This window comes from Lacticaseibacillus sp. YLM2-1 (genome assembly GCF_056583465.1).
In genome coordinates, this window is sequence record NZ_CM152617.1 from 1 (window position 1) to 230,686 (window position 230,686).

The 230,686-nt window shown below is 45.9% G+C and carries 225 protein-coding genes, 6 pseudogenes and 1 riboswitch (1 of these 232 cut by a window edge); of the genes and pseudogenes, 133 read left to right on the forward strand and 98 right to left on the reverse strand.

What is annotated here, in order from left to right; genetic code table 11:
• The 6 genes from dnaA (at position 1) to gyrA (ending at position 9,461) form a co-directional block, all read left to right on the forward strand.
• Positions 1-1,350, forward strand: coding sequence for a chromosomal replication initiator protein DnaA (gene dnaA, locus AC07KQ_RS00005; RefSeq protein ID WP_003568444.1), 1,350 nt, complete (start codon positions 1-3; stop codon positions 1,348-1,350).
• Positions 1,351-1,522: 172 nt separating this feature from the next.
• Positions 1,523-2,662 (forward strand): DNA polymerase III subunit beta, encoded by a 1,140-nt coding sequence (dnaN, locus tag AC07KQ_RS00010; RefSeq protein ID WP_003568447.1) that lies wholly within the window; start codon positions 1,523-1,525, stop codon positions 2,660-2,662.
• A 577-nt stretch (positions 2,663-3,239) separates the two neighbouring features.
• Positions 3,240-3,452 (forward strand): S4 domain-containing protein YaaA, encoded by a 213-nt coding sequence (gene yaaA / locus AC07KQ_RS00015; protein ID WP_003568449.1) that lies wholly within the window; start codon positions 3,240-3,242, stop codon positions 3,450-3,452.
• Positions 3,449-4,564: a DNA replication/repair protein RecF gene (gene recF / locus AC07KQ_RS00020; RefSeq protein ID WP_003572804.1), complete on the forward strand. Its 1,116-nt coding sequence runs from the start codon at positions 3,449-3,451 to the stop codon at positions 4,562-4,564. Before yaaA ends, recF begins: the two co-directional genes overlap by 4 nt.
• Before the next feature lie 252 nt (positions 4,565-4,816).
• On the forward strand, positions 4,817-6,778 hold the full coding sequence (gene gyrB, locus AC07KQ_RS00025) for a DNA topoisomerase (ATP-hydrolyzing) subunit B (RefSeq protein WP_003568453.1): 1,962 nt from the start codon (positions 4,817-4,819) through the stop codon (positions 6,776-6,778).
• A gap of 61 nt (positions 6,779-6,839) precedes the next feature.
• Positions 6,840-9,461, forward strand: a complete 2,622-nt coding sequence (gyrA, locus tag AC07KQ_RS00030; protein WP_003581640.1) for a DNA gyrase subunit A — start codon at positions 6,840-6,842, stop codon at positions 9,459-9,461.
• 104 nt (positions 9,462-9,565) lie between these two features.
• Here the strand turns inward: gyrA and deoC are convergent, their stop codons facing one another.
• Positions 9,566-10,270, reverse strand: coding sequence for a deoxyribose-phosphate aldolase (gene deoC, locus AC07KQ_RS00035; RefSeq protein WP_003568456.1), 705 nt, complete (start codon positions 10,268-10,270; stop codon positions 9,566-9,568).
• A gap of 306 nt (positions 10,271-10,576) precedes the next feature.
• Here deoC and ssb (AC07KQ_RS00040) point away from each other — a divergent pair, with 306 nt between their 5' ends.
• The 7 genes from ssb (AC07KQ_RS00040) to AC07KQ_RS00070 all read left to right on the forward strand — a co-directional run bounded on the left by ssb (AC07KQ_RS00040) (position 10,577) and on the right by AC07KQ_RS00070 (position 15,535).
• Positions 10,577-11,008: a single-stranded DNA-binding protein gene (gene ssb, locus AC07KQ_RS00040; protein ID WP_003568458.1), complete on the forward strand. Its 432-nt coding sequence runs from the start codon at positions 10,577-10,579 to the stop codon at positions 11,006-11,008.
• A gap of 127 nt (positions 11,009-11,135) precedes the next feature.
• Positions 11,136-11,432, forward strand: coding sequence for a 30S ribosomal protein S6 (rpsF, locus tag AC07KQ_RS00045; protein WP_003568460.1), 297 nt, complete (start codon positions 11,136-11,138; stop codon positions 11,430-11,432).
• 30 nt (positions 11,433-11,462) lie between these two features.
• Entirely contained in the window at positions 11,463-12,059 is a 597-nt protein-coding gene (gene ssb / locus AC07KQ_RS00050) for a single-stranded DNA-binding protein (protein WP_003568462.1), read from the forward strand.
• Positions 12,060-12,145: 86 nt separating this feature from the next.
• Positions 12,146-12,382 (forward strand): 30S ribosomal protein S18, encoded by a 237-nt coding sequence (gene rpsR, locus AC07KQ_RS00055; protein WP_003568467.1) that lies wholly within the window; start codon positions 12,146-12,148, stop codon positions 12,380-12,382.
• Between the two features lie 441 nt (positions 12,383-12,823).
• Positions 12,824-14,302, forward strand: a complete 1,479-nt coding sequence (locus AC07KQ_RS00060; protein ID WP_003568469.1) for a cytochrome ubiquinol oxidase subunit I — start codon at positions 12,824-12,826, stop codon at positions 14,300-14,302.
• Positions 14,295-15,314 (forward strand): cytochrome d ubiquinol oxidase subunit II, encoded by a 1,020-nt coding sequence (cydB, locus tag AC07KQ_RS00065; RefSeq protein ID WP_003568540.1) that lies wholly within the window; start codon positions 14,295-14,297, stop codon positions 15,312-15,314. The genes AC07KQ_RS00060 and cydB overlap by 8 nt, the downstream gene beginning before the upstream one ends.
• 26 nt (positions 15,315-15,340) lie before the next feature.
• Positions 15,341-15,535 carry a hypothetical protein gene (locus AC07KQ_RS00070; protein ID WP_003568474.1) on the forward strand — a complete coding sequence of 65 codons (195 nt, stop codon included), beginning with the start codon at positions 15,341-15,343 and terminating at the stop codon, positions 15,533-15,535.
• Positions 15,536-15,607: 72 nt separating this feature from the next.
• Here AC07KQ_RS00070 and AC07KQ_RS00075 read toward each other — a convergent pair whose 3' ends face one another.
• The 9 genes from AC07KQ_RS00075 to AC07KQ_RS00115 form a co-directional block, all read right to left on the reverse strand.
• Entirely contained in the window at positions 15,608-16,201 is a 594-nt protein-coding gene (locus AC07KQ_RS00075; protein WP_003572821.1) for a TMEM175 family protein, read from the reverse strand.
• A gap of 396 nt (positions 16,202-16,597) precedes the next feature.
• The gene (locus tag AC07KQ_RS00080; protein WP_016386485.1) at positions 16,598-16,993 is read right to left on the reverse strand and encodes a hypothetical protein; all 396 of its coding nucleotides are present in this window, start codon (positions 16,991-16,993) and stop codon (positions 16,598-16,600) included.
• A 212-nt stretch (positions 16,994-17,205) separates the two neighbouring features.
• Positions 17,206-17,508: a hypothetical protein gene (locus AC07KQ_RS00085; protein WP_003568478.1), complete on the reverse strand. Its 303-nt coding sequence runs from the start codon at positions 17,506-17,508 to the stop codon at positions 17,206-17,208.
• 278 nt (positions 17,509-17,786) lie between these two features.
• On the reverse strand, positions 17,787-18,644 hold the full coding sequence (locus AC07KQ_RS00090; protein WP_003568480.1) for a CPBP family intramembrane glutamic endopeptidase: 858 nt from the start codon (positions 18,642-18,644) through the stop codon (positions 17,787-17,789).
• Positions 18,645-18,723: 79 nt separating this feature from the next.
• Positions 18,724-18,906, reverse strand: a complete 183-nt coding sequence (locus AC07KQ_RS00095) for a hypothetical protein (protein WP_003568482.1) — start codon at positions 18,904-18,906, stop codon at positions 18,724-18,726.
• A gap of 50 nt (positions 18,907-18,956) precedes the next feature.
• Complete coding sequence (locus AC07KQ_RS00100; protein ID WP_003659010.1) at positions 18,957-19,136, reverse strand: hypothetical protein; 180 nt, start codon at positions 19,134-19,136, stop codon at positions 18,957-18,959.
• A gap of 488 nt (positions 19,137-19,624) precedes the next feature.
• Positions 19,625-20,860 carry a cell wall hydrolase P40 gene (locus AC07KQ_RS00105; RefSeq protein WP_003568484.1) on the reverse strand — a complete coding sequence of 412 codons (1,236 nt, stop codon included), beginning with the start codon at positions 20,858-20,860 and terminating at the stop codon, positions 19,625-19,627.
• Between the two features lie 203 nt (positions 20,861-21,063).
• Positions 21,064-23,637, reverse strand: a complete 2,574-nt coding sequence (locus AC07KQ_RS00110) for an FtsX-like permease family protein (RefSeq protein ID WP_003568486.1) — start codon at positions 23,635-23,637, stop codon at positions 21,064-21,066.
• A gap of 12 nt (positions 23,638-23,649) precedes the next feature.
• Positions 23,650-24,351: an ABC transporter ATP-binding protein gene (locus tag AC07KQ_RS00115; protein ID WP_003568488.1), complete on the reverse strand. Its 702-nt coding sequence runs from the start codon at positions 24,349-24,351 to the stop codon at positions 23,650-23,652.
• A 279-nt stretch (positions 24,352-24,630) separates the two neighbouring features.
• On the opposite strand from AC07KQ_RS00115, the gene AC07KQ_RS00120 reads away from it, so the two are divergent.
• The 4 genes from AC07KQ_RS00120 (at position 24,631) to AC07KQ_RS00135 (ending at position 27,263) form a co-directional block, all read left to right on the forward strand.
• Positions 24,631-25,182: a TetR/AcrR family transcriptional regulator gene (locus AC07KQ_RS00120; RefSeq protein ID WP_003568490.1), complete on the forward strand. Its 552-nt coding sequence runs from the start codon at positions 24,631-24,633 to the stop codon at positions 25,180-25,182.
• Positions 25,183-25,225: 43 nt separating this feature from the next.
• Positions 25,226-26,032, forward strand: coding sequence for a Cof-type HAD-IIB family hydrolase (locus AC07KQ_RS00125; RefSeq protein WP_003568492.1), 807 nt, complete (start codon positions 25,226-25,228; stop codon positions 26,030-26,032).
• Positions 26,033-26,036: 4 nt separating this feature from the next.
• A complete protein-coding gene (locus tag AC07KQ_RS00130) occupies positions 26,037-26,357 on the forward strand; it encodes a hypothetical protein (RefSeq protein WP_003568494.1) in 321 nt (106 codons plus the stop codon).
• A gap of 225 nt (positions 26,358-26,582) precedes the next feature.
• Positions 26,583-27,263 (forward strand): hypothetical protein, encoded by a 681-nt coding sequence (locus tag AC07KQ_RS00135; RefSeq protein ID WP_003568543.1) that lies wholly within the window; start codon positions 26,583-26,585, stop codon positions 27,261-27,263.
• Here the strand turns inward: AC07KQ_RS00135 and AC07KQ_RS00140 are convergent.
• The 3 genes from AC07KQ_RS00140 to AC07KQ_RS00150 form a co-directional block, all read right to left on the reverse strand.
• Positions 27,196-27,699 carry a hypothetical protein gene (locus AC07KQ_RS00140; RefSeq protein WP_003659016.1) on the reverse strand — a complete coding sequence of 168 codons (504 nt, stop codon included), beginning with the start codon at positions 27,697-27,699 and terminating at the stop codon, positions 27,196-27,198. The two genes, AC07KQ_RS00135 and AC07KQ_RS00140, sit on opposite strands and share 68 nt — an antisense overlap.
• A 19-nt stretch (positions 27,700-27,718) precedes the next feature.
• A complete protein-coding gene (locus AC07KQ_RS00145; RefSeq protein ID WP_274991083.1) occupies positions 27,719-29,869 on the reverse strand; it encodes a glycoside hydrolase domain-containing protein in 2,151 nt (716 codons plus the stop codon).
• Between the two features lie 344 nt (positions 29,870-30,213).
• A complete protein-coding gene (locus AC07KQ_RS00150; RefSeq protein ID WP_003568499.1) occupies positions 30,214-30,987 on the reverse strand; it encodes a sulfite exporter TauE/SafE family protein in 774 nt (257 codons plus the stop codon).
• A gap of 177 nt (positions 30,988-31,164) precedes the next feature.
• Between AC07KQ_RS00150 and AC07KQ_RS00155 the strand changes: the two genes are divergently transcribed.
• The 3 genes from AC07KQ_RS00155 (at position 31,165) to AC07KQ_RS00165 (ending at position 33,167) form a co-directional block, all read left to right on the forward strand.
• Positions 31,165-31,770 carry a TMEM175 family protein gene (locus AC07KQ_RS00155; RefSeq protein WP_003568500.1) on the forward strand — a complete coding sequence of 202 codons (606 nt, stop codon included), beginning with the start codon at positions 31,165-31,167 and terminating at the stop codon, positions 31,768-31,770.
• 339 nt (positions 31,771-32,109) lie between these two features.
• Positions 32,110-32,334: a hypothetical protein gene (locus tag AC07KQ_RS00160; RefSeq protein ID WP_003568502.1), complete on the forward strand. Its 225-nt coding sequence runs from the start codon at positions 32,110-32,112 to the stop codon at positions 32,332-32,334.
• A 155-nt stretch (positions 32,335-32,489) separates the two neighbouring features.
• Positions 32,490-33,167 (forward strand): rhomboid family intramembrane serine protease, encoded by a 678-nt coding sequence (locus tag AC07KQ_RS00165; RefSeq protein ID WP_003568598.1) that lies wholly within the window; start codon positions 32,490-32,492, stop codon positions 33,165-33,167.
• Positions 33,168-33,331: 164 nt separating this feature from the next.
• Here AC07KQ_RS00165 and AC07KQ_RS00170 read toward each other — a convergent pair whose 3' ends face one another.
• Positions 33,332-34,225, reverse strand: coding sequence for a magnesium transporter CorA family protein (locus AC07KQ_RS00170; RefSeq protein ID WP_003568507.1), 894 nt, complete (start codon positions 34,223-34,225; stop codon positions 33,332-33,334).
• 48 nt (positions 34,226-34,273) lie between these two features.
• Positions 34,274-34,912, reverse strand: a complete 639-nt coding sequence (locus tag AC07KQ_RS00175; protein ID WP_003568509.1) for a TetR/AcrR family transcriptional regulator — start codon at positions 34,910-34,912, stop codon at positions 34,274-34,276.
• 228 nt (positions 34,913-35,140) lie between these two features.
• Here AC07KQ_RS00175 and AC07KQ_RS00180 point away from each other — a divergent pair, with 228 nt between their 5' ends.
• Positions 35,141-36,517: an Nramp family divalent metal transporter gene (locus AC07KQ_RS00180; protein WP_003568512.1), complete on the forward strand. Its 1,377-nt coding sequence runs from the start codon at positions 35,141-35,143 to the stop codon at positions 36,515-36,517.
• A gap of 222 nt (positions 36,518-36,739) precedes the next feature.
• On the opposite strand, the gene AC07KQ_RS00185 is transcribed toward AC07KQ_RS00180, so the two are convergent.
• Together AC07KQ_RS00185 and AC07KQ_RS00190 are read right to left on the reverse strand one after the other, a co-directional pair.
• On the reverse strand, positions 36,740-37,084 hold the full coding sequence (locus AC07KQ_RS00185) for a hypothetical protein (RefSeq protein ID WP_003562527.1): 345 nt from the start codon (positions 37,082-37,084) through the stop codon (positions 36,740-36,742).
• A gap of 75 nt (positions 37,085-37,159) precedes the next feature.
• A complete protein-coding gene (locus AC07KQ_RS00190; protein ID WP_003562540.1) occupies positions 37,160-37,519 on the reverse strand; it encodes a hypothetical protein in 360 nt (119 codons plus the stop codon).
• 240 nt (positions 37,520-37,759) lie between these two features.
• Between AC07KQ_RS00190 and AC07KQ_RS00195 the strand changes: the two genes are divergently transcribed.
• A complete protein-coding gene (locus AC07KQ_RS00195) occupies positions 37,760-39,202 on the forward strand; it encodes a C69 family dipeptidase (RefSeq protein WP_003562542.1) in 1,443 nt (480 codons plus the stop codon).
• A 194-nt stretch (positions 39,203-39,396) separates the two neighbouring features.
• A complete protein-coding gene (locus AC07KQ_RS00200) occupies positions 39,397-40,032 on the forward strand; it encodes a DUF6198 family protein (protein WP_003562544.1) in 636 nt (211 codons plus the stop codon).
• A 49-nt stretch (positions 40,033-40,081) separates the two neighbouring features.
• Here AC07KQ_RS00200 and AC07KQ_RS00205 read toward each other — a convergent pair whose 3' ends face one another.
• Positions 40,082-40,393 (reverse strand): bacteriocin immunity family protein, encoded by a 312-nt coding sequence (locus AC07KQ_RS00205; RefSeq protein WP_003562546.1) that lies wholly within the window; start codon positions 40,391-40,393, stop codon positions 40,082-40,084.
• 168 nt (positions 40,394-40,561) lie between these two features.
• On the opposite strand from AC07KQ_RS00205, the gene AC07KQ_RS00210 reads away from it, so the two are divergent.
• Positions 40,562-40,750 (forward strand): hypothetical protein, encoded by a 189-nt coding sequence (locus AC07KQ_RS00210; protein ID WP_003562548.1) that lies wholly within the window; start codon positions 40,562-40,564, stop codon positions 40,748-40,750.
• Positions 40,751-40,881: 131 nt separating this feature from the next.
• Here the strand turns inward: AC07KQ_RS00210 and AC07KQ_RS00215 are convergent, their stop codons facing one another.
• Positions 40,882-41,493: a hypothetical protein gene (locus AC07KQ_RS00215; protein WP_013245310.1), complete on the reverse strand. Its 612-nt coding sequence runs from the start codon at positions 41,491-41,493 to the stop codon at positions 40,882-40,884.
• 356 nt (positions 41,494-41,849) lie between these two features.
• Here AC07KQ_RS00215 and AC07KQ_RS00220 point away from each other — a divergent pair, with 356 nt between their 5' ends.
• Positions 41,850-42,323, forward strand: coding sequence for a hypothetical protein (locus AC07KQ_RS00220; RefSeq protein ID WP_013245311.1), 474 nt, complete (start codon positions 41,850-41,852; stop codon positions 42,321-42,323).
• Between the two features lie 196 nt (positions 42,324-42,519).
• Complete coding sequence (locus AC07KQ_RS00225; RefSeq protein ID WP_013245312.1) at positions 42,520-43,053, forward strand: hypothetical protein; 534 nt, start codon at positions 42,520-42,522, stop codon at positions 43,051-43,053.
• A gap of 435 nt (positions 43,054-43,488) precedes the next feature.
• Here AC07KQ_RS00225 and AC07KQ_RS00230 read toward each other — a convergent pair whose 3' ends face one another.
• Complete coding sequence (locus AC07KQ_RS00230) at positions 43,489-44,538, reverse strand: nucleotidyl transferase AbiEii/AbiGii toxin family protein (RefSeq protein ID WP_013245314.1); 1,050 nt, start codon at positions 44,536-44,538, stop codon at positions 43,489-43,491.
• On the reverse strand, positions 44,535-45,272 hold the full coding sequence (locus tag AC07KQ_RS00235; RefSeq protein ID WP_013245315.1) for a DUF6577 family protein: 738 nt from the start codon (positions 45,270-45,272) through the stop codon (positions 44,535-44,537). The genes AC07KQ_RS00230 and AC07KQ_RS00235 overlap by 4 nt, the downstream gene beginning before the upstream one ends.
• Positions 45,273-45,483: 211 nt before the next feature.
• Between AC07KQ_RS00235 and AC07KQ_RS00240 the strand changes: the two genes are divergently transcribed.
• A complete protein-coding gene (locus AC07KQ_RS00240) occupies positions 45,484-46,194 on the forward strand; it encodes an AzlC family ABC transporter permease (RefSeq protein WP_003562555.1) in 711 nt (236 codons plus the stop codon).
• Complete coding sequence (locus tag AC07KQ_RS00245; RefSeq protein ID WP_003577245.1) at positions 46,181-46,510, forward strand: AzlD domain-containing protein; 330 nt, start codon at positions 46,181-46,183, stop codon at positions 46,508-46,510. Before AC07KQ_RS00240 ends, AC07KQ_RS00245 begins: the two co-directional genes overlap by 14 nt.
• Positions 46,511-46,747: 237 nt before the next feature.
• Here the strand turns inward: AC07KQ_RS00245 and AC07KQ_RS00250 are convergent, their stop codons facing one another.
• The 5 genes from AC07KQ_RS00250 to AC07KQ_RS00270 form a co-directional block, all read right to left on the reverse strand.
• Positions 46,748-47,038: a hypothetical protein gene (locus AC07KQ_RS00250; protein WP_011673952.1), complete on the reverse strand. Its 291-nt coding sequence runs from the start codon at positions 47,036-47,038 to the stop codon at positions 46,748-46,750.
• Positions 47,039-47,390: 352 nt separating this feature from the next.
• The gene (locus AC07KQ_RS00255) at positions 47,391-47,606 is read right to left on the reverse strand and encodes a hypothetical protein (protein ID WP_013245316.1); all 216 of its coding nucleotides are present in this window, start codon (positions 47,604-47,606) and stop codon (positions 47,391-47,393) included.
• A 355-nt stretch (positions 47,607-47,961) separates the two neighbouring features.
• Complete coding sequence (locus AC07KQ_RS00260) at positions 47,962-48,837, reverse strand: CPBP family intramembrane glutamic endopeptidase (protein ID WP_011673954.1); 876 nt, start codon at positions 48,835-48,837, stop codon at positions 47,962-47,964.
• Positions 48,838-48,988: 151 nt separating this feature from the next.
• Entirely contained in the window at positions 48,989-49,909 is a 921-nt protein-coding gene (locus tag AC07KQ_RS00265; protein ID WP_003574021.1) for an IS30 family transposase, read from the reverse strand.
• 328 nt (positions 49,910-50,237) lie between these two features.
• Complete coding sequence (locus AC07KQ_RS00270; RefSeq protein WP_003562571.1) at positions 50,238-50,888, reverse strand: bifunctional 4-hydroxy-2-oxoglutarate aldolase/2-dehydro-3-deoxy-phosphogluconate aldolase; 651 nt, start codon at positions 50,886-50,888, stop codon at positions 50,238-50,240.
• Positions 50,889-51,285: 397 nt separating this feature from the next.
• Between AC07KQ_RS00270 and AC07KQ_RS00275 the strand changes: the two genes are divergently transcribed.
• The 3 genes from AC07KQ_RS00275 (at position 51,286) to AC07KQ_RS00285 (ending at position 52,996) form a co-directional block, all read left to right on the forward strand.
• The gene (locus AC07KQ_RS00275; protein ID WP_003572914.1) at positions 51,286-51,978 is read left to right on the forward strand and encodes a GntR family transcriptional regulator; all 693 of its coding nucleotides are present in this window, start codon (positions 51,286-51,288) and stop codon (positions 51,976-51,978) included.
• Between the two features lie 276 nt (positions 51,979-52,254).
• The gene (locus tag AC07KQ_RS00280; RefSeq protein WP_016386482.1) at positions 52,255-52,611 is read left to right on the forward strand and encodes a hypothetical protein; all 357 of its coding nucleotides are present in this window, start codon (positions 52,255-52,257) and stop codon (positions 52,609-52,611) included.
• A 64-nt stretch (positions 52,612-52,675) separates the two neighbouring features.
• Positions 52,676-52,996, forward strand: a complete 321-nt coding sequence (locus AC07KQ_RS00285) for a hypothetical protein (RefSeq protein ID WP_003572918.1) — start codon at positions 52,676-52,678, stop codon at positions 52,994-52,996.
• 188 nt (positions 52,997-53,184) lie between these two features.
• Here the strand turns inward: AC07KQ_RS00285 and AC07KQ_RS00290 are convergent, their stop codons facing one another.
• Positions 53,185-54,060: an Rgg/GadR/MutR family transcriptional regulator gene (locus AC07KQ_RS00290; protein ID WP_013245319.1), complete on the reverse strand. Its 876-nt coding sequence runs from the start codon at positions 54,058-54,060 to the stop codon at positions 53,185-53,187.
• Between the two features lie 92 nt (positions 54,061-54,152).
• On the opposite strand from AC07KQ_RS00290, the gene AC07KQ_RS00295 reads away from it, so the two are divergent.
• A complete protein-coding gene (locus tag AC07KQ_RS00295) occupies positions 54,153-55,745 on the forward strand; it encodes an ATP-binding cassette domain-containing protein (protein WP_013245320.1) in 1,593 nt (530 codons plus the stop codon).
• A gap of 345 nt (positions 55,746-56,090) precedes the next feature.
• Here AC07KQ_RS00295 and AC07KQ_RS00300 read toward each other — a convergent pair.
• Both AC07KQ_RS00300 and AC07KQ_RS00305 read right to left on the reverse strand, forming a co-directional pair.
• Positions 56,091-57,463: pseudogene (locus AC07KQ_RS00300) on the reverse strand (MFS transporter).
• A 177-nt stretch (positions 57,464-57,640) separates the two neighbouring features.
• Entirely contained in the window at positions 57,641-57,964 is a 324-nt protein-coding gene (locus tag AC07KQ_RS00305) for a hypothetical protein (RefSeq protein WP_013245322.1), read from the reverse strand.
• 852 nt (positions 57,965-58,816) lie between these two features.
• Between AC07KQ_RS00305 and AC07KQ_RS00310 the strand changes: the two genes are divergently transcribed.
• Both AC07KQ_RS00310 and AC07KQ_RS00315 read left to right on the forward strand, forming a co-directional pair.
• Positions 58,817-59,572 carry a helix-turn-helix domain-containing protein gene (locus AC07KQ_RS00310; protein ID WP_013245323.1) on the forward strand — a complete coding sequence of 252 codons (756 nt, stop codon included), beginning with the start codon at positions 58,817-58,819 and terminating at the stop codon, positions 59,570-59,572.
• Complete coding sequence (locus AC07KQ_RS00315; protein ID WP_123796487.1) at positions 59,548-60,444, forward strand: IS3 family transposase; 897 nt, start codon at positions 59,548-59,550, stop codon at positions 60,442-60,444. Before AC07KQ_RS00310 ends, AC07KQ_RS00315 begins: the two co-directional genes overlap by 25 nt.
• A gap of 208 nt (positions 60,445-60,652) precedes the next feature.
• Here the strand turns inward: AC07KQ_RS00315 and AC07KQ_RS00320 are convergent, their stop codons facing one another.
• The 10 genes and pseudogenes from AC07KQ_RS00320 to AC07KQ_RS00365 form a co-directional block, all read right to left on the reverse strand.
• A complete protein-coding gene (locus AC07KQ_RS00320; RefSeq protein WP_274991109.1) occupies positions 60,653-63,970 on the reverse strand; it encodes an MMPL family transporter in 3,318 nt (1,105 codons plus the stop codon).
• The gene (locus AC07KQ_RS00325) at positions 63,967-64,569 is read right to left on the reverse strand and encodes a TetR/AcrR family transcriptional regulator (RefSeq protein WP_003562586.1); all 603 of its coding nucleotides are present in this window, start codon (positions 64,567-64,569) and stop codon (positions 63,967-63,969) included. Before AC07KQ_RS00325 ends, AC07KQ_RS00320 begins: the two co-directional genes overlap by 4 nt.
• A gap of 250 nt (positions 64,570-64,819) precedes the next feature.
• Positions 64,820-65,080, reverse strand: coding sequence for a hypothetical protein (locus AC07KQ_RS00330; protein WP_003572931.1), 261 nt, complete (start codon positions 65,078-65,080; stop codon positions 64,820-64,822).
• Positions 65,081-65,293: 213 nt separating this feature from the next.
• On the reverse strand, positions 65,294-65,956 hold the full coding sequence (locus AC07KQ_RS00335) for an ABC transporter permease (protein ID WP_003562592.1): 663 nt from the start codon (positions 65,954-65,956) through the stop codon (positions 65,294-65,296).
• Positions 65,956-66,885 carry an osmoprotectant ABC transporter substrate-binding protein gene (locus AC07KQ_RS00340; RefSeq protein ID WP_003562594.1) on the reverse strand — a complete coding sequence of 310 codons (930 nt, stop codon included), beginning with the start codon at positions 66,883-66,885 and terminating at the stop codon, positions 65,956-65,958. Before AC07KQ_RS00340 ends, AC07KQ_RS00335 begins: the two co-directional genes overlap by 1 nt.
• Positions 66,886-66,896: 11 nt before the next feature.
• The gene (locus AC07KQ_RS00345) at positions 66,897-67,526 is read right to left on the reverse strand and encodes an ABC transporter permease (RefSeq protein ID WP_003568628.1); all 630 of its coding nucleotides are present in this window, start codon (positions 67,524-67,526) and stop codon (positions 66,897-66,899) included.
• A gap of 2 nt (positions 67,527-67,528) precedes the next feature.
• The gene (locus tag AC07KQ_RS00350; protein ID WP_012490780.1) at positions 67,529-68,782 is read right to left on the reverse strand and encodes a betaine/proline/choline family ABC transporter ATP-binding protein; all 1,254 of its coding nucleotides are present in this window, start codon (positions 68,780-68,782) and stop codon (positions 67,529-67,531) included.
• Between the two features lie 622 nt (positions 68,783-69,404).
• Positions 69,405-70,058, reverse strand: a complete 654-nt coding sequence (locus tag AC07KQ_RS00355; RefSeq protein ID WP_013245327.1) for a CPBP family intramembrane glutamic endopeptidase — start codon at positions 70,056-70,058, stop codon at positions 69,405-69,407.
• Positions 70,059-70,123: 65 nt separating this feature from the next.
• Positions 70,124-70,345, reverse strand: a complete 222-nt coding sequence (locus tag AC07KQ_RS00360) for a hypothetical protein (protein WP_003659053.1) — start codon at positions 70,343-70,345, stop codon at positions 70,124-70,126.
• A gap of 128 nt (positions 70,346-70,473) precedes the next feature.
• A pseudogene (locus tag AC07KQ_RS00365) lies at positions 70,474-70,653 on the reverse strand (hypothetical protein); the annotation flags it as partial.
• Positions 70,654-70,689: 36 nt separating this feature from the next.
• On the opposite strand from AC07KQ_RS00365, the gene AC07KQ_RS00370 reads away from it, so the two are divergent.
• The 4 genes from AC07KQ_RS00370 (at position 70,690) to AC07KQ_RS00385 (ending at position 74,333) form a co-directional block, all read left to right on the forward strand.
• The gene (locus AC07KQ_RS00370; protein ID WP_013245329.1) at positions 70,690-72,546 is read left to right on the forward strand and encodes a heavy metal translocating P-type ATPase; all 1,857 of its coding nucleotides are present in this window, start codon (positions 70,690-70,692) and stop codon (positions 72,544-72,546) included.
• Between the two features lie 19 nt (positions 72,547-72,565).
• Entirely contained in the window at positions 72,566-72,793 is a 228-nt protein-coding gene (locus tag AC07KQ_RS00375; protein ID WP_003562606.1) for a heavy-metal-associated domain-containing protein, read from the forward strand.
• A gap of 147 nt (positions 72,794-72,940) precedes the next feature.
• Positions 72,941-73,525, forward strand: a complete 585-nt coding sequence (locus AC07KQ_RS00380) for a ferritin family protein (RefSeq protein WP_013245330.1) — start codon at positions 72,941-72,943, stop codon at positions 73,523-73,525.
• 148 nt (positions 73,526-73,673) lie between these two features.
• Positions 73,674-74,333: a Crp/Fnr family transcriptional regulator gene (locus tag AC07KQ_RS00385; RefSeq protein WP_003562610.1), complete on the forward strand. Its 660-nt coding sequence runs from the start codon at positions 73,674-73,676 to the stop codon at positions 74,331-74,333.
• A 613-nt stretch (positions 74,334-74,946) separates the two neighbouring features.
• On the opposite strand, the gene trpA is transcribed toward AC07KQ_RS00385, so the two are convergent.
• From trpA to AC07KQ_RS00415, 6 genes and pseudogenes are all read right to left on the reverse strand, one after another.
• The gene (gene trpA, locus AC07KQ_RS00390) at positions 74,947-75,741 is read right to left on the reverse strand and encodes a tryptophan synthase subunit alpha (RefSeq protein ID WP_013245332.1); all 795 of its coding nucleotides are present in this window, start codon (positions 75,739-75,741) and stop codon (positions 74,947-74,949) included.
• Positions 75,734-76,954: a tryptophan synthase subunit beta gene (trpB, locus tag AC07KQ_RS00395; protein ID WP_013245333.1), complete on the reverse strand. Its 1,221-nt coding sequence runs from the start codon at positions 76,952-76,954 to the stop codon at positions 75,734-75,736. Before trpB ends, trpA begins: the two co-directional genes overlap by 8 nt.
• The gene (locus AC07KQ_RS00400) at positions 76,872-77,537 is read right to left on the reverse strand and encodes a phosphoribosylanthranilate isomerase (RefSeq protein ID WP_013245334.1); all 666 of its coding nucleotides are present in this window, start codon (positions 77,535-77,537) and stop codon (positions 76,872-76,874) included. Before AC07KQ_RS00400 ends, trpB begins: the two co-directional genes overlap by 83 nt.
• Before the next feature lie 27 nt (positions 77,538-77,564).
• Entirely contained in the window at positions 77,565-78,347 is a 783-nt protein-coding gene (trpC, locus tag AC07KQ_RS00405) for an indole-3-glycerol phosphate synthase TrpC (protein WP_013245335.1), read from the reverse strand.
• Positions 78,344-79,369: an anthranilate phosphoribosyltransferase gene (trpD, locus tag AC07KQ_RS00410; protein ID WP_003577290.1), complete on the reverse strand. Its 1,026-nt coding sequence runs from the start codon at positions 79,367-79,369 to the stop codon at positions 78,344-78,346. The genes trpC and trpD overlap by 4 nt, the downstream gene beginning before the upstream one ends.
• Before the next feature lie 657 nt (positions 79,370-80,026).
• Positions 80,027-80,128 (reverse strand): annotated as a pseudogene (locus tag AC07KQ_RS00415) (DUF4918 domain-containing protein); the annotation flags it as partial.
• Positions 80,129-80,194: 66 nt separating this feature from the next.
• Between AC07KQ_RS00415 and AC07KQ_RS00420 the strand changes: the two are divergent.
• Positions 80,195-81,334 carry a hypothetical protein gene (locus AC07KQ_RS00420; protein WP_016386488.1) on the forward strand — a complete coding sequence of 380 codons (1,140 nt, stop codon included), beginning with the start codon at positions 80,195-80,197 and terminating at the stop codon, positions 81,332-81,334.
• A gap of 131 nt (positions 81,335-81,465) precedes the next feature.
• On the opposite strand, the gene AC07KQ_RS00425 is transcribed toward AC07KQ_RS00420, so the two are convergent.
• On the reverse strand, positions 81,466-83,292 hold the full coding sequence (locus AC07KQ_RS00425) for an MFS transporter (RefSeq protein ID WP_032800873.1): 1,827 nt from the start codon (positions 83,290-83,292) through the stop codon (positions 81,466-81,468).
• Positions 83,293-83,450: 158 nt separating this feature from the next.
• Here AC07KQ_RS00425 and AC07KQ_RS00430 point away from each other — a divergent pair, with 158 nt between their 5' ends.
• Both AC07KQ_RS00430 and AC07KQ_RS00435 read left to right on the forward strand, forming a co-directional pair.
• Entirely contained in the window at positions 83,451-84,029 is a 579-nt protein-coding gene (locus AC07KQ_RS00430; RefSeq protein ID WP_003592593.1) for a TetR/AcrR family transcriptional regulator, read from the forward strand.
• Positions 84,030-84,150: 121 nt separating this feature from the next.
• On the forward strand, positions 84,151-84,525 hold the full coding sequence (locus AC07KQ_RS00435) for a hypothetical protein (RefSeq protein WP_013245338.1): 375 nt from the start codon (positions 84,151-84,153) through the stop codon (positions 84,523-84,525).
• Here the strand turns inward: AC07KQ_RS00435 and AC07KQ_RS00440 are convergent.
• The 6 genes from AC07KQ_RS00440 to AC07KQ_RS00465 all read right to left on the reverse strand — a co-directional run bounded on the left by AC07KQ_RS00440 (position 84,509) and on the right by AC07KQ_RS00465 (position 89,719).
• The gene (locus AC07KQ_RS00440) at positions 84,509-85,231 is read right to left on the reverse strand and encodes a hypothetical protein (protein WP_013245339.1); all 723 of its coding nucleotides are present in this window, start codon (positions 85,229-85,231) and stop codon (positions 84,509-84,511) included. The genes AC07KQ_RS00435 and AC07KQ_RS00440 overlap by 17 nt on opposite strands.
• 199 nt (positions 85,232-85,430) lie before the next feature.
• Positions 85,431-86,663: an ABC transporter gene (locus AC07KQ_RS00445; protein ID WP_013245340.1), complete on the reverse strand. Its 1,233-nt coding sequence runs from the start codon at positions 86,661-86,663 to the stop codon at positions 85,431-85,433.
• Between the two features lie 4 nt (positions 86,664-86,667).
• On the reverse strand, positions 86,668-87,582 hold the full coding sequence (locus AC07KQ_RS00450) for a hypothetical protein (RefSeq protein ID WP_013245341.1): 915 nt from the start codon (positions 87,580-87,582) through the stop codon (positions 86,668-86,670).
• A complete protein-coding gene (locus AC07KQ_RS00455) occupies positions 87,579-88,265 on the reverse strand; it encodes an ATP-binding cassette domain-containing protein (RefSeq protein ID WP_013245342.1) in 687 nt (228 codons plus the stop codon). Before AC07KQ_RS00455 ends, AC07KQ_RS00450 begins: the two co-directional genes overlap by 4 nt.
• Positions 88,266-89,087: 822 nt before the next feature.
• The gene (locus tag AC07KQ_RS00460; RefSeq protein ID WP_013245343.1) at positions 89,088-89,453 is read right to left on the reverse strand and encodes a type II toxin-antitoxin system PemK/MazF family toxin; all 366 of its coding nucleotides are present in this window, start codon (positions 89,451-89,453) and stop codon (positions 89,088-89,090) included.
• Positions 89,450-89,719, reverse strand: coding sequence for a hypothetical protein (locus tag AC07KQ_RS00465; protein ID WP_013245344.1), 270 nt, complete (start codon positions 89,717-89,719; stop codon positions 89,450-89,452). Before AC07KQ_RS00465 ends, AC07KQ_RS00460 begins: the two co-directional genes overlap by 4 nt.
• A 179-nt stretch (positions 89,720-89,898) precedes the next feature.
• Here AC07KQ_RS00465 and AC07KQ_RS00470 point away from each other — a divergent pair.
• Both AC07KQ_RS00470 and AC07KQ_RS00475 read left to right on the forward strand, forming a co-directional pair.
• Positions 89,899-90,373: pseudogene (locus AC07KQ_RS00470) on the forward strand (hypothetical protein); the annotation flags it as partial.
• A 24-nt stretch (positions 90,374-90,397) separates the two neighbouring features.
• Positions 90,398-90,904, forward strand: a complete 507-nt coding sequence (locus tag AC07KQ_RS00475; RefSeq protein WP_013245347.1) for a hypothetical protein — start codon at positions 90,398-90,400, stop codon at positions 90,902-90,904.
• Positions 90,905-91,075: 171 nt separating this feature from the next.
• Here AC07KQ_RS00475 and AC07KQ_RS00480 read toward each other — a convergent pair whose 3' ends face one another.
• From AC07KQ_RS00480 to lysA, 6 genes are all read right to left on the reverse strand, one after another.
• Complete coding sequence (locus AC07KQ_RS00480) at positions 91,076-92,320, reverse strand: ISL3 family transposase (protein ID WP_194958360.1); 1,245 nt, start codon at positions 92,318-92,320, stop codon at positions 91,076-91,078.
• 479 nt (positions 92,321-92,799) lie between these two features.
• Entirely contained in the window at positions 92,800-93,567 is a 768-nt protein-coding gene (gene dapB, locus AC07KQ_RS00485; RefSeq protein WP_003562656.1) for a 4-hydroxy-tetrahydrodipicolinate reductase, read from the reverse strand.
• Positions 93,564-94,469: a 4-hydroxy-tetrahydrodipicolinate synthase gene (gene dapA, locus AC07KQ_RS00490; RefSeq protein ID WP_003562659.1), complete on the reverse strand. Its 906-nt coding sequence runs from the start codon at positions 94,467-94,469 to the stop codon at positions 93,564-93,566. Before dapA ends, dapB begins: the two co-directional genes overlap by 4 nt.
• A gap of 143 nt (positions 94,470-94,612) precedes the next feature.
• Positions 94,613-95,764 (reverse strand): N-acetyldiaminopimelate deacetylase, encoded by a 1,152-nt coding sequence (locus AC07KQ_RS00495; protein ID WP_274991037.1) that lies wholly within the window; start codon positions 95,762-95,764, stop codon positions 94,613-94,615.
• Positions 95,765-95,771: 7 nt separating this feature from the next.
• Entirely contained in the window at positions 95,772-96,476 is a 705-nt protein-coding gene (gene dapD, locus AC07KQ_RS00500; RefSeq protein WP_003562662.1) for a 2,3,4,5-tetrahydropyridine-2,6-dicarboxylate N-acetyltransferase, read from the reverse strand.
• Positions 96,477-96,486: 10 nt separating this feature from the next.
• On the reverse strand, positions 96,487-97,833 hold the full coding sequence (lysA, locus tag AC07KQ_RS00505) for a diaminopimelate decarboxylase (protein ID WP_003562664.1): 1,347 nt from the start codon (positions 97,831-97,833) through the stop codon (positions 96,487-96,489).
• A 98-nt stretch (positions 97,834-97,931) separates the two neighbouring features.
• Positions 97,932-98,111: riboswitch (Lysine riboswitch) on the reverse strand.
• Between the two features lie 435 nt (positions 98,112-98,546).
• On the opposite strand from lysA, the gene AC07KQ_RS00510 reads away from it, so the two are divergent.
• The 13 genes from AC07KQ_RS00510 (at position 98,547) to AC07KQ_RS00570 (ending at position 113,438) form a co-directional block, all read left to right on the forward strand.
• Positions 98,547-99,926, forward strand: a complete 1,380-nt coding sequence (locus tag AC07KQ_RS00510; protein WP_003562667.1) for an aspartate kinase — start codon at positions 98,547-98,549, stop codon at positions 99,924-99,926.
• A gap of 1 nt (position 99,927) precedes the next feature.
• The gene (gene dapF, locus AC07KQ_RS00515) at positions 99,928-100,935 is read left to right on the forward strand and encodes a diaminopimelate epimerase (protein WP_480156575.1); all 1,008 of its coding nucleotides are present in this window, start codon (positions 99,928-99,930) and stop codon (positions 100,933-100,935) included.
• A 3-nt stretch (positions 100,936-100,938) separates the two neighbouring features.
• A complete protein-coding gene (locus tag AC07KQ_RS00520; RefSeq protein ID WP_003562670.1) occupies positions 100,939-101,997 on the forward strand; it encodes an aspartate-semialdehyde dehydrogenase in 1,059 nt (352 codons plus the stop codon).
• A 195-nt stretch (positions 101,998-102,192) separates the two neighbouring features.
• Positions 102,193-102,570, forward strand: coding sequence for a hypothetical protein (locus AC07KQ_RS00525; protein ID WP_013245350.1), 378 nt, complete (start codon positions 102,193-102,195; stop codon positions 102,568-102,570).
• A 286-nt stretch (positions 102,571-102,856) separates the two neighbouring features.
• Positions 102,857-103,270: an NUDIX domain-containing protein gene (locus AC07KQ_RS00530; RefSeq protein ID WP_003562675.1), complete on the forward strand. Its 414-nt coding sequence runs from the start codon at positions 102,857-102,859 to the stop codon at positions 103,268-103,270.
• Complete coding sequence (locus tag AC07KQ_RS00535) at positions 103,263-104,129, forward strand: DMT family transporter (protein ID WP_003568670.1); 867 nt, start codon at positions 103,263-103,265, stop codon at positions 104,127-104,129. Before AC07KQ_RS00530 ends, AC07KQ_RS00535 begins: the two co-directional genes overlap by 8 nt.
• 490 nt (positions 104,130-104,619) lie before the next feature.
• The gene (locus AC07KQ_RS00540) at positions 104,620-106,248 is read left to right on the forward strand and encodes an ABC transporter transmembrane domain-containing protein (protein ID WP_003562678.1); all 1,629 of its coding nucleotides are present in this window, start codon (positions 104,620-104,622) and stop codon (positions 106,246-106,248) included.
• Positions 106,249-106,815: 567 nt separating this feature from the next.
• Entirely contained in the window at positions 106,816-107,403 is a 588-nt protein-coding gene (locus AC07KQ_RS00545) for a phospholipase A2 family protein (RefSeq protein ID WP_003562680.1), read from the forward strand.
• 86 nt (positions 107,404-107,489) lie between these two features.
• Positions 107,490-107,789 (forward strand): hypothetical protein, encoded by a 300-nt coding sequence (locus AC07KQ_RS00550; RefSeq protein ID WP_003562682.1) that lies wholly within the window; start codon positions 107,490-107,492, stop codon positions 107,787-107,789.
• Positions 107,790-108,100: 311 nt separating this feature from the next.
• Complete coding sequence (locus AC07KQ_RS00555) at positions 108,101-110,107, forward strand: DHH family phosphoesterase (protein WP_003562684.1); 2,007 nt, start codon at positions 108,101-108,103, stop codon at positions 110,105-110,107.
• Positions 110,108-110,122: 15 nt separating this feature from the next.
• Positions 110,123-110,578, forward strand: coding sequence for a 50S ribosomal protein L9 (gene rplI, locus AC07KQ_RS00560; RefSeq protein WP_003562688.1), 456 nt, complete (start codon positions 110,123-110,125; stop codon positions 110,576-110,578).
• A gap of 242 nt (positions 110,579-110,820) precedes the next feature.
• A complete protein-coding gene (gene dnaB / locus AC07KQ_RS00565; protein ID WP_003562690.1) occupies positions 110,821-112,209 on the forward strand; it encodes a replicative DNA helicase in 1,389 nt (462 codons plus the stop codon).
• Positions 112,210-112,274: 65 nt separating this feature from the next.
• Positions 112,275-113,438, forward strand: coding sequence for a hypothetical protein (locus AC07KQ_RS00570; protein ID WP_003577321.1), 1,164 nt, complete (start codon positions 112,275-112,277; stop codon positions 113,436-113,438).
• A gap of 448 nt (positions 113,439-113,886) precedes the next feature.
• Here AC07KQ_RS00570 and AC07KQ_RS00575 read toward each other — a convergent pair whose 3' ends face one another.
• From AC07KQ_RS00575 to AC07KQ_RS00590, 4 genes and pseudogenes are all read right to left on the reverse strand, one after another.
• Positions 113,887-115,878 carry a glucose PTS transporter subunit IIA gene (locus AC07KQ_RS00575; protein ID WP_003562694.1) on the reverse strand — a complete coding sequence of 664 codons (1,992 nt, stop codon included), beginning with the start codon at positions 115,876-115,878 and terminating at the stop codon, positions 113,887-113,889.
• A pseudogene (gene murQ, locus AC07KQ_RS00580) lies at positions 115,865-116,781 on the reverse strand (N-acetylmuramic acid 6-phosphate etherase). The gene AC07KQ_RS00575 and the pseudogene murQ overlap by 14 nt, the downstream one beginning before the upstream one ends.
• A 239-nt stretch (positions 116,782-117,020) precedes the next feature.
• Positions 117,021-117,890 carry a MurR/RpiR family transcriptional regulator gene (locus AC07KQ_RS00585; protein WP_003562698.1) on the reverse strand — a complete coding sequence of 290 codons (870 nt, stop codon included), beginning with the start codon at positions 117,888-117,890 and terminating at the stop codon, positions 117,021-117,023.
• Positions 117,891-117,992: 102 nt separating this feature from the next.
• Positions 117,993-118,598, reverse strand: coding sequence for a TetR/AcrR family transcriptional regulator (locus AC07KQ_RS00590; RefSeq protein ID WP_003562700.1), 606 nt, complete (start codon positions 118,596-118,598; stop codon positions 117,993-117,995).
• A gap of 129 nt (positions 118,599-118,727) precedes the next feature.
• On the opposite strand from AC07KQ_RS00590, the gene AC07KQ_RS00595 reads away from it, so the two are divergent.
• The 6 genes from AC07KQ_RS00595 to AC07KQ_RS00620 all read left to right on the forward strand — a co-directional run bounded on the left by AC07KQ_RS00595 (position 118,728) and on the right by AC07KQ_RS00620 (position 128,336).
• Positions 118,728-119,432, forward strand: a complete 705-nt coding sequence (locus tag AC07KQ_RS00595; RefSeq protein ID WP_003562702.1) for an ABC transporter ATP-binding protein — start codon at positions 118,728-118,730, stop codon at positions 119,430-119,432.
• 10 nt (positions 119,433-119,442) lie between these two features.
• Positions 119,443-123,000, forward strand: coding sequence for an ABC transporter permease (locus AC07KQ_RS00600; RefSeq protein ID WP_003562704.1), 3,558 nt, complete (start codon positions 119,443-119,445; stop codon positions 122,998-123,000).
• Positions 123,001-123,142: 142 nt separating this feature from the next.
• The gene (locus AC07KQ_RS00605) at positions 123,143-124,198 is read left to right on the forward strand and encodes an amidohydrolase family protein (protein WP_003562707.1); all 1,056 of its coding nucleotides are present in this window, start codon (positions 123,143-123,145) and stop codon (positions 124,196-124,198) included.
• A gap of 229 nt (positions 124,199-124,427) precedes the next feature.
• The gene (locus AC07KQ_RS00610; RefSeq protein WP_003562710.1) at positions 124,428-125,723 is read left to right on the forward strand and encodes an adenylosuccinate synthase; all 1,296 of its coding nucleotides are present in this window, start codon (positions 124,428-124,430) and stop codon (positions 125,721-125,723) included.
• Positions 125,724-126,031: 308 nt separating this feature from the next.
• Positions 126,032-127,891, forward strand: a complete 1,860-nt coding sequence (locus AC07KQ_RS00615) for a heavy metal translocating P-type ATPase (protein ID WP_013245351.1) — start codon at positions 126,032-126,034, stop codon at positions 127,889-127,891.
• 94 nt (positions 127,892-127,985) lie between these two features.
• Positions 127,986-128,336 (forward strand): ArsR/SmtB family transcription factor, encoded by a 351-nt coding sequence (locus tag AC07KQ_RS00620; RefSeq protein ID WP_003562714.1) that lies wholly within the window; start codon positions 127,986-127,988, stop codon positions 128,334-128,336.
• Between the two features lie 86 nt (positions 128,337-128,422).
• On the opposite strand, the gene AC07KQ_RS00625 is transcribed toward AC07KQ_RS00620, so the two are convergent.
• Positions 128,423-130,843: a plasma-membrane proton-efflux P-type ATPase gene (locus tag AC07KQ_RS00625; protein WP_003562716.1), complete on the reverse strand. Its 2,421-nt coding sequence runs from the start codon at positions 130,841-130,843 to the stop codon at positions 128,423-128,425.
• A gap of 244 nt (positions 130,844-131,087) precedes the next feature.
• Between AC07KQ_RS00625 and AC07KQ_RS00630 the strand changes: the two genes are divergently transcribed.
• The 9 genes from AC07KQ_RS00630 (at position 131,088) to AC07KQ_RS00670 (ending at position 139,910) form a co-directional block, all read left to right on the forward strand.
• The gene (locus AC07KQ_RS00630; RefSeq protein ID WP_003562718.1) at positions 131,088-131,954 is read left to right on the forward strand and encodes a LysR family transcriptional regulator; all 867 of its coding nucleotides are present in this window, start codon (positions 131,088-131,090) and stop codon (positions 131,952-131,954) included.
• 279 nt (positions 131,955-132,233) lie between these two features.
• Positions 132,234-132,914 (forward strand): hypothetical protein, encoded by a 681-nt coding sequence (locus tag AC07KQ_RS00635; protein ID WP_003562720.1) that lies wholly within the window; start codon positions 132,234-132,236, stop codon positions 132,912-132,914.
• Between the two features lie 22 nt (positions 132,915-132,936).
• On the forward strand, positions 132,937-133,185 hold the full coding sequence (locus tag AC07KQ_RS00640) for a hypothetical protein (RefSeq protein WP_003562722.1): 249 nt from the start codon (positions 132,937-132,939) through the stop codon (positions 133,183-133,185).
• A 215-nt stretch (positions 133,186-133,400) separates the two neighbouring features.
• Positions 133,401-134,522, forward strand: a complete 1,122-nt coding sequence (locus AC07KQ_RS00645; protein ID WP_003562724.1) for a helix-turn-helix transcriptional regulator — start codon at positions 133,401-133,403, stop codon at positions 134,520-134,522.
• Positions 134,523-134,589: 67 nt separating this feature from the next.
• Positions 134,590-134,805 (forward strand): PLDc N-terminal domain-containing protein, encoded by a 216-nt coding sequence (locus AC07KQ_RS00650; protein WP_003562727.1) that lies wholly within the window; start codon positions 134,590-134,592, stop codon positions 134,803-134,805.
• Positions 134,802-135,731 carry an ABC transporter ATP-binding protein gene (locus tag AC07KQ_RS00655; RefSeq protein ID WP_274991035.1) on the forward strand — a complete coding sequence of 310 codons (930 nt, stop codon included), beginning with the start codon at positions 134,802-134,804 and terminating at the stop codon, positions 135,729-135,731. The genes AC07KQ_RS00650 and AC07KQ_RS00655 overlap by 4 nt, the downstream gene beginning before the upstream one ends.
• A complete protein-coding gene (locus AC07KQ_RS00660) occupies positions 135,728-136,489 on the forward strand; it encodes an ABC transporter permease (RefSeq protein WP_003562730.1) in 762 nt (253 codons plus the stop codon). Before AC07KQ_RS00655 ends, AC07KQ_RS00660 begins: the two co-directional genes overlap by 4 nt.
• Before the next feature lie 313 nt (positions 136,490-136,802).
• A complete protein-coding gene (gene nrdD, locus AC07KQ_RS00665) occupies positions 136,803-138,986 on the forward strand; it encodes an anaerobic ribonucleoside-triphosphate reductase (RefSeq protein WP_003562732.1) in 2,184 nt (727 codons plus the stop codon).
• Between the two features lie 228 nt (positions 138,987-139,214).
• The gene (locus AC07KQ_RS00670; RefSeq protein ID WP_003562734.1) at positions 139,215-139,910 is read left to right on the forward strand and encodes a hypothetical protein; all 696 of its coding nucleotides are present in this window, start codon (positions 139,215-139,217) and stop codon (positions 139,908-139,910) included.
• A gap of 13 nt (positions 139,911-139,923) precedes the next feature.
• Here the strand turns inward: AC07KQ_RS00670 and AC07KQ_RS00675 are convergent, their stop codons facing one another.
• Positions 139,924-140,532 carry a helix-turn-helix transcriptional regulator gene (locus AC07KQ_RS00675; RefSeq protein ID WP_274991034.1) on the reverse strand — a complete coding sequence of 203 codons (609 nt, stop codon included), beginning with the start codon at positions 140,530-140,532 and terminating at the stop codon, positions 139,924-139,926.
• Positions 140,533-140,868: 336 nt separating this feature from the next.
• Here AC07KQ_RS00675 and AC07KQ_RS00680 point away from each other — a divergent pair, with 336 nt between their 5' ends.
• Together AC07KQ_RS00680 and AC07KQ_RS00685 are read left to right on the forward strand one after the other, a co-directional pair.
• Positions 140,869-142,218 (forward strand): PA domain-containing protein, encoded by a 1,350-nt coding sequence (locus AC07KQ_RS00680; RefSeq protein ID WP_016386450.1) that lies wholly within the window; start codon positions 140,869-140,871, stop codon positions 142,216-142,218.
• Positions 142,219-142,377: 159 nt separating this feature from the next.
• Positions 142,378-143,142, forward strand: coding sequence for a metallophosphoesterase family protein (locus AC07KQ_RS00685; protein ID WP_003562739.1), 765 nt, complete (start codon positions 142,378-142,380; stop codon positions 143,140-143,142).
• 233 nt (positions 143,143-143,375) lie between these two features.
• On the opposite strand, the gene AC07KQ_RS00690 is transcribed toward AC07KQ_RS00685, so the two are convergent.
• The 6 genes from AC07KQ_RS00690 to AC07KQ_RS00715 form a co-directional block, all read right to left on the reverse strand.
• Positions 143,376-144,737 carry an FAD-binding oxidoreductase gene (locus AC07KQ_RS00690; RefSeq protein ID WP_289420683.1) on the reverse strand — a complete coding sequence of 454 codons (1,362 nt, stop codon included), beginning with the start codon at positions 144,735-144,737 and terminating at the stop codon, positions 143,376-143,378.
• Positions 144,738-145,238: 501 nt separating this feature from the next.
• Positions 145,239-145,454 carry a hypothetical protein gene (locus tag AC07KQ_RS00695; protein WP_013245354.1) on the reverse strand — a complete coding sequence of 72 codons (216 nt, stop codon included), beginning with the start codon at positions 145,452-145,454 and terminating at the stop codon, positions 145,239-145,241.
• Positions 145,455-145,461: 7 nt separating this feature from the next.
• Positions 145,462-145,746, reverse strand: a complete 285-nt coding sequence (locus tag AC07KQ_RS00700) for a hypothetical protein (RefSeq protein ID WP_003562743.1) — start codon at positions 145,744-145,746, stop codon at positions 145,462-145,464.
• Positions 145,739-146,023 (reverse strand): DUF2089 family protein, encoded by a 285-nt coding sequence (locus AC07KQ_RS00705; RefSeq protein WP_003577349.1) that lies wholly within the window; start codon positions 146,021-146,023, stop codon positions 145,739-145,741. Before AC07KQ_RS00705 ends, AC07KQ_RS00700 begins: the two co-directional genes overlap by 8 nt.
• Positions 146,024-146,212: 189 nt before the next feature.
• Complete coding sequence (locus tag AC07KQ_RS00710; protein WP_003562748.1) at positions 146,213-147,193, reverse strand: phosphatase PAP2 family protein; 981 nt, start codon at positions 147,191-147,193, stop codon at positions 146,213-146,215.
• A gap of 216 nt (positions 147,194-147,409) precedes the next feature.
• A complete protein-coding gene (locus AC07KQ_RS00715; protein WP_003562750.1) occupies positions 147,410-148,486 on the reverse strand; it encodes a S66 family peptidase in 1,077 nt (358 codons plus the stop codon).
• A 221-nt stretch (positions 148,487-148,707) separates the two neighbouring features.
• On the opposite strand from AC07KQ_RS00715, the gene AC07KQ_RS00720 reads away from it, so the two are divergent.
• Positions 148,708-148,959: a hypothetical protein gene (locus AC07KQ_RS00720; RefSeq protein WP_003562754.1), complete on the forward strand. Its 252-nt coding sequence runs from the start codon at positions 148,708-148,710 to the stop codon at positions 148,957-148,959.
• A 153-nt stretch (positions 148,960-149,112) separates the two neighbouring features.
• On the opposite strand, the gene AC07KQ_RS00725 is transcribed toward AC07KQ_RS00720, so the two are convergent.
• Positions 149,113-150,186, reverse strand: a complete 1,074-nt coding sequence (locus AC07KQ_RS00725) for a D-alanine--D-alanine ligase family protein (RefSeq protein WP_003562759.1) — start codon at positions 150,184-150,186, stop codon at positions 149,113-149,115.
• A gap of 173 nt (positions 150,187-150,359) precedes the next feature.
• Between AC07KQ_RS00725 and AC07KQ_RS00730 the strand changes: the two genes are divergently transcribed.
• Positions 150,360-150,851, forward strand: a complete 492-nt coding sequence (locus tag AC07KQ_RS00730; RefSeq protein ID WP_013245355.1) for a methylated-DNA--[protein]-cysteine S-methyltransferase — start codon at positions 150,360-150,362, stop codon at positions 150,849-150,851.
• Between the two features lie 66 nt (positions 150,852-150,917).
• A complete protein-coding gene (locus tag AC07KQ_RS00735; protein WP_003562764.1) occupies positions 150,918-151,919 on the forward strand; it encodes a D-2-hydroxyisocaproate dehydrogenase in 1,002 nt (333 codons plus the stop codon).
• Positions 151,920-152,001: 82 nt separating this feature from the next.
• Here AC07KQ_RS00735 and AC07KQ_RS00740 read toward each other — a convergent pair whose 3' ends face one another.
• The gene (locus AC07KQ_RS00740) at positions 152,002-152,298 is read right to left on the reverse strand and encodes a hypothetical protein (protein ID WP_003562766.1); all 297 of its coding nucleotides are present in this window, start codon (positions 152,296-152,298) and stop codon (positions 152,002-152,004) included.
• A gap of 161 nt (positions 152,299-152,459) precedes the next feature.
• Entirely contained in the window at positions 152,460-152,966 is a 507-nt protein-coding gene (locus AC07KQ_RS00745) for a MarR family winged helix-turn-helix transcriptional regulator (protein ID WP_003562768.1), read from the reverse strand.
• Between the two features lie 108 nt (positions 152,967-153,074).
• On the opposite strand from AC07KQ_RS00745, the gene AC07KQ_RS00750 reads away from it, so the two are divergent.
• The gene (locus tag AC07KQ_RS00750) at positions 153,075-154,007 is read left to right on the forward strand and encodes a quinone oxidoreductase family protein (protein WP_003562770.1); all 933 of its coding nucleotides are present in this window, start codon (positions 153,075-153,077) and stop codon (positions 154,005-154,007) included.
• Between the two features lie 124 nt (positions 154,008-154,131).
• Here the strand turns inward: AC07KQ_RS00750 and AC07KQ_RS00755 are convergent, their stop codons facing one another.
• Both AC07KQ_RS00755 and AC07KQ_RS00760 read right to left on the reverse strand, forming a co-directional pair.
• Positions 154,132-154,494, reverse strand: coding sequence for a DUF1304 domain-containing protein (locus tag AC07KQ_RS00755; RefSeq protein WP_003562772.1), 363 nt, complete (start codon positions 154,492-154,494; stop codon positions 154,132-154,134).
• A 173-nt stretch (positions 154,495-154,667) separates the two neighbouring features.
• Positions 154,668-155,018 (reverse strand): YisL family protein, encoded by a 351-nt coding sequence (locus tag AC07KQ_RS00760; RefSeq protein ID WP_003562774.1) that lies wholly within the window; start codon positions 155,016-155,018, stop codon positions 154,668-154,670.
• A 194-nt stretch (positions 155,019-155,212) separates the two neighbouring features.
• On the opposite strand from AC07KQ_RS00760, the gene AC07KQ_RS00765 reads away from it, so the two are divergent.
• The 3 genes from AC07KQ_RS00765 to AC07KQ_RS00775 all read left to right on the forward strand — a co-directional run bounded on the left by AC07KQ_RS00765 (position 155,213) and on the right by AC07KQ_RS00775 (position 157,632).
• Positions 155,213-156,670, forward strand: coding sequence for an NCS2 family permease (locus tag AC07KQ_RS00765; protein ID WP_003562776.1), 1,458 nt, complete (start codon positions 155,213-155,215; stop codon positions 156,668-156,670).
• Between the two features lie 140 nt (positions 156,671-156,810).
• Positions 156,811-157,134 (forward strand): DsrE family protein, encoded by a 324-nt coding sequence (locus tag AC07KQ_RS00770; RefSeq protein WP_003562778.1) that lies wholly within the window; start codon positions 156,811-156,813, stop codon positions 157,132-157,134.
• A gap of 141 nt (positions 157,135-157,275) precedes the next feature.
• Positions 157,276-157,632 (forward strand): hypothetical protein, encoded by a 357-nt coding sequence (locus AC07KQ_RS00775; RefSeq protein ID WP_003562781.1) that lies wholly within the window; start codon positions 157,276-157,278, stop codon positions 157,630-157,632.
• Between the two features lie 177 nt (positions 157,633-157,809).
• On the opposite strand, the gene AC07KQ_RS00780 is transcribed toward AC07KQ_RS00775, so the two are convergent.
• The 5 genes from AC07KQ_RS00780 to AC07KQ_RS00800 all read right to left on the reverse strand — a co-directional run bounded on the left by AC07KQ_RS00780 (position 157,810) and on the right by AC07KQ_RS00800 (position 163,433).
• Positions 157,810-158,541: an ABC transporter ATP-binding protein gene (locus AC07KQ_RS00780; RefSeq protein WP_003568695.1), complete on the reverse strand. Its 732-nt coding sequence runs from the start codon at positions 158,539-158,541 to the stop codon at positions 157,810-157,812.
• Complete coding sequence (locus AC07KQ_RS00785) at positions 158,541-159,539, reverse strand: ABC transporter substrate-binding protein (protein WP_003659125.1); 999 nt, start codon at positions 159,537-159,539, stop codon at positions 158,541-158,543. The genes AC07KQ_RS00780 and AC07KQ_RS00785 overlap by 1 nt, the downstream gene beginning before the upstream one ends.
• A 4-nt stretch (positions 159,540-159,543) precedes the next feature.
• The gene (locus AC07KQ_RS00790) at positions 159,544-160,326 is read right to left on the reverse strand and encodes an ABC transporter permease (RefSeq protein WP_003562787.1); all 783 of its coding nucleotides are present in this window, start codon (positions 160,324-160,326) and stop codon (positions 159,544-159,546) included.
• A gap of 67 nt (positions 160,327-160,393) precedes the next feature.
• Positions 160,394-162,097 (reverse strand): FAD-dependent oxidoreductase, encoded by a 1,704-nt coding sequence (locus AC07KQ_RS00795; RefSeq protein WP_003562788.1) that lies wholly within the window; start codon positions 162,095-162,097, stop codon positions 160,394-160,396.
• Positions 162,090-163,433 (reverse strand): YeeE/YedE family protein, encoded by a 1,344-nt coding sequence (locus AC07KQ_RS00800; protein WP_003586481.1) that lies wholly within the window; start codon positions 163,431-163,433, stop codon positions 162,090-162,092. Before AC07KQ_RS00800 ends, AC07KQ_RS00795 begins: the two co-directional genes overlap by 8 nt.
• A gap of 119 nt (positions 163,434-163,552) precedes the next feature.
• Here AC07KQ_RS00800 and AC07KQ_RS00805 point away from each other — a divergent pair, with 119 nt between their 5' ends.
• Entirely contained in the window at positions 163,553-164,482 is a 930-nt protein-coding gene (locus tag AC07KQ_RS00805) for a LysR family transcriptional regulator (protein ID WP_003562790.1), read from the forward strand.
• 182 nt (positions 164,483-164,664) lie between these two features.
• On the opposite strand, the gene AC07KQ_RS00810 is transcribed toward AC07KQ_RS00805, so the two are convergent.
• Positions 164,665-164,928 (reverse strand): bacteriocin immunity family protein, encoded by a 264-nt coding sequence (locus AC07KQ_RS00810; RefSeq protein WP_003659135.1) that lies wholly within the window; start codon positions 164,926-164,928, stop codon positions 164,665-164,667.
• Between the two features lie 595 nt (positions 164,929-165,523).
• Positions 165,524-166,498 carry a ring-cleaving dioxygenase gene (locus AC07KQ_RS00815; protein WP_003562792.1) on the reverse strand — a complete coding sequence of 325 codons (975 nt, stop codon included), beginning with the start codon at positions 166,496-166,498 and terminating at the stop codon, positions 165,524-165,526.
• A 192-nt stretch (positions 166,499-166,690) separates the two neighbouring features.
• Between AC07KQ_RS00815 and AC07KQ_RS00820 the strand changes: the two genes are divergently transcribed.
• Positions 166,691-166,987, forward strand: a complete 297-nt coding sequence (locus AC07KQ_RS00820) for a hypothetical protein (protein WP_003562796.1) — start codon at positions 166,691-166,693, stop codon at positions 166,985-166,987.
• 254 nt (positions 166,988-167,241) lie between these two features.
• On the opposite strand, the gene AC07KQ_RS00825 is transcribed toward AC07KQ_RS00820, so the two are convergent.
• Complete coding sequence (locus tag AC07KQ_RS00825) at positions 167,242-167,817, reverse strand: GNAT family N-acetyltransferase (protein WP_003562798.1); 576 nt, start codon at positions 167,815-167,817, stop codon at positions 167,242-167,244.
• Between the two features lie 343 nt (positions 167,818-168,160).
• On the opposite strand from AC07KQ_RS00825, the gene AC07KQ_RS00830 reads away from it, so the two are divergent.
• The 8 genes from AC07KQ_RS00830 to AC07KQ_RS00865 all read left to right on the forward strand — a co-directional run bounded on the left by AC07KQ_RS00830 (position 168,161) and on the right by AC07KQ_RS00865 (position 176,508).
• Positions 168,161-170,215, forward strand: a complete 2,055-nt coding sequence (locus tag AC07KQ_RS00830) for a WxL domain-containing protein (RefSeq protein ID WP_003562801.1) — start codon at positions 168,161-168,163, stop codon at positions 170,213-170,215.
• Between the two features lie 15 nt (positions 170,216-170,230).
• Positions 170,231-170,590 carry a cell surface complex protein gene (locus AC07KQ_RS00835; protein WP_274991031.1) on the forward strand — a complete coding sequence of 120 codons (360 nt, stop codon included), beginning with the start codon at positions 170,231-170,233 and terminating at the stop codon, positions 170,588-170,590.
• Positions 170,591-170,593: 3 nt separating this feature from the next.
• Positions 170,594-171,367 carry a WxL domain-containing protein gene (locus AC07KQ_RS00840; RefSeq protein WP_274991030.1) on the forward strand — a complete coding sequence of 258 codons (774 nt, stop codon included), beginning with the start codon at positions 170,594-170,596 and terminating at the stop codon, positions 171,365-171,367.
• Between the two features lie 151 nt (positions 171,368-171,518).
• Positions 171,519-172,262, forward strand: a complete 744-nt coding sequence (locus AC07KQ_RS00845; RefSeq protein ID WP_003568704.1) for a WxL domain-containing protein — start codon at positions 171,519-171,521, stop codon at positions 172,260-172,262.
• Between the two features lie 124 nt (positions 172,263-172,386).
• Positions 172,387-173,466, forward strand: coding sequence for a WxLIP family cell surface protein (locus tag AC07KQ_RS00850; RefSeq protein ID WP_003562810.1), 1,080 nt, complete (start codon positions 172,387-172,389; stop codon positions 173,464-173,466).
• A gap of 224 nt (positions 173,467-173,690) precedes the next feature.
• The gene (locus AC07KQ_RS00855; RefSeq protein WP_003562813.1) at positions 173,691-173,924 is read left to right on the forward strand and encodes a hypothetical protein; all 234 of its coding nucleotides are present in this window, start codon (positions 173,691-173,693) and stop codon (positions 173,922-173,924) included.
• Positions 173,921-175,381, forward strand: coding sequence for a helix-turn-helix domain-containing protein (locus AC07KQ_RS00860; protein WP_003659149.1), 1,461 nt, complete (start codon positions 173,921-173,923; stop codon positions 175,379-175,381). Before AC07KQ_RS00855 ends, AC07KQ_RS00860 begins: the two co-directional genes overlap by 4 nt.
• A gap of 140 nt (positions 175,382-175,521) precedes the next feature.
• Positions 175,522-176,508, forward strand: coding sequence for a DUF805 domain-containing protein (locus tag AC07KQ_RS00865; protein ID WP_003562817.1), 987 nt, complete (start codon positions 175,522-175,524; stop codon positions 176,506-176,508).
• Positions 176,509-176,580: 72 nt separating this feature from the next.
• On the opposite strand, the gene AC07KQ_RS00870 is transcribed toward AC07KQ_RS00865, so the two are convergent.
• Positions 176,581-176,910 carry a hypothetical protein gene (locus AC07KQ_RS00870; RefSeq protein ID WP_003562819.1) on the reverse strand — a complete coding sequence of 110 codons (330 nt, stop codon included), beginning with the start codon at positions 176,908-176,910 and terminating at the stop codon, positions 176,581-176,583.
• Positions 176,911-177,090: 180 nt separating this feature from the next.
• Here AC07KQ_RS00870 and AC07KQ_RS00875 point away from each other — a divergent pair, with 180 nt between their 5' ends.
• Both AC07KQ_RS00875 and AC07KQ_RS00880 read left to right on the forward strand, forming a co-directional pair.
• The gene (locus AC07KQ_RS00875) at positions 177,091-178,437 is read left to right on the forward strand and encodes a replication-associated recombination protein A (protein ID WP_003562821.1); all 1,347 of its coding nucleotides are present in this window, start codon (positions 177,091-177,093) and stop codon (positions 178,435-178,437) included.
• A 57-nt stretch (positions 178,438-178,494) separates the two neighbouring features.
• Positions 178,495-179,685 (forward strand): acetate kinase, encoded by a 1,191-nt coding sequence (locus AC07KQ_RS00880; protein ID WP_003562823.1) that lies wholly within the window; start codon positions 178,495-178,497, stop codon positions 179,683-179,685.
• A gap of 78 nt (positions 179,686-179,763) precedes the next feature.
• On the opposite strand, the gene AC07KQ_RS00885 is transcribed toward AC07KQ_RS00880, so the two are convergent.
• Positions 179,764-180,516 (reverse strand): DeoR/GlpR family DNA-binding transcription regulator, encoded by a 753-nt coding sequence (locus AC07KQ_RS00885; protein WP_013245359.1) that lies wholly within the window; start codon positions 180,514-180,516, stop codon positions 179,764-179,766.
• A gap of 165 nt (positions 180,517-180,681) precedes the next feature.
• Here AC07KQ_RS00885 and AC07KQ_RS00890 point away from each other — a divergent pair, with 165 nt between their 5' ends.
• From AC07KQ_RS00890 to AC07KQ_RS00900, 3 genes are all read left to right on the forward strand, one after another.
• Entirely contained in the window at positions 180,682-182,178 is a 1,497-nt protein-coding gene (locus AC07KQ_RS00890; protein ID WP_003568714.1) for an FGGY-family carbohydrate kinase, read from the forward strand.
• Positions 182,179-182,191: 13 nt separating this feature from the next.
• Positions 182,192-183,061: a class II fructose-bisphosphate aldolase gene (locus tag AC07KQ_RS00895; protein WP_003562831.1), complete on the forward strand. Its 870-nt coding sequence runs from the start codon at positions 182,192-182,194 to the stop codon at positions 183,059-183,061.
• Between the two features lie 264 nt (positions 183,062-183,325).
• Positions 183,326-184,663, forward strand: a complete 1,338-nt coding sequence (locus tag AC07KQ_RS00900) for a PTS ascorbate transporter subunit IIC (RefSeq protein ID WP_013245360.1) — start codon at positions 183,326-183,328, stop codon at positions 184,661-184,663.
• Between the two features lie 97 nt (positions 184,664-184,760).
• Here the strand turns inward: AC07KQ_RS00900 and AC07KQ_RS00905 are convergent, their stop codons facing one another.
• Positions 184,761-185,585, reverse strand: coding sequence for a metallophosphoesterase family protein (locus AC07KQ_RS00905; protein ID WP_003562835.1), 825 nt, complete (start codon positions 185,583-185,585; stop codon positions 184,761-184,763).
• 216 nt (positions 185,586-185,801) lie between these two features.
• Between AC07KQ_RS00905 and AC07KQ_RS00910 the strand changes: the two genes are divergently transcribed.
• Together AC07KQ_RS00910 and AC07KQ_RS00915 are read left to right on the forward strand one after the other, a co-directional pair.
• On the forward strand, positions 185,802-186,530 hold the full coding sequence (locus AC07KQ_RS00910) for an endonuclease III domain-containing protein (RefSeq protein WP_003562837.1): 729 nt from the start codon (positions 185,802-185,804) through the stop codon (positions 186,528-186,530).
• Between the two features lie 54 nt (positions 186,531-186,584).
• Positions 186,585-186,881, forward strand: a complete 297-nt coding sequence (locus AC07KQ_RS00915) for a thiamine-binding protein (protein ID WP_003562840.1) — start codon at positions 186,585-186,587, stop codon at positions 186,879-186,881.
• Positions 186,882-186,928: 47 nt separating this feature from the next.
• On the opposite strand, the gene AC07KQ_RS00920 is transcribed toward AC07KQ_RS00915, so the two are convergent.
• From AC07KQ_RS00920 to AC07KQ_RS00935, 4 genes are all read right to left on the reverse strand, one after another.
• A complete protein-coding gene (locus tag AC07KQ_RS00920; protein ID WP_274991029.1) occupies positions 186,929-189,538 on the reverse strand; it encodes a YhgE/Pip domain-containing protein in 2,610 nt (869 codons plus the stop codon).
• A gap of 6 nt (positions 189,539-189,544) precedes the next feature.
• Positions 189,545-190,114: a TetR/AcrR family transcriptional regulator gene (locus tag AC07KQ_RS00925; RefSeq protein ID WP_003562844.1), complete on the reverse strand. Its 570-nt coding sequence runs from the start codon at positions 190,112-190,114 to the stop codon at positions 189,545-189,547.
• Positions 190,115-190,366: 252 nt separating this feature from the next.
• Positions 190,367-191,815, reverse strand: coding sequence for an MFS transporter (locus AC07KQ_RS00930; protein ID WP_003562845.1), 1,449 nt, complete (start codon positions 191,813-191,815; stop codon positions 190,367-190,369).
• 267 nt (positions 191,816-192,082) lie between these two features.
• Positions 192,083-192,229, reverse strand: coding sequence for a hypothetical protein (locus AC07KQ_RS00935; protein ID WP_003562847.1), 147 nt, complete (start codon positions 192,227-192,229; stop codon positions 192,083-192,085).
• A 259-nt stretch (positions 192,230-192,488) separates the two neighbouring features.
• On the opposite strand from AC07KQ_RS00935, the gene AC07KQ_RS00940 reads away from it, so the two are divergent.
• The 6 genes and pseudogenes from AC07KQ_RS00940 to AC07KQ_RS00965 all read left to right on the forward strand — a co-directional run bounded on the left by AC07KQ_RS00940 (position 192,489) and on the right by AC07KQ_RS00965 (position 199,441).
• Entirely contained in the window at positions 192,489-194,870 is a 2,382-nt protein-coding gene (locus AC07KQ_RS00940; protein WP_003573080.1) for a phosphoketolase family protein, read from the forward strand.
• Between the two features lie 242 nt (positions 194,871-195,112).
• Positions 195,113-196,738, forward strand: coding sequence for a peptide ABC transporter substrate-binding protein (locus AC07KQ_RS00945; RefSeq protein ID WP_274991067.1), 1,626 nt, complete (start codon positions 195,113-195,115; stop codon positions 196,736-196,738).
• A 403-nt stretch (positions 196,739-197,141) separates the two neighbouring features.
• Complete coding sequence (locus tag AC07KQ_RS00950; RefSeq protein WP_013245361.1) at positions 197,142-197,417, forward strand: hypothetical protein; 276 nt, start codon at positions 197,142-197,144, stop codon at positions 197,415-197,417.
• Positions 197,348-197,632, forward strand: a pseudogene (locus tag AC07KQ_RS00955) (hypothetical protein); the annotation flags it as partial. The gene AC07KQ_RS00950 and the pseudogene AC07KQ_RS00955, both read left to right, overlap by 70 nt.
• 48 nt (positions 197,633-197,680) lie before the next feature.
• The gene (locus tag AC07KQ_RS00960) at positions 197,681-198,148 is read left to right on the forward strand and encodes an NUDIX domain-containing protein (RefSeq protein WP_003562854.1); all 468 of its coding nucleotides are present in this window, start codon (positions 197,681-197,683) and stop codon (positions 198,146-198,148) included.
• Between the two features lie 159 nt (positions 198,149-198,307).
• Positions 198,308-199,441 carry a baeRF6 domain-containing protein gene (locus tag AC07KQ_RS00965; RefSeq protein ID WP_003568727.1) on the forward strand — a complete coding sequence of 378 codons (1,134 nt, stop codon included), beginning with the start codon at positions 198,308-198,310 and terminating at the stop codon, positions 199,439-199,441.
• A 219-nt stretch (positions 199,442-199,660) separates the two neighbouring features.
• Here AC07KQ_RS00965 and AC07KQ_RS00970 read toward each other — a convergent pair whose 3' ends face one another.
• Positions 199,661-201,241: an ABC transporter ATP-binding protein gene (locus AC07KQ_RS00970; protein WP_003568745.1), complete on the reverse strand. Its 1,581-nt coding sequence runs from the start codon at positions 201,239-201,241 to the stop codon at positions 199,661-199,663.
• A gap of 114 nt (positions 201,242-201,355) precedes the next feature.
• Here AC07KQ_RS00970 and AC07KQ_RS00975 point away from each other — a divergent pair, with 114 nt between their 5' ends.
• The gene (locus AC07KQ_RS00975) at positions 201,356-202,249 is read left to right on the forward strand and encodes a helix-turn-helix domain-containing protein (RefSeq protein WP_003562863.1); all 894 of its coding nucleotides are present in this window, start codon (positions 201,356-201,358) and stop codon (positions 202,247-202,249) included.
• A 466-nt stretch (positions 202,250-202,715) separates the two neighbouring features.
• Here the strand turns inward: AC07KQ_RS00975 and AC07KQ_RS00980 are convergent, their stop codons facing one another.
• A complete protein-coding gene (locus AC07KQ_RS00980) occupies positions 202,716-204,557 on the reverse strand; it encodes an FAD/NAD(P)-binding protein (protein WP_003562865.1) in 1,842 nt (613 codons plus the stop codon).
• 145 nt (positions 204,558-204,702) lie between these two features.
• Between AC07KQ_RS00980 and AC07KQ_RS00985 the strand changes: the two genes are divergently transcribed.
• The 5 genes from AC07KQ_RS00985 (at position 204,703) to AC07KQ_RS01005 (ending at position 209,547) form a co-directional block, all read left to right on the forward strand.
• Complete coding sequence (locus AC07KQ_RS00985; protein ID WP_003562867.1) at positions 204,703-206,064, forward strand: FAD-dependent oxidoreductase; 1,362 nt, start codon at positions 204,703-204,705, stop codon at positions 206,062-206,064.
• A 10-nt stretch (positions 206,065-206,074) separates the two neighbouring features.
• Positions 206,075-206,707, forward strand: a complete 633-nt coding sequence (locus AC07KQ_RS00990) for an LVIS_2131 family protein (RefSeq protein ID WP_003562871.1) — start codon at positions 206,075-206,077, stop codon at positions 206,705-206,707.
• Positions 206,708-206,892: 185 nt separating this feature from the next.
• Positions 206,893-208,206 carry a TPM domain-containing protein gene (locus AC07KQ_RS00995; protein WP_003562873.1) on the forward strand — a complete coding sequence of 438 codons (1,314 nt, stop codon included), beginning with the start codon at positions 206,893-206,895 and terminating at the stop codon, positions 208,204-208,206.
• 124 nt (positions 208,207-208,330) lie between these two features.
• The gene (locus AC07KQ_RS01000) at positions 208,331-209,173 is read left to right on the forward strand and encodes a sulfite exporter TauE/SafE family protein (protein WP_003562875.1); all 843 of its coding nucleotides are present in this window, start codon (positions 208,331-208,333) and stop codon (positions 209,171-209,173) included.
• Positions 209,173-209,547: a DUF1634 domain-containing protein gene (locus tag AC07KQ_RS01005; protein ID WP_274991066.1), complete on the forward strand. Its 375-nt coding sequence runs from the start codon at positions 209,173-209,175 to the stop codon at positions 209,545-209,547. The genes AC07KQ_RS01000 and AC07KQ_RS01005 overlap by 1 nt, the downstream gene beginning before the upstream one ends.
• Before the next feature lie 87 nt (positions 209,548-209,634).
• Here AC07KQ_RS01005 and AC07KQ_RS01010 read toward each other — a convergent pair whose 3' ends face one another.
• Both AC07KQ_RS01010 and AC07KQ_RS01015 read right to left on the reverse strand, forming a co-directional pair.
• On the reverse strand, positions 209,635-209,841 hold the full coding sequence (locus tag AC07KQ_RS01010; protein WP_003562894.1) for an LBP_cg2779 family protein: 207 nt from the start codon (positions 209,839-209,841) through the stop codon (positions 209,635-209,637).
• Between the two features lie 248 nt (positions 209,842-210,089).
• The gene (locus AC07KQ_RS01015) at positions 210,090-210,596 is read right to left on the reverse strand and encodes a hypothetical protein (protein ID WP_003562896.1); all 507 of its coding nucleotides are present in this window, start codon (positions 210,594-210,596) and stop codon (positions 210,090-210,092) included.
• Positions 210,597-210,752: 156 nt separating this feature from the next.
• Between AC07KQ_RS01015 and AC07KQ_RS01020 the strand changes: the two genes are divergently transcribed.
• From AC07KQ_RS01020 to AC07KQ_RS01035, 4 genes are all read left to right on the forward strand, one after another.
• Positions 210,753-211,058 carry a hypothetical protein gene (locus AC07KQ_RS01020; protein WP_003562898.1) on the forward strand — a complete coding sequence of 102 codons (306 nt, stop codon included), beginning with the start codon at positions 210,753-210,755 and terminating at the stop codon, positions 211,056-211,058.
• Positions 211,059-211,225: 167 nt separating this feature from the next.
• Positions 211,226-211,693 (forward strand): flavodoxin domain-containing protein, encoded by a 468-nt coding sequence (locus AC07KQ_RS01025; protein WP_003568753.1) that lies wholly within the window; start codon positions 211,226-211,228, stop codon positions 211,691-211,693.
• A 47-nt stretch (positions 211,694-211,740) separates the two neighbouring features.
• On the forward strand, positions 211,741-211,983 hold the full coding sequence (locus AC07KQ_RS01030) for a hypothetical protein (RefSeq protein WP_003562902.1): 243 nt from the start codon (positions 211,741-211,743) through the stop codon (positions 211,981-211,983).
• Positions 211,980-212,174 carry a hypothetical protein gene (locus AC07KQ_RS01035; protein WP_003562904.1) on the forward strand — a complete coding sequence of 65 codons (195 nt, stop codon included), beginning with the start codon at positions 211,980-211,982 and terminating at the stop codon, positions 212,172-212,174. Before AC07KQ_RS01030 ends, AC07KQ_RS01035 begins: the two co-directional genes overlap by 4 nt.
• Before the next feature lie 97 nt (positions 212,175-212,271).
• Here AC07KQ_RS01035 and AC07KQ_RS01040 read toward each other — a convergent pair whose 3' ends face one another.
• Positions 212,272-213,234: a 2-hydroxyacid dehydrogenase family protein gene (locus AC07KQ_RS01040; protein ID WP_003562906.1), complete on the reverse strand. Its 963-nt coding sequence runs from the start codon at positions 213,232-213,234 to the stop codon at positions 212,272-212,274.
• 523 nt (positions 213,235-213,757) lie between these two features.
• On the opposite strand from AC07KQ_RS01040, the gene AC07KQ_RS01045 reads away from it, so the two are divergent.
• The 10 genes from AC07KQ_RS01045 (at position 213,758) to AC07KQ_RS01090 (ending at position 219,718) form a co-directional block, all read left to right on the forward strand.
• On the forward strand, positions 213,758-214,159 hold the full coding sequence (locus AC07KQ_RS01045) for a pyridoxamine 5'-phosphate oxidase family protein (protein WP_003562908.1): 402 nt from the start codon (positions 213,758-213,760) through the stop codon (positions 214,157-214,159).
• Positions 214,160-214,391: 232 nt separating this feature from the next.
• Positions 214,392-214,649, forward strand: a complete 258-nt coding sequence (locus AC07KQ_RS01050; RefSeq protein WP_003562911.1) for a GlsB/YeaQ/YmgE family stress response membrane protein — start codon at positions 214,392-214,394, stop codon at positions 214,647-214,649.
• Between the two features lie 13 nt (positions 214,650-214,662).
• Complete coding sequence (gene amaP / locus AC07KQ_RS01055) at positions 214,663-215,202, forward strand: alkaline shock response membrane anchor protein AmaP (protein ID WP_003562913.1); 540 nt, start codon at positions 214,663-214,665, stop codon at positions 215,200-215,202.
• A gap of 102 nt (positions 215,203-215,304) precedes the next feature.
• Positions 215,305-215,502, forward strand: coding sequence for a hypothetical protein (locus AC07KQ_RS01060; RefSeq protein WP_003562916.1), 198 nt, complete (start codon positions 215,305-215,307; stop codon positions 215,500-215,502).
• Between the two features lie 8 nt (positions 215,503-215,510).
• Positions 215,511-215,924, forward strand: a complete 414-nt coding sequence (locus AC07KQ_RS01065; protein ID WP_003562918.1) for an Asp23/Gls24 family envelope stress response protein — start codon at positions 215,511-215,513, stop codon at positions 215,922-215,924.
• Positions 215,925-215,958: 34 nt separating this feature from the next.
• The gene (locus AC07KQ_RS01070) at positions 215,959-216,384 is read left to right on the forward strand and encodes an Asp23/Gls24 family envelope stress response protein (RefSeq protein WP_003562920.1); all 426 of its coding nucleotides are present in this window, start codon (positions 215,959-215,961) and stop codon (positions 216,382-216,384) included.
• A gap of 308 nt (positions 216,385-216,692) precedes the next feature.
• Positions 216,693-217,370: a DUF969 domain-containing protein gene (locus AC07KQ_RS01075; protein WP_003577392.1), complete on the forward strand. Its 678-nt coding sequence runs from the start codon at positions 216,693-216,695 to the stop codon at positions 217,368-217,370.
• Positions 217,371-217,372: 2 nt separating this feature from the next.
• A complete protein-coding gene (locus AC07KQ_RS01080) occupies positions 217,373-218,287 on the forward strand; it encodes a DUF979 domain-containing protein (RefSeq protein WP_003577393.1) in 915 nt (304 codons plus the stop codon).
• Positions 218,288-218,302: 15 nt separating this feature from the next.
• Positions 218,303-218,950 carry a pyroglutamyl-peptidase I gene (gene pcp, locus AC07KQ_RS01085; protein WP_003659182.1) on the forward strand — a complete coding sequence of 216 codons (648 nt, stop codon included), beginning with the start codon at positions 218,303-218,305 and terminating at the stop codon, positions 218,948-218,950.
• 147 nt (positions 218,951-219,097) lie between these two features.
• Positions 219,098-219,718: an NADPH-dependent F420 reductase gene (locus tag AC07KQ_RS01090; RefSeq protein ID WP_003562932.1), complete on the forward strand. Its 621-nt coding sequence runs from the start codon at positions 219,098-219,100 to the stop codon at positions 219,716-219,718.
• 79 nt (positions 219,719-219,797) lie between these two features.
• On the opposite strand, the gene AC07KQ_RS01095 is transcribed toward AC07KQ_RS01090, so the two are convergent.
• Positions 219,798-220,469, reverse strand: a complete 672-nt coding sequence (locus tag AC07KQ_RS01095; protein WP_003562934.1) for a type 1 glutamine amidotransferase — start codon at positions 220,467-220,469, stop codon at positions 219,798-219,800.
• 132 nt (positions 220,470-220,601) lie between these two features.
• Entirely contained in the window at positions 220,602-220,982 is a 381-nt protein-coding gene (locus tag AC07KQ_RS01100; protein ID WP_003562937.1) for a hypothetical protein, read from the reverse strand.
• 309 nt (positions 220,983-221,291) lie between these two features.
• Here AC07KQ_RS01100 and rsmG point away from each other — a divergent pair, with 309 nt between their 5' ends.
• The 8 genes from rsmG to guaB all read left to right on the forward strand — a co-directional run bounded on the left by rsmG (position 221,292) and on the right by guaB (position 228,744).
• Positions 221,292-222,023 (forward strand): 16S rRNA (guanine(527)-N(7))-methyltransferase RsmG, encoded by a 732-nt coding sequence (rsmG, locus tag AC07KQ_RS01105; RefSeq protein ID WP_003562939.1) that lies wholly within the window; start codon positions 221,292-221,294, stop codon positions 222,021-222,023.
• 3 nt (positions 222,024-222,026) lie between these two features.
• Entirely contained in the window at positions 222,027-222,857 is an 831-nt protein-coding gene (noc, locus tag AC07KQ_RS01110) for a nucleoid occlusion protein (protein WP_003562941.1), read from the forward strand.
• A 9-nt stretch (positions 222,858-222,866) separates the two neighbouring features.
• On the forward strand, positions 222,867-223,634 hold the full coding sequence (locus AC07KQ_RS01115; protein ID WP_003562943.1) for a ParA family protein: 768 nt from the start codon (positions 222,867-222,869) through the stop codon (positions 223,632-223,634).
• Positions 223,624-224,496, forward strand: coding sequence for a ParB/RepB/Spo0J family partition protein (locus tag AC07KQ_RS01120; RefSeq protein ID WP_003562946.1), 873 nt, complete (start codon positions 223,624-223,626; stop codon positions 224,494-224,496). The genes AC07KQ_RS01115 and AC07KQ_RS01120 overlap by 11 nt, the downstream gene beginning before the upstream one ends.
• A gap of 210 nt (positions 224,497-224,706) precedes the next feature.
• Positions 224,707-224,889 carry a DUF951 domain-containing protein gene (locus tag AC07KQ_RS01125; protein ID WP_003562948.1) on the forward strand — a complete coding sequence of 61 codons (183 nt, stop codon included), beginning with the start codon at positions 224,707-224,709 and terminating at the stop codon, positions 224,887-224,889.
• Between the two features lie 31 nt (positions 224,890-224,920).
• Complete coding sequence (ychF, locus tag AC07KQ_RS01130; RefSeq protein WP_003562949.1) at positions 224,921-226,027, forward strand: redox-regulated ATPase YchF; 1,107 nt, start codon at positions 224,921-224,923, stop codon at positions 226,025-226,027.
• Between the two features lie 31 nt (positions 226,028-226,058).
• Entirely contained in the window at positions 226,059-226,880 is an 822-nt protein-coding gene (locus AC07KQ_RS01135) for a DUF1129 domain-containing protein (RefSeq protein WP_003562951.1), read from the forward strand.
• 376 nt (positions 226,881-227,256) lie between these two features.
• Positions 227,257-228,744, forward strand: coding sequence for an IMP dehydrogenase (gene guaB, locus AC07KQ_RS01140; RefSeq protein WP_003562953.1), 1,488 nt, complete (start codon positions 227,257-227,259; stop codon positions 228,742-228,744).
• A gap of 81 nt (positions 228,745-228,825) precedes the next feature.
• On the opposite strand, the gene AC07KQ_RS01145 is transcribed toward guaB, so the two are convergent.
• Entirely contained in the window at positions 228,826-229,506 is a 681-nt protein-coding gene (locus AC07KQ_RS01145; RefSeq protein ID WP_274991065.1) for a hypothetical protein, read from the reverse strand.
• A 154-nt stretch (positions 229,507-229,660) separates the two neighbouring features.
• Here AC07KQ_RS01145 and croR point away from each other — a divergent pair, with 154 nt between their 5' ends.
• Positions 229,661-230,347 carry a response regulator transcription factor CroR gene (gene croR, locus AC07KQ_RS01150; RefSeq protein ID WP_003562957.1) on the forward strand — a complete coding sequence of 229 codons (687 nt, stop codon included), beginning with the start codon at positions 229,661-229,663 and terminating at the stop codon, positions 230,345-230,347.
• Between the two features lie 5 nt (positions 230,348-230,352).
• On the forward strand, positions 230,353-230,686 hold the 5' end (the start) of the coding sequence (locus AC07KQ_RS01155) for a sensor histidine kinase (protein WP_003562959.1). The gene runs 857 nt beyond the window's last position; 334 of the gene's 1,191 nt are visible here — the first part of the coding sequence; its start codon is at positions 230,353-230,355; the stop codon falls past the right edge of the window.

The following is a 230,686-nucleotide window of genomic DNA, read 5'->3' on the forward strand; positions in this document are numbered from 1 at the left end:
ATGCCCAATTTAGAGGAACTTTGGGCTTACCTGAATGATAAATTCCGTGAAGAATTGACCCCGGTCGGTTACAGCACATGGATCCAGACAGCAAAACCCGTCAAATTAACCAAAGATAAACTCGAAATTGAAGTCCCAGCTTCTTTACACAAAGCTTATTGGGAAAAGAATCTCGTGACCAAGGTAGTCGAAGGCGTTTACGAATTCGCGCAACTTGAAGTTGATCCCGTCATCATGACCAAGGATGAGTTGCAGCCAGCTCCGGCTACAGATCAACGTCCTGCGGTTGAGGAAGACGATCAAAATCTGACTTTTAAGGCAAAAACCCATTTAAATCCGAAATATACGTTTGACCGCTTCGTGATTGGTAAGGGCAACCAAATGGCCCACGCGGCTGCTTTGGCGGTTGCTGAAGCCCCTGGGACAACATACAACCCTCTGTTTATTTATGGTGGCGTCGGTCTTGGCAAAACCCACTTAATGCAAGCGATTGGTAATTTGGTGCTAGGTAATAACCCAGCAGCCAACATAAAATACGTCACCAGTGAGAATTTTGCTAATGACTTCATTAACTCGATTCAAACCAAACAACAGGAACAATTTCGGCAAGAATACCGAAATGTGGACCTGCTGTTGGTAGATGATATTCAGTTTTTTGGTGACAAAGAGGCCACACAGGAAGAATTTTTTCATACCTTCAATACGCTGTATGAAAATATGAAGCAAATTGTTTTGACCAGTGATCGCCTGCCTAACGAAATCCCCAAACTTCAAGAACGGTTGGTTTCGCGGTTTAATAAGGGCTTGTCTGTCGATGTCACACCGCCAGATCTGGAAACACGAATCGCTATTTTGCGGAATAAAGCCGATGCTGAAGATCTCAGCATTCCAGATGACACCTTGTCTTACATTGCTGGTCAAATTGAAAGTAACGTACGTGATCTCGAAGGTGCGTTAGTACGCGTTCAAGCCTTTTCAACCATGAAAAACGAAGATATCACGACCAGCTTAGCCGCGGATGCCTTGAAAGCCTTGAAACTTGATGACCGCAGCGGACAATTGACCATTCCGCAAATCCTGAATGCTGTCGCGAAATATTTTCAGCTGACGGTTCAGGATCTTAAAGGAAAGAAACGCGTCAAACAGATTGTCATTCCGCGCCAAATCGCGATGTATCTAGCGCGCGAAATGACCGATAACAGTTTACCGAAAATAGGTCAGGAAATCGGCGGCAAGGATCATACAACCGTCATCCACGCCCACGAAAAAATTATGGCTTCAATGACAACTGATGAGAATTTAAAAGCTCAAGTGATCGAATTGCGGAATATCTTAAAAAACCGCGGGTAATGCACATGTGGATAACCTTCAAAAACAAACCATTTTATCCGTCGCACTTATCCACAAGTGCATAACTTTCTCAGTTGTTGTTTCTCAAAGTTTTCCACAGTTTGAACACGCCCTATTACTATTACTTCAAAAGCTTTATATTATATATATAAAAGACGTTCAGGAGGCTCTTATGAAATTTACGATCACCCGATCCACATTCTTAAAAACCTTGAATGATGTTTCTCGGGCCATTTCAACCAAAACCACCATTCCGATTCTGACTGGATTGAAAATTGTGCTCAACGATAGCGGCTTAATCCTCACTGGTAGTGATGCCGATATTTCAATCGAATCACGGATCAACGCAACGGATGAAAATAATGATCTCCAAATCGGAAGCACTGGTGAAATCGTCTTGCCAGCGCGTTTCTTTAGCGAAATCGTTAAACGTTTGCCAGAAAGCACAATGACGCTGGAAGTTAAAGACAATTTCCAAACCGTCATCACGTCTGGGGCATCTGAATTTACTATTAATGGTTTGGATGCCAATAACTATCCGCGGTTGCCAGAAATTACAGCCGATGCAGCGTTGAGTGTTTCAGCTGATGTGTTACGTCAGTTGATTAACCAAACAGTTATTGCCGTTTCTAATCAGGAAAGTCGACCAATCTTGACAGGGGTTCATCTGACAATTACCGGCGATCAGTTGGTAGCTGTTGCGACTGATTCCCACCGCCTTGCGCAACGTAGCCTGACTTTACCAACAGCAAGTGCCTCGGATTATGACATCATTATTCCAGGGAAAAGTCTGACAGAACTTAGCCGCATGTTAAGCGATGACGTTGAAAAAATCGAAATTCGCATTGCGGAAAATCAAGTGCTGTTCGTGTTTGGGCAAACGGCCTTTTATTCACGCTTACTTGAAGGCAACTACCCTGACACAAGCCGACTTATTCCAACATCCAGCAATACGCAAGCGGAATTTGACGCACCAGCATTGCTGGCCTCCATTCAACGTGCCAGCTTGCTGAGTCACGAAAGTAGCAACAATGTGGTTCGGCTTGTCCTTAATATCGCTGATCAAAAAGCGACTATCTACGGTAATTCGCCAGATGTCGGTAATGTTGAAGAAGTACTTAGTTTCAACAAACTTAGCGGCGAGGATCTAGAAATCTCGTTCAACCCTGACTATATGAAGGATGCTTTGCAAGGATTTGGCCAAACGGCAATTGAAGTTGACTTCACCGCACCATTGCGACCATTCACTTTGGTTCCAACAGAAGACAAGGAACGGTTTATCCAACTCATCACGCCAGTTCGAACGTTCTAACTAAACATGACTTGAAAACGCCTTTACCGAAAAGATTCGGTGAGGCGTTTTTTTGACGAACTTATGCTTCATGAAATGAACTGATAATGTGCGCATCAAAATGCAAAGCAGCCACATGATCCGTTAGCCAACATCAGCTTTTTTGATGGTACTGAGTCGTTTTATGGGTCTTTTTTCGTCCCACTTTAATCAAAGGTGATGATAGCAGACTTTGATTGTTGGTTTGTTCACAAATGGAACAGTCATTTTTTCTGTAAACCTAGGTCAAACGGATGACTTTCATAAAGTTTCACGATCAATCGAATATTTCTATTTAGAATTCCTAATGACAAATAATCGAAAGTTGCGTTGAGAGCGGTCAAAATCGATAGAAATCAAAATTTAGCCGATTTTGGCCTTTCTGGGTCTTTTTAGTCTAGGGGGACGCACAACGTTCAGATTGCCTCAGAGCCGCTTTAATGCCGTTTTAGAATTGTGTTTTAAGTAGTATAAGGGTATAATTAATTTGTGTTCATTGACGACAAATCGCGGTTTAACGCGGTTTGTCTAGCACTTTTCGGAATGGAGGGCGACAGCAATGACAACAATCGAAATCACGACCCCTTTTTTGACCTTGGGCCAGTTTCTGAAAGAGGCGGGATTGATCGATAGTGGCGGTGCGGCCAAGTGGTATCTGGGTGAAAACTCAGTGACAGTCAACGGCGCAGCTGAGGAGCGACGTGGGCGTAAGCTGTATCCAGATGATCAAGTCAGCGTGGCCGGCCAAACATACGTGATCGTGAGCGCATGAAACTGGATCACTTGGTGCTGAAAAATTATCGCAATTATGCTGCTGTTGATACAACATTTTCACCAGAAATCAATGTTTTGATTGGGGCAAATGCTCAAGGCAAGACGAATCTGCTTGAATCAATCTATGTTTTGGCATTGGCTCGCAGTCATCGAACCAACAATGATAAGGAACTGATTCGCTTTGGTAGCGAGTTTGCACGGGTTTCCGGGCAAGTTTCGCGACAAAGCGGTTCCCATCAGTTGGAGTTGATTATCAGTCATCAAGGCAAGCGTGCCCGGATTGATCGCATCGAACAACCGAAGCTTTCCCAGTATTTAGGGCATTTTAATGTCATCTTGTTTGCACCTGAGGATTTAGCCATCGTCAAGGGCAGTCCGGCTGGGCGGCGTCGCTTCATCGACATGGAGTTTGGCCAGATGAGTCCCAAGTACCTTTATAATCTGAGCCAATATAAAACGTTTTTGAAGCAGCGCAATGCGTATTTGAAGCAGCTTAAGTATCATCAGGCCAAGGATCTGGTTTATCTGGATGTGTTGACTGACTCGCTTGCAGCTTTCGGGGCAGAGCTAATTACGGCGCGCGCTAAGTTGTTGGAGACGATGTCGGATTATGCTGCAACGATTCAGCAAGATATCACCAAGGGGCGGGAGTCATTGCATTTTTCTTATCAAACACAGGTTGACCCCAGTCTTCGCGGTGACAGTGAGCAGGTTTACACTGCTTTGGGCGAGATGTTTGCCAAGCAGCAAGCGCGCGAAATCGAACAAGGAACCAGTTTAGTCGGTCCCCAGCGAGATGATGTGTTGTTCATCGTCAATGATAAGGATGTTGCCAATTTTGGCAGCCAAGGGCAACAACGCACCACAGCATTGGCTGTTAAGCTGGCAGAGATTGACCTTATGAAGGATCAAACCGGCGAATATCCAGTGCTATTACTGGACGATGTGTTGTCAGAATTAGATGCGGCTCGCCAAACCCATTTACTTAAGGCCATTCAAACCAAAGTCCAAACCTTTTTAACCACCACAAGTTTGGAAGGCATTCAAAAAGAAATCATCGCAACCCCTGCAGTCTTTAAAGTTGATGAGGGGACATTAGCAAGAGCGTAAACCAGCCCGGTTAGAAACCGGAGTGTAAGCGGGCCTGAACGTGATGACCGTATTTTGGCCATTGCGTTCAGGTTCCTTACACGCAGGTTTCTGGGCTGGTGAACGCGTTTAAAGCAGAGCGTGAACAGGCACGTTTAGAAACCGGAACATAAGTGGGCTTGAACGTGATGGCCGGTTTTTGGCCATTGCGTTCAAGGTCCTTATGTGCAGGTTTCTGTGCCAGTGAACGCATTTTAACAAGGAGGATAACCAGTGACGGACAAGAAAGAAACGGCCGAAGAGAAGAAGGATGAACTGGCGGCTGAGTATGATGCCAGCCAGATTCAAGTACTTTCAGGACTTGAAGCGGTTCGGAAGCGTCCAGGAATGTATATTGGCTCGACAAGCAGCCAAGGCTTGCATCATTTGGTCTGGGAAATCATTGATAACGGGATTGACGAAGCGCTGGCTGGGTTCGCAACGCGGATTGAAGTTGAAGTTAACCCAGATAATAGTGTGACGGTAACAGATGACGGTCGCGGGATTCCAGTCGATATCCAGTCTAAAACCGGACGGCCAGCACTTGAAACGGTTTATACCGTTTTACATGCCGGTGGTAAATTCGGCGGCGGCGGCTACAAAGTTTCCGGTGGCCTACATGGTGTCGGGGCATCAGTCGTGAATGCGTTGTCGACTGATTTGGACGTCACGGTTACTCGTGGTGGCAAACGTTACTACATTGACTTTATTCGCGGCAAGGTGAACACGCCGATGAAAGTGATTGGCACGGCACCGGAGCACGAACATGGCACCAAGGTTCATTTTCTGCCTGATCCGGACATTTTTACCGAGATTAGAACATTCGATGATAAGATCCTGACCACCAGAATTCGCGAACTGGCTTTCTTGAACAAGGGTCTCAAGTTGACCTTTACCGACAAGCGCGCGGCAACGCACGAGAAGCTGGTGTTCCATTACGAAGGCGGCCTCAAGTCTTACGTTGACTTTTTAACTGAGAAAAAAGAAAACCTGTTACAAGAACCAATTTATGTGGAAGGACAAGACAAAGGCATCACGGTGGAAGTCGCGTTGCAATACACCAACGACTATCACAGCACCTTGTTGACGTTTGCCAACAACATCCATACGTATGAAGGTGGCACGCATGAGACCGGGTTTAAAACGGCGCTGACACGGGTCATTAATGATTACGCTCGCCGGTCTGGTGCGCTAAAAGACAGCGATGATCCGTTAAGCGGGGATGATGTTCGTGAGGGCTTGACGGCGGTTGTTTCCGTGAAGCATCCAGATCCGCAGTTTGAAGGGCAAACTAAAACCAAATTAGGGAACTCGGATGCCCGAACGGTGGTTGACCGTACCTTCTCTGACCACTTCAATAAGTTTCTCATGGAACACCCAGCTGATGGCAAGCTAATCATTGACAAAGCCATGCTGGCCAGCAAGGCACGTTTAGCGGCTAAGCGGGCGCGTGAAGTGACCCGGAAAAAGAGCGGGTTGGAAATTTCGAACCTGCCTGGTAAATTGGCCGACAACACCAGTAAGGACCCAGAGATCTCTGAATTATTTATCGTCGAAGGGGATTCCGCTGGTGGTTCTGCCAAATCAGGGCGTAGTCGCCTGACGCAGGCCATTTTGCCAATTCGTGGGAAAATTCTGAATGTCGAAAAGGCTTCAATGGAACGCATCTTGGCCAATGAAGAAATTCGAACCTTATTCACCGCGATGGGTACCGGTTTTGGGCAGGACTTTGATATCAATAAGGCTCGATATCACAAACTGATCATTATGACCGATGCCGATGTTGATGGTGCCCACATTCGGACTTTGTTGCTGACGTTGATTTATCGCTACATGCGGCCAGTGCTTGACGCTGGCTATGTCTACATCGCACAGCCGCCGTTGTATCGGTTACGCCAAGGCAAAATGACGCAATATATTGATTCCGATGAAGAATTGCAAGACATTCTAGGCCAGTTGCCGCCGAGTCCAAAGCCAGAGATTCAGCGTTACAAAGGGCTTGGGGAAATGGACGCCAACCAGCTATGGGAGACGACCATGGATCCGGATAATCGGCGCTTACTGCGGGTATCGCCAAAGGATGCCGAAGCTGCAGATGGCGTTTTTGAAATGTTGATGGGTGATCATGTTGAACCGCGGCGTAAATTTATTGAAGATAACGCTGTGTTTGTTGATCCGAACAACATTGATGCTTGATCGACTAGTTTAACTAAGTCAGCTTTTGCATGAGAATTTTTGAGAGGAGACTTTTCGCTTAATGGATGATCGCCAAGAAAGCCGAATTACCAATGTGAACCTCGGCGAAACAATGCGTAAATCATTCCTTGAATACGCGATGAGTGTCATTGTAGCGCGGGCCTTGCCTGATGTGCGCGATGGCCTCAAGCCGGTTCAACGGCGGATTCTGTACGGTATGAATGAACTCGGCGTGACGCCGGATAAACCGTACAAGAAGAGTGCGCGTATTGTTGGGGATGTCATGGGGAAATACCATCCGCATGGTGATAGCTCGATTTATGAAGGGCTCGTACGAATGGCACAGGACTTCAGCTATCGTTACATGCTGGTCGATGGCCACGGGAACTTTGGATCTGTCGATGGTGACGGTGCCGCTGCGATGCGGTATACCGAAGCTCGCATGAGCAAAATAGCAGTCGAGATGCTGCGTGACATCAACAAAGATACGATTGATTTTCAGGATAACTATGATGGCACGGAAAAAGAACCGGTTGTTTTACCGGCACGTTTTCCAAATCTGTTGGTCAATGGGGCGACTGGGATTGCGGTCGGTATGACGACCAATATTCCGCCGCATAATCTGTCAGAGACTATCTCGGCGCTGCACGTGTTGATGGATAATCCAGATGCCACGACAGCTGACCTAATGCAGGCACTGCCAGGACCTGATTTTCCAACCGGCGGCGTTGTGATGGGTAAGTCAGGCATTCGCCATGCTTATGAAACTGGCCGCGGCACGATTGTTTTGCGCGGGAAAGTTGATGTTCAGACGGAGAAGTCTGGCCGTGAACGGATCGTGATTACCGAGATTCCATATATGGTTAACAAAGCCAAAATGGTTGAACGGATCGCAGATTTGGTTCATGAAAAGAAAATCGATGGGATCGTAACCTTGCGGGATGAATCTGACCGTGACGGGATGCGGATCGTCATTGATGTGCGCCGTGATGCCAGTGCATCAGTTATTTTGAATAACTTGTACAAGCTCACGCCACTACAAACCGGCTTTTCATTCAACATGGTGGCAATCGTTAATGGTGCGCCCAAAGTGTTGAGCTTGAAACAGATCCTGCAATATTATCTGGATCATCAAGAAAACGTCATTCGTCGGCGGACGCAATTTGACCTGCGTAAGGCCAAGGCTCGTGAGCATATCCTCGAAGGATTACGGATTGCGCTTGATCATATTGATGAAATCATCACGATTATCCGTAGTTCTGAAACTGGCGACAAAGCAAAAGTCATCTTGATGGACAAGTTTAAGTTGTCCGACAAGCAGAGCCAAGCAATCTTGGATATGCGGCTGGTTCGGTTGACCGGTTTGGAACGCGAGAAGGTTGAAAGCGAATATAAAGATGTTGAAGCAGCGATTGCTGATTATACTGATATTCTTGCTAGACCAGAACGTGTTCATCAGATCATCTACAACGAATTGCTGGATATTCAGAAGAAGTTCGGCGATAAGCGCCGTACTGAATTACTGGTCGGTGAAGTGCTCAGTCTTGAAGATGAAGATCTGATCGAGCAAGAAGACGTGGTCATCACGTTGAGTCATAACGGCTACGTCAAGCGATTGGCAACCAGTGAATTCAAGGCACAAAATCGCGGGGGTCGCGGTATTCAGGGGATGAACGTCCATGATGACGATTTCGTTGAACGCCTGATTTCGACTTCCACGCATGATGTCCTGCTCTTCTTCACCAACAAAGGTAAAGTTTATCGCAGCAAGGGTTACGAAATTCCTGAGTACGGTCGAACCGCAAAAGGGATTCCAATTATCAACTTGCTTGGTGTCGGTGCCGGTGAAAAGATTCAAACGGTTATCAACGTGCATGAAGGCGAAAATGATGATCGTTATCTCTTCTTCGTCACGCAAAAAGGCGTTGTTAAGCGCACACCGGTGAAGGAATTCGCCAATATTCGCAGCAACGGACTGATTGCGTTGAATCTCAAGGATGAAGACGAACTGAATAATGTCATCCTAACGTCCGGACAAGATAATATCCTGATCGGGACGCATCTGGGTTACAGTGTGACCTTCAAGGAACAAGACGTTCGCTCAATGGGACGTTCAGCGACTGGGGTTCGAGGTATTCGCTTACGTGAACACGATTACGTAGTGGGTTCCGATATTCTCAAACCCGATTCCGAAGTCTTTGTCATTTCAGAAAAAGGTTACGGTAAACGGACGGCAGCGAAGGAATATCCGATTAAAGGTCGTGGCGGTAAAGGGATCAAGACAGCCAACATCACCGCCAAGAATGGTCCGTTGGCAGGGGTCACTACCGTTGATGGTACCGAAGATATTCTTGTTATGACTGATTCTGGTGTCATGATTCGCTTCAATATTCAAAGTGTTTCGCAAACTGGCCGAGCAACGTTAGGGGTTCGTTTAATTCGAGTTGACGACGATGCCAAGGTTGCAACGATGGCCAAGGTTGAACCGGAAAGCGACGATCCAGACGATGGCAGCAAGCCAGATCAGCCAACTAGCCCGACAGACGCTTCTGATGCACCAACCTCGCAGCAGCCAGCTGATGGTTCGTATGCTGGCGATGCCGATCAGCAAGTGAGCCAATTGCTTGATCGCGCTGAGGCTGATCAACCAGAGCAACATGATACTGGCGACCAGCCTGAATAATCTAATAATGCTAGCATCAATTGAGCTGATTCACGCTCAATAAAAATACCGGTCGAAATGGCAATTTGCCACTTCGACCGGTATTTGTTTGCGTACAGATAATCTCAAATCGTGAAGGTTGATTGGTTGCCCATGCGCGCCTTAAGTTCATGGATGATCTTAACGCCGCTGCTGGTACCGATGCGAGTAGCACCAGCTTTAATCATTGCCAAAAAGGTATCAACATCTCTGATACCGCCAGCCGCTTTGACTTGCACTTGATCGCCGACTGTTTCTTTCATCAAAGCCACATTTTCGACAGTGGCACCGGCTGGGCCAAAGCCCGTCGAAGTCTTAATAAAATCCGGACCGACGTCCTTAGCAATAGTTGCCATTTTGATAATTTCCGGCTTGGTGAGATAGGCGGTTTCAAAAATGACTTTGCACGGTACATTGACCGCATGACAGACAGCAACGATTTGACGCATTTCATTTTCAAGATAACTGTATTGCTGTTCCTTAAGCGCCGTGATATTGATCACGTAGTCAATTTCGTTGGCACCGTTTTGTAAGGCGTCTTTGGTTTCAAAAACTTTGGCCGCGATGCTCGTTTGGCCTAAGGGGAAAGCAATTGCGGCGCCAACATCAATGTCGGTACCTGCTAGTTGTTTCGCACAAAAAGCCGATTGGACTTGGTTAATCGCCACCATTTTAAAATGATATTGTTTGGCCTCGTTGCAAAGCTGGCGCAAATCTGCGTGAGTTGCATCTGCATGTAAGTTTGTGTGATCAATCATGCGACTGAATTGATCTAAAGTATAAGCTGTCATGATTTTTCCTCCAAAGTTGAATTCGGTTACATTTAGCATACCACTTTTTGCGTAATGTATATCTGACAGCGATAAATAGTACGGTGTTGTGCAAGCAACCATGCAGAAGAAAGGCCATTGCGGTCAAGGTCCTTATGTGCAGGTTGCTGCACCAGTGAACGCGTTTAAGGCAGAGCGTGAGCTGGTGCGGTTAGAAACCGGAGCATAAGCGGCCTTGGGCGTGATGACCGTCCTTTGGTCATTGCGGTCAAGGTCCTTATGTGCAGGTTGCTGCACCAGTGAACGCGTTTAGAGGAGGAGAAGCGAATGTTGAATAGTGTGAGTCTAACAGGGCGGTTGACCAAGGAACCTGAAGTTTTCCGAACGGCTAACGAGCTTGATATCGTCCGATTTACGTTGGCGGTGAATCGCGTTTTCAAGAATAAAACGGGACAGCGCGAGACTGATTTTATTGAGTGTGTCATTTTTGGCAAACGCGCCTTAACTTTTGCGGGATCAACTACCAAAGGGTCATTGTTGGGTATTTCAGGGCGGCTGAGTAATAATCATTTTGAAAATAAGCAAGGTGAGCAAGTGTGGCGGACCGCTGTCGTCGTTGATAATTTTGCTTGGTTGGAGTCGCGAGCCACGACGGAAAGCCGCCGGGCAGGGACCTTGCAGGCGACAGGAACAGACGACGTCATGCCAGTAGAGGAAGGCACCCCGCCACAGGTCGCAACCGACGATCTGCCATTTTAGTGGTGGTATTCGCCGCGGATCTATGCTACAATTTTAAATCGTGAGTATCCGGCTATTCTATAGCCTTAGTACTCTCCTTGCTCCGGCAAATGACCGGGGCCTAAAGTCCATAAGGAGGTGAATCGTCATGGCTGAAACCAAATATGAAGTCACTTATATCATCCGTCCAGATTTGGACGATGCTGCAAAGACTGAATTGGTTGAACGTTTTGACAATATTTTGAAGGAAAATGGTGCCAACATCATTGATTCCAAGGATTGGCAAAAGCGTAAGCTCGCATATGAGATCAACAAGTACAACGAAGGTCTCTATCATATCGTGAACTTGTCCGCAGAAGATGACAAAGCGATCAATGAATTTGATCGTCTTGGCAAGATCAACAACGATATTCTGCGTCACATGATCGTGAAGCGAGAAGACTAATCGTAACTTTTTTGAAAGGGGCGCTACGGCATGCTTAACAGTGTTGCATTGACAGGTCGATTAACCAGAGATGTTGATTTGCGTTACACGCAAAGTGGCACGGCTGTCGGTTCTTTCACGCTGGCCGTTGACCGCCAGTTCCGCAGTGCAAACGGCGAACGTGAAACTGACTTCATCAATTGTGTGATCTGGCGTAAGTCTGCAGAGAACTTTGCAAACTTCACCAAAAAAGGATCTATGGTTGGAGTTGAAGGCCATATCCAAACGCGTACGTATGATAACGCGCAAGGACAAAAGGTCTATGTGACCGAAGTCGTCGTTGAAAACTTTGCGTTGCTGGAATCCCGGGCAACGACTCAACAGCGGCCGTCCGAACCGGCAAATCCAGCTGGCCAAGGTAATCAGAACTATGGCGGCGGGCAGCAGTTTGGCAATAACCAACCGCAGAATCCGCCAAGTTTTGGTTCACAAGGCGCCCCGAACAATGCATCATCATCGAATCCGGGTCAAAATCCGGCAGCAAGTCAGAACCAAGGAGGCAACTCCGCGGCTAACCCTGCTAATCCCGATCCGTTTGCTAATAATGGCAAGCCGATCGACATTTCCGATGATGATTTGCCATTCTAAGGTGTGACGCAAAGTCGCACTAACCGCGGTAATCCCTTCAGGCGAAGGGTTATCTAAGTGGAATCTTTGATAAGGGAGGAATTCTCATGGCACAACAACGCCGTGGTGGCCGTCGTCGTCGTAAAGTCGACTTCATCGCCGCAAACCACATCGAATATATCGATTATAAAGACACGAACTTGTTGGATCGGTTCATCTCAGAACGTGGCAAGATTTTGCCGCGTCGGGTAACCGGCACCAGCGCTAAGAACCAACGTAAGCTGACGATCGCAATCAAGCGAGCTCGGATTATGGGTCTTCTGCCATTTGTTTCAGAAGATTAATTGGTATTCGAAAGGACGTTCCTGCTTAACTGGCGGGAGCGTCTTTTTTTGTGTGAGCGTGAATTGGCGCGGGTAGTAACCGGAGCGTAAGCGGCCTAAGTCGTGATGACCGGTCTTGGGTCATTGCGACTTAGGTCTTTACGTGCAGGATACTGCGCCAATTCGCGCGTTATGATGAATTTTGACGCCTTTAATTGTTATTTTCGATCCTGTCACAAAGAAGAGAAGTGTATGAGACCAATCGGTAAAATAGCAAGCCTTTTTCTCGAAATAAATTGAATACTGGCTAAAAACATTTTCTATCATGAAGCAGACCAATGTATGACGATTGCAGTATTTATCACAAGCTTATTGTTATATAAAATAACGAGATAGTTCTACAATAGCGGTGATCAGGAATACAGGGAAAAATGACATTATTGGTTAATAGAGGTGATCAAAATGGGGCTCACGTTAGCCACGATTCCGCTGGCTGTGACGAATCTGTCACGCATGCAGTTTGCGGTAACCGCGATCACGCATTTTCTATTTGTAACAACGACCATTGGCATGTTGTTGACGACGATGATTTTTGAATTTATGTACGCGTATGGCCGTGGCGATACTGAAAAGTATGGCCGGCTGACCTTATTCTTCAGTCGGATTTTCTTCTTCAGTTTTGGGACAGGTGTTGTTACCGGGCTGATCATGGAGTTTCAATTTGGGATGAATTGGTCGGCGTTTACGCGGTTGATGGGTGATGTTGCCGGTGTACCACTGGCGATCGAAAGTATGATTTCCTTCTTCGTTGAGTCGACCATCATCGGTTTATGGCGCTTTACTTGGGGTAAGTTGCCAAAACGAGCACATGCTTGGTTAGGCGTTGGGATGTTGGGTGCATCGCTTTTTTCCATTGTCTGGATCATTGCAATCAATGCATTCATGCAAAATCCTTATGGTTTCCGTCTGGAAGGTGGCCGTGCACGGCTCACGAGTCTGATTACGTTATTACAGAACCCGCAATATCGGCCGGAATTTTTGCATGTTTTATTCGCGATCCTGATCACCGGCGGATTTTTGACAGCAGGGATTGCTGCCTGGCAGATTCTGCACAAGCGTGATACGTCAGCGTTCAAAATTGCCGTTCAAATTGGCTTACTCATTGCTTTGCCAGCAGCATTCTTACAGCCGGCACAAGGCGACGATCAAGGTGCCGCAACAGCAGCGTTGCAGCCGATGAAGTTTACCGCAATTGAAGGCCGGTATGAGACCGAAGGTAGTCCCACAACTGGGGCACCTTGGGCGATGGCTGCGCTGATCAATGAAGACACGCACACAACCAAGGCCGTGTCGATTCCGAACATGGGGACTTACTTCGGCAAGAACACGTTCACTGGCACCATGCCGGGCATGAACGCTGTTGCCAAAATGTATCACGCAAAGTTCGATAAGACGGTTGCCAAGTCGTACGATGGCCAGATGACTTATTATCCGCCAGTGACCCTGCTGTTCTGGACCATGCATTTGATGGTTTATGCGGGGTACTTCTTCACGATGTTCGCGTTGTTTGCGACGATCATGCTGCATCGGCGGCAATCGGCAATCGAAGATCATCCCAAAACGTTGCGGACACTCGGTTGGGTACTATGGCTGCCATATTTGACCTTCACATCTGGCTGGATCGTTGCGGAAGTTGGCCGATATCCATTTGTGGTTTATGGGCTACTCACGCAGTACGATGCGGTTTCACCGAGTGTGACCGTCACTGAGGCTGGTACAAGTCTGGCCTTGTTCTTAATGGCCGATATCTTCTTAGTGACCACGATGATTTACATTTCACATCGCACTGTTAAACGCGGTTTGCCGCAAATCACCGGTGATTATCCAGAAGATCGCACAATTCCGGATCCATTTGCAAAGGAGGCGTTCAGTCATGCCTAGCCTTTCAAATTTACAAGTGATCTTTCTAGGTATCATTTCGACTGAGCTGATGCTATTCTTCGTTTTGGACGGCGCTGATTTCGGAGCCGGCATGGCGACATTCTTTGTTGGCGATGATCTATCCAAGCGTCAACAAATTATGAAGGTTACCGGACCAGTTTGGGGCGGTAATGAGACTTGGGCGGTCACCGCCTTTGCAGTGATGTTTGCGGCTTATCCGGGGTGGTACTCAGCGTTAACATCCGGTTATTACCCACTCATCTTCCTTATGCTGTTCTTTCTGATCTTTCGCGGGGTCTCGTTTGATTATCGCAATCAATGGCACAGTCGCCACTACAATCGCTTCTGGGACTGGGCACTTTTCATTGGCAGTTTAATGCCACCATTCCTGTTAGGCATTATCTTTAGTTCCACAGTAAGCGGCGTGCCGATTCGCAATGGCTTCGTCTACGCCAGCATGGGTGACATTCTGACGCCATTCAGTATCCTCGGCGGCATTCTGGCTGTTCTCTTAAGCCTGAATGTTGGTTTGAATCGGGTCATCAAAAAAGTTACCGAACCGGTAGCAACAAGTTTGACCGTTGCGTTAAAACGAACCACTTGGATCCTCTATCCAGCGCTCGTCTTGTTTGCCATCTTATTGCCGTTTAACACGCAGTTCTTTACCAACCGACCTGTCATCGTCACGTTACTGCTGATTTTACTGGTGGCCTTCCTCGGTGTTGAAACGTGGGCAATCAGCCAACAACGACGGCGTGTAGCCTTTTGGCTTAGTGTCGGCACCATGGCCAGCTTCATTTACACCATTTTTCTAGGGGTCTTTCCAACCCTGATTGTTGGCCGAACGGCGGGTACCTCCATTACGGCGTTAACAGCAACAAGCGGTCCGGTTTCTCTGTTATGGACAGCGTGGTTGTTCGGCTTCACGATTATCTTGATGGTGGGTTTGCAGGCAACAGCCTATCACCTAATCAATAAGTACTACCACGAGCCGGCATCGCCAATGATATGAGCGGCGGCGAAAGGAAGGTGCATATGATGAAAAAGATCTGGATCAATATCTTCTGGGGGCTGTTAGTCGTCAGCTTCTGGCTCTATCAGCTCTTCTGGCCATTATTCTGGAACCCGATCAGCAAGTTCTATGGCATGGTGGCGTTGTACAGCATTGCTGCCATTGCTTTCGGTTTTGCAGTTCGGGCTACACTTAAAGGCTATGGGCGCCAGAAGGCTTGAGTGTTATGAACAAAGAAAACCGCTGCGACTTCATGATCGCAACGGTTTTTTTGAATGCTGATTTGGCGTTGGTTATTGGCTGACTTGATCGCTATCTGAAGGCGTTAAAAAACTCAGGATGATCAAGCCGACAAAGGTGATTGAGATCCCAAGGGCTGGATAAAAATAGATGCCAATAGCAGTGATGCCAATTGATAGTGGGAAAAAGATTGAGGATAGAAATTTAAAAGGAAACATCTGCGCAATTTTTTGACTAACAGCAGTATGCACGTGTTCAGGTGTTTTTCTAATGGCATCTGAAAGCCATAGATACGATAAACTCCAAAAAATGAAGACAAACAAATATAGATACTCCGGTCCAGTAGCTTGTGGAAACTTCCCGACCCAACCAGTTGCGACAGGCAGTAAGGACATGCTAAAAAGCCACAAGTTGTTAATCCAATAAACCTTTTTTGATATTCTGAGGGCTAAGGCAAACATGTAGTGATGGTTGTACCAAGCCACCCCGACAAAAAGAAAGCTGACAATATAAGCAAAAAAATAAGGTAATTGATGGATAATACCCGTCCATTTTGCGGTTTCCGGGGTTTTAAACTCAAGCACCATAATGGTAAGGATAATGGCTACGACTGCATCTGTGAATGCTTCAACTCGACCTTTATTCATTTTTTCCTCTTTATCGTAAACTAAGAATGATTCGACAATAAGATCATTTGATCTGAGTTTACTACTGTTTGTTTCTGAGGACACTTTTTAAACCCCAAATATGGGTCTGAAGAAGCGGACAGATAAGCAAGCTCACTAAGCGTTTTTGAGTTTCTGGTGAAAAAAGTTTTATCTCTCTTAATATGAAAAAATTGCGACATCATTTGTTGGTGAGTGGCGCAGTAGCAAACGTTCATAAAGGTATATTTTTCATCGCGGTTTCCTACTGTTAATAATGTGTGATTTTCGACTTTTAGTCAAAGCCATAAAATTGAAAAAGCATGCGTTGGGAAACAACTGAAAAAGGTCGAAGCTACGTTAGCCAATCGACCTTTAAGTTGAGAAACGTGAATTATTTTATTTGTGTTTTTCGGAGACTTGAAGACTGACTAAAAGACTATTGGAGCATAATGAAAACAAAGGTATTAGAACAAATGCGTACCGTGATTTCATCAAAAAAATCGTTGCAAAACAAACAGTCATGATCAAGAGACTACCAACGTTTGAAAAAAGATACGGTTCATCACCCTTAATATGCTTAATAAAGTTAGCATTTCCATAGATAAGCAAGAATATAGGGATCATTAATAGTTCAGGACTGTGCAACATACCGCCGAGAAAAAAGGGAATATAACCACCATTCAGAGACAAGGCGATCTTACCAGTTTGATCTTCGGAAGTGTGTTGAGCCCATAGCAGCATGCCTAAAATAGAGAAACGCAAATACATTTTAAAAGTAACTTTATCAAGCAATAAATCACCCCGCCAAGAAAACGCTTTCTAAACGATAGGATACACAGAGGGAAACGACTTGTCAATGTGTTTTAAAATCAATTTATAACTATAAAAATATAATTAATATATAAATGAGGCGATAGTTATTGAATGTATTGCTTGTATAAACACACCTGAAATTTAAAAAGCGAATCAAAAGTGAAGCAATTGTTCAGTGTGAGACCGTCATTTCATCGGTGACTGCTTCTACGTTCATGTCTGCTGGCTCCCGCGATGGTTGCAAGCAGAAGCAGGACTGCCGCCGCCAAAGCAAACCAAGTCCAACCGGCAATGGGAACATGAGCATCTGCCAAATAGCCAAAGCCATACATGATAACAAGGTGGCCGCCAGCAAGGACTAGTGCAGCGAACGTCATGCTAAGGCGCTGCCAGATTGTGACGGCGTTGGTGAACCAAGCCGTGACCATGACTAGTAGCTGTGCCAGCAGCAACAAAGCCATGGGAAGCTGTAAAATTGAATTGAGATAAGCCATCGTATCTGTCTCCTTTAAGCGTGCCATAAAGGACGGATCAGTTTCGCATTTTGGTGCCTATATCCTAATCATACCAACAAAAATTCAGGCTTGATAGTGTTATACTACGTCTCAATTGCAGACAGGTAGCGGGGTTGGCATACTATGAGACATTAGCAGCCAGCAAAAATATCACGCAAAAAAAAGCCTGTCAGAGGATCAACTCACTGACAGACTAATTTTCTAAAGCAGACGTAGAGGAGTGCGTTCGTTGAAAAAACAATATCAACCACGTGTGGTTATCCTAATTGTTGGGGAAGACTTTTAAGATGATGTTTATGCAGACGCACGACAATCATAATAAGCAGAATCAGTAGCATTATTGAAATAGCCCCACGTTCAATACCAAAGACGCCGCCATTCAGCCATTGTGTATTCGATGTCGGTGTCGAGGTGATAAATAAGCGGATGGCAGGAAAGCCGGAGACGACTGTCCCGAAGATAATTCCCTCCGAAAAATGCCATGCTGCATTGATAGCGCTACACAGCCAAATATTACCAGAGATCAATCGAATTTCGGACATCAAAACACTGAATAAGAATAGACTTAGTGCAGCATAGACATCAAATCCTGCATTAACGACATGTAAAAAAACATACAAAATTGAGTTTGTTAAAAAAGCGAAGACAACACGTTTCTTTTTAAGCCAATACCCCATCAGATAGCCACGGCATATTAATTCTTCAGCGATTGCCTGAATCGTATAGCCAATCAAAAAGAGAAAAAAGACGGGTAGATAAGACCATTGATAGTTGAAGATTAGCTTGTAACCACCCAAAAGTGTGATGATGCCCCAGTTAATGAGAACAGCTGACAAGCCGATTAATGAACCTAACACACAAGTTTTAAAAGCGACTTTAGTTGAAAATTTGATCATTTGCAACTGGCTTTTATGACGTTGCCACATCAAATAGGCACCTAGAAATTGAGCTACGAAACCTATTAGTATGATAAAACGCGTATCCAACAGTGTTGCTGTATTCATGGATAGCAAACCAAGCAACATACCAACTGCAAGTGAAGGCAGAATTCCCCAGCCAATCGCTGTCAGTGACACCGCTATGATTTCTTTAAGCAAAGTTCTGTTATCGACCATATCCTCACCATAAAAAAGAGTCCTGTATAAAGTCTAATCTTCATAGAGGATTCTTCCCTTTCATGAAAAATAAGTAATATTAGTGACGTGGAAAATTTCGATGATTGCCTTCGTTAAACCCAGCGACAATATCATCAATGTGGCCAAATGCTTCTTGAGCTAGGCCAATTCCGATGTCAACCCAACCTTTGCGTTTGCTGCCACCGGTCACGGCAGCGCAATCTTGAAGTGAAAGCGTGGAAAACATAGTTAATGATGTCATGGAATACCTCCGATTTTTTCAGTATTTGGTAGCAACAGGGAAACACCAGATCAGCAATGACCAGGTCCGCCATATTTATGTGCCCGGCAGTAACCTGCATCACCTGCTGCGGCCCAAATGATACCTAGTTCTTTGCCGACGCCGCGCCAGAAGTCACTTGAGCCGTCCCCTCCAACTACGAGTTGAAGCTCTTGCATACTTAATTCGGTTAAAGATAATTGTTTTACCATTTTGTCCCTCCTAATATTTAGCCTTGCCTAACTTTTGAAACGCAGTAATTCAAGGAGCTAGCTGTCCTAAAAACAAGTTACAATAGTGCACAGGATTTTTGGTGAGTTTTATATAAACGCTTGTTATTCGCCGATAAACGTTAGAAAATTTGCTAAAATGCGTAAAAAGTGACGTTAAAAGCTATTTTTACGACGTTCATTTTTAAGAGACCATGCCCAATGGCTATTAGAAGAGGTAGATCGTGAGTAGTCCTGATTTAATCGGGCGAATAGTTTTTATCTCAACAATTGCGATACTGTGATGTTGCGTATGATTGCTAGCGGACGTCCCGAACAAGCAAACTAGTTGCTGATAAACTTTTCTCAATGCAAAAAAGAAGTCACAAGGAATGCGATCAAACATTCTTTGTGGCTTCTTTTAGATAACTCGGTAATTTTAGGTTGGGACCGTGATGTGATCCCAAGACGTGATTAAGGGTAGGTAAAAATTACCGGTGGATATAAACGTAGCTGCTTGCACCAGAGATGGTTTGGGTGTTCGGGCCGGTTGGTGAGCTGAAGCCCATGCCGCCTTGGCTGATCGTGACACTGTCACCAGAAACAGATTGGACATAAGCAACGTGACCATATGAACCATCGGCTGTCCATTGACCGCCAACGGATTGACCAGCGGCGAAGACGATGATTGAGCCGGCTGCTGGCGTGTGGTTAACAGTGAAGCCAGCTGCTGCGGCTGAACTGCCCCATTGTGCGCCGTTGCCCCAGCCATTACCAGCCCATGGTGCAACTGATTTGACGTACCAGGTGCACTGACCCCAAGGATAGGTGTTACCTGAACCACTGAAGTCAGCGTGGCTGCCACTGCCTGAAGCTGTGTTGTTGGTGATAACAGAAGAACTGTTGTTTGAAGAACTTGATGTGTTGTTGGCGATGGTGCTGGTTGAAGTTGCGCTGCTTGAACTGCTAGTAGTAGAAGAACTTGCGGTTGAAGCGGCAACGGTCTTCAAAGCGGCTTGGGTTGCAGCAGCTGCTGCAGACTGTTCTTGGGCAAATTGGCTTTGCAAAGCAACCAACTCATCTTTATGATCAGCAATTTGTTTATTCAAAGCATCTTGTTTATCGTTAGCATCTTTTTGTAGGGAAACCAACTGTGATTTCTGGGTTTCCAATGAAGCCTTAGTTGAAACCAGCGTCTGACGGGCATTTTCCTGTTCCGTCTTCAAGCCAGCTAATTTATCCTTGGCAACTGTCACGGCATCAAGCGCATCTTTGCTGGCTTGGCTAAGTTTGCCAACCGTCATGGTGCGGGCAATTAAGTCAGACAAGTTCTGGGAATTCAGAACAAAGTCGATATAGACATTGCCGCTGACAGAGTTGCCAGCCTTTTTTTGCAAGGAGATCAACTGATCTTTCAAGTTGTTTTTGCGTGCTGTGACATTCTTTTGAGCGGCAACAATTTCACCGCTGAGTGATGAAATCTTGGCATCAGTTGCGCTGATCTTAGCCGTTGCATCGCTGATTTGACCATTCTTGGTATCGATCTGCTTGTTCAAATTGATAACTTCTGTGTTCGCATCTTCAATTTGCTTCAACAGTGCATTGGTTTCGCTTTTGTTGGAAGCGATACTGTCGCTTGTATCAGCGAAAACTGGTGTTACGGCGCTAGCAGAACCTGCTAAGGTAACTGCAGCAACCAACGTGATCATGACTTTATTGAATTTCATTTTTGACCTCACCCTTAATTTGATTAACTAAAGGCTACTTTACTGTGTCAATGTTACGTCAGCGTTACAGGACTGTTAGGAGTTGGTCTCAATCTTCATTTGCGCTTCAAAATTGCGATCATGAACGTTTTTAATCCCAATTTTTGATGAATTTTGTATGAAAAAAGCAGCGCCGTGACGACGCTGCCTGACAAAATTGTAAGTTATTCGTTTGATTTCAGGGCTTCGACCATGTCCACCCGTTGGAGTCGACGATGCGTGAGCCAGGTGACGACGCCGGTGAAGGCCAACATGAGTAACGTGGCCGTGAGGTAGCCGACAATGCTGATCGTGAGTGGGAAAACCACGGCCTCGGTTTCGGCTTGATACAAAATGTAGGCTGTCAGCAAATTGCCGAGCAGATAGCCGAACACGATGCCGATCACTGTCAACACAATGCTCTCGCGACTGATGTACATGGTGACCTCGCGATCGAAAAAGCCCAGCACCTTGATTGTGGATAGTTCCCGAATGCGTTCCGAAACGTTGATGTTATTCAGATTGTACAAGACCACGAATGACAAAACCGCACTGAGCAGAATAAAAATCAAAACAATAGGATCTAACATACCGCTCATATTGCTTAACGTTTTCTTTGCTGTCGTCGTGAAACTAATCCCGACAATCGCGTGATGATTGAGCAATTGCTTAGCGAGTCGATCATTTTGTTTGCTGCTTTGGGGCTGCAAGCGGACTAGCAAGGTGTTTGGTTTCGCACTATTACCAGCGAGCTGGTGATAAGCGGTGTTGGAGAGATAGCCAAAATGGCCAACGTAATTCTTAGCAATGCCTTTAATTGTGAATCGCTTGCTCTGACCATTAGTTGTGGCGACTTTAAGGGTATCGCCCGTTGTCACGTTGAGTGCCTTAGCCAGTTTGCTGGTGATCACGATACCGTGGCGCGGCAAGGTCAGTTTGCGATTTGACGCCGTTGAACGGAGACTGACATAAGGTTCAAGATCGTTGCCGTTTGCTGGGGCAAACAAATTAACATCGCTCAGGCTATGGCCTTTAGCACTGAGCTTAGCCACCGCGCCGCTAACCGTGCCCGCGCTGCGATAAGCTTTGCTTTTAGCCAGAATGTCGCGGGCCGCAGCTGGCTTTTTGCCATCAGCCAATCGCACAATGGCTTGATAATGGATGACATCACCATACTGTTGAACACCAGTAGCAGTGATTGAGTCTTTGATGCCAAACCCGGTGAGGATCAAGGCGGTGCCGCCAGCAATCCCAAGAATGGTCATCACCAGCCGTGATTTGTATCGGAAAAGATTACGATAGCTGACTTTTTGGTTAAAAGACAGACGCGACCAAAGCGGCGTGATCCGCTCCAGCAAAATGCGTTTGGCTGATTTCGGTGCTCGCGGCCGCATCAAGGCAGCCGGCTTTTCGGTTAGTTCATTGCGGACCACAATGGCGGCGGCCCCTAATGTTGCGATCAGCGCCAATAACAATGACAAGGCGATCAACGGCCATTGCAAGGAGACGACTTGTTGGAGCGGAATGTAATTTTTATACAAGCTCAAGACAATGCGCGGAATGCTCAAGTTGCCAGCAAAAACCCCGATGATCCCACCTAATAAACCAGCTAAGGCAGCATAGGCGAGGTAATTGCGCGCAATCGCCCATTTGCCGTAACCAAGCGCCTTGAATGTGCCGATTTGCGCGCGGGCTTCTTCGACCATGCGACTGACCGTGGTGAAAGTAATCAGCGCAGCGACAAGAAAGAAGAAAACTGGGAAAACATTGGCAATGGCGGCAATTCGATCAGCAGAACCGCCGTAATCGCCAAAGCCAGGCAGATCTTCCCGAGTTTGCCATGTGAGGCTGGTTGACAGTTGTTTGCGAGCTGTGACAGTGGCCTGTTGCTGAAAGGTTGATAGTTGCGGCTTGATAGCTTGATCGGCAGCTGCGGCAACGGCGGCTGCCGGCGTGCCTGACGCCGCTAATTGTGCTTGAGCTTTGGCCGTAGCGGTTTTGACAATGTTGGCATATACTGCTGCTCGCAGATCCTTTTCGCCTTGCGCCTTCACGCGCTGTTTCACCAATTTCATTTTTGTGGCAACGGCGTCCTTGTAACGGTTGCTGAAGGTATCGCGTGTTTGCAAAGCTGGGAAGCGAATGTTGAGCTGCGAGGCGACCGGCATCTTCATCTGACTTGCTGGGATGTAGGCAAAATAACGCACGGTGCCATCACCGATATTCGCTGACCCACGACTAGTGTCTTCGATGTAGGCTGGCGAATCAGCAAAACCGCTAATTTTAAAAGTACGTCGAGCAAGCTTGCTGCCGCCGGTGAAGGTGTAAGTTTGACCAAGTTGATAGCCGCTTTTTTTAGCTGCCGTGTCGAGGACAATCTGATTGGCTTGCGTTGGCAGCTGTCCGCTGGTGAGATGCAGTCGATTGATGGTTGTCCCTTTTTGATAGCCGTAAAGGGCAACAACATCGCTGGCGCGGCCGCCGATGACATACTTAAACTTGACGGCTTCTGCCTGCACGCCGCTAACTGATTCAGCGGCTTTAACTTGAGCCTTACTGACACCAGTCGTTGCCAGCAACTGACTATCAGCCAGATGATCGGCTTTCACTGTGGTGTTTAGAGAATCCTTAAGTGCCGGCCCCGTGGCCTTGACGCCGACGAACAGCAGGACACCTAGCATGATAATAATGACAATGGCGATAAACCGGCCCAAAGAGTCGCGAATGTTACGCCAAAGATTTTTAGTTAGTGGTTTCATGACGTTACTCACCTACCACTCAATGTCTGCGACAGGCGTTGGCTGCGGTTCATCATGAATACTGCGAACCTGCGCATCATTAATTTCGATGATCCGGTCAGCCATTTTGGCAATCGCTGCATTATGGGTAATGATCATGACGGTTTTATGATCTTTACGACTGGCATCCTGTAACAACTGCAAGACTTGTTTGCCGGTTCGATAATCCAAGGCACCAGTTGGTTCATCACAAAGCAGCAGCTTCGGGTTTTTCGCCAACGCCCGAGCAATGGCCACCCGTTGTTGCTCACCGCCAGACAGCTGTGACGGAAAATTATCTAGTCGCGCACCTAGGCCGACTTGCTTTAAAACGGTTGTCGGATCCAAGGCATCTTTGACAATTGAGCCAGCCAGTTCAACATTTTCCCTTGTTGTCAGGTTCGGAATCAGATTGTAAAACTGGAACACGAAGCCAACATTATGCCGGCGAAAAGCGGTCAGTTGACGATCAGAAAAAGTCGCAATATCGGTGCCGTCAATCCATACCTCGCCTTCAGTGGGGGAGTCCATGCCACCGAGGATATTGAGCAAGGTTGATTTACCGGCACCGCTGGGACCAAGAATCACGGTTAATTTGCCTTGATCAGCCGTAAAATTAATGTCGTTATTTGCTGTAATGATGGTTTCGCCCATTTTGTAACGTTTTGATTCATGTTTGACTTCGATATATGCCATGATTGCCTCCTAGCGTGGATGGTGAGCAATGTGTGAAGTTCTTAGACGCGTTCACAGGCCCAGAAACCTGCACATAAGGACCTCAGGCGCAATGGCCAAAGCCCGGCCATCACGCCTGAGGCCACTTACATTCCGGTTTCTAACCGCGCCTGTTCACGCTCTTCAACACATTGTCCATTTCATAACATTATGTTAGATTTAAACCGGCCGTTCAAGGACAGAAATGGTCGTTTTGTTTTTAAATGGACAACTTGTTCAAATGATGTTCGGAGGATGACGATGTCGGGGACGAAGGATAATCGGCGGGTTCAGTATACGATGGACCGATTTAAAGACGCTTTGTTGCATATTTTGGCGACGAAACCGTTGGACGAGGTCACGGTGACTGAGCTTTGTCGACAGGCAGATTTGAATCGCGGGACGTTTTACTTACATTTTCAATCTCCACGCGATTTGTTCGAACGCATTGAAATGGATTTGGTCGAGGCAATTCGGCCTTATCTAACGGTTAAAATAAACGATATGGCCACATGGTTGGTGCCGATTTTAAATGTCATTGCCAATCAGCCGCAAGCAGCAGCGATTATTTTGAATAATCCTGATAGCGTGGTGTTGAAGAAGATAACGGATCCAATTCGACAAAAAACAGAAACCAGCTATCAATCGTGGTATGGTGAGACCGACAAAAGTGTTCTCACTTACTACTACGCGTTCTTCATTGACGGGGCAATTGGCGTGCTGACAAAATGGTTGAAAAATGGCACGGTTGAGCGTTCTGAACAGATTGCGGCGGTGATCGAAAATGTCGTGACTAAAGGCGCACCGCATTAAATTATAGCAAGTGAAATTAGACAAATAATATAGGGGAATTAGCATGCAGAATGTAAAATTAATTGCGAGTGACATGGACCAGACTTTACTGACAAGTGCAGGGACCTTGCCGCCGCACTTTGATCGCTATCTTCATCGTCTTGGCGAGGCTGGGATTGAGTTTGCCGTGGCCAGTGGGCGGCCGCTTTATACGCTACAGGAAACTTTCCCACACTTTAGTGACCGAATTTCGATGGTCTGCGATAACGGCGGCCTTGTTTATTCGCACGGTCAATTAATTGGTAAAAGCCTGATTCCCGAGGAAAAATATCGTGAGATCGTGCAATTTATCATGACGAAAACAGACGGTGTTCCTGTCCTGTGTGCCTTGGATGCCGCCTACATTAATGCTACTGATGCCCAATATTCACCAGCTCTTTTGCCGTTTTATCACCAATTGAAAAAGGTGCCGGATTTGTTAACGCAGTCGCTGGCAGTTGATAAGGTGACGATTTATTTTCCAAATAAAGACAGCCGCAAAAATTCCGAACGTTATTTCCGCCCAGTATTTGGCAAGGATTATACCGTTCAAGTCAGCGGTGAAACTTGGCTAGACATTCAGAACCTCGGCGTGAACAAGGGCCGCGGCATGCGAATTCTGAGTCGTCATTTTGATATTCCTACGACACAAATGATGGCGTTTGGCGATTATGATAATGATATTCCAATGCTCGAAACGGTTGGCTACAGTTACATCATGGCCAATGCAACGCAAGGCATGGCGCAACATGCCAAATATCGCACGCGGAGTAACGATGAATTCGGCGTCTTGCATGTGATGGATCAGGTGTTACAAGCGCAAGAAGGCTAGGCTAATGGCAGTTATCTCAATACGTGTGGCAATTGGTGTATACGGCTTTTTGATGTTATTAACAGCGTGGCAAGCATGGCAGAAAAAGCAAGGGGATATTCGTTTAGACCAACTGACGGCCTTAGCTGCGGCCTTAGTGATGACTGCGGCAATTATTCCTGATAAGTTCAGTGCGCTCACCGTTTTATTGATTGGGTTATTGGCTTTGTCCGCGGTGACATGGTTCAATGGCGTTGCGGTATACGGTAAACCGCATGTGAATCATCACATCATCAGATTACTGGTCCATCTTGTTTTGTTTGGGTTAGCGGTGTGGCTGTTCTGAGTAGCGAAATCAGATAAAAGGTTGGTTGTTGAATCAAGTTTTTTGGTAGCTAGTTGCTGATAGATCATACATAATGGGCAGAAGAACCTTAGACAACTTCTAAAAATTTTGGTTCAACAGCCTCATTGTTTTTTATGATTGTCGGTTGTTATTTGTCTTTTTAAAAGAACTGAATCATACAATGCCTTCAGATGTTAGAAATCTAATGAAAAGTGAGTGAAAAATGTGACTTTGGCAGCGAATTGGATTGTTGTGATCTTTTCATTACTTTTTGTAAGTCTCGGTTTGTCAGCTTATACGTATTACTTAAGATATAGGTTTAAATACGATCCTATGAGTTTAAGGCGGGCTTTTAAGAGTGATGCTACCAGCCCTTATCGATTTGGAGAAAGCAGCAATCCTCAAATAAGTGTGTTGGCACATTGGGCAAAGATCGTTCTAGTTGGTTACGCTTTAAGTGCCGTTGCTACGTTAGGCTTCCTTATGATCATTCTTACAGAAACTATTTCCACCGGTACGATAGACAATTCATTGTTGGCTATTGGCGTCTTCTCCTTTACTATTGTTTTGGGCATTGTATCCTATGTAATCAACCAAAAAAAGTTGATGCTCCAGATGAAGGAGTACCAACTTTTAAAAAAGACAGAAGAGATTTCTAAAACAATAAGGGAATTTTTTGAAGGGCAAACACCTTCAATTGGCTTGAGAATACTAAATCTAGGTATCATTAATTTAGTTTTCTTTGAATCAGATTTTAAGCCTTGTTTTAGGATGCTTTTGAACGATCCGTTAGAGTATAATCTAACGGATCAATTTTTGAAGGTTTATCAGTTAGTAATCATTGAGCCACAAGCTGTAGCCATGTTGTCAATATCGCAGTCCCAATCATTAACAGTATCTTGCTGAGAATCCAGCGTTTCTCTCCTGCAGTATTCTCCACTAGAGAAATATTAGACAAAGGAGAAGCCAACAATTTTTTGTGCCGAAATTCTAGCATCATCTGCACAATGGTTAAAATAACAAACAAGACAATTGATGTCCACAAAATCATTACACGGACACTGTCGTCCAAAGAAATTATCAGAAAATCGTTTATTGAATAGACTATCCAGCCGCCTAAGAAAAACACCAATGATAAAATCTTTGTTGTGCTTTCCAATTTGACCAATTGGTTTACCTTCTTAAATAAAGTTGGATTTTCACCCAGATATTTAGCTACTTCTATATAGGCTTCACTACGCTTTTGATGCGCAGCTTGTCGCCGTACCAGTGTTGTTAAAAAAAGAGAACTTAATAACACTGTGAATCCAAGCACACCAAGCATTAATTGTAACAACTCCAATTAATCACCTCCTTAAAAGCTAAGCAGCAATGAATGTCGCTGGTAATAGTTTAGCAGCCGTTCCAACAAGCGTAGCCGCTACTTCTGGAGCCATAATAATTGTTGCTATTAATACAACAGCTCCTGCCGCCCAAGGAATCCACTCCAGGTTTGGTTCATGTTCAGAAACGGGAACATAAATTGGTTTATAATCCTCAGCTGGGATCCCCAATCCATTTGGTTTAGTGTATATCTCAATACTCAATGAGGTTGTAACATTTTCCTGTTGGCCGTTAGTAACAACTGTTGTTGTAGACTCACAGACCACTTTAAACCCCAACATTCCATTTTTAGTTGACATTCCAACCTTTAGATTTCCATTGCCAATCATTGGCCCCAGTGTACCAAGCAAAGCCGTAAAGTCAAAATTCCTTGCAGCTTCGTGCGCCTCTTTGAATTTATCGATCTCAGATTGTACTTGAGTGCCTAATTTGCCATTAGAAATTGTAAAACCTAGTGGAGCCCCACTGTCGTTGCTCGCAAAAGTACTTGATAGTTTAATATAAAACTCTGCCAAAATAGTTGACACATGAATTTCAGGGCCATCAACCTCTAAGGTCGGAATATCTGGTTGTAATGGTTTTAACTGATAGGCATTATTAATTATGGTGCGGGCAAATTCAAGGCGTACTGCGTTAGGATCTACTTTAAAAGTTCCACTTCCTTGGTCTTTCCCTGAAGAAGCTACTTGGTCAATATCAACACCTGCAGCTGAGTATTCCACAAACTGATCAAAGGCCCAATTTTTGGGCATTTTAAAACCTAGGTTTCCGCTCCAGCCATATGACATATCAGCGACGTAGGAATAAAGAATATTGGTTCCAGATGCAGCGGTTACCCGATTACATACATTCCGTGTTCCATATATTCCAATTTTGAAAATACTATTGTTCATAGCTTGGCTAATACCACGGAAATAAGGAATAATTGTGCCATCTATATCGCCACTTTGAACATCCACATCAACTGCAAAGTAAATCGTAGTTGCAGCCGGAAACCCTAACTTAGCAGCAGTACTACTTGCAACAAATCCGTCATGAATTCCCTGCTGTAGACTAAAGTAATCAAGCTCATAGCCACCATCTTCATATATTGGCACAACTTTTAGTCCAGCCTCAGTAAGATTTGCAAGTTCCGTGGAAGTCAAGTATTTATCACGTTCGGCAGCCCCTGCACCAACGCTGCCAGTTAGATAACGAGCAACTATTGAAAAATCGAATTGCTTTAGTTGTTTTGCCTGTGCAGCACTTAATTGAGTTGCTGTATCAAAAGTATTTGAATCACGATTAGTATTGCCGTTGCTAGTCAACAATCCTTTGATGACGGTTAGGTCAGCTGTGCTATTAAATGGCGGTAAATTCATAAACTTTCGAAAAGCTACCACTGCCGTTGCTACGTCTGAACTAAAATAGCCATCAAATGCCCCTGTATAAAAGCCGTTCACATACAAGCCGTATTGGATGACCTGGACAACGTCGCTATTGGCTCCCTGATTAACAGTAGGTGTAGCGGCAATTGTCCCTGGACCATAGTTACCATTTGCTTGCGCAGAACTCATACCGATTGCTCGTTGTAAGGCATAAATCAACGCTGTATTGGTTGCTCGTTGATAAATTCCATCACACGGCATCAATTCTTGTAATTCCCCAGAGAATTTACGGTTGAGCGCTTGCTGCATGGTTCGAACCTTAGCATCGCCGCTTGAAACTAAGACGAAAGCTGCCATGTCAAACAAAGCCGCCATAAATGCCACTGTCACAGAGCCATCAGCCGCAATGCCAGCATCTTGCTGAAGTTCTTTAACAGCATTAAGGGTATTATTCGTGAACTCATTATTAAAGTCTACTGGACTAATTCCTTTGCACCAGAAAGCCCCTTGAATGAGTTGAGCAATGTTCCCCTTATATCCTGGTTTCAGACTACCTACAACAGGTGCTAAAGCATTTTTGGTCGTATCGCCAAAGCCTTCACCAATAGCACTAATACCGATTTCGTGCTGTAATCCCATTCTCAGGCTATAAATTGTTGGCCAACCTGTTTGTCCGTTTTCTGGAGCTGCGACAAAGCCAGGAACACTACCATACGTTTTGTTGAGCCATTTTTGAACGGCTCGTACTGCTTCATCTGCCATTTTAAAGTCTCCTTTATTATCAATGTGTGCAACACGTCTGTTGCAGTATAACGAACATGTGTTCGGTATCGTTCTACATCCATTGCATTCTTTTTTGCAAGGAAATGTTTTTGTTTTTGGGAGGAAGACCGTCTGCTCTTGACGCTCGATATTATCTCGGAAAGGCTTTGTAAAAAATTGCTGTGAATTGCTAAAAATATTGAAATAGAGTGGGTCATCAAAAAGGCTCGGCAGATATACAAGCATCTACCGAGCCTTTCACTTTATGGGTTCTATACCAATTCGCCAGGGAATCGGCTGTTTCGAAGGGACAAAAATAAATAATCCCATTTTTTGACCTATTCCTAAAGATAAGCCTGCGCAAATAACTTAGCTGCTAACAAAAAGGCTAAGGCTGCGATGATGAATCGCAACAGTTGGACCGGCAGGCGGCGGGCGATGATGGGGCCGATATAGCCACCGATGAACAGACCGATACCAAGCGGGATGACCATGAGCCATTCAATTTTGGTGGTGAAGGCGTAGATGACGGTGGCGATGGCATTGGCGGCGAATCCGGTCAGATTCTTCATAGAATTGGAGATGATGAATGGTTGATCAACGGTCAAGGTTAAGGTTGCCAGCATGACCACACCCGCAGCGGCCCCGAAATAGCCAGCATAGGCGCCAGTAACAAAAATGACGATGGTTTGAGCGGCTTCTTGTCCAAATGTTAAGGTGCGTGCAGGTTCTCCGGGACGATGTTCTTGCGTGGGCAGTCGGCCGCTGAAGAGTAGTAACAGGCCCGCGGCAATGATGAAGAAAGGCACAACTTTTTCAAATGTGGCTGCCGGGGCGATCAGCAACAAGGCACTGCCAAAAATACTACCAAGTGATACCAGTAAGATCAGCCGCCAGAGAAATTTACCGCGGCCACGGAGCTCTGGCAGTGAGGATACAGCCGAGCCAACCCCAGTGAAAACGAGTGCCGCGGTATTTGTGACGTTAGCAATGACCGGCGGCACGCCAATTGCAAGCAAGGCGGGGTACGAAACCAGTGAAGCCAAGCCAGCTAAAGTAGACGTTAACCCAGCACCGATCCCGGCAATCAGTAGAAAGGCAAAGATCGAAAAATTCATATTGCTCCTCCAAGAATTTGAATGGACGTCATCTAGCGCATCTAGAAATGCCATGTGTCAGGTCGTACTGTGACCATGGGGCACTCACAGTTTTTTTACGCTGGCGAACGTTGATAGGTCAATCATACGCTAAAGCACCGTCATTTGGGGTTATGATAAAAAGCGAAGAAGGGACAGATGCACATGTTTGAAAATAGTAAGAGCCGACTTGATGCCATTTCTGACGGCGTTTTTGCGGTTGTGCTGACATTAATGGTGTTGGACATTAAGGTGCCTAAAACACTGACCATAGCAGATCTTTATGCGACTGGTTTCTCTGTCGTCATTTACTTTATCAGTTTTGCGGTGGTCGGCCAATACTGGACATTTCACCAAGAACTACTACATACCGTTACGCAACCGAGCACTAATTTCTTAGTATTAAATTTTTTCTATCTTGTGTTCATCTGTTTAGTGCCGTTTGCGACCAGTTTCATCGGTGACCATCCAGGCAGTCGGATCAGTGCAACATTATTTGCCATCATTATTTTTATGGTCGATTTGTTTCAATTTATTTTGTTCCGATCCGTCATTGGCGAACAACCAAAAAAGGAAAACCTAAATGCCCATGATTGGGAGGAATATCGCGCGGTATCACTCATGGTGCTCGTTGCCGTTGTTTACATTCTTGTGGGCTTGCTGCTGCCGAAGTGGATTCTTGTTGTGATTGCCCTCGGTTTAGGCGCACGAACCTTGAATAATACAATTGGACGCCGGCTTCAGCGCCAAAGCAAAGTAAAATGAGCAGCGACTGAATGATTTGAATGCAATGTGATTGCCTGAATAACCAGGTTCTGAAATGAATAGCGAGATCTCTTTGAGAATTTAAGCACTTTACCAGTTAAAGGATAATGCTTGATAAATGGATCAGAATTTACAAAGTACTTTTTTGAAATAGTCATTATTTTTATATCATAATGATATTTTTAGAAATTATATAATACATCAAATGATCAATAAGTGGCTTTTTTAACTTAAAAGGACTACTTTCCTTGACTTCTGAAGATTGCCACTATATATTAATGCTACACTCATGAGTTTGTTGTTGATTTATCACTACGGTCACGAGAACGGAGGACTTACATGAAAAAAGTTAACATGCATAATTTAGGGACTAGTACCATTACCAAAGACGATATTCTTCTGAAAACAGTAGGTGGTCTCTTAACCCCCACTGATGGCGGCAGTAATGCTGGCGGCGGTGCTTTTCCATTAAAGCCAGCAGATCTTCCGGGACCGAAGGCTACACCATATTATGGTGATGCATATCAGTACAGGATTGCTGGTCGTAATTACGCGACAAACTAGTCTTCTAAATGCCAAGCGACAGCTAAACAAAAACTAGATCTATGAGCTAAAAAGGCGGATCGCACTCTTAAATCCGCCTTTTTGAATACTTTTTGGTGAATCAATTCGGCCACAACATCCCAGCTTTGATTTGGACGAGGAAGAGGTTAAAATTTATGCTTTTGAAGTTGAGAAACTCGAATCTTTTATCCATAGTTTTGGGAGCCAGAGGGACGTTTCTTATCTGCTTTATTTTGCTATCTTGTTATTTGCTTTATTCGGTTTTGGCATATACGTTTTTAATTCCAACGGGTAATTTTTTAGGAGACATACCATCAGTTTTAAGAGGAGAATTCTGGCGCATTATAACGAGCACAGTTTACCACTATGAATGGGAACATTTACTGAAAAACATGCTTGCCATCATTGTTCTTGGACCATTCATTGAATGGAAGACAGGAAGCTTTGCTCTGGTAACAAGCTTCTTTCTTTCTAGTTGGATCGGAGTTCTTTTATTTTCCTTTGGGTTTGGTGGATTTATTCAGTCAACCTTTGGAATAGGAACGTACATTTATTCATTTTATGGGGCATCAATGTCAGTGTATGGTTTATTTCCAATGGCTATAATTGCTTTATTAATAAAGAAACCGGCATTTTCTTTAATGACGAAGTTTGTTTTACTTGGCTCGTTTCTTTACTACTTCATAGTTGGCTTTTGGCCTAATCCAGACGCATCAGATACTGAAGTGGTTGTGCAAATTGCGCATTCATGCGGGTTTCTTGCTGGTCTTCTTTGTGTATTAATAATCTTAATCCTAAGAAATAGGAAGAAAATCTTTTCATACATGTCCTAGCCGATCAGCTAATTAGATCATAATAGTGGACGTGGCTTGATTGTCTTCCGAATGTTCTGGTAGTACTCATGTTTTGTGATTGTTGGCTGTATGATGAATAAATGCAGTGAAAATTAGAAAGAGTGCGGCATTCGGCACGGCAGGAAACCTTTTGCCTAGATTGTTCAATTTTTCCGAATGTACCGATTAAGCAGTAATCCCAATGCGATCCACAAGATGGCCGCGATGATAATCGTGATAATCCAGCCGAGTGGTTCGTGGGCGAAAGGCAGGGGCACGTTCATGCCAAAAAAGCCGGAAACGATGGTCGGCACGGTGAGCAAAATCGACCATACTGTCATGAACCGCATGATGTCATTCAAGTTATTATTCAAAACGGTGTTGTAGCTGTCCGTTAAGTGATCCAAGGTGTGGGAAGATAAGTTCATCATTTCCGCAATCTGATCGGCTTCAATGATGACATCCTCCAGTTGTTCCCCTTGTGTGCCAGTGATGCCAGGCACACGGGTTGACGCGTGGATCTGTTTCAAAACAGCAGCATTTTGGATTGTTGCTCGAACCAAAAAATCAGCGCTCAAGGCAAGTTCGGCGATTTTCAACAAGTCTTTTTTGGTCGTGTGTTCACGTAAGCGTGTGGCAATTTGACGACGAGTGGCGTCTTGCTGCTTCACCAGTGTGACAAAATTATCGGTGATAGCAAGCAGGCATTGCCACAAAAGGCTGTACACCGATTCGCTGCCAAATCGCGCAACTGTTTTGGCGATGGCGGCATTGGTATTGTTCACATCATGGCTGCCAACTGTGATGAGGCGGTCATCGGTGACGAGAAAAGCCATGGGTTCAGAAAGATAGCCATCGGTATCAGGTTTATCGCTAGGCACATTATAAATCAGCAGAAAAGTATCACTCTCTGCATCGTATTCCATATGCGGTTGCTCGTAATCGTCACGGGCGTATCCCAGCATTTCATCGGTGATACCAAAATCAATTTGTAATTGTGTCAGTCCTGACGCATCGTCGCGCGTGACCGGACGCCAGGTTTCAGTAGGGGTTGGCATTAGCAAAAGTCCTTTTCAAAACAGAAGTGAGCGGTAAGTAGCAGGTGGCTAGTTCGGCGATAAGGCCTTGATAGCGGCGGTGATCGCGTGATTGACGGTATTGGCGTCCAAAGGTTGGTCAAAATACAAGAAGCCTAAAATCAAGCCACCGGTCATCGACCACATTGTTCGCAGAATATCTTCAAGCGGCCAATCAACAATCAAACCGCGCTTTACCATCGCGTTCAGGTCATGTGTCATGGATTCCCAATATTGGGTGGTGAAACCATCAACGACCTGAGCCCGCACCTGCGTATCATTCAGTAATTCCGACAGTACAATTTTGATGATCTGGGCATTATCTTTTAAAAAAGTCACGCGATCCTTTATTAACACCGTCAAGAAAGTTTCCAATGAGACATAGTCCTGATGGAGGCGAGACTTAATGAAATCGTCCAACTCATCAGGGAACATTTGACTCAGCACCGGTGCGATGATGGCATTGAGCAAGCCGCGTTTATTGGTAAAGCGGCTGTAAATATTCCCCTCGGCCACCCCAGCTCGCAAAGCAATTTCTTTGGTACTGGCCGCGGCGTATCCTTTTTCAGCAAAAACCTCAATGGCCGCAATGATGATGAGTTTCTGCTTAGCGGTGAAATTGGTAAAAAGTTGCGTCTGATGCAAGATGTTGTCTGCTGAGCTGGCCATACGTCAGGATCCCTTCTCATGGGTTTGAGTGAAAACTTAAAGTCAACAAGTTGGTCCCATTATAGCACGCAGCCTGTTGCCTCAATAGCGATTTTGGCGAATAAGTTAAGCAAGCCTAACCTTTTTCTTGACCTGTATCCAAAAGGGTGTATATTTATGTCGGACGATGTTGAGTAAATACTCAAATTAGACCCAAATTTCAAGCCAATGGAAAGAGGGCTTCACACAATGGCATCAGAAGATAAAAAATCAAAACGCGAACACATTATTCACTTCGAAGATACGCCAAGCAAAAGTCTTGATGAAGTGAATGGCAGTGTTGAAGTACCGCACAATGCGGGCTTTTGGAAAACTTTAGCAGCTTACACTGGCCCAGGCATCCTAGTTGCCGTTGGGTATATGGATCCTGGTAACTGGATCACCAGTATTGCCGGTGGCGCTTCATTTAAATATTCCTTGCTATCTGTCATTCTTATTTCCAGTCTGATTGCGATGCTGCTGCAAGCCATGGCGGCTCGTCTTGGTATTGTGACCGGCAGAGATTTAGCGCAGATGACACGTGATCACACCAGCAAAGCGATGGGCGGTTTTCTTTGGGTCATTACAGAACTTGCGATTATGGCGACTGATATCGCCGAAATCATTGGCTCTGCCATTGCCTTGAAGTTACTGTTCAACATGCCGCTGATTGTCGGCATCATTATCACGACCGCTGATGTGCTGATCCTCTTACTGCTCATGCGCCTCGGTTTCCGTAAGATTGAGGCGGTTGTTGCGACCTTAGTGCTGGTTATCTTATTGGTTTTCGCTTATGAAGTGATTCTCGCGCAACCAAATGTCCCGGAACTGCTGAAAGGCTATCTGCCACACGCGGATATCGTGACCAACAAATCAATGCTCTATCTCTCTTTGGGGATTGTTGGTGCCACGGTGATGCCGCATGACCTGTTCCTCGGCTCCTCGATTTCGCAAACACGAAAAATTGATCGCACGAAGCACGAAGAAGTCAAAAAGGCGATTAAGTTCTCCACCATTGATTCCAACCTGCAACTGACCATGGCCTTCATTGTGAACTCACTGCTGCTGATTCTGGGCGCAGCGCTGTTCTTCGGCACCAGTAGCTCAGTTGGCCGCTTCGTTGATCTTTTCAACGCACTAAGCAATTCTCAGATCGTCGGTGCGATCGCCAGCCCGATGCTTTCCATGTTGTTCGCGGTTGCGCTGCTCGCATCCGGCCAAAGCTCCACGATTACAGGAACACTTGCCGGTCAGATTATCATGGAAGGCTTCATTCATTTGAAAATGCCGCTCTGGGCCCAACGACTTTTGACTCGGCTCATGTCCGTGACCCCAGTGCTCATCTTCGCGATTTACTACCATGGCAACGAAGCCAAAATCGAAAACCTGTTGACCTTCTCGCAGGTCTTCCTCAGTATCGCATTACCATTCGCCGTCATCCCGCTAGTGCTCTACACTAGCGATAAAAAAATCATGGGTGAGTTCGCCAACCGTGCTTGGGTGAAGTGGACAGCATGGTTCATCAGTGGGGTCCTGATCATTTTGAACCTTTACCTGATTGCGCAGACGTTAGGGTTTGTTAAATAAGTCATTGTAGCAAGCAAAAGCCGCTCGATTCGCTGATCGAGCGGCTTTTAGTGTCGATTTATTTAAAAAGGGGACAGTTGACTCATCAAATTTCGGCGTAAGGGCAGCGAGTGTTATTGGCGCTGATGTCCTAGTATATAGTGGCTGAACCAGAGCCATAGTCATTGTGATAACAGCAAGTATTGCCGTCACGAAGGAGAGTGGACCTGCGTTCAATTGACATCAGTTATACCAAGTCATGGTGGCAAAGCTCAAACCAAATGTCTGAACAGCGTAACGATTCGGCCGGGCACTCGTCATTTTGAGTTCTTCGTGGGAAACCGGTGAAGGCTTAACGTAATAGACAGTGCCATCATTGTCATGACTATACGCAGGAGCATAAGCATTTTCGGATGACCGCGCAATCTTCGCGCAAAAGGCACTTTGAAAGTATCCATGCATCAAGAGCTGCGTTCTGACTGCCAGTGTTGGCGTTAGGTGACCGAGCACGAAGAGGCCAATGATGGTGCCGATGATCAGTTTAAGTACTTGGTTCGACGAAGGTTTAGTATAGGAAAAAACGCCCATTTCTTGAACCGAAAAGAGAGCTTTATGAGCTTAAATCTTTCTCATAAGCCCCTTAAGCTAAGTCGCTATTTGATCTTAGCTCTCAATTGACTTTTGACATGCCATTAATTTATCAAGTGTCTCTGTATACTTTTTTCTGTCTGCTGCATTGAGGCCATTGAAAACGGTGATGGGGACAGAAGTATTGTACTTTTGAATTAGGTTAGAAATATCTTTGACTAACTCTGCCAGAACATTACTAGACTTAGTGTTTTCGTAATATCCACGTTTTGGAGAAACCAAACGACCGGTTGTCCGAAGTCGCCGTAATACGCCAGCGATTTGTCCGTCAGAAAATTCTTCTTTAAAAGCAGTGTAAATTTCTTCCGCTTTAACAATACGGTGCTTTTCTCCAACAAATTTTGTGATCTGAGACGCTAAATTATTTGATTCCATTTTGATTTTCCCCCTTGCGACTAAAAAGCCAGAAGTATAATTCATGCTACGGACCGATTTTATCCCCATATGTTCAACATGTCAAACGTTTAAACAAGCAACAATATCGACTAAATCATAAAATGCCAAACATTCCAAAAATGACCATCTAACTTACCACGTTCGCCTCTCCCTTTTACTTTTCAGCATCATTAGTACGAACCAGTGCTATCATAAAGTCATCTGAAAGGAAGCGTGGCTATGGATCAGTTTGTGAATCACTTGAGTTGTACAGCGTTGCTTGTTGGTAAGAAGGCGTCGGTTGATGGATCGACGATGATTGCGCGAAATGAGGATGCTAGCGGTGGGATTAATCCGAAGCGTTTCATTGTTGTGCAGCCGGCTGATCAGCCGCAACGGTACGTATCGACATTCAATGGGTTTCAGTTGGATTTACCGCAAACACCGTTGCAGTATACTTGCACGCCGGTTGCTGATCAAAGTCATGGGACTTGGGGTGAAGCTGGTATCAACAGCGAGAATGTGGCGATGAGTGCAACTGAAACTGAGTTCACAAACACCACAATGCTGGGATTGGACCCGCTTGAGCCGGACGGTATTGGTGAAGAGGCCATGTTGACGGTGGTATTGCCTTATATTCACAACGCTCGCGAAGGTGTCGAACGCCTGGGCGAGTTGGTCACCAAGTATGGTACCTGCGAAAGTAATGGGATCGCCTTTTCTGATGCTAACGAAATCTGGTATTTTGAAACAGTTGGCGGCCATCACTGGGCGGCGGAACGGATTCCTGATGATCGTTATGTGCTGGCTCCGAATCAAACTGGTATTCAGGAAATTGATTTCCAGGCACCGGAACATTATAAGTACAGCGCCGACCTTGAAGACTTTGCAGCTAAGTATCATTTGAATAAGGCAAAGGAAGGGTTCAATTTTCGAGACATTTTCGGTGAAGATACGCAGGCCGATCATTATTACAATACGCCGCGGGTTTGGTATGCCCAGAAAATGCTGAATCCTGAAATTGATCAAGATCCTGAAAGCCGGACGATGCCGTTTAGTCGTGTCCCGAGTCACTTGATTTCAGTCGAAGATGTAGCGATGGTATTGAGCAGTCATTACCAAGCCACCGACTTTGATCCTTACGGGCAGACCGGCACGCCTGAGACGCGGCGGCGCTATCGTCCGATTGGCATGAATCGCAATCAAGAAATGCATATTCTACAAATTCGGCCAAATATGCCAAAGAGTCACGCTGCCATTCACTGGCTTGCGGAAGGCGTTAATATTTTCAACAGCCCGGTGCCATTTTTCGCCAATTGCACAACGACACCGGAGAATTTCCAGTACACGCCGATTGATAAAAGTTCAACCGATAGCTTCTATTGGCTCAACAAGCTAATCGCTATGGTGGCTGATCCGTTGTTTGCGGAACATGACTGGGATGCCGAGTTCGCCGTATCTGAAAGTCGCAAGTTTGGTTTCGCTGCCGGCCGTGCCGCTGTGGCCAAAGGGGATGCGGCTTTTGCCGATGTCAAACCAGAAGATCTGCCAGCGTGGCATGATGCGTTGAACGCCGAAACGGCAGCGACGATCACGAATGACCTACAATACCTCTTACACCAGCTGGTTTGCATCCGCGCGGAGAAAATGACACCAAGCTTTGAAAAAGGCGGGGAGCTTTAATCGGACTGCGAACTTAGCGCAGGTGCGACCGGTAAAAGAAGCAGTATGTCAAAAAAATAAACGCTCAGTCCTACTGACGGATTTTCATCAGCGGGGCTGGGCGTTTATAATAGGCAATATGCTTTTGACAAGTATATTGACAGAAAGAAGGTCATCGCATTAAAAATACGAAAACGGAACGCTGGATCGGTTTGATGGTTGGCTTAGTTCTGAACGCTGCCGGAAATGGCCTTTGTATTGTTGGGGCTATGGGCAGTGGCTTATGGACGGCGGCCGCCATTAACTTGAATGACTGGCAAGGGTGGAATATTGGCGCGGTACTGTTTACCTTTGGGGTGCTGAATGCGCTATCGAATCTGTTGTTAATTCGGCGCTGGGATTGGCCGCGGTTGATCGGCGAAGTGATTTATACACTGTTCTTCAGCTATTTTGTCAATGTCTTTACTTGGCTATTCACATGGCTCGGACTTGGCAACTGGCCAATGGTGGCACGCATTTTCGTCTCCTGCTTCGGGGTCTTCTGTTTTTGTGTGGCGATTTCGCTCTATCAACGCGCCAACATCATCATGCATCCAAACGATGACACCACCAATATCCTGCGATTTCTCTATTTTAAAGGCAACGCCACTGCTTCTCAGATTACCGATTTTATCCCCCCAATCATCGTGATCGTGATTGCGTGGATCGCGACAGGTAAGCTCTTAGGCATCAACATCGCGACATTGTTCTCATTTCTTGGCAACGGCATCATCATTGCATGGGCAGACGAGCATGTTTGGCCGCGGTTGGTACATAACTTTAAGGTGAAGCCTAGCGAAGCGAAAAGATGATACCAACTGAAAGTTATGACACCAAAGAAGCGAGCAGCAAGCGAACAAGTTAGTCTAAATAACTGTTGTGAGTTAACATATTTCCCAGATTGGTACCAAATGGTTTAATTTTAATCAAAATAGGTTCCAAGTCGTCGTAAAATTTTGATGCGGTGGGCGTTAAGCCGTTTTTCATCGCCTCTTGTTGCAGACTCACAATGACTTGGTTGACCACAGCAACATCATATCGTTTCTTTTCTAAATCAGCTTTGGCCATCAGTCCAATTTTTCGTTCACGATCTGAAATATCAGGATTCAGAACGAAATCATATAAGTTACTCAATATGGTTTGATCGTCAATCTCGGCTTTTCCTCTAACCATGATCAGTCACTCCTAACGCTTAGTAGTCAATACTATCTGTGCAACATATTAATAATTGTGAAATTTCATTGCTAATAATTAAGCCATATCTTTATATCAACGCGAGTGTACTAGTATATAATAAATATGTAAAGTGTGAAGCGTTCAGAGATGGTGGGAGGCATTATTGTGACGAAAATGACGAGTAAGAATCGCCTTGTGCTCATTTCAGTTGTGGTAATCATCGCTGTTTTGGGTATCGCTAAGCTTATATCTGATCGGGTTTTCAATGTGCTTATTTTCCTACTCGTTGCATTTGCTGTTTTGTACCCAGTTTATCTGATATTCAAAAGTAATCATTATTTAAGACGCAAATAGGGCTATAAGCATGGCATATTAAAAGAAGGTTCCGCAGACAATCAAGTCGGCTGCGGAACCTTCTTTTAGTACATGGTTAATCGAATTTAAACTTACCGTGATCTTCGTGCTGATGACTGTAAACCAGTCGATTAAAAGAAAATCTTGGGTAAATAATACGGCGTTACTGAACTTGGGATGCCGTTGGTGACGGCTAGGAAGGTGAAACCATACACCACCATCAGGAACATAACTAGCATAAACAAGTAGCATTCTTTTTGTCGCTGCAAGATGGTTGGCGAAGTCCATAGCAAGTCTTCGGGTCGATGGCTGTCATCTTCAATGAGCGCCAGTAAGCGGGAATATTGATACCACCACGTCATGACACCAAAGGACCCCACGATGCTTGCCAAAATCAGCAGCAAATTCCGCGAGCCATCTGATTGGCTTAAGGTCCAGAGGCGAGTCATGCCAACAGGAACGAGATTGAAAAGCAGTCCAAACTGAATACTTAGTGCACCGACAAAAAGTATCGCCGTTATGATCAAGAAGATGAGCGAAATAATTCGCAATATTCTGAGTAGCAGATGCTGTGCGTAAATTGTTTTCTTATAAAAAACACGCGCGTGGTAGATTTGTTCTCGGGTCATCTGCGGAAGTCTTTCCTGCTGAAAGGAAATGGCTTTCTCATCTTCGACTCGAATGATTCGTGCTGGCACAAAGAAAATTGCAAAGATGACTAATATGACAATCAGATGCAACATGAGGAATCATTTCTGATGTTGATTTTGGGCTATTATCTTAGATAGCTTGATTCAAGAAAAAACAAACGTTTCTTTTGCGAAATGGTGAGATTGCTAAGATTGCTTAACACGGCTTAACTACGCATGAAATTTGATAAGTACCGTATGGATTTTTTGCAAGCTTTAGTATACCGTTAAGCAAGTATTACCTGATGTCAGTATGAGATTAAGAGGCATCTAAAGTCCCACGCAACAAAATAGAAGCCCTTTTGTTTAATGTACCCAATATTTAATTGTGAACAGGCCGAATGGCAGCGAGATGCCACCGTGTCATTAGCTAATGTACAGAAGACGGCTGGAGAAAGGAATTACAATATATGGATGTCTATATGCCTTTCATTGGCATGGTTTTTATCTGGCTACTATCGTCTGCAATTGTTTCAATTAGTAGGGGAAAACAAAAAAGTGCATTGCTGCGAGAAGGAAAATATACAAGTGAAAGTTATTTAGAAGCTAGGAAGCAAATGCAAAGATTTACCACAGATGAGTCAAATCATCTCTTTAATCATATTTACAACATTGTTATTGTCTGGTACTTTTTCATCGTTGTATTCTCATTAGGTGCGATAACGACCAACTTTTCAAGTGCTCCAGTTATCTACCTAATTGATACAATTTTCTTCTTCTTTTTTGCTTTTTTTAACTTTGGTGCATCCTATTATACACAACAGATAAGAAGAAAAATGAATAGCGGATTGCCGGAACTTACCTTTGTAGCGAAAGCGCTAATTTTAATTTTTCGAGACTTTGGCACTGCATTAATATTTTTGATTTCTTACTTGAGGGCATAGTTTGCTATAAAAGTGTAAGGCACATTTCAATTAGACATCTACGGGAAAATATTGACGTTTATACTTCCGAATGGTTTACACTTTTAGATCTTGGTCAATTGAAATGATTATACCACCAACATGAATTAGCATTTTTAGAAGTACTGTTGGCATATATGCAGAAAATCATATACCTTGAATGATTTAGGGAGGAAGAATGGACTATATCTATTTCGTACCGCATTTGCTCGTGATGATAATTTTTGCCGTCACGCTCAGAATTAAGAGTGAGGTGTTTAAAAAAGAGCGAATAGAAAGGGAAGATGCAATAAAAAAGATTGGTGCTGCAGACACCGTTGATCTTGAAGGCAATGATGATAATAGCTTAAACGTAATCATTGGTCGTAATCTGTATACTGAAAAAATGATGAATTCTCAGATGATCGGAAGCTATCTGGCAGTCACTTTCTTTTCTGCAGGGGTTATCTATGGTAACCCATCTTCCGGGCTCCTTCTTCTTCCCAGTATTGGCTTTTTTTTCTTTTTTGCGAACGTGATCTTTCTTGGTGAGGAACAAGTATTTCGCCTCATTAAACAGAAAAGGCTTGGAAAATTCCTGGAGAATTTTCCAAGCTTAATGCGTGTTCAGAAGACCGGTTCGAGGTGGTATTACCTCTATCTTTTATTGCTTGTCGTAGTTGGGGGACTCAATTTTGCCATATTCTATGCTGCTGCAGTTCTCTTCTACTAAAAAATCAGGCCAATGATGCGACATTGGTCTGATCCTAATAAGCTAATGGTAATTGGTTTGTGATTATTCTGGAGACGCAGTGCTGAACAATCCCTTTGAAAGCAGTGAGAAGAGGGCTGTTATTCCAGGGGTCGCCGTGCCACCGGATTGAACAAGCGCATAGGTTGACGCAATGGTCAAAAGTCCGAGGACGGTATAAGTTGCAACTTTTTCGAGATCAACCACGAAGACAGGATTCGGTTCGGAAATGGGTTGATAAACGGGGTTATAGTCATTCTTTGGAATCGAGTTTTGATGAATGTAAGTTTCTAATGTTAGCGTATATTTACCTTCAACAGAAGCATTCGAACCCCCGTTCTAGAGGGTGGTGTTTGATTTTTTCCGAGCTGTCTAATTCTTTTTCTTGAAACTAAAATTGACGAGGGATTTATATCTTCATTTACTAAGTTCTTGAGCTTTGACAAAGTAGTAATATGCCTCTGGACTAAATTTTTTGATTTTTGCCATTTTTTTAAATAGCGGCGTACCGGTTAGTTCGGGCAATTGTTCAGAAGAATTATAATGGTCAATAGTCGTTTGATTGAATTTTAACAAGGAGGCTAAATACGCGGCTTTAGAGGCACTGACCACAGCTTCTTCTACGATGTAGTTTCGATCAATGATGTGAGATTTGATTCTGCGGATGCCGTCTTCCAATTTTAAGAACGTTTCCTTGGCGCTACTACCTCGTCCCCCAATTATGCAAGCTGTTTTTAGAATATCTTCCAAAACATCAGCAGAATCCAGAGCGTGTAACCCACGATAAGTAAGTTCTTGTGCAGCGCATTTATTGAAAGCGGATTTAATTTCAGCCAAGTCATTTGCCTGATCAAATAAACTTTCAATATCAAATAACTGTTTGATGATCTCCATTTCTTTTCCCTTATTATAAGGAATTCCAGTAGTGTTTGGGGCAAATGCGGTTAGTTTATCACCCAGAATGCTTTCAACGTCAGGGACAAGAACAGTGTTATTTGGCGGCAAAGTTTCGATAAATGGACCATCAATCGATAACTCCATTAAGCGATTGTATGGGGATTTCTCAAACAAAACGTCAAGTAGTACATAGGATTCTGTACCATCTAATGGTGATGGATAGAAAAATTTAAAGTGAGCTTTTGGAATCCCTGATCGATATCGTAATTGTTCTTCAAAATGGGTGAAAAGAGATTGGTCAATAATTGTTTGAAACGTACTGGATAGATCATCCTTTGAAATTTCGTTAGTAATAATGATGTCGATATCAATGGAGAATCGTTTGATTTCTCTCAGTAAAAGAAGTAAACAGGTTCCGCCTTTGAAAACAAATTTTAGGTGAGTATCTGTGATGTTCTCCAGCAAGTATAAAGCGTGGGTTACTTTATCTAAAAGATTGTGGTCCAAGTTTCGATAATTTTTTTCCAAGGAGGTGTACCAGTTTGTAGTAAAACTAGATTCCTGAATCATCTTATTTCTCCTATAATAGACATTATTTCTTTTAGCCTGTGATGTTGATTCCTCTTTTTTGCATATCGGGTAAGCGTTGAATAATTAATGTTGTAAGTAGTGAGCGCAGTCGTAATAATTACTTGGACTTCTGCTGGATCGACTGGAAAAACAATTGGATTGTTCGCCAATAAATCAACGATTAATTTTTCTATCTTAGGAATATAAAAGTTTTTGTTAATTCTATTTAGGGGTGAATCTACGTACAACCTATTCACAATGATATTCTCTTTTGAGGGTTGAATATAATAATCATACAATTTTTGGCTTGGGGAAACAAAAGTATCAGGAAACTGTTCTTTCAAAAAGTGAAAGGCAGCGCTTAACACATCTGCATCAATTTCGATAATTAGATTGTTTGATTGATAGACGTGATTGGATAACTTTCCAATCCATTCGGTAGGATACATGCTAAAGTCCACATAAGGAAACTTGCTCTGTAAAAGATTGGCGACATTCAACATCCTTTCATCAGGCAATGGTGCAAATGTTTTCTTGTCATTGAGTGTATAGAGACCTATCTTGGGACTGTAGATGATCCCTTGCCGTTTCAGCTCATAGATACGCCATCGCAATGTGTTCACGGGTAAATCGGGAGTGAATTGGCGATAAAAGGTCAAAAGCTCTTTAGTAGAAGCAGGTGGTCTATTGGTTAAGAATGAGATCAAGTCATTCTGATGTAAGTTACTAGCCATAATAGTCCTCCCAATCAAATTGTTGGGTCTAAATGAATATTCCACCCGAATATTTGCTTAATTTTACCAAATTATTGGGTCTAATTCAAACTAAGACCCAAATATTTGGTTTTATGAGCTTGATCAAACCTTCATTCTCATTAGATTTCAGTTGCAACCCGCTTAGTAAATAGTACACTAACATTAATATACTAATGACGGAGGGACCAAGATGAATGATGAGCTGACGATTCGAAGTGGCATTCACGATGTTATGCCAACGGTGTTTGGGTATATTACGGTTGGGATGGCTTACGGGATTGTGGCGAAGACCGGGCATTTATCCCTGCTCATGATCGGGTTGATGTCCCTGATCGTGTATGCGGGATCAGCTCAATTTGTGTTGGTGAGCATGTTGGCGACAGGTAGTCCGATTGGGGCAATGGTTATTTCGACGGTGTTGATCAATGCGCGGATGAGTTTGATGTCAATGACGGTGGCGCCATACTTGAAAGACGAATCAATGACGCAGAATGTGCTGATCGGAACCTTGTTAACCGATGAAAGTTTTGCGTTGTCGATGAACAAACTCAATTACACCGATCATCATTTAAATGCCCCGTGGTTTCATAGTGTGAACGTTGGTGCTTATTTAGTTTGGTTTGTGGCCAGTTTACTAGGCGCGTTGATTGGTGGGCTGATTCCTAATCCAGACAGTTTTGGATTGGATTTCGCCGTTGTGGCCATGTTTATCGGGCTGTTGTACTTACAAATGATCACGGATCGGTCAAAGCCGTTTTTACGGCATCTGAGCGTCGCTGGGGTGGTGGCCGCGGCGATGGTGGTGTTGGTGCGGTATTTGCCAGGGACGACAGCGATTATCGTGGCGACAGTGATCGGTTGTTTGTTTGGAATGGGGGTGGAACGCCATGCAGAATCCTGAAACCTTTGCGGCAATCCTGAGTTGCGGTTTGGCGACTTGGCTGTTGCGGGTCGTGCCGATTGTCTTGGTCAAGCGGATGACGATCCCAAAATGGCTGCTCCATTTTCTCAGTTTTGTGCCGGTGGCGATTCTTTCGGCCATCTTTGTTGAAAGCCTGCTGGTGATTCATCCTGGTCAGTGGCCAGGCGTCAACTGGTCGAACCTATTGGCATCACTTCCGGCCATTGCGGTTGCCATTATCACGAAGAGCCTCTTCGCCGTTGTGGTCGCAGGCGTTGCTTCGATGGCAATTTTGCGGCTGCTGGGCTGGGCGTAGGACTGGAACGATAAGACGAAGGCAATAGGCTATAAGTCCTTCAAGCGTTTTAACGTTGACTAAAAATCGCTAGTCTGGTGCGCTAGGGTAAGATCGCCCGATTGTGTTTGCTAATCACAATTTTGCGGTCTTTTTACTGTTCATAAAATAAAGAACAGTATATCCAAAGGAAAAAGGATACACTGTTCTTGTCGATTGGGGCGGACATGTCATGACGCAAGCCGTTTATCAAACCGTTTACAATGAAATCACCCTTAGAATCTGCAAACATACGAGTACTAGCATGCCAAGTAGCGCGATCAAAAAGACGAGCGACCCTACCTTGGCAGCTTTAAGTCTAAAATATTCGTAGATGAGGTAAGTGATGAGAGAGAACGGGATGACAAAAACCCATATCATCTCTAGAACAGGCGATCTTTTAGGGAGTAGATAGGGCATGAAAATTACATAGAAACCGATCCAGAACGTTTGAAATCTGAGGACATGTTGATAGCGCTTCTTGAACAAGGCAGTCCCTTTTTCATTCATTCAAATCGCCTCGTTTTTGGTTAAGCACGACAAATGCAGAGATGCACAATTTGAGACGTTGCAGTGAGCCTACAACCAATTTTATTATAAGCTGGGATAATTGATTAGGTCAACAATTGGGCTTTCTGGATAATCTCCCACCTAAAAGCAATTTTAAGCATGAAGATGGAATCGGTATACTCGTCAAATTGACATAGGCAAGGATCAATTTGGTTTTTTGAGGCGGGTGCTTTTTATGATCGCAATAGCTGAGTGTCAGCAATTAAATACAAGATCATTGCTTGGTAGGCACACATGGAAGACGCTAGAATCAATCGTATGACTGAGTGTTTGCGTGGTCTTTTAGCGATTTTTAATGTAGAGAAACAATCCAGCCTATGACAATGACGGAAATGAGATAGAAAATCTGCAGAACGATTGCACCGGTTATCCATCCATTAAGCGCGATGAAATCCAAGGTTGAACGCCTTTTCGTGAAAAGATAAACGGCAGGGATCAGCCCGAAAATAGGCACAATCAATGCAACGATCAACAATACGATTAACCACATTTTTTCAATATTTGTCATGTTGAATCGCTCCATATTGCCATCTAGTGATAAGTCGAAATAACCTTATGGGCATGATTTTAGCACGAATCAACTCGCAGTCTCTTCAGTAGAGATCAGAAGCGAGACCACCAGTATCAACTCACGCTAGAACAACGTACTGCTCCTTTTGATATGGAGGGGATGGCACAGGCTATTGCAAATAAGTTTGTGTCTGGCATACCGTCGTGCTAGTGCTGGGTAGCGGCAGATGATGGCACTTAAGTTGAATGGCGTTGTCAGTCATCACAAATAAAAAGGCAGCGTCATCACGAACTGAAAAAGTTCTTGATAGCAGTGCCTGTTTTCTGGTAATGATCAAACTTAACAGCCGAATTTAAAAACCGGCGATAGTCGTACCGTATAACTTCCCCTTCTGTTTCTGTAACAGACTTAGAACCCAGAAGCTTAGGGCCAAGTATAACCCGATAGTTAGCCAACTGGCTTCGACGCCAAAAGTGCCGCCAGTAATGAATGGGCTCAAACCGGTATTCGTTGACTTCAAGATCATGCCTGAATCAGACAATCCGGGGACAGTCACACCAAACAACCTGCTTTCCGCGAAGTTCCAAGCGGCGTGGAAGGCGCCGCAGAACCAAATGTTGCCGGTGATTAATCGGATTTCTGACAAGAGCATGCCGAAAAGAAAAATGCCCAAGAAGGCTGAAACGCTAAACTCAGAATTGAAGCCGTTCATTAGGGTGAAAAAGATCGTATTCGCCAGACAAGCGGTTAACAACTTTTGCCGCTTTAACCAGTAACCCATGATGTAGCCGCGGCAGACTAACTCCTCAAACATGGATTGGAAAATGAAGCCGACTAAAAACAGTCCTAGGATAGGTATGCCGGAGAAAGAAAAGGCTAAACGGACGTGAAAGCCTTGTAGGCCAAAAATAAATAGCCAGTTTATTGCAAAGAGAAGGAGGCCAAATAAGAATCCTTTGGCATAGCGGTGAAGCATTCGTTTCTTTGCGAATGGTAAGTAGTAAGGATCGCCTTTGTAGCGAATGACGAGCAGAATAATACCAAATAGACTTGTCCAAAGCGTTAATAAATTGCCAGATGTTGAATTGAAGTTAAACTTTCTATCAAACAAAAGGATAGCAAGTATTGGGAATGCCGTAAGCATGAACCATCCGAAAGCAATAAAGAAAGGCAGCAGAAACCTTTTTACTTTTCTTATATTGATAATTTTTCTGAAATATCTATTCATAAAATAAATCATATCCCATCAAATAGTATTTTAAACCGTGCTGGACTTTCATTAGAATACGACTAAAGTCATTAATTTGTCTAGGCCTTTTTAGTCTGGATTACATTTAAAAACAGAGCCGGTAGCGCTTTCCTAGATTGCAATAATAAAGTTACCACCTAGAAAGAGGCTTGCTCACTGCTTGAACTGGGGTTTGCCAACGGAGACATTTTCTAGGTTTGTTATTGATAAGCGCTGTGGCTTGTTGAATATCGGTCTCTGAAACCTGATCAAACTGTGTTCCCTTCGGGAAATAGTAGCGAAGTTCTCGATTGAACCGTTCATTTGTGCCCCGTTCATTCGGGTGATAGGCGTGGCAAAAGTAAACCGGTATCCGATAGCGCTTTGTAAGCGCCTGATCGCAGGAAAACTCTTTACCGTGATCAACCGTCACTGATCGAACCGGACCCGGAAAGTCCACCATCAGTCTTGCAAATCCCTTGAGAACAGCATTTTGTGATAAGTTTTCAAGCTTAGTTGTCGCCATTAAACGTGTCACCCGATCGACAATGGTCAAAACAGCAGCCTTTGACCCGCGACCACCGCGAACTGTATCCATCTCTAAATGTCCTTTTTCGGTTCGCCGATTAGCTGACTCACTGCGAATCTCAATTGAGGTGCCTACTGCTTGGTTATAGCGCGACCGAAGGTCTTGTCTTCTTTTATGACGTTTACCGTGATCAAAGAGTTGGCTTGGCTGAAAATCGACTTGTCTTTGATAAATCCAGTGGTAAATCGTGTGTGGCGCACAGTGAACGGCATAACCGACCATTTCAGGGGACCAACCTAGGTTTAGCTTCTCAGTTACCATCCGCTTCAACTTAGGCGTTAAAATCGAGTGCCGACCACAACGATGCCGACAAGTATCGGCATGATCCTGAGCTATAATGGCGCAGTAATCACCTTCAGGGCAACGGTGAAGCTCATGCCTAATAGAAATACGAGAGCGGCCTAAGGTCGCGGCGATGTATTGAATCGTGTGGTGTTGCATCAGTTCTATCTGAGATCGTTCAATTAAGGTTATAATGGCCATGGGACCTGTCCTTCTCTCTAGATGGTATGTTATGCAAACACCATTTTAGCAAGAACGGACAGGTCTTTTTTCACATTTTCTGGGTGGTAACTTTAATTATGCAATCTAGGCTTTATTAACGAAAGATACACTAGATAATGGATTGTTTTCTCTGGAAAGCGGTATATCAAAAATTGCGCTGGTATAAGGCTTATGAGCACTTAGAGTGTCTTAATTGAAACTTTTTTAATAAAATAATAAATCAAACAAAAAAACACGGCTATCAAAAGTTGCCTTGATAAGTCGTGCTTTTTCGTTCAAACAAGTTTTTTAAGTTCATGTGCAGAGCTTACTTGCTAACCATAATCGCATCAAGCTTTGCCCGATACTTCTTTGCTGTTGCTGTGACACCGGCATAGTCACCGGTCTTGGCAGCTGCGGTGAGGTTGTTGCCGGCGCCGACTAGGGTCACGCCAGCATCAAACCAGGTTTCGAGGTTATTCAGTGATACACCGCCGGTTGGCATGACGGCTAGTTGTGGGAATGGGCCGTGGAGTGCTTTGATCATGGCCGGACCAGCAACGCTGCCGGGGAAGATTTTGACGAGATCCACGCCGGCTTCGAGTGCGGTTTGAATTTCGGTTGGGGTGAGGCAGCCTGGAGTATATGGAATAGCATAGAGATTACAGATTTTGGCAACGTCAGCGTTGAAGCTGGGGCTGACGATGAATTTGGCGCCAGCAATGATTGCCAGACGGGCAGTTGCCGGGTCAAGCACAGTGCCGGCCCCGATGAGAACATCTGCACGATCACCGTACTTTTCACTGAGTTGGTCTAATACACGATCAGCATGAGGTACGGTGAAGGTCAATTCAATCCCAGTAATGCCACCAGCGATGACAGCATCAACTGTTTTAACTGCTTCGGCAGCATCGTTGCCGCGAACAACAACAACACAGTTTGTCTTGATTAACCGATTGAGATAATCATATTTTTGCATTTTTTTATATCTCCTTAAATGTGTTCGATTAAGCAGAAGCGGATGGACTATGCTGATCGTAATTCATCTAAGGCACAGATACTTGATACTAAAATTCGCATCCTGCTGTATGAACTTGTTAAACTGAGACCACATCGTATATAAGGTACTTATTTAGTTGATCCCAGTTGAAAGGTCATTCTGAACGCAACGCAAGCATCACATTGTGCGTGTTCAACAAGTTTTAAAAGCCAAAACTGATATAACAGAACATCTCTCCACGAAAATGATAGCGTTTACTAAAAGCGCTGTCAATGTTTGCTAGAAGTCTCTATAATTTTGGGAGCGAAGCAACATCTTTCTAAAAAAAATAAAAGTGTTATACAATAAAATGGATAAAAAAGGAAGCGTGACGTACATGCAGATTTCGAATTATCAAGATGAGGCCTATACTGCCATCAAGCAAATGATTCTCAGCATGCAGCTGACTCCCGGGGAAAAGGTCGATAAATATGAATTGAGCACGCAGTTAAATATCGGCGTGACCCCGATTCGGGAGGCAATTATTCGCCTGCGTAGGGAGGGCTTATTTGATGTCATTCCACAAAGCGGCACTTATGTATCAAAAATTAATGTGGATGAAATGAATCAAGGCCGATTTGCTAGAGTCGAATTGGAAAAAACTATTATTGCTAGCGCTGCTGAGCGTATGACAGCGGATCAAGTTGACGAATTAGAACAGCAAATTGCTCTTCAGGGTGTCTATGAACATAATCAAGACTATGGGCACTTTTTCAAATTAGATCATGATTTCCATGAACTCTTTTACATTGCAGATCACAAACAATTTGTATGGACGTGGGTACAACAAATGAATCTGCAGTTTATTCGTTATCGCTATCTACAATTAGAAATAAACGGCATGCACTGGCATCACATTATTGCAGAACATCAGGCAATTGTGGATGCAGTTAAGGCAAAGGATACAGGGTTGGCAAGTCAGATGGCCATCGATCACTTGTTAGCAGTTGGTAAAGATGTCAAATCAGTTTTAACCACTTATCCTGATTATTTTAAAAGTCATGAATCGAACGAGCCTCAGTTAACCTGACTGTGTTCTTGCTCGCGGAATGATTCAGTTAATCAATGACGTCTGAAAACGTAGATTTTTAACAATCCTGTTTTCAGGCGTTTTTGTGTACGGTCAGCTAAGTTCTGTGCATCGTGGGTGCTGAAACTTCGTCAATAAAAAATAACGACAAGCCCGCTTATTGACGTTAATCGGCGAAAACCCAACGTTTATTTTTTGAGGAACACAAAATTGCCGTGCACGATTACAATTAAAAGAAGAATCGACTTTTTGCAGAATGCCGAGATGGAGCACTTTATGTCAGTTAAATCAGTCTGGAGAACGCATTATCAAAATGGCTTTCGTGTCAATCAAGAACTGGGGATGCCTTATCATTTGTATTGCGGATTAAAAGCCACACTGATGGCGCTGCCTTATGGTGTCTTCGTCAGTTCCTTAGGGCCAAACTGGTCGTGGTGGGGGCTTCTTTCAGGCGGCTTATTGTGGCTATTCTTTTGCTTCAATTTTGAGATATACGTTCATCAGCATATGCAAACAGGAACGCTCGCTGCCATGCGGGTTTCCAAGGGACTATGGCTGACGAGACTTGGGGGAACAGGCCTGATTTGTGGCGTTTTCGTCTATCTGCATATTTTTTTTATAGCAGCGCCATGACTTGGTTGCTTTGCTATTCAGAAAGTTGCTTGTAAATGGATAAGGATTAGAAAGCGAGGTTATTATGAAAGCTGTCTATAAAGGCCGTCCAGCTGACGTTTGGGAGATCAGTCAAACCAATGAACGACCGGCGTGGGTTAAAGCCGCTTTTGAAGAGAACTATCTATGTTGGTTAGACAATCACCTGCGCATTTTAATGAGTGGACTGAACCCGTCGCTCGGTGCAAACTTAAAAACCGCCGCGGTTGGTACGATCGGCGGCGGTTTTGCTGGCTATAACATGTATGCGCTTGGGTATCTAGGTGATTATCTAGATGTTACGAATCATCGAGTTGTTTCGAAGAAAAAGTTTTTGAAGCAGTATCAGATTCAAGGGAATGCCTAGCTAGTCATTTTTTGTATATTGATAAGCTGGCTTCAAGACAAAACAAAAGAATCTGAAATTCCTAAACACTTGGAATCTCAGATTCTTTTTCTTTCCTAAAACTTTTTTTCAAGCGGAGACCTATAAGCAATCCATTGGGTAATTCCCGCTGCTATTATTCACACAATCGAGGAGGCCAGCTTTTCGTTTCAAATATGATACAAGCCAAATTCTGGCAAATCTTTTTTTAAAGCGTCAACGAAGTCCACACAGTTTCCCGCCTTTAAAGCAGACAAAGCAGCACCAACTAGTTGTCTGCCTTCAGCTTCTTTCCCCGTCCTAAATAGCAATATTTCCTTATAGTAATTCAATAGCACGCGCTCTAATAGAAAAGATTCCGGTAAATCTTTTTGCTCAAGAACGGCTAGCGTTTTTAAAGCATGCTGGATTTGTCCGTACCGAATCAGCAGAGCAACTGTGTTTAGCAAGACATTCATACACGTCTCGTAAGTATTGGGTAGACCAATGTAAATAGCGCATTTGTCTAATAGGGTTTGTGAAAATACGGTGATGGTTTCAATGGGAAGCTGGGTCATGGTATTGCCATAGAGGACGAGTTCAAAGTTCCCCCAGTCCTCACACTGAAATAAATAATCCGTTAGTATATTCAAGGGAACATGGCTAGGTCGGGGTTTCTTTTCTACCTCTGCGCGAACACATTCAGCCATAATCCAGTTCAGCTGATCAAAAATCAAATGCGAGTTTTGGCAACGCGCATATTCGGTGTCGACTAAGTGATTAAGTCCTTGAACATTATGACTTAGAGCAAGTTGCGTTAATTCGGTTGATAACTTGTTATCATATAAAGGCTCAAAGTGGTTCATGACGATTGTAAATTCAAAGGGAGTGACATAGATTTCCTTAAGCAAATGAAAGAATCTTTTGGTTGATAGGTCTGATGTGCCATTCTCAAATTTCGAAATCATACCCTTTGATACAACATCGTCTGCTAAGGAGCTAAGGCTTATGCCTCGCGACTCTCTCAAGTACTTAAATGTTGTGCCAAAATTTTCGATGATGAGCATCTCCTCGTTTCGTTTTCGAAACATAACTATTGAAACTCAGTTTAGCGGTTATCGTATGAAGTATCAATAAAGGCCGGAGGGAGTGCTTAATCATGAAAACATATTTAAGACATCAGCGTGGCCGCACAGGGATCAACATTGTTTGGATTATCGTGAACGTCCTTTTGTACACAGGCACATCAGTTCTCTTAACTTTTACAACGAATGCCATTTTTTCGAGGGATATGATGGCACTCTTACTGTGGTCCGCCATTAATCTTTCAGTTTGGGGAACTTTTTTGATTAGCAATTATTTTCAGGCGGTTTTTCAAGAAAAACTCACGCAGCGGATTATGATTGATGTGCGTGATACCATTTCGAGAAAGATTGTCGGAAGTTCTTATGCACAGTATCACAAACAAACAACCGGAGAGTATCTTTCTGAATATGTTAATGATGTTGGCAACATTGAAAGTAACGCCATTAAGAACTTATTCTCGTTGCTGTCTGATGGGACTACCGTTGTATTCTCAACCATAGCACTTGCTGCTTATCACTTACTATTCATCCCAATGATTCTTTTCTTATCGATATTGATGTTGAAAATTCCTTCTCGTCTAGGTAAGCCAATGACCGTGGCGACGACAGAAATGTCAAAAGGGAATGCAGCATTCTCGAATCAAGTGACCAATGTTCTTAACGGGTTTGATGTTTTATTAAATGCAAATAAATTAAGCAAACTTCAAGAACTGGTAAAAACGGCTGCCAAAAAATATGCGGAAGTGAAAGTTTCATACACTAAAACCAACGCTCGAATTTCCAATTCAATAGCAGCTTTGAGCATCTTCTGTCAGGTCATGGTCGATATTATGACCAGTATTTTGGCCATCCTTGGTGCTATTCCACTTGGGGCAATTAGTTCAACCGGTAGTATTGCTGCTAGTATTTTTAATTCCTTGTCTAGCCTTAGCAATGATGCCGTGCAGATTAAAGCAACGCATCCATTATTTGATAAAGTCATTCAAGGATCTTCCAAGTCGGCAATGGCACACGAAAGCACCCAAGAACCAGCATTTCAGCACGCTTTAAAGGTGGTCGATCTTAGCTATTCGATTAACGGGAACAAGATACTTGATCATTTGAACCTCACATTTGAACGAGGAGGAAAATATGCGATCGTTGGTCGAAGCGGAGTCGGGAAGAGTACCTTACTGAAAATTTTAGATGGTCAAATTACGGATTATACTGGACATGTTTATATTGATGACCAAGATTTGCGGACGATGACAATGACAGCATTAACAAAGATTTCTCAATACGTTGATCAAAATGTCTATTTATTTAATGATTCAGTGGCAAACAACACCTCACTTTGGGCAAATAAGCAAAAATCTGGGGACAGTTTGCAACAGGCACTATTAAAGGCAAAGGTAGATTTCGTTAAGTCACCAGATCAAATGATTGAAGAGAACGGTCAAAATTTGTCTGGCGGCCAAAAACAACGCTTAGCATTAGCAAGGTTTTTCTACTCACCAAAACCAATTGCATTTGTTGACGAAGGCACATCTGCGTTAGACGCAGAAACTGCTAGACAAGTTACCAAGCAATTTTTGAATGACCCTAATATGACCTTGATTGAGGTAAGTCATCACCTTGATGCGCAGTTGAAGGGGGCTTATGATCAAGTGATTGATTTAGGCGCATAACTTGGCATGTTGCCAGACTTGGTCGAATAAATGTTTCAAAAAATACTCGGAACAGAATCTTTCAATGTCCCGGGTTTTTGTTTTGTACCAAAAAAATTCCCGATTTCTCGGGAATTTTTGTTGCTATTTGGTTTTCACTCTTTAACAAGGGAACTAAGACTGTAGATTATTCGCTTGCGACCCAACCGTAGTTGCCTAATTGCTTGAATGAAAAGACGTCATCCCAAAGAGCCTTTTCTGTTTCGCTGAATGAAAAACTATCAGACAGTTTCTTACAAGTAGGGTCTTTATGGCATCATAACGGCGCGAACATCCTAGACGCTCAGACGCTCTTTTAGACGCTGCTTACTGCTGATCCGCCCGCAACCGCCATTGCACAACAAAGGTCAACACAGCAAGTACCGCAAGTACGATGAAGTCGATCTGACTCCCTGTCGCGTCGGCACCGACCGGAGAGAGGCGGTGTTGTAAGGTGATAATGGCTGATAAGCTGGCAGTGCCTAGTGAGCCGGCGTATTGTTGAATGGTATTGAACAAGGCGTTGATATCCGCTTTGGCTGAGCCGGTTACCATGGTGCTGGCGTCTGACATGGTGTTGCCGAAGCCGAGGTTGAAGCCCATGCGGAAAATGATATAAAAGCCGACAATCAAGGGGATGCTCAGCTGGTGGGTGAAGATGCCGAGCAAGATAGCGCCGACGAACATGGCGGTATTACTTGTCAGGAGCAGGCGACGTGCGCCGAACCGATCATACAAGGCGCCGCCAATGGGTGAAACCGCCGCGCCGATCAATGAACCGGGCAGCAAAATCAGGCCGGCCACAGAAGCATTGGTATGCAGGACGTTTTCGGCGAAAATTGGAATAACGAAAGCAATGCCAATATTGCTGAATTGCAAAATAAAGAAGTTAATGGCGCGTGCCCGAATACCAGCCTGTTTGAAAAGCGAAAAGTTAAGCAGTGGCGTGGTTGTATGTTTTAAGTGATAGCTCATTCCAACAATGGCGACAGCCAAAGCCGCGACATAGCCCCAAAAGCCAGCAGTCAGCCCAGATGCCGTGAATTGATCCAGTACTTCGATGAGTGAGAAAAGGCCAAGTCCAAGCAGCAGCAAACCTAGAAAGTCAAAACGATCAGTCGTCGTCTGCGCTTTAACGCGAATCGTGGCTTCGCCCAAGGACCAGACGAGCAGGATAACTGGCAGTACCAGCCAAAAAATCATCCGCCATGAGGCATAATATGTCAGTAAACCGCCATAAGTTGGCCCAAGCGCAGGGGCAAGTGAGGTCACAACACTGGCCATCCCCACGTAAATCCCGAGGTGGACTTGCGGGATCATGGTCAGAATCAAATGAAACATCAACGGGGTCGAGACCCCAGTGCCAGGGCCTGCAACAAACGGCCAGCAAACAAGATTGGAAAACTCGGTGCCCAGATACACAATAAGGTTCCGGCCAGACTGCAAAGAATGGCGGTCCGAAACAGAAGCCGCGTATCAAACCATCGCAATAAAAAGGCGGTTGTGCTCATGACCAAGGTGACCATCAGCAAATAACCTGATGTGAGCCATTGCACTGTCGACAATGACACATGCAGCGTTTTGATAAGCGTTGGAAAGGTAACGTTCATGGAAGTCTCAACCAGAATACCGACAAACGTCAGTAATCCTGCTGATAAAATAGCCAATTGCGTGCGATGTGAAACTGGTGAAGTTGTCATGGGAGTGCCTTCATTTCTATCATTTAACCTGATACACATGCATCATGCAGCAACAGGTCACTGCTGACGATAGCAGATTCAAAAAAATGATGCAAAGGCAAGCGGTTTCATTTAAAGCAAAGTACAGTCTACATATAGCTGCTTAATAAACAATTTGGATGCTAAGGAATGGTTCCGTTAGTTACTGAAAGCCACCACTATGATCAGGATCGTCATAACTGCGAAAACGAGATACCAGAATAACCGGCCTGTTGGATTATTGGGGTTAACACTAATGCCAATGCCAAATCTTTTTGGGACGAACAACGGTTGCTGTTTTGTTTTTGGAGCGGGTGCGTAGTGTAAGAAGCTTAAGATAGTCAAAATAAGGACAAGGATGAGAGGGACAATTCTTGCTATCTTTGTATCTGAGCGCAAGGTCCACACAACGGAAAGCAGAAAAATGGCAAAGATGAAAAGTATGGTTAATGATAGTGGCTTGCCTGATTTGCTTGAGCGCACGGTCAACATCCCCTAGCGTTATCTTTTTGTAAACCACTGCTGAGACGGCTTTAGCGTATAGCAGTATTAGATTCATGGCAATAAGCGAATCATCACAATTTATGATTGAGGTGTGAAAAGAGGCAAAAAAGTCAGCGTTATGGCACGCAAAAAAGAAGCGTCAGGACACGCTTCTCTTTCGAAAAATGATTCGGGTGAAGTGCACTGCTGGCCATAGCAAAATTGACGCAATGATTAAACTTGCAATGACTTGTTTTGAAGAAACATCTGTTGACACACCAGGAATTATTGGAAAAATCACAGCTAGTCCTAGCAGATAGTTAGGAACAAGCAACAAGAATCTAGGAAATTTCGATTTTTTCGGATTCTTAATGTAGCCTAGTATATTGTCTGAAAACCAAAGAAAAATGAAGCTTATTATATCAAACAATGGAAAGCCTCTTTTCAAGTAGAGCCGTGATGGCATCACTTTTCTTCCAAAACAATCGAGAATGGCTGCCGTTTGTGGAAATTATTATTTTTATGGTGTCATCTTAAGCTAGCCTCTATATCTGTGTCAAAAAATAAACTTGGCGTGACTTATAGGTTTTGAAGTGGTTTTTTGGAGACGCGGATTCCTTTGGTAACAGTAAAGCTATCCTGTTTTAAAAGCTTTCAATCATACTGCTGGTTATTTGACTTGATGTACACCACGCTATGAGACTGGGTTTGGTAAAAAGCACTCAAACCAAAGAAAGTTTGGCATTTACATCAAAAAAGGATCACGCCAGTATCGTCCGGTGTGGGGTACACTCCCTTTTGGGTGGACAGACCAAATATTTAAGGTCTGTTCTCCTGGAAGGGAGTTTTTTTATGCGGCGGAAGGGAATTCGTTATTCTTTGGAAGAAAAGATTCAATTCGTTAATCGAGTTCTGTCTGGCCAATCACTCATGGATGTTCAGAGGTCTGGGGGACCCCGCCATGTGGCTTTAGGTCGGTGGGTGCACAGCTATCAGCAATGGGGAGCGGCTGGACTCGTCCCGAAGAAACGAGCAACGCGACGCCACCCACGTAAACACAAGACGTATTCCAGAGAGTTCAAGCTTCAGATTGTCCAAGAATACCTGGCGGGTGGGACGTCTTACCCTAAACTATGTGCGGAGTATGACATCTCCAATCCAGCAGTCGTTTACCAATGGGTTTCTCTGTATAATAGTGGTCAACTACTACAGACCACTAGAGGGAGTGCACCCATGACAAAGGGCAAGAAAACAACTTACGTTGAAAGAATCGAAATCGCACAGTGGATCATCGCACATGATATGGACTACCAAGGGGCCATTAAGCACTTTGGAGTTTCGTACGGTCAAGTCTATTCTTGGGTGAAGAAGTTTCGCGAGAGCGGCGAGGAAGGTCTTAAGGATCGGCGAGGTCAGCATAAGCCTGAAAACACCCTTGATGAGAATCAACGTTTAAAGCTTGAGAACAAACAAAGTAAGGCCAGGATTGACTATCTGGAGACGGAGAACGCTCTCCTAAAAAAATTGCAAAATGTAGAGAGAAGGAGTGCCGGCAACAACACCGACAATACCAATATACTGCCATTCAAGAACTCACCCAAGAGGTAACCAGGGTCACCAAGCGATACCATTCGGTATCGTTGTGCTGCCAAATATTCGATATTCCACGCTCTGCTTATTACAAGTGGCTGCACCGAGAACCAACTAAACAAGACATCATGAACACTGAGCTGGTTCGTTTCATCAAGAAATTAGAAGAAGACAATCACTACATTTATGGGGTTGATCGGTTAAGGATGATCATTAATCAGGAGACTGATTATCATGTGAACCCTAAACGGGTTCGGCGATTGATGCAAGATAACGGTATTCAGTGTTCAATTCGCCAGAAGAAGCATGATCGAGTAGCGGAAAAGAAGGAATACATCCTTGGAAATAAATTGCTTAACCAGGATGGCAGCCATGCCTTTCATCCTACCCGGCCCAATGAGGTTTGGGTCACGGACTGCAGCGAGTTGACGTATGGCTTCAATTCAGAGTGCCATTTGCGTTTGAGCGCAATCAAGGATCTCTACGACCATAGTATCGTGGCTTGGGAGGTCGAGCCGAGTGAGACCGCTACACTGGTCACTCAAACATTCAGAGCCGCTGCAGAGGCAGAGGAGACTTTGCCTGAGCTGCTGCACAGTGACCAAGGTTCCGGTTACACATCCCGACTATACAATACTGAATTGGCCGGTTCTGGTGTTATTCATAGCATGTCACGGCCGGGAACACCGGGAGACAATAGTCCGATGGAGAGTCTCTGGAGCCATGCGAAGACTGAATATTTTGACTTTGTCCATGCCAATACATACGAAGAAATGATGCAATTCATTGAAGAATACGTGTTGTGGTACAACGGTGATCGGCACCAAGAGACACTCAACGGGATGACCCCAGCGGAATACCGAAATCATGCCATTGAAACAGCAGCATAATAGTATTCTGTAAGAATCCACGAGGAGGAGAGCCATGATTCAAGAAGGACCTTTTGATTAGGAAAGTGCTTGGATCAAAAATGGCAGCCCAGGCGGACTGCCAAAATTAATGATTAATTTGTCCCTAACTTGGAAATAACACGAGAACAACTTTTTAATATTTGAGCTGTCCACTTGACGGGGCACCGCCCCGTGATCCTTCTTAGAGCTAATCTTGTTTTCGTCGTTCAGGTGGGACAGCCGCTAAATGAACACGCGGTTTCTGTGACGTGCGCGGTTCCGCCGGTGTTGCTGAATGGCTTGAGTTTGGGCCATTTGGCGTTGGTGTTTTAGGGCTTTTTGGTGACGCATGATCATTGTCGTCATGTGGGCCGGAGCCTTGCGGATGATTATTTTTGTTCATCTGCTTGTCAGTCAGGCTGATGACACTGGACATGACCAGTGGGAGCAGGAAGACGAGGAGGATCAGGCCGATGATGACGGCCAGCGCGACCTGAATCAGGGTTGTAATGCCGGATGGGATCATCGCGGCAAAGGTACCACTTAGGATGATGGCAGCGGAGATGACAACCGCACCGATGACGCTAGCGGCTTTGGCAATCCGATGCGTCATGGTGCCGCCTTCGAGGGCGTTATCACGGTAGCGCACCATGAGGAAGATACTGTAGTCAACGCCGAGGGCAACGAGCATGATGAAGGTGAAGAACGGTGTATTCCACGTCAGCATGTCGCGACCAAGCACGTAAGTTGAGAACAGTTTGGTGATGCCTAACGAGGTGACGTAGGCCAACAGCAACGTTGAGATAATGCTGATAGGTTGAATCAAGGACCGGGTGACGAAAATGAGGGCGATGCCGATACCGATAATCATGATCGCGGCGGTTCGTTCAAAGTCGCCATTAGCCAGTTTTTGCAGGTCGGCGGTTTGTGAAGTTTGGCCACCAACCGCGACTGTTGCATCGGCTAGCGGCGTGTGCTTTAATTTGGCCGTCATGTCAGTTTTAATCGCTTCGATCTGTTTGGCGGCAGCATCTGTGCTGGGATCGCCCTTTAGAACAACGGTCAATTTGGTAATCTTGTTGCCATCAGACATGTAGGTCGTTAACGCAGGCTTGAAGGTTTTACTCTTTAAAGTGGCGTTAGGGATATAGAACTTCTTCCCCAGATACGACTTTTGCAACTCGGTCAGGTATTGTTTCATGCTGGTGCTGCCGTCTGCAATCGTGCCGAGTGCTTTGTCTGCCGAGGTTAAGCCGCTTTGCATGGTGGTGACTTGTTCGGAGATTGCCTTCACTTTTGTGTTCAGGGTTTGGACACCGGTATTGATCTGATCGGCACCACTGGCAACTTGTGCCGCGCCACTATTGAGGGTGCCATTTTGCCCGGCGAGCTGTGAGGACCCCGTGTTGAGTTGGTTGACACCGGAAACAAGACTCGGTACTTGGCTGTTTAAGGAACCAATCCCACTACTCAGTTGGTGGGTGCCACTGGTGAGCGTACTGATGCCGCTGTTTAAGGCTGTCGTACCATTGTTCAGCGTTTTGATGCCATCGCCAAGCGAACTGGTACCGTTCGTCAGCTGTTGCACACCACCTGAAAACTTGGCGATTTCTTCTAGAATTGACTGTGTCAGTTGACTGCGATTGGGAAGTTGGTTAATTAAGGTAACGATTTGCTGAGCACTGCCGGTCAAGTTCTGAACTTGGCTGGCGAGCTTGTTCATCCCGCTAGTCAACTCACCAGATTTGTCGCTAAGTTGATTCATCCCGCTGGCGAGTACCGTACTATTCCCGCTAAGCTGATCCATGCCCTTAGCTAGTTGGGTCGAACTCGTGCTTAAGGTGTTCACCCCTGAACTCAGGGCCGGCAGCTGGCTGCTTAATTGGCCAATCCCGGTGTTTAACGATGCAACGCCGGAAGTATACTGGCCGATTCCGCTGTTAAGACTGGAGGCGCCGGATGAAAGGGTGTTGGTGCCATTAGCAAGGGTCTGCACTTGTTGCGTGCTGCCGGCGACATCAGCATTTGTAATTTGCGTATTGGCTGAGCTAAGGCCTGCTTGCACCTGCTTCAACCCTTTCACGCTGTCTATCAGGCCCGCATTAATCGTTTGGAGTTGATTGTCGAGATAGAGCGACTTAATCTGACTGCCGCCTGGTTGTGTCACAGAGGCAACTGTCTTAACGCCGTTCTCCTTTTGCAGGTAGGTTGTGAGGTCATCAATCGTACCAAGAACCGTTTGTGTATTCAACGGTTGCTTACTTTGAATATAGATGGTTGTTGGTGAGGCCATACCTTTTGAATAATGATCCTGAATCAGCTTATAACCGACCTTGGATTGTAACGTTTCCGGCAGTTCATCCGCGTTGTTGAAATTCAAGGTTTGGTTGGCATTCAGCAAAAATGGCACTGCGATGATGCCAATGATCCCGAGGGTGATGAGCGGTCGAGCGATGCCCATTTTGGACAGGCCGTGCCACAGTCGGCTGGTGCTATGACCGTTGAGATTCTTACTTGGCCAAAAGAGCTTTTCGCCTAAAGTGGCCATGAAGAACATGTTGAGCGTGAGCAGCACGGTCAAGAGGATCAAGACACCAATGGCCACGCCAACTGCGGAACGATAGAACTTGAAATTGGCAAGGCCGAGCACGGAGAAGCCGATTAGAACTGAGAGACCAGAGTACAGGATCGTTCGCCCACCAAAACGTCTGGCAACCCCGGCAGCTTTCGTTCGTGGAATGCCCTGTGAAAGGGCGGCCTTGAAGTCGTCGTATAGCAAAATATTATAATCGGTCCCAATTCCGAAAAGGACAACCACTAGGAAGACTTGAGTAAAGTTTGAGATTGGAAAGTTAAACTTGTCCGCCAAATTCATGATGATGTTCAAGGAAGTCATGAAGGAAATGGCAACGGTGAGCAGCGACACGAGCGGGACGATCGGGGAACGGAAGACAATGATGAGCACAATGAAAATGAAAATTGCCGCAATGATTTCTGTTTTCTGAATCCCTTTTTCAGTGACGGTCGCAAAGTCGTCGTTCAAGACATCACTGCCAGTCACATAGGTTTTGACGTTGCTAGTTTCGATTTGTTTTTCTAAATTGCGCGTTTGCGGCCCGACTTGCCCTTGGGCTTTCACATCGACCAACGCCATCTGAGTCGTACCGTCTTTGGCGTCTAGCTGTTTCTTAGTTTCGGCGTTGTCAGATGCTTGTGTGACGTTGATAATTTTGACAGCACCGGTACTCTTAAGGTTCTTGAGAGTTTGATCAATGGCTTGTTTTTGCGAGGCAGTCAGTTTTTTGTCACCATTGTTGAAAACCAGTGCATAAGAGCGAACCTTCTGATTATTGTTGGCTTTCTTTTCAATGTTTGCGGCAATTTGACTCTCTTCGTTTTTCGGCAGCGATAAGGCGCCTTTGTCTCGGACGATGCCGGAAACATCTGGCATGGTGATTAAGGTCATGATGATGACGATTAGCCAGAAAATAAGGGCCGGTATGTGACGATGACGAAGATTTTTCATTGAAAGATACTCCTTTCACAGGTTAAGCCGTTCCAGATCTGATTTTTTAGCTCAAGGGCTAACTGATCTTGATCGGGCACATGGCCTTGAAGTTGTTGTTGGACCCAAACGATGTCAATCATGCTGACGATGCTGCCGTATAAAATAGCTAACTGGGTGCGAACATCTGCTTTCACAATGACACCGTGTTCCTGACCTTCCATCAGCATATTGCTAATCAATGTGGTAACACGGTCGCGAGCAGCACGACTCTCTGGGCGTAGCGCTTCATTAAACACATTTTGTTCAATAAAATGCAGTTCAGTTGGGTAATGTTGCATGGTCAGTGCAGCGGCATCAAAGAGGTGGCTGAAAGTTGATTCGGGATCACTGACGTTGCAGTTGGCAGCGTCAGCCAGTGAGTCGTGAAAATAATGCATGATGTCAGTAAACGCGGTGTTAAGGATATCCTCTTTACCCTTAAAGTGACGATAAATTGTGCCAACCGCTACATTGGCAGCTTTGGCGATTGACGGTAAATTGGTTTCCGCGTAGCCGCGTTCGGCAAACAGCTTGACTGCTTGGGCGATGATTGGATCTGGGGTGGCGATGGGTTTCATTTTTTCTCCTCCGGAATGAACGTTCATTCGCATATATTAGAAGTTGTGAATATTCTTGTCAAGAGCATATTGAAAATTAACAGGGAGCGTCTACGATGTTGTAACTGGCACAATGTCTATAAAAGAAGCAATACAAAGATGGCAGGTGGCTATCATTTTCAAAAAAAACCACCATCAAAATCTTGATGGTGGAAGGAAAGGTAACTAGGTTAATTTTTACAACAGACTGTCACGATGTTCTTAACGAGACTCACTTTGAATAACGGCTCGGTTTTACCCGTGAAGTTTTGACTTTCTGATCCAGATTTTGTTCCGGTAAGCTGGCAGGCTCCTCGTGCACTGGTGTGGCATGGTGTGGCGTGATGGCCGCCTGCCAAGAATCAGGGGTTGGAGCTGCCAGCGGTTGGACCTGACTGGTCGAGATGGGAACGGCAGACGTCGACGGTTTGGCCGGTTGCGGATTCCCGGCTGTTAAGAGGCTGGCGGCGATGGCCAAAAAAGTGATACTCATAAGTAAGACTCCCTTCGATCATTTGACTGCTTTCATAACAGCCAATAGCAAAAGCTTACCGAAGGGATGAGACGGATTCGTACCGACTCAGTGGCGGTTTTGTTGAAAAAGGACGATGAAAACATGGCTTTTTGCTAAAGGAACCTTTAAGGGCCGTAAAAAAAGACGACCAGCAATGGCCGTCTTTAGGGTTAAATAAGGTTCAAGACGATTTTAAGACTCTGCTTTGCCTTTTGGTTCCAAGCGGCGCTCCAAGAAGCCCAGTACCAAATCAGAGATGATCGCCATTAACGCGGTTGGCAATGCACCGGCAAGGATGATGGCGCCGCCGTTGGTTGCGTTGGTGCCGCGAACAATGATGTCGCCCAGACCACCGGCACCGACGAAGGCACCAATGGCGGTGATCCCAATGGCCACGACCAGCGCGTTGCGAATGCCGGCCATAATGACAGACATGCTCAAAGGAATTTCAACCATGTACAGCGATTGCCAACGGGTCATGCCCATGCCTTTAGCCGCATCCATCAAGTTCTTGTCGACATTTTGCATGCCTGTGTAAGTATTCTTGATGATCGGCAGCAGCGAGTAGAGGAAAACAGTCACGATGACGGTATTCACACCCAGCCCGAGGCCAAGCATGATGATCGACAACATCGCCAGACTAGGAATTGTCTGAATGACGTTAGCGATGCCAATCACCGTGCTACTTAATGTCCGGTGCCGCGCAATTGCCAGCCCGATCGGAATCCCGATGATGGCGGCGATTAACACCCCATAAATTGAGATCAGAAAATGGCGAGCAAACTGACTCAGCACATACGAGCCATTATTGGCAAGATAGTACCAGAATTGCTGCCAGGTATCCATGTTGGCCATTAGTCGTCACTTCCTTTGAAATAGTTGTGTTTGGCAAGAAACTTTTGCGCGACCACGTTCGGTTCAAGCAGTTGATCATCGACTTGATAATTCAGCTCTTGCATCGTCTTCAGGTTGATTTTGCCATCTAACCGATGTAACAGCGGCTTGAGTTTCGGGTATTTTTTCAAAAAGCTGTTGTTGACGACGAGCGAACATTGATAAGGTGGGAAGAACTTTTTGTCATCCTTCAGCACTTTCAAGTTGTAACTGCGAATGCGGCCGTCTGTTGAGTAACCTAAGACCGTCTGCATCTTGTTGGCTTCGACCGCATCGTAAACCAGTCCGATCTGCATCGGGTAGACTCGTTTGAAATCGAACCCATACATTTTGGTGAAGTCGCTATAACCATCGCCTTTGCGGTTCATCCAACTGGAATCTACGCCCGCGTTGTAACGCGAAGCGACTTTCTTTAAATCGGAAATGGTGCTCAAACCGTCCTTTTTGGCTTCCTGTTGGGTCACCATGAAAGCATAAGTGTCGGAAAAACCATAAGACGGGTACCAAGTCTGGTCGTAACGCTTTTTGAATTCGCGCTTAACAATCGCCGTAGCTTCGGCAGGATCCTTGACGGGATTCATGCCTAAGGTACCGGTAATGTCGGTCCCAGTGTAACGGGTAGCACTGATGTCAGCATCGTTACGAATCATCGCTTGATGCACCACGGTACCAGAACCCAGGTTGTTGACCAAAGTCGTTTTGTAGCCGAGTTCATGATTAATGAGTTCGGCAATAATATTTGCCATGATCTGCGATTCAGTACTGGTTTGCGAAGCGATCCGCACAGTACCGTCATTACCAGAGCCGCCCAGTCCGGGAAAGCCGCAGCCGCCTAATAGCAAGACGGGGATGAGGAACAGCGATAGGAGCATTTTTCTGAATGTCTTCATCTCGCCACCTCCTAGGCCTGTTCGCTTACTGGGGTCAGCCGATGTTCTAGCCGGCCCAGCAGCCAATCAACCAAGAGTGCCAAGATGGTAACTGGAATCGTCCCGCCAATGATTAAGTCCGGCTGGAAGAGGTTCAAGCCGTTGAAAATGAGATCCCCAAGGCCGCCAGCACCGATGTACGATGCGAGGGTTGCCCAAGCGATGACATAAATGGCGGATAGGCGCACACCGGCCATGATGACTGGCATCGCCAGCGGCACTTCGACTTGTCGAATTGATTGCAAGGCCGTCATGCCCATGCCTTTAGCAGCATCAATCAAAACCGGATCGACATCTTCCATGCCAATATAAGTATTACGCAGAATCGGTAGCAGCGAGTAGATGAACAGCGCCACAATGGCCGGCAACTTGCCGATCCCAAAAATTGGAATCATTAAGGCCAACAACGCCAGCGATGGCACCGTTTGTAACATGCTGGCTAGACCGATGACAACTTTCGCCGTTTTAGGAAAACGTGTCAGCACAATGCCCAGCGGCACGGCTACCAGCACGCCAAGACCCAGTGCGATGGCGGAAATGTAGAGCTGCTCCCAAGTCTTGGTGATTAGCTCGCTGCCATGTGCGTTTAGAAATGCGAACATGGTCACACCTCCTTAGGCGTGTCACTGTTAGCAGGCGCTTCCGAAGCAGCAGTTGCTGAAGCGGTATTTTCGGTATCGCTATCAGCTTGGTCACTGTCGTTATCGTCAGATTTGTCATCGTTGTCGCCCCAGATAGTGTCGTAAACAACATCGACCAAGGCTGCTCGGGTGACAATGCCGACAAGTTTCTTATCATGATCGACAACAGGGACATATTTAAGCCCGCGTTTGAGAATGCGATCAGCGGTATCACGCAAAAGTGAGTCTTTATTCACGTAGAAAATACTGGTTTTAATGATATCGCCAACACTAGTGGCACTTTGATAACGCGTCTCAAGGGATTCAAGATCAATGAAACCTTTAAGATGATTCTCGTCATCTGTGACCAGCAGCGTATCAACGCGGCGTTTGCGCATCAGCAGAATCGCTTCAGCCAAAGATTTGCCTGGTGTGATGGCGGCTGGGTTTTTAAGCATGATTTGTTCAACGGTGGTGACATCGGCCCGCGCTTGAACAAGTCGGTCTTGCCCGACAAGATTTTCGACGAATTTGTTGGCCGGATGGGTTAAGAGTTCTGTCGGTGTCGAGTTTTGAATAATATGCCCATGATCCATGACCACGATTTTAGTTGCGAGTTTCAAAGCTTCGTCCATGTCATGGGTGACAAAGACCACGGTTTTACCGAGTTTTTCTTGCAAGTTCTTAATCAGTTCCTGCAAAGCTTCACGAGTGATGGGGTCCAAGGCGCCATATGGTTCGTCCATCAGAATCAGATCCTGATTGGCTGCTAGCGCACGGATAACTCCGATACGCTGTTGTTGGCCGCCAGAAAGTTCGGAAGGATAGCGATCAAGATAGTCTTCTGGAAGTTCAACTAAATCGAGCAGTTCCTTGGCTTTTTCCCGGCGTTTTTCTTCGGGCCACTTTAACAGCTTTGGCACGATGGTGATATTTTCATAGATCGTCATGTGTGGCATGAGGCCGATATTCTGGATGACATAACCGATTTGCCGACGTAGTTTAACGGCATCGATTTTATGAATGTCTTTGCCGTTAAACAGGATCTGGCCGCCGCTGGGCTCCAGCATTCGGTTGATCATCCGCATGGTCGTTGTCTTCCCGGAACCAGACGTCCCGATGAGACAGACAAAATCCCCCTTATGGATCTCAAGGTTGATATGTTCGACCGCGACATTTCCGCCTCGATAAACTTTCTCAACGTCCTTAAATAGGACCATTGGTTGTTCTTCTGGCATCTGACGCGTCCTCCTTTATTTGAATACTTCTATATTACCACATGGGGTTAATCAGATTTTAATACATTTGGGAACGGTTGTTTGTAGAAACGCCTTTGTTAGCTATTTCATTCAAAGTGATCAGAGAGTTCGGTGGAACTAAAAAGTCTGCTTCTCGAAAAGTGTGGGGCATCATTCCCTCGTAGGATTTGTGATTCATTAGATGTGGAATAATCGTAGGAAGGTGCTGGGCTAAAATTCTCTTGCCGTGCCAAACTCCGCAATCTCCGGCCAGCTGGGGCTGGAACGCTGTGACGGCGCTTCGAGCCCGCAAAGCCCGCGGTCTCGAAGTCGCCTAACAAAATCAGCTCCACAGCCCGTCGCTGTGTTGTTTGCACGGCTGAGCCCCATCTGGCCTACGATTGCTCCGCCTTGGCACTGGTATCTTTAAAATTCCAATAGACTACCCAAATGAAAGGACAAACAATTTCCGCACTTATAGACATTGCTGCAGAAATTGTTTGTCCTTTTATTTGGTGGCTGTGAATTATGGCCCAACCGCGTTCCCGTAAGCAACCGGCGTTCCCAAGAGACTGACTTCAAGTGTGTCTGCGACGGAAGTGTCTTTTTTCTTTCCCGAGATTCACAATCGCAGCATGACTAGTATTGTCACGATAATGTTATAAGTCATGTGTGATACAATGCTTGTTTTTATTGTTCCAGAAGCCCGATTGATAAGACTAAAACCAATTGCACAAAGAAGTAAGCACAATGAAGCAACAATCTCCAATCCGTGGAGAAAAACAAAAATGAGCGAGGTTATGAGAACTGATGGCCAATAGCCAAAAATATTTGCCAAATAATCTTGGATAACGCCCCTAAATCCGAGTTCCTCGCATATCGGGGTTAAGAAACACAGAGAGATAATCATTGGCCAGCGCGATGGGCCAGTTAATACTTTTGCAGTTGACGACTGCAACACATTGTCAGTGGGAGCCGGGAGAAATGGCAGATTATTGAGTGTTATTGTTAAAACAACAATGAAAATGGTCCAAATGACCGCCATATAAAAATAACGTGCTTTGAGTGGCTGATTAAGTTGTTGCGTTGAAGAAGGCTTTATATGACGATCAATGAATAGAAGTGATGGTATTGAGATACTGGCCGCAATAACAATAAATAGCCAGTTTAATAAGACACCTTCAAAAAAGCAGTCAACTAGGGAGACTCCAGAGGCAAGGAATAAGAATGGTATAAATAGAATGATCCCGATAACCAGCTGTTTTAGTTTATTCAAACATTTCTCCAATTTGTAGAAGCTTAAGAAACAGGTAGCATAATGCGCTGTTGATAATCTTGTCGCTACTGATGCTTACGGGCATGAAGCTTTGGATTAGACGCATACTTTTCATGCAAACATCTTATTAATACATAGATTGCCGCGCAGGTTACGATAGCGCTTAACCCCTTGAGCACATTCCCGAATATCATATTGTTCGTCCAGAGAGCTTCGATATATCTGAAGATGCTACGGTTAAAGAGCACTATCAGCAATGCACCCCAAACTTTTTTATCGCGATTCATTTTAGTATCATCTCCCAATTAACGCATCATCATGGCTGAGGATTGGTCATACTAGAAGACCACTACTCAAATATCTGTTATGTATACGAATGAAATCTTGCAGGAAATTCGATAAGACAGCAATTAAGCCCCAACAACCAAGATACCTTCAAGACTAAGCAAATTAATTGTAACTGAAACTGATGATGCTTCGTCAGTTTAAAAATAAACGTCGTGTTTTCAGCTTTTTTCGTCATAAACATGCTGGTTGCAGAATAATCGTGTGGCAAATCCCTAAAGTTGATCACCGTCAAGGCAGCTTTTTTCATCCCTCGGTACACTGGTCTCAAATGGAGGGATTAGCGATGCATTTTATTCAGACGCATAAACAAGAAGCGATGATTGCTGGCGGTGTGCTGACAGCAGGCGGTCTGATTTTTAGTCAGGCATGGGTGCTGGTGTTGGCGAGTTTGGTGGCGGGCTTGCCGATTGCGATCAATGCATTGGCGGCGCTGCGGTATAAGCAGATTAGTATTGAGTTGCTGGTGACGATTGCCCTGGTTGGCGCGGTGTTGATTGGTGAGCCGGTTGAAAGTGCTGTGGTCAGTTTTCTATTTTTATTCGGTGACTGGTTAGAGCAGCGCAGTTTGGCGAAGACGCGTTCGGCGATTCAAGGCTTGGCGGCTGCGGCACCGAAAACCGCGCGGCGACTGGATGGCACCATGATTCCGGTTGGTGACTTGGCAGTTGGTGATCAAGTCCGTGTACTGGCCGGCGAAACGGTACCAGCTGATGGCAAAGTGATCAGTGGGCAGGCGAATGTTGTTGAAGCCGCGATCACTGGTGAGCCGGATGCAAAAAGCAAGCAGGCCGGCGCAACGGTTTATTCCGGCACGCAGGTGAGTGATGGCACGGTGGCTATTGAAGTTGAGAAAACCGGCTACAACACGGTTTATCAACAGATCATTGATTTGATTGAAGATGCTCAGGATGCACAGTCACCAGTCGCCACTTTTATCCAAAAGTTTGCGCGGTGGTATACGCCGCTGGTATTGATCATTGCTTTGCTCGTTGGTTTGATCAGCCAAAATGTCCGACTAGCCATTACGATTTTGGTATTAGGCTGCCCTGGTGCATTGGTGATTGGCGCCCCCGTCAGCAATGTTGTCGGCTTAGGCTTTGGCGCTAAGCACGGTATTTTGATCAAAGGCGGGGATGTGGCCACCAAGTTGGATCAGATTGACACGGTTATGTTTGATAAAACCGGCACCTTAACCCAAGGCAAAATCAGCGTTGCAACGGCCCAATATTGGGCGAACGATGACGCCAAAGTTGCCGAGCTGGTGGCGGCGGTTGAGCAAGCAACGGCGCATCCGTTGGGGCAGGCATTGGTCGCCTACCTAAAGCCGCAAACAACACCGGCTGTGACCGACGTGAAAGTCACGCGGGGCATTGGCGTGCAGGCGCAAGTGGCTGGCCATACCGTTAGTATTGGGAACCAAAAGAGTCTGACGCAGCCACTGACCACCGCTCAGCAAGTTGCTATTCAAAACGTGATTAAAAGCGGTGCTTCGTTGGTCGTGGCGACAATTGACGGCAAACTTGCTGCAGTTTACGGCTTACGTGATCAGTTGCGCACCGATACCCCAGGCATGTTGGCGACCCTTCAAGCTAACGGTAAAAAGACGGTTGTGCTTTCAGGCGACTCGCAGGCTGCGGTTGAACACATGATGGCGGATTTGCCACTGAGCCAGACCCACGGCGGTTTACTACCAGTCGACAAGGTCACGGCGATCAAGGCAGCGCAAGCGCATGGTGAAAAGGTGATGTTTGTCGGTGACGGGATCAACGACGGGCCTGCACTGGCGCAAGCAGATGTCGGCGTGGCCATGGGCTCAGGGATGGATGTGGCCATTGATACTGCTGATGTCATTTTAACCAGCAGTCGCCTGACGAATCTCGGCGTTCTTTTCGATCTGGCTAAACGCATGGACAACAATATTAAACAGAATCTTATCATTGCGATCGGAACTGTTGCCTTATTGTTAAGCGGCTTGCTCATTGGGTTAGTTGATATGGCCAGCGGGATGCTGTTCCACGAAATTTCGATTCTGTTGGTCATCGCGAATGCCTTACGGTTACGGCACACCCCCCGAAAGTTACAAAACTTGACGACGATCAAGGACGCCGCAGCACAAACTGTTAATAATGAAGGTAAATAAACAAGAAAGGATTTTTAACATGACAAAATTAGTTTATCAATTAGATGGTTTAACCTGCCCAAGTTGCTTGCAGAAAATTGAAGGCGCATTAGGCCAGCAAGCCGGTGTCAAAACAGTGAAAGCCTTGTTTAACAGTAGCAAGGTCAAGGCTCAGATTGATCCAAGCGTGACCAACGCCGATGCTTTGAAAAAGACGATCACGGACTTGGGTTATACCGTTGTGAACGTGCGCAGTCAAGAAGCATAGAGCGAGAACTGGCGCGGTTAGAAACCGGAGCATAAGCAGCCTTGGGTGTGGTGGCTGAGCCAATTACCCCCAAGGTCCTTATGGAGGAGGTTTCGATGCTATAGAACGCTTTTAAAAATAAACAAGCGCGGTTAAGAGGAGAAGAACATGAGTGTAACGACAGGAATGAAAAGTATTACCGCTGATCAAGTTAAAGAACAGCAAGCAGCTGCTGCTAAACAGGCTGACCATGACCATCATGTGCCAACTGCTGGCGCGATGAGTGGCCACGTGTTGGCGAACTTGCAGGTGCTGATCCGCAAGCTGACGCAGTTTCGGGGGACCTTACGAGGTGTGGCCAGTGAAATCGATCGGCAACTGTTAGATCAGCTAATGCAACAAGCACAAGACCATTTTGACGACCTTGTGGCTGATTTAGCTGCCCAAGGCGAAGATTTTCCGACAACGACAGCGGAGTTTGGTGAATACACGATGCTCAAGGAAGACCCAGCGTTTCGTTTTTGGACGAATGATATGAAATTGGACGCCGTTGTCAATGATCTCGATACCTGCCAGTTGTTTGTCAGTCGGGCGATTCCGCTGGCCAACAAGGAGAACAAGGCTGTATTGGCAGCAGATATGTTACAATTGCAGCGCTGGCATGAACAAAGCATTCTGCGCTTGCAAACTCGACTTGGCCGCCAAGTGACGGCGGGGCGGGCATTGCTTGACGAGGATGAAGATGACGATTGATCAAGCTTGTTGACAGAGCGTGAGCAGGCGCGTTTAGAAACCAGAGCATAAGCGGCCTTGAACCTAAATGGCTGGGCTTTGGCCATTTAGGTTCAAGGTCCTTATGTGCAGGTTTCTGCGCCTGCGAACGCGTTTAGGAGGTGGCAACATGGCGCATAGTTGTACGGCGGTAGTGCCGTTATTCAAAAATTTAAATGATGAGGCGCGTGCCGCCATTGACGCGTTGACGCACGAACGCCAGGTTGAAAAAGGAACCGTTTTGATCAGCCCTGATACGGCGGCCCATTTGTTGGTGGTTGCGCACGGCAAACTCAAAACTTACCAGTTGGCCACCAATGGCAAGGAACAGCTGCTACGGGTTGATGGTGTTGGTGATTATGAAGGTGAAGCCGGCTTACTCAATATCGCTAATCCGAATGTCTATACCGAAACCCTGACGGCGGCAACTGTCTGCACCATCAGTGCCACTGACTTTCAACAATTGCTTCTCAAGCAGCCGCAAATCAGTCTCCAACTCCTGACTGAAAACGCCCGTAAAATGCAGGCGCTGGAAAAACAGGCCGGCTATTTGGGTAACGATTCGATCAACGTTCGGCTCACCCACTACCTACTGGACTTGCGTACCGCGGCGGGCCAGGACACCGTCACAGTTCCGATGGCATGGACACAATTGGCCGATTATCTCGGAACAACGCCGGAAACGGTCTCGCGCACTTTGAAACGACTCGCCGAGGAAAAACTCATTGAACGTTCAGGTAAGCAGGTAAGAATTCTGAATGCCGAGGATATGGAAGATTTTGCTTGGTGAGGTTGCCGAGTGATGTTTTTTAAATACAAAAAGCCACGAATCATGCAATCTAAACTAATTGCACGATTCGTGGCTTTTTCTTTGTTTTGCAAGAAGCGACATATAAATAAATCGGCACTGAACAAAATTTAACCAAAACAATTTTTCGTTTTTTAAGAAAGCCAGCAACCGCAACCTTCAATCAAAGAATACTTATTGACCACATACATTTAAATCTATAGACTGACCTTAGGCTTAGAGAAAGGACTAATTACCCTGTTTTCTTCGTCTAGCGGATTGGATGGCACACACCCCTCAACATTTTTGAGACGCGGAGGTGAGAGCCATGCCAAAACTAGGAGACGAAAGGGGTTCGCCGCGCTGGATGTGGCGTCGATTATCATCGCGCTAAGCATACTGGTTACCAGTATCGCCAAAGCGTATGCGATAATCAAAAAAGCTAACCGCAAGGATTAGCTTTTACCCAATTGTCATCTGAACCGCGTTGAGGTCATCGGGGTACCGCCCGGTGGCCTCTTTTCAACGACTTAATTATACACAAGATGCTAACAAGGCGTCAACATACTTACTTTAATGAAGTTATATGTGAACAATGCTGATCTTGGTCACACGATTATTTCACCGAAACTTGCTTTTTAGCATCAACGGCTACCCGGATCTGCTTAGTAAACTTTTCAATCGCAGCCGGTGCCTGTTGTTTTTCCTTCGCGACAAGATCAACGATGGCGCTGCCGATGATGACACCATCGGCGATGCCTGCCATTGTTTGCGCTTGTTCAGGCGTGTGAATGCCAAAGCCGATAGCGGTTGGAACATTGGTATACTGCTTAATTTCTGTGACTAATGCCTTTAAGCCAGCAAAGAATTCATCGCGTTCGCCAGTAATGCCCATTGATGAAACGACATAGATAAATCCTGAGGCCCTTTTGGCAATTTTTTCAATTCGATGACCGGAAGTTGGCGTGATTAACGGAATAATATCGATACCGTATTTTTCGGCAATTGGCACAATTTCATCGCGACTTTCATACGGCAGATCTGGGATCACCAAGCCGGCGACATTTAAATCCGCACAGCGTTTTAAGAAGGCTTCGTAGCCGTATTTGAAGACAATGTTCAAGTAAGTCAGGAAGACGATTGGCACCGTGGTTTCTTTGCGGGCGGCTTCAACAATGTCAAAGACCGTTTTGGTGCGAACGTTGGCCGCGAACGCTCTTAGGTCGGCGGCTTGAATCACTGGACCATCAGCGACTGGATCGGAAAAAGGAATGCCTAATTCCACGATATCGGCGCCACCTTTGGCAAGTGCGACCACGTTTTTGACGGTGGTTTCAAAATCAGGATCATCGGCGACGATGAAGGGGATAAAGACTTTATGCTTTTTAAAAACATCTGCTAACTTACTCATCAACATCGACTCCTTTGTATTTGGCAATGCTTGCGACGTCCTTATCGCCACGTCCGGACAAGGTACAGATAATGATTTGATCTTTTGCCATCTGTGGGGCAATCTTTTCAACGTAGGCGATGGCGTGACAGCTTTCAATGGCGGCAACAATGCCTTCTTGTTTCGCAATGTAGGTAAAGGCTTCAACTGCTTCGTCGTCGGTAATGCCAACGTATTGCGCCCGGCCTTCCTGAGCGAGAGCGGCATGCTCGGGGCCAACGCCGGGGTAATCAAGGCCGGCAGAAATGGAATATACCGGATCAATCTGGCCGTCTTCATTTTGCATGAATAAGGACTTCATGCCGTGGAAAATGCCAACGGAGCCGCGTTCGATGGTTGCGGCGGTTCTGTCGGTATCAACGCCTTTACCGGCTGCTTCAACGCCGACTAATTGAACAGAAGGATCATCAATATAAGCGGCAAAACTTCCAATGGCGTTACTGCCACCACCTACACAGGCAACGACCATGTCTGGCAGCCGAGCTTCTTTGGCCTGAAGTTGCTGTTTCGATTCCGTTGAAATGACACTTTGAAAATGTTTCACCATTTCGGGGAACGGCGCCGGGCCGACTGCAGAACCTAACACGTAGAAAGTGTCATCACTGCGACTCGCCCATTCTTGCAGTGTGGCGTTAACCGCGTCTTTTAAAACCATTGATCCGCTTGTGACTGGATGAACCTTTGCGCCGAGAAGTTCCATGCGATAAACGTTTAACTTTTGACGGTCAGTGTCTTCTTTACCCATGAAAATTTCACAGTCCATCCCCATGAGTGCGGCAATGGTGGCGGTAGCGACACCATGTTGACCGGCACCGGTTTCAGCAATCAGGCGCTTTTTGCCTAAATGTTTGGCAAGCAAGGCCTGACCGATGACATTATTGATCTTATGTGCACCGGTATGATTTAGATCTTCTCGTTTTAAGTAGATTTTGGCGCCACCAAGGTCTTCGGTCATGTTCTTGGCATAATAAAGCAACGAGGGGCGATTGGCGTAATTAACCAATAGATCATTTAATTCTGCTTTGAATTCAGGATTATCTTTTAAGTCATTAAAAGCCTTAGTGACTTTTTCAAGCTCGGTCATGAGGGTTTCAGGAATATACTGGCCGCCAAAGTCTTTTCCATAACGACCGGCGCGTGTTGGCTGTTGGGTTGTTTCGTTTAGTGTCTTCATAGATGGCTTCCTCTTTTGCTTGTTGAATGAATTGGGTGATTTTATCAGCATCTTTATGGCCGTTGGTTTCAACCCCGCTGGAGACGTCGACCATCGTGGGCTGAACGAGTTGAACCGCTTGGCGCACATTCAGTGGCGTTAGACCGCCAGCCAAAATGAGGGGTCGGCTGATGTGGGGGATAGCTTTTAAGTTAAGTAGTTGCCCGCTGCCTTTGCCGCTATCGACCATTAAATAATCAGCCATTGAGGTTAGATCAATGGCCTGGCGTTCAAAGACCTGGATCACTTTTAAACCGGCTTGTTGAAGTTGCGTGATTTCGGCTGGGGTGCTTTTCCCATGAAGCTGTGCAACATCAATGGCACCTGCTTGATAGATAGCCAGAATTTCGGCGACTGGCTCGTTGACGAAAACACCAACGGTCTTGATCTTGGAATGAAGCAACTGGTTTAAGGCCAACGCTTGCTCAAGCGATATTTGATGCCGCCCGGGAGCGAAGACAAAGCCGGCAAAGTCAGCCCCAGCAGTATTGACTGCCAGAATATCTTCCGAATGCATGAGACCACAGATTTTAACGAGTACCATTTTGGGAACCTCCTTAACCGCGCCAGTTCACGCTCTTTCTTTAAATGCTGCAATTAATTGTCTCTTTTGGTTAGATCGCATGAGTGTTTCACCGATGAGAATGGCATTGAAGCCAGCTGCTGCCAGTTTTTCAACGTCTTCCTGCGTCTTAATGCCGCTTTCCGCAACGACGGGGATGTTGTCGGGCACCATGGCTCTTAATTTCAAACTATTGTTGAAATCAACTCGAAAGTCTTTGAGATTCCGGTTGTTAATGCCGATTATCTTTGCACCTGACTGTAGTGCCCGTGTGACCTCAGCGGCTGTATAGGCCTCGACAATTGCGTGCATACCGAGTTTTTCAGCCAGTTGGCGATAATCGCGCAATTGCTGATCGGTTAGGATCGCAACAATCAGTAAAATAATGACAGCCCCGTTTGCCTTAGCCTCGTAGATCATATAAGGATCAATCGTAAAATCTTTTCGAAGCGTTGGCACCGACACTTGTTGGCTGATCTCCTTTAGATAATGAAGGTGGCCGTTGAAATAATCGGGTTCGGTCAAGACCGAGATAGCATCGGCACCGGCTTGATCGTACGCTTTGGCGATCGCCAAGTAGGGAAAATCTGTGACAATTGTCCCCTTTGATGGCGAGGCCTTTTTGACCTCAGCGATCACGTGTAGGCCAGGTTGTTTTAAGCGTGTTAGAAAATCCGGCTTGTGATTGCGCGGCATTTTGGCCACGGTTTGTTTTAAATCAGCAAGTGACTGTTGGCGTTGGTGATGCGCTAAACGAATTTTGGTCACAGCCACCAGATCATCTAAGATCATGCCACCACGTCCTTACGCTTGTCGGAGAAAGCCAGTAGGCGATTGAGTTCTTCAAAGGCTTTGCCATCGTCGATCGTTTTAGCGGCTAAATCAATCCCTGCTTGAATGGATAATGCTGGATGAGCCACGTGAAGCGCTGCACCGGCATTCAACAACACGATGTCGCGTTGCGGTCCGTGATCGCCGGCTAAAATACGCCGGGTAATGTCGGCGTTGGCCTCGGGTGTACCGCCAACCAGATCAGCCCGCTGACGACGTTTCAAGCCAAATTGCTCAGGTGTCACTGTGTATTTCGTTAAGTGATCATCCTGCAATTCAACCACCGCGGTTTCATCGGCGGTGGTCATCTCATCAAGACCATCGCGGCCGTGAACGACCATCGCGTTGGTGACGCCGAGCTTTTTCAAGACATTGGCTAATGGCTCAAGCAAGGTTTCATCGTAAACCCCAAGTAGTTGGTGAGTTGGGTGTGCCGGATTTGCCAGTGGCCCGAGGATGTTGAAAATGGTGCGGAAGCCAAGTTGCTTTCTAACAGGGGCAACGTACTTCATGGATTTGTGATATTCCTGTGCGAATAGAAAGGCCAAATTGTTTTCTTGCAGGCTTTCATAACTGACAGCGGGTGTTTCATTGATGTCCAACCCTAAAGCCTCAAGAACATCGGCGGCCCCGCTTTTCGATGAAGCGGCGCGATTACCATGTTTAGCCACTTGGGTACCAGTTGCCGCGACGACAATCGCGCTGGTTGTGGAAATGTTGAACGTGTTGGCATGATCACCACCAGTACCAACAATTTCAAGCACATCCTTGGTTTCGGGAAAAGCAAGCGCGTGGCTTCTCATGGAAGCAGCTGCACCGGCGATTTCATCAATCGTTGGATTCTTGGCGGTTAACGCGGTCAGTAAGCTGGCAGTTTGCACCTCAGATGCTTCACCGTTCATGATTTCATCCAAAACGGCTTCGCTTTCTTCAAACGTTAGGTTTTCGTGGTTCACGACTTTTTCAATGGCTTGTTTAATCATGATGAATGCCTCCAAATTGTGTTTTGACAGGGATTATTGTGAGTTTTAAGTGATTGAAAGCTATATAAAAATCGCCATCGTTTAATCTCGTTTGTCTGATTCATACCCAAGACCTCCTTCGATAACGCGTTCGCTGGCGCAGAAACCTGCGTGTAAGGACCTGAATCGCAATGATCAAAGACTGACCATCACGCTTCAAGCCGCTTACACTCCGGTTCCTAAGCGCGCCGGCTCACGCTCACAAAAAAATCCGCCCATAACTTTGAAAAGTTAAGGACGGATTTTCCGCGGTGCCACCTTAGTTCGATTAATTCGAGACTTCAACAAATAATAGCATCTGATTTGTCTAAAAATCCCCATTTAATCACGCTTAGCGAGAGACCAACATCTCTCCGACAACTGACGTATGCCTTTACGTTTCTCCGTACTTGAAGTTTTTCGGGAGAACCCTCCGTGGTCCATTTAATCATCTGCGTTCGATTGCACTCTCAGCACCGGCAACTCTCTTTGCGCGCACAATGATCTTGATCTCCACATCATCGGTTTCATGAATGAATTATTAATGGTTGATTTGAATATTAGAGGCTTCTCCAGAAAATGTCAACAATTTTAATGTGCGTATTCGTAAAAAAATGAAAGAGCATGAACAGCAGACAACTAACATGACACGTGATTTAAAGCGGTGAGATATTTCTCTAGATACTTGGTTTGATCTTTAGGATGATACTGTGTGATAAAACGAGGAGGCACGATTGTTTCAAGAATAATAGAAGCTTAGACTCAGTAACAATAGCAACAGCACCTAGACGTGGAGAAGGAGAAATGATGATGAACAAAAAGTTGAGCGTGGCAGTGTTGGCGCTCGGATGTTTGAGCTTACTGGCTGCTTGTCAACCGAGTAACGTTGTGAGCAGGGTTAAGCAGCATACAGTGACCGTTTTAAACCAAAAGGATCAAGTGTGGCGCGAAACTGAGGCGGTTTCTGCCACGGTAACGAGTCAGGGGAGTTTGAAAAACGAGCAAGTAAAACCGGACAACAAGTTGTCACCTGCTATCACGAATGCCGGTAAATTTTACAGTGTCGCTACTTTCAAACAGAGCGATTATGCCACGATCAAAAAGGCTATTCAGAAAAATGAAGCACAGCCTAAGACACTCCGCTTCGTCACAGTGAAGCAAGTGAATGCGACGCTTAAAGCGATGGGGGCAACCAAACAGATTAAAGCATTAACGGATTTGGTCTATACACAACAAGCGGATGGTCACACTTTTCCTAGTAATGATGGCTATCTCATTGAAGGCGATCATTTGTATGAAGTGATCATGGCTTACACGACAGGGGGTAATGCTAGTACCGTCAATCGCGGCAATGTTTACTCGCGGAAAATCAAGTACGGGACAACTAAGCAACTGACTTTCAATGAAGTGGCCGGCACTTGGCAAAGTACTGCAGGCGATCAAGCTACCGTGCGAGATGATCAATTGGTGACCATTCAGAACAAGTCGTATGTTCGCGGCAAAGTTGAAAATCTAAGTCACTTGCAAGGAGAAAAGTTATATCGAAACACGGCGTACTCCCTGCGACAGACTCAACTGGTCAAGCAAGATGCTAAGTTGACCCAGCAATCGTTGGTAGCAGGTGACTTGTATGACAATATGTATCTATTCCTATCAAAAACAAAGATGGCACGTGTGAATACTAACGGTGTGACCATTTTTACGAAAAAGGCAGATCAAAGCCAGATTCCTGATCAAGTTTTTGAGGTTTTTCGGTTATTAGACCAGCGCCATACAGACGAAGTCGCAGCTTATTTATTACCGCACGGGACTGACACTTATTCTGTGGCACTGACTCGTAGCATCAACTATGCAACGGTAAATTATGAAGGCGGCGCAACGGGAGCAGAATCAGTGTCGATTCAGGATGGCAAAATTAGTGTTGGACCAGACTTAAATCACAATTGAGCATGACTCACAACTTTACTCGCCCCAGTCAAAAATAAAAATTGGTCCATACTCAAAAAACATCAGCAGGCAGTGGTTGGGGCAACTGCATTGCTGATGTTTTTTGATTTCTCCTAGGCGATGAGAAATAGTCAAAGGGAATTATTCATGCCAAGCCGCCGATCCGTCCAAAAAGCCACTGGTGATAGACATAGGACAATCAAAGCGCCAATCAGGTACGTGTGACTAAAAGCCTGAGCTAAGCGGGTGTTTTTGCGTTGGGTAATGTCGTGAAAAGCGGTTTGCAGGGTTTGTTTCTGGGCGACTTGTTTGATGCCGGTCAAAAAGGCAGCTTGTCCCTGCGCCATGGTGGCAGCTCCCGAGCCTAGTTGTGCGAGACTGGCGGAAAGCGGTGAACGGGTTTGTTGAGCCGCCTTTGCCAGTGCTTCCGAGCCGTTTGCCAACTTGTTACTGCCTTGTTGTAAGCCTGCACTGGCATCATACAATTTGCGAAGATCACTACCAGCAGCGGGCTTTGGTAGATTAGTTTTAACTTTGGCTGCTTCTGAGATGGTTTGCCTCATCTTTTTCTGTTGGTGCTTTGTCGGGGTTGATGATCCGGCAAAGACCGCAGCGAGCTGCTGGTGAGCAACTGTTTTGACATGTGGCGACAAGGTTTTTGCCGCTATGATTTGGTCGCCAGCATGATGAATCTGCGTTTTTGCTGTGTCGATATTGGTATCCAATACGGTGACCAGAATCGCAATACCTAAACAGGTACCAATTTGCCGGGCTGCGTTGACAATACCGGAACCAACGCCACTTTTATTTTTGGGTAGATAACGGACCGAGGCGACCATTGAGACTGAGGCGAAGCCAAAACCGAAACCGTTAATGACGAGCAGCACCACGATTAAGGCGGTTGCTGTCTCTGTTTTGATGAGCGACAGCAGGAAAAGGCTGGCAGCCATGAGCAGCATGCCAGCTAAGGTAACCGGAATAGCGCCGATTTTGTCGAGTAGTTTGGTGCCAAGTGGCATGGCAATCATGATCGTTAGGGAAACTGGAATGATGATGAGTGCGGCATGCAAAGGACTATCGCCTAATACATTTTGGAGGAAATAGTTCAGAATCAGACTCGGTGCTACTAACGCAAAGCCGGTCATGAAGTAAACAATGCTGGAGGCACTCAACGTTTTTTCACGGAAAAGATCTAGCTCCAACAGCGGGTTCTTCACGCGCTTTTCGGTGGCGATGAACGCAATGAGGGCGAGGGAACCGCCGATTAAACTGGTCAGAATCAGCACGGATGTCCAGCCGTATTGGCGACCTTCCAACAGGCCAAATGTGACACCGCCAAGCGCGGCCGTTAGAAAGACAAGCCCCGGAAAATCGATACCGCCAGCGAGGGATTCATCATAGGATTCTTTTGCGCAAACGGCAATGAGCACGAAGGCAAGGATGGCTAAAGGAACATTGATGCCGAAAATCCAGCGCCAAGAAGCGACTTGCAGAATGATACCACCAATTGGCGGGCCGCCAGCCGCTGCTAGTGCCGTGACTGCTCCGACAACGGAAGCAACGCGGTTGATTTTCTCTTTACCGAAGACCTCAATTCCCATAGGCAAGACAATTGGGGTGATGATCGCGCCACCGAGACCTTGGAAGAAACGGAAGGTGATGAGCATGGACAGAGAAGTCGCCGTCATACAAGCAGCGGAGAAGCCGCCAAAGAGAAGGAGACCAAGTAGCATGATTTTCTTGCGGCCAAACCGGTCAGCAATTTTCGAAGCGGTAATCATGAAGACCGACATGGCTAAGGTGTAAATCGTCATGACCCAACTCGTATTAGCAAGCGAGCCATTGAGATCCGTCATGATTTTTGGAATCGCAATATTGACGATCGTGGTGTCGAGGGTTCCCATGAACATCGCGATCGTCAGGCCAATGAAGCAAAGTGCTTTGGTAAAACGCGTCATAGCATCCAGTCCTTTCATCTGATACGTTTGTGTCTATGTGACACATGTGTGACTTTCGAGAGCACTTTGAGTATACTGGGGCTTAAGAGAAGCGGCAATAGGTTGCAGACAAGTGCTACAAATTGGCAGTATTTGTGTCAGATAAGGGGATGCGAGCGATGAACGGTAAACAACGAATGGCGGCGCAGTCTAGACAGTGGTTGGTTGATGCCTTGATTGAGTTGATGCAACGCGAAGATGTGGCTGATATCTCAATCACGGAAATCGTGCAGACAGCAGATCTTTCACGAAAGACTTTTTATCGGGCATTTAAAACAAAAGATGACTTAATCGATTATCTCTGTGCCCAATTGACGGATGGCTATTTTGAAAGTTTGCAAAAAGCCACCCGCGATCAGGAACCGATTAGTTTTGAAACAACCATGGCAAATTTCTTCAACTTCTGGTGGCAGCAAAAAGACCTTGTTCGCTTATTGATTCGACAAGGTCTGTTTGATCGTTTGAACGGGGTTTGGCTGCAAGACGCGGTTGCTCACTACCGCGCGTTTCCTGCGCCTTGGCATGTCGCCGGTACCGATCAGGAAGTGAACTACATCATGGCCTTTGCCCTCGGTGGCTTCACGAATATTCTGCGCGTCTGGCTGGCACAGGATGAGCCAGAATCGCCAGAACAGGTGCAAAAAGGGGCGCTGGCTGGTTTTGGACAATTGGCGCGGAGCATTGGTGGGACGAATTAAGTACTTAACCAATAGTTTAATAGCTGAACTAATTGCGTATAAGTCTTTGTGGACAGTATGATGGGCATACAAATTAAGCTAGTATGAAAAACACACAAAGTTGAAGGAGTCCAACAAACTCATGAAAGCTCTCATTTGCCTCATTCTAAATGCACTTCCGTATGCCGGTATCGCCTTGTTGTTAAATTACTGGTATATTTCTGACGGCCCTGTATTGATATACTTTTTGGTACAATTAAGCATATCTCTATCAATATGCTTAATTATGAGGGAGGAGACAAAGAAGATGTGGCGCATACTGTTTTTCTCCCAGTTTTTATCATTGCTTCTAAATCTACTGACGTTATATGCTGGCAACCTGCCATTCTCAACCTACTTTAAACCATTTACTGTTTATGGCTGGTCTGTATTGACCCAAGTGTTTGGGTTACTGTTGCAGGTGGTAACGGCCGGGCTTTTCATTTGGGTGAAAAGGGTTATTAAAGATAAAAATTAATTGGTAACGTTAAGTCAGAGTTGTCAAACGTGAAACCATTTTGAATGGCCTTTTCTCGAGGAACATCAATCAAAAAGTTGATAGTTTTCTCTTCATTCGACTTGATCATCGGAAGCGGTGACTGCGGCTGTAGCGCGACTTGTTGATTGTCTGAATAGGCAGTGAAATTTGTTGGGGAAAACGTCAGCGGAATGGCGTAATGATAGTTATGGAAAGTGAGCGAAATGCCGGGCTTATTTTGAGGTGTGTTAGGTAGATACTTGGTTTGAATCGTAAATAGCAGTTGGCTGTTAGCGCCGTAATAAGTTACCTTGCTACCAATAGCAACTGGTTTTCGATAAACTGATCGGCGCGGAATTTCGTATGATTCAGGTAGAGGAATGATCTTTTTGCTAGTATGGCGGTGACGTGAAGTTTTCAAAATCAATTTTGTTGAGGTGGGTCGCAGTCGGTTTAAGCTCACCGTGCCCTTTTTAACCATCCCAGCAGCCAATTGATTGTTATTCAAATCTTTCAATGTATAGCTGGTATTTGGCTGGGCATGAAAGCTAAGTTTAAGGCCGTTATTGCCAGTCGTCACCTTTACTTTTTTCACGATAGACGGTTTCGTTTCATCCGTATTAGTCTTGGATAAAGCCGATTGTTGCGGCACTAAAAAGAAGACGGTTAGAAAGCTAATTAGCAGAACTAACATGCGTTTTTTCACGACTGAGGCCTCCTCGATTTTCGTGCGTTTTGACGCTAAACAGACAGTGTGCAAAGGTTATAGGGCAATAGGATTAATTATTAATAACTATATCATAAGGAAATTACGTTTTCTTGAATGGCTCAAATATGTGCCGCCGCCAAAAAACGTACTAGACGTCATGAAAGTAACAGTCTAGTACGTTCCAGAAAAATAGCGATCAGACCCGTTCAACACGACCGCTTTTAGTTGAATCTCTGAATGGATGCCAACTCACAAAATTCAATGAACTGATTACCTCAACAAGCAACAGGATCATGAACCAAATTACGATGACGAGTGCTCCTTGTCCCAATTGTAGTCCCGGCAAGTCCACGGACTGGGCAATCGTGCCATTCGCAATGCCCCACACATGAAAGAAACTCAGTGGCAACCAGCTAATTGGCGGGATCAGCAGTGCGCTAGCCACCACGAGCAACACAAGACTTGTCGTTAACCAAGCGTTTTTGGAGATGAGTGCTATACCAATATTCAACGCTGCAACCAGTGCAATCAGAAGCAACAAGAGGCCTGCAGAGCGAATCAATAGTTGTCCCCTAGTTGTAAAAGTTTCAGAAAAGCTGTTGAAGGCATCCTGATAGGTGTTATTCAGGACGGGAAATTCCCAGCTGCCAAAACCGCGTAGCAAACCGGTAACTAATGTTGTTAACGCCAGCGGTAGAAAAACAATCTCGGCTAAGGTCAAACTGATCGTTAAAAACTGCACCATCATCTGTTTGACCAGACCTTCACCTTGTAGCTGTAACCAATTTGAATGGGCGCGTTTATGGGCTAACTCTTTGGCAAAAAAACCACCCGAAACAATAATGCCGATGAGCAGAAGGTAAAATGGCACGTTTAGCTGGAAAAGATATTGTAAATAGTCAAAGCCGCGGACATAAAAAGTAGGGAACCACTCACGCACAAGCTTCTCGGTCTCATCTGGCATCGCTTGTAATTCTTGATCCGTAAATAACAGCCCTTGCGGATAGTATGCAGTTATTTTGTGCTGTGCGAGGATTTCGTTTTGCTGCACTGTGCGATTAACAGCTTCCAAGTAATCCAGTTTAGCAGCCCCATTCAAGACTGCAATTCGGTAATTGGCACCTTCGTTTTCTTTGGTAGCAGGCTCCTTACCACTGATAATTGGTAATTCTGCCGCGAACCATTGGTTATAGGCGGCTTGTGGTCCATTAAGTTTTTTGAACTCGGTTTTCAATGTTGCCGGTCCGTCCGCCTGATCCGCCCCTTGCTGAATTAACGCTTGGCGATACTTTTGAACAAATTCATTTTGGGCAGCCTGTTGTTGAAAGTTACCGAGAATGCCAACACCCGTCAAAACGGCAATAAACAGCCAAATCCACCAACGACTATTGCGCTTGGTAAATTCAAACTTTAGATAGTGAAAAAGCATCAGATCACCTCCGGATTTGGGCGGCAAACAGACAGAGAATTTGCCAAATAAAATAAATAAGGCCAAAGCGGACAACTGATCCAAGCAAGTTTTCTTGAAAGAGCGCCTTTAAAGATTGCGTGATATTAGTAGCGGTATTTTGCCATCCATGATGACCGTTGATAAATGGTTGACCCCAGATCTTGCTAATAAGCAAGCTTAAACTTAATGCGATACCCAGCATCACGAACCATGTGAGTAAGGCAACCAGAAAGTTCATACCAAGCCATATCCAACTATTGGGCTGGTTTAACATAACCCACTCATGTTGCTTGCCGAACCAAGATAAGGTCCAAGTCGTTGACAAAATCATCACCATCAATAAAATGACCGACCAGTGGCTCAACAGACCGCTGAAGTCTGTTAAGAAAACTGCTGGTAAAGTAGAACTGCCATTAATTTCATAACCCTGATGAGTGGTTAATAGTTTTCGAAAAAGGGATGCTTGGCGCTGATCGGCAATAAGATCGGCGCTAAAATCATCTGGACTCAGGTTCTTGAGAATTTTTTCTTGATCAAACACTTTTAAGCTGGTCTTCAAATAGTTTCGATTATCACCTTGGGAAAAAGCCTGCTTTTGCTGCTCATACAAACTCGTCAGTTTTTTGGCATGCTGCACTTTTTGCTTTGCTTGTGCCACGCTGACCGGATTTGTTTCATTTGGATGATTGGCAACGTAGATCCAACTGCCATTGGCTTGATTCAACGCGGTTTGTTTCGCCGTCATTTGAGCGCGTATCGCTTCATGGGTTTGCTGCTGGCGAACGCTGCTTATTAAAAAGAAAGCAATCGCACCGATGACGGCCAGGCCGAGCGCCAAGCTCAGGACAAAGCTTGCCGCCAAACGCCGCCACTCTAAAACAAAGAGCGCTTGCTTCATACTGTTGGTGCGAACAGCGCATTGTAGCGCGCTTCGGCCGAATCATGCGGACCTAGCACTTCTTCATGAATCTGATGTCCTGTAATGAAGAAATAATGCTGGGTGACTTTCATTAATTCGTCTAGATTATGCGATGAAATTAAGACCGTCACGTCTTGTTGGGCAAGATCAAGTAATGCCTCGCGAACAAGTTGCAAACTAGTTGGATCCAATCCATTCAGTGGTTCATCGAGTAAGAGGATTGTCGGTTTAACAACCAGCGCCATGACCAACAACAACCGTTGCTTCATACCTAACGAATACTTGCTCACCCGTTGGTTCAGAAAATCAGCTGTTTGTAATTGTCCAGCGATAGTCGCAACTGCCTGTCGATCAAGTCGATGAACCGCCGTCAAAAAATCTAAATGTTGCTGTCCCGTCAAATATGGATAGAGGACTGAATTATCTTGAAGGTAAGCAACTTTTTCAAAGATCAATTGACGACTCATTGATTGATCTAGTAATTGAATCCTCCCTGATTGTGGGTGCAATAATCCCGTCAGCAAATTCAACAAGGTTGATTTTCCGTAGCCGTTAGGGGCAACCAAACCATAGATAGCATGTTGGTTAATTTGCATACTTGCATGACTAAAAATCGTTTTGCCGCGGAATTTAAACGTCAAATCCTGCACAGATAGAATCATAGGGCCCCTCCAAAAATAACTTCGCTTGATATTAGCAGCGTCGCTAACCACTATTGAGATGATCAGAATAAAGACGATAAGAATGCTTGAGGTAGTTTGTGATCTTTTCTTTGTGGAAGAAATAGTTACTATCTTTGTTGCCTATACGATTTCGGGTGTTATTGAGAAAATAACTGCATATGCGCTCGCTAATTCAATTGTTATTCTCAACGAAAATAACGAGAGACAATTGATGGGACGCTCGATGCTCGGCTATTTAAGAGAGCGCTTACTAACTCTTAATTTAAAATAGCATATACCTTTTGAGCAATCAACGATTTTCTGCGAACGGGGTACGGAATACATGCCTTATTCCCGCGCCGAATATAAATATACCAATATTATAAAATTTGAGTTCTTTCATGAAGATGAAGAAGATTTTCTCATAAATAGACGTTGGTAGACGCAACTATTACCGAGCTTTAGATCTTCACAAAGAAAAAATCTGATGTGGCCGTTAAGTTAATCAGTCGACTAGGAAAATGGTTCAGTTTTGAATATGTTGTTTTCGGCAAGCTTACCCAATCGCTGCATACATTAGTCAATTTGTGACTTTGGGAAAAGATGATGATATGGATGTCATCTTGTCATTCGAAAGTGGCGTGTCAGAGTTTCCCTGAAGTGTTACGTTGTATAAAAATGTTGTGCTTGCTCTCTAGCCTGAGTTACTTGTAGCAAGAGAATGCAAAAAGCGCAACTTCATGTTGGCACTGAAGTTGCGCTGTGTTTCTGATCCGAGTGTGAGTCGTTCATGATGAAATCGGCTACTTGAAAAACCTTTCGCTAGTTAAAGAGATCAGTGGCAGCCTGCTTAAGCTCTTTCACCAAAGAGGACTTGGCATGGCCCACTACTTCAAGATGGCAAGCGGCGGCATCATAAGTTGGTAACTGCCAAAGGACGATATTCCCCTTAACGCCGCTCTCGAAGTCAGCAAAAGGTTTTAACATTTCGTTCATGAAGTTATCTGATGAAGTCACGAACATACCAATGACCATTCCTGTTGCCTCGTTATAATCGTCATTTGATAGAACAATGAGTGGTCGCCGAATGTTGCCGTTATTGAAATTGTGACCTCCGTATTCTTTGTCTAAATGCGGTTCAGCATCAACGAAAACAATGTCACCTTGTTTTGGCGTGTTCTGGGTCATACTTCTTTACCTCTTGATGGCTCTTCAGAAACAATTCCGATCTCTCTTTTCATCGCTTCAAAATCAATCTTTTGAATAGCTTTCGTGTGCCACGGATTAATTCGTTGTGGCTCGTACTTTAACGTACCATCGTCATCAACCAGTAAAAGGTATTCTTGACCCTCGTTAACGCCAGCATCGGCAGGTACTGTTAAACTTAGCGAGTTGCCAGATCGTCTAGTGGTAAAACGACCTAGTACGCGATCATGGCCTTTTTTTGTGTCCATTAGAATCCCTCCCGTAAGTACAAGTATATACGCTTTGCCTAGTAAGTACAAGTACATACGGGCATGTAAAAATCTTACGATTAAACATGGTTGCTAATCGTCACTGGCTCGGTGATTTATCAAAAATTCTAGACATGAACGATTGACCACTCGGAAACGAAAAGGCGCGTTGATGAGCTGACAGTGGGGTATCATTAGTGTTCACAATTTCTGATAGTAAATTAGAAACCCGAGTACAATCTGAGATTGATAAATTCAAACAGGCTCATGAAGCGGCAAAGAACTTTGATTTTATGTCTCTATTTAGTTTGCTGGGACCAATGATCGGAAATGGCAACTAAAAATGGTATCCTAGAATTTAAAGTGGTCTGCGAATCTAAGACAACAATAGTTGCTAGCGGACAGCAAGAGAATGTTACAACATCGTTGAGTATTGAAATATATACTAAACCAAACGGGCTGGGAATTCCGGCAGAGGATTACAAATCCATTTATGTTCCAGTTTCTGAACACGAACCGGATTTGAAATGGGTTGCTTATCAAGTGGCATTAGGAACACTTGTTATTGGGTTGACAATTTTTGTTGCCACTAATCCTGAAAGTGCACCGGTAGTTATTCCAACGATGGCGAAGTTATTGCCTGCTACATTCTAATACTGACAGTTTGGAGAACACATAATGGACTATATAATCTATGCTACTTTTGTGGTCATATTTATCTCTATGGGGACAGTGGTAATACTCTACTCAAGCCATATAAGAGCAAAAGCTTGGGCTGCTCTTAGCTTGGATTCAAAAAAGAACATTGCTGAGGCTGCTGTTACGTATGCAGCTTTAACCAATATAAAAAGAAAAGCAAAGATGATAAAGCTCTGTCGTTATATTGCGGTTGCAACTTTATTGTTGAGTTGGGCCTATTTTGTATCGAATAGTACTTCCAACGGCATTGGGTCAGATGAATTGCGTAACTGGATTCTCTTTTTAGGGAATATAATCTTTACGATAGCGTTGATAGTAGAGGTTTCTCTGAATGCATATGTGACTAAGGTAGCTAAGAATACAGTTCCATCTGTTCTGAGTGGTAAGCAAGCAAAGATGATATGGAGATTATATGTAATGAGTCGCATTTTCTTTGTAATAGGCTGTTCAGCAGGCTCTTTGTTAACGCATTCCGTTTTCTCTTAATTACTATTAAGAAAGTGATGAAGAGGCTGGGTCATAATTCCAGTCTCAAATCAAAAGAGCTTGGGACATAATTCTCAGTCGACAATTAAAAACGGCTCTACGTCAACTGGTGTTGAAGAATAAATTTATCATTTGAGGCGGTTCTCCATTTGGGGAGCCGTCTTTGTCATGTTATGCCGTGATTTGGTAGATTCGTTTGAAGAAGTTCAGCTGATTCTTGAAGCCAAAACAGGATCGTTTGAGTGACTTGATGAGGCGGTTAACGCCTTCGATCGGACCGTTGGAATAAGGGCTGGTGACAGCGGCGAGAACAGCGACTTTGTGTCGCTTAAGCGTCGCGATCGTCATGTCCATTGCCGTACCGTTTGGCTCGTAAGTAGCTAACAGGTTTGCCAGTTCCGCGGGATGTTTCTTCACCATCAAAGCATCATGAAGCGCTAAGTAGGTCTCGTAGGTTTGCTTGAGCTTGGGCTCAGTATCAAGTGCGATATCGATGGCCTCCTGTTGCGTGACGTATTCATTCAAACCAAACAGGAACTGTTTGTGTTTAGCGTCAGGCGCAGTTTGATGAAAAAGCCGCCAGTTTGTCTTCATGATCTTATAAGGACGGCTGTGTTTGTCATCAAGCTGTTTGAGCGCTTGGACGCGTACCTGATCAAGGGCACGAGCCGCAAGTTGAATGATATGGAACCGATCAATGACGACTTGGGCCTTGGGGAAAACCTCATGAATAATCGTCTGATAAGCTGCATTCATGTCCATGGTGACCGTCTGGACCCGAGTGCGTTCAGCGAGTGAATAATGAGCGATGAAGAAATTTTTAATCGTGCGGTTGAATCGGTCACCAAGCAAGGCAATCAGACGATGTGAATCGGCATCAAGACAGATAAACGACATCATGCCATGAGTGGAACGGAACTCATCAAAGCAGAGTCGCGTGGGTAGCCGGCGAGCCGGTCGGAGTTTGAGATTTTGGTCAATGATCCGTTGAACCGAGGAAGCTGAGATTCCGATAATACGGGCGATGGTTTTGACTGGCAACCGTTCATGCGCTAACTTCATGATTCGCTCTGTCATGTGAGCGGCGATCGTGTGGTTGGGTTGCACGAGTGGCGTCTTGGCACTGACTGTGTGGTAACAGTTATGACAGCGCCATCGTTGCTTGTGCAAGTCAATGACTGTCGGTATTTCAACCCCGTTGAGGACGCGCACGTGGGCCGTGTAAAACCCGTTAGGGTGCAAGGCCTCAAAGCCACACAGTGGGCACCGGGTTAACCGGTAAGTCAGCTCGGCATCAATCACATGATACTGGCGGCGACGTACCCCGTTGCCGCGATATTCATGACGAACAAAGGCAACTTTGATATTATGGTCTGGTATTCCAAGGACGGACAGTGTAGGATCGTATTGGGACATTTACTCATAACCTCGCTTGCTTTTGGTTTCGACGCTAACAAGCATAGCATGGACACTGAGTAGGTGTCTTTTTGCGTTATCCAAAAAGGGCCTACACGTTCAGTGTTGATTATTTCTCAACACCAGAAAGTGTAGACCCTTAAAAACGAGCAATTTTCCGTTGGGAAATTGCTCGTTTTTGCCTTCTCGTGGATGACTTATTGCCATTTTAAAGACCGTAGTGCCAAGGCGGAGCAATCGTAGGCCAGATGGGGCTCAGCCGTGCAAACAACACAGCGACGGTCCTTGGAGCTGATGTTGTTAGGCGACTTCGAGACCGGTTTTTGGGCTCGAAGCGCCGTCACAGCGTTCCAGCCCCGTCTGGCCGGAGATTGCGGAGTTTGGCACGGCAAGAAAGTGTTAGCATAGCACCTTCCTACGACTATTGGAATTTAATGAATCACAAGTCCGACGAGAGAATTATGGCTCAACCTTTTCGTTTATAAAAAATTCTCCAACCCAACAACCAGTTCATCAGCCGTTTGTACCTTACTAATCGCGACTGCGACGCCTTGCATGAAGCTTTGGCGGTCGAAGGAGTCTTGGCGGATGGTGAGGGCTTCACCGGGGCCGCCGAAGAGGACTTGTTCGTGGGCAATGTAGCCGGGTAGGCGAACGGCGTGGATCGGGACGTCATCGACACGTTGGCCGCGGGCATCATTGTCGATGGTTGGCAATGGCTTTTGGGTACGTCCGGCGGCGATTTTGTGGGCGGTGGCGATGGCGGTGCCAGAAGGGGCATCGGCTTTGTCCTGATGATGCATTTCGATGATCTCGGCATCAGGGAAGTAGGCAGCAGCTGCTTGTGCGAACTTCATCAAAAGAACTGCTGAGAGCCCGAAGTTCGGGGCGATCAAGCCACCGAGGTGTTTGGCATTGGCAAGTTTGATCAGTCGTTCCTGATTAGCAGGGTCCATGCCGCTGGTGCCGACGATTGGATGGATGCCGGCATTGATGGCAGCTTCAATGTTGGCAGCAACGGCGCTGGGATTGGTGAAATCGACCCAGACATCTGCTACGTGTGCATGAAGCTGGTCATAGGTGTTGAGTACTTGCACGTTGGTAGGCAAGTTGTAACTTTTTGGATTAAGGTCGGTAATTTTAGGGTCGAAAACGGCGCTTAATGCGAAATCTTGATGTGACTGAACCATTTTGACTGTTTTCTGACCCATGGCACCACGAAAACCGGCAACAAGAACCTGAATCATGCGAGCACCTCCGCTTCAATGGCTGATAGTTCTGGCACGCCCAGTAGATGGGCGAGTTCCTGCTGTTGGCTGGCGTTCAGGGGTAGTAACGGTAAACGTGGGCTGCCGACTTGAAAGCCTAGCGCATTGAGTGCAGCTTTGGTTGGCGCAGGGGATGGGAAATGGAATAGAGCCGCCATTTTTGGCAACAGTTGACGTTGCAAGGCGGCGACTGTGGTGATGTCGCCACGATCGAGTGCGGCGTACATTTCACGGATACTGTGAGCGTAAAGATGGGCTGCAACAGAAATGACTCCCATCCCACCGAGTGTCTTGATGTTGAGTGCTTGGGCGTCTTCGCCTGTCCAAACATTGAAAGCGTCGTGCTTGGTACGGTCAATGATGTCACTCAAGGCAGGGAGGCTGCCGCATTGCTTGATGCCTTGAATCATGGGATTTTGCGCCAGTGTCGCAACGGTTGCTGGTAACATATCAACACCGGTGCGGCCTGGAATGTTGTAAATGACGATCGGCTTCTGCGCCGCTGCAGCAACGGCTGTGTAATGGGCGATCATACCGTTTTGATCTGGCTTGTTGTAATAAGGGACAACAACCAAGGTGGCATCAATACCGGCAATGTCGCCAACTTCATGAGTGAAGGCGGCGGTTTCTTTGGTGTTGTTAGAACCAGAATTAGCAATCACAAGTGCGCGGCCATGAACCATATCGGCGAAGCGGGTATAAAGCGTGATTTTTTCTGTATGACTGAGTGTTGGTCCCTCGCCGGTGGTAGCACCGACGACAAAACCGTCAGTACCTTCTGCGATTAAATGATCGACAAGTCGCTGCATGACGCCATAGTCAATTTCGTCGCGATCATTGAATGGCGTCACAATCGCGGTGATCAGTTCTGCTTTTTGCATGATGACCCTCCTATAAACGCGCTACCCAGCCCAGAAACCTACACATAAGGACCTTGGCCGCAATGGCCACTTATGTTCCGGTTTCTACCCGCGCCAGTTCGCGCTCTGTCTTAATGTAACTACTAATGATAATTTGTGCTGGCTTACACTTTTTCAAGCATTCGATGTTCAAGAAAGTGCACAACGGCGGTGACACCGGGCACGAGTGCGGCTTCGTCAGGTGAAAAGTCGGCTGCATGTAGCTGTGAGTCAGGGTCATTGACGCCTAACCAGAACATGGTGCCAGGAATCTTATTTAATAGATAGCCAAAATCCTCACCTGTCATGACAGGCTTTGTATCGACAAATGTCACGTCAGGATCATCTTTCATCACTTGAATAAAGTTTTTGGTGAGTTTGTCATTATTTTCAACGGGATAGTAGCCGCCTTGGTTCAAGGCAACTTTGACTTGGCAGTTAAAACTGGCGGCAATGCCTTGACCGATGTCGCGTATTCGTTGTTGCAGAAAGTCAATCTGCTGCTGGGTGAAGCCGCGTAAAGTGCCTTCGAGATGTGCCCTGCCGGCAATGACATTGCGGATCGTACCTGCGCGCATCAAGCCAAAAGTAATCACGGCGCTGTCGGTTGGTCCGACATTACGGGCAACGACCGTTTGAATCTGACTGATGAAGCTTGCCGCCGCCACGATCATGTCAGTGGCATTTTGCGGCAAGGCAGCATGACCGCTTTTGCCGATGAGGTCAACGTTGATTTCGGTTGTGCCGGCAAAAAGGGTGCCGAGGCGTGTGCTGATCGTCCCAGCCGGTAGATCTGGGCGATCATGCAGGCCATAAAACTCATCAATGTGCCAATCGCCGGTGAATGCGCCCATATCGTAGGCGAGCTTGCCGCCATTTTTACTTTCCTCGGCTGGTTGGAAGAAAAAGATGAGGTTATCTTTTGGTTGATGTTCAGCAAAATAACTGAGGATGCCGAGGGCGACGGTCATGTGGATATCATGTCCGCAAGCGTGCGCGATGCCGGGATGCTTAGAGGCAAATGGCAACCCGGTTTTTTCGGTAACCGGCAACGCATCGATATCGGTCCGATAGCCAATCACACGCTGCGGATCGCGCCCTTGGACCTTGACGAGTAAAGCGGTTGGCAGGTCTGGCAAGGTGCGGATGGTGAGATATGTTTGGGGCAGCCCTTGAATGGTTTTTAGCAATAAGGCGTGCGTTTCTTTTTCCTGCAAGGCTAGTTCGGGGATTTGATGGAGTTGGCGGCGAAGGGTGATGAGGTCAGCTTCCTTCATTAATAAGTCACAGCTTTCTGAGTTCGTCGAGTAGGACGGTTTTGGCTTCGGTTTGGTCATTCACTTGTTTGATGACTTTCGCAGGAACACCAGCGACCACGGTGTGCGCGGGAACATCGTTAATGACAACCGCGCCAGCAGCAATGACCGCGCCTTCACCGACTGTGGTGCCTTCGAGGACAACGGCATTGGCGCCGATCATGACGTGATCACCAATCGTGACGGGCTTAGCTGAAGGTGGCTCCACAACCCCGGCGAGCACGGTGCCAGCGCCGATATGGCAGTGCTTGCCGACGATTGCCCGGCCACCAAGGACCGCTCCCATGTCAATCATGGTGCCAGCTCCAATTTCTGCACCAATGTTGATAATCGCGCCCATCATGATCACCGCATTGTCGCCAATGAGCACCTGATCACGAATAATGGCGCCAGGTTCAATGCGCGCATTAGCCGCCTTGATATCCAGCAATGGAACCCCGGTGTTGCGGCCGGCGGTTTCAACAAAATAGTCATCTAACTTGGCTTTTTTCAAAATGGGTTTAATTTCTGCCCAGTCGCCAATCACGGTGCCGGTATGTTTACCGATGAAAGCATGAACGCTTTTGGGGAAATGCAGCTCGCTGAGTTTGCCCTTGAGATAAACCTTAACTGGGGTGGTTTTTTTGCTATTAGCGATGGTGGAAATAATTTTTTGAGTATCTAACTGTGCCATAATCGGCCTCCTATTTGGTTGCGGCAGTGGCGTCGGTTTGAGCTGGAGCAGGCTGCTCAGTTGGTGCGGCGTAATGTAAGTCATTTTTAATGAGATCAGCATCGGTTTCGCGGGTCACGACCAACTGGGCTTGGCCATTTTCCACGAAAACAACGGCGGGTCGCGGATTGCGATTGTAGTTGGATGCCATTGAGTAGCCGTATGCGCCAGTGTCAAAAACAACAACGACATCGCCTGGTGTGGTTGTGGGCAGCGGTGCATCATCGATCAAAATATCGCCGGATTCGCAATACTTGCCGACCAAGTGGACATGTTCAGCTGGCGCAGCATTTGGCTGGTCAGCTAAAATGGCCGTGTAGGTTGCTTGATACAAGGCAGGACGAATATTGTCGCCCATGCCACCGTCAACGGCAACGTATGGCCGCAATCCCGGGACATCTTTACGGCTGCCGACGGTATAGAGACTATAGCCGGCTGGCCCGACAATCGAACGACCGGGTTCAATCCAGATGGCTGGCAACGGCCAGTTAAGCGTTTGACTTTGTGATTTCAAGGTTGCCAGAATTGCCTTAACAAAGGCTTCTGGTGGCAGCGGATCGTCTTGCTTGGTATAAGCAATGCCGAAGCCGCCGCCAACGTTCAGGACTTTGGGGATGAAGCCGAATTGCTGATGCCAGTTATTAAGGACATGCAGCAGCTTTTGGGTAACGGCTTCGAAACCTGCTACTTCAAAGATCTGGGAGCCAATGTGGGCGTGGATGCCAAGCAGGTTGAGATGATCGTCGGCTAAAATGCGCTTGGCGGCTTCATCTGCTTGACCACTAGCGAGATCGAAACCGAATTTACTGTCGGTTTGGCCTGTCTGGTCATAGGCATGCGTGTGCGCGCTGATACCAGGGGCGACACGGATTAAAACGTCCTGTTGACCAACGGTGGCACCTAAAAGATCATCAAGGAGATCCAGTTCGTGAAAATTGTCCACAATGATGGTGCCAACCCCGGCATCCAATGCTTGTGTCAGTTCAGCTTTGCTTTTGTTGTTGCCATGAAAACTGACCGCCGCCATTGGAAAATCGGCTGCCTGAGCGGTGTAAAGTTCACCGCCGGACACTACGTCAACGTGCGCGCCTTCTGACTTGGCGACTTCGTACATCGCAATGGTCGCGAAGGCTTTGGAGGCATAACTGACGGCATATGACACATCTGCTTCTTCAAAAACACGTTTAAATGCGCGAATTTGCTGGCGAATGGCGCCAACATCGTACACATAAAGTGGGGTTTGAAATGTTCGGGCCAACTGGCTGGCAGCGACCCCGCCGATGGTTAACTGGCCTTCATGATTTGTGGCAAAATCCATAAGTTCATCCTCCCGAATTTGGCAGGGCGATGGCAAACGAAAAGGGATCCTTTTGTTTGGCCACGCGTCAAACAAAAAGATCCCAACTTGCAATCTACTTGAATGATAGCGCCCCGCTTAGGTTTCTAAGCGACAGTACAGGATTTGTTCAATCCTGGCCCAACAGGCTTGCCGATCCCGGCGCGCCCATTTCGGCAACCGCCCCTTTGGCTTGATGTCATCACGAAGGATCCCGCTCGATCAAGCTACTCATGTTGGTTGCAACCTCTATCTGTTTGTCACCAGCCTATAATAAAAAGACGTGGACGTCAAATAAATAATGAGAGAGCGCGAACAGGCCCGCTTAGAAACCGGAGCATAAGCGGCCTCAAGCCTCAATGGCTGGGTCTTGGCCAGTGATGCTTGAGGTCCTTATGTGCAGGCTTCTGGGCCTGTTCGCGCGCTTTAAGTGAGATAGGTCTGTCTTTGAGGCTTTTAGTTCTCCTATAGTTGGCATTTGTCTGATAGTCCGAGCTGGCCCTGCGGTGACAGAGACTGGTGACTGTGAACTCAGGTCATTAAAAACAAATTTAAAAACATTGTCTCTATGCAGTAACCCGAAAACGTGTCATGTTAGCGACATGCTGGGGCTTGTGTTTCTGGGAGAGTCTGTTAAAGTACAGGATAAAATGACAAAGTTCTCATTTGTCGTGACGTCTAGGAGGCAGTTTATCGTGCGTGTCGTAAAATTTGGCGGTTCATCGCTAGCAAATGGTTCACAATTCGCCAAGGTCGTGGCGATCATGAAGGCTAACCCAGCTCGGCAGGTGATCGTGACGAGTGCGCCAGGTAAACGGCACCCGGGAGACACCAAGGTGACCGATTTATTGATTCAGTATGCACAGGCAGTGATGCGGCATGAAGCTGTGGCTGCCATTGTTGCAGAAATCGTTGCTCGATATCAGGCAATCGCCGATGATTTTGAGCTCGAAGCATCGATCATGGCCGCGATTGAAGAAGAGCTAGACCAGTTACCAAAGTTGACTTTCAAGAACAATGATTATTTAATGGCAGGCTTTAAGGCGCGCGGTGAAAAGTTGAACGCGTTTTTAATGACCGCGGTGTTGAATCATGAGGGGATTGAAGCTACCTATGGCGAACCGAAGTCGTTAGGAATTGTGGTCACAGATCATCCCAATGATGCCGAAGTTTCACGTGAAACCTATCGCAACCTCGCTACATTTCGACGACCAATCGGGGTTTTGGTTGTACCGGGATTTTATGGCTATACCAGCGATGACGATATTGCCACCTTTTCTCGTGGTGGCTCCGATATCACGGGAGCGATTTTGGCTAACGGTTTTCATGCCGACTTATATGAAAACTTTACCGATGTCGATGGCGTAGCGGCTGCTGACCCACGGGTGGTGGCGAATCCGCAAATGATTCGTGAAATGACCTATCGGGAAATGCGAGAGCTGTCTTATGGCGGCTTTGGTGTTTTTCATGATGAAGCGATTCTGCCAGCGATTGCTGGGCAGGTACCGATTAATCTTAAAAATACCAATCATCCTGCTGCTCCAGGGACAATGATCGTCCCAGAACAGCATTTTGTCCCGAAGCATGCCATTACCGGGATTGTAAGTTCCCAACATTTTGGGGCGATCTACCTGCATCGATATCTGTTGAATAAGGAAGTTGGCTTCACTCTGAAGATCCTTCAGGTGTTAGCCCACAATGGCATTAGTTATGAGCACATGCCCAGCGGAATTGATGATCTCACCATTATTTTAGATGATCGCCAGCTAACTGAGGCCAAACGCAAGACAATTTGTGCCGAGATTCAAGCGGCGGTTCATCCAGATGTGCTGAAGTGGATTGATGACTATGCGATCATCATGGTCGTTGGTGAAGGGATGGCGCAACGAACCGGATTGATTCAAACCATTCTACAACCGCTCGCAACCGCCGGTGTTCATGTCTCAATGATTAATGAGGGGGCCTCTCAGATTTCTCTGATGCTGGGAACCTCACGTGAGTCGGCCAATCGCGCTGTTAAAACGATCTACAATGCTTTTTTTATACCGATTAATCAACGTTTGGAGGTGCACTAACATGGTGACTTTGCAAAAGGTTCATGGTTCCGAAAATAGTTTCTTTCTTTTCGATGAAACGCAGTTAACTCAGCCGTTGACAAACACCCAATTAGCAACCGTGACCCAACAGCTAACGAACGCTGAAACAGGGTTGCTTGGCGGTGCGGACGGGGTCTTGGCCGTCACGGCGGCGCCGGGAACGGCTGGCAAAATGACGGTGGTCAACACTGATGGTAGTTTTGCTAAATTGTGTGGCAACGGTCTACGCACGGTCGCCCGTTATCTGAGTGAAAAAACTGGGCAAGCGACGTTCAAGGTGCACACGGATTTTGCTGATCTTGCCGTTGCTCGTCAGCCGCAACTGGCAGAAGGCGTACCGGCCTATTCAGTGGAAATTTCGCCGGTTAGTTTTGCGCCTCAGGACTTGCCGTTTGCCAATCTTGGCGTTGACCGAATTGTGGATACTGTTTTGCCAGCGATTCATCCGAGCTTGAAATTCACCGCCATTGCTGTGCCCAACCCGCACTTAATTGCTTTCGTCTCGCCTGAGGTATTAGCTGGGTCCGATCTCGAACGGATTGGCAAGATGCTGAATGCCAAAAATCCTTATTTTCCGGAAGGGGTCAACGTGACTTTTGCCGAAATCTTAGATAAGGATACCTTATTTGCTCGGACGTATGAGCGGGGTGTCGGGTTCACCAATGCATGTGGCACAGGCATGTCAGCAACGACCTTGGCTTTTATTTTGACGCATCCAGAGGAAGCTGCTTTTGATCGGGTCAATACCGTGTATAATCCAGGAGGAATGGTCAAAACAATTGTCCATCATGACGGCGAGCATTACTGGATTGAATTGATCGGGAATGCAACGGTCACGGCGACGATTACCTTGCCAGACACAGCGTTACTCGCTGGGGACTGGCAACAAGCTGAGATTCACGCGACTGGCGAACAGGCTGAGTATGAACGATTTATTGACGCACTGCCGCATCGGAAGTTAGCAAACACATTGGCAGAAGGAGTTTAGATCATGAGTGGTTATCACGTAGCAGTTGTTGGGGCAACTGGAGCTGTTGGCACCCGGATGTTAAAAATGGTGGCAGAAAGTAAACTGCCGATTGCGTCTGTCTTGGCACTTGCCAGCAAGCGCTCAGAAGGAAAGCAAGTCCCTTACCGTGATGGGACGCTGACCGTCCATGAGACGACCGATGATTCATTCAAGGGCATTGATATTGCCTTATTTTCTGCTGGCGGTTCAGTTTCCAAGCGATTTGCACCAGCCGCGGTTAAAGCTGGGGCTATCGTGGTTGATAATACGAGTGCTTTTCGAATGGAACCAGAAATTCCGCTGGTTGTCCCAGAAGTGAATCCGGAAGCGTTGCGGCAACACAGTGGGATCATTGCAAATCCAAACTGTTCGACGATTCAAATGGTCACTGCGCTTGAACCGATTCGAAAAGCCTTTGGTCTTAAACAAGTGGTCGTTTCGACCTATCAGGCTGTTTCTGGCGCTGGGCAATCAGCTGTCAATGAATTGCTTGATGAAACTCGCGCTGCATTGGACGACAAACCGCTTGACCCGCAGATTTTACCAACGGCGGGTGACAAGAAACATTATCCAATCGCCTTCAATGCCTTGCCGCAAATCGATGTTTTCGAACCGGATGGCTATAGCCATGAAGAATGGAAAATGATCCACGAAACCAAGAAGATCATGGCTGGGGATATGAACAGCGATACCATCAAAGTAACCGCAACCTGTGTTCGAATTCCGGTGCCAATTGCCCACTCTGAAGAAGTGTACTTCGAAGTCGAAGACGACAAGGCAACTGCCGATGATATTCGCGAGGCATTGGCGCATGCCCCTGGTGTCGTTGTTCAAGACGACCCAAGCAAACAAGTGTATCCGCAAGCGATGAACGCCGTTGGCAGCAAAGATGTTTTCGTTGGCCGCATTCGGCCAGATGCCGAAAACCCACGATTCTTCCATATGTGGAATGTTTCCGACAATCTATTGAAAGGCGCTGCTTGGAATTCCATGCAGATTGCTGAAACGATGGATGCCATGGGACTCATTCAACCTAAGTAAATCGTTCGGTAAAAAAACCGGTATCATCATTGTTCAGGAGGTTCTGAACAGCGACGATGACGGCTTTTTTGTTGCTTTGAGATTGTTCAAAAATAACACCCGGATTTCTTGCGAGAAGCTTAAGGTCGGTACGCAAAGATTGACCATCCAGATTAAATAACTATAATAGTTAAAAAACAAAGGAGCAGTTGTCAAATGAAAAAGCATCGTTTTGTCATCGCACTGGTGGGTCTGTCACTCTTTGCCGCCAGCAGTAAGATTGCGGCTGATATGACGCAGGCGAATATGGATCAACACAGTGTGACCTACACGATCAAAGGCGACGGGTTAGTCATCTTCGACAAAACTCGAACCTATCGAACAAAATCAACCGCTGCTGCCTATAAAGGAACTTTCGCCGCCGATGCACCAACGGCCAGCTTTGAAAAGGTCGGGACACTGGCTAACCACAAGGACTATCGCGTTACCCGCAAAATTAAAGTGAAAGCTAAGATGCAAGGCGCTGCTGCACAGACCTTTTTCTATGTGAATGGGCATGGCTGGGTTAAGGGCAGTGACTTGACGCGGGAGTGATTTGTTTTAAAATCAATACCTTCATCTAATTTAAATAACCGTGATGAATCTTTTATATGAAAAAGGTTCATCACGGCTTTTTATTTTCCTATCGGAGGTATGAATATATTTATGGTAATAATAGTTGACGTAGCACTGGCAGGCGCTATACAATCAAAGCTCTCTTGATGGACTAGTCTCATCACCTCATACGTGAGTGAGGCTTCTAAGCTAGAGATGACGCATCATCGTTTTATCTACTTCTAGAGGATGTTTGAAATGCGAGATAAGCAAAGGGGGGTATCCTGTGGTAAAGGTTCATTTTGGTCTCACTCATATAAAAGTTGATTCAGTTCTAATCATTCAATTCTTTAACGCCGGTATTATCTGGGTTCATAACTCAAAACGCCATTGGGAGTTGACTGGTGGCAAGTTAGAACCGGGCGAGACGATAGTGCAAGCAGCTGTCCGCGAATCGTATGAAGAATCAGGTGCTGTTGTTCAAGCCAGTGCGATTGTGCCGTTGGGCTACTATGTTTTACCCACTTGGCACACGACAGCGGTTGTTAGTGCTAAAGTTGAACGTTTGCAAGCTATTCCTGCGTCTTCTGAGATTGATGATCGGCAAGTATGGTTTAAGCCTGTCCCGGATGCTGAGCGATCTTTTCATGATGATATTTACGCCCAGATTTTTCAACATATCGGGTGGCCGGATGAGTAGCCGCCAATACGGGTTTCTGCTGAATATTTTATCGGTAGCCGTGATGGCTGTGACACCGGTCATGAACAAGTTCTCGATGATCACGCTCTCGCCATTAGCCGCAAGTTTCTACAATGCGCTAGTGTCATTTATCCTGACTTTGGGTACGATCGCCTTTACCAAAACAAAATTAGTTTGGATTAAGCAGCCGATTATTTGGACGTTGGGTTTGACGAATTGTTTAGGCATATTTTTGCAATATATGAGTCTTTTCTTCCTTGATCCGGTCAGCGTCGGGTTGGTCGGCAGGTTTTACATTGTCTTTGCGATATTGCTTTCAGTGCTTCTGCTACGTGAACGATTTGATCGAAAAGAGATTGTTCCGATCGTCTTATGTATGATTGGCACAGCTTTGGTATCTGACTTTTCCGGCGATGTTAATAACATACTAGGGCTGGTCTGTGCGCTCGGCTACACGTTTAGCTTTGCCCTGACCAACACCTTAGCCAAAAAAGCTCTTATCAACATAGACGAGAAGATACTACTCTTATATAACCAAGGCACCGCCGTCGTCATTCTGGGCGGTTTTTTACTCGGAAGTGGCCAATTATCCCTTGCGCCGAATCTTGGCATGGGTGCTGTCGCCATTTCAGCTTTTTGTTCTGGCTTTTTGGGACTGCTACTCTTTTATCGCGGCCTGAAGTTGATTTCATTTCGCGATGCTAATCTTATTCGGGCATTGAATCCTATTTTTGTCTTAGTGTATTCATTGCCGTTCTTCACAATTCAAATGACGCCAGCGTTTCTGCTTGGCGGTTTCTGTATCATTCTTTCGATTGTTTGGATGTCGTTGCCGATGAAGAAGGTTGGCGTTGATTGAGACGAATGTTTCAAGCGGTGAGTTTTTTGAAAAAAAGGAATTGTTCTCCTGGAAAATTTGCAAATGATCAAAATTTGAGCTGCTACATAACTTGTAGAATTTGAATAGAACAGCATATAACGGAAAGGAAGCAAGTGCACTTAAGATTAAAGCTCGATTATAGAGAAATCAGCTCATTCATGGTTTTCTTGACATAAACTCATACTGGGAGTAAAAATTTAACCATTCTAGGCTCGGAGTAACTTAAAGAAAACTGGACATTGCTTCTCTATATGAGGAAAGTCACCGTGGCAAATAAATCTGGAGACTCAATTATTAAACCGAATTGCTTCGGAACGAGCGCAGATGCAATTAGACATAACCAGCAAATTCATTATGTAGAAGAGATTATGCTATAGGCGTTGAATTACGGCAGATGTTATTGCTTTTCTAGAAGTTTTCTAGACGATAATAGCTGCTTTTTTGGAATTTCTTGGAGATGATCTGACTGATGAACCCAATTATAATAAGAACGCTAAAAAAGCATGGCGTTGCTTTTACGTTACTAGTAATATTTACGATTATAAGTACAGCACTGATCACTGGGAATACATATTTAGAAGGTAGATTGTTAGACAGTTTGGTTTATAGTCATAGACCGACACTTTTTATAACATTCTTTGTGCTTATGCTGGGGATTGGAATTCTTAGACTGTTTTTTTCGTTTTTTACAAGTCACATACAAATACTAACCAAACAAGAGACGGTGCTTGAGTTAAATAGAAAAATATTTTTTGAATTATTTAAGAAGGACACTCTTAGTATACTTAAATGGAGTCCAACCACCTTGAGTTCTCGTATTAATGATGATGTGACCGAGATAGTTTCCTTTTTCTCAGATACACTTGTTAAGCTGTGTTCCGTGATTGTATCCACGATCACGATCTCTGCATATGTATTCAGTGCAGATCCGAAGATATTCATCATAATGATTATCTTCATACCTATCTACTTTTTAATTTACATTGTGTTTCGTCCCAAAATATACAGTATAAACTTAACGATGAAAAATAAGCAAAACGAATACTATACGACGAGAAATGATTTCGTTGGTAGGTATATTGAAATCAAAGGATCTGGTAATTTTTCCAGTGAGAAGAAAAGGCTGCGCACAGTTGAGGATGGTTTACTTAAAACGTTTGTCAAAAGTTTTTGGGTACGATACTGGATGTCGACATCTCAAATAGTGATGCAATTAGTCTTTCAAGCCGTATTTTTCATTGTCGGAGGCTTGGCAGTACTACGGGGAAATATCACAATTGGCTTTTTCTCTATAGTTCTTCAGTATTTCGGACAACTTCTTAATTCAGTAGATCAGATTTTTGGAATTGCAATTGGAACCGAGAAATATCATGCGTCGCTTACGAGGATGAAAAGGATTTTCGACATTGCGGCAGATAAAAATGGAGACAGGCCTATTAGCAGTGTGAGAGCAATTGATATTAACAATTTTAATATAAAAATGTTTCCAGAAAGCAAGAAAGATTCAAAGATGTTCTATTCTCAAGATTTGTCGTGTTCATTCGAAAATCCAGGACTGTACGTTATTTCAGGCGATAATGGTATTGGAAAAAGTACATTCGTACGGACAATCACAAGAATTTACCAGCCTAAACTAAGGGGCAGTGTTTTGATCAATGGACTGGATGTAAATAAAATAGATATGGATGCATTGAGACAAAAAGAAATGGGATTCCTGTTTCAGGATGTACCATCGCCTCATATTACCGTGAGAGAATACTTGTCTGATTTAGAAAGAAATGGTTTCTTGAATGATTTAAAAGAATCAAGCCCTTTTTTAAATGTGTACTTTTCAGATGTATTCAATCTGGCTGATATTTATGAAAAAAAAGTAGATGTACTGTCAAGTGGTGAGTTACAGCTTGTTCGATTGCTTGCTGCATTGGGCAAAAAAGATGCCAGTATGTATATTTTGGATGAGCCTACCGCGAATATTTACCCACAAATTCGGTCTGCCGTGATTTGTTTGTTACAAGAATTAGGTAAAAGCAAATTGATTATTACCATATCGCATGACGAACATTTGATAGGCCTTGGTAAGTCAATTGTAATGGAATAGCAATGAAGAATCATTGAATATATGGTGAGATAATTCAATGGTTCAGTTATTTCTGAAGTGAAAGTACTGATATAAAGTGAGCTCATTCTAAGCTAGTTCTTCAATAGTGCTGTAATCAATTTTCTGAAATAGACGATTTAAACAAAATAATGATTTCTGATAAGTTCATAAGGAGTCGTTTCGGGGAGACGAAGATTTAAAGTATAGCGGGAAGATGTTTACTTTCTCCTCTTAATGTCTAATAGTTCATTTCTTTGTTGATGCGAAAAATGAAACGAAAAGTTGCCGCACAAATTCTCTAATAGCAGGTGCCACTACCAAGAGCTGAAGAAGCTTGGTAGTGGCACTTGTTTTACTTTGAAGATAGAGATGAACATTTTAGAATCATAAAAATCACTTAGTTGATAACCATCTATAAAATATCTATGCCACGATATTATCTATATTATAATTTGCCATAGATAATAAAATGGTTCTCTTTTGGTGGACTATTATGTATAATAATTGGCGTAAGCGCTTGCTTGTAGGCGATAGCAATGATAAGAGTAGAAAATATAGGAGGGGAATATGAAATTCTCTAAACGCTCAAAACGATTTGATATAATCAGGCGAAGTGCCGTAATAGTTTTTGCGCTGATCAGTATGACACTATTTTTTCAATTTAATAGTGGGGTTGAGGTCCACGCAACGACTAAGACTGAGTTTAATGACACTGAAATCAACAGAGAAACAAGTGAACAATTAAAAATGATCGATCCGTACTTAAAGAATGTTGATGGTATCACAAGTTTTGACTATGATGCTGCCATGCATGACAATGTTGATCCCGTTGTCCTAAAAATTGGCGCAGAAATAAATAAATGGGCTCGCAGTCTTAAAAATGATGGTCCAGAAAAAGGCATGCTGCTCTCAATGGCTAGGTTTAATTTGCTGGTGTATGGGAATTATTGCGGTAAAGGCAACAACGGCAAAGCGCCGATTGATGATCTTGATGGTGCATGCCAAGCACATGATACATGTTATGCGTGGGGCGGGAACAATGAAAAGTGTAATCAGGAATTTCGTCAACGCTTATTGACAATTATGCAGAAGACATCGCTTTTTGATTACAAGCACATTGTTGCCGTTGCGGCATATAAGTTGTTTGGTGGTTGAAAATCAATCATGAATAAGGGTTAGAAGAAGGCTTTCGTTTTATCTAAAGGGATCTGCCAAAGGCGCTTTTAATGGAGAACTGAAAAATGAAGACTAAAGCGAAAATGGTCATTGGTAATGGCGGTATCTTGACTGTTATATTTGCCTTAATGACCATCATAACTTTCTCTGGGAAAAAGAACTTCGTTGGAATCGAGCTTGGCACTGGGTTTATTGGGCTATTAGTGATTGCCTTGCTGATTATCTGTTGGCAAATTTACCTTTTATTAGAAAAGTCCGCCCTTGGCTGGAGCTTTAACATTATCCTCGGTAGTTACACATTGGTTGTTGGAGTAGCCATTTTTTTCATTGCCTCATTTTTCATTGGCTTTGCGCTATTTCCGTGATTTTCCCACCTAGGAATAACGGTGAAGGGCCTGGGCTATAATGCGACGTTACCAAACAGACTAGTGAGAATGATTTGCCATGTTTAGGCAAATCATTCTTTTTATGTTTCCATAAATAGTCTGGTTAAGTTTAAAGATTGTGGCGTATGGCATGGCAATCCACTTCATAGACCGGCCTTGTTGCCACTATTTTGTAAACGTGATGCTATCAAGCAATGGCTAGGTTACTCGCAGAATCCAATTGCACAGTATGGTAGAATAGCTAAAGAAATCCTTAAGTATCTGCGCTAAGTGAAAGCGAGTTTTTCTATATGAAGAAATTGTTTGAGCGGATTCGTATGCCGGAGTTTCTTGAAGACATGCGAATGCGATATGCAGCTATTGCGATGGTCGTGCTGGCGGTGATCGGTATTCTGATGGGAGCACTGATCCGTCCGTGGTTGGCTTTGTTGATGCTGCTGATTTTGATTAGTCTAGTGGCCACGATTTTTTATGCCCTAGAAACCATTGCCAAGAATACCAATCAGTATATTTCGGATCTCAGTTATCGGATCAAGCGTGGCGAACAAGAAGCGCTGATCAAAATGCCGATTGGGATCCTGATTTATGACGAGAATCTCAATATTGAATGGACGAACCCATTCCTGCAGAAGTATTTTGGCGACACTGACGTTCTTGGTCAGCCGTTGGAACATGTTGATGCGGAATTGGCGGAGTTGATTCGCAGCAACGAGAACACCAATGAAACGAAAATGGTGACTTGGGGCCAGCATCAGTTTGAGATTATCGTGCAAAAGAGTATCGGGGTTGTCTATCTGATGGACGTGACTCGATATGCTGAGATTGAAGAGCGGGCAGAAGACGAGAAGATCGCCATTGGCCAGATCTTCATTGATAACTATGACGAGATCACACAAACCATGGATGATCAGGTCATTACTAATTTAAATAGTTACGTCACGAATCAGCTGACGGATTGGGCCAATCAATTTGGCATGTTCTTGAAGCGGATTGACAACGATCGCTTTTTCCTGCTGGCTTATGCCAAGTCGCTGAAGGATGTTGAACGTGACAAGTTCAAAATTCTAGATGTGATTCGGGAAGAAACCTCGAAACAGAATTATCCATTGACGCTGTCGCTGGGGATCGCATATGGCGATGAAGACTTGGCTCAGTTAGCGGTGACTTCGCAGAGTAACTTGGATCTGGCGCTTGGTCGTGGCGGCGATCAGGTGGTGGTCCGCGCCAAGGGCCACGAAGCCCGTTTCTATGGCGGCAAGACGAATCCAATGGAAAAGCGGACGCGTGTGCGGGCGCGTATGGTTGCGCAGGCCTTGCAAGAATTGTTTAAGCAGACGGACAAGGTCTTTGTTGTCGGCCATAAGCGGCCGGATATGGATGCAGTTGGCGCCTCGATGGGGATTCGCCGGATTGCGCAGATGAATGGCAAAGAGTGTTACATTGTGATTGACCCTGACCATCTGCACTCCGATGTCGAACGCCTCATGGGCCAAGTGGGTCAAGATCCTGAAGTTGCTAATGCCATTGTGACGCCGGAAGCAGCGCTGTCGCAAGCAACGGATCAGAGCCTGCTGATCTTGGTCGATCACAGCAAGCCGTCGATCTCAGCGGCGCCTGACTTGTACAAAAGGTTGGCGGCAAGAACGGTTATCATCGATCACCATCGACGCGGCGAAGAATTTCCGGACAACCCGATGCTGGTTTATATCGAACCGTACGCCAGCTCCACTTGTGAGCTGATTGCGGAGATGTTTGAATACCAGCCAACAAATGTGCCAAGTCTTGATAAGCTTGAGGCAACGGCGATGCTGGCAGGGATCACGGTGGATACCAAGTCCTTCAGCCTACGCACCGGCACGCGGACGTTTGATGCTGCCAGCTATCTGCGTTCCATGGGCGCTGATGGCATGTTGGCTCAGAACCTGTTAAAGGAAAATATCGACAGCTTCATCCAACGGAATCATTTGATCGATACAATTGAAATGATTGCGCCAAATATGGCACTATGTACTGGGGAAGAGGATAAGCGTTATGACCCAGTGATTGCAGCACAAGCGGCTGATACCATGTTGTCACTCAATGGTGTTGATGCCAGTTTTGTCATCACCAAACGCCCAAGCGGTGATGTCGGCATTTCCGCCCGCTCGACTGGGGATGTCAACGTGCAGGTCATCATGGAAGCCATGGGCGGCGGCGGTCACTTGAGTAACGCAGCTACCCAGATTAAGGGCAAAACGATCACCGAAGTTCGGACTGATCTGCTTGCTCAGATCAAAAAAGCAGACGAAGACGCATAGAAAGCAGGGATTTTGATGAAAGTCATCTTTACACAAGACGTTCGTGGCAAGGGCAATCGCGGTCAGGTGAAAGAAGTACCTGACGGCTATGCTGAAAACTTTTTAATTCGCAAAGGGCTGGCTAAAGCAGCGACACCGCAGGCGATGAGTGCTTTGCGCGGCCAGCAGCGGCTTGAAGAGAAGAAGGAAGCTGAAAAGAAAACCGAGGCTGAGGCTATGAAGGCTAAGATCGAAGACGACAAAACCGTTGTTCAGATCCAAAGCAAAGCCGGCGAAGATTCCCGGTTGTTCGGTTCGATTCCTAGCAAGCAGATCGCGCAGGCTTTGGATAAGCAATATCAGATCAAAGTTGATAAACGTAAGATCGATCTGAAGCAGCCTATCCGTTCACTGGGTTTCACTAATGTCACGGTTAATTTATTCCCTGGCATTGATGCCCGCATTCGGGTACACGTGATTGAACAAAAATAAGAATAGTTATTCTGCCAGAAGACGCGACCAGATGATCGCGTCTTTTTGTCCATCTGGTCCAAATTAGTGGGTTGTGGACTGAGTCAATCACCGGTGAGAACAGCAGTGACCATTGCTTTTCGTTAAATTGTTTGTGTGGATCGACTGTATGCGGTGATGCTTGTCTTGACTGCGGGTTTAACGTAGACTGTTAGGGATAAGCGACAAAAAATTTTTGACGATTAATCTGAAGGAGGACGCGCATGGATAATCAATTAATTGACCAGCAGCCGCCGCATAGTGACGAAGCAGAACGTGCCGTCCTTGGCGGCATTTTTCTGAATGCTGACACATTGCCGGATGCACAAGAGTATGTCACGGCGGATGACTTCTATAAGAAAGCACATCGGCTGTTGTTCCAAGCTATGACCGATCTACAGGATAACGGCACAGCGATTGACACGGTCACGGTGTCGGATTATCTGGACAATCATAACAACCTCGACGATATTGGCGGGGTTGGTTATATTACAGATTTGGTTGCGGCGACGCCTATTGCCAGTAACGTGGTATACTACGCCAAAATCGTGCAGCAGAAGAGCACGTTACGCAAACTGATTAGTACGGCGCAAAACATTGCCAGTCGTAGCTATACGGAACAAGACGATGTTGAAGGGCTAGTTGAAGACGCCGAGCGCCAGATTATGGATGTCTCGGAGAACCGCAATCAGGCCGGCTTCAAACAGATCAAAGATGTGCTGAATCAGGCTATGGCGCAGATTGATCAGTTGTATCAAAATGATCAGGCAATCACCGGGTTGCCAACCGGTTTCCGTGATTTGGACAAAATCACGACGGGGCTGCATGAGGACGAAATGATTATTTTAGCGGCGCGGCCTGCTGTCGGGAAAACCGCATTTGCTTTGAACATTGCCCAAAATGTTGGGACGAAAACAGACAAAAGTGTCGCCATTTTCAGTTTGGAAATGGGCGCTGAACAGCTGGTAAACCGGATGTTGTGTTCAGAAGGTAGTATTGATGCTAATCACCTGCGAACTGGTCAGCTGAATGAAGAAGAATGGCAGAACTTGATTATCGCCATGGGTAGCTTGAGTAAGGCGAAGATCTATATGGATGACACGCCAGGCATCAGAATGGCGGAGATTCGCGCGAAGTGTCGGCGGCTAGCGCGTGAGCAAGGTGATTTAGGGCTGATTATCATTGATTATTTGCAGTTGATTGAAGGTTCTGGCCAAGAAAACCGCCAACAGGAAGTCAGCGCCGTTTCCCGGCAGCTGAAAAAACTGGCGAAGGAATTGCATGTACCCGTGATTGCGTTGTCCCAGCTGAGTCGTGGCGTTGAACAGCGACAGGATAAGCGGCCGGTGTTGAGCGATATTCGTGAATCCGGTTCGATCGAACAGGATGCCGATATTGTGGCTTTCCTGTATCGTGATGACTATTACCGCGATGCAGAAGGCGATGAGGATGACGACGATCAAGGCGGCAATGATGACGGGGATGACAATGTTGGTGAAGTTGAAGTCATCATTGAGAAAAACCGTTCAGGCCCGCGTGGTACCGTCAAGTTGTTGTTTGTGAAGTCGTATAACAAGTTTACGAATATTGCCTATAATGGTCCGGATCAATAAACCATTAGCAAGAAAGATTAGAAAGTTATTTTTAGATTTAAGCGCAAGAAAGTGAGGGATGCCGCATGGATGCCATTTTGATGAGTTTAATGACAGCACTCAATGAACACCTGCTGATCAATGTGTATCAGCGCGATACCGACGATTTTTACACCGGATACGTACAGGTGTTAGGTCATGATGCGGTTGTTCTGGGAACCTACAATGATTCAGGGATTGCCGATGGATGTGCCTTGATCGCATTTTCTGCGATTGATCAGGTTGAATTTGCCGGGGATGATCTCGATAGCATGAATTTTCGAATTAACTTGGCACAGGCCCAGCATTTCTTGACGCTGCAAGGCCAAGAAAAGCCATTGCAGTTCGATGCGACACAGAACTTAATTCAGCAACTGGCGACGCAGGCTAAGGCGAATGGTCAAATGGTCATGGTCGTGGTGGCCGATGATGATGCCTATCTTGAAGGGCAGGTAACAGCTGTGGCTGAGGATCGCTTTAGTATGGCGATCTTCAACAAATTCAACTACACCGATGTGCGCGCCTTGCAGGTTGATTTCTCGGATATTTTAGTCATGGAATTCCATGGCCTTGATCTCAAACTGGAAACGGAACTGGTCCGGCAACGTGATCATCTAAAGCACGTGGCCACCAAGCTGTACCAAAATGACGGTCAACTGGCTGGCGTGTTTCAGAATGCCTTGGCGAACAATCGCTTGATTTCAGTCGTACCCAAGGGACCGGAAGATCAGTTCTTTGTGGGTCGCGTCAAAGCGGTCAACGACCGGGTTGTGGTGTTGAGTCTCAAGGACATGGCCGGCCAGTTTGGTGGCTATATTTTACTGACGTTACCAAGCATCCAAAATGTCGCGACAGCCTCGGATTATTTGCAAACGATCAGCTTTTACGAAAAATGGGATCAAACCCATCACTTCAGCCAGCAGCCAGTGTTGAATGCTGATCGTGAGTTCGATCCAAATGATGACTTAATTCAGACCATCATCTCAGAGGCCGCTGGGTTTGAACGGGTGGTGCGCATTAAAGTAGCCGACAGCGATGAACATTTTCTGGGTTATCCGGAAAATGTCGGTGAAACCGATTTTGACTTAAACCTAGTCGGACCAGATGATGGCGAAACGGCGCAAATTCGCTATGGTCAGATTCGTGAAATTGCCTTTGGCCACATCTTTGCGTATTTGCAAGAGGCACAATTGAAAAATGCTGGACGCTAATCTGTACTTGGCACATAACAAGTCGAGCCATCGTTACCATCTAGGAATTGGGCTTTATTAGATTTTAAATACTCTGGGAAAAAATCTGGGCTAGAAGGTCCTTGCCGTGCCAAACTCCGCAATCTCCGGCCTGCTGGGGCTGGAACGCTGTGACGGCGCTTTTAGCCCGCAAAACGCGCGGTCTAAAAGTCGCCTAACAACATCAGCTCCAAGCTCGGTCGCTGTGTTGTTTGCACGGCTGAGCCCCATCTGGCCTACGATTGCTCCGCCTTGGCACTGAGATTTTTAAATGCTATCAGGGTATCTATCAAAAGACGAATTGTGTATCAACCGCAAGCAAAAAATCGTTCCTAGAGAAACTGTGCTTTCTCTAAGAACGATTTTTTTAGTTGGCACACACGATCACTCAGATATAAGGTTAAGTCAATCTGCCGTCGACTTTCATATACTAACCTTCTGATTGGCTGGTGACGCGCAGGACGTCTTCGCCAGCAGTGATCGATTGATCTGTGAAGCTGGTCATGGCGGTGACATGGGTCATGTTGGTGATGACGGTGATGATTGTCGTACTTTTGCCAGCTGTTTTGATGGCAGGTAGATCCATTTCGGCAATTTGCTGACCTGCCGTTACGGTTTCGTTTTCTGTCACATGAACAGTGAAGGGGTCACCGTTCAATGCGACGGTGTCTAATCCCATGTGGACGAGAATTTCAAGTCCAGTTGCCGTTGTCATAGTCAAGGCATGCTTGGTCGGCATGATGCTGACGATGGTGCCGTCAACAGGTGCGACAACCGTGCCATGACTTGGGACAATGGCAAAACCATCCCCCACCATTTTTTGCGAAAAGACATCATCTGGCACTTCGGACAAGGCTTGAAGTTGACCAGCGGCAGGAGCCACGAATTGAGTCGCGTCGGAGCTAGTTGCTCTAGCAGAAGGAGTTTCGGGCACGGTTGCTGTATCCACTGCGAGCGGTTCAATGATGGTGCCGTCCGCGCTGGTCGGCACCATCGCGCTTTCTGGTACACCGAAGAAGTAAGTCGCCAGAAAACCACCTGCATAGGAAGCCAGCAGGCCGAAAACATAACCCAGCCATTGGTGATTGGCGATGAGTGGGATCAGGGCCGCGCCGGAAGGACCAATGGTGATGGCACCGATATGGCCGATCATGCCGATAACGGCGCCGCCGATGCCACCGCCAATACAGGCAGTTACAAATGGCCGGCCCAGCGGCAGACTGACACCATAGATCAACGGTTCACCAACCCCTAAGATGCCGACTGGTAGAGCGCCTTTTATCAAGCGGACGAGCTGTTGATTTTGTCGACACTTGATCCATAGTGCAAGGGCGGCACCCACTTGACCGCCGCCAGCCATGGCCAAGATTGGCAGCAGGCCGGTGTAGCCAATGCTCTTGATCATTTCAAGATGAATAGGCGTCAGAATCTGGTGTAATCCCAACATGACCATCGGCAAGAAGGCGAGGCCTAAGATAGCGCCTGAGAAGGCACCGCCAACTTGTAACGTCCAGTTAATCGTGCCGACCAATGAACTTGAGACCCAACCGGCGAGTGGCATGATGAAGAAAATGGTCAGCAGCCCGATGGATAAGAGACTGAGCATCGGCGTGAAAATGATATCGATGGCGTCCGGAATAAGTCGATGCAGGCGTTTTTCAACCACAGCCAACAACCAGACGGCGAAAATGACGCCGATGATGCCACCTTGACCAGGAGATAACGGTTGATGGGTGAAGACGTTGTTGATCGTGATCGGGGCCACAACGCCAGGCAGATAGACTAAGCCGCCGATGATGCCGCCAAGGCCAGCGGTTGCGCCAAACTCGGTTGCGGCGTTTATCCCAACATAGATATTAAGAAAGGTGAAAAGCCCGCCGTTGATGACTTTTAAGACAGTAATAAATGACGCCCAGCTGGTTGGTAAATCGCCAGCGGTTAACAAATTGGCTAAAATACCAGCAACGCCGGAGATTAAGCCGGCACCGACGAAGGCAGGAATTAACGGAATGAAAATAGCGGAAATATGTTTTAAAGCAGCCCGCCACCAAGTTTGCTTTAACTTGGCTTTATGCGCTGCCCGAACCTCTGCGGCTTTAGCTTCAACTGCCGATTGATTCGATTCAACAGGCGGTTGCGTGTTGGCTGGGAAAGGGTCACCTAATGCAACCCCCACTCGATCAACCATGGCCTGTGCGACTTTGTTGACAGTCCCTGGACCAACAATGACTTGGAGCGTTTCTTCTTGGACAACACCCAGCACGCCAGGCACTTTTTTAAGTGCGGCTTGATCAACTTTGGCCTCGTCTTTGATCGTCAGCCGGACTCGTGTCATACAGTGGATCAATTTGGCCACGTTTTGCGGCCCGCCGATGTGGGCGTAGATACCATCGCCCATCGTTTGATACTTATCTTGTGCCATCTGTTTTCTCCTCCGAACTTGCTGTGACAGTTTGGCTAATGAAGCCGTTCGTTTGTGTCAGTAGTTTTTGAGCGTCCGTGCTGGATCGCTGTGTCAGAATCATGACGATCGCTAATTTAACGTGCTGATCGGCTGCTTCAAACGCCTTTGCTGCAGTGGCGGCATCGCAACCAGTGGCTTGTTGAATGATGCGCTGGCTGCGAACCACGAGTTTTTCATTCGTCGGCAGCACATCGACCATGAGATTTTGGAAAACTTTGCCAAGGCCGATCATGGCGCCAGTTGACAGCATATTCAAAACCAATTTTTGGGCAGTGCCAGCCTTGAGCCGAGTTGAGCCGGTCAAAACTTCTGGCCCAACAGATACTTCAATGGCGATCTGGGCGTGCTGGCTGATTTCGGCGTGGGTGTTGCAAGCGAGGCTGATGGTTGCAGCACCGACAGCTTGCGCATAATCAAGACCGCCGATGACATAAGGTGTACGGCCGCTGGCAGCAATTCCGACAACGGTATCGTCTGCGGATAGGTGCCGTTGCAGCAGATCCGTTTTCCCGAGCTCTTTAGAATCCTCTGCGCCTTCAACCGCGACAGTCATGGCTTTCATGCCGCCTGCAATTAGGCCCTGCACCATTTCTGGATCAGCACGCATTCTGCTGCATCTAAAACGCCCAGTCGGCCACTGGTGCCTGCCCCGATATAAAACAAGCGGCCATCTTTCTTGAGTGAATGACTGATCGTCTGAATGGCCGTTTCGATAGCTGGTAGTGCTTGTTGTACTGACTGGGCAACGGTTTGATCTTCGGCATTCATGACGGTGGCAAAGTCATGGACCGTCATCGTGTCTAATGCCATTGTTTTCTGATTTCGAGTTTCCGTCGTCATTTGATCTAAATTAATTGCCATGTTTTTAGCCTCTTTCTTTGGAAAATCAGTCTGATAAGTTGTCTGACAAACATTGCTTCAAGTTAAAAGGGCAGGTGCTGTCGAAAAATTGATGGAAGCCCTTTATTGATAAAAACGTACCTGATATTGCCTTTTATTTCAACTTATTTCTTTTAAAAGTGAAACAAAATTTCAAAAAAGACAAAAAAAGAACACGTCAGCGCATGCAGACGTGTCTGAAAGGTGAAAGCTTCCGGGACTTACTTAAAGCCGTTACGTAAAAATTCACGATAGGCAGTCACCGCAGCCTTTGATTGATCCGTGGCTATTTTTGCTGCATCGTAGTATCGGCTGACATAGGCATAGTATAGAATATCGATGAGCATAAACTGAGTGTGGAGTGATTGGGTAGCAGCGAAACGGTTGCGGGCCTCCATCGGTTGGGATGTTTGAATGCTCACATCAGCATACTTGGTGAGCGAATTTTTCCCGAGTTTGGTGGTGACAATCACCTGCAAGCCAGCCTTTTTGGCCAATTTGGCAGCTAGCACGACTTCTGGCGATTCACCTGAATTCGAAATGAACCAGCAAAGTGTCCGGTTGGCATCTGCAGTTGCTGCAAGTGGCAAGAACAAATTGAGGTCATCACTGACATGACAAGGATAGCCAAGCCGCCCCCATTTTTGGGCAATGTTTTGCGCTGCTAAGTAAGAAGCGCCCACGCCAAACACAAGCAGACGATCACTTTGATGAATTAAGTTGATAATTGTGTCGACATTGGCTTCGTTAAGCTGGTCGACGGTTTCACGCAAAGATTGGTTGGCATCTATGAGCAGTTTTTGCTTGATCGTTGTCAGGGTGGCGTTTTTTTGAATTTCTTGATCATCCGATTGATTGGTATCACCTTTCAGATCAGCCGCTAACTGCATTTTCAGCTCGTTATAGCCACTGAATTGCAGCCGACGCGCGGCGCGACTGACGGAGGCCGGACTGGTACCAGCTGCTTTAGCTAGATCATGAACACTCATCGTTAAGACTGCTTGACTGTGTGCTATCACATAATCAACGATTTTCTTCTCGGTTTCAGACAGCTCGCTGCGGGTACTTTGATAATTGCCTTTAACACTCATTTGAAGCGCCTCCTTGAGGAAATTGGATGCCAATTAGTCGACAGAGAAAACCAATGGGCTGGTGGTTGTCAGCGATAGACTGGACTGGCATATTTTCACAATCTATTTCTCTAATGCCAGTAATTGATAAGGGGACAGAAACCGAGTTTTCATTAAAATGTCAACAATTTCAGCCTCAGAGCGTGGCTGTGGCTCGTTAAGCCACAGTTGGATGATATCAATAATGCCATAAACGATGATCTGGCTGACGTAAGCATCTGGAATATCGTGGATAAAATGGGCTTCGCCTTTTAATTCGGCGAGATGGCCGAGAATTTTATCACGTAACAGTTTGGCGACGCGGCCAAGTAAACTCGGGTCACCAACTGGACTTAGTAAGAATTGACAAATATCGCGCCGCTGGTTAATTAAATGCACCATATTGACCATCAGCGGCGACTGCTTACCAGAGACGATAGCATTGGGATCCATCGCGGTATCCATGCCAAAGTCGAGGCCGCCTTCCAGTTCGGTTAATAGTGACGCTTCAACCTTGGCAACAAGGTCGTCTTTATCCAGATAATGCAAATAAAAGGTACCGCGGCTGATGCCGCTTGCCCTAGTGAGGTCAGCTACTGAGACCTTCGCTAGGGTCTTTTTTCGTCCCACTGTGATCAAGGATGCGATGAGTGCTTGCTTCGTCTGCGCAGTTTGTTCTGCTTTTTTCATGAGCTTGCTCCTTTACTGAACACTTTTCAAAAAATTGCACATAGTTATTCCCAAAAGTATGTTTTATGATGTTCCTCGTAAAGATGCTTAACACGATGTTCATGATAAATCGTTTTGGAGGTTATGACAATGGACAATTTCATCACGGTTAAAAATGAAACGCGTCAGTATGGTAGCGGTGAGCAAACTGTTTATGCCAATCACGAAGTTTCTTTTACCATCAAACCTGGCGAAATCACGGTTATTTTAGGCGCTTCCGGTGCTGGAAAATCAACCTTGCTCAATATTCTCGGCGGTATGGATCGCCCAACCAGCGGTCAGGTCGTGATTAATGGGCACAACATTGCGCAGTATGACGATCACCAGTTGACAACTTATCGCCGTGATCAGATTGGTTTTGTTTTCCAGTTTTATAACCTAGTACCGAATTTAACGGCTTTGGAGAATGTAGAGCTAGCGAGCGAAATTGCCCCGGATGCGCTAGATCCGAAACAGACGATGGTGGATGTTGGATTAGGTAAGCGGATCAATAACTTCCCGGCACAGCTATCCGGCGGCGAACAACAGCGAGTGGCCATTGCCCGCGCGATTGCGAAGAATCCATCATTGCTGCTAGCGGATGAACCAACAGGCGCGCTGGATTATAAGACTGGAAAAAGTATTTTGAAATTGTTTGAGGACTTCTCCCATCAAACGAATAAAAATGTGATGATCGTGACTCACAATTCGCTCATCAAGCCGATGGCGGATCACGTGATCGAGATTCACGATGGTAAGGTTCAGGCTGATTACCAAAATGAGCAGCCAACCCCAGTTGAACAACTGAAATGGTAGGTGAGGCGCGGTGAGCAAGAAAACACTTTGGAAAGACATCCGCAAGTCGTTTACAACTTCATGGGGGCGTTTCTTCTCAATCCTGTTACTGATGATGCTCGGATCTTTTGCATTGGTTGGTTTGTGGATTGCCGGTCCCGATATGCGAGCGACAGGTGAAACGTATTTCAAACAGTATCATCTAGCAGATTTGACAGTTATCGGCGAAGATGGTCTGGATGCACATGATCAAAAGACGATTCAGCGTGCTTCTGGCACAGAGCAAATCGAATTTGGTTATCTCAAAGACGTGACGCTTAAAGGTACCCATTCAAGCTTCCGAATCTTATCAAAACCAACTAAGATTTCGCAGTACCGGTTGGATTCCGGACGTATGCCTAAAGCAACCAATGAGATTGCGATTGATGCCAATTATAAAAGCAAGTACAAACTTGGCGACACGATCAAGTTTGTGCAAAGGGCAGATCAAACCGGCAGTAAGGTTTTGAAAAGAACAAGTTTCAAAGTTGTTGGGTTTGTGTATTCCCCGGAAATTATTTCGTCGATCAATAAAGGCAATAGCACCTCTGGCAGTGGTGATCTTAAGGGTTATGGTGTCGTTACAAGCAATAATTTTGATTCAGATGTTTATATGATGGCACGGTTAACTTATCGCAACACAAAAGGCTTGGATCCGTATTCGAGCCAGTACACTGACCGAATTCAAGCGCATAAGACGGCACTGAATCACTTGTTGCAGAACGCACCACAAGCCCGATTAGCTGCCATTAAGAAACAGTATCAAGCCAAAATTGATGCCGGCCAGAAAAAACTTGATGATGCTAAAGCCCAATTGAATGCAGCTCAGGAGCAGTTAACGACTGGGGCACAACAACTGGCGACGGCTAAACAACAAGTCGCAGCAAAACAGCAAGAACTGGATGCTGGCGTTAAAAATGGCCAAGCCCAAATTGCCAGTGGTGAAACGCAACTGCAGCAGGCATCGACCCAGTTGAGCCAGAGCCGACAGCAATTGATCACGGCAAAGCAACAGTTAGTAGCAGGTCAGCAGCAATTAGATGACAAGCATCAAGCACTAGTGGCGGCTAAACAGCAATTGGATGCGGCCAAGCAGCAACTAGACAATAGTCAACAGCAACTGGCTACCGCTAAACAACAACTGACGACCGGCCAGCAACAACTAAACGCGAAACAACAAGATCTAACGACTGCCAAGCAGCAATTAAACGCTGCCAAACAGCAGCTTGATGCCAGTCAACAACAGCTCACGATTGCTAAACAAAAGATTGATGCCGCTTTGGCACAAAACCCAGCAATTGCTGAGAATCCAGCTTTTCAACAACAGCAAGCCAGTTATCAAGCGGGGGTTGCGCAGTATAACGGCGGGTTAAAAACTTATAACCAGAACTTAGCTGTATACAACCAAAACATGGCAAATTGGACAGCTGCCAGCCAAGAACTGGCAAAGAAAATCAGCACCAATCAATCAGGTACTGCCCAGTACAGCAGTGGTTTAGCGACTTACAATCAAAATTTGGAAACCTATAACCAAAATGTTGCGGCTTGGACAGCTGCTAATCAGCAACTTCAGCAAAAGTCCAGCGAGTTCAATGCTGGGGAGGCTCAACTGCAGCAAGGTCAAGAGCAGTATGCTTCTAAGCAGGCGGCGCTAGCACAGGCCAAGCAACAGTTGGCAGCGACTCAGCAATCTGGTCAACAACAACTTGATGCAGCCAATCAAGAGATTGTAACTAATGAAGCAACCTTGAAAACCAAGCAAGCCGCATATGATAAACAGTCACCATCGGCCCAGAAGAAAATTCAAGCTGGCACAGTTACACTTGAGGATGCCAAGGAAGCCTTGAGCAAGCTGGAGGCGCCTACCTATACTGTTGATACACGCAGAGAAACACCAACCGGCCAGGGCTACACGGTTTACGACAGTACCTCTAATATTGTCGATTCGTTGGCCAATATTTTCCCGTTCTTTATGTATTTTGTGGCAGCATTAGTCACCTTCACCACCATGACCCGGTTTGTGGACGAGGAACGTATCAACTCTGGCACTTTAGTTGCATTAGGTTATACGCGTCGTGATGTCATCAATAAATTTACAATGTACGGTTTTCTTGCAAGTTTAATCGGTTCACTTTTAGGCATTACCGCAGGACACATTATCTTGCCAATGATTGTCTATCAGGCTTATCACAATGGTATCAATGTGCCGCCGATTGAGTTGCATTTCTATCCGGGTATTAGTGCTGTCGCATTGCTATTGGCGATGGTCAGCGCCGTATTGCCGGCTTGGTGGGTCGCTTCTCGAGAGCTAAATGCTCGGCCTGCTGAACTCATGTTGCCAAAGCCACCAGCTAACGGATCGAAGATTTTCTTGGAAAGAATCCCATTCATTTGGCGGCGCCTGAGCTTTACCCACAAGGTAACGGCTCGCAATATTTTCCGGTACAAAAAGCGGATGTTTATGACGATCTTTGGTGTGGCGGGGTCGGTGACACTTTTGTTTGCTGGTTTAGCCGTGCAGCATAGTATTAGCGGCGTCAATGATCGCCAGTTCAACGACATCATTAAATATGACATGATTGTCGCTCAAAAAAGTAATATCACCGATAAACAGCAGCAACAACTTGATCAACTGTTTCAAGAAAAAGCAGTTGAGCGCACCAAGTCAGTCTATTATGAAACTGTTACAAAGAATGCCGGTACAGACAATGATCGTCAGGATATTACCATGATCGTGCCTAAAGACCAGACCGGATTCAGCGACTATATTCGGTTAGCAACGCGTCAGGGTCAAACGAAACTGACATTATCAAATGACGGTGCAGTGATTTCTGAGCGGTTGGCTTCGCTTCTGAACGTTAAGATTGGAAGCACCATCACGGTAAAAGATGCGACCGGCACCAAGCATCAAGTCAAAGTGACGGGCATCACTGAAATGTATATGGGACACTTCCTGTTCATGAACAAAACGGCCTATCAAAAAGCGTTTAACACAGACTTTAAGCCAAATGGTCGGTTGGTGACCTTGAAGAACCGTTCCATTAGCAATACCCGGGCTGAAGCGGCTAAGTTTATGCAGGCCGGCGGGGTTGAAGGCATTCAGCAGAACTCAGCGTTACGCAGTCAAATTACAACGATTGTTCATTCACTGAATACGATTATGATTGTGTTGATTGTTTTAGCAGCAGTGCTGGGGGTGGTTATTTTGTATAATTTAACCAATATCAACGTTGCCGAGCGAATGCGGGAACTTTCAACCATTAAGGTGCTGGGTTTTTATAACCAAGAAGTCACCATGTATATCTATCGAGAAACAATTCTTCTGTCCATCTTTGGCATTTTCGTTGGCTGGGGATTGGGCGAACTGCTGCATGAGTACATCATCACAGTTGTACCACCGAATAACGTGATGTTTAACCCAGCGTTGTCCGCACTAACCTTCATCATGCCGACATTGGTCATTACGATCATCACCATTGCACTTGGCTTCTTCGTCAACAGTTCCTTGAAAAAGGTTGATATGTTGGCCGCGCTGAAGTCAGTAGACTAAGGTAGATTGATATAGTTATTTCATACCGGTCTTAAAAAAGCGTGGCGGCCTTGGTTTTTGACAGGGCCGCCATACTTTTGTCAAAGCAACATGGCTTTTGCAGGATTGCTTCAAGTTGAATTGAGAACGAGGAGAATACGCTATGGCAGAAATTATTGATTTTCACACACACTTCTTACCGCGGTTATATGCGCAAGCTTTGAAAAAGCATATTCCTGGCGATCCGGATGGTTGGCCCACGCCAGGCTGGGATGAACATCTCACGCTCGCTTTTATGAAAAAGAATCATATTGGCTACTCAATTCTGTCGCTTTCTTCACCGCACTTCAACTTTGGCGATAAGGAAGAGACGATCGCAATCGCAAGGGATGCCAATGATACTGGCGAGCGCGTCACCCAAGACCATCCTGATCAACTTGGTTACTTTGCCTCATTGCCGCTACCCTATGCCCAAGAAAGTGTGAGCGAAATTGATGTGGCATTGGCGCATTCGGCTTTGGGATTCACAGTTCCGACGAATAGTCGAGGGCTTTACTTTGGCACACCAATTTTTGATCCTGTTTATGCTAAATTGAATCAAGAAAAAGCCATTGTGTTAATGCATCCTAATCGCCCTGCACAAGGACCGATGAATGTTAATATTGATATGCCAATTCCGTTAATGGGTTTCTTCATCGACACGACGATGACGTTCATGAACTTGCTGCGATATCACTTTTTTGACCGTTATCCGGATATTAAACTCATTGTGCCTCATGCCGGTGCGTTTCTGAGCATCTTGGCCGATCGCGACGCGGCATTTGTCAAACAGCAATACAACAGCGATATGTTTGCGGCGTTGCGGCACGTTTATTTTGATGTGGCAGGGACAGTTTTTCCGCGCCAACTACCGATGCTGTTGACCCTAGCAGATGAACAACATCTCGTTTTTGGCAGCGACATTCCCTATACACCGCCATTGCTGGCAAGTCAGATGATCAAGTTGTTTAACGAAAGGGAGTATCATGACAAGATGTCGCGGCGGGTATCGCGACTGCAACGGTTTGACGGTTTCTTCAACCACTTTAAAAAGCTTCGGCCGCTGCCAACTGTGTTGAAGATGTCATCCAACATGCTGACAGGTGCCGAAATCCTAAGCCCGGAAATGGCTCAGGATATTCTGGTTAATAACGGTAAGCGACTGCTGGAATTAAGCTAAATAAAATCAATACGACGATTTTGTAGAAAGACCATGCCGAATGCGACATGGTCTTTCGTGTAGAGACGATAAAAAGCGCATTTATAATATTTTCGTTCGTTTTTTTGTGGAAAATGTTTTTCGTGTCATTTTAAAGTTCGGATTTTGCTTGTTTTCATACCGCTATCCTGTTAGACTACCAGATGGCGGGTAAAAATGCCCGCACTAAGCCGTGAGGAGCGATCAGTTAATGGGAACTGTAGTTATTGTCGGTACACAATGGGGCGACGAAGGTAAAGGGAAGATTACGGATTTCCTGAGCCAAGGCGCCAAGGTGGTCAGCCGTTATCAAGGCGGTGACAATGCAGGCCATACGATCCATGCAAATGGCGAGGTTTATAAGCTGCGCCTCGTACCATCAGGGGTACTCTACCCGCATCAGTTATCGGTGATCGGTAATGGTGTTGTTGTGAATCCTAAGAGCTTGGTCGGTGAATTGGCCCGGCTCGCAGAACAAGGCGTGACTGGCGAAAATCTGCGGATTTCAGACCGTGCTCACGTGATTTTGCCTTATCATATTAAATTAGATAAATTGCAAGAAGCAGCCAAGGGCGCCGACAAGATTGGGACGACCAATCGCGGCATCGGCCCGGCCTATATGGACAAGGCTGCTCGAGTTGGCATTCGGATGGCTGACTTGCTCGACAAAGAAATCTTTGAAGAACGCCTCAAAGCTAATTTGAAAGCTAAGAATGAAGAATTCGTCAAAGTTTACGATAGTACGCCGATGAATTTTGATGATATTTTTGAAGAATATTATCAATATGGCCAACAATTGAAACAGTATGTTTGCGACACCTCAATTGTGTTGAACGACGCGATTGACAAAGGTGAACACGTTTTGTTTGAAGGCGCGCAAGGGATTATGCTGGATATTGACCAAGGGACCTATCCGTTCGTCACGTCATCGAACCCTGCTGGTGGTGTGACGGTTGGTGCCGGCGTTGGTGCCTCCAAGATTGATCGGGTTGTTGGGGTTGCGAAAGCTTATACCTCCCGCGTTGGCGACGGTCCGTTCCCAACGGAATTGCTCGATAAAACCGGAGATTTCATTCGCAATGCTGGCCACGAATTCGGTACTGTGACCGGCCGACCTCGGCGGATTGGCTGGTTCGATGCTGTCGTTGTTCGTCATTCTCGCCGTGTTGCCGGGATTACGGATCTGTGCCTCAACTCAATTGATGTGCTAACCGGTTTGGACAAAGTCAAAATCTGTGTTGCCTACGAACGCGATGGCGAACGGGTTGAAAACTACCCAGCTTCGCTCAAGTTCCTCAGTGAATGCAAGCCAGTGTATGAAGAACTGCCAGGTTGGCAAGAAGATATTACCAAAGCCAAAACTTTGGATGATCTTCCGGAAAATGCGCGGCGTTACGTTGAACGCATCACAGAATTACTTGGTGTTGACCTGCTGACATTCTCAGTTGGCCCTGACCGTGACCAAACCAATGTCCTTGAGAATGTTTGGGATAAGGTATCGCGCTAGACGCACCGCGATTTGATAATTCAATAGCGATTTTTTAAGAGCTGCTAGGTGAAAATTCACTGGTGGCTCTTTTTTTGACAAATTAGGACATCATTCATTGGATTCTAAAAGAGCCCAGTGCCAAGGCGGAGCAAGTGTCGGCCAGAGGAGGCTCGAAGCGTCGTCTCCGCTCTACCAGTCCCATCTGGCCGGAGATTGTCGCAATCAAGGTATTTTCATGATTGACACCGTTCCTTAAAGTCGGTATATTGAAGATGATATATGAACGTATGCTCATATGAACATTAAATGTAAGGGCGGGATCAAAGATGAAAAAAAACAAGGCCATTATTTTTTATATGCTTGGCGTCATCACCTTCATTGGCGGCTTACTCATCACCCAACCGATAGCTCGCGCGGCGTTGTTGGTTTTTGCCGCGATTGTTGCGGGTTATCAAGTGATTGCAGAAGGTATCATGGCAACGATTCAAGCAACTAGAAAACGGCACCGTTTTTCGCCAAATATTCATCTCCTCATGGCACTGGCTGCACTTGGCGCCATTGCGATTGGCAGTTTTGAAGAGGCCGCGATGCTAATTCTGATTTTTGCTGGCGCGCATTTTTTGGAGGAGTACGTTGAAAACAAGAGTCGCAAAGAAATTACGGCACTGCTGGCTATGGCGCCTCAAGAAGCGCGGCGCTATACCGACACCGGTGCATTAGAAGTTGTACCAGTGACAGCATTAAACATCGGTGATCAATTACAGATTCTGAATGGCGCTCAGGTACCAACGGATGGCGTTATTATTGCCGGCACTGCTAGTCTCAATGAAGCTGCGATCAGTGGTGAAAGCATTCCCCGTGAAAAGCAAACCGGCGATGAGGTTTTTGGTGGGACCATCAACGGCAAGTCAACCTTTGATATGCGGGTTACCAAGTCAAGTGATGAAACAGTTTTTGCTAAAATTGTCCAGATGGTGCAGTCAGCCCAAGACTCCCCGACCAAAACAGCCAGCGTGATTCAACGTTTTGAGCCGATTTACGTGAAGGCGGTATTGGCTGTATTGCCGATTGTTTTACTTGCGGGACCATTTTTACTTCATTGGTCATGGGCAACCAGCATCTATCGCACGATCGTCTTCTTAGTGGCTGTGTCGCCGTGTGCCTTGGCCGCCAGCGCGGTGCCGGCCACATTGTCAGGCATTTCAAGTCTGGCGCGGCAAGGGGTTCTTTTTAAAGGTGGCAGCTATTTAGCTAATCTGACCCAGTTAAAAGCCATTGCGTTTGATAAAACCGGGACGTTGACGGAAGGCGTGCCAGTGGTGACGGACAGCGAATTTGTGTCGGATGTGGATGAAGCCGCCTTGACTCAGATTATTACAGCAATGGAAATGCAAAGTAATCATCCGTTGGCGAATGCGATTGTGAGCCATTATTCCAAAAGTGATGTACCAATCACGGATGTGCATAACGAAATTGGCAAAGGCTTGACCGCTGAGTATCAGGGACACACTTACACTATTGGTAAGCCGCAGCGATTCAAGCAAGTTGATCCGGCATTTCGCAAGCGAGCCGCAACACTCAGTAAGCAAGGCAAAACCGTTGTTTTCGTTGCGGTCGATCAAAGGGTTGTTGGCCTGATCGCCTTGATGGATCAAGCAAAAAGCAGCGCTAAATCGGCCATTAATTACCTTAAACGGCACGACATTCAACCGGTGATGATCACGGGGGATGCGCAACAAACCGGTGAAGCCGTGGCCGCCGACCTGGGAATTGATCAAGTGGTCGCTAATGTGATGCCCGAACAAAAGGTTGCCGTGGTCCGTGAGCTGCAGACCACCATGCGGCCCGTTGCCATGGTCGGCGACGGGGTCAATGATGCACCAGCCCTAGCCAATGCAGAGGTTGGCATCGCGATGGGATCAGGAACTGATGTCGCCATTGATGTCGCCGATGTGGTTCTAGTCGAAAATGACCTTTCACGCCTAGCATTGGCCCATCAAGTTTCAACTAAAATGAATCGCATTGTGATCGAGAACCTGCTACTCTCCATGGCTGTTGTTGTCATGCTGGTTGTCTTAAACGTCTTGCAACTCACCAACATTGCTTGGGGCGTCATGTTCCACGAAGGCAGCACGCTGATTGTCATCTTAAATGGCCTACGCTTGTTAATTCCGCAGAGAGCTTAAGGGAAAACTGCCGACATCCGCCCTCAGTGAAAAGTGCCTTTCGATACCAAAGTCTGTTAAAATGGGCCATAAGTATCTTAAGGAGCGCAGTGCTATGACAACTAATGATGTTCGTAATGCGGACATGAATGAGAACGCGGTGCCTAGTGACGCCGAATTGCGGGATGTGCTTGATGTGTTTAAAACCATGAGTGACCCGACCCGCATGCGGATTATTCTTGCTATTGCCAAGGGGCCAATTACAGTCACCGATCTGGCCGCCATGCTCGACCTCGGTCAGTCAGCGGTTTCCCACCAACTGCGCCTGCTCAAACAAGCGCGGTTGGTTGTGGGGGATCGCTCCGGCAAACAGATTTATTATCATTTGGTGGATGACCATGTTTTGGAAATCTACGCGTTGACGAAGGCACACATTGAAGAAAAGCAGCATGGACAAGAAAATTAGTCATTGCTTATTTTAAAAGCACACAAAAACCACCAGTCCGAATTTGAAGCGGATCGGTGGTTTTTTGGTAAACAAAGCACGCATTATCATGCAATCTTTAACCAACGAAAGACAGCAACTTTAAGGAAATCAAGCACGATTGTGGCTGCCAGTGTCAGTAGCAGAATGGTGACTAAAAGCGGTGAGCTGATGGCCGGCATGAGCCAGCCAGTCAAGGCTAACAGCGCAAAGATGACAATTGTGAAAAGATTGACAGCTAGCAGTGTGCGGCTTGGCCAAGATGTCCAAAAGTGGCTCCGTTCTCGGACGATCAGCAGCCGGAACTGGGAGTTGAAGACCAAACTAATTAAAACGGCGGTTTGCAAGACTGGCAAGCTGAGGTGGAACAGATTTAGCCCTAACCAAACGATCACGAGGTCGACTAAGGCAAACCACAAGCCCAAAACGCCGGAAGCCGCGGTTAACGGGCCGAGTCGCCATTGATTAGGACCGGCAGTTGACTGGACATTATCGGTAGCGATGGACATGGTCGCAAAGTCATTGGCGAACACGAGCAGCGACATCCCCAGCAGCGACACTAGGCTGACTTTTAACCAGAAGAAGCCGAGTGTAAACAAGATAATGATCTCAATGACTTTGGTGATTTTGTTGATGACCCAAGTCAGCATACGCTGGTAAGTTTGGCGACTGGTCGTGATAGCAGCGATGATGTCATGCAAGCCCGGGTGCGTCAAAATGATGCTGGCTGAAGCCTTGGCAACATCACTGGCGCTGCTGACGGCGGTCCCTAACTCTGCCTGTTTCAGCGCAGGGGCATCGTTTACCCCGTCACCGGTCATGCCCACGAGATGGCCATCTTCTTGTAACAACTTAACGATTTGATACTTGTCATCTGGAAAAACATTGGCAAACCCGTCACTTTCATGAATCAATTGAATTTTATCGGCTGCGGTGCCGGTTTTCAAAGCTTTGGCTGGTAGAATTTTGGTACCGATGCCAACTTGTTCGGCAACATCACGGGCAATCGGTACACTGTCACCGGTGATCATCATCGGCTTGATACCTAAGTTTTTTAGCCGTGCAAGCATGGATGCTGAATCCGCTCGCGGCGGATCGGCGATTGCCAAAACGCCGACTAACGCCATTTGCGAATCGACGACGCTTGCGACAGCTAGGGAACGATAACCTTTTTTGGCGTTGGCGGTTGCTAGTTGTTGAATAGCAGCGCTGGCAGGCGCAGTGTCAGCAGGATGCTGCTTGGCGTATAACGCCAGAATCGTCGGAACAGCACCTTTGATGACCCGCATTTGCCGGTGATCAGTGGTTGTGATGACCGCCTCGGTGCGCTTGGTGGCAAAATCGAACGGCGTGAACTGCTGCCGTTTAGAGAAATCGAGGGGATGCTTGATTTCGGCGGCATAGTTGAGCACCGCCTGGTCAATCGCATCAGGATGCTCTTGATCCGCCGCTAACCCTGCAGCATCCAACAGTTGCTCGGCAGTATAGCCGGTGAGCGGTTGGCAAGCAATGATCGACAATTTGTTTTGGGTGATGGTGCCGGTTTTATCAAAACAGAAAATATCGATTGAAGCTGCGTCTTCCAAACTCGTCAAGCGACTGACGATGATGCCTTTTTTGGAAAGTGCCATTGCCCCGACAGCCTGAACAATGGTTAGGACAGCAGGCAAGGCGACTGGCACGGAGCCAATCAGGAAAATGAGCACGAAGGACAGAATAAAAACCGGACTTTCATGCAGGTAAAGGCCGTAAATGGCGACAATGACCGATGCGGCAACGCCAAGATAGAGCATATAACGGACAATGGCAAGCATCAGTTCTTCTTGTTTTGACTTTGGCTTGGCGGTTTTCACCAACGTCACCGTTTGACCGAAGTAAGTCGTTGTGCCGGTGTTTAAGACGACGGCCTGAACTTCGCCGCTTTTGACAATGCTGCCAGAGTAAAGCAGGTCGCCAGCACTAGCAGTAGCTGGCAGCGATTCGCCGGTCAGGGCGGACTGATCGACGGTGACATTGCCAGCGATAATCGCAAGATCAGCTGGGACAATGGCGCCAATTTTCAGTTGCACGATATCGCCAGGCACAACTTGGCTAGCGGCGAGTGCTTGCCAAGCCTGATCGCGGCGAACAGTGGCCATAATCTCCAGCTTCTTTTTTAAAAGGGCAACCGCTTTTTGCGAATTGTTCGACTGGACAAAGCCAATCACCGCATTAATCGTCAGCAATACGAAGATGATGATGCTTTCAGTGTCATGGCCTAAAATCAAGGTCAGTACAATCGCCAATTCCAACAACCACGGCATTGGACCCCAATAGCGCTTTAAGAAATCAAGCAAGTTATTGCGCTTTTGCTCAGGAATCGCATTCGGACCATACTGAGCTAGTCGCTTTTTGGCTTCATTACTCGTGAGACCATCCGTTGTTGTGTTGAGTTGCTTTAACACCGCTGCCTGACTTTTATCTTGATAACTGCGAGTATCTGCAAGCATTCAATCATCCCATCCTGAATCAAAACATTAACGACAAAATTTTTAGTTGGTGCGAAACAGTTCCTGGACGTCGTCGACATGACTGACCAACTTATCAGCTGCTTCATCACACGCTTGTGACTCAAGTATAACGCGTGGTGAGCAATATAAAAAATACATATTCGAGGTACTATCCATACAATTTGTGTATAGTGGAGCTGAAGGATTGCGAAGCTGACGATTAAAAATGAAGGGATCAATCGCGATGAATCTCAAGCAAATTATCTATTTTTTAGCGGTAGCAGAGGCTGGCCAGATGACTGCGGCGGCGAAACAATTGCACATGGCGCAGCCGCCGTTGAGTTATCAATTGAAAGCACTTGAAGATGAACTGGGTGTACGCCTGTTTGAACGTGGGTCGCGCGGTGTCCGACTCACTGGTAGCGGCCAACAGTTTATGACATACGCACAACAGATCGTTGAGACGGTTGCGGCAGCTGAGAACGCAGCGCGGCGTAGCGGTGAAGGTGAGATTGGCACACTGGCACTGGGGCTGACTTCTTCGGCCGGTGATGTCCTGCCGAAGCAAAAATTGCAGGCCTTTAATCGCCGCTATCCGCAGGTCGAGTTTGCGCTTTATGAGGACAACACTTATGGCATCCTCGACAAGTTACGCCGCAACATTCTGGATTTGGCCATCGTCCGAACGCCATTTAATGATGACGGTCTAGCTTCATGTCGCCTAAGCAGTGACCACATGATCGCCGTTGCTGCCGCGTCGCAGCCCTTGCCAGCCACGCTAACCATTCCCGATCTCAAGCAGCAGCCGCTGATTGTGTATCGCCGGTTTAGTTCACTATTCAAAACCACGTTTGCCGAGTATGGCATCACACCGACAATTGCTGTGTTGTGTGATGACGCGCGCACGGCGTTGCATTGGGCCCAGATGGGGATGGGTGTGGCGTTAGTCCCGGCAACCATGGCCGCTTTGGCGAGTCAGCAAAGTCACCTTGCCGTGATTGATTATGAGCCGTGGGTGACGCACATGACGCTCGTTTGGCAGCCTGAGTCATTGCACAATCCATTGGTGGCAAGATTTGTGAAGCAACTTTCGGGTGGGAGAACTTGCTGACTATTTTTTTATCTATTGATGCAGAAACACTAGAAACGTTCAGAAATAAATAACTGATAAATGGGTTAACACAATTTTAGAAATATGCCTGTGTGTCTCTTTGAAATCAGATGGCCATTGCCAAGTGCAAATCGTTGACAACGATAACTATATGGGTATAAATTACATGTGTGAAGGTGGACTGAAAACGTCTTCACACTTAGATGCTTTAGAATAACCGGCCGGTATCATTCTAATAAACCATTTGTTTTTGTCTATCTTAGACAGGAGAGAACAAAAATGAAAAACACATTAATTGGGTTTATTCTTATTGGAACTTCAGCCTTGGCCATTGCATCATCTAGTGTTATTGTTTCAGCGAATCAGAACGACCCAAACACTGACACATCCGATTGGACGGCCAGTCAAATTACCGATTGGCTTAATTCTGGGCAGGATAAACAGGCGGACGCGCCTACAACTCCTGACACTAGTGGAATTGTATCTTTAGATCCATACGTGCAGGTCATCGACAATCAGTTTGTATTGAGCATTCCAACCGGTGTTCATCCGAATCCAGATCAAGTTCAAGCTGCAAAGAATGCCATCGCCATCACAAATAAGGCTATTAGTGAAAATGATGGAACTATCAATGCCACTACAAAAGAGGTTGACATTCCTCAAATTGAAACTAGAGCGGCTGAATACTGGGAGAGACGCCAATATTGGTGGGGAAATCGGTTGATTTTCCGGTCAAACGCACAAGTCAATACGTTTGTGCATCTCCTAAGAAATGGTGGGAATGGAGTAGGAATGTTTAATCTGCCATATATTGATCCATTCTCAGTGATTGCTAATCATTGGCGCGATATAGCGAACGCTGTGGAGAGCTATAACAACAGTCATCAAAGTGACAAGATCTATATTGATCTGCATAACAGTTGGGCCGACAACTGGGTGATTGGGGTTTGGCATGACTAGTCTGTAAGGAGGTTGACCTAGAATGACTATCTGGGACATTGTTCAAATTGTGTTCACAGCGATCGTTATTATCTGGATTATTGCGACTTCCAAGGGCAAGACTGATAAGAGAACCAAAGAGTTAATTTGGATTATTATTGTTCTAGTGATTGTTGGAAATGTTGCAGGTTATCTCATCGCAACTGAACGAAGCCAATGGGCAATGGCGTATAATTACTCCTTCACATTTATCCAATTAGTCATTTTATGGTCATTTGCTCGTAACTTTTAAATTTGAAGTACTTCAGTAGCTCAAGAAGCGCGGCCATTAGCCATGTTTCTTGGGCTTTTTTATATATATTCGAAATTCGAAAATTAGTCAAAGTAAACAAGGATGATAGATTACAAGTTTACTGATGGTTGATTCAACGATGGATAAGTTAACAACCACTCGATATACTTACCCATATTGAGCCGCTACAATGATAAGTGAAAAGAGGGAACAAGATGGAAATTAATGTCGGTGCTGTGATCAGCGCTAATCGGAAGCAAAAAGGCATCACCCAGCAAGCTTTAGCAGATTTTGTCGGTGTCTCCAAGGCCTCGGTTTCAAAATGGGAGACAGGGCAAAGCTATCCGGATATTACGTTGTTGCCGATTCTGGCCGCTTATTTTGACGTTAGCATCGACAAGCTGATGGCTTATGATGCGCAACTGAGCAGCACGGAAATTCGTCGCATCTATACGTCAATGAAGCAAGCCTTTGAAACCCAAACGGGGAAGGCGGTGCTGAAATCGATTCGTAACTTAATTCGGCGGTATTATGCCTGCTATCCATTTTTGCTACAAATGGGACTGCTGATTTTGAATCATTACGATCTTTTACCGGGAACGTCACAAACCGCGAAAGTTACTGAATATGTGAATGAGGCCCGCCTGTTGTTTGTCCGTGTGCGGCAAAATAGCCAAGAGGCGCAGTTAACGGCCAAGGCGGTCGAACTGGAAGGCTATAGTCTGCTGTTGCTCCAACGACCCGATGATGTGTTAGCGTTGCTGGGCGAATATGTGCCAGAACAACTGCCTGCAGACAGTTTAATCGCCGGTGCTTTTCAGCAAAAAGGCGACTTGCAGCGTGCCATTGCGACCAGCCAAAGCGGTTTGATGCAGGACTTGAGCATCATCATGAGTCAACTGACTAATTACATGACCTTGCTAAAGGATGATCCTAACCGGCTGGCGGCGACGTATCAACGCGGGCAAGCGATTGCCAAGGCTTTTGATCTGGCAACACTCAATCCGGCAGTCTGGCTCAATTTCCAACTAGCTGCCTTGAATGGCTTTGCGCAACAGGACAAAACGGATGAAGCCGTGGCCCTTTTGCAGGCGTTCACGCATGTTTTGACGGCAACCAAAATGCCATTGACGCTGCATGGCGATGCTTACTTTGATGCCATTGAGCCATGGCTAGAACAACTGGACCTAGGTAGTCAATCACCGCGGGTTAGCGGTCAAGCCAAACAGGTTCTGGCTGATTTCGTCTTGCAAAACCCGGCATTGGCTAAGATCAGAACACTGTCAGAAGTGCAACCGCTGTTGGCTGAGTTAAAGCAAGTGAGCGGGCATCGCTAGAACTCGTATATACGGGCATTCAGAATCTCAATAATTTAAATCAAAACAAACCTTTGGAGGAAAGAAAATGAATACCAATTGGCAACTCTTTGCAGACTACTGGCCATTTTTAGTGCCACTGATCATTTTAGAATTTGGCTTGATGATCGCTGCAGTGATTCATATCCTGCGCCATCAGCATTATCGGTTCGGCAATCGCCTATTGTGGCTGTTGCTCGTGATTTTCATTCAGATCATTGGTCCGATTGTGTACTTTGTCTTTGGACGGGAGGATGAGAATTGAACATCCTAACTTTGCAACATGTCAGCAAGCATTTTGGTAGCAAGCAAGTGCTGCAAGATCTGAATCTGACTGTGCCGGCTGGGTCGATTTATGGCTTTGTTGGCGAAAATGGTGCCGGGAAAACCACGACTATGAAATTGATTCTAGGCTTGGATCAAGCCAGCGCCGGAGCCATTGAAGTCGCTGGTCAGCCTGTGCATTTCGGTGAAACGGAGACGAATCGGCAGACAGGGTATCTGCCTGATGTGCCGGCTTTTTATGGGTACATGACGGCACCAGAATACTTGAAATTATGCGGTCAGCTGACAGGTTTGCGCGGCGCTGAATTGCAGTCGCGGGTGGCTGCCATGTTGATCCAAGTCGGTTTGGTAGATGCCAAGCACCGTATCAGTGGCTTTTCGCGGGGGATGCGCCAGCGCTTGGGGATTGCGCAGGCCTTACTCAACACCCCGAAACTCTTGATTTGTGATGAACCGACCAGCGCGCTTGATCCACAGGGTCGCACGGATTTTTTACAGTTATTGGCTAGTCTGCGTGGTCAGACGACGATTCTGTTTTCAACGCATATTCTGAGTGATGTGGAGCGGATTTGCGACCATGTTGGGATTCTACATCATGGCCGTCTACAAGTGAGTGCGCCATTGGACGATCTGAAGCAACAGTATGCTAAAAACCAGATTGCCTTGTCGTTTGCGACGACTGCCCAAGCGCAACAAGCCGCGCATTTGTTGGCAACCTTGCAGCAGCAGGGCCAGCTGACGCACCTTGAGCAACAAAAAAACAGTCTTCAAGCAGCATACACCGGTACCTATGCTGCCGCTGCTGATCGCGTCCCTACCATGTTGCTTGAAGCCAAACTCATTCCGATCACGCTTGCCCAGCAAGAAGCCAATTTGGAACAGATCTTCATGGAGGTGACGCGATGAACGCAGCCATTATTTTCACCAAAAAAGAACTGCTTGAAAGCTGGCGGACTCACCGCTTGTTGATTTTGACGGTTGTTTTCCTCATTTTCGGCATTTTGAGTCCGCTGATCGCCAAACTCATGCCGGAACTGTTAAAGGGTGGTCTTGGCGGCATTAAGGTGGCGGTCCCTAAGCCGACTTCGCTGGATGCATGGACCCAATATTACAAGAACATCACCCAGATGGGCATTTACGTGTTCGCCCTCATGCTTGGCGGTTGTGTCAGTCAGGAGATTCAACAAGGCACACTCGTTAACTTGGTCACCAAAGGCTTGCCGCGCTGGACGGTCATTGTTGGCAAAGCGATTGTCGGGATGTTGCTCTGGATCTGGATCACCAGCCTCGCCTTTTTGGTAACGTGGGCTTACACCGCGTACTACTTTCCTGATACGCGCAGCCCGCATGTGGTACTCGCGTTCTTACCATTATTAGTCTTTGGCTTATTCTTCCTCAGCCTGATCGTGTTTGGCTCCACACTAGCAACGAATAATTATGGCGGTTTGCTGCTGACGATTGTGGTGATGGCACTGTTGTATTTGGCACAAATGGTCAAAAGTTGGCAACATGCTAATCCGGTTGCCCTCATTGGCGACAATATGAAAATCCTTGTCAACAGTGATGCGCTAACGAAATTGATGCCGGCCATGGTCATTGCTGTCGTTGCCGCCGTTGTTTTATTTTTCGCGGCGATCAAGCTGCTGGATCGAAAAAAGCTTTAAAAAATTAGCCGAATTTTTGTTGATTAAACTCAAACTTCAACAAAAATATCGGTTATTTTTGGGCTATGATCAAACGATTTTTGAAAAAGCAGAAGTCGTGTTCACATGCGCAAACGTTATAACACTCGGGCTTACCGTCGTTATCGTCAAGATGAATCGTGAACAACCAAATAATGCAAAACACACTATATAGTGTATGCAGTCGATAATTAACCACAAAATTTAGTGGATAACCCGTTACTTTTCCTGCTGAGTCTTGTATACTAGATACATTGTTACAAGCACTTCAAGTTAACGTAATGGGGGATTAGCCATGATCGAATTTTATACACAAATCAAGAAACGAGACGGGCGCATTGTTGATTTTGATGCATCCAAGATCAGCACTGCAATCACGAAGGCGGCAGAAAGTGTGGCAAAACTGGCACCGAGTGACGTGCTGACGATCGATCACTTGACGGATACGGTCACGGCTAAGATTCGCGATCGCTACCACGATGACGTGGAAATCGCAGAGATCCAAACAGTGGTTGAGCAGACCTTGATCGCTGCGGAAAAATATAACTGGGCTGAAGCGTATACTGAGTATCGCTTGAAGCGTGATTTAGCCCGCAAACAGAAGCAAGATGTTAATTATAACGTCTCGCGCCTAGTGAATCGCGACGAAAGCGTTGTTAACGAAAATGCCAATAAGGACAGCCGGGTCTTTTCAACCCAGCGGGATCTAACTGCAGGCGCAGTGGCCAAGGCAATCGGTCTGAAAATGCTGCCACCTGCTGTTGCCAATGCGCATTTACGCGGCGATATTCACTGGCATGATCTTGACTACACCCCGTTTATGGCCGAAACCAATTGCTGCCTGATTGATTTTGACTACATGTTGAATCATGGCTTCAGTATTGGCAATGCCGAAGTTGAACCGGCCCATTCGATTCAAGTTGCTGTGACCCAGATGACCCAGATCATCGCTAATGTGGCCTCCAGTCAATACGGCGGCTGCTCCAGTGACCGGACAGATCAGGTCTTGGCGCCATTCGCCGAGAAAAACTATCAAAAACATTTGCGTGAATTCGGCAGCGTGATTGATGATCCGGCTAAGCTGGAAGCGCTGGCGGTGAAGCAGACTAAGAAGGATATTTATGATGCCTTGCAAACCTTGGAATATCAGGTGAACACCCTTTATTCCACCCAAGGCCAGACGCCATTTGTCACAGTCGGTTTTGGCTTAGGGACCAGTTGGATTGAACGCGAGATCCAAAAAGACATCCTGAAAATTCGAATTCTAGGCCTGGGTAAAGAACGGCGGACAGCAATCTTCCCGAAATTGGTCTTTACTTTGAAGCGCGATTTGAACCTGAAGCCAGAAGATCCAAACTATGATATCAAACAATTGGCGATCGAATGCGCCACCAAACGGATGTATCCTGATGTCGTTTCCTATGACACCATCAAGCGATTGACCGGTTCCTTCAAAGCACCAATGGGCTGCCGCAGCTTCCTGCAAGGTTGGACTGATCCGAAGACCGGCAAAGAAGTGAACGCTGGGCGGATGAATCTTGGTGTTATCACCGTCAACTTGCCGCGGATTGCAATGGAAGCCAATGGCGACAAGGCGAAATTCTGGAAGATTTTTGAAGAACGGATGCGCATCTGTAAGGAAGGCCTGCTCTATAAGGTTGAACGCACCAAACAAGCAACACCAGAAAGCGCACCGATCCTCTACAAGTATGGGGCCTTTGGTCACAAGCTGGCTGACACCGACAGCATTGACGATCTTTTCAAAAATGGCCGGGCAACGGTTTCACTAGGGTATATTGGTTTATATGAAGTCGGCACCGTTTTCTACGGCTCTGCATGGGAAAAGAATCCCGATGCCAAGGCATTCTCAGTTTCAATCGTGAAGGCTCTGGACGATCACTGCAAGGCTTGGGAAAAACAATATGGCTATCACTTCTCGGTTTATGGTACGCCAAGTGAATCGCTAACAGATACCTTCTGCCGAGCTGATACGAAGAAATTCGGTATCGTGAAGGACATTACGGACAAGGAATACTATACTAACAGTTTCCACTACGATGTGCGCAAATCACCAACTCCATTTGAGAAACTTGATTTTGAAAAGGATTATCCGCAATACAGTGCCGGTGGCTTCATCCATTATTGTGAATACCCGAACCTGAAGCAGAACCCAAAGGCACTGGAAGCCGTTTGGGACTATGCGTATGACAAGATCGGCTATCTCGGCACCAACACGCCAATCGATCAATGCTTCAAGTGCGGGTTCAAAGGTGAGTTCACCGCAACGGCCAAAGGTTATCAATGCCCAGAATGCGGCAACCACGATCCAGCCACTTGCGATGTCGTCAAGCGCCTCTGTGGCTACCTCGGCAACCCGAACAAGCGGCCAATGGTTCACGGTCGCCAGGAAGAAATTATTCACCGGAAGAAACATATCACGTTTAGCTTGAATCAAGTGGCTAATCGGCGCGACAAGTAGGCCTTAGCAAATGCTCAGGCTGGGATAGTCGCGTAACGAAAAGAGAATCGTCCTTCGTGGGCGATTTTTTTCGTGGTTTTGTATCATGAACCTTCCTCGAATATTAGATTTTAAGCTATCGTATTTTAAGCTAGACGGTTTTTATTCTGTTAGGGCGCGTGTACAATTCAAATCAAAAGTTGTGTCTAAATGAAGCACGTTCCTGTGGTGACAGGTTGGAGGTGCGCCATGGTAGCCGAGATTTTTACCGCCAAACAATGGCAAACAGCAGAGCAGTGGAATAATGGATGGCTTTTTGTGATGGTTGTTGTGATTTTGATTGTGATTATTCATTTGCAGATTGTCGGGTTTTATATTCACGAGCACTGGAAATGGTGGCTTATCGTGCCATTTGCTTTGGTGTGTATTGGACTGGCCGGGTTTAGCTGGGCGCGGACGGATAGTACCGCCAATGCCCAGTTCAATCAATGGGCAACGAAAATTACCCCACAGATTCGGACTAAGAAGCCAGCTTTATTTAAGTACGTACCTATTCCGATAGATGAAATTAGAACGTATGAGGGATTGAACGATTATCCAAGCTTAACAACCTTACCAATGTATACACGGCATCAAATCACCGCACCAGTCACGTATTTGGGCCGAGATGCGCATGAGGCGTATTTTAAGTTTCGTGGATTAGTGTATCGTTATGCCGGCCCGACTCATATCGGTCAAGTGGCTGCCTTAGTTGGATACCGATTCCATCTCAAAGATCGCGGCTATGTGCAACTGGGTTTCATTGATCCCGTCAAAACATTCACAGCAACACTCGTCATTCCTAAAGTACAAGCGAGCCAGCATTACACGCCAACAAACGAAGTGGTCGTCACGCTTAGTCAAATGGGCGGCGAATGGACAACGGAGAAGGTCTATCGTGGGTGATCTTTTGCGAGAATTAGCGAGCCTGTTGATGACGTGGCCATGCTGATTTAGTCATGAGGATCGTAACGAAGCCACTGAGCGTTATCAACAGCACTTGAAGATCAACACCTTGAACCATGATAAGGACGATGCCTGTCAGTAGAAAGATCAAACCGAGCACAGAAAAGCCGCCAGCAATCAGACTTCGACTTAAAACCGACCAGTCAGCAAAAATGTCCACCGATTTTGGACTGAGCATATAACCAAAAAGAAACAGAACTGCCACATAAGGCCACCAAATCAGCTGTGCGAGCCATTGTGGGAAGAACCCAAATAAGGTTGTTGCTGCCATCCCTGACATCATGGCAACAGCAGTCGTCATGACCGCCATGATCATCTGATGACGACTTATTTTGCTATCATGGATCAGTTTTTCGTTTAGTTTTGGATCGTCAAGAATCAACGTATCAAGAGAGACCTCAAATATCCGGGCAATACGCGTCACCATTTCTAGATCCGGCAAATTGCGGTCATTTTCCCAGTTGGAGACAGTATGGCGCGAAACGTGAAGCTGTTCCGCTAAGATAGCCTGCGTCATCTGGTGTGCCATGCGGATCTGATGAAGCTGCTTTGAAAAATTCATAATAATCACCTCGCTTGGCCTTATTTTGGCAGAGGTGGGTGGTGGCAGCAAGGTAGCGGGCTGGATAAGAAGGCGCGTTATTCGAGACAGGGTCATTACCCGGGAAATAGTGCTGGAAGAAGTCGGGCAAACGAACCCACATTCGTTCTTTTAGCTTTCGGTATAAACCGTTGGCGAGAAATAGTATCCTATGATTTTAAGAATTGCAACCTTTACGTAAGGGTGTATTCTATTGTGGTTGATATAATTGATGAATATCATTAATTACATAATAAGTGTTTCGCTGGTTGTTTAAAAAGACTTTGAATTTAGTTAGATGAATAAGGAGACGGTCAAATGACACTTGATATGAATGTTATGGCTTTCTGGCAAAATAAGTTAAAGGCTATCGGTCCGCGGCTAACAGCTACTGACAGTCACGCCAAATTTATTGAGTTATTACAAGACGAAATTAAGAATCTTGGTTTTAACACTATCGAATTTCCCTTTAAAATTAATAGGTGTATTCAAAGCAGCTGTTCCCTTGAGAATGATTCAACAAAAGAAAAGATACCAAATTTAGGACCAGTTCCATACTCTGGAATCACCAAAGAAATGGGTGTGAAAGGAGAAATTAGATTCTTTCAATCAAAACACGATGTGAAGATGAAGGGTAAAGTGGTCGTTATTAAAGTGAAAAACTTTACGATTCCTAAGCTTTTATTAATGCATCAGGTTGCCAAGTACCCTCGGCATACTCACATTGGATTTAGCATAAGACACCCATTAGTTGCAGCCACATTGACCTTAGGTAAAATTGAAGCCGCCAAAGATAATGGTGCAGTCGGCGTTATTCTGGTTTGGGACCACATCAGTGAGGATCTCGCTAACCGCGAAGTTCTACCTTTTACTAATAGTTATCTGGGGATTCCTTCTGTTTGGGTATATCAAACCCAGCTGGAAGCCTTGAAGCGATGTCGTGATAGAAAGGAACCAGTAAAACTAACACTAACGGGACAATATGAGACAAATGTAACAACGAAATCATTTGCTGTTCTTGTTCCGGGGGAAAATCGGGACAAACAAATCCTTATAAATACACATACGGATGGGCCGAACGATATAGAAGAAAATGGGGCAATTGCATTGCTCACTGTCTTACATGCCATTAAACATAACAACCTTAAATTTAAAAATACACTTGTGTTTGGATTTGTGAGTGGTCATTTTCAAATTCCACAAAGCGGAATTGAAGGAAGGCAAGCCACTTCGCGATTTCTGCGTGATTTAAGCATGTATGAAACTAGTCAGCATCTTGAAATGAAGAAGGCTTTAGGCCTAACCGTTGAACACTTAGGGGGCCTTGATTATGTTGATAGCCAAAAGGAAAACAAGCTTATTGCGACTGAATTATATGATCCTTTGTATGTATATGCTTCGACTAAAGAAAACAGGGATTTGGTTTTGAAGAGTTTAAGTGGTACCAATGTTAGTGGAAGATATCAAATCCTGAAGCCACGAAAAAATGCCTATTTTGGAGAGGGCCAACCCTTGTACCAAGACGGATGGCCAACAATTTCATTCATTGGCATGCCGCTTGCACTTTGCCAGATGGCATCTCCAATAACTGAACCAGATATTAAGAGTATGTTTGACCAAACGAAGTTGATTTTTCAAATACTAGTCGCAAGTGATCATCAGTTTTAAATCAATTGCGCTTATATTTTAGAATGATAACTTAAGCTATCGAACCAATGACTGACTGTTGATCCTGTTGATAGCTGTTGTTAGTATCGCACCCGGATTTTGAAAGTTAGGAATACGAGACCCTGCTTTTAATCTTTGTTAGGAAAGGTAATCATATTAATGAAAATAGCAGCATTATATGATATTCACGGAAATTATCCTGCTTTGAAAGAGGTTTTAAAACAGGTAAAGAAACTGTCTCCAGACTTAGTTGTTTTGGGGGGTGATCTGATCGCTGGACCTATGCCTTTGGAAACGTTGTCGTTATTAAAGCGCGTTTCCACCACATTCAAAACTGTGGGAATTATGGGAAACAACGATCAAGATATCGTTGATATTTATGCAAAAAAAAGAGTTGGACTATCTAGAAAGGCAACCGAGCAATTGACTTGGATAGCAAATCAATTGAGCTATAAGCAAGTGTCTTTCCTAAGAAACTTACTTCCCAGTATTAGTATTGGAAATTATTTCTTTTGTCATGCTGTAAAAAATGATAACACCACTGTTTTTTCTCCACGACAAAATAAAGCCTACATAGAGGCTTTATTTAAAGGAGTTCAAGAATCGTATATTATTTGTGGACATACTCATATACAGTTTGAATTGTCCTTGCCTAATAAAAAGATTATCAACGCAGGCAGCATAGGCATGCCATTCTCAAACCAATTTGGCGCGCAATGGTTGTGGCTGGACGATAGCAGAGTTGAATATAAAAGAACCATTTTCAATCAACAAGCTGCAATACAATTGATTAGTCAGACTGAATACCCCTTCAAGAACGAATTTATTGCGAATAATCTTCGAAGTACAATATCCTTGAGTCAAGGATATAGCATCTTAAATACACTAATTCGCGCCCAAAATGCGCAACACGATTTAAGTTAATACGTAAAAGCATCTGGAATTATTTCTCAATTAAGCCGCTTGATGTTAAAGATCAGTGAGTATGAATTCCCTGTTAACCGCCTTAGTGAATTCGAAACAGATTGCCTAGGACTCTTTAAAGTCATGGGTAATGACTGAAAATACTATTGAGGAGTATTGTCTATGCAACTTGGCAGCTAAGCGGTGATTTTACCACAGAAATAACGTTCGGTGGCATCGAGATTGGACACGTATTACCAATAGTGTCCTTGGTTAAACAGATGTTGTGGATCATACTTTGTTATCAGTTTTCTTAGTTTGCGACCTGTTTCTTCCGGCCAAATACGTTGACTTTCTTCTATCGATAGATCACTTGAGTAGGAACTATAGACACCCGTCCCTAAATCTTGTAGTGGGCCAAAAACCTCCTTAGCATGAGGCTCTGTGTCCTTTTGCAACCACATAGCTAAGAATACTTTAGCTTTTCGATCATGCCATGCAGTTTCATCAGCATTAATGGTATTTAGCGGGCCGTCAATTGCTCTCATTTCGATACCAATGATTCCTGGAGAAACAAGTATTTTGCTGATAATATCGCCAATATTAGGATTCATGGCATCCAGTAAAATATTTTTTACGAAAACAGGTTGTTGTCCAGAATGCGGGATATGAGGAGCCTTGACCAATTCAGCATAGCTTTTTGTCTCTAATTGATGTTTATTCACTTCAGAAAGGCTTAGAGCTGATTTAAACAAGGCTTTCGCATCAGAATTTATAGAACCTGCCCAAAAATTACTAGCATTAATGTGAACAGTATTTCTATTCTCGGCAGTCAACATGAGATTGCTGCTCATTTTACTAGATGCGTGAGTTATCCAACTTTGCCATTGCTGAATGAACTTTGTCAAATTGCTCGTTTGGGATTCAATGGTTTGTACACTAAATGGTAGCGAAATATCGGATTTCTCTTCAACCAACTTACTTGCTTTAAAAGTGAACGCTGTCACCATTCCTAACTGTGAATTTCCACCTCGAATACCCCAAAAAAGATCAGGATACTTTTGATGACCAGTCACACGGATCTCACCATCAGCGGTTACTAGTCTAGCGCTGACAATATGATCGATTGTCAACCCTAGACGATGAACGAGTAAGCCAATGCCACCACCTGTGGCGAGTCCACCAACACCTGTATCACCAAAATCACCACTTGAGATGATTAAATTAAACGGACGTAAAGCCTCGGCAACATCTCCCCAGACTGCGCCTGCTTGAACCTGAACCAATCCCTGTTCCGCGTCAGTGACAGTAACGCTATTTAACTGTGAAATATCTAAAATGATACCGCCATCATTCACCGAAGCCATTGAAATGCCATGACCGCCGCTACGAAATGAAAACGGAATACTGTGGCTAACATTTTCTCTAATTTTTTTGACGTATTGAATGCTAGCAATGACATCACGCTCTGTCGTTGCCCTTAAGATTAGCTTTGGACGACCGGTGACAAAATAGTTTGAACACATAAGTTCATAGTCATCAGAAGTGGGATCGATTGCGATCTTCTTTAGTGCTACTGGTAACTTAGGCCACTTGGCGTTAACATCATTATTCATCAAATTCCTCCTAAAAATTTTTTCATGGTTGGTAACAATTGCTCTTACAGATGCTAAAAAATGATTCATCATCAGCGACAGTCGTCTATGTTAGAAAACGCCTTTATTAGGCTCTGCGGCTAAACATTCTCATTCTAGTATACTTTTTGACGAGAAGTGAAAAAAAGAGACATGAAGACTTCAAAAACATAAAAACTCTTACCCTAGCGTGAACGTTGACTTCACAAAAGATCTTGATGTTTGTTTATCAGCAGCATTTGAAGACCAACACCTTGAACCGCGATGAGAACGATGCTTACAGTAGAAAGATCAGGCTAAGCACAGACAGATCGCCAAGTAAGGATCAAAGAAATTTGTTCTGGTATACTAACCAGAGGGGGTAGAATGCCATGAAAATTGTACTGATCATTTGCATCGTCATCGCGATAGCTGCTGGGTATGTAGCGAATAAGAGGCGGCAAAGACAATGATAACAGCTTCAATTTCTTTGCTTGTCATACCTCAAGCTTCCGTGCTATACTCCATGACGGTGCCAAACCACGGTGAGTTCGTAACGATCGGCGCGTAAGCGTTCAGAAGGTCGAAGCGGCTCGCCATTTTTTTGTCTTCATTTGGTACAAATGTTGGTGGTGAAAGGCGGATCTGACGGACAAGAACAACCTTCTTGGCTGCTAAGAAGGTTGTCAGAAGCATAGATAAATGTATCAAGGCAAACACAAGCGCATTAATCCTGACGCTTACTATCCTGAGCCTTCATTTTCTGCATCTCCCGCTTTTGCTTACTTAATTTTGATTGCCGTCCGCCTTCCCACAGGCTAATCAAAGTCAAAAGACCAATAATGGGCATAGCAATATCTCTAAAAGAGAGTTGAAGCAAACCGTTTGCTAAAAAGTAGATGTCTGCCACAATAACCGCGATTGGCAGAATGGCACCTAGCAGTTTATTTTCAATGTAGCCAAAAAAGGTTTGAAGAGAAATGACGATGATGATGATCAGTGTTTCAATCATTGGTAGTCTCCTTGTATTTTTGAATGATTTCTTGGGCCAAGGCTAAATCGAGTTTGTCGTCAATGACCATCTGCATGATGCTAACCTGAAACTTGTTTTTCTGATCCAATTCGGCCGCTTTTAGCTTGCGAATGACGCGATCCAAACGCAGCCGGATGGTTGGGTAAGAGACCGAGTACTTTTCAGAAAGCTTCTTGAGTGAACCGGAAGATAAAACGAATTGTCTGACAAACTCCTGATCGTCCTCATCTAGCAACAAAATTGGATTCAATGTCACGACCAACCGCCCCCCAACTTTAACTTTGTTGATATAATTTTAACAAAATGAAAGCCGCGGGTTCCAATAAACAGCTTGGGAACGGACTGTTACTCATATACCACAACAAAAAACCACAGCCCATCTTCACAAGCGGCTGTGGCGAAATAAATTAGCATTTTGATATAAGCGGTGTTGGTAAGTTGCGTTTCAGGAGATTGGTTCTGTGTTTAAGTTTTTCGCTGACGAGCGGGCGGTTAGGGCTTCCCAATCGACTAATGGTTGTTGTACAACCGCGGCTAGGATCAGAATGAGCGACCATGTGAGGATCAGACTCATGGTGACATCACCGGTGAAATGGGCGAGGATGCGCACGCGGGTGTAGGCCATGACGGCGCCGTAAGCGAAGGTGAGCCAAAAGACCAGCCGCTGGCGTTTTGGCTTGTCACGATCGACGAACCATGTCAAAGTTAGCAAGGTCGCGGCGGTTTGGGTATGACCAGATGGGAAGCTCATGTGACCATTGGCGCCGTTTGGCTGGAACCAGCTTGTGAAGTGGGTCGGATTGCCGTTTAATTCATAAGGACGGAAGCGGCCCCAGAAAGTTTTCATGGCATTGACGATTTGGTCAGATAGCAGGCAGACCAAGGTGGCAACAACGGCCATTTTCAATAAGTAATGAAGCTGTTCATCGGTTTTGTGGGCGAGCCAGTACTGACTGCCAACGAACACGGCGAGGTAGAGAACGAGGAACAAAATGATACTGGTGGCACCCGGCAGTGTCAGCTTGCTGCCGTCAGAGTTAGCCATGCCCATTGGTTTGCCAGCGTTGATATCATTCAGCGAGGTGATCACCATGGTCATGGCATACTTGAGGTAGCCGGCCCAAAGTTCCCAACCAGCGTAGATGACACTACCGATCACCATTAAGGTGCGGGTATACCACGCCAGCTGTTGTGAACGAATAGCATAATAACAAACAATGTTGCAACTGAGCATGATGATCAACGGTGCGGTCCACAGCCCAACGTCTTGGAACAAAGTGGCGAATGGGTCGTTCATATCACCAATGGTTTGCGAGATTTGCCAGTCAAAACCAGCAGCGGCAGCTAACAATAAAAGCAGTACACCAGCAACGATCAAGAAAATATGTTTGCGAATCGGAGCATTCAATTTTTGCGTTTGGTCCATAGCCTTTCCCTCCTTAGACGCGTTCGCAGTCGCAGAAACTTCCGTGTAAGGACCTTGAAGCAAAAGGACCAAAAAGGCGGTCCTTTCACTTCAAGGCCACTGACACTTCAGTTTCTCAGCGCTCCTGCTCTCGCTCTTTGAAAATAGCACATAGTTTACAGAAAAGGTCGGGATTTACGGTACCTGTACGCAACATTTAAGTGGTCGATACGAAGTTTACAACTTATCAGCAAAATAAGGTTCATCTACCGTAACTTGACGCTGATCGAAATCGACCGTCGTTTGCAGGCCGTATGGCAGGACGGTTCGCGGATAGGCGTGGCCAAAATTCAGGTTGTACAGAATCGGCGTCTTGTATGGTTGGGTGATATCAAGCAGCACCTGCTGGTAAGCGTCAAAGTAAGTTTCATTTTGGGGCTTGCCAACGAGAATCGCCTTCACTTGTGCAAGAACGCCATGTTCATCAAGATGTTCTAAATAGGTGCGGTAAGTTGCGGGGGTTATTTTGTCTTCTGATGTTTCAATGAAAAGGATCTTGTTGGTCCAGTCTTGCGGGAAGAGCTGGTACTTTTTGGCCACTTCTGGTTCGTCCTGATAGCGAACCGGGTAGATTAAGTCGTGGAGACTATCGAGACAGCCACCAAGTAAGGTGCCAGTGACCCGGCCTTGACCCCGCAGCGCGAGGTAGCCATGCTGTTCTTTGTGTGATTTTCGCGGTACCCCTAACTGACTTTCTGAAAAGTCCGTGCGTTCGTCGTACCAAGTCGGGCTGGAACTAATCGCCGTTGTGGCCGGATTTTTGAAATAATGCTGAAAACTGGCGGCGGTGTACGGCAACATGCGCGTGTCTAATTCAGCTAGATCATTTAAAAAATTAGGCCCATAAAAGCTAGTCATGCTTAATTGATAAAACATGAGATGGTCAATGGTCGTGTCGGAAAAACCAGTGAATAGTTTGGGATGATCAGCGACTGCTTGCGTGAAAGCCGGATCATCTAGCAGGTAAGGGATGATTCGGTAAGTATCATCGCCGCCGATGGCACAGATGATACCTTTGATGCTCGGGTCAAGGAAAGCGGCTTTTAAATCTGCTGCGCGTGCTTCTGGATGGGCTTTGAGATAGGCTTGGCCGCGTAAGGCGTTTGGCATAAAGCACGGTTCCAGCTTCATGGCTTTCAATCGCTCAGTCCCAAGTTGAAGCTGATGGGCTGCAAAGCTTTCACCTAGTGTTCCGGCGCTGAGGCTGACAATGGCAACTTGATCATGTGGCTGTAATGCTTGCGGTTTTATCATAAAGATCTCCCTGCTTTCTCATACAATGCATTAATTATCTATTGAACATGCAGGAAACGCAAGCGGGCAAAAAGATGACACCATCGTCGTTCTAACCGTAAACCGGTTGCTTGTTTTTCCGGCTGGCAACCTGTTACGATCGAATAGAAGACCTATCAGGAAGTGTTGGTTAATTAAACTGTGCGATTTTTAACAAGACACAGTATCAGGGGGAAAGCGATATGTATACCATCCAAGCGACTGCCACGATTACTGGGCGTGGCACAGTGATCACGATTGCGCCTCCGGTTGAACGCATTCAGCCGGGCGATCCGATCCGCCTTAATGGCACGACAACAGGTAAAGTCTGTGCGATTGAGAAGCGGCAACATCCGCACCATACTGACGAAGTCCCGTGTCTCGGGTTGCTCGTCACGGCACCTGTCAAAGTCGGGGATACAATTGAGTTTCCGCAGTCGCCACGGTGGGTGTGAACTGTAGGCGATACGCGCTCCCAGTTGCAGAAATCTGCTCGTACTCAAAGAAAAAGTCGCTATCTGAATCGTCAACGGCATCACGTTGATTTCAGATAGCGACTTTTTATGGTTACTTTGAGCAAAATGAAGATATATTTTGGCCGTTGTGGCTTACTTCGTTAAGAGTCCAGCCTCGGTCATGCCGTCAGCGTAGAGCTTGAGCTTGCCGTTGACAATATCCATCACCAAATCGCCGTAGTCAACACCGTCTGCTTCGGCTTCTTGCGGCAACAGTGACAGTGGTGTCATCCCCGGCAGGTTGTTGGCTTCAATGACCCAAACACCTTTTTCGTTGGCGAAGAAGTCGATTCGGCCGTAATTTTGCAGGCCCAGAACATCCATCGTTTGGACGGCAACATCTTTCATAGCCTGATGGACATCTTCATCGAGATCCTTTGGCGGGGTGATGAAGTCGGTGTAGCCGGCTTGGAATTTATGCTTGAAATCATACCAACCAGAACGCACCTTGATTTCAATGGCCGAGTAAGCGTGGCCATTGACAACGCCTAACGAGAATTCGCGACCTGGGGTGAACTCTTCAACAATGGCACTGTTGTCGAAGCGGAAAACATCTTCAAGACCACTTTCGAGTTCTTCCTGATTATGAATAATATGTGTCCCAACGCTGGAACCGCCGGATGTTGGCTTGACAACAACTGGAAAATCAAACGGGACCGTTTGTTTTGGCCCTTGATCGCGCTTGAATTCCTTGAATCCTGAAGTCTGAATGCCATGATACAACATGACTTCCTTACTGAAAACCTTGTTCATGGTGATGCCTGAAGCCAGCGGGCCAGAGCCAGTATACTTGACCCCGTTGATGTCAAACACAGCCTGAACCTTACCGTTTTCGCCATCGCCACCATGCAAAGCGAGGAAAACAATGTCCGCTGCTTTGCAGATCGCCATAACATTGGGACCAAATAGCTGGGTGCTGCCATCTGGCCGTAACTTATTGATGTCTTCATCAGTCAGAATCGCATCTGAAATATTCAGATCCTTGCTGGTGTTGGCGTCATCAAAAACCTGTTCGACCGTCTTCCCTTCGAGGTCGTAGCCAAGAAACAGGTCAATAAAGGTGGCCTGCTGCCCTTTTTGCCGCAAGGCGTTCGTGATCCGGTAGCCGCTAGAAATGGACACATTGCGCTCCGTGCTCCGGCCGCCTGCTAAAACGACAATTTTCATGTGATAGTACCTCCGCGTATTATCCGAGTTTGATAGAAACCTCAGTTTAGCACAATCCGGGCTCATCGGCGATAAAGATGCTAAAAAATGGTGTAATATTAAGAAGGCTTTTAAACCCTCTGCCATGGTTGTGAACGCGCTTTCTCTAAACAGCGCAGATAAGGAGTCAAAGAATGCAATACACACGGTTAGCAATGCCCAATCACGCCTATTTTATCGTGGCCGATCAAGGGAAACTGGCCTTCGTCGGGTCACCGGATGCGCCGCTTAGCGAGGCGGCTGATTATGTCAGCGGTTCACTTGAATTTAATCAAGAAGAGATGTTGCCGTTTCAAAACGCCATTGATGATTATCTTACTGGCAAGGCGCAAACCATCACAGTACAGGTGACTTACCATGGGACACCGCTGCAAGAAGCCGTTTGGCAGTATCTGCAGACGATTCCTTATGGAGAGACCCGAACGTACGCACAGGTGGCAGCCGCAGTCGGTCATCCGCATGCCTTCCAAGCAGTCGGCTCTGCGGTCGGGAAGAATCCCGTTATGATCGCTGTGCCTTGTCATCGCGTCCTGCGCAAAGATGGTGGTTTGGGTGGCTTTCGTGGCGGTTTGCCAATGAAGCGCGACTTGTTGGCACTTGAACAAGGGCAGCGGCCCATTTTTTAAAGATGCTTTTTCACAGAGGCATCTTGTATACTGGTGAGTGGACAAATTGGAAAGGAAGTTTAACACATGAAGATTATTGCTTACGGTGCACGCGTTGACGAGATTCAATATTTCAAGCAATGGGCCAAGGATACAGGCAACACACTTGAATACCATACAGAATTTCTCGATGAAAACACCGTTGAATGGGCTAAAGGGTTTGATGGCATCAATTCATTGCAGACAACGCCATATGCAGCCGGCGTTTTTGAAAAAATGCACGCGTATGGTATCAAGTTCCTGACGATTCGGAATGTGGGTACGGATAACATTGATATGACTGCCATGAAGCAATACGGCATTCGTTTGAGCAATGTACCGGCTTATTCGCCAGCAGCGATTGCTGAATTTGCTTTGACCGATACTTTGTACTTGCTACGTAATATGGGTAAAGTACAGGCGCAACTACAGGCGGGCGATTATGAAAAAGCGGGCACCTTCATCGGTAAGGAACTCGGTCAACAAACCGTTGGCGTGATGGGCACCGGTCATATTGGGCAGGTTGCTATCAAACTGTTCAAAGGCTTTGGCGCCAAAGTGATTGCTTACGATCCTTATCCAATGAAGGGCGATCACCCAGATTTTGACTATGTCAGCCTTGAAGACCTCTTTAAGCAAAGTGATATCATTGATCTTCATGTTCCTGGGATTGAACAAAATACCCACATTATCAATGAAGCAGCATTTGATTTGATGAAACCGGGTGCGATTGTGATCAACACGGCTCGGCCAAATCTGATTGACACGCAAGCCATGCTCAGCAATCTTAAGTCTGGCAAGTTGGCCGGTGTCGGGATTGACACCTATGAATACGAAACCGAGGACTTGTTGAATCTCGCCAAGCACGGTAGCTTCAAGGATCCGTTGTGGGATGAGCTGTTGGGGATGCCAAATGTTGTCCTCAGCCCGCACATTGCCTACTACACCGAGACGGCTGTGCATAATATGGTTTACTTCTCACTACAACATCTCGTTGATTTCTTGACCAAAGGCGAAACCAGCACGGAAGTTACTGGTCCAGCAAAGTAGTCAACTGAATAGCAAAACGTGCCCTGCCTATTGACGAATACGTTAATGGCAGAGCACGTTTTTTAATATTGGGATTGATTGCTTAAAAAATCGAATTGCCACGAATTGCCATGATATAAACGAACAAGGCAGCGCCATTGACGAACAAGGAGACGGCAATGATTGAAAAACGAATGGTGTACGGTCTGGCGCCTATGTCAGGATCATAAAAGCGTGAACGGCGTTTGCCACGGTAAGAGAAGAAAAAGCCTGCCAGAATAACGACAATGATGCTCTCAACAATCGTGAGCAACCAAAAAACCGGTTGCGTTGTACTGGCAGTGACCAGAAAGTACCCGCCAAGAGCGATAAGATCGAGCAGGATCGAAATGAGAACCATCGTAAATTCCTCCTTTAAAGTGAGCGTGAGCCAACGCGGGTGGAACCGAAGTGTAAGTGGCCTTGGGCGTGATGACCGTTCTTTGGTCATTGCGACGAAGGTCCTTACACGCAGGTTTCAGCGCTGGCGAGCGCGTTATGGCGAGCGTATCGCGAGTGGGACTAAGACTTGGGATGTAAAGGCTGAGCCGTCAGTTTTGTGAGTACCTGAATGGTAGTTTGAACATCTTGTGGATCAAGGGTATGAAGTACAGAGGCGAGTTGAGCATTTGTGTGATGATGCATTTGCTGATGTAAGGCAGCGACTTGTTGACCAAGCGGAGTTAGTGCAACAATGTAGGCCTTGCGATTGTCGGGCAAGGATAATTTTGTCAGCAAGTTTAATTGAACAAGGCGAGCAACATAGCGTGAGACTAGGCCTTGTGAGAACGGAACAGCAGCGGTTAAATCCTGATTGCGCAGTTGTTTGCGACTGCTTTGATCCAGCGTTGTGAGTAACGTCAATTGGGCATGATTAAACCGAACTGTTTGCATTTGCCGGCGAGTTTCAGAGGGTAAAGTTGCCAGCCAACGATCAAAAAGCACTTGCCACGCTTGCTCATCAGCAGCTCGAGTATGGGCATTGAGCAAGCGAATGGCTTGTTGTAATTGGGTGAAATCAGCGGCCATAAGTGCCTCCTTTTAATTACAGGTAATATATTTTGACAACAGAAGATTGTGGGGCTACACTCTAGAATATATTACAGGTAATTAAATTTCAAGAAACTAGGTGGTCCTTTGAAAGCAGCAATTGTAACTCATTTAGACCAAGCCCCCATTTATGGGGATTTTCCAGCACCGAAGCCAGCGCCTAAGCAGGTATTGATCACAGTTTTGGCCAGCAGTGTGAATCAACGTGTTCGTTCGCAGGCGGATGGGTCCCATTATACCCAAACCCCTGAGCTCCCATTTATTCCCGGACTCGATGGCGTTGGTCGCACCAGTGATGGGCAACTGGTTTATTTTCTAACACGCGATCCAAAATTCGGCGCTTTAGCTGAGCAAACAGTGACGCAGCAACAGCTAATGTTTCCACTGCCGGAAGATGCTGATCCTGCGCAAATTGCCGCGAGTGTGAATCCGGCAATGGCAGGCTGGATGGCCTTGCGCGTCAAAGCTGGGCAGGTTGTTGGCAAGCGGGTTCTTGTTCTGGGTGCAACGGGGGCGGCCGGAACTGCCGCTGTTCAAATTGCTAAAACAATGGGCGCTGCACATGTGGCGGGGGTTGGTCGAAATCGTGACAAGTTGGCGGCCTTAAGCGATCTTGGTGCTGATACGACAGTGCAGCTTGGTGACACTGCTGCCTTGGCGGCTTTACCGCCAGCCGACATTGTGCTTGATTTTCTATGGGGCGCACCCAGCGCAACCGTGATGATGACACTGCTAAAAGCGCGGCGTGATCATGCTGCCAAGTTGATTTGGATTGAGATTGGTGGTGCCGCTGGGCCAACATTGTCCTTGCCGGCCGCTGCTTTGCGCAGTACCGGATTAACGTTGGTCGGCAGTGGCCAAGGCAGTCTGACATTGGCTGACTATCAACGGGAATTGCCCGCTTTATTCACGGCTTTAGCCGCCGGAAAGTTTGTGACACCGACAACTGTCCTGCCACTCAGTCAGGTGCATGATCACTGGCAAGATCGCGGTGCGGCTCGACTCGTGTTCCAACCTTAGCCCATGCAAAAGGCGTTCTCGTTTGTGAGAACGCCTTTTGTCATGATCGTGGTTTTCATGATTCCGAAAAACGCATTAAGTGAAGCGTTCAGGATGCACATTGCACAGTGACTTAACGAATCAGTTAAAAGAATAAGGTCAGGCAGGTAAGGGCACCGGGAATTGCTTGCACAAAGTAGATCTTTTTGCTAACGGTCGCGCCGCCGTATAGACCCACGACGGTGACAAAGCCGGTTAACAGCCGCAAGGTAATCAATTGATCAGTGCCGTGCAGCAGTATTAGGCTGAGCAACATGACAACAGCGAGAGCACCGTTATAGATGCCTTGATTTTTCAATGCAATTTGAGCATTGGGTTGTTTAACAAAAGCAAGCGGCATGCTGAAGTTTTCGGCCTGACTTTCTGGTTTGCCGAACATTTCCAAAGCCATGATCGTCAAATGCAATAAACCGAGCAAGCCGACAAGTAAAGTGCTGATAAGTGACACGGTGTCACCTCCGTTTCTTTCTAAACGAAACTGGTTCCCGGTTTTTCTAAACGCGTTCGCAGGCACAGAAACCTGCACATAAGGACCTTCAACATAAATGACCAAAGCCCGGCCATTTATGTTGGAGGCCGCTTATGCTCCGGTTTCTAACCGTGTCAGCTCACGCTCTGTGATTAGATGAACGGTCGGAATTGGGCTAAGGCAAATCCAGCGACTGTCACCAATACTAACGCTGCAAGGGTGCTCCACACAATCGGTTTGCTCAGGCGATGGTCCTTTTTGCCGGCGAAGGCGATCTCGATTAAGCCGATGAGGCCAATTGCGATTAGAATTTTAACCACCGTCAACAACGGATTGCGCGCAAAAGCAAAGCGCATCAAGACAATGCCGCTCACAATGGAAACAAGATAACAAACGCGGGTGATCATCGTCCATAACAGAAACTGGCGAGTCTTGCTAAAAAGAGCGATCCCCGCTGCAATGATTAGAACTGCCCATGAAACAAGATGCATCCAGAGCCACATAAAAATGACCTTCTTTCTGTAAATGAATGTTGTAGTCTCATCATACCGCTTTCCGAAAAGCCTGACGAGCGTGTTTAAAATTAGGGAAAACACGAACATTAATCATAAAAAAAAGAAAAATAAACGTATTTTATATTGCAACTGCCGTCAGTCTCGGGTACACTTTTCATATTCACAGTTTAGGGGAGCGTGTCATGGAAAACTTTTTTCATTTGAAAGACAATAAGACCACGCCAATGACCGAGGTCATGGCAGGTCTAACCACATTTTTTGCAATGTCATATATTTTATTCGTTAATCCCCAAGTCCTATCACAGACGGGGATGCCGGCTCAGGCCGTTTTCTTGGCAACGATCATTGCCAGTGCGGTCGGAACGCTGGTCATGGGTCTTTTCGCTAATGTGCCGTACGCGTTGGCACCAGGCATGGGACTCAATGCTTTCTTCACTTATACGGTTGTTTTCGCGCTGGGATTCAGTTGGCAAGAAGCCTTGGCGCTGGTCTTCATTTGTGGCGTGATCAACATTTTAATCACTGTCACCAAAATTCGGAAATTAATCATTGTCGCGATTCCAGAAACCATCCAGCATGCGATTGGCGGTGGGATCGGGGTCTTCGTGGCTTACATTGGGATCAAGAACGCCGGCTTCTTACAATTTACTTCTGAAGCTTCCAGCATTAACACCATCAACGGCCAACCGTTGAAGGCGGGCGCACTGACGCTCAAACATGGGGTTGAATCGGTTGTTTCCAACGGTGGCATTGTGCCGGCACTGGTTAACTTCACCCAAGCAGGTGCTTTGCTGGCCCTGATTGGTTTGATCATCATGGTTATTCTGAACGTCAAAAAAGTTCCCGGCGCAATTCTGATCGGGATTCTGCTGACGACCATCATTGGGATTCCAATGGGCGTGACCAACTTGCATCTGAGCGCTGCAAATTCCTTTAGCAGCACTTTTGCATCATTGCAGACAACCTTTGGCGCCGCTTTTTCCGCTAAGGGGATGGGATCGTTATTTACCAGCCCAGACAAAATTGCCCTGTCAATCATGACCATTTTTGCTTTCAGTTTCTCCGACATTTTCGACACATTGGGAACCTTCATAGGCACAGGCCGGCGCACCGGGATTTTCTCGGATGCTGACGAACGTGCTCTGGAACAAGGTTCAGGCTTCTCGTCTAAAATGGATCGCGCCCTGTTTGCAGATTCAATTGCGACAGGTGTTGGCTCCATCTTCGGTACCAGTAACGTCACGACCTATGTTGAAAGTGCTGCCGGCATCGGTGCTGGTGGCCGAACTGGGCTGACTTCGGTTGTCGTTGCCGGCATGTTCCTGCTCAGCTCAGTCTTTGCACCATTCATCGCCATTGTACCGACCCAAGCTTTGGCACCTGCCTTGATCTTGGTCGGGATCATGATGATGAGCACCTTCAAGGAAATCGAATGGGAAGATCTTTCCCAAGCCGTTCCGGCCTTCATGGCATCCATCGTCATGGGCTTTGTCTACAACATCTCATACGGGATCGCGGCAGGCTTCATTTTCTATTGCCTGATCAAGCTGATCACCGGCAAGGTTAAGGAAATCCACCCAGTTTTGGCAATTGTCACAATCGGGTTCATTCTGAACTTCGTGATTCTGGCATCGCTGTAACACACAACTAACCGCTGTCTTTTAAAAGAAGCTGAAACAGACACTGCCACTGCGCTGTAACCAAACGCGCAGGGTGGCAATCTGTTTCAGCTTCTTTTTGATGGGCGACTCGTGGTATCCTCAAGCTGAGGTGAGACAAGATGACATTAAAAACGATTTTTCATTTAGATACAACTGAACGCTGGCCACACTTGGCGTCCAATCTCGACAACTATCTGGCGGCGGAGCCAGATGCAGACATCGAAGTGCTGGTGAATGGTGATGGCATCACCGTCTTTTTTGACCAAAAGGTAGCCGCCTTCATCGCTGCGCATCCTCAGGCTCACTTTTTTGCCTGCCACAATTCCCTACAGCAACGTCACTTGGACGAAACAAAATTACCGGCTGGCGTACCAGTGGTGCCGGTCGGGGTTGTTAAACTGGCACAAGCTGAGGCGGCTGGGTATGGGTATATTAAGCCTTGATAGAACGAAAATGAATGTAGTAAAAAAGGCCCAGTGAATTGATGAACAGATATTATTGATTAGAAAACCGCTCATTGACCGGGTCGGATACTAACCCTATAAAAAATTTATGCTTTTATATAAACAAGGAGGAACTCTACTATGAAGAAGGGTACTGCAGTAGGCATCATTCTCACGGTATTTTTTTGCGTGGGAATACTTGTTACTATTCCAGCACTGTCGAAACAAACAAATATACAAACCTCGCAGGAAAAGAAGGATACAACAACTTCACGTGATAAAGACGCTCGTGAATCAACATCCCAGGCCGAATCAAAACAACCAACAAAGAATGCGATTAGTGAGAGCGAAGCAGAGGAACCTTTAGATTCAAGTACGGTGTCGAGCAAAGGCGGATTTACGATTATCTATGATAAGGATGGTAATCAAGTGCCAGCGCTTGATAAGTATGGGAACGAAATACTGGTTGATGAAGTGACGCAAACACCTGATAATTGACTCCGAAAGTTAGCAGTTTGTTGTCCTGCTGTCTTTTTTTAACAAGGCTGGAAACCAAAAAACAACAAATTTTCAAAATATAAAGAGGACCACTAGAGCCACATCTTGTCCCTCGTGGTCCTCTTTGAGTTGAATAGAAATTCGTTTTATTTCATGCGGAATCTAAGTGACGTAATTTTAACAGATATTTTTAAGCAAACGATTTCGAAATTTCAAATAAGTAGGCTCTGCATAGGCTTGGCTGACAGGCTGTTGGAAAAAAGAATTCTTATACTCAGCTTTGATCGTACCAGGATGGCCATTAATAACGACAATTTGTTGACCAAGAAAAAGCGCCTCATCAATATCATGAGTGATGATAATCATAGCATTTTGAGTAGCACGCCAGAGATCAAACAATAGTGTATGCATCTCTGCCCGTGTATGGTTATCTAGAGCTCCAAACGATTCATCTAACATGAGTAACGGAGGATGGTTGATGAACGCGCGAACAAGGGCAACGCGTTGTTTCAGACCACCTGAGAGTGTATAAATTGGGCGATTAACATAATGAGTTAATCCAGCTTTTTCTAATAGCATGGTAAAATCGTCTGAAGATTGATGACGCATTTTTGGACCAAACAAAATGTTATCACGGACATTTAACCAAGGATAAAGAGCCATTGTTTGAAAAACAACGCCGCGCTTCCAAGATGGCCCTGTTATTGATTTGCCGTTCATGGTTAAAGTTCCTTGACTGGGTTTTAGATAACCGGCGATCAAGTTTAATAATGTGGTCTTGCCAATGCCTGAAGGACCTATAATGACAGTTGTTGAATTCGGACAGACAGTTAGACTAATGTTATGAATAGTAGGTGACGTTCCTTCGTTGTAACAGTAGTCCACATGATTTATGTCAAGTAGTGTCATCATTGACCTCCAGAATTAAGAAAGCGAACTGTGACAAATTGAGCACAGTCCTTCCGGCTAATTGGACGTGACAAGGTTTGCTGTTGCCACATGAATTGAGCAGTGTTAAAAAACTGGGTTCTAAAAGTGTGGGATATGAAGGCTTCTTGTTGATGGGTGTTAAGCCATTGAGAAGTTCCAATTTGTTTTTTGATCACACTTGTAGGCATACTAAGACTTTTTGCTGCATCGAGATATAACTCTTGTGGATCATTTTCAAATTGAAGATGAACTTTATTGAGGCAAGAGAGAATTGTTCGAAGTATATTCGGATGCGCATTTATGAATGAATTCGTGGCCAGTGTTACATTGGCTGTAAGATACCCACGTTGCGCCATTGAACGACTGTTGATCATAACTTTGCCGTCGGTTAATGCTGAGAGGCTTGGCTCCCATGTATATGCACCATCAATGTCACCCCGTTGCCATGCAGCAACAATTTCGGGAGTTTGCATATCTAAAACTCGAACTTTACCGGTCAAATGATGATGTTTCAATAACATCATTAGGCTATAGTGAGACGTTGAGGCAAAAGGTGTTGCGATACTTTTACCTTTGAAACTATCCCAATTAGTAATATGTGCTTTTCGACGCACGGTCAACGCCTCGTTACTACCAATAATGTCGTTAATCCAGACCAATTTGACTGGAATCCTTGCAGCCATGGCAACTACAGCATTAGTATGGCCCATAGTCGCAAGCTGAACAGAATTGGATAACAGAGCTTTATTGGCATCTACACCAGAATCAAATGTGATAAACTGGACCTTCATCCCATACTGCCGACATTTAGCTTGAAGCATTTTGCGTTCTTGTGCTACAGCGACGTCATTAGGGACCCTCAAGACACCAATCTTAATGGTTGTTGGCTTTGTGTTGGATGAAGAGCATCCTGTGAGAACAAGACAACAACACAGAAATAATAGCGCCTGTAAGGGCTTAAAATATTTTGTTAACAATGGATTACCCTCTTCCTTGCCATTGAATAAAGTGATGACTAAATTGCTTTAGAAACCAGTCTAACAACATACCGGTAATTCCCATGACAACAATATCTACAATCATGACATCAGTTTTGAGATAGTGAGAAGCGTCAATTACCATCCAACCAATACCGCTGGTTGAAGCGATCATTTCTGCAGATACAATAGTCGTATACGCCATACCAACTGCAGAGCGTACACCAGTCATGATGGCAGGTAATGAAGCAGGGAAAATGACTCGAAGAAAAATTTGCCAATAATTGGCTCCTAGTGAAGCGGCATTATTGCGATATTCAATATTAATCCCTGACACGGCATCGTATGCAGCTAGATAAATTGGAGGCAGCGCCGATAAAAATAGCAGCAATACTTTTGACGCTTCACCGATTCCTAGCCATAAGATTAATAGTGTATAATATGCCAATGGCGGTATAGGTCGGAGAAACTGAATAATCGGATCGATTAAACTACCGATTGTTGTATTATAAGAACTAAATAATCCCAAAGGAATGCCAACAATAATGGCACTACTGACGGCAACTCCCACTCGTGTCAGTGTGAGCAAATAATGCTGCCAAAAAGGAGTACCGTTATAACCAAATCTAAATAGATTTAACATGGCTATCCATACATCAGTAGGGGCTGGTAATAGAACACTTGACACAAGATGAGAGCTGGTTATACACCACCATAATCCCAAGATGCCTACTACTATGAGCGAACGTCCACTGAGGCTAGATAAATTTTTTCTAGGTGTCATCATGCAACCCCCCAAAGATCAATAAACAAAAATATCTAGACCGTCTAAGCCTAGACATCTAACTTTTCTTCTAAAGTAAGTCAAAGCGGTAATTTGTAACAATTGGTCTACGATTCTGAGTTTGATCTTCGAAATATTCGAATTCACAAAGGTCTAAGAAAGAACCCGCGATATTGTAAATATTGTGGTATCCACGATTACCCAGCGCACGGGCAACGTTGTAACTGCGCTGTCCACTCAGACAATGAATGTAAACGGGACGATCCTTGGGAATTTCCTTGAGATGGTCTCGAAATACGCTCATTGGAATGTTCTTTGCCCCGATGATATGACCTTCCGCGTATTCATCAGGCTCACGGACATCGATGATGGTGGCCCCAGCTTCAACAAGTGACCTAACATCTGTGACCATCACCTGTTTAAACTCATCGTTTAAGATGTTAGTGGCAACTAGTCCTGCCATATTGACAGCATTCTTGGCTGTACTGAAAGTTGGTTGATAGCACAACTCTAATGTTTCTAAATCTTCGACATAATTGTGGTTGGTAATTGCTGTAGCAATAATATCGATTTGCTTATCTACGGAGCTCTCTCCGATTGCTTGTGCCCCTAAAATTTCACCAGATGGATAAGCAAAAATTAGTTTCATATATAGTGGTTTTGCACCTGGAATAAGCGCTACCTTATCTTTGGGAATTACCATTGCGGAACGAAAATCGATTTCTGCATCTTGGCATTGTTGTGCAGTTAGTCCGGTGGAGGCAACGTTCGTATTGAAGACGGGTAAACATTGTGATCCAATGACACCGCGATTACGAATTTGCCGGCCATAAGCGTGGTCTACAGCCTGACGAGCTTGAAGCTGGGCAGGAAAAGCTAGATTTAGTCGAGTCGGTCGGCGTAGAAGGCGACTGTAAACTTCAATTGCGTCGCCCACAGCATAAACATGTGGCAAATTGGTTTGAAATGATTGGTTAACTTGAATACTGCCTGTTTTACCAAGTTTAATGCCACTTTTTCGTGCCAGTGTAGTATCAGCCTTGACACCAATTGCCATGATAACTATGTCACTGGGCAATTCCTGTCCGGAAGCTAGTGTAATGCTGTGTTTTCCGATGGCAGTCAATGTATCGCGGACAATTAGGTTGACCTTGTTATCTAGTATTGTTTTTTGAACCACCTGTGCCATATCTTGATCAATTGTTGCCAAGATGTGATCTGCGCCTTCAACTAAGTTAACGTGATAACCACCCTTCACTAAATTCTCGGCAGTTTCCACACCGATAAAGCCACCACCGATAACTGAGATGTTGGAGATACTGCACTTTTTAAGAACATCGCCTAAGGCTTTTATGTCGTCAACATTACGAATCGTGAAAACATTGGATCCATCAATACCCTTAATTGATTTTGGTAAAATTGGCACTGCACCTGGGGATAAAAACAAATCATCATAGTGATCGATTGCAGTTTCACCGGTTTGCATATTCTTAATTGTCACAGCCCGATTTACAGCATCAATTGAGATAACTTCGTGGTTAACAATGGCATCAATATTATATTGACGCTTGAACTGAACAGGGTCCATTAGCACAATGTCATCGGCATTTGGAATCATACCTGATAGGTGATATGGTAATGCACAATTGGAAAAGGATACATTTGGGCCTTTTTCATACATGATAATTTTTGCTGATTCATCTAGTCTTCGGGCTCGTGCAGCTACTGAAGCACCACCTGCAACACCACCGACAACAATAATTTTTTTACTCATAGGTAATATCCTCCTTAAGGACTTTCTTTGGCATGTACATAGGGCATAAATCAAGCTTTCCTTGGAATAGCTTGATTGCAAAGGCTGCCCCTAAAACAAGGAAAAACATAAAGATATATCCGTGCAATGAAAAGTTGGTGATGGAAGAGTAAAGTGCTCCAATATTGCAACCACGCGCCATACGTGAGCCTAGTCCCATGAACGCACCACCGAATGCATAGCCGCTAAAGTCTGCCCAAGTCATTTTGAGATTGGCTTTAAACCGACCTGCCATTAAGAATGCAATTAATGCTCCCAACACAATGCCAATGTTACGAATTGTTCCGCCATCCATAAGTAGTGGACCGCTCATAGCTTTTGCTGTTTCATCGAAAGCTGGCGAGTGGAACTGCATGCCAAATAATTGGAAAATTTTTTGATCAAGAGTGACGAAGGGAGTTGTAACACCCCAAGCTTTGTTTGTGGTAATCATGATGAAACTTGCGACAAGGGTAATGCCGATGCCACCAGTCAAAAAAGACCATCGTTCGATAAATAATTTATGGTAAGTTGTCCAAGACCACCATTTGAAGTGGTGTTTTTCATCAAGTGGTATTGGCTTTTCATAGTCTGCCCAGTCTGACTTTGGACTTAGCCAAGCTCCAGCTGCCTTTTTTTTATTTTCATAATATTTCGTTATGAGGTAAAGGACAAAGAGAATCGCTATTGTCAGTAAAAGTGCTCCCCAGTAACCAATGTATTGTGGTAGCCAAACATTAACCCCGATTTTGCCAATAGTTGTATTATCAAGAATATATCCAAAATATTGGCCGGGTGCAGCGAATAGAACAAAAAAAGGAAAAGCAATCCAAGCGTGGCCTTCGCCTTCACCGAAGTCGGATAGCGTTCCAGAAGCACAACCGCCAGCCATAATCATACCCATGCCGAAAAGGAAAGCACCAATGATGACTGAAATATTTCCAATTCGAACATTTTGCGTGCCAGGGATTAAAGCTTGTTTGGCACTGGTAATTTCCCATGCTGGTATAGCACCATTACTTGCTGCGAACCATTGGATACCAAAATTAATGAGTGCGGTTGTTGCCAGCATAACCAGCAACGCAATTGTTAGACTTCCTTCTCCTCGATAAAAGATTCGCTTGACACCTCCAGCAAAACCATATCGTGAGCGAGTCAGAGTATAACCAATCATTAACCCAGCAACCAGAGCCATTGGTAGTGATCCCGCTTTTTGATTTAATGTAATTGCCCAAACAATTGTTAATATAAGCACAATAAAGCCAACAATTGGTTGTCTCTTATCTAGACCATAACGATCAAATCCCATTGATATCATGAACACCCCTCCATTTCTGTTTACAAGTGAACTGTATAATATTTCACAAAATAATTGAAATACTTATTCAATTCCACTAGTATAACTTGTAGGGTATAGCGCTTTTTTGGGGGGTAGCCATGGTGAAAGATACAACACAACTTTTGACCTATTTGCGTACTATTATTTCTGCCGGTAGTGTGACGGCTGCGGCTAAGCGATTATATATCTCACAACCGTATCTTAGTCGATTTGTCACCGAAAACGAACGCCAGTTAGGATATCATTTGCTAGATCGTAGTAGGAGACCGATCGCGTTAACCTCAATGGGAGTCCAATATGTTCGCGCCTTAGAACAATTAAATAATCAGTACAATAAATTAATGCACGATCTTGAAAAGATGGCAGATGTGACTCATTTACGACTTGGGATCAATCAGTCGATGTCAACAAATGTTGCACCGCCACTACTCTATCGGTACCATCAAGTTCATTCGGAAAGTCAAATAGCATTTACCGAAGGAATTTCCAGTGAATTAGGAGATTTATTGTTAACTGGGCGAATTGATGCTCAGTTAAGGCTATTGCCAATATTTTCGAATGAGATTATGTATCATGCTATTTGCGAATTGCCAGTCTATTTATTGGTCAATGATAGTTCGCCACTTTTTACTTCAGGACGCCGAGAAATTCTGACATTACCAGTTAAGGCACCTCGGTTTCGTCAAGTTGATTACATTACATTAGATTCAGGATCGGGTTTTATGAGGCAACTAGATGTTTTCTTTGATGAACAGAGAATTCGACCAAAGACCATTTTTAATGTCCGTTTCATTCAAACAGCTGCAAATTTGGCCTATCATGGACTAGGATGTACTTTTGTACCACAATATTGTTTACATCGCCATTTCGATGCAACAAGATGCAATATCATCAAAGTACCTTTAAATCAACTCTCGGTTAAGGTTGTGATGGCATATCGCCGTGACTCAGGTATGGGAGACAAAGTTAAACAATTGATTGATGAGACCGAATTAAGTAAGCTGCTTCAAGATCTTTATCAAGATTGAGTATGCTAAATCTTGATAGGTTTCCTTTTTCAATGATGTTATATTTTTAACAAGCAATGAGGAATCCACTTAACGCCAGCGGATCAGGTTTTTACTTCTTCTTTCTAGCAGCGAGAACAAGTAAGACTGAATATGTTACTACTTTAAAAAAACACTCTGTAATGGGGCATACCAATATTTAGTCAGAATATGATGTTTCCTCTACTTCCCATCCCCAAGTACTGAGCCGCAATTTCAGTGAGAAAATCTACAACCTTTGGAGACAGTTTTTGTCCAATAGCTAAGGGTTGCAGTCCTGTTCTAATTTCGAAGGCGATTCCTTCCTCGTTATCACCCTTTTGTCGTCGAGTTTCAGCGTGTTTCAAGATTTCTAGTTCAGATCCAGTTGTAGTAGGATCTGCGATGAGTTCAGGAAGTTGACTTAAAATTGATTTTTTGCTTTTCATTTTGACAATTTCTTTCTCGTCATTGCACGAAAAAACCGTTCGAGAGTTTCAGGGTGTTTATTTATGGTGAAAGACTTATGCTCTTTGGTTAACACTTCATAAAAACTATTAAACTTCAAAGGTGTTCCGATAATTGCTCTATTTTACTATCAGCATTGATGTGAAATCAATTATCTCATCTTTTCTTTGGCTTTCTATCCCACGTCATATGATGGTCTCTGTTTTTACTTTAAGCTTAAGAATAAAAGACATTTTCACCATGGTCACTCTAAAGCTATTTCTTATCTAACGCGTCCTTACAAGTTAGGTTGACTCTGGAGCTGTCAAATCATTCCTTCCTTATCGAGAACAGAAGAAATCAAATGTCATTGATTAACCCGGTTTTTGGCGACAGCAAGCAGTAGCTTCATGACAGTAAACCAATATGCTTATACACAACGGTTGACGCGAAGTAAAAAAGATCCTGTCAGAAATTATTCAAGTTCTGACAGGATCTTAGCAGGTAAGGCTTATTTACAAGATATTGTGGACCCCAAGGTTTTTAAAAACTGAGCCGTCAATTCAGCCACCGAACTAGAACACTCGGACTAAATAACTATGCCTTCCCCGCCGTCTGCGGTTCCGTGTTAAATGGCACCAAATTCCGTTCGATTGCCTCGCGCTGATCTTCCAAGAATGGTGGTAATTCGAGGTGAACACCGGCTTCTTCGTAGGTTTCATCTAGTAGAAAGCCTGGACCATCTGTCGCAATTTCAAACAGAATGTCTGGAATTGGTCGGAAGTATTCGGAGGCGAAGTAGAAGCGATCAACGAAGCCTGACGAGTTCAAACCAGCAGCACCGATTTTTTCGATCCAATGCTGGAGGCTGTCGCGATCATCGGTGCGGAAAGCAAGGTGATGAACGCCGCCGAAGCCTTGATAAGCGGCTGGAATCAACCGTTGATAGTCGATAATGACTTGCGCACCGTGGCCGCCGTCATTGAGTTCAAGCAAGGTATATTGACCGTCTTTGGCGATTTGCTTGAAGCCAAGCAGATCGGTCATGACACCGACCAGTTCGTCGTAGTGGTCGGTGGTGATGTACGCTGGGCCAAGGCCGCCGATCGCAAATTGCGGGTCAACGGTTGAATGGCGCCAAGGCGTGCCTGCTGGAACACCATGGTTATGCTCGTCACTGATGAGTTGATACTGTTGACCGTCAAAATCATGGAAGCGGAGGATCTTCGCGCCGAATAAGTCGTCAATCGCATCGTGATGCACCCGATACGTATCAAAGCGATCGGTCCAATAGGTCAGCGCGGCATCAGACGGAACGCGAAAGCTGGTACGCGCGATCTCATTATTACCATGCTGAGCTTTTTGAATCCCCGGAAAGTCGAAAAAGGTGATGTCTGTCCCAGCAGTGCCCATATCATCGGTGAAATACAGGTGATAGGTTCGCACATCGTCCTGATTGACAGTCTTCTTGATAAGATGCAGGCCCAAAATACCGCTCATAAAATGAAAAATCCTTGGTGAACTTGAGGTGATGGCGGTCAAGTGATGCAATCCAGTGAGTTGATTAGCCATGGTCAGTGCTCCTTATACTTACATTTAGTAAGTATAAGGTACCACGTCTCTTGTGAAAAGACAAGGGTTGCGTTTTCGTTAAAGTGCTTAAGGTCTTTTCAAAATTCTTGGCTCTGAGGCTAATGGTCCTGGCAGGCGTGGTATGCTCTCGACATTGAAGACTTGTCAGACCAAAAGGAGCGCGTGCCAGCGATGTTTAATTTCTTGGATAATCCTGCAGAGTATAAACGATTGATGAAGATGGAGATTTTGGTAGCCGTCATGGCAATTGTGGCTAGTGTGGTCATGTTTCGATTGAGTGTCATGACTGGTGCTTTGTTCGCGGCCATTGCCGGGGCTTTCTTCATCATGGATGCGATTGTTGAAGGCTTGCGATTACTTGGTGCGTCACATGGTTTTAGCCGCTTGATGGGCACCTTAATTGCGATTCCGGCGTTGGCGGGGTATTTGCTCGTGATGATGACCTTGTTTCCGGCGCCAATGGTCTAACGATAGGCGCGTGCCAAGACTGGGTGTCAGTCGGCAGCCAAGTATGTTGAGCAAATGAGCATTAAAACAACGAAAAAGATCTTTGTACGGACGCGTGTGGCGTTCTGTACAAAGATCTTTTTTTGAGCGCGAGCAGGCGTGTTTGGAAGTCGGAACATAGGGGACTTGAAGCCAAATGACCCAGGCTTGGTCAATTAGCTTCAAGGACATCACCTGTAGGTTTCTGCAATGGCGAGCGCGTTATGGTGCGCTGATTAAAAATGAAAGGCGTCATTATCGGCAACAGCATCAGCCGACAATTCAAAGCGCGCCAGTGGAACTTTGGTGCCATCCGGTAAAGTGCGGTCGTGGTGATAATCACCGACCTGTGTGAAGACGTTGGCGGCTAACAATTTCGCTGCTCGTTCGTTGGTGGCTGGCAAAATGACATAAACCCGTTTGAGACCTAATTCAAAGAAGGCAAAGCCAAGCATCCGTTTGAGGACTTCACTCATAACGCCTTCACCTTGATGCTCGGCCAAGGTTTCGAAGCGTACTTGGGCAACGGTTTTCTTTTCACTGAAGTTCCAAATACAGAAACTGCCAAGAAAATCACCATTGGCACGATCCTTGATCCCGTATAACAAGGCGTTGTTACTCATGACGAGGCGCATGGAACGATTGATGTAGCGGGCCGTGTCGGTGATTTTTTGATCGAATCCACGGCCTGATTCTGCGGCAATTTGCCGATCGGCGCGTAACTGGAAAATATCCTTGATTTTAAATGTCGTCAACCAGTCCATGGTGTAATGCACGGACATGATTGGATGGTACTTCTCAAAACTTTGCATGTTATAGCCTCCGTGATGGTGATGACGTTAGCTTACCATAGATTGCGCAACATGCGTGCTTTGAGCCTAATGGCGAACAATCCGTTGACGCTGCGATTATTAAAAAACGCTGATTTCATTTTTGAGATATCAGACCATCTGTCAAGACACGATGCCCTTAGTGGTTATTGATGGTCATTTGAGAAGTGGCCAAAAAGTGATTGTGTGAGGATTTACACAAATCATTTTTTATTTTTTCATGATTCAAATAAAAAGAAAAAATGACAGAATATAGAACTCGCTTATATAATCAATAACATTGAGAAGGGGGAGTGATACGAATGAAGCAGCTTTTTTTTGGCTTTTGTCTGGGTTGATGTTGTTACAGCCGCTTGTCTCAAGCGCGAGCACGCAACTTGCTAAATCGCTCATGCCAAGCGAGTCTTCAACCTCAGCGACTGACAGTTTAGTGTCTGGCGCTGAAAGTATCCTTGATTCAAGTAAGACATCTCAGCCTAGTACCAGTCAGCAGAAAACGACACAGGCGACCGCATCAAGTGCCAAAGCATCTGCCAGTGTCGAAAAACCGACGCAAGCCAAAGAATCGTCGGCAAGTTCTTCAAAAGAAGCTGTTGCATCTGCTAGTGTCGCAGTATCGGCGGCCAAACCAGAACCGCCAACTGCGGCCAGATCAAAAAGATCAATTGAAGATAGTCGGTTGCGATCTGGTGCAGCGCCAGTGTTTGATCAAGATCATCCATGCCCGGTGAAAACAACCGCCGAGTTAAAAGAAGCGATTGAGAAAGGGATTCCTTATGTGCGATTAACGGCTGACATCAATATTGGCCGCGAAGCGATTCCCGTGAAAAACTCAGTCACGATCGATGGTGATCACAAGTATACGTACATGTACAACAGTGGCGAAAGCTGGCATCGCGGCATCTACTTTAACGCCAGTAACATTAGCATCACCTTTAAGAACTTGAAAATCGGTGATCGTAATGTCGCTGAATCAGCCAATAACTACTATGGAATCGCACCAGCCGACAATCACACTGAAAACAGCAAGATCATCGTTGAAAATGTTGATTACTATTCTGATCGCGGCGCCCAACCATTCCATATCCGCAAGCCAAGCAACCAGATCGTTTTCAAAGGTAAGAATACATTTTATACGATGAAAAAAGGCGCGTTAGTTCAGGAATTTGCTGAAGCGACGAATTACCTTTTTGAAGAAGATTCGGATACCACGATTGAAATGGCGGACAATCCGTTGCTCGGAACATTCTGGGCATCAGCCGGATCGCTGAACTTGGAATTGAAGAAGCGCGCTCGTCTGAAAGTTGTGAGCAGTAATGCTCTGGTTTACACCGATGGGCTCGCTCATCACAACAATCGCATCACAATTGGTGAAGATGCAGTTCTGGATGCTTACCTGACGGACAAAAATGACGGTGCCCTCATGTATCACCATGACGATTTAGTGGTAGATGTCCAAAAGAATGGGCAGTTGTTGATCCAAACAACCAAAGCCACGCCATTTACGAAAGCATCAAGCATCAATCTTGGACCCGGCGCCAAGGCGGACTTAAAAAACCTTCGCGGTGATTTCTTCCACTCAGGAGATGGCACGATCAAGATTGACAATGCCGACGAGTTATCGTTCGGGTCTGGTGATCACGGTACTAAAAGTCCCACTGGTTTAACGGCAGGAAAGTCCGCGAATCTGATTTTTGCCCCGTTCAGTGCCGAGACAAAAGGTTATGACATTTATGCCGATAATCAGTTGTTAGAAACCCAATCAGATGATTCCGATTGGCAACTGAATGGCAAGAAAGTTGAACGTACGCCAACCAAGTTAGACAAATCGGCGGCGAATCGCATTCAAAAGAGCACAGCCTTGAGGTTTACCCGCAATGGCTCACCATTTAAAGCAACGTCTCCAGATGTGAAGCCGCCGGATCAACCGAAGCCAGATGAGAAAGACAAACAGTCGGGCGCATTAAAACTGGTGGAAGTGCCTGACTTTGATTTTGGCACCTTGCTCATTAGCGGTGAGACTCAGGTTGTGCGACCGCAGATTCGTGGGAAATTGTTAATTGAGGACAGTCGAAAGATTGCCAAAAAACAGTCTCGGCTATCGATGAAAGTGATTCAACCATTCAAAAATGGTGAGATCGATGTGACTGGCAACATGAGTTATATCAGTCAAACAGGGCAGGAACAGATTCTGTCTGACCAGAGCATCTTAGTTGAAGAAACAGCTGATGTTGATCAACGCGATGTCAGCAGTGAGTGGAATCAAACGATTGACAGCAGTGCCCGTGGGTTTAAGTTGACGATTCCAGTTGAGAAACAAAAACTGGGCACTTTCTCGGGAAAAGTAGAATGGTCGCTACAAGATGTGCCGGCTAATTAAGGAGGACAGAATGAAATGAAAAAAATGATTTTACTGACTGTCCTCTTATTGGGCTTCGCCTGCAACCCGTTTTCACGGGTTGATGCAGCCGAAGCAGGGGATGGCTATACCTCAGGCGCTGAAGTTGGCTTTTACGAATCACCGTCATCCGCTAGTACTGACAGTCAGGCTAAAAAAGCAGGGACAGGGCAAACTGATGGCGCGAAAGACAGGTCTGATGCGCAAACAACGAATGCAGATCAATTTGGCTTCATGCCACGGCTTGGTACAACGCAAGTTTGGCTTTGCAGCATGGCTGGCTTGTTGACGATACTCATTATCACATTGCTTTTGATTCTCAAACGAAATGGAAAAGACAAGGAAGAGGAAAATTAAAAAATGAAAAAAAGTTATCTAGTGGCATCACTGGCAGGGTTAACCCTGATTGGTCTCAGCAGCATGCCAGCCTCAATGGTTGGGGCAACGACTGAAGTTGTATCAGACGGTCAGGTGATGTTTAAAACCGATGTCACCCGGACACCAGCAAAGAATCCGCTTGATCCAGGCGACGCCAAGCCAGGTAAGCCGACTAATCCGACCAACCCAACTGGCACGGCAACCAATGGTACCACCGGACCACTATCCTTGGACTATGCTTCCAGTTTTACTTTTGGCGAAGCAATGATTAGCGCTGATGATGCTAAGTACTATGCGAAGCCGCAAGTTTTCTCACAGGATGACGGCAAGACCGTGGATCGTCCTAACTTTGTTCAGGTGACCGACAAGCGCGGGACGTTTGAAGGTTGGACATTGAAAGTGAAGCAAGAAAAACAATTTTCAGTTAAAGATGATGACACTAAGGAATTAACCGGTGCTCAGTTGAAGTTCTTGAATGGAGATGTGACATCAACAATTGATCAGCAGTATGCGCCGACTGGTCAAAAGGAAATCACGCTTGTGCCAGGCAGTGCTGAGGTCGCACCGCTTGCGGCTGCTAAAGATCAGGGCATGGGCACTTGGATTTATCGATTCGGGGATGAACAGACGATGGCCAAGTCAATTGAGTTGGCGGTTCCTGGAACTTCGCCGAAGATGGCCAAGGAATATGTCACCGAATTGACCTGGACGTTAGAATCAACGCCAACCAACACAACACCGTCACCAAAAAGTTAAAGATCAACGTGGAACAGTGATTCGGGGGAACTTAGCACCAAAGCAGCAAACTGACAAAGATCATTAGCTTCGCATAGCGTCATCACTGACAACAAAGATTGCTGGCACCTGACAAAGATGCACGATGAAAACTAAAAAATGGAGTGTTATGATGAAAAAATTTGTTTTATTAGCAGCCGCTGCAGCCATGGGTACCATGGCCGTCAATGCCACGACCGTACTCGCTGCCCAAACTAATGGTGGTGTGTACAGCACGAACGGTTCAATCGAATTTAAGCCAACAGAAAAAGTGACAAAACCAGTCGATCCGCTTGATCCAACTAAAACGGCCACCCCAATTGATGCGGAGGATCCGAAGAAGGTTGTTCAACCAGGGACACAAGGCCCATTGTCGATTGATTTTGCTTCCAGCTTCAATTTTGGCAAGCAAGAAATCACTTCTGAAACCAAGACTTACTTTGCAGCAGCACAAAAATATCAAGATGCTGCAGGTACGGAAAAAGTGGGACCCAACTTTGTTCAGGTCACCGATAATCGCGGCACCGAAGCCGGTTGGAAATTAGTTGTGAAGCAAAATGACCAACTCACGTCCGTTAGCGGGAAAGAATTAACTGGTGCACAAATTCGGCTTAAGAATGGGCATGTGGTCACCGCCTCCACCGCAGCACACCCTGATGGTACAGCCGAGATGACCTTGGTCCCAGGCGCAGAGCAAACGGTGATGAACGCTAAAACTGGGTCAGGTACTGGCACGCACCTATTGAACTGGGGCAAAGATGCCGATGATGCGGCACGCAGCGTTGAATTGACCGTCCCGGGCGCCACGACGAAATACGCTGAAAAGTATGCGACAACATTCACCTGGACTTTAACGGATACACCAGATAACAAGTAAGCTCATGATTCTCCGAAAATGTTGGACGCAATTGGTTTCCGTTAGCGCACATACATTTTCTAGCATCTAGTTCCAACTTGAATAGACATGACCGATCACATCTTAAAAGACAAGGAGATCCTTTGTGAAAAAAACAATTTTCTGTATAGCAGCGTTTGTTGCCATGTTGATGACCCCTGCAGCCCATGTTTTTGCCTCAGAATTGAACTTTGCGGCCAAGGCCCAGATGCCGGACAATCAGGTCAATAAAGGTGTTAGCTATTTTGACATCAAAATGGATCAGGGTGCTAAGCAGGCCCTGCATGTTGACTTGCGAAACGATACAGAAAAAGAGGTGGCTGTGGATGTTGGCATTGCCAGTGCAACGACGAATATTAACGGCGTGGTTGAATACGGTCAAAATGCCATCAAGCCAGCGAAAAGCCTTGCCTTTAACATGAAGGATTATGTCAAAACGCCAGCTCAGGTCAAGATTCCCGCTAAAGGCAGCACGGTTTTAAGTCTTGATGTGACCATGCCAAGCAAACCACTCCATGGCGTGATGGCAGGCGGCATTACCTTGAAGGAACATCAGCCAGGCGATCAAGCTGCAAAAGATGCAGGTAAAGGGGTTGCCATCAACAATCGCTTCTCGTACGTGATTGGCTTATTGATGCAACAAAGTACTGATCAGGTAGCGGCTCATGTGAAATTGAATGATGTTAAGCCGAGTCAGATCAATTACCGCAATGTGATCTTGGCATCCATGGAAAACGATGCCGCGACGTTCGTCAACAAAGTGGCGGTTGATGCCAAAATTACGGCTAAAGGTTCGGATAAATCTGTCTATCAAGTGGCTAAAGAAGGCTTGCAAATGGCGCCAGACACGACCTTCGATTTTCCAATTGCGTTAGAAGGCAAGACGCTTAAGCCAGGTACGTATGTTGCTCATCTTGAGGTGTATGGCAATCAGCAGGCAGATGGCGGGATGACTCGTAAAACAGCTGATGGCAAACAGCATTACCATGATCACTGGACGCTGACAAAGCAATTCACGATTACCGATAAAGTGGCCAAAAATCTGAATCAAAAAGATGTCTCGATTAAAAAAGATAATAGCTGGCAATTGTATGCACTCATTACTGTTGTCGCTGTACTGATCATGATTGTGGCGCTTCTACTCGTCATTGTTTTCAAACGAAAGAAGAAGGAGCAAGCGTCCTGATCAAGGATGAATAAGAATAATGGTACAATATTCGTAAGTATTCAGTGATTAAATTAGTCGATAAAACTAATGGACAGGGCTGCGAATGAATCAATGGCAACATTGAGACGTTGGCGAATTGGAACAGTCATCTTGAAACGGTATCTTGTGTCGAACCTAGGTCCGCATGGGATGCACCAACATTGTCGTGACACTAGATTGACTAAGAAGGAATATGAGAATTCGTGAAGGACACTGAAGCGGAAGAAAAAGCAGCCCAACAAAATTTGCACATTTGGTTATCGGACATGTTTACTGCCGATGACCAAAGTGTGCGAATTTTTGATGTGGACAGGTACAAACAAAGTGGGAAAACAACGCAACAACAGGCATATTTGGCCAATATTGCTTACCGTTTTGCTGGGAAAACATTGCTGGCACGTACAGGTACGATCTCAAAAACAAGGTGGATTTTGTGAAATTACTTGAACTGATGGAAAAGAACGATCAAAAGAAACTTCAGTTACTGTATTATCTTGATCAGCATCCGAATCGCAAATTGAAGAACAGCGAGTTGCAAGATAAATTGCAGATTTCATATTATCTTTTTAAACGCCAGACCAAAGAGATTGCTGAAGATATTGCAGCATTCGACTTGAGTGATTTTTTTGCGATCGAAGTGACGAACACTACCGTTATCTTGCATGAATATCACAATACGAATGCATCGGTTTTTTTGGAACATTATCTAAAGCAGTCACTTCAAATTAAGATCTTGATGACGCTGATGCACGAACCACCAGCATTTAATCTGACCGAATTTGCTGAGGAACACTTTGGTAGTTATGCCTTTATGTACAAACGGTATACGGCCCTGCGGGATACGCTCAAAAGTTGGGGCATTGTGCTGAGTAATGATGGCAAGCTGACTGGCGATGAATTGGCGATTAGACTGCTTTTGACCAAAATCATGGTGGTTGCGCATATTGATGAAACCGGGTTTGATGATAATGTCCGCAGTACGCTGCATGAGCTTTTGCAGTTGCTGAAGATGACAGAAGCAACGCCGTCAATGAGTCAGCTCATCGAGACTAAAGCGTATTTTTTGATCAGTTTGGTTAGATTCCAGCAAGGGCATGTCATTGCCACATCACCGGAAATTGTTGATTTGGTGCGCAATATTCGCGAGCGCACGCTGGAAACCAGAAAACGGGTTATTGCGATTTATCAGGCGCATTTTACCGCAAGCGACCAGACGATTGACAGCGAGTGCGATTATTTTGGGACGTTCCTTGCTATTATTGGCATTATTACGTCGGAGGAGATCGTTTTTCCCGATACAATCAAACAGCACGGCCGCGCTTTCATTCAAGGGTTTGAAGCCAATTTTGATGTACAGTTGACATTGTCTGAGAAGGCCAATATCGAATACGTTGTCAACAAGTGTTTGATTGATGTGCTGGCCTTGCCGTTTAGGAGTGAATTCTTTGATGATCATATTGAAGTCAGTTACTTCTTTAGAATGTATCCCGAATTCTTTGACTATTGTCAGCAATTTGTCCAGGCGCGGTCGGTTAAGTTGGATAGGAATCAGTCGAAGTTTATGTTTTACCATTGTCTGTTGACCTTGGCAGCCAATGTGCCTTTGAACAAGGTGCTGGAGCCACTTTATGTCTGTGTTGATTTCACGCTGGGCAAGGAGTACAACACCATTATTGAACGCGACATCAAGTACTTTTCAACATTGAACGTCAAGGTGACCAACGAAGTCCGGCCAGAAACTAAATTGATTATCACGGATTTGGTCAATGCTTATCATGATACGGACATTTCAAAAGTCATCTGGCTGTCACCGCCGCGACCAGAAGATTGGGAGAATGTCATTGAAGAACTGCTGGATTTGCGGCTAGCCGATCGCACGGTGAAAAAGGCATGATGAGAGCAGTGTGATCAACCTGTTCAGTGGCATGCCGAAGCCAGTGCATAAAATTCTTAAGTTTATGAAGGTTATAAAGTTTTGGTGAGATGACCGCAAATGGTATACTCGCCTTAACAAATACTTGGAGGCGAGGCACGATGAAAAGAGAAAACGATTTTGGGCCGGCTATTAAGGACTTTTTCTTTCGGGCCGGTGACTTTAAGGGTGTTAGTTCACGACCACAGTATTGGTGGCTTTTCCTTGCCCAATTTTTATTAGGGTTGGCTGCTGGTGTTCTGTTCGGCATTGCGATTCCATTTTCTCTCATGGATAGTCATTCGTTAGGCAGCAATATCATGTTCACGCTGACAACGTTGGCATTTTCAATCTTTGGGTATCTTGGCTATCCACAATTGAGCTTAACGATTCGCCGTTATCGTGACGCCAAAGTTAGTCCGTGGTGGTATCTGGGTATTATTATCATTAGTTTTATCGGCCCGTTACTAGCGGTTAGCGGCATGAGTTGGTGGTTAGCACTTCTGTTTCCTTTAATTGGCGGCATTGCTAACTTGGTCATTCTATTGCTTCCAAGTAGAGAACAGGAAGTCGTGCCGTTTCCGGCTCAACCTAACACGCGCGGTTCGATTGGTGTTGGTTTTGGCACGGCGGTTAAGGATTTCTTCATCCGCGGTGGTGACTTTACTGGTGAGTCCAGTCGCAGTCAATATTGGTGGAGCATTCTGTTTAGCGTGATTATCATTATCCCTACTTTTTTGTTTATGCTCTTCTCAATTATGTCAATTATTATTGGTGGCGCGGCAGTCAGCGGATTTAATAGCCAAAATGTTGACCATCTTGTCAATTCACTTGGTACTGGGGCGATCATCATTGGGTTCATTATTTTTGCCATTATTTATGCATGGTCAATGTTAGCTTTGCCAGCATTGACAGTTGGTTGGCGACGATTCAAAGATGCCGGCGTTAGTCCATGGTGGTTGATTGCGTTCAATGTTGTATCAGCATTTCTATCAGCTCTTGATCGAAATGCGGGTAATGTGCCGTTAAGCCTAATTGCTTTACTTCTTGTCATCGTCCAAATTGTCATTTTTGCTCTGCCAACCAAGTTCCGTGACGATGAGGCATAAGCACCACTCAATGTATAAAAAAATGCAGCCGCGGCTGCATTTTTTAATGAAGTAAAGGTCTCGTAACGTTGGCTAATAGATACCCTTTTCATCCTCATCTACTAGCGGATCATTGAAGTTTTTGTGGAAGTAGGTGCTGTCAATGATCTTGAATTTGCCATTGGTGAAGCGAGCGATGATCTCACCGTATTGTACAATCAATTGCTCCGTGTTGGGGATGTCAATTTTGAGACGGCCAATCGGAGTTTTGGTGAGGTATTGGTAGTTTGCGCCAAAGAAGCCTTTCAAGTCGTCAGCGCTGGTTTCTTGTGAGTAAGGTAAGAAGTGGGTCATTTTTGCAGTTGAAAAAGCTGCGAATTCACCTTTTGGAAATCCTTGTAGTGATGAAGGCATTTGTGTCATGGTGTGATTCCTCCTGATTAAAGTGCTTTGCTACTGTGGCCAAAACGCGTGATTCAGCAGCGCTGTTTGGTTATTAATTTACTTATCATGATGGTAACACAATAATAGAACAATTGAATGTTTGCGCCGCGGCCTGAAAACGCTTAATATTAAGTCTGGACGTTGATCGGAGGTGAGCATATGGATCAAAGTCTATTTCAAAATGGTAACTTCCAACCTTTGGCGAGTCGTATGCGGCCACAGACGCTTGATGAGTTTGTCGGCCAAACGCATTTGCTAGGGAAGGATAAGGTGCTCAGCAATCTTATCGAACATGACGAGATTAGTTCCATGATTTTCTGGGGTCCGCCTGGTGTCGGTAAAACAACATTGGCGCGGATCATTGCTCGGCGAACGAAGGCACAGTTTGTGACATTTTCAGCAGTCACCAGCGGGATTAAAGAAATCAAGCAGGTGATGAAAGAGGCTGAACAGAATCGCGAGCTGGGTCAGAAAACCATTGTGTTTGTTGATGAAATTCATCGTTTCAACAAGGCGCAGCAGGATGCCTTTCTGCCATATGTCGAACGCGGCAGCATTATCCTGATTGGTGCGACAACCGAGAATCCTTCGTTTGAAGTCAATGCGGCACTCTTGTCACGGACGCGGGTTTTCGTGTTGCACGGCTTGACCAGTGCTGAATTGGTTGACCTGTTACAGCGAGCGTTAAAAGATCCGCGCGGTTATGGTCTGCAGAAGGTTAAGATCGGCAAAAAGCTCTTAGCTCAGATTGCTGATTTTGCTAACGGGGATGCTCGAATCGCTTTGAACACCTTGGAGATGGCGGTGACAAACGCCGAAACCAAAGGCGGCGTGATAACGGTCACCCAAGCAGATGTGGCCCAGTTGTTGACGAAGAAAGCCTTATTGTATGACAAGAATGGTGAGGAGCACTATAATCTAATATCAGCATTACACAAATCAATGCGCAATTCCGATGTTGATGCGGCCATTTATTGGCTGGCTCGAATGCTGGAAGCAGGGGAAGACCCCTTGTATGTCGCTCGGCGGCTAGTTCGATTTGCGAGCGAAGATATCGGAATGGCCGACTCACGCGCATTGGAGATTACAATTGCTGTTTATCAGGCGTGTCAATTTATTGGGATGCCTGAGTGCACGGTTCATCTCACACATGCAGTCACCTATTTGGCACTTGCACCGAAATCGAATGCACTCTACACAGCGTATGAAGGCGCAAAGAAAGATGCGACCGAAACGCTGGCCGAACCAGTTCCACTTCAGATTCGAAATGGGGTAACGGATTTGATGCAGGATCTGGGTTATGGTAAGGACTATCAATATGCTCACAACACAAAAGATAAACTAACGACCATGCAAACCATGCCGGATAATCTTATCGGCAAAACGTACTATCATCCCACGACTCAAGGCAGCGAAGCCAAGGTCAAGGAACGGCTAGAGCAGATCAAGGCCTGGCATGCGCAACACCCTGACCCCGATTCGCCGAAAACCAAGAAAAAGTCATGATGCTGTGCGATTACGTGTGCGGCAATCCGACTACCCGTTTAGAGGAGGAAAAAAACAATGGCAAAAATTCTCGCAGTCAACGCAGGCAGTTCAACCCTGAAGTGGAAGCTTTTTGATATGCCAGCTGAGGTTCAGCTGGCAGAAGGTTTGGTTGATCGGTTGGGACAGCCGCAATCAAAAGTTAAAATTAAGTATGGTGATGGGCAGAAATATGAAAGCGATACGCCAATTGCTAACTATCAAGAAGCCGTCGCCAGTTTGATGGGTAACATCAAGGCGTTAGGGTTGGTTGAACATCTGCATGAGATTACTGGTGTGGGCCATCGTGTGGTAGCCGGCGGGGAGACTTTTGCCGAATCCGTTGTAGTTGATGATGCTACCTTGTTGCAGATTCAAAACCTGCGTGACTATGCGCCTTTGCATAATCCGGTTGAAGCAGATTACATTGATGTTTTCAAAAAGATGATGCCATGGGCCACAGAAGTCGCAGTGTTTGATACGGCGTTCCATCAAACCATGCAACCTGAGAACTTCCTCTACAGTATTCCCTATGACTATTACAAGAAATATGGTGCTCGCAAATATGGCGCCCACGGGACAAGTGTGCGTTACGTCAGCGCGCGGGCAGCTGAGATGCTTAACAAGCCGTTAGAAGACTTACGGATGATTGTGATGCATTTAGGCTCAGGCTCCAGTGTTACCGCAGTCCAAGGCGGGCAGTCTATTGATACTTCCATGGGCTTTACGCCGTTAGCCGGGGTGACGATGGGGACACGATCCGGGGATATTGACCCATCACTTGTGGCTTATCTCATGAAGAAACTTGATGTCCCTGATGTGGGGCAAATGATTCATATCCTGAACAACGATTCCGGCCTGCTCGGTATTTCCGGCATCAGCAACGACATGCGGGATCTGGAAGCTGACGAAGATACCAAGCCACGCGCCAAACTGGCATTGGATATTTTCGTTAACCGCGTTGTGAAGTACGTGGGTTCGTACGCAGCCTTGATGGACGGCGTGGATGTGCTTGTCTTCACAGCCGGGATCGGCGAAAACGGTGACGAGATTCGCGACAAGATCATGCGTTCACTCGATTACCTCGGCGCTAAGATCGACAATGACATCAACTACAAGTCACACGGCGTCGAAGCCGACCTCAGCACACCAGATTCAACTGTGAAAACATTGCTCGTACCAACCAATGAAGAACTGATGATCGTCCGTGACGTCATGGCGTTGAGCTAAGCGTTGACGATTTTCGCAATCAAAAAACCATCTCTCAAGAAAAGGGGAGATGGTTTTTTCTGTGTTGATCGCAGCGGTTCAATCAAAAATCTGAACATGATTGGCACGGGCCGCATTGACGATTGCTTCTGGCATCACTTTGTCGGTGGCAATGTAGTTGAGCGCATTCATCGGCGCACTCATATACAGTTGATGCTTACCGACTTTCGTGTGATCGACCAGCAACATGACGGCATCAGCATGGGCTGCAAAGGCCCGTTTGATATTAGCCTCTAGATCGTTGGCATCGTTGGCACCGGCACCGATCAAACCGCGACACGAAAAAATGGCCAGCTCTGCCTGATAATTTTCAATATCGCGAATGGCCTTGTCGCCACTGATGTTTTCCAGCATTTTATTGACTGCACCGCCCACAAGATTGACCCGCCAACCTGGCCGTTTTGAGGCTTCCAGCGCAATAAGAATGCCGTTGGTGACAATGTAGAGTTCATCGATATCCTTGAGTTCGCGAATAAGCACTAAGGCAGTCGTGCTCGAATCGATGAACAAACTCATGCCATTCTTGATGAGCCGACCTGCCCGACTAGCCACCATCCGCTTGGCATCGAGATTCAAGGTGACGGAGTAGTCATAAGGCACATCTTCCGGTTCCTGACTCAAGGTGACCCCGTTAAGAACCCGCTTGACCAGACCACGATTTTCCATGTCCAGTGTGTCACGGCGAACGGTGGCAGGACTGACAAAAAGTACCTTGGCTAGATCACTATAACGAGCAAATTGCTTGGTATTGAGTAATTTTAAGATCTGCTCCTGCCGTTGAAATGAGACCATAAGCGTTGCTCCCTTTGTTATTGATTCGTTTCATGCAAAATTATAGCATAAATGTGAAAATAAATGAAAAATTATCGACATGCTCGCCACCTGTTGTCAAAATTTTGCATGGCCCATATACTACGAGATGAAAGCGGTTTACGAAAACTAAAGGAGGTTCTCAACGTGGCACTTATGGGATTGGATCTCGGGACAACCGGGGTTAAAAGCACAATCACCGATAATCAAGGTAATATCCTATCCGCGGCCTATCGGGAATACGAAACAACGGTTCCCAGAGAGGGCGAGTATGAACTGGATCCTAGTGTGGTCTGGTCAGCGACAAAGGAAGTTATTCAAGAATCAAAGAAATTCGTGAAGGAAGATGTTCTGGCTGTCAGTGTCTCATCGTTTGGTGAAGCGTTTGTTGCAGTTGACGATCAAGGCCAGCCGTTGATGAACACCTTGCTGCAAACTGACAGTCGCGGCAAGGATGAGTTAAAAGATCTGTTGACCCGAATCTCGGCAGAAGAGATTCGCAACAAAACCGGCTTGAACCCAGCAGTTACCTTTGCGGTTCCGAAAATTATGTGGATCAAGAAGAATCGGCCAGAGGTTTATCAACGGATTCATCGCATTTTGCTTTATGGCGCGTACATCCTGTATAAGCTCGGCGGTGTTGATGCCATTGATTACACCTTAGCTGATCGCTCGTTGGCGTTTAATGTTTCAACGAATGATTGGGATCCCGACATTTTGGCTGCGGCAGGCATTGAGCGTAAATTGCTGCCGGATTGCTACCGATTGGGAACCGTAGTGGGCACCATCCAACCGGAACTGGCTTCGGAACTTGGCGTCAATGCTGATATGAAGCTAGTGACGGGCGCACATGACCAGATTTGTGTGTCAATCGGGGCCGGCACCATCGAAGTAGGCGACGCTACCGATGGCATGGGCTCAGTTGATAACATTTCACCGATTTTTACTGATACCAGTTACTTGGAGGAAAATGCCAAGAAGAATTATCCAACTGTTCCATATTTGGATGATAAATATACCACCATTGCTTACATGTATGACGGCGGCACGTCGCTTAAGTGGTATCGCGATACGTTTGGCTTTGAGGAAGTTCAGGCCGCTGAATTATCCGGCGTTAGTGTTTATGACATTTTCGATAAGTATGTTCCAAAAGAGCCAACTAAGTTATTGATTTTACCGCACTTTTCCGGTGCCGCCGTGCCGTACTTCGATGAAGATGCACGTGGCATGATTCTTGGCTTGTCGGGTGCCACACGTAAACCTGACATTTATCGAGCCCTGATGGAAGGTGTGTCCTTCGAAATGCGCATGAACCTGAATAACATGGAAGCTGGGGGGATGCACGTCAACAAGTTACGCGCGACTGGCGGCGGTTCACGATCCGATACTTGGCTGCAAATCAAAGCAGATGTGTTCAACCGTGAAGTTGGTCGGGTGCACATGAAGGAATCCGGGACGATGGGTGTCATCATCATGGCCGGGGTTGCAGTTGGTCTATTCGACTCTTTTGAAACCGCGATGAAGAAGTTAGTCACGATCGATAAGGTTTTCAAGCCAATTCCGGAGAATGTGGCGTTTTACAACCAGCAGTATAAGAAGTATCGCGAATTGTATGCATTTGGCAAAAAATTGCGCGAATTATAGGAGGAAATTAAAAATGGTTTTAGTTAACACCAAAGAAATGATTCAAAAGGCCAAGGCAGGTCATTACGCAGTTGGTTCATTCAATGTGACTGATATTGAAATGATTCGCGGGATTGTTGGTGCCGCTGAAAAAGAAAAGTCACCGGTTATCATCCAGTTTGCGGAATTGCATGATAAGTATGTCCCGCTTGATGTCATTGCCCCAGTGATGTTGAACATTGCTCGTAAGGCGACGGTGCCAGTGGCAGTCCATTTTGATCATGGTGAGACCTTCGACAATATCGTTCGCGCCATCCGTTTGGGTTTCACCTCTGTCATGGTGGATGCCTCCCAAGATGACTTTGCTGATAACTTGGCACGAACCAAGGAAATCGTCAAGATTTGCAAGCCGTTGGATATCTCAGTTGAAGCTGAACTTGGACCAATGAACCGCGAGGGCAGTGGTGATAAAAAAGTTGATTATGCCGATCTTGATAAAACATATACGAACCCACAGGAAGCCAAGCAATTTATTGAAGAATCCGGTATTGATATGTTGGCAGTTGCCTATGGTACCGTTCACGGCGTCTATACCCAGAAGCCGCATCTGAGCTTTAGTCGATTAAAGGAAATTGCCGACTTAGTTGACTTTCCATTGGTTGTTCACGGTGCGTCAGGCTTGACTGATGAAGAATATCGCAAGTCTGTTGATAACGGTATTTGCAAGATCAACTACTATTCTGAAATGGTTCACCGGGTTGCGCTGGGGGTTCAAAAGAAACTTGAACAAGATGACAGCGACAAGCAGTTATTCATCTCTGACGCCAGCATCTGGGAAACTGAAATGGTTGAAGAAGAAATCCGTGGTCGCCTGCGTGTCTTCGGATCGGCTGGTAAAGCTTAATCAATGAGCTTAGCAGGCGGATGATATGGCTATTCTGTAGGGAATGCTGTAATCCGCCTGTTTTCTAGAATTGAATGAGAGCGCTTTAGCTAGAGACACTTGCTAAAGGCGCTTCTACGATAACGCGTTCGCAGTCGCAGAAACCTGCGTGTAAGGGACCTTGGTCGCAAGGGTCAAAGTGCGACCATCACGTCCAAGGCCGCTTACACTCCGGTCTCACCCGCGCTGGCTCGCGCTCACCAATACTTATGAGGAGGCTTTTTCATGAAATTTCTGGTCGATATGCTCAGCCAGCCTTCAATCATTGCCGGGATTGTTGTCCTAGTTGGATTGCTGGCCCTACGAAAACCGTTAACTGAGGTCATCGGTGGCACGGTTCGGGCATTCATTGGATTCGTTGTCATGCTTGCCGGTACCAATATCATTGTTGGCGCTTTGAACAACTTCGCCAAACTGTTTACCAAAGCTTTCAATATGCACGGGATGATTCCTAGTAACGAAGCTGCTATTGGCGTTACTGTTGCCAAGTATGGGACTGTCGCCACGTTTATCTTCGTTTTTGGCCTCGTGTTGAACATCTTGTTGGCGCGGGTCACGAAGTTTAAGTACATTTTCCTATCAAGCGATCACGCCTTTTACATGGCTTGTTGCCTGACACCAGTTATGATTCTCGGCGGCTTGAACACTGTTGAAGCGATTGTATTTGGTTCTATGACCTTAGGCGTGATCCTCTGCGTCTTCCCTGCCATTGCTCATCCAACCATGAAAATTATTACTGGCCGCGATGATATGAGTTTTGCCCATTTTGGGACGTTGGAATATTGGATGTCCGCAAAAATTGGGTCACTTGTGAACAAGAATAAAAAGTCAAAATCGATTGAAGACATCAACTTCCCGAAATCATTAGCCTTTTTGCAAGATAGTAACGTCTCAGTCACCATTGTCATGACCATTTTGTTCTTTGTTGTCACCGCAGTTGCCGGCCCTGCTTATGTCGGTAAATTAACGGATCTGAATCCTTATGTTTGGGCGCTGCTTCAGGCCGCACAATTCACCGCTGGGATCATTGTTCTGGTTCAAGGGGTCAACATGTTGCTGGCCGAAATCACCCCAGCCTTCAAGGGCTTCAGTGAGAAAATCGTGCCGAGTGCTGTTCCTGGTTATCCCTTCGCCATCCTGTTCAAAGGTACCTCAAATGCCTTATTAGCCGGCTTCTTAATTAGTTTGCTTGGCGGTTTGCTTTCCATGGGTGTTCAGATCATCATTGGCACAACGATTGTTATTCCCGGGATCGTCATGCATTTCTTCTGTGGCGGGATTGCCGCTATCTTCGGTAATGCAACAGGCGGCCGAAAAGGTGCCTTGATTGGACCGTTCCTTGGCGGCATCATTCTGAGTTTCCTGCCGTTGGTTGCTACAAGTTTGTATGGCGGCTTAGGTTACACTGCCACATACTGGTCAGATAGCGACTTTAACACGATCGGCGTATTGTTAGGCTTGATTGCGAAAGTCGGCAAGTGGCCGATCATGATTGCCGCACTGGTTATCTTCGCTTTCCCATTTGTCTACAGTGCTTTGCACAAGAAGAACTTGGTGGACTAAGCTAGTTAGCATCAATATAAAAAATCAGCCGGTTATGGCTGATTTTTTTGTGTTGGTGACAATAAAATGATGATGAACGAGATTGGTAAACAGGCAATTAGATCGTGTTAATCCCCTGATCCGAATCAATCATGACGCCTTTTGTTTCATCGAAAACACAGATATTGCCGTAATTTTCTTTATAAGTCATATGATTGCCGCCATCGATAAAGTAACGTGGTGATTCTTCTGGATATTGAATGACTTTAACCGGGCATTTAGGATAACCGTCACTGAATGAAGTTGGTGGTAGAGATGGTTTGACATTGTTTTCATAGTCGCCATAAATCAAGGCGGTTGGCGTGTGACCGGTGACAATTGTTTTAGCGATCGGATTGTGAGCAAAAATGGGATGTTCCCGATTTTTGGTTTCATCCATATTATAGATATACGGCTCACGGACCCACATTCGATTAAATGGCGTCGTTTCTTTTAAAGGGTCTTCCAGCGAGAGGTCTAGACCGGCGTGGATGAGCAGCAGCTTGTCAAACTCAACAGCAGTTGGCATCTCGGCGATGAATTGAATCAGCGGTGACATGTAGGTCAACACGGCTTGTTGTAGGTTGCTTTTGCGTGCTTTAGCTGGCGCGTAATCTTGCACCATTTGACGTAAGGTAGCCTTGCCGCCATTGATGAACCATGGATTATCTTTGTCGGCGAGATAATCCAGCAGCATCTGATCATGATTGCCACGGATCGCGATTGCCTGACTCGCCTGCACCTGCTCGCGAATTTGAGTGAGCACCCGCCCGCCGTATGGATAGCCATCAATGTAGTCACCCAAATAGACGGTCAAAGTGTGGGGATACTTTGCTTGCATCGCCCGCACTCGATCCATTGTTTCCAGATGACCGTGAATATCTGAGACCACGATCATGGTCATAACGTTTGCCTCCTTATAAAACGCATGCTCCAGTCCCAAAACCTGCAGATAGGGGCTTTTGGTCGCAATAGTCAGCGCTTGACTGTCACGCTTAAAACGACTTATATTTCGGTTCCTAACAGGACTGCGCCGCGTTTTGCAAAAACTGCTGATAGGACCAGTTTACTTTATTTTTAGAAGAATGTGCGATATTAATAGGGGAATAGGGGTGAAAAGATGGATAAACGCTTAATCGTTATGCATAATCTGAGCCGTCATTATGGCAAACAATACTGGTGGCAGCAGAATTCATTGGAAGATTGGCTGATGATGATTCTCATTCAGCGCACCAGTTCAAAGAATGTTGCCCAAGCCGTGCATAATTTGCAACCTTACATGCAGGTTGATCGCTTGATGGCGTTATCGCAATCAGAGCTGGAAACGTTGGTGCGGCCAGCCGGTTTTTATCGGCAAAAAGCGCAGCGGATTCACGATCTATTGACGTGGTTTGTGGCCCAAGGCGGTAGTTTTGAGAAGATTGCAGAAAAACCGGCAGCTGAGTTACGTGAAACTCTGCTGGCTCTAAATGGCATTGGCAATGAAACGGCGGATGTCATGCTAATGTACACCTTTGGCAAAAAAACTTTTGTAGCTGATACGTATGCCATGCGTCTTTTCAACCGGCTCGGTTTTGGACCGTATACGAACTATGCCAAAATGCAGGCTGATTTTGCGCCAGCACTTGATCAAATCACGTTAGACGAAGCTCGCGAATGGCATGCCTTGATTGACGAACATGGTAAAACGCAAGTTCGGCATGCGTATGACGACCGGTTTTTACTGCAACCAGATTTGACTGAGGCTGCATGGCCGCCGGAAGCGGTTCAAGTGGAGCCGCCCCATGATGATCCGGGTAGCGGCAAGTGGCGGCACGCCGCCGATCCGTCAGCGATGACTCATAAATAAATGCTTTTTGCTCGTGAGTTGTTTTGGAAGTCTTGTCACAAGGGAGACCTAAAAATGAATGCTAGCGTTGCTGTGCAAGTGTTACCGATGTATCCAGAGAAACAAAAGGTCTTGGCAGTGGTTGATGCGGTGATCGCCTATATCAAATCAACCGGAATTAATTATGAAGTCAGTGCTTTTGAAACCACAATGGAAGGCGATTATGATCAGCTGATGGCGATTTTGAAAGAAATTCCGATTGTCACAGCGAAGGCAGGCGGTACTAGTCAAATGGTGTATGCGAAAATTAACTATTTTCCTGAAGATACTGGCTTGACGATTGCTGACAAAGTGACCAAGTTCAAGCATTGAAGAAAAAAGATCACGGCGATTGTCGTGATCTTTTTGCGTCTTGAAGCTTATTTTTCGACAGCTTGGAGCTTTTGATTGTCGTCGAGTTGTGAGATACCCATTAAGTGATGACGTTGTAAGAGAATCATTGTGCCCCACAGCAACATGAGCGAGCCGATCGTGAAGGCGATCAATACCATGAAGCCGAGGTTGACAGTGCTATTGGCAATGCCGCCGGTGAGCGCGTTCCGGAAATTCATAATGGAGTAGGTCATTGGCAGGAATGGATGAATGGCGTTGTAGAACTGATTGGTGATCTCCATCGGGAATGTCCCGCCGGCACCACCTAATTGCAGCATCAATCCCACCATCGCCACAAATCGACCAGGATTATCGAATGCCATTGAGAGGAACATAATCAGATACATTGACGTAAAGGAGAAGAGGATCGCGGTCAGATAGAACAAGCCGATGTTGTCGACCTTGAGACCAGTCGCCATCATCAGAGTTGCTTCGAGAACTGCGGTGCCAAGGGCGACAGCTCCGCCAATGGCTACTTTGCTCAGGAACCACTGAGTTGCCGTCCCGTCTGCTCTGGAAACCTTGCGAATTGGATAGGCAAAGTTGAAGACCAAGGCGCCAACGTAAAGTGCCAGACTCAAAACGTATGGGGCAAGTGCATGGCCGTAGTTTGGCACATAAGAATAATGCTTTTGCGCTGTCTTGGTGGGTGCAGCGAACATCTTTGCCGTATCACCGGTTAACGTAATGCCATTGACTTTACGGGCGCTGCTGGTAAGTGTCTTAGCGAACTTCTTGTCGCCGTCTTCAAGCTGACTGGAACCAGATTTGAGTGTGTCGCTCTTGTCATTGATTTGACCGGTTCCGTCGGCGAGTTGATTGACACCGGATACCAGTGTCGGCACACTAGCGTTTAATTGATTGACACCGCCAGCAACTTGGCTGGCACCATTGGTTAGCTGACCGACACCATTGGTAAGTGTCGGAACTTGGCCATTTAAGGTACCAAGACCACCGGACACTTGGCTGGAACCTGTGTAGAGTTGGTTGATACCACTGGTGAGAGCAGGAACTTGGCTGTTTAAGCTACCAAGGCCTCCTGAAACTTGGCTAGAACCGGTATAGAGCTGATTGACGCCACTAACCATTGCGGGTGTTAGTGTTGCTGCTTGGTTGATGCCATTGTCTAGCTTATTTGCGCCAATAATTAATTGATCGTTTCTGGCAGTAATTTGTTTTGAACCATTTTGAAGAACACCAATTTTTTCCGTCAGAATGGGCGCTTGTTGGTTAAGCTTATCGACGCCAGCTGCTAGTTGCGTCGAATAAGGGATCAAGCCTTGATTAAAGGTCGTTGCCATTTCTGTGCCGCTAGTTTCAGTTTGGTCAATCAAAGCATTAACGCTTGCCTGAATTTTTTCAAAACCAGCGATTAACTCCGGGTTTTGCTTTGATTCGGCTTCTAATTGGCTCTTATACGCTGCAAGACTTTCTTCGAGGGCTGGCAACTCTGTGGCCGCTTTCTGATTTTGATCATTAACAGTTTGGCCCATTTTTTGTAAAGACTGGCTTAGTTGAGTTGAACCACTCTGCAAGGACTTGGTATCTTTTGGTAAGTTGCTCGTCTGACCAGCAAGTTGAGAAATGCCATCAGAAAGGAAGGTTACTTGTTGAGTATAATTGTTGATGCCCTCTGTCAGTTTCTTTGAACCAGTTTGTAACTGATTAGTGCCAGCAACGAGTTGGCCTGTTTTGGTTTGCAAAGTTCCCAGCCCATTAGTCACTTTACTTGATCCGGTTGCAAGCTGCCCTACACCAGATTTAAGCGTTCCAGTCTGCGATTGCAAGGTTCCCAAACCGCTCGTAACTTGGCCAGATCCCGCCGCAAGCTGATTAACGCCACTTGCTAGGTTTGTCGTACTGCCATTGAGTGTTTGCAACCCACCTGCGACTTGATTAGCGCCGCTTGCGAGCTTAGGTATTTGTGAGGACATCGGTGCAACTTTAACCTTCATCGTTTGCACGCCGTCATTTACTTGCGAAACGGCGACGGTGTACTGATCAATGCCATCGTCAAGTTTGACTTGGCCAGCATCAATTTGGGTAGCGGCGCCGGCTGCCGTTTTCATGCCATTACCGATAGTCTTAATTTGATCAAAAACTGCGCTGGCATAAGCGTTGGTCACGTTAGCACGAATTTCGGAGTTGAGACTGTCAACGCCGATGCCGGAGATGACTTGGCCAATATAGTTGAGTGAATCATTTGTCTCGTACTTCAGCGTCATTTTCTTAGGATGCTCGTCTAAGACGGTGGCGGCATTTTTGGAAAAATCCTTTGGCAGCGTAATGACAGTGTAGTATTTGTCCGCTTTCATGCCCTTTTTAGCTTCTGCCTCAGAAACGAAATACCAGCCAAGTTGATGATTTTTCTTGAGCTTGGTCAAAGTCTGCGCACCAACATCAAGCTTTTTACCTTGATAGGTGACAGGTTGGTCAAGGTTGACCACTGCTACTGGCAAGTTCTTGGTATCGCCGTAAGGATCCCAGACTGACTTCAAAAAGAAGATACAGTAGAGAAATGGGATTAAGGTAATGACGAGAACTGAGAGCAAAATGAGTTTGTTTTTGCCGATGAACTTAAATTCATCTTTGATCATGTCGAGTTACTCCTTTACTTCACTGAGATAGAGATCCAGCAGGGATTCAAAAGTCGTATCGCGGCTAGGTTGGCCATCTGGCAAAAAGCCCATGACTTCCAGAACGGTAAAACCGAGCACGCTGCTGATAAAATTTTGGACGAAACTTTCTTTTGCCATGTGTTTGAACTCGGTATGGGTGATCAAGCGTTTTAATAAGCCGATCACATCGCCGGTTGCCTGAACAAATGGACTGCTTTCTGGAAAATGATGCACAAAGTAAATAATTTCATCCAATGATTGTTGCTGTTCGAAATAGCGATGCGTGGTTTGCGCAAAAGTGCGAATGGCGTCTTTGCCAGCAATGCCACTGACTTGTTCGATGAGTTCTTGATGTAAGTTGTGCATGAACTCAGTCCCCAGCGCCTCAATCACGGCATCCAAGTTACTAAAATAGTTGTATAGCGACTGGGAACGAATATTCAATTCCTTAGCCAGTGTCTGGAAGGTGAGCTCACGAATACCATCACGGGTCACCATCACCCGGGCAGCGGCGAGCACTTTTTCACGATCCAAAATACGATGCTTGATAGCCATGCGACCTCCTTGAGTTATCTATATTACGTTAGACGAATATACGCCGATGATTTGAAGAATGCAACCTACAGATTGTAGATTGTCAAAAAATAGGAGTAACCAGACGTGTGGTGTTGCATGTGCGTGGCTGTTCAGTGGCCGATCACCGATGTTTTTTTGTCATCATGCGCAGTCTGGAGACTAGCTGGTTGATCTGCGTGCACGAAAAAACCGCACCCAAATGTTGGATGCGGCTGATCATTTAACGGCGGTTTATTGAATGACGTGGCGATTAGGATCGCGCAAATTGAGGATAAACACAAGCACCATCACGATGACCACCATCACGAAAACACCGTGTAAGCCAGTGAGAATGGTGGCAGCTACCTGAGGATCGTGGCTTTTGGCGGCAGCATTAGCACTAATCGCGGCATTGACAGCTTTAAAAGTGGTACCGTGCAAATTAGCGCGAATCACGAGCGTCAAAGTGGCACCATAGATACCGGTCATCACAGTTTGCCCGAGCGAACGGCCAAGAGTTAGGATGCTGGTGGCGGAACCAACGTATTCTTTGCCAACAAGATGCTGGCTCAAAACGGTATTCATACTGATCACAATGCCCATCACCGTTCCGTTAATCATGGCAATGACATAAAAAGCCCAAACCGGAAAATGCGGGGAAGCAATGGTGAGCAATAAGTAAGCTAAGGTCAGAATGGCGACGAGCCAAAGTGTCATGGTTCGCGGCACAAAGCGTTTGATTAATGGACCGACCAAAAATGAAGAGGCGAGCCAAAGGACAGAACTCGATGTCACAACTAAACCAGCTGTTGTCGCGCCGAGATGATACAACGACTGAAGCCAGATCGGGAAGTAAACTTGATAGCCAATCAAGACACCGCTAAGTAACAAGGCAGTTAAAATTTGCACTGTGAACGTGAAGTTATGAAACATTTTCGGCGCGATGAGCGGATCGGGGGCTTTCTGTTCTTGATGGTACAATAGCAAGCCAGCCACAAGTGCCAACACCAACAAAACACCGGCGAGCACCGGTTGCCGATCAAGCGCCTGAATGCCAAGTAGAAGTGCAATCAGCGTCACCGCCAACCAAAGAATTCCTAACCAATCGATCGTGAGAACGCCGTGTTCACGACTAGGTTCCCGATAACCGATTTGAATAAGCAAAAAAACGAGAATACCAAGCGGCACATTAACGAAAAAGACCCAATGCCAAGACAATTGATCAACCAGAAAACCGCCAATTAGCGGTCCGACCAAGGCGGAAAGTCCCCAAGCTGTGTTATTAAGGGCTAAGACATTCGCCCGATGAGCAAAATCATAATAATCAGCAATAATGGTAAATGTCAGCGGCATCACGGCGCCTGCACCGATACCTTGGAGTGCCCGCGCCAAAATGAGCAAGAAGATATGCGGTGCCAACCCGCTTAACAGGGTACCAAGCGTGAACAGTACCACGCCCCACTGAAAAATACCGCGCCTGCCAATTGTGTCAGCTAATTTACCATAAATCGGTGTGGTAATAGCGGTTGTGAGCAAGTAGGCACTCATGATCCAACTTTGATATGCCAATCCATGCAGGTCACTAATAATCGCTGGCAAAGCAGTTGTGACAATGGTAACTTCAACGGAAGTCATGAATGTGGCGATAAAAACCGCCGCCATGACAAGCCCGCGGTTTTGAGGCTTTACTGATGTGGACATCTTGACATCTCCTTGATAAATCCATTTTACCAGTCAGGGTCAAGGCTGCAGCACAAAAAAACGCCCGGTAACTAACCAGACGCGTCGACGTTCTAGTGACATAGCAGGCAGCTGCGGTCAATACCGATGGCACTTCCATCAGGAAAACAATAATACCAGCAGCTGTCAATTGGCCAATGATTACAAGTCCAACACTTCCGATCAAAGCGAAGAGTCGCAATCACCAATCAAACTGTGACAATGACAAAACATCTCCGAATGTTCAAACTAAAAGTCAGTCCAAGAATCTTTGTTGGCCGGTGCATCATCAGGTGAAACATACACGACGAGTTCATCACTAAATCGTTTGAGACAGTAAGCGGCGGCGCCAATCAGCGTCACGGCCATGACCGTTTTTAAAAGATGTTTGCCCATAAGTGACCTCCTTAGTTTGCCTTGATTAGGAACCATTCATCATTACCTTCATTCTAGCACGGTAATGTTCAGGATGAGTCCAGTTTAGCAGCGAGCGTTTTCAGAATAGTTTCTCAGTAGGTGTTGTGCACGCTAAAATCTGGTACAAACCGATTTTTTAAAATATTTAAGGCATTTTAAGTGAATTTAAGTCAAAGTAAGTGCTTTTTTCGGAATCTGTGTTATACTGAGGTCATTAAAATCGAAAGTAGGTATGAGCATGGATACAAAAGTAAAGACTGTTGATTACTCATCCAAGGAATACTTTGACAAGATGACCGCTTATTGGCGGGCAGCCAACTATATTTCAGTTGGTCAACTTTATTTGAAGGACAACCCGCTGCTGGAACGGCCGCTGAAGAGCGAAGACGTCAAGCCGCATCCGATCGGCCATTGGGGCACGATTGCTGGGCAGAACTTCATTTATACCCACTTGAACCGGGTGATCAATAAGTATGACTTGAACATGTTTTATATTGAAGGCCCGGGTCATGGCGGCCAAGTGATGGTTTCCAATTCCTATCTAGACGGTTCGTATTCGGAGATTTATCCGCGTGTGTCGCAGGATAAAGAAGGCATGAAGAACCTATTTACGCAGTTCTCATGGCCAGGTGGCGTTGCTTCACATGCGAGTGCACAAACGCCAGGTTCCATCCATGAAGGTGGCGAATTAGGTTATGCTTTGAGTCACGCAACCGGCGCGATTCTTGATAATCCTGAGGTCATCGCGGCGGTTGTCACGGGTGATGGTGAAACTGAAACCGGCCCATTGGCTGCATCATGGTTCAGCAATACGTTCATTAACCCAATCACGGATGGCGCGATTTTACCGATTGTGCATATGAACGGGTTTAAGATTTCCAACCCAACTATCTTGTCACGTAAGTCAGATGAAGATCTAGACAAATACTTCAGTGGTATGGGTTGGAAGCCATTCTTCGTTGAAGGCGATGATCCAGAGAAGCTGAATCCGGAAATGGCTAAAGTTTTGGATGAAGCAATTGAAGACATTAAGGCCATTCAGAAACATGCACGTGAGACTGGCGACACCACGATGCCACACTGGCCAGTGATTATTTTCCGGTCACCAAAGGGCTGGACAGGCCCGAAGAGTTGGAATGGCGAACCAATCGAAGGTTCCTTCCGTGCGCACCAGATTCCGATTCCTGTCGACGCTGAAGACATGGAACACGCTGATTCCTTGGCAGGCTGGCTGAAGTCCTATCATCCAGAGGAACTGTTCGATGAAACCGGCAAGTTGATCCCTGAATTGGCTGCATTGCCGCCAAAGGGTGAGCAGCGGATGGCTGCTAACCCAATTACGAACGGTGGGATTGATCCGAAGCCGTTGGTATTGCCGGATTATCGCAAGTATGCGCTGGACAACAAGGAACACGGCAAGCAGATTAAGCAAGACATGATCGTGTGGTCTGATTATCTGCGTGATTTGATCAAGCTGAATCCGCATAATTTCCGGATCTTTGGCCCTGACGAAACCATGAGTAACCGGTTGTATAGCTTGTTTGAAGTGACCAACCGTCAATGGCTGGAACCAATCAAGGAACCGGCTGACCAATATTTGGCACCGGCTGGTCGGATTATTGACTCGCAGTTGTCCGAACATCAGGCGGAAGGCTTTAACGAAGGCTACACGTTGACCGGCCGTCATGGCTTATTCACCAGTTACGAAGCTTTCCTCCGGGTCGTCGATTCCATGCTCACTCAGCACTTCAAGTGGATTCGGAAGGCACATGAAGAACCATGGCATAAGGCTTATCCAAGTCTGAACGTGGTCTCAACATCGACTTCCTTCCAGCAGGATCACAATGGTTACACCCATCAGGACCCAGGTATTTTGACACACATGGCTGAAAAGAAGGCTGAATACATTCGCGAGTATCTACCAGCTGATGCCAACAGCTTGCTGGCCATTTCTCCGAAGTTGTTCAGCTCACAAAATACCGTGAACGTGCTCATCACATCCAAGCAGCCGCGGCCACAATTTTATAGCATTGATGAAGCCACTGTTTTGGCTAATTCCGGCTTGAAGCGGATTGATTGGGCTTCCAATGATGATGGCGTCGAACCAGACGTTGTCATTGCCGCTGCCGGAACCGAACCAAACATGGAAAGTCTTGCTGCCATTAACTTGCTGCACGACGCCTTCCCAGATTTGAAGATTCGCTTCATCAACGTGGTTGACCTGCTGAAGCTGCGCAGTCCGGAAATCGATCCGCGCGGTTTGAGTGATGCTGAATTCAACAGCTACTTCACCACCGACAAACCGATCCTCTTCGCTTATCATGGCTTTGAAGGGTTGATTCGCGACATCTTCTTCACTCGCCCGAATCGCAATGTGCTGATTCACGGCTATCGTGAAGAAGGTGACATTACCACACCATTTGACATGCGGGTACTCAACGAACTTGACCGTTACCACTTGGCCAAGGATGTTATTCAGCATGTGCCAGCCTACGCTGAAAAGGCTGCCGCGTTTGTTCAGAAGATGGATGATACCTTGCAATATCATCATGACTTCATCCGCGCAAACGGCGATGATATTCCAGAAGTTCAGGAATGGACCTGGAAACCAATTAAGTAACTTCAGTTGTCTTTCAAACACTTCTGCTTGCGCAGGGGTGTTTTTTTTGTGCCGGACTAGCAAGTTGGCGATGGCGTGGCGATTCACGAAATTCACATATTTAAAAAGTGGGACGTGAGACTTTGATGAGTAACTTCTGCTGCTAAAAAGGCCACGAAAACAAGTAATATCTGCAAATTTTCTCTTTACTTTCTTCATACTCTAATGTATTCTCAACGTAATATCATTTTGAGGGTGAGTAAATGAAAGTTAAACGATTGGTAGCAGGGGCAATGGTATTTGCCTCAGCTGCACTCTTGGCCGCATGTGGCAGCAAGAGTAGCAGCAGTAGCTCAGAAACTTTTAATCGAATGGAAAAAGATGTTATTTCCACAATGGATAATGCCCACATTACGGATGTTATTAGTGGGCAAGCCGCCGTTGATACTGGTGATGGGTTGTATCGGTATAAAGGCAAGAAATTGGAACCTGCTGTTGCCACTAAAGTCGTTAAGCCAACGAATAACGGCCTTACTTATACATTCAACTTGCGGAAGACGAAGTGGAGTAACGGCGATCCTGTTACTGCCAAAGATTTCGTCTTCGCGTGGAAGCGAGCAGCAGATCCGAAAACTAAGTCAGAATATGCTTATCTTTTCTCTGGCATTAAGAACGCGGATGACATCACTGCTGGTAAGAAGGCTGCTTCAACCCTTGGTGTTAAAGCAGAAGGCGATTATAAGCTGGTTGTCACGATGGATCGGCCAGTACCGTACTTTAGCACGATGATGGTCAATCCGGTCTTCTTCCCATTGAACCAGAAGACGGTTGATAAGTATGGCAAGAAGTTCGGTACGCAAAGCAAGTACTTGGTCTTCAATGGCCCGTTCAAGTTGACTAACTGGAACGGCACTGGCAATTCATGGGATGAAGTGAAGAACACTTCTTACTGGAACGCCAAGCAAGTTAAGCTCGATAAGATTCACGTTCAAGTGGTTAAGGATTCCAACACTGCCGCTAATTTATTCGCTACGAAGAAACTTGACGATGCGGTTCTGACCGGTGAAATTGCTAAGCAGCATGCCAAGGACAAGGATTACGTTGGCGACAAGCAAGGTCGGACCACTTACTTGGATATGAACGAAGAAAAGGTACCTGACTTCAAGAATCTGAAGTTGCGTCAAGCTGTTGCGATGGCTATTAATCGTGATGAGTTTGCGAATAAGGTTATTGGCGATGGTTCTTTCGGAATCTCAACGATTACACCAGAAAACTCTGGCAGTAATCCAAAGACTGGCGAAGACTTCTCTAAGGAAGCCGCTAAGGAATCTAAGACAGTTCAGACATACGATCTTAAGAAAGCTAAGCAACTTTGGGCTGAAGGCCTGAAGGAAGTCGGTAAATCTGGTGAAGATGTGACCCTGACGACCGATGACACAGACGTTGCTAAGAAGTCTGCTGAATATCTGCAATCTGCTTTGGAACAATTGCCAGGCATGAAGGTTTCCATCTCTTCTGTTCCATTCAAGACCCGGATCCAACGGTCATTAGCTGGCAGTGCCCAGTTCATTCTCTCCGGCTGGCAAGGTGACTTCCCAGATCCAATTTCCTTCTTGGATCTTTACACGACTGGCAACACTTACAACTTTAGTCACTGGTCCAATAAACAATATGATGATCTGATTAAGGCTTCTAAGGGAACGGATGCTAACAGCGAAACCAAGCGATATGATGATCTTCTGAAGGCACAGGAACTGCTTTCTAAGGAATCACCTGTTGCAACGCTTTATCAAACTGTTCAAGGCCATTTGCGCAATCCTAAGCTGAAAGGTGCTACCTTCAGCCCAGCCAACATGTATAACTTTGTTGGGGCTTATATGGCTAAGTAATATTATCAAAATCAAAAAACATCTCCATTTTGTTCAGTTCAAGGTAAGTTGACTGGCGATGGGGATGTTTTTTTGTTCTGAATAATGCTGTGCAGACAGACAAAACATGTCTTGGGTTGGTACCGAGGTGGGTAGGGATCGCCAGTCACTTTAAAATAACAAAATTATATTTATGTATCATTGACAATGATAGTGAGATCCGTTTATAAATCCAATGATGAAAAGGAAATAATAATCGAAGGTTGTGAAGAATCTCTAAAAATAAAAAACGATAAATGATTGACGTTTTAGTGAATGAAATGTACTTTTAACCATATCCAATGCAATGGCGTTACATCAAGGGCTTTATCGCTGCCGATTAGAAACATGGAAAAAGTGTAGGCTTGTAAGGAGGCTAACATTGGTGTTCAGTAAGCAGTATTGGAAGACTAGATCTACGATTGCTGCCTTCTTATTGGCGTTGCTGTTTCTCTTAGGGCATCTCTTGGGCAATCTTGGTTATGAAGTTAATGGTGGTAAGCAAGTGGCGGGATACTTCTTTTTCTCACCATACATGAACTGGCTACCAGTCGATATTTCCTCAAATTTACCGATTGCTTGGAACATGGCAGCACCGTCGTACACGGTCAGTGGCGTGTCCGGCTTCATTTTAGACAACCGATCACTAAACAAAATATGAAACATATGAAATTTCAACTTACCCAACAGCGGGAGGGGCGGGAAGTACCAAACGAACCACAAGCCGACTTGAGTCAAGATCAGAAAGTGATCACAATGATGGATGCGTACTATAGTCGGGCGACCGACAATCGGGTTGTGATCACGACCTTGCCACAAGCGCTAAACTCGCAGAATCTGGTTCAGATCGTGCCATTTGAGCCATCGAGAAAATAAGGCGCAGGCATGTGGTGTGAGTCACGTTTAACTGAAAAGAGGTTGATGATGTTGGTGCAAGAACCGAATGATTTACGCTTTCAAGTGAATCCACAGGCTAAATTTGATGTCCGGGCGGCGGTGTTGTTGGTGCATGCAGGCCAACTTTTAGCGGCAGTTAACTCGGCAAGCGGTATCGCCCTTGTGCCAGGCGGTGCGGTTAAATTTGGTGAAACGGCGGCAGAGGCGGCTGCCCGCGAAGTTCGTGAAGAGCTAAAGCTGAACGTGGTGCCGCAACTGGTGGGGATCGTGGAATCGTTTTGGCAACAACCTGAACGAACTTACCAACAACTCATCATGGTACATCGGGTGACGTTGACTGATGCACAAAAGGCTGGCTTGGTTTGGCAGAAAGGTTTGGAGGGTGAGTGGCTGTCATTTGCAAAGGCAGCCAGGATGTTGCAGCCGCGATCACTGGCACGGTTTTTAACCTCCGGCGATGCAATTTGCCACCTTATCGACCGTCATACGGAATGACGCTTAGGTTGACGCTGGTAGAGAGGTAAGGCTATTGATACTCGGATCGATAGAAGAGCCTAATTATAAATAGTATAATTAAAGCGGATTACTTTGCCTTTCATCGTTTTCATTGATACGCTTAAGATAGGCTAAAGGCCGGAAGGGAGTTACATCATGATGGATATGACGACTAGACCGACACTGCAGCACTTTTTATCTGACACGAAACATGGACCGTATGTTTCGCTTTATATGTCTTGGCCAGAGAACACCTCGGTTGAGGCCCTGAGGTTGCGGTTCAAAAACATGGTGAAGCATACCAAGAGCGTCATGACCGAGACTTATCCTGAAACGGACTTTTCGGCATACGCGGCTGAACTTGAGCCATATGAACAAGACCCAACATTCTGGCAAACCTGCGAAACAAATGGGTTTGGCATGTTGACAAATGGCGCGCAGACTTATGTGACGCCGATGTATGAAGAGGTTGATGAAGTGGCAATGGTTACTGACATGCCGCAGATTCTGCCACTGATGCTGGATGAGGCAACGGCAACCGACTTTGATATCTTAGCGTTAAATGCCGACAGCATTCAGATGTATCATAACCACGGGCATCAGGTGCGGCCGATATCGTTGCCAGACGATGCACCGCAGACTTTGAAGGGAACGCTAGGCACCGAAATTCGTGGTGGCGAAACGAACAGCGTGTCCCAAGGTGGCGGACGTGTGACCCATCACGGGCATAATGAGAAGTCAGCGGAAAAAGCCAGCGATCAGCGTCGTTTTTATCAAGCGGTGGATCAGTATGTGCTGGCCAATCACTCCAATCCACATAAAATGCCGCTCGTACTCATGGGCTTAGCGGAAAACGTGGCGGTGTTCCGCGAAATTTCCAAGAACCATCATCTGTTACCGAAGTTGGCTGTCGTTAAGAGCCCGGCCAACCTTGATTTTGTTGAATTAGACGACTTGTTGACGCCAGTACGCGACACCTTACGCGATCGCCGGCGCCAGAACTTTGCCGAGATCATCGAAAATGCTCGCGGAAATGACAGCTACACGGATCACTTGGAAGAAGTCGTTCAAGCAGCCGTTGCCGGACGAATCGCCATTCTTTTTGTCCAAGCCGGCGCACGGATTCATGCGCGTCTTGAAGGCACCCAAATTGAACGCGATTCGATCAATGCACAGCACGCTAATCTTTTAAATGACTTAGCTGACATCGTCCTTAGTCATGGCGGACAAGTTGAACTGCTGACAGAAGCCTACTTGCCAGTCGAAGTCGGTGCGATGGTACGTTACGCATAGGCTTTTTAGTTGAAATGAAAAAGCGACCCGCCAGTTGGTCGCTTTTTTTGTCCGAACGTTTCTGATGAGGGAACTTTGGGCTAAAATTGTTGCTTATAAAGATTGGCTGTTTTGTCACTCAACGAATCAAGGAATTCTGGTGCCACGAAAGGAGGAACCATCACTCTGATTGAAGGTTTAAAGAGAAACCGCTTATTATTTTTCATTGTCAAGATCTCCTTATGCTAGTTCAAGGGTGTCTGTCAGTTGTGCCCGGGTTTTTTTCGTCAGATTGTGGGTAATCATAATGACGGTTAGATCTTTCTCAGCGAGTAGTGCGTCCTCTATTTCTTGGGCGTTTTCACTATCAATACCAGCAGTGACTTCATCGACAATTAAGATGGGTTTATGAAAAGCGAGTGCGCGTGCTAAAGCCAGCTTTTGTCGCTGTCCGCCAGATAAATTACTGCCATGTTCTTGAATCTTTGTCGCTAAGTTTGTGAATTTATCAATCCCTAAGAAGCGTACAACGTCAGAAAGTAGTGCCTGTGATTTTGAATGGCCAAGCGTGATGTTTTCTTCGATACTCTCATTGAAAATATATGATTTCTGATCTACCAGTTCGATTTTGGCATTTAGCAGTGTCGCTGGCATTGATTTTAATTCGTCACCATCAACTTGGATAGTACCTGCATAATCACTAAGTCGTCCGCTGATAAGGTTGATCAATGTCGATTTACCGGCACCGCTTTTCCCAACGACAGCGTATTTGCCGCCTTTCTTGAAGTTATAGGAGATATCCTTAATGACGGGTTTACCTTCATAGCCAAAAGAAAGATGATCAATTGTCAAGGCATGATTAAACGAATCGTCTTCTGAAACAGTCTTAATTTTTGTTGCTTGTATGTCCTTATCAAGCAGTACTGCAACGGATTTCATTTGAAAAATGCTTTGAATCATGCCTGCAAGGTTATTGAACACTGTTCCTGCTAATGAACCACTGGCAGAGATGACCCCAACACTGAAATAGCCACCAATCACCAATAAACATGTTAGCGTCATGACTAGCATCTGTGCTCCGACATTAACCCCGCTAATGAGCAAATTAACCAATCCTACGTTTTTGGCGTAAAGAAGTTTTTCCTTTCCTTGATGATCGGAGGCAGTCGCCAGCTTCTTGGTGAGTGTGTTGCCAAGATTATGACTAAAAAATACGGAGAAACCACCGATAATGTCATCTGCTTTTCCTAAAAATGAGCTGTTCGCGGTTGCTAAGCGATTCGTTTCATGCGTCATGACTTTTGAGAAAAACTGGGGAATCGTCATCGTCAGAAGGCCTAGTACGATAGCGGCAAGCGCTAAACTGTAGTGATAGAAAGCCAGAGATGTGATGGCAAATAGTAAGGTCGTGGCACTACTTAGAAGTGAGAAGAAGGCCTCCAGTCCGTTCTGATCAATCATGTTAACGTCATTCGTTAGCCAAGAAACGTACTCATTATGATTGACTTTTTTGTAATCGGAAATTGGCACAGTATTCAAACCGTTGGCAATATCAACGCGCAGCTGATTGGTTACCTTACGAATAATCTGGGCTTTTAAAAGCGAGTTACCATAATTAACCATCAATGTGACGCCCCAAATGCCAATGGTAGCCAATAGCCAAAAAACCACGCCGTGAAGGTTTTTTGAAATGAGTTGATCAGTTAACGGTGCAAGTGTTAAAGAACTCGCAACCCTGCCGAGTGATTCAATAATTGTCAGGAATATCGTCAGGATGGTTAGTGCTTTCTGGTTTGTTAACAACTTACTTGTAGATTTCATGAGACAGCTCCCTTTCTTGTGGGGTGTGACTTTGTTGTTTTTGCTGACTCAAGTATATGTGCTAATATGGTGCCATTAAATGTTGTTTCATATATGAAAAAGGGGAACTGCAGCATGGAAAAAATTGGGGAACTCATTAATCATTTTCGCGAAAACAAAGGTATGAGTCAGGCGGAACTCAGCGAAGGAATTCTTTCGAAAGCACAGCTGTCGAAGTTTGAACGAGATTTGACGAAAATTTCCGTTGATAAGTTTCTGGCTTTACTTGAACGGCTCCATGTGACGTTTACTGAGTTTGGGAACGCTTTGGCAATTCAAGAAAGACTGTATGAACAAGCCATATTAGAGGACATTACAAAAGCAGTTATCAATAACAACAAAGACCAGGCGCAACTCGTGAAAGAACGGGCGGAGCAACATCTAAAAAAACACCATGGAAAGTATAATCAGCTCACGTTGATCATGGTCAAGGCGATGATTTGCGATATGGAAAAGGGAACCCTTCCAAAGGCTGATACTAAAGTCCTCGCCGACTATTTATTTAGTGTTGATGGCTGGACACACTTTGAGTTGTTGCTCTTTGGAAATACTATGTCAGCTTTGTCGTTGGTTACTGTCAACCAATTGGCGCGGGAGCTAGCCGCTCAAATCAATGAAGCATGGGCGATACATCAAAACTTTCAATTGACTATAAATTTGCTGTATAACGTCGTGATTTTAAATTTGTCCGCAAAAGACCTGACAACTGCCAGACTTTTTTTACGGGTTATGAAACATAGCCATGTTGAAGATAGTATGATGGCTGAACGATACCTGATTGCACTCGCAGACGCATTTTGTGACTACTGCGGAGAGCCAACAGTTGAACATGAAAATAACGTCAAAAGAATGATTGAAATTCAAAAAGAAATCGGATCGACAAATTTTTTTGTCGCTTTCAACAATCAAGCGAAGATGTTCATAAATGAAACGAAAATATCAAGCAACGATTCTGCTGGTAATGTTTGAGCCCTGAGATATTGCAATTCATCGAATTGGGAAAATAGAGGGTCCAGTGAGTGTTTTTACCAAGATAGAGAGCTTTTCCGCAATAGAAGTGGAGGAGTGGAACATCATTTACAACCGGCAAATAAAGAGTCTGGGACATAATTCTTAGTCGGCAAAATAAAAGCGAACAATTTTCCACTTAAAGGAAATTTGTTCGCTTTTGCCTGCTCATGGATTATTGATTGCGATTTTAAAGACCGTAGTGCCAAGGCGGAGCAATCGTAGGCCAGATGGGGCTCAGCCGTGCAAACAACACAGAGACCGGTCTTGGCACTGATGTTGTTAGGCGACTTCGAGACCGTGGGCTTTGCGGGCTCGAAGCGCCGTCTCCGCTCTAGCTACGCGTCGCCAGCCCCAGCTGGCCGGAGATCGCGGAGTTTGGCACGGCAAGAGATTAATCTTAGATGCTTTAATGCAACATACAACTTCACACTTCCCAAATTGTCTGCACAATCTGTTCTGCCGTTTTCAAACTAGTGTCATTGACCAGTGGCCGGGGGCTGGCAGTGGTGAGCCAATGTACGCCTTCAGTAGGGACGCCCCAGAAAAAGAGCCCAGGTTGAGGGTGTTCGTTGGCGTCAAGCAGTTGTTGGGTTTGGCGATCAACGGCGATGGCGCCGGATTGGAATCGCTTGTCAGCGTTCAACTGCAGCTCATATGTGTGCGCATAGCCGTCATGCAAGAGTTGCTGAATTAATGCGTTTTGCGCAGTTGGCGCATTGACAGCCGGCACACGCGCTTCGAGTAAGCTCTTGGCCTGAACCGAAAAGCTGGGATCACTTGGCGTTTTCAATAAAAATTGACCATCGATGCCTTTAATTTGCATCCCCGGTGGCAAAATGGTGACGATCCCAGCGCCTAGCAAGGCTTGCAATTGATCAATTCGCAAGGCAGGCGGCCCAATGGAGAGAAAGTCATTCAGCGAGTTGAACCAGCGCAGGAAGAAATCGAGGTACTGATCTTGGCTCAACAAACCGCGTTCGACGAGTTGGCGAATCGGGTCGCGCATATCACGCAAAACTTCTAGTGCACTAGTTAATGGCCCAGTTTTGGTGCCACGCATGGCCTCGCGTGCATCTCGACGCAGATAATGCCGCATAAAGTCCTGATAAGGCTGACCGCTTGGATGCCACTTGGTTGGATCAGCCAAGGCATCCCAATCAAGTCGATCTTTGGCGGCAATTGGCAATGTGCCTAGCGTCGTAACAGGATCGGCGACGAAGTCATGTTCAAAGGCAGTTACGTCTAGATCGGGGTAGCGTTGCACTAGCAGGAGCCGATAATAAACTAGTTCAACTTCGTGTTGCAATGCTTCCCAGAAGGTTTGACCGCTCACTTCGCCATGTGCTTGCCAAGTATTGATCTGTTCAGTCGTCAAAAACTGTGGCTCCCATTCTTCACCGGGTCCTTTTTGGTTGCGACCTTTTGCCCGGTAAGGAAAACCACGTCGAGAGCCAGTGAAAATATGCGGTTCACGACCACTAGGATGATAGGCCAGCAAGCCGTCTGCTGTTTTCTGGAAGCGGCCGCCGCGGCCTTCAGTTAACCTGCTCATTAAATCAAAGAAGCTTAAGCCCAGTCCGCGAATGATCACAGGTGCCTGCGGTTCGATGGTGCTAAGGTCACCTTCTTCAGGGAAACCTGGGGCAAGATAAAACAAATCGTGAGCGTGGGCGTAATTGTCCAATGCTTTTTGATCGCGCGTCAAGGAATTCTTGAGGTTGCCTAGCGCCATGACAACTTGGTCTGTGTGCCAGCTTTCTTGATCGGTGGTAATTGTGAAATTAGCGGCGTTTTTAGCTAAACTGACAACGGTTTGCTGCTTAAACGTGATGCTATTGTTACCAGCGCGGGCTACAAGCATGTCAAAGAACCAATGCTGGTAGACACCATAAAGTGCCCGTGAAGCGTAGTTGTTGGGTCCCAGTGCTGCTGCCTGCCGCAGTAGGATCGCGCGGTTATTGAACTCAGGGTGAGCATCAAGGTAACCAGATGCAGTTGTGAGTGCCCATGTGCTCAGATCAGGTCCGGTCAAGAATGGACCAACATCGGTGACCGTTTGATCAGTGAATAAGGTGATCTGTGACGCTGCTGTATTCATGATAAGGTTCGGATCTTGATCGATTTTCCAAACGCGTCCGCCAATTGGATAAGGATCGGTCAGAACGATGGTGAGTTGGCGTTTTGGAAAGCGATTTTGCTGCCAGCTGAGTAGCCGTTCTAAAATTAATAAGCCGCGAGGGCCGGCGCCGATGAGGGTGATGTGCATGTGCAGCGCTCCTTTATGAGTTGAATATTTGTGAAGCAACGATTTCATTATACTTGTAAGCGCCAGAAAGCGGTTAGCGACATGCTTTAGGTTTAGCCATTTTCGTGTCATAATGTCATTATTGACAATCTTGAAAGGAAGGCAGATGCTGATGAAAGTTGTCGTTGTGGGCTGTACGCATGCAGGAACTGCGGCAGTGCGCGAACTGTTGATGAAGCACCCAGAGACAGAAGTGGATGTCTTTGAACGGCGGGAAGACATCTCCTTTCTTTCTTGCGGCATCGCGTTATACCTTGAAGGTACCGTTGGCCGATTGGAAGATATGTTTTATGCTACGCCAGCTTCTTTAGAGGCGCTGGGGCCGCATGTTCACGTTCATCTCAAACATGATGTTTTAAGCATTGATGCCGCTGATCATCGGATTTTGGCCGAAAATCTTAAAACGGGCAACCAACAACATTATCAATATGATAAATTAGTCATGGCGACAGGCAGTTATCCTGTTGTTCCGCCGATTTCAGGTGTCAGTATTCCGCGGGTGCTGATGTGTAAAAACTACGATGATGCTCGGCGAATCAAAGAAAGTGCCAAGGATGCTGAGCATATTGCGATTGTTGGTGGCGGGTATATTGGTGTCGAACTGGCGGAAGCCTATAGCCGCAACCATAAACAGGTAACGTTAATTAATGGTGTTTCGCCTTTACTTAGTCATTATGTTGACTTACCACTTAGTCATGAAATCAGTGAGGCCCTGACAACACGTGGGGTTGAGTTGAAACCCAACACAGTTGCCAAGCATTTTGATAGTGACGAGCAGCATGTTTTTATTCAAACAGATAAAGGCGAAATACAGGCAGATTTGGCGGTGGTTTGTGTCGGGTTCCGGCCGATGACCGAGTTGCTGATCGGCCAAGTTGATATGAATCCTGATGGGTCCATTCACGTGAATGATTATATGCAGACCAGCAATTCGGATATTTTCGCCGCTGGTGATGCGGTCGCCGTCCATTTCAATCCCACTGGTAAGGACGCTTATGCGCCTTTGGCCACCAATGCTGTGCGCCAAGGGATGATGGTTGGCGCTAACTTGTTTAAACCAACGATTAAATATATGGGGACGCAAGCCACCAGCGCGCTGAAGTTGTACGATCATAACTTAGGTGTGACGGGTTTGACGCTTGCTCACGCCAAGCGCAACCACCTGTCGGCTGCCAGTGTCACGATGACGGATGATTTTCGACCGCCATTCATGCCGGACACCGTCAAAATTACGATGGTGCTCGTCTATGATACTGATGATCGCCGGATTCTGGGTGCCCAGTTTTATAGTCAATATGATATTGTAAATGCAGCTAATCTCATTTCTGTGATGATCCAAAATCGTAACACGATTGATCAGCTGGCTTATGTCGACATGCTGTTCAATCCGAATTATGATAAACCGTGGCATTATTTGAATCTGTTAGGGCAATTGGCTGTGACGCAAGCAGATAATACGACGGCGTAGGGGGAAAATTATGAATTCGTGGAATCTTATCGGACTGTTGGCATGGGTGATACTCATCGCCTATTTGATTTTCATCGTCTGGCACATTCGGCAACGGCACATTAAAGCAATTGTTAAATCCGGAAAGCAAGTTCGTGGCTCGGTGGTGTTAATTGACATTGCAGAAGTGCTTGTTTTTGCGATTGCCGCGATTGGCATGGTTTGGGTGAGCTGGTTACGGCCTATTGATTATCGTGATAGTCGTGCGGTAGCTATTAGCCACAGCGCAGAACATCTCATTTTACAAACTGGCGAGGATCATTCCTTTTATGTTCGTGTCCAAACAGGGAATGGTAAGAATCCAACCTTGTACTACACTTACTGGACTAACGGCGCTAAATACGAAAATACAAGTCACAATGCTGAAGTTAGTGCCGGTACACAACCGTTGACCCCGCGGGCGGCAGGCTATCCATGGTCGAAAAAAGACCTGAAAAAATTGGATCAGACGGCCGATCAAGCCTACGTGGCAACGGTCACTGCTCGTTACAAGCCAGGCTTTTTAAACGGTTTAGGTATGCATGTTGGCAACATTGCTGACCGTTTCTCGATTTTACGGGTACCAAATGATACGTTTGTGGAAATTGATCCCGTCAAGGATTAAATTCAGTCAAAGTTAGCCAAACGACCTTCTCGAAAGTGAGAAGGTCGTTTTTGCTGCATGGTTATTTTTGCCAGATGGCGTGTAAGCTGGTCGAAGGCTCATGGTATCATGAGAGCAACAATTGCAAATTTTGACAGCGCGACTCGATTCGATGAATGCGTCAAAACGCGTCAAAGGAGGTTCACATGCACAAATATCTTTGGTGGCTCATCCCGCTTGTCTTGCTACTTGGTATTGGGGCAGCAACGCAACAGTCGGTTCAAGCGGCTTCGGGAACATGGTATCGCGATGACGGTGACATGATGGGAGCTAAGAGCCAGGCGGCGGTCAATCGTTTGAATAATGAGACGTTTGCCAAGGTAAAGGGTCATCCTCAACTTGCAGTCATCACGGTCAAGTCGCTTGATGATGACGAAATCGAAGACTATGCCAATGATCAGTTTGCTAAATTGGGTATTGGCAAAAAAGGCTGGGACAATGGCTTGCTTCTTGTGCTTTCCCGCGAAGACCGTAAGTATTGGCTAGAGGTCGGCTATGGGTTAGAAGACGTCGTGCCAGACGGGAGCGCAGACGAGATTGTTACTTCGAACGTGAAAACACAGCTGAAGGCGCAGAACTACGATGAGGCAATCGCACTGTTTCTTGATCATATTGGTCAACGCGTGACAGCAAACCAAAGTGCCATCGCAACGCCTGCCCAAATAACCGCTAAACGGGCACGTGATGCTGCTATTCAGCAGGCAATCTTGATTGCTGCTTTGATTTTGATGGTCTTGCTGGTACTCTTCTTCGTAGTCCACATGGCGATGGCTGCCCGATTGCGTGATGCTATGCGTGATACCGTTGCGTTGGAGGCGATGCCGTTGTATGCGGCTGTGATGGCAGCAGGCATTCCGGTACGCCGACAGACAGCTTCCTTACCACTATTCAAATTCGCTTGGTCACATGCCAAGCTACGCGAAATCGGTCTGGCCAATTTGGCTCGTCGTGGTTTCGAGTCGTGGACGCGCGTGCTGCGGTTGACCGCACCATATCCTTATTGGTACTACTACCAAACAAGCAAACCACTGCGGCAATTAGCCGATCAAGATGTGGTGGCGGCCCCATCTGTTTCAGCATTAGCAGCGTTATTAACCCCCGCATTAGCTGATCGTTTTGCAAAAGGCAGACCTTATGAAGCCAGTTATGCCCAGTGGTTAGGCCAACAAAAGAATGTTGCTGGTCAAGCTGCGGTGACAACTTGGTCGAAATTTCTTGAAAATGTTAAAGAAACAGATCGTTTTTCAGCTGAAATGTTGGCTGCCACGTTTAGCGTTATCTTGTTCCATATTCGGCATCCAGAAAAAAATCAGGATTTAAGTCAATACGACTTGCCACTTTGGGTTGTATCCGACTTTGGGTCGAGTGCCAGCAGCGGTAGCAGCGGCGGTTCTGACAATTTCGGTAGTGGATTTGGCGGTGGCAGCAGTGGCGGTGGTGGATTTGGCGGCAGTTGGTAAGCAACGGGAATGATATTGAGGGCTTGAAACCTTGTTACCACGTGGGCTAACCTTAGAAAATAAAACAAATTGATGGCGATGTTTTCGTTGCCATCCTAAAATGCTGGAAAACGAGGCTAGATAAATGGAACAAATGATAATGTTAATGGTCACCGGTTTACTTGGCGGTATTCTCGGTGCCGTGCTTGGCATCGGCGGTGGGATGATTATTACACCGATTTTGACGATGTTGATGGGGTTGCCAATTCAATATGCCATCGGTGCTAGTATTGTATCGGTTATCGCTACCAGCTCAGGCGCCACCATTGCTTACTTAAAAGATGAGATGCTAAACTTGCGCGTTGCGATGTTTCTAGAAATTGCGACCACCGTTGGCGCAGTTATTGGTGCCGTTGTCACTGGTCTTGTGGACGGCAAAGTCTTATACGTCTTGTTCGGCGCCTTGCTGATTTTTTCTGCATTCAACATGATTCGTAAAATGCGGATGAAGGAGCCTGAAGAGCGCCAGTCAAAACCAGATGAGATTGCGACTAAACTGCGATTGAATGGCGCGTATTTTGACAAGGCGACTGGTAAAGAAATCAATTATACTGTGACAAATGTGCCAGGCGGATTTGCTATGATGTTCGGGGCTGGCATTGCCTCTGGGTTGTTAGGCATTGGCAGCGGTGCTTTTAAAGTGATTGCCATGGATACGATCATGCATATGCCGCTAAAGCCATCAAGTGCCACGAGTAATCTGATGATGGGGGTTACGGCAGCAGCAAGTGCGACAGTGTACTATTTTGGCGGACAATTGCAGCCGCAAATCGCGGCACCGCTCGCTATCGGTATTTTGATTGGGGCAACCGTTGGCTCACGCATCATGCCGATGCTGCCAACAAAAGTCTTACGTCTGATTTTTATTCCTGTTATTGGCTACATGGGTATTCAGATGGCGCTTAAAGGATTCGGGGTGAACATCTGATGGACAAAAAACTCAAAACTGAAATTGATGACGTTGAAATCATGATCGGTAAGGTCATGCAAATTGGGGTCGTTTTGTCGGCCTTGGTGATTATTCTTGGCCTGCTTTTATTGTTAGTCACTGGCTCAACGGGATACGCGACCGGCGTTCATCCAACACGTGTTGGTGATATTTTATCTGGCACGCTGGCACTGAAGCCGTATGCGGTTTTGATGACGGGCATCTTCTTGCTGATCCTGACACCGGTGTTGCGAGTGGTCGTTTCGATTTACGCTTTTGCAGTTGAACACGATCGGTTATATGTATGGATTACGACGATTGTTTTGATTATCTTGCTGGGTGCGATGACGATTGGCTACTTGGGTAATCTGTAGCTCATGAGTTAGCTATTCTGAGCCGGCAAACGAAAAGCGCCGATGCAAACTTTAATGAGTTTGCATCGGCGCTTTTCAGTGGCATCATTATTTGCCGCTTGGCTTATGTTCCATGTAATCCTTCAGTGTGGCGACGACGGAAGAATCCGGCATCTCACGCATGGATTTAATATTGTGGATATGTTCAACTGATACGTGGCTGTTTAGCGCCATCTCTGTGTCTGTTAGATGATTTTTGCGCTGGAAGTCAATAATCTCCCGTGAAAATGCACTGATTTGATCTTTTTCAGCCAAAACGATTCCTCCTCGTGAGCCTTTACTAACAGTATAACGATTTTTACCAGTCTGCGCACGTATGACATTCAATCGTAACGTTGTCAGACTGAGTTGCTTGATTAAAGCGGTAAAACAAACTTCTAATGGTCAATTTCAAAGCGACAGTGAACAAAGCTATTGCATTTACGAACGTATGTTTGTATAATGAGGTTGTACCAAAGGTTAACACCATATTGTTCTTGATCCGGTATTAACCAGATCAACCATTAGTACCACCGCCGATCCGGACTGGCCTGCCACCATCGCACGGGATGCTTAAGCAGTGGGTAATGATGCTGGTGCTTGTCCATGACGAAGGTCTGATCTGCTTTTGTGATAATCTGTGCCTGTCCTGATATGAGTTGATGGAAAAGCTGCCGTTTGCGAATGCGGTGGACAATATGCAAGACAATGCCTGCGATGACACACCAATAACTGATAACAATCAGTAGCATCCAACCGGTTTCGGCGAAGTTCAAAGATGTCAGTAACTGCCAGGTTTGCAAGATGGGATCAAGTAATAATAGCTTGCCAATATAACTTAGCAAAGCGAGCAACATACTTGGTTTTGATACCAGCAGCAGTGCAGTTAACCCGATGAAGTAAATGGCCCAAAACACATATGGGGCAATTGCTAGCAAGTAGATAAAATGAATGATGGCAGATGGTCGCCCAAAGCGCAGTGAGCGCCGGAATTTAGGCCATGAATATTGTTTAGTTTCGGAATTCGTCATATTGCCCCCTAGCGCCATTAGCGCATTGGTTGTATCAAGTTTTTTGGATCATTGCCTCTAGTTTAGCATAGACACCTAGGCGATGATGCTTCGTCGTTTGCTTGACGCAAAGACACTGTTAGCTTGCTGTCTTTTGTTGAAAGGTAAGGTGAGCTTATGGAACACTATGCTTATCTACAGGACTTGGCAGCTGATCAAAATGATCGGCAATTGCGAGTTCGAATTTGGGACAATAAGAATATCATCATTCGGCGTAATTTGGGTCAGCAGCAAGGCTTAGCCACACAAGTCTGGGATGCTTGGCTGCGTCAAGAGTTACGACGATTTAATGGTTTTGAACCGATTATCGAAATTGATGATTTTTCGGGTCATCAGGAAATTCGGTTTTTTAAGGAAAATGAGTTGGCAGATGCCGTTCATTTCATCTTGCAAGGTGAAGGTACTGTTGAAACTGCCAGTTGAACGTTTTTGTAGTGGCAACGTCGTGAGCATTCATGGAACTTGCCCGCTGTGAAAGCTGAATTTTTTAAGCATGTGCATGAAAAAACAACTTTTCGTGTACATGCTTTTTTTGAAAGCTTTTACAACCCTGATGTTATCAGTATACTGAAGGTAATGAGGTGAGGACGATGAAGGCAATCATTTTATATGCATCGATTACAGGCAATGCCAAAGGAATGGCACGGATCGAGCAGCAGTTCTTTGAACATTATGGTTGGGACGTGACCCTTGGTGAAATGATTCAAACCGACCCAACAACTATCAAGCATTACGATGTATTGGTTTTGGCCACTTATACATGGACTGGCGGCGTTATTCCGGAAGAAACCGAAGACTTTTACGAGGATCTCAGCAAGCTTGATTTTTCCGCTAAGCCTTTGGTATTTGGTGTGCTTGGCACAGGCGATCCGTATTATGGTAAAGATTACAATACCGCGCCAGAGTTGTTTGAAGCCGTGTTGGCGGCAAGTGGGGCGGTTCAAGGAGCTGACCCTGTGAAAATCGCCTTAAATGTCAAGCAAGAGGAGATGCCCCAGTTTGCAGCATTTACCAAAAGCCTGATAGCCAAGGCTGAGGCGCTTCAAGCTGATAAGTGAGACGATGTTGACGTGGTATAATGAAGCCAGAAAGCGAGGGGATCTTCATGAGCGAAGAAATTGTTTTCTTCAACCCCGGCGATGCAGTCGCCAATGATTTTGATTTCGCCGCGGCTCGACGCAGTGCCCAAATTTACAAAGCCGAACATGTTGTCGATGAAGGCTTGGTTGTCGCTAAAGATAAAGACGGCAAGTATTCCGTTTTTTACGAAGCTGCCGGAACGCCTGATTCAAAGGCTAAGGGTGACTATAAAGCAGTTGGCAAATATACGATTCTGGCTCATCTATGACGAAAACGGCGTGGTACCGTATTGTCTTGGTGCTCATTGCCGTGGGCTTAATTGGCGTTCTTGATCTTGTCATGACTCAAAATCAGATCGCCAATCCTTTTTTGGTTGGCGGTCTTGGTTTAACACTTGGCATTGTGTTAGCTTTGTTAGTCGCAAGCATTTGGCAACCGCGGAACTCGCGTAAGCCTTGATTAAATGAAATGGTATTTCATCCAAAAAGACGCCTGTTACCACACGCATTGTGTGACGACAGGCGCCTTTTTTATGGTTAGTCAACTCCAGCACTGATTAGGCATTGACGATGTACTCAGGCTGCTTACCAGCTAGAATGGCTAGTGTATTGTCAGTCACGATTTTGGCCATGGCATCCCGCGCTTCGACGGTGGCGTTTCCGATGTGCGGCGTCAGGACCACATTATCAAGCGCCTTGAGACCTGAACTGACATGCGGTTCAGCCTCATAGACATCTAACGCGGCGCCTGCTAACTTGTGAGCCTGCAATTGCTGAAGCAAGGCGGTTTCATCAATTAACGGGCCGCGAGCTGCATTGATCAGGTAGGCAGTCGGCTTCATAGTGGCCATTGCCTGCGCGTCCAGCAAATGATGCGTAGCTGGTACTAGCGGCAAATGTAAGGTCACGATGTCGCTTTCACGTAACAAGGTGGCCTGATCGGTGAAGGTTGCGCCTAGTGTTTGCTCTGTGGCCGATGTCAGTTGGTGGCGCTGGGTATACAGAATTTTTGCGTCAAAAGCATGCACGCGTTTGGCAACGGCCTGACCGATTTGGCCCATCCCGATAATCCCAACGGTTTTGCCAGCCAGTTCGTGACCAAGGAAAAAGGTGGGTGCCCAGCCGGCAAAACCAGCGCCGCGCATTAGCCGATCGCCTTCCGTGACCCGGTGTAAGACCGCCAGAATTAAGGCCACCGTGACTTCGGCAGTCGAAGTGGTCGATACTTTTGGCGTATTGGTTACAAGCACACCTTGGGCCTTGGCTGCAGTGACATCAATGTTGTTGAAACCGGCACCATAATTAGCGATCAGCTTCAGATGTGGGGCCTTTGCCAAGGTTGCCGCCGTTACTGGTGTGGACAAGGCGGTGATCAACACCTCAGTATGAGCCAAGTGTGTTTGTAAGTCGCTTTCGGTGATTAAACCACTGCCGGTATATGCTTCAAAATCCACGCCAGCTTTTTGCAAGGCAGCATTCGCCGATTTCGGCAATGCTGCAGAAATATAAACTTTTGCCATGGATCATTTTCCCCCTTAACCTTGTTGATCAGTCTTAACGTCTGCACAATCACTATGGGTGTGCGGTTAGCATCATCATGGCGGATTGCGTTACAAGTTCCCGAACTGATACTTTTAAGAGCCTAACTTAAGTGTAGTACAGGTTAGACAAAAAGAAAGAAATCACATCGGAAGTTTTGTCTTCTTAGAAATCCAATCATGGTTAAACCGTTGCCTAAAACCATATTTCTAGATATACACGCTCCCGTTCACCAGCCCAGAAACATACGTGTAAGGATCTTGATCGCAATGGCCAAAAACCGGCCATCACGCTCTTGACTGAAACGCGTTCGCAGGCGCAGAAACCGGAGTGTAAGGACCTCGGACGCAATGACCCAAACCCGGCCATCACGCCCGAGGCCGCTTACACTCAGGTTTCTAAGCGCGCCTGCGAACGCTCTGATATAAAAATATGACGAATCGTGGCTGATTGTGTTACACTCTTTCTGTTAACAAAAAGTAAGTAAAAGGAGATTGATCATTTATGGCAACTTTGACACAAGATATGAAAGACATGATCGGCGCACAATTGAACTATTTGGCTACTGCCGATGAAAATGGTAATCCACAAGTGGGTCCCAAAGGCACGATGCGTGTCTTCGATGATCATCACCTGATTTACAACGAAGAGACAGGTAAGCAGGCATGGCATAATTTGCAGTATTCTAAGAAGGCTGCGGTTGCGACGGTTGATTACAAGGCACTCAAGGGTTTTCGTTTTGAAGGGACCGTTGAATTCCATCATGATGACAAGATCTTTGAAGATGCTCAGGCATTCGCGAAGGCACATCATCTGCCAGCAGCCATCAGTGCCGTTTTGATTAATGTTGATCGTATCTATAAACTGGATGCCGGTCCTAATGCTGGCGATTTGATTGAAGGTTGATGGGCTGATTCCCGGACTTTAACGCGGAAAACGAGCAGCTCATGATGCCATGATTTTTAATTAAACAATTTATATGCCTATAACTTTGCAAATATGCATGGTTATAGGCATTTTTTGTATGCCTAGTAAAATACTAATTGTTATCATTAGCATATTTATTGCTTCGAATAACCTCGTTTCGTTAAGCTTAGGATAGTCAGAAGAAAGTCAACCAAAAGAAAGGGTGAGAACCATGATGCATTTTATTTGGACACTGATCATCGGTGCGGTGATTGGTTGTATTGGACAGCTGATCGTTGGGCGCGATATGCCACTCGGCTGGCTTGGTAACATTATCGGCGGCTTAGTCGGTGCATGGCTCGGCACGGCACTCCTTGGTGACTGGGGGCCTTCATTGGCCGGAATGGCCTTGATCCCAGCCATTATAGGGGCCATCATCGTCGTCTTCCTTGTTTCCCTGTTGCTGGGAACCACACGGCGCAAGGCATAGGAGGCCGATGATCATGAGACCCATCACAAAAATCATGCTTGGCATCATTGCCGTTGGCGGTTTATTGCAAAGTGTTGGTTTCGGGTTATTGCTTTGGCCAAGCCGTGAGTTTACGCGATTTTATCTGCAACAAGTCGTTTGGCTGCGGCCAACCATGATAGGCCTGACTGGGCTTGTCGCTTTGGTTTTCCTCATCATGCTATTGGTCGCCATTTTCAGGCGGTCAACCGCTCAGTCGCTGATTCTAGCTGGTGAAGATGGTGATCTGACGCTTGATAAAAGTGCGATCGAAAACACCGTGGCCAAAGCGGTTGTTGCGCAACATTTTGCCAAATCGGTGGCGGTAGCTGTTAGCATTCGCAAGAAGCAAGTCGCACGAATGCGGATTGAAGCTTTTTCCGGTAATAGCAAGGATCTGAAGGCAGAGGCCAAGCAAATCGAAGAAACTGCTCGCCAGAAGTTGCAGGCCTGTCTCGGTATTCCTGTGAAGCATGTGCGGGTGCATCTCTTGCCAGCCACAAAGGTCAAAGCGAAAACGGCCCGTGTGATTTAACGATGACAACACTGGGACAACAAGCAAATGGCATTCAAAGCGGACACTTTCCAAAGATGTTGATGCCTTTGACGACGTGCCCAGCTAGAAGGAGAGATGACAATGCAGCGAGGAATGATCGGTGCTGTGATCGGGATCGTGCTTGCCTTCGCCTGGATGCGATTCGGGTTTATGGGTATGCTGCTGGTCTTGATCTTCGGCGCAGCAGGCTGGCTGATTGAGCGTTACCTAGTACCCAATTGGCATGCATTTACCAGTTGGTTGACCGCCGGCAAAGATGCTTTCAGTAAAGGAAAGTAGGTGAACGGATGGACGCAGTTGCAACACCGCCAGTAGCAGCATCACCAGCTGTTACACGAGAAACATTGATGGCCAATAGTCGATTGACGTTTGAAGATAAAGTGATTGAAAAAATCGCTGCGCTTTGTGCTCGAGAGATTGATGGCTTGCTAGGAATGGACGGAACGATGATGGACAATCTGACCGAAACCTTTTCTAGCGGCGAGAATATCACCAAAGGCATCTCAGCTGAAGTTGGCGAGAAACAAGTAGCGATTGATATGGATGTGTTTCTGGCATTTGACAGTGATGCGCAAGCTATTTTTAAACAACTCTGCGAAAAAATCAGTGCTCAGATTACCCGGATGACGGGCCTACAGCTAGTTGAACTCAATCTGCATGTCAAAGATGTACTGACTAAACGCGAGTGGCAAAAAAAATGATGTTGAACCTTCATAAGACAAAGGAGAGATAAACATGGACAACACGAAAAACGCTGGCATCAATAAGGAATTGAAATTCGATGACGCTGTCATTGCAAAAATTGTGGGCATCACTTGCAATGAAGTCGAAGGCGTATACTCGCTTGAAGGCGGCATGATGGCAAATATGACCGATCTTTTCCGCAAAGATGAAGATCCGACTAAAGGTGTGGATGTAGACCTGAGCGATGATCAGAATGTTTCTGTGTCACTTGATGCCACCGTTCGATATGGTGAAAATGCACCGGAAATTTTCAACAAAGTTACGATGGCAATCGTCAAGAATGTCCGCCAAATGACCGGACTTAATGTCACTGAGGTGAAGATGACCGTTAAGGATATGCTCACCAAAGACGAAATTGCTCGTAACGAGGCTAAGAACAAAGATGCTGACAAAGAAAAGGATCTTCAGCCAGCATAATCGTGATATAAATTGCCAGTTCAGTCGTTGAACTGGCTTTTTTTGTGAGCGCGAGGCAGCCCGGTTAGAAACCGGAGTGTAAGTGACCTTGGGTGTGATGGTCGGGTTTTGACCATTGCAACCAAGGTTCTTATATGCAGGTTTCTGGGGTGGCGAGCGCGTTAAAATGAGCGCGAGGCAGCTCGGTTAGGAAACTAGTGACGCACAAGTTATTTTTATAGTTTGCACGATTGATAACCCCCCTTAACGAATTGACGCTGTCAACAACAACACGTAAACTGCTTTCATAGAACAAAGGGGGATCCTACATGGAATACTTAAAATTACTTGGCATTGTCATTATCGTTGTCGGGTTTGCATTGAAGTGGGACACGACAGCGGTAGTGGTTTTGGCAGCAGTTGTGACAGCAGTTTTTTCGGGCATGAGCATCCCGGCTTTGCTGACCACACTTGGGCAGAGCTTTGTCGATAATCGCATGGTGTCGTTATTTTTTCTGACCCTGCCGATGATTGGGTTAGTGGAAAGCCACGGTCTCAAGGAAGTTGCCGTCAATGGCATTCAGAAGCTAAAGAAATTGACACCCAGTCGTATTTTGAATATTTATCTTGTGATTCGCGAGTTAGGTGGTGTCTTTGGTATCTCGTTATCTGGTCAAGTGCAGTTCGTACGACCGTTGATCACGCCGATGGTAACGGCGGCGGCTGAAACCAAACGTAAGCTAACAGATAAAGATATCGACCTTATTAAGGCGCGTTCTGCGGCGACTGACAACTTTGGCAATTTCTTTGCGCAGAACCTGTTTGTGGCGACAGCAGGTGTCTTGTTGATCGCGAGCACGATGAAGAGCCTCAATCATCCAGTTGAGCCGATGCAGGTCGTTTTAGCATCCATTCCAGTGGCATTGATCACGTTGGTCATTGTGGCTATCTACAATCGCTGGTTTGATCGCCAATTTGAACAGCAGTCGCATAAGGGAGGCAAATGATCATGGTCAATACCCTTTTATTGATCCTTTATGCTCTGATTGGCGTCGTGATGGCGATTGCTGGTATTGAGGCGTTTCGCGCAAAAGATAATCCGGCACGTATCGGAACCGGTTTGTTTTGGGAGATCATGGCAGTGATTTTTGCCTTTGGGACCTTGATGCCCGCGATGGTCGTTGGTGTTCTAGTTGTTATTATCGGTATTTTGGCGTTGTTCAAGCAGATTCAGATAGGCAAAATTAAGCCCGTTGACGGCGCACACGCGGCAACAGCGGCCAAACGGCTTGGCGGTTGGGTATTCGTCCCAAGCGTGGTACTTGCAGTCGTTTCCATCGGTGTCGCCCAGTTTACCAAACTCGGTGGTCAGGTCGGCATTGGCATTGGTGCGGCGGTTTCGTTAATTGTGGCTATCATCATGACGAAGGCGCCAGGCAAAATGGTTTATAATGATACCCAGCGGATGGTTCGGTCAGTTGGTGCTGCTGGCATTTTGCCGCAATTACTAGCAACCTTAGGGGCAGTTTTTACTGCTGCTGGGGTCGGATCACTCACGGCGAAATTGATTGCCGGCTTATTCCCAACTGGAAGTCATCTTGGCGGCGTGATTCTATACTGTGTGGCGATGGCGCTCTTTACGATTATTATGGGGAATGCCTTTGCTGCGTTTGCCGTGATTACAGCAGCCGTTGGCATTCCTTTTGTCATTGCGCAAGGCGCTAATCCAGCGATTGTGGCGGCTATTGGCATGACCTCTGGCTACTGTGGGACCTTGCTCACGCCAATGGCGGCGAACTTCAATAGTTTGCCAGTCGCGTTGCTCGAAATGAAGGATCCACTTGGTGTTATCAAACAGCAAGCGCCAATTGCGATACTATTGTTGATCATTCAAATCGGCCTCATGTACTTCTTGGCATTTTAGAAAGGAAATCTTCTCATGAAAATTCTTGTTACCGGATTTGATCCCTTTGGCGACGATAAAATTAATCCTGCGATTGAAGCCGTGAAACGTTTGCCGGATGAAATTGCTGGGGCACAAATCGTTAAATTGGAAATTCCGACAAAGTTTAATGTTTCAGCCGATGTCGTTAAAGGTGCTATTGCCAAAGAAAAGCCTGACTATGTGTTGAGCATTGGTCAGGCTGGTGGCCGGTTTGAACTCACGCCGGAGCGAGTTGCGATTAACTTGGATGACGGTCGGATTCAAGATAATGCCGGGTATCAGCCACTTAATCACACGATTCATGGCGATGGCGAGAATGCCTACTTTACCCAGTTACCGATTAAGGCCATGGCCAAAGCCATTCGGGAAGCTGGTGTTCCGGCAGCAGTCTCCAACACAGCAGGCACTTACGTCTGCAACCACATTTTTTATCAGGTACAGTATATGCGGGATAAGATGTTTCCCGATATTAAGGCCGGCTTCATGCATATTCCATTTTTGCCGGAACAGGTTGTCACTCGTCCGGAAACACCAGCGTTGTCATTGGATGATGATGTTTTAGGCATCACTGCCGCTATCAAGGCCATCGTGGCCCGTGACGGCAAAGGCGATATCGAAACGATTGAAGGCAAGAATCACTAGATAGTTGTGGATCATTTTTTATTTGAACTGCCGCAGACTGCATGACGGGTGTGCGGCTTTTTGAGTGGGCTAGAATGCTTGCTGGCCGGTATTTAAAGAAGCAAGGCGGTATAATGAAGGTGTGATCTCAATAGAGAGGGTGATTAGATGACTATCGGTATTATTGGATCAGGTAATGTCGGCCGGGCATTAGGCCAACTGTTTAGTCATGTTGGTGAGCAGGTGATTATTTCACATCGGCATGGCGTGGCATCATTGGCACCGGTCATTGCAGAGATGCGCTCGACGGTCGAAGCTGGGACCGTTGCTGACGCGGCTAAACAAGACATTGTCGTGCTGGCCGTGCCATTTAATGCGTTGCCGGAATTGCCGACAAGCGTGGATCCGAAGACGATTATTATTGACGCGACTAACTATTATCCTAGCCGCGATGGCGACCAGCCAGCACTGGCAGCACATCAAGTCACGTCATCAGAACTCGTTGCTAAACATTTTGGTACGAAAAAAGTGGTCAAGGCATTCAATACAATTGCGATGACCAAAATTCGTAGTCTTGCCAAGCCAAGTCAGCCAGCAGGAAGAATTGCCATTCCGATTGCCGGGGATGATAATGCCGCTAAGCAGACGGTCACGACATTGATCAAACGAATTGGGTTTGATGTTGTCGATCTCGGCAGTCTATCAGATAGCTATCCAGCACAGGCGGATGGACCGTTGTTCTTATTTGCTGGCGATGCTGATCAGGTTCGTGCTCAAGTGCAACACTAAGGGGTTAACTGGGCGCCAAAGCTATATGAAATTCGTATAAAAAGAGCATTGCCCGTCTACTGCGGCAATGCTCTTTTAATTATGCAGGCTGACCCATCCGTGCCTTGTGATTTTTCACAATCATATTGGCGATCGCCTTCGCAATATTTTGATTCTTCAAAATGGGACCATGGGAGTAGCTGCCAATGGTATTTTTATAACGCATACCTTCGACACCGTCTTCAGGGTTATTCCCGTAACCTTCAATCATTTTGCCCAACGGTTTGAGCTTTTGCTTGTCGTCAAAATAAGTCCGGCCACTGTGATTCTCAAATGCGGTAACTGTCCCGAACTCGGTTTCGTACTTGGTATCACCGATCATGCGACTGTCTGGCTTGAAAACTGTGTGCAGCGGCAAAATGCCGAGGCCTTTGATGACTGAGCCTTCGCTAGTTTTGTAATAATCGCCAAGCAGCTGGTAACCGCCACAGATTGCCAGCATCGGTTTACCATTTTCGATATACTGGCCAAGTGTTTGGGCATGGCGCAACAAGTCTTTGGCTACCACGGTTTGTTCATAGTCCTGACCACCGCCGAAGAAGATAAAATCATAGTCGTCCGCATTAAAATGATCGCCAAGACTGACATTATCGACATCGACTTGGTAACCTTGTTGATTTAATAAATAACGTAGAATTTTGACATCGCCACTGTCGCCATATGTGTTCATGAGGTCTTCATAAAGATAAGCGATTTTAATTTTATCCGCCATTAGCCGGGTCCCTCCGTTTGTTTGACTGGCAACAGCTTACCACAAGTGTTGGCTGAGAGGAAAGAAAGTGCATAGTGCGGTTTTAATTAAAAAAACTCGAAACAGGATAAGTGTTTCGAGTTAGTCTGGTTATTAACGTTTGTGAGCCTTAATCCACGGTTGGGCTTTTTCCTCAATTGCCTTGTGAAGAGCATCCATATCCGCGTAGTCACTAATTTCGAAGACAAATTCATCTGGTTGATCGTGGAAGGTTGGCTTGTTGTTTAACGTGATGGTCAACTGGTCAAATTGATTATCGCCAGTATCTTTACGAATTTGATAAGTGAAAAAGGCAGCTTCATAGTTTTGACTATTGTCAGGTTCCTCGTACAAAACTTCCATGAATTGATGTTCAGTTCGGTAGTTGTCTTTTTTTAACTTATCCCACAAAGCCTCATACTGTTTGTGCAAATCGGCCAGCTGGGCATCGGTCAGTTGTTCATTTTCTTTGATTTCTTTACCGTCTAATTCCATTTTTCTCGCCTCTGAGTTTAGTTACCATTTCATTATCGAACTGTGAACGCGTTTTTGCAAGATGACAAGGGACCGTTCAGACAAATCTTGTGGTTGGGTAATTAGGTGAGTAGCGCGACCGCAGCCAGCCCAGATAGCGAATCTTGATTTGAGCAGTAAGGCATAACAGGTGTGTCAAAAAACTTGCGCTTAACGCCTGTTCTTTCCATATAAAGACGGTTGAGCAGAGGCCGCTTTTACGTTACACTTGACGGGTACGTGAAACCCTGTTTGTTCCACAAAATCAAGTTTACGAAAATGGAGGCAGGCATGGATCCAGCAGCTTTTGTCCAAGCCTTGGCTGATCACGGGATCGTTTTAAACGATCACCAACAGGATCAGTTTGCGGCATACTATCAGTATCTGATCAGTGAGAATGAAAAAATGAATCTGACTGGCATTACAGCTGAAGGGGACGTCTACCTCAAACACTTCTACGATTCACTAACGCTTGCGTTGGTGCTACCTGAGCTTCAGACACAAGTAATGTCAGTTTGTGATGTGGGTGCTGGGGCAGGTTTCCCATCAATTCCGTTAAAAATTGCGTTCCCGCAACTCAAAATCACCATCGTGGATTCTTTACAAAAGCGAATTGGCTTTCTCGAACGATTAACGGCGCGTTTGGAGCTGACAGATGTTCAGCTCTTTCATGACCGCGCCGAAACTTTTGGTGCCAAAAAATCGCAACACCGTGCCAGTTTTGATTTGGTCACGGCTCGTGCGGTTGCGGCATTGGATGTCTTGGCTGAGCTCTGTTTGCCACTAGTAAAGCCGCAAGGTCGCTTTGTGGCCATGAAAGCCGCGGCGACACCCGCAGAATTAATTGCGGCCAAGTCAGCGATTGGCTTACTTGGCGGCAAATTGGCCCAAGATGCTGCGTTGACGTTGCCGGAAACCGGCGATCCACGTCATTTGCTGGTCATCGACAAAGTTAAACCAACACCAAACAAATATCCGCGCAAGCCGGGGATACCGAATAAGCAACCTTTGGGAGGTGCATAACGCGTGCCATTATCATCCATTTTTGGCCATAAAAAGCCTGACGACGAAACGGTTGTTCAACAACTGCCAATGACCGCAATCGTGCCTAACCAATTCCAGCCGCGCAAAGTCTTTACGCCGGAATCGATTCGGGAGCTAGCAACGACGATCAAGGATCATGGCTTGTTGCAGCCGATTATTGTCCGTGAATATAAACCGGAAAAGTACGAAATCATCGCGGGTGAGCGCCGATATCGCGCGATGCAAACCCTGGGCTGGGAAAAAGCGCCAGCCATTGTGCAGAAAATGGACGACGACGAAAGTGCATCCATGGCACTAGTTGAAAATTTGCAGCGCGAAGGCTTGAGTGCGATTGAAGAAGGCCAAGCTTATGTGGCACTTATGAAACTCAATCACCTGACACAAGCCGCTTTGGCCGAGCAACTCGGTAAAAGTCAGGCATTTGTCGCCAACAAAATCCGTTTATTGAAACTAAGCGAGCCAGTTCAAGAAGCTTTAATGAAGTCGCGTATCAGTGAACGGCATGGTCGTGAACTACTGAAGTTAGACGAGAAGCAACAGGTTGCCGCCTTACACCAGATTTTTGCAGACGATCTGACCGTTAAAGAAACCAGTGCCCTTATCAATGAGATGTTGCGGCCTAAGAAGCCAACCCCAAAACCGAAACCTAAAGTTCGACGATCCGCGGTGAGCCATGATACGCGCATTGCTTGGAACACATTAAAACGTTCGGTTAAAATGATCCGGGAAACCGGTATGACGGTCACAGCAAAAGAAGAAGATACTGACGACGCTTACCGAATGATCATCGAGATTCCGAAAGAAAAGAGATAGGAGGAGCTCATGGCACATATCATCGCAGTCGCTAACCAAAAAGGCGGCGTTGGCAAAACCACCACCACGGTCAATCTGGGCGCCTGTTTGGCCAATCTTGGCAAGAAGATTTTGATTGTGGACGCTGATGCACAAGGCAATGCGACTAGTGGCGTCGGCGTTCAAAAGGCCCAAGTTGAAAAGGATATTTATGATGTGCTAGTCAACGAAGAGCCGATTACCGAAGCCATTCTGCCAACGAAACATAAGAACATGTCGATTGTGCCAGCCACCATTCAACTGGCTGGCGCTGAGATCGAGTTAACCAGCCAAATGGCGCGTGAAATGCGATTGAAGCTGGGATTGCATCCTGTGGAGGATCAATACGATTATATTTTGATTGATTGCCCGCCATCGCTTGGCCAATTGTCGATCAATGCATTTACAGCAAGCGACTCGATTTTAATCCCGGTCCAAAGCGAATATTACGCTCTGGAGGGCTTAAGCCAGTTACTAAACACGGTGCGGTTGGTTCAGAAACACTTTAATCCGAGCTTAGCGATCGAAGGGGTGTTGTTGACAATGTATGATGCGCGGACCAATCTCGGCGCACAAGTCATTGACGAGGTCCGCAAGTATTTTGGCGATAAAGTATATGCAACGGTGATTCCGCGGATTACGCGATTGGCGGAGGCGCCAAGCTATGGTCTGCCAATTGTGGATTTTGATCCAAAGTCCCGGGGATCAGAGGTTTACGAGGCTTTAGCCAAGGAGGTGCTGGCTGCTCATGGCGAATAAGAATAACAAAGGCTTAGGCCGTGGTATTGATGCGATTTTCAAAGATTTCGAGAGTCCAGATCTGAGTGCCAATAATACAGTTGAAGAATTACCGCTGATTGACATCCGACCAAATCCCTACCAACCGCGTAAAACGTTTGATGAGGAAGGCTTGAAGGAACTGGCTGGTTCGATCAAACAAACCGGCGTGTTCCAACCGATCATTGTCCGCAAGAGTGTTTCAGGCTATGAGATTATTACCGGTGAACGTCGCTTCCGTGCGTCTAAATTGGCTGGCAAGGAGACTATTCCATCCATTGTTCGGGACTTCAATGATCCCGAAATGATGGAAATCGCTGTGCTGGAAAACTTGCAGCGGGAAGATCTGACGCCGCTAGACGAAGCCCAGGCTTATGACACCTTGATCAAGCGTCTGAATCTGACGCAAGCAGAAGTATCGGCACGACTTGGCAAAAGCCGACCTTATATTGCGAACTACTTACGCCTTTTGACACTGCCGCAGCAAGTCAAACAAATGTTAAGTGCCAATCAGCTGTCAATGGGACAAGCACGGACGCTGTTAAGTCTCAAAGATAAGTCCAAAATGGTGAGTGTGGCCAAGAAGACAATCAATGAGAACCTGACTGTGCGCCAGCTAGAACGGCTCATTAATCAGATGAATGCTGGCAACACGCGCCCGGCAACCAAAGAAAAGCCAAAGTCGCCATACGTGCGGGCAACTGAGAACCAACTTGGCGAACGCTTTGGCACCAAGGTGAATATTAATGAAGGCAACAAAGGCAAAGGCAAGATCGAGATTGACTTCACTTCCGAAAAAGATTTGAATCGGATCTTGGCCATGCTCGACGTCAATATTGACTAACTAGCAGAGCGTGAGCAGCCCGTTTAGAAACCGGAGTGTAAGCGGGCTTGGACGTGATGGCCGGGTTTTTGGCCATTGCGTCCAAGGTCCTTACACGCAGGTTTCTGGGCCAGCGAACGCGTTTAAAAGCAGAGCGTGAGCGGCCCGTTTAGAAACTTGCGAACGCGTTTAATCCGGTCCGACAAGCACAACAACGCTGGAGGTGGACAAATGTATGATTTACATGATCTCGTTCAGATGAAGAAACCGCATGCTTGCGGTACCAACAAATGGGAAATTATCCGCTTAGGTGCTGATATCAAGATCAAATGTACCGGATGCGGTCATATTGTGATGATGTCCCGGCGCGATTTTGAAAAACGACTCAAAAAAGTGTTGGGTCATGTAGAGTAGACAGACTAAATAGAAAGTGTGAAGTAACCAAATGGCTTTAACAGCAGGTATCGTAGGACTTCCAAACGTCGGTAAGTCCACGCTTTTTAACGCAATCACTAAAGCAGGCGCCGAGATGGCGAACTATCCATTCGCTACAATCGACCCGAATGTCGGGATGGTTGAAGTGCCAGATAAACGTCTGGCACGAATCGATGAATTGATTCCGGCCAAGAAGATTATTCATACAACTTTTGAATTCACAGATATTGCCGGCATTGTTAAAGGTGCTTCTAAGGGTGAAGGACTCGGCAACAAGTTCCTTGAAAACATTCGTCAGGTGGATGCGATTGTTCATGTTGTCCGAGCGTTCGATGATGATAACATCACCAGTGTAACTGGCAAAGTCGACCCGTTAGAGGATATGGCGACGATTAATATGGAATTGGCCATCGCTGATCTTGATGCTGTCAATAAACGCTATGCTAAAGTTGAAAAAGTGGCGCGAACACAAACCAATGACAAAGAAGCGCAGGCTGAATTCAAGGTGCTCAAAAAGATTAAGCCCGTACTGGAAGATGGCGGGATGGTTCGCAGCATCGACTTTGATAAAGATGAGCTGAAGATTGTCAAAGGCTTGTTCTTGCTGACCAGCAAGCCAGTTTTGTATGTCGCTAACATTGCTGAAGAAGCGATGGCTGATCCGGATTCGGTTGATTACGTCAAGCAAATCAAGGCCGAGGCTGCCAAAGAAGGTGCCGAAGTGATTGCGATTTCTGCCAAAACTGAGGAAGAAATTGCTGAACTGGATGATGATGAAAAGGCAGACTTTTTGGCAGCAGAAGGTGTCGACGAGTCTGGGTTGGATAAGCTGATCAAGGCTAGCTATCATTTGCTGGGATTGGCAACCTTCTTCACAGCCGGTGGCAAAGAAACCCGTGCTTGGACATTTAGACAGGGAATGAAGGCTCCAGAAGTTGCTGGGATTATTCATTCCGACTTCGAACGCGGTTTTATTCGCGCCGAGACAATGTCCTTCACCGATTTAGACAAGTACGGATCTGTTCAGGCGGTTAAAGAAGCAGGCCGTTATCGATCCGAAGGCAAAGAATATGAAGTGCAGGATGGGGACATCATTGAATTCCGGTTCAATGTCTAACGCATAACGACTTAGGAGATAGGAGTTTCCAATGGCAGAGAAACATGAAGCAGAGACGAAACAGACGGCAACCGATGCTGCAGTAAATGGTAAAAATACTGCTACGACTGAACAAACAGCATCAAAAGTACAGTCGACAGCCACTGATGAGTCGTCAGCAGATCAAGCAACGGCGGCTAAAAATGCACATGTGAAACAGGAAAAGCCTGCGACCACTGTGCCAGAGCTGATTGCACGGCTCACTAATAAAAATGATGAATATATTTTTAAACTACGCCGTGAGTTAAAAGACGGCGGTATGAACGCGGCGGACGAAGAAGAACTACTCAAAACGATGTTGCCCGAGATCATCACAGCGCAACGACAAGGCAAGCCAGCCAATCAGCTTTACGGACCGGTTACGGTAAAGGCAGACGAAATTCTGCATACGCCAAAACCTGAGCCTAAAAAGCCAATGTGGTTGATGGTCATTGACCAAAGTCTGTTCTTCATGTCGATTTTAGCGGTTATGTATGGGGCACTTGCCTACTTCGATACCAAGTCGCAAAATGCCGCCAGCAGCAGTTTTGTTTACTTAGTGATGTTGAGTCTAATGGCTGGTCTCTTCTTCGTTTATTATGCTGACTGGATGCAGCAAGATAAAAAGAAACGCCGCAGTGCTTGGCTTGTCTTGGGCGGCGGTGTTGTCTTAGTCGTGTCGATCACGTTCATTGGCAGTGCCTTGGCGATGCTTGACACGCCGTTCACGCGCCCAATGCCGTGGTTCGTCAATATCATTATTGGCGCCATTGCCTATGGGATTCACTGGGTCTTACAGCACCGGTATCACCTCAAAAGCTTTTTCCAGAGATAAGCTGATAGTCCGATTTCAACATCGGGTATCTACTTTTTAAAAAATCCAACAGTCGCCGAAAATGGCGGCTTTTTTTGTATTGCCAGTGAGGGAAAACGGCAAATGTTCTTGTCATTTTACATGCGAAGGTTTTAGCGGGTAAAAAACGAATGATATTAAATGACACGTCGCAACACACGATAAAAGCCGAACATTATTTTGAGAAAGCTATAGCTGATAAAATTTTGTTCGGTTCCATATGAACGATTATGAGACTTTCTTTCATTTTTAAGCCTATGATACCGGCGTTTCGAAAAAAATGGTTAGACTTGTTTGACGTGCCTAAATTCCGGTAGTACATTAGTCAACAACTAAAAATTGAAAGAGGGATTACGCTATGAGTCTTTGGGATACAAAGTTTGCCCGGCGCGGTTTTACGTTTGATGATGTGTTGTTGATACCTGCAGAAAGTCATGTTTTACCTCACGATGTCGATCTGTCTGTACAACTGGCGGACAACTTGAAGCTGAATATCCCAATCATCTCGGCGGGGATGGATACCGTTACCGAGAGTGCTATGGCAATTGCAATGGCACGCCAAGGCGGGTTGGGCGTGATTCATAAGAACATGAGCATCGAAGCACAAGCAGATGAAGTGCTGAAGGTGAAGCGCAGTGAAAATGGTGTCATTGTCGATCCATTCTTCCTGACGGCCGATAAACCGGTTAGTGATGCTGAAGATTTAATGAAAAAATATCGGATTAGCGGCGTCCCGATTGTTAATAACACCACAGATCGCAAGTTGACCGGCATCATCACCAACCGTGATCTGCGTTATGTTGATGATAAAAGTGTGCTGATTGACACGGTTATGACCAAGGAAGGGCTTGTGACCGCGCCGGCTGGCACTTCAATCGAAGATGCCGAAGCTATTTTACAGTCTCGTAAAATTGAAAAATTACCGTTGATCGATAAGGAAGGCCGCCTTAGTGGGCTGATTACGATCAAGGATATTGAAAAAGTGGTTGAATTCCCGCATGCTGCTAAAGATGCGCATGGCCGTTTGTTGGTTGCAGCAGCGGTTGGCGTTACCTCTGACACCTTTGATCGGGCGCAAGCTTTGCTTGATGCCGGTGCCGATGCGATTGTGATCGACACGGCCCATGGGCATAGTGCTGGCGTGATTCGGAAAATCAAAGAGATTCGGGAACAGTTCCCATTAGCAACTCTGATTGCCGGTAATGTGGCCACGGCTGAAGCAACGGAAGCGTTGTATGATGCTGGTGTCGATGTTGTCAAAGTTGGCATTGGCCCCGGTTCAATCTGCACAACCCGGATCGTTGCCGGTGTCGGTGTGCCACAACTGACTGCCATCTATGATGCCGCCAGTGTTGCTCGTAAGCGCGGCAAGACAATTATCGCTGACGGTGGGATCAAGTATTCCGGTGATATCGTAAAGGCTTTGGCAGCTGGCGGCAATGCCGTTATGCTCGGTTCCCTTTTGGCCGGCACTGATGAGGCACCTGGCCAGTTCGAAATTTATCAAGGCCGCCGCTTCAAGACTTATCGCGGCATGGGCTCACTTGGCGCGATGGCGCAGGCCCACGGTTCTAGTGATCGTTATTTCCAGAGCGGGGTTAACGAAGCAAACAAACTGGTTCCTGAAGGCATCGAAGGCCGCGTGGCTTACAAGGGCAGTCTCGGCGATGTGATTTTCCAAATGCTCGGTGGTATTGAATCCGGTATGGGTTATGTCGGTGCACCGAATCTTCAAGAACTCCAAGATAATGCGCAGTTCATTCAAATTACCGGTGCTGGTTTACGCGAGAGCCATCCGCATGACGTGCAGATCACACGGGAAGCACCTAACTATTCCGTTCAATAAAAGATTGGTATCACAAAAAGGCTCGTACTGCCATTGGTTGCAGTGCGGGCCTTTTTTGGTGAACGCGCTATGATTAAGAGGCTACATTCGTGCCCGATGAATCACGTCAAGTAGTTCCGTGCTGAAAGTTGTGGCCAATGTCAATGGCCAAGCGGGATTAGTGGGTACAGTTGTCAGAATGGTTTGCAGCCATTGTGCAGTTGGCAAAAGTTTCACTAACTGATGACTGGAGAATTGCGTGAATAGCAAATTAGCACTATAAAAATCAATCAGACTTTGTTGCAACTTGGCATCATGGACAGGTAGCAATAAGTCATTACTATTGTTACGATCACCCAAGAAAAGCGGTAGCGGCGCAAAATCTTGTTGTAAACTAAAAGGGGTCATTTTATGAGTCGTGGCCATCTCGGGGGTCAGGCGCAGCATGAAGACCAGTTTACGCGACGCTGTCCATAGCAGCATGTTGGCAAGGGCCGTGTCAATTGCTGTAAAGGTATATGTGTTTTTGGCCGCGGCAGGACTCGCTAAGGCTTTTGTCAACACGGTTATCGAGTCGTGGCGGGCTGATGATGCTGGTAAGACAACCTGTAGCTGACGAACACCTCGTAACCAATGGGGATGTGTGGCAAGGCGTAAGGTGAGCCATTGGGAGGATTGCCTTAATAGCCAGTAAGTACTTCCGCTTGAGCGGGCAATGTTAATGCCAGCGATGTGCATGGTTGAGGGTAAACTTGCTGTGACCATTTTTGTCAAATCTTTCAATTAGCCGCCTTCTTTCGCGATCAAATCAACACTTTTGTACCTATTCTAGCCCTGTTTTCTTAGGCTTTTCGTAAAGAATTCCCCGGTCAACTTTGGTACAATGGACTTTGATGTAACAGACCCTACAGTTCTTCTCATAAACGGAGCCAATACAATGAAAATTTTAATTGTTGACGACGATAAAGAAATCGTCGAATTACTAAGTATTTACGTTAAAAACGAAGGTTACGAACCGATTCAGGCGTATTCCGGTAAGGAAGCCATTACTAAGCTTGTGACCAATCCTGATATTGCTTTGATGATCCTCGATATTATGATGCCTAATATGTCTGGGATGGATGTTGTCAAAGAAGTCCGCAAAGATTCACAGATTCCAATCATTATCGTCTCGGCTAAAACAGCAGATATGGACAAGATTCAAGGCCTTATTACTGGAGCAGACGATTATGTCACCAAGCCATTCAATCCGCTAGAGGTCATGGCGCGCGTCAAGAGTTTGTTGCGCCGAAGTCAAAATGAGGTGACCAATACGGAACCGGATGTGCTTGAAGTCGGTCCGCTAACGATCAAAAAAGATAGTCATGAAGTCACCACCCTTACCGGCAAGCAAATTCAGCTAACCGCGCTGGAATTCGGCATTCTGTACTTGCTGGCTAGCCATCCGAATCGTGTTTTCTCGGCTGATGAGATTTTTGAACGCGTTTGGCAACAGGAATCAATCGTCTCAGCGAAAACCGTTATGGTGCATGTCTCGCATCTGCGTGACAAGATTGAAGAAGCGACCGATGGCGAGAAGGTGATCGAAACAGTTTGGGGCGTCGGCTATAAGGTTGAGGCCTAACGATCATGAGTGAAAAAGTCAAACTAACTGGTAAGGAAAAATCCGAACTTTGGATTGAAGGCATCGTAACGGTGATTCTGCTGTTAATGCTTAATTTTGCCTTGCTGGTGTTGATTAATCAGATGATCGCGCACAATCCTGGTTTGGAAAATGCTATCTGGGGTGTGAAAACGAATCTGACGTTTGGCAGCCGTGGATTTCATTTGTGGAGCTGGTCCAATCTTTTCCTAGCACTGATGGCGATTGCTGATGTCATTGTGGTGTATTGGCGACTTGCTCGGCGATATCGGCAAATGCAAATGCGTCACGTCATTGCGGAGCTACATTTTATTGCCGATG

Bases quoted from the DNA above. Each gene is read 5' to 3' on its own strand.
- AC07KQ_RS00145 (WP_274991083.1), bottom strand. From the start codon at position 29,869: ATGGCAGATGAAGCAGTACGAGCCGTTCAAAAATGGCTCAACAAAACG.
- AC07KQ_RS00810 (WP_003659135.1), bottom strand. From the start codon at position 164,928: ATGAAAAGCAAAAAATCAATTTTAAGTCAACTTCCTGAACTCATCGCA.
- AC07KQ_RS00175 (WP_003568509.1), bottom strand. From the start codon at position 34,912: ATGGCCAGCTCAGCAGACAACATCTTGCATCAGACGCAACTTTTTACC.
- AC07KQ_RS00215 (WP_013245310.1), bottom strand. From the start codon at position 41,493: ATGTTGCATCTGATTGTCATATTAGTCATCTTTGCAATTTTCTTTGTG.
- AC07KQ_RS00595 (WP_003562702.1), top strand. From the start codon at position 118,728: ATGGACAATTTCATCACGGTTAAAAATGAAACGCGTCAGTATGGTAGC.
- AC07KQ_RS01135 (WP_003562951.1), top strand. From the start codon at position 226,059: ATGGCAGAGAAACATGAAGCAGAGACGAAACAGACGGCAACCGATGCT.
- AC07KQ_RS00235 (WP_013245315.1), bottom strand. From the start codon at position 45,272: ATGGCTAGTAACTTACATCAGAATGACTTGATCTCATTCTTAACCAAT.
- AC07KQ_RS00345 (WP_003568628.1), bottom strand. From the start codon at position 67,526: ATGTTCGCATTTCTAAACGCACATGGCAGCGAGCTAATCACCAAGACT.
- cydB (WP_003568540.1), top strand. From the start codon at position 14,295: ATGCCTAGCCTTTCAAATTTACAAGTGATCTTTCTAGGTATCATTTCG.
- AC07KQ_RS00375 (WP_003562606.1), top strand. From the start codon at position 72,566: ATGACAAAATTAGTTTATCAATTAGATGGTTTAACCTGCCCAAGTTGC.
- AC07KQ_RS00970 (WP_003568745.1), bottom strand. From the start codon at position 201,241: ATGAAATCTACAAGTAAGTTGTTAACAAACCAGAAAGCACTAACCATC.
- AC07KQ_RS00340 (WP_003562594.1), bottom strand. From the start codon at position 66,885: ATGAAGACATTCAGAAAAATGCTCCTATCGCTGTTCCTCATCCCCGTC.
- rpsF (WP_003568460.1), top strand. From the start codon at position 11,136: ATGGCTGAAACCAAATATGAAGTCACTTATATCATCCGTCCAGATTTG.
- AC07KQ_RS00865 (WP_003562817.1), top strand. From the start codon at position 175,522: ATGAAAAGAGAAAACGATTTTGGGCCGGCTATTAAGGACTTTTTCTTT.
- AC07KQ_RS00740 (WP_003562766.1), bottom strand. From the start codon at position 152,298: ATGGTTCTCATTTCGATCCTGCTCGATCTTATCGCTCTTGGCGGGTAC.
- AC07KQ_RS00650 (WP_003562727.1), top strand. From the start codon at position 134,590: ATGAATACCAATTGGCAACTCTTTGCAGACTACTGGCCATTTTTAGTG.
- AC07KQ_RS00885 (WP_013245359.1), bottom strand. From the start codon at position 180,516: ATGGTCTCATTTCAACGGCAGGAGCAGATCTTAAAATTACTCAATACC.
- AC07KQ_RS00880 (WP_003562823.1), top strand. From the start codon at position 178,495: ATGGCAAAAATTCTCGCAGTCAACGCAGGCAGTTCAACCCTGAAGTGG.
- dnaB (WP_003562690.1), top strand. From the start codon at position 110,821: ATGGATAATCAATTAATTGACCAGCAGCCGCCGCATAGTGACGAAGCA.
- AC07KQ_RS00310 (WP_013245323.1), top strand. From the start codon at position 58,817: ATGCGGCGGAAGGGAATTCGTTATTCTTTGGAAGAAAAGATTCAATTC.
- AC07KQ_RS00075 (WP_003572821.1), bottom strand. From the start codon at position 16,201: ATGAATAAAGGTCGAGTTGAAGCATTCACAGATGCAGTCGTAGCCATT.
- AC07KQ_RS00275 (WP_003572914.1), top strand. From the start codon at position 51,286: ATGCAGATTTCGAATTATCAAGATGAGGCCTATACTGCCATCAAGCAA.
- AC07KQ_RS00575 (WP_003562694.1), bottom strand. From the start codon at position 115,878: ATGGCACAAGATAAGTATCAAACGATGGGCGATGGTATCTACGCCCAC.
- AC07KQ_RS00975 (WP_003562863.1), top strand. From the start codon at position 201,356: ATGGAAAAAATTGGGGAACTCATTAATCATTTTCGCGAAAACAAAGGT.
- AC07KQ_RS00710 (WP_003562748.1), bottom strand. From the start codon at position 147,193: ATGGACCAAACGCAAAAATTGAATGCTCCGATTCGCAAACATATTTTC.
- AC07KQ_RS00430 (WP_003592593.1), top strand. From the start codon at position 83,451: ATGAACGGTAAACAACGAATGGCGGCGCAGTCTAGACAGTGGTTGGTT.
- AC07KQ_RS01060 (WP_003562916.1), top strand. From the start codon at position 215,305: ATGCAGCGAGGAATGATCGGTGCTGTGATCGGGATCGTGCTTGCCTTC.
- AC07KQ_RS00980 (WP_003562865.1), bottom strand. From the start codon at position 204,557: ATGCACATCACCCTCATCGGCGCCGGCCCTCGCGGCTTATTAATTTTA.
- AC07KQ_RS01005 (WP_274991066.1), top strand. From the start codon at position 209,173: ATGGACAAAAAACTCAAAACTGAAATTGATGACGTTGAAATCATGATC.
- AC07KQ_RS00905 (WP_003562835.1), bottom strand. From the start codon at position 185,585: ATGACCATGATCGTGGTCTCAGATATTCACGGTCATCTGGAAACAATG.
- AC07KQ_RS00525 (WP_013245350.1), top strand. From the start codon at position 102,193: ATGAAAAAGCATCGTTTTGTCATCGCACTGGTGGGTCTGTCACTCTTT.
- AC07KQ_RS00770 (WP_003562778.1), top strand. From the start codon at position 156,811: ATGACATTAAAAACGATTTTTCATTTAGATACAACTGAACGCTGGCCA.
- recF (WP_003572804.1), top strand. From the start codon at position 3,449: ATGAAACTGGATCACTTGGTGCTGAAAAATTATCGCAATTATGCTGCT.
- AC07KQ_RS00640 (WP_003562722.1), top strand. From the start codon at position 132,937: ATGACTATCTGGGACATTGTTCAAATTGTGTTCACAGCGATCGTTATT.
- dapF (WP_480156575.1), top strand. From the start codon at position 99,928: ATGGTGACTTTGCAAAAGGTTCATGGTTCCGAAAATAGTTTCTTTCTT.
- AC07KQ_RS00550 (WP_003562682.1), top strand. From the start codon at position 107,490: ATGAAGACTAAAGCGAAAATGGTCATTGGTAATGGCGGTATCTTGACT.
- AC07KQ_RS00725 (WP_003562759.1), bottom strand. From the start codon at position 150,186: ATGAAAATTGTCGTTTTAGCAGGCGGCCGGAGCACGGAGCGCAATGTG.
- AC07KQ_RS00535 (WP_003568670.1), top strand. From the start codon at position 103,263: ATGAGTAGCCGCCAATACGGGTTTCTGCTGAATATTTTATCGGTAGCC.
- AC07KQ_RS00260 (WP_011673954.1), bottom strand. From the start codon at position 48,837: ATGAATAGATATTTCAGAAAAATTATCAATATAAGAAAAGTAAAAAGG.
- AC07KQ_RS00240 (WP_003562555.1), top strand. From the start codon at position 45,484: ATGAATGATGAGCTGACGATTCGAAGTGGCATTCACGATGTTATGCCA.
- AC07KQ_RS01120 (WP_003562946.1), top strand. From the start codon at position 223,624: ATGGCGAATAAGAATAACAAAGGCTTAGGCCGTGGTATTGATGCGATT.
- AC07KQ_RS00285 (WP_003572918.1), top strand. From the start codon at position 52,676: ATGAAAGCTGTCTATAAAGGCCGTCCAGCTGACGTTTGGGAGATCAGT.
- lysA (WP_003562664.1), bottom strand. From the start codon at position 97,833: ATGGATTTTGCCACAAATCATGAAGGCCAGTTAACCATCGGCGGGGTC.
- AC07KQ_RS00700 (WP_003562743.1), bottom strand. From the start codon at position 145,746: ATGATTGAAACACTGATCATCATCATCGTCATTTCTCTTCAAACCTTT.
- AC07KQ_RS00170 (WP_003568507.1), bottom strand. From the start codon at position 34,225: ATGCCAACCCCTACTGAAACCTGGCGTCCGGTCACGCGCGACGATGCG.
- trpC (WP_013245335.1), bottom strand. From the start codon at position 78,347: ATGATCTTAGATGATCTGGTGGCTGTGACCAAAATTCGTTTAGCGCAT.
- AC07KQ_RS00910 (WP_003562837.1), top strand. From the start codon at position 185,802: ATGGATAAACGCTTAATCGTTATGCATAATCTGAGCCGTCATTATGGC.
- AC07KQ_RS00165 (WP_003568598.1), top strand. From the start codon at position 32,490: ATGCTTTTGAAGTTGAGAAACTCGAATCTTTTATCCATAGTTTTGGGA.
- yaaA (WP_003568449.1), top strand. From the start codon at position 3,240: ATGACAACAATCGAAATCACGACCCCTTTTTTGACCTTGGGCCAGTTT.
- AC07KQ_RS00985 (WP_003562867.1), top strand. From the start codon at position 204,703: ATGCTGATGAAAGTTGTCGTTGTGGGCTGTACGCATGCAGGAACTGCG.
- AC07KQ_RS00190 (WP_003562540.1), bottom strand. From the start codon at position 37,519: ATGGAATCAAATAATTTAGCGTCTCAGATCACAAAATTTGTTGGAGAA.
- AC07KQ_RS01080 (WP_003577393.1), top strand. From the start codon at position 217,373: ATGGTCAATACCCTTTTATTGATCCTTTATGCTCTGATTGGCGTCGTG.
- AC07KQ_RS00920 (WP_274991029.1), bottom strand. From the start codon at position 189,538: ATGATCAAAGATGAATTTAAGTTCATCGGCAAAAACAAACTCATTTTG.
- AC07KQ_RS00450 (WP_013245341.1), bottom strand. From the start codon at position 87,582: ATGAAGCAAGCGCTCTTTGTTTTAGAGTGGCGGCGTTTGGCGGCAAGC.
- AC07KQ_RS00820 (WP_003562796.1), top strand. From the start codon at position 166,691: ATGTTTAATTTCTTGGATAATCCTGCAGAGTATAAACGATTGATGAAG.
- AC07KQ_RS00685 (WP_003562739.1), top strand. From the start codon at position 142,378: ATGAAAATAGCAGCATTATATGATATTCACGGAAATTATCCTGCTTTG.
- nrdD (WP_003562732.1), top strand. From the start codon at position 136,803: ATGATCGAATTTTATACACAAATCAAGAAACGAGACGGGCGCATTGTT.
- AC07KQ_RS00435 (WP_013245338.1), top strand. From the start codon at position 84,151: ATGAAAGCTCTCATTTGCCTCATTCTAAATGCACTTCCGTATGCCGGT.
- AC07KQ_RS00225 (WP_013245312.1), top strand. From the start codon at position 42,520: ATGGACTATATCTATTTCGTACCGCATTTGCTCGTGATGATAATTTTT.
- AC07KQ_RS00090 (WP_003568480.1), bottom strand. From the start codon at position 18,644: ATGGTCGATAACAGAACTTTGCTTAAAGAAATCATAGCGGTGTCACTG.
- gyrA (WP_003581640.1), top strand. From the start codon at position 6,840: ATGGATGATCGCCAAGAAAGCCGAATTACCAATGTGAACCTCGGCGAA.
- AC07KQ_RS00495 (WP_274991037.1), bottom strand. From the start codon at position 95,764: ATGAAGGAAGCTGACCTCATCACCCTTCGCCGCCAACTCCATCAAATC.
- AC07KQ_RS00610 (WP_003562710.1), top strand. From the start codon at position 124,428: ATGGGAACTGTAGTTATTGTCGGTACACAATGGGGCGACGAAGGTAAA.
- AC07KQ_RS00960 (WP_003562854.1), top strand. From the start codon at position 197,681: ATGTTGGTGCAAGAACCGAATGATTTACGCTTTCAAGTGAATCCACAG.
- AC07KQ_RS01025 (WP_003568753.1), top strand. From the start codon at position 211,226: ATGAAGGCAATCATTTTATATGCATCGATTACAGGCAATGCCAAAGGA.
- AC07KQ_RS00255 (WP_013245316.1), bottom strand. From the start codon at position 47,606: ATGACAAATATTGAAAAAATGTGGTTAATCGTATTGTTGATCGTTGCA.
- AC07KQ_RS01095 (WP_003562934.1), bottom strand. From the start codon at position 220,469: ATGGCGGATAAAATTAAAATCGCTTATCTTTATGAAGACCTCATGAAC.
- AC07KQ_RS00790 (WP_003562787.1), bottom strand. From the start codon at position 160,326: ATGATGACACCTAGAAAAAATTTATCTAGCCTCAGTGGACGTTCGCTC.
- AC07KQ_RS00925 (WP_003562844.1), bottom strand. From the start codon at position 190,114: ATGGCTATCAAGCATCGTATTTTGGATCGTGAAAAAGTGCTCGCCGCT.
- rpsR (WP_003568467.1), top strand. From the start codon at position 12,146: ATGGCACAACAACGCCGTGGTGGCCGTCGTCGTCGTAAAGTCGACTTC.
- rplI (WP_003562688.1), top strand. From the start codon at position 110,123: ATGAAAGTCATCTTTACACAAGACGTTCGTGGCAAGGGCAATCGCGGT.
- AC07KQ_RS00100 (WP_003659010.1), bottom strand. From the start codon at position 19,136: ATGGTAAAACAATTATCTTTAACCGAATTAAGTATGCAAGAGCTTCAA.
- AC07KQ_RS01065 (WP_003562918.1), top strand. From the start codon at position 215,511: ATGGACGCAGTTGCAACACCGCCAGTAGCAGCATCACCAGCTGTTACA.
- AC07KQ_RS00265 (WP_003574021.1), bottom strand. From the start codon at position 49,909: ATGGCCATTATAACCTTAATTGAACGATCTCAGATAGAACTGATGCAA.
- AC07KQ_RS00630 (WP_003562718.1), top strand. From the start codon at position 131,088: ATGAATCTCAAGCAAATTATCTATTTTTTAGCGGTAGCAGAGGCTGGC.
- AC07KQ_RS00420 (WP_016386488.1), top strand. From the start codon at position 80,195: ATGATGAACAAAAAGTTGAGCGTGGCAGTGTTGGCGCTCGGATGTTTG.
- AC07KQ_RS00870 (WP_003562819.1), bottom strand. From the start codon at position 176,910: ATGACACAAATGCCTTCATCACTACAAGGATTTCCAAAAGGTGAATTC.
- AC07KQ_RS00585 (WP_003562698.1), bottom strand. From the start codon at position 117,890: ATGAGTGTTAAAGGCAATTATCAAAGTACCCGCAGCGAGCTGTCTGAA.
- AC07KQ_RS01070 (WP_003562920.1), top strand. From the start codon at position 215,959: ATGGACAACACGAAAAACGCTGGCATCAATAAGGAATTGAAATTCGAT.
- AC07KQ_RS00360 (WP_003659053.1), bottom strand. From the start codon at position 70,345: ATGAATCGCGATAAAAAAGTTTGGGGTGCATTGCTGATAGTGCTCTTT.
- AC07KQ_RS00370 (WP_013245329.1), top strand. From the start codon at position 70,690: ATGCATTTTATTCAGACGCATAAACAAGAAGCGATGATTGCTGGCGGT.
- AC07KQ_RS00110 (WP_003568486.1), bottom strand. From the start codon at position 23,637: ATGAAACCACTAACTAAAAATCTTTGGCGTAACATTCGCGACTCTTTG.
- rsmG (WP_003562939.1), top strand. From the start codon at position 221,292: ATGGATCCAGCAGCTTTTGTCCAAGCCTTGGCTGATCACGGGATCGTT.
- AC07KQ_RS00220 (WP_013245311.1), top strand. From the start codon at position 41,850: ATGGATGTCTATATGCCTTTCATTGGCATGGTTTTTATCTGGCTACTA.
- AC07KQ_RS01090 (WP_003562932.1), top strand. From the start codon at position 219,098: ATGACTATCGGTATTATTGGATCAGGTAATGTCGGCCGGGCATTAGGC.
- AC07KQ_RS00990 (WP_003562871.1), top strand. From the start codon at position 206,075: ATGAATTCGTGGAATCTTATCGGACTGTTGGCATGGGTGATACTCATC.
- AC07KQ_RS00825 (WP_003562798.1), bottom strand. From the start codon at position 167,817: ATGCAAAGTTTTGAGAAGTACCATCCAATCATGTCCGTGCATTACACC.
- AC07KQ_RS00775 (WP_003562781.1), top strand. From the start codon at position 157,276: ATGAAGAAGGGTACTGCAGTAGGCATCATTCTCACGGTATTTTTTTGC.
- AC07KQ_RS00520 (WP_003562670.1), top strand. From the start codon at position 100,939: ATGAGTGGTTATCACGTAGCAGTTGTTGGGGCAACTGGAGCTGTTGGC.
- AC07KQ_RS00325 (WP_003562586.1), bottom strand. From the start codon at position 64,569: ATGAAACCCATCGCCACCCCAGATCCAATCATCGCCCAAGCAGTCAAG.
- AC07KQ_RS00245 (WP_003577245.1), top strand. From the start codon at position 46,181: ATGCAGAATCCTGAAACCTTTGCGGCAATCCTGAGTTGCGGTTTGGCG.
- AC07KQ_RS00060 (WP_003568469.1), top strand. From the start codon at position 12,824: ATGGGGCTCACGTTAGCCACGATTCCGCTGGCTGTGACGAATCTGTCA.
- AC07KQ_RS00875 (WP_003562821.1), top strand. From the start codon at position 177,091: ATGGATCAAAGTCTATTTCAAAATGGTAACTTCCAACCTTTGGCGAGT.
- AC07KQ_RS01100 (WP_003562937.1), bottom strand. From the start codon at position 220,982: ATGGAATTAGACGGTAAAGAAATCAAAGAAAATGAACAACTGACCGAT.
- AC07KQ_RS01000 (WP_003562875.1), top strand. From the start codon at position 208,331: ATGGAACAAATGATAATGTTAATGGTCACCGGTTTACTTGGCGGTATT.
- AC07KQ_RS00620 (WP_003562714.1), top strand. From the start codon at position 127,986: ATGACAACTAATGATGTTCGTAATGCGGACATGAATGAGAACGCGGTG.
- AC07KQ_RS00540 (WP_003562678.1), top strand. From the start codon at position 104,620: ATGAACCCAATTATAATAAGAACGCTAAAAAAGCATGGCGTTGCTTTT.
- AC07KQ_RS00605 (WP_003562707.1), top strand. From the start codon at position 123,143: ATGGCAGAAATTATTGATTTTCACACACACTTCTTACCGCGGTTATAT.
- AC07KQ_RS00480 (WP_194958360.1), bottom strand. From the start codon at position 92,320: ATGTCCCAATACGATCCTACACTGTCCGTCCTTGGAATACCAGACCAT.
- AC07KQ_RS00385 (WP_003562610.1), top strand. From the start codon at position 73,674: ATGGCGCATAGTTGTACGGCGGTAGTGCCGTTATTCAAAAATTTAAAT.
- dnaA (WP_003568444.1), top strand. From the start codon at position 1: ATGCCCAATTTAGAGGAACTTTGGGCTTACCTGAATGATAAATTCCGT.
- AC07KQ_RS01075 (WP_003577392.1), top strand. From the start codon at position 216,693: ATGGAATACTTAAAATTACTTGGCATTGTCATTATCGTTGTCGGGTTT.
- AC07KQ_RS00160 (WP_003568502.1), top strand. From the start codon at position 32,110: ATGAAAAAAGTTAACATGCATAATTTAGGGACTAGTACCATTACCAAA.
- AC07KQ_RS00465 (WP_013245344.1), bottom strand. From the start codon at position 89,719: ATGGACACAAAAAAAGGCCATGATCGCGTACTAGGTCGTTTTACCACT.
- AC07KQ_RS00555 (WP_003562684.1), top strand. From the start codon at position 108,101: ATGAAGAAATTGTTTGAGCGGATTCGTATGCCGGAGTTTCTTGAAGAC.
- AC07KQ_RS00835 (WP_274991031.1), top strand. From the start codon at position 170,231: ATGAAAAAAATGATTTTACTGACTGTCCTCTTATTGGGCTTCGCCTGC.
- AC07KQ_RS00295 (WP_013245320.1), top strand. From the start codon at position 54,153: ATGAAAACATATTTAAGACATCAGCGTGGCCGCACAGGGATCAACATT.
- AC07KQ_RS00380 (WP_013245330.1), top strand. From the start codon at position 72,941: ATGAGTGTAACGACAGGAATGAAAAGTATTACCGCTGATCAAGTTAAA.
- ssb (WP_003568462.1), top strand. From the start codon at position 11,463: ATGCTTAACAGTGTTGCATTGACAGGTCGATTAACCAGAGATGTTGAT.
- AC07KQ_RS00445 (WP_013245340.1), bottom strand. From the start codon at position 86,663: ATGCTTTTTCACTATCTAAAGTTTGAATTTACCAAGCGCAATAGTCGT.
- AC07KQ_RS00115 (WP_003568488.1), bottom strand. From the start codon at position 24,351: ATGGCATATATCGAAGTCAAACATGAATCAAAACGTTACAAAATGGGC.
- amaP (WP_003562913.1), top strand. From the start codon at position 214,663: ATGAGACCCATCACAAAAATCATGCTTGGCATCATTGCCGTTGGCGGT.
- AC07KQ_RS00645 (WP_003562724.1), top strand. From the start codon at position 133,401: ATGGAAATTAATGTCGGTGCTGTGATCAGCGCTAATCGGAAGCAAAAA.
- AC07KQ_RS00720 (WP_003562754.1), top strand. From the start codon at position 148,708: ATGTATACCATCCAAGCGACTGCCACGATTACTGGGCGTGGCACAGTG.
- AC07KQ_RS01035 (WP_003562904.1), top strand. From the start codon at position 211,980: ATGACGAAAACGGCGTGGTACCGTATTGTCTTGGTGCTCATTGCCGTG.
- AC07KQ_RS00590 (WP_003562700.1), bottom strand. From the start codon at position 118,598: ATGAAAAAAGCAGAACAAACTGCGCAGACGAAGCAAGCACTCATCGCA.
- AC07KQ_RS01030 (WP_003562902.1), top strand. From the start codon at position 211,741: ATGAGCGAAGAAATTGTTTTCTTCAACCCCGGCGATGCAGTCGCCAAT.
- AC07KQ_RS00760 (WP_003562774.1), bottom strand. From the start codon at position 155,018: ATGTGGCTCTGGATGCATCTTGTTTCATGGGCAGTTCTAATCATTGCA.
- AC07KQ_RS00795 (WP_003562788.1), bottom strand. From the start codon at position 162,097: ATGAGTAAAAAAATTATTGTTGTCGGTGGTGTTGCAGGTGGTGCTTCA.
- AC07KQ_RS00105 (WP_003568484.1), bottom strand. From the start codon at position 20,860: ATGAAATTCAATAAAGTCATGATCACGTTGGTTGCTGCAGTTACCTTA.
- AC07KQ_RS00400 (WP_013245334.1), bottom strand. From the start codon at position 77,537: ATGGTACTCGTTAAAATCTGTGGTCTCATGCATTCGGAAGATATTCTG.
- AC07KQ_RS01015 (WP_003562896.1), bottom strand. From the start codon at position 210,596: ATGACGAATTCCGAAACTAAACAATATTCATGGCCTAAATTCCGGCGC.
- AC07KQ_RS00780 (WP_003568695.1), bottom strand. From the start codon at position 158,541: ATGACACTACTTGACATAAATCATGTGGACTACTGTTACAACGAAGGA.
- dnaN (WP_003568447.1), top strand. From the start codon at position 1,523: ATGAAATTTACGATCACCCGATCCACATTCTTAAAAACCTTGAATGAT.
- AC07KQ_RS00895 (WP_003562831.1), top strand. From the start codon at position 182,192: ATGGTTTTAGTTAACACCAAAGAAATGATTCAAAAGGCCAAGGCAGGT.
- AC07KQ_RS00200 (WP_003562544.1), top strand. From the start codon at position 39,397: ATGGTTGGCTTAGTTCTGAACGCTGCCGGAAATGGCCTTTGTATTGTT.
- AC07KQ_RS00475 (WP_013245347.1), top strand. From the start codon at position 90,398: ATGGACTATATAATCTATGCTACTTTTGTGGTCATATTTATCTCTATG.
- AC07KQ_RS00070 (WP_003568474.1), top strand. From the start codon at position 15,341: ATGAAAAAGATCTGGATCAATATCTTCTGGGGGCTGTTAGTCGTCAGC.
- AC07KQ_RS01050 (WP_003562911.1), top strand. From the start codon at position 214,392: ATGATGCATTTTATTTGGACACTGATCATCGGTGCGGTGATTGGTTGT.
- AC07KQ_RS00095 (WP_003568482.1), bottom strand. From the start codon at position 18,906: ATGACATCATTAACTATGTTTTCCACGCTTTCACTTCAAGATTGCGCT.
- AC07KQ_RS00660 (WP_003562730.1), top strand. From the start codon at position 135,728: ATGAACGCAGCCATTATTTTCACCAAAAAAGAACTGCTTGAAAGCTGG.
- AC07KQ_RS00680 (WP_016386450.1), top strand. From the start codon at position 140,869: ATGACACTTGATATGAATGTTATGGCTTTCTGGCAAAATAAGTTAAAG.
- deoC (WP_003568456.1), bottom strand. From the start codon at position 10,270: ATGACAGCTTATACTTTAGATCAATTCAGTCGCATGATTGATCACACA.
- AC07KQ_RS00205 (WP_003562546.1), bottom strand. From the start codon at position 40,393: ATGGTTAGAGGAAAAGCCGAGATTGACGATCAAACCATATTGAGTAAC.
- ychF (WP_003562949.1), top strand. From the start codon at position 224,921: ATGGCTTTAACAGCAGGTATCGTAGGACTTCCAAACGTCGGTAAGTCC.
- AC07KQ_RS00455 (WP_013245342.1), bottom strand. From the start codon at position 88,265: ATGATTCTATCTGTGCAGGATTTGACGTTTAAATTCCGCGGCAAAACG.
- AC07KQ_RS00230 (WP_013245314.1), bottom strand. From the start codon at position 44,538: ATGATTCAGGAATCTAGTTTTACTACAAACTGGTACACCTCCTTGGAA.
- croR (WP_003562957.1), top strand. From the start codon at position 229,661: ATGAAAATTTTAATTGTTGACGACGATAAAGAAATCGTCGAATTACTA.
- AC07KQ_RS00625 (WP_003562716.1), bottom strand. From the start codon at position 130,843: ATGCTTGCAGATACTCGCAGTTATCAAGATAAAAGTCAGGCAGCGGTG.
- trpA (WP_013245332.1), bottom strand. From the start codon at position 75,741: ATGAGTAAGTTAGCAGATGTTTTTAAAAAGCATAAAGTCTTTATCCCC.
- AC07KQ_RS00715 (WP_003562750.1), bottom strand. From the start codon at position 148,486: ATGATAAAACCGCAAGCATTACAGCCACATGATCAAGTTGCCATTGTC.
- AC07KQ_RS00735 (WP_003562764.1), top strand. From the start codon at position 150,918: ATGAAGATTATTGCTTACGGTGCACGCGTTGACGAGATTCAATATTTC.
- AC07KQ_RS00915 (WP_003562840.1), top strand. From the start codon at position 186,585: ATGAATGCTAGCGTTGCTGTGCAAGTGTTACCGATGTATCCAGAGAAA.
- AC07KQ_RS00335 (WP_003562592.1), bottom strand. From the start codon at position 65,956: ATGGCCAACATGGATACCTGGCAGCAATTCTGGTACTATCTTGCCAAT.
- AC07KQ_RS00935 (WP_003562847.1), bottom strand. From the start codon at position 192,229: ATGGGCAAACATCTTTTAAAAACGGTCATGGCCGTGACGCTGATTGGC.
- ssb (WP_003568458.1), top strand. From the start codon at position 10,577: ATGTTGAATAGTGTGAGTCTAACAGGGCGGTTGACCAAGGAACCTGAA.
- AC07KQ_RS00570 (WP_003577321.1), top strand. From the start codon at position 112,275: ATGGATGCCATTTTGATGAGTTTAATGACAGCACTCAATGAACACCTG.
- AC07KQ_RS00800 (WP_003586481.1), bottom strand. From the start codon at position 163,433: ATGATATCAATGGGATTTGATCGTTATGGTCTAGATAAGAGACAACCA.
- AC07KQ_RS00270 (WP_003562571.1), bottom strand. From the start codon at position 50,888: ATGCAAAAATATGATTATCTCAATCGGTTAATCAAGACAAACTGTGTT.
- AC07KQ_RS00330 (WP_003572931.1), bottom strand. From the start codon at position 65,080: ATGAGTATCACTTTTTTGGCCATCGCCGCCAGCCTCTTAACAGCCGGG.
- AC07KQ_RS00805 (WP_003562790.1), top strand. From the start codon at position 163,553: ATGGTGAAAGATACAACACAACTTTTGACCTATTTGCGTACTATTATT.
- AC07KQ_RS01125 (WP_003562948.1), top strand. From the start codon at position 224,707: ATGTATGATTTACATGATCTCGTTCAGATGAAGAAACCGCATGCTTGC.
- AC07KQ_RS00815 (WP_003562792.1), bottom strand. From the start codon at position 166,498: ATGGCTAATCAACTCACTGGATTGCATCACTTGACCGCCATCACCTCA.
- AC07KQ_RS01115 (WP_003562943.1), top strand. From the start codon at position 222,867: ATGGCACATATCATCGCAGTCGCTAACCAAAAAGGCGGCGTTGGCAAA.
- AC07KQ_RS00195 (WP_003562542.1), top strand. From the start codon at position 37,760: ATGGATCAGTTTGTGAATCACTTGAGTTGTACAGCGTTGCTTGTTGGT.
- AC07KQ_RS00085 (WP_003568478.1), bottom strand. From the start codon at position 17,508: ATGGCTTATCTCAATTCAATTTTACAGCTTCCCATGGCTTTGTTGCTG.
- AC07KQ_RS00965 (WP_003568727.1), top strand. From the start codon at position 198,308: ATGGATATGACGACTAGACCGACACTGCAGCACTTTTTATCTGACACG.
- pcp (WP_003659182.1), top strand. From the start codon at position 218,303: ATGAAAATTCTTGTTACCGGATTTGATCCCTTTGGCGACGATAAAATT.
- AC07KQ_RS00690 (WP_289420683.1), bottom strand. From the start codon at position 144,737: ATGAATAATGATGTTAACGCCAAGTGGCCTAAGTTACCAGTAGCACTA.
- guaB (WP_003562953.1), top strand. From the start codon at position 227,257: ATGAGTCTTTGGGATACAAAGTTTGCCCGGCGCGGTTTTACGTTTGAT.
- AC07KQ_RS00940 (WP_003573080.1), top strand. From the start codon at position 192,489: ATGGATACAAAAGTAAAGACTGTTGATTACTCATCCAAGGAATACTTT.
- AC07KQ_RS00150 (WP_003568499.1), bottom strand. From the start codon at position 30,987: ATGAATTTTTCGATCTTTGCCTTTCTACTGATTGCCGGGATCGGTGCT.
- AC07KQ_RS00845 (WP_003568704.1), top strand. From the start codon at position 171,519: ATGAAAAAATTTGTTTTATTAGCAGCCGCTGCAGCCATGGGTACCATG.
- AC07KQ_RS00675 (WP_274991034.1), bottom strand. From the start codon at position 140,532: ATGAATTTTTCAAAGCAGCTTCATCAGATCCGCATGGCACACCAGATG.
- AC07KQ_RS00930 (WP_003562845.1), bottom strand. From the start codon at position 191,815: ATGTCCACATCAGTAAAGCCTCAAAACCGCGGGCTTGTCATGGCGGCG.
- AC07KQ_RS00320 (WP_274991109.1), bottom strand. From the start codon at position 63,970: ATGAAAAATCTTCGTCATCGTCACATACCGGCCCTTATTTTCTGGCTA.
- AC07KQ_RS00290 (WP_013245319.1), bottom strand. From the start codon at position 54,060: ATGCTCATCATCGAAAATTTTGGCACAACATTTAAGTACTTGAGAGAG.
- AC07KQ_RS00425 (WP_032800873.1), bottom strand. From the start codon at position 83,292: ATGACGCGTTTTACCAAAGCACTTTGCTTCATTGGCCTGACGATCGCG.
- dapB (WP_003562656.1), bottom strand. From the start codon at position 93,567: ATGATTCAGGTTCTTGTTGCCGGTTTTCGTGGTGCCATGGGTCAGAAA.
- AC07KQ_RS00635 (WP_003562720.1), top strand. From the start codon at position 132,234: ATGAAAAACACATTAATTGGGTTTATTCTTATTGGAACTTCAGCCTTG.
- AC07KQ_RS00730 (WP_013245355.1), top strand. From the start codon at position 150,360: ATGCAATACACACGGTTAGCAATGCCCAATCACGCCTATTTTATCGTG.
- AC07KQ_RS00125 (WP_003568492.1), top strand. From the start codon at position 25,226: ATGCAGAATGTAAAATTAATTGCGAGTGACATGGACCAGACTTTACTG.
- AC07KQ_RS00155 (WP_003568500.1), top strand. From the start codon at position 31,165: ATGCACATGTTTGAAAATAGTAAGAGCCGACTTGATGCCATTTCTGAC.
- AC07KQ_RS00120 (WP_003568490.1), top strand. From the start codon at position 24,631: ATGTCGGGGACGAAGGATAATCGGCGGGTTCAGTATACGATGGACCGA.
- AC07KQ_RS00995 (WP_003562873.1), top strand. From the start codon at position 206,893: ATGCACAAATATCTTTGGTGGCTCATCCCGCTTGTCTTGCTACTTGGT.
- AC07KQ_RS00185 (WP_003562527.1), bottom strand. From the start codon at position 37,084: ATGGGCGTTTTTTCCTATACTAAACCTTCGTCGAACCAAGTACTTAAA.
- AC07KQ_RS00945 (WP_274991067.1), top strand. From the start codon at position 195,113: ATGAAAGTTAAACGATTGGTAGCAGGGGCAATGGTATTTGCCTCAGCT.
- AC07KQ_RS00350 (WP_012490780.1), bottom strand. From the start codon at position 68,782: ATGCCAGAAGAACAACCAATGGTCCTATTTAAGGACGTTGAGAAAGTT.
- AC07KQ_RS00765 (WP_003562776.1), top strand. From the start codon at position 155,213: ATGGAAAACTTTTTTCATTTGAAAGACAATAAGACCACGCCAATGACC.
- AC07KQ_RS00840 (WP_274991030.1), top strand. From the start codon at position 170,594: ATGAAAAAAAGTTATCTAGTGGCATCACTGGCAGGGTTAACCCTGATT.
- AC07KQ_RS00280 (WP_016386482.1), top strand. From the start codon at position 52,255: ATGTCAGTTAAATCAGTCTGGAGAACGCATTATCAAAATGGCTTTCGT.
- AC07KQ_RS00670 (WP_003562734.1), top strand. From the start codon at position 139,215: ATGGTAGCCGAGATTTTTACCGCCAAACAATGGCAAACAGCAGAGCAG.
- AC07KQ_RS00460 (WP_013245343.1), bottom strand. From the start codon at position 89,453: ATGACCCAGAACACGCCAAAACAAGGTGACATTGTTTTCGTTGATGCT.
- AC07KQ_RS00615 (WP_013245351.1), top strand. From the start codon at position 126,032: ATGAAAAAAAACAAGGCCATTATTTTTTATATGCTTGGCGTCATCACC.
- AC07KQ_RS01020 (WP_003562898.1), top strand. From the start codon at position 210,753: ATGGAACACTATGCTTATCTACAGGACTTGGCAGCTGATCAAAATGAT.
- AC07KQ_RS01045 (WP_003562908.1), top strand. From the start codon at position 213,758: ATGGCAACTTTGACACAAGATATGAAAGACATGATCGGCGCACAATTG.
- trpD (WP_003577290.1), bottom strand. From the start codon at position 79,369: ATGATTAAACAAGCCATTGAAAAAGTCGTGAACCACGAAAACCTAACG.
- AC07KQ_RS00900 (WP_013245360.1), top strand. From the start codon at position 183,326: ATGAAATTTCTGGTCGATATGCTCAGCCAGCCTTCAATCATTGCCGGG.
- dapA (WP_003562659.1), bottom strand. From the start codon at position 94,469: ATGCAAAAAGCAGAACTGATCACCGCGATTGTGACGCCATTCAATGAT.
- AC07KQ_RS00250 (WP_011673952.1), bottom strand. From the start codon at position 47,038: ATGAATGAAAAAGGGACTGCCTTGTTCAAGAAGCGCTATCAACATGTC.
- trpB (WP_013245333.1), bottom strand. From the start codon at position 76,954: ATGAAGACACTAAACGAAACAACCCAACAGCCAACACGCGCCGGTCGT.
- dapD (WP_003562662.1), bottom strand. From the start codon at position 96,476: ATGGCACAGTTAGATACTCAAAAAATTATTTCCACCATCGCTAATAGC.
- AC07KQ_RS00545 (WP_003562680.1), top strand. From the start codon at position 106,816: ATGAAATTCTCTAAACGCTCAAAACGATTTGATATAATCAGGCGAAGT.
- AC07KQ_RS00745 (WP_003562768.1), bottom strand. From the start codon at position 152,966: ATGGCCGCTGATTTCACCCAATTACAACAAGCCATTCGCTTGCTCAAT.
- AC07KQ_RS00130 (WP_003568494.1), top strand. From the start codon at position 26,037: ATGGCAGTTATCTCAATACGTGTGGCAATTGGTGTATACGGCTTTTTG.
- AC07KQ_RS01040 (WP_003562906.1), bottom strand. From the start codon at position 213,234: ATGGCAAAAGTTTATATTTCTGCAGCATTGCCGAAATCGGCGAATGCT.
- AC07KQ_RS00180 (WP_003568512.1), top strand. From the start codon at position 35,141: ATGGCATCAGAAGATAAAAAATCAAAACGCGAACACATTATTCACTTC.